General features: G+C 66.2%; 202 protein-coding genes, 2 tRNA genes and 1 pseudogene (1 of these 205 cut by a window edge). 125 read left to right on the top strand and 80 right to left on the bottom strand.

What is annotated here, in order from left to right; translation table 11 throughout:
* The 9 genes from FHS28_RS12935 to FHS28_RS12895 form a co-directional block, all read left to right on the top strand.
* A protein-coding gene (locus tag FHS28_RS12935; RefSeq protein WP_088451063.1) for an FAD-dependent monooxygenase crosses the window boundary here: on the top strand, positions 1-827 show its 3' portion. 352 nt of this gene lie to the left of the window's left edge; only the last 827 of its 1,179 coding nucleotides appear in the window; its start codon lies off the left edge, out of view; the stop codon is at positions 825-827.
* A gap of 49 nt (positions 828-876) precedes the next feature.
* A complete protein-coding gene (locus tag FHS28_RS12930) occupies positions 877-1,608 on the top strand; it encodes a DsbC family protein (RefSeq protein ID WP_088451061.1) in 732 nt (243 codons plus the stop codon).
* Positions 1,609-1,666: 58 nt separating this feature from the next.
* Positions 1,667-2,113, top strand: coding sequence for a DUF3429 domain-containing protein (locus tag FHS28_RS12925; protein WP_088451059.1), 447 nt, complete (start codon positions 1,667-1,669; stop codon positions 2,111-2,113).
* A gap of 133 nt (positions 2,114-2,246) precedes the next feature.
* On the top strand, positions 2,247-3,983 hold the full coding sequence (locus tag FHS28_RS12920; protein WP_088451057.1) for a M61 family metallopeptidase: 1,737 nt from the start codon (positions 2,247-2,249) through the stop codon (positions 3,981-3,983).
* Positions 3,968-5,071 carry a DUF3108 domain-containing protein gene (locus tag FHS28_RS12915; RefSeq protein ID WP_088451056.1) on the top strand — a complete coding sequence of 368 codons (1,104 nt, stop codon included), beginning with the start codon at positions 3,968-3,970 and terminating at the stop codon, positions 5,069-5,071. Before FHS28_RS12920 ends, FHS28_RS12915 begins: the two co-directional genes overlap by 16 nt.
* Positions 5,072-5,175: 104 nt before the next feature.
* A complete protein-coding gene (locus tag FHS28_RS12910; protein WP_184294732.1) occupies positions 5,176-5,589 on the top strand; it encodes a hypothetical protein in 414 nt (137 codons plus the stop codon).
* A 158-nt stretch (positions 5,590-5,747) separates the two neighbouring features.
* Complete coding sequence (locus tag FHS28_RS12905; RefSeq protein WP_088451052.1) at positions 5,748-7,202, top strand: methyl-accepting chemotaxis protein; 1,455 nt, start codon at positions 5,748-5,750, stop codon at positions 7,200-7,202.
* A gap of 139 nt (positions 7,203-7,341) precedes the next feature.
* Positions 7,342-8,130 carry an enoyl-CoA hydratase gene (locus FHS28_RS12900; RefSeq protein WP_184294849.1) on the top strand — a complete coding sequence of 263 codons (789 nt, stop codon included), beginning with the start codon at positions 7,342-7,344 and terminating at the stop codon, positions 8,128-8,130.
* A 238-nt stretch (positions 8,131-8,368) separates the two neighbouring features.
* The gene (locus FHS28_RS12895; protein ID WP_088451048.1) at positions 8,369-8,668 is read left to right on the top strand and encodes a DUF4148 domain-containing protein; all 300 of its coding nucleotides are present in this window, start codon (positions 8,369-8,371) and stop codon (positions 8,666-8,668) included.
* A gap of 108 nt (positions 8,669-8,776) precedes the next feature.
* Here FHS28_RS12895 and lysS read toward each other — a convergent pair whose 3' ends face one another.
* On the bottom strand, positions 8,777-10,324 hold the full coding sequence (lysS, locus tag FHS28_RS12890) for a lysine--tRNA ligase (protein ID WP_088451046.1): 1,548 nt from the start codon (positions 10,322-10,324) through the stop codon (positions 8,777-8,779).
* A gap of 110 nt (positions 10,325-10,434) precedes the next feature.
* Between lysS and FHS28_RS12885 the strand changes: the two genes are divergently transcribed.
* The 12 genes from FHS28_RS12885 to FHS28_RS12830 all read left to right on the top strand — a co-directional run bounded on the left by FHS28_RS12885 (position 10,435) and on the right by FHS28_RS12830 (position 23,770).
* Positions 10,435-11,490: a Gfo/Idh/MocA family protein gene (locus FHS28_RS12885; RefSeq protein ID WP_088451044.1), complete on the top strand. Its 1,056-nt coding sequence runs from the start codon at positions 10,435-10,437 to the stop codon at positions 11,488-11,490.
* A 2-nt stretch (positions 11,491-11,492) separates the two neighbouring features.
* Positions 11,493-12,089, top strand: coding sequence for an acyltransferase (locus tag FHS28_RS12880; protein ID WP_088451042.1), 597 nt, complete (start codon positions 11,493-11,495; stop codon positions 12,087-12,089).
* 2 nt (positions 12,090-12,091) lie between these two features.
* Positions 12,092-13,369 carry a DegT/DnrJ/EryC1/StrS family aminotransferase gene (locus FHS28_RS12875; RefSeq protein WP_246410080.1) on the top strand — a complete coding sequence of 426 codons (1,278 nt, stop codon included), beginning with the start codon at positions 12,092-12,094 and terminating at the stop codon, positions 13,367-13,369.
* A gap of 4 nt (positions 13,370-13,373) precedes the next feature.
* A complete protein-coding gene (locus tag FHS28_RS12870; RefSeq protein ID WP_088451038.1) occupies positions 13,374-14,597 on the top strand; it encodes a lipopolysaccharide biosynthesis protein in 1,224 nt (407 codons plus the stop codon).
* The gene (locus FHS28_RS12865; protein ID WP_088451036.1) at positions 14,594-15,208 is read left to right on the top strand and encodes an acyltransferase; all 615 of its coding nucleotides are present in this window, start codon (positions 14,594-14,596) and stop codon (positions 15,206-15,208) included. The genes FHS28_RS12870 and FHS28_RS12865 overlap by 4 nt, the downstream gene beginning before the upstream one ends.
* Positions 15,205-16,275 carry a glycosyltransferase gene (locus FHS28_RS12860; RefSeq protein WP_088451034.1) on the top strand — a complete coding sequence of 357 codons (1,071 nt, stop codon included), beginning with the start codon at positions 15,205-15,207 and terminating at the stop codon, positions 16,273-16,275. Before FHS28_RS12865 ends, FHS28_RS12860 begins: the two co-directional genes overlap by 4 nt.
* Complete coding sequence (locus FHS28_RS12855; RefSeq protein ID WP_088451032.1) at positions 16,272-17,489, top strand: glycosyltransferase family 4 protein; 1,218 nt, start codon at positions 16,272-16,274, stop codon at positions 17,487-17,489. Before FHS28_RS12860 ends, FHS28_RS12855 begins: the two co-directional genes overlap by 4 nt.
* Positions 17,490-17,532: 43 nt before the next feature.
* Positions 17,533-18,321, top strand: coding sequence for a class I SAM-dependent methyltransferase (locus tag FHS28_RS12850; RefSeq protein ID WP_310736780.1), 789 nt, complete (start codon positions 17,533-17,535; stop codon positions 18,319-18,321).
* A gap of 98 nt (positions 18,322-18,419) precedes the next feature.
* Positions 18,420-19,589 carry a DegT/DnrJ/EryC1/StrS family aminotransferase gene (locus FHS28_RS12845; protein WP_088451030.1) on the top strand — a complete coding sequence of 390 codons (1,170 nt, stop codon included), beginning with the start codon at positions 18,420-18,422 and terminating at the stop codon, positions 19,587-19,589.
* Between the two features lie 12 nt (positions 19,590-19,601).
* On the top strand, positions 19,602-20,195 hold the full coding sequence (locus FHS28_RS12840) for a sugar transferase (RefSeq protein ID WP_088451028.1): 594 nt from the start codon (positions 19,602-19,604) through the stop codon (positions 20,193-20,195).
* An 11-nt stretch (positions 20,196-20,206) separates the two neighbouring features.
* A complete protein-coding gene (locus FHS28_RS12835; RefSeq protein WP_088451501.1) occupies positions 20,207-22,105 on the top strand; it encodes a polysaccharide biosynthesis protein in 1,899 nt (632 codons plus the stop codon).
* 204 nt (positions 22,106-22,309) lie between these two features.
* Positions 22,310-23,770: an alkaline phosphatase family protein gene (locus tag FHS28_RS12830; RefSeq protein ID WP_184294729.1), complete on the top strand. Its 1,461-nt coding sequence runs from the start codon at positions 22,310-22,312 to the stop codon at positions 23,768-23,770.
* Positions 23,771-23,828: 58 nt separating this feature from the next.
* Here the strand turns inward: FHS28_RS12830 and FHS28_RS12825 are convergent, their stop codons facing one another.
* Genes FHS28_RS12825 through FHS28_RS12725 form a run of 21 tightly spaced genes read right to left on the bottom strand, consistent with a single transcriptional unit; the run spans position 23,829 to position 45,907 of the window.
* Positions 23,829-24,413, bottom strand: coding sequence for a D-sedoheptulose-7-phosphate isomerase (locus tag FHS28_RS12825; RefSeq protein ID WP_088451023.1), 585 nt, complete (start codon positions 24,411-24,413; stop codon positions 23,829-23,831).
* An 11-nt stretch (positions 24,414-24,424) separates the two neighbouring features.
* Complete coding sequence (locus tag FHS28_RS12820; protein WP_088451021.1) at positions 24,425-25,411, bottom strand: GHMP family kinase ATP-binding protein; 987 nt, start codon at positions 25,409-25,411, stop codon at positions 24,425-24,427.
* Positions 25,408-27,333 carry an HAD-IIIA family hydrolase gene (locus FHS28_RS12815; RefSeq protein WP_184294726.1) on the bottom strand — a complete coding sequence of 642 codons (1,926 nt, stop codon included), beginning with the start codon at positions 27,331-27,333 and terminating at the stop codon, positions 25,408-25,410. Before FHS28_RS12815 ends, FHS28_RS12820 begins: the two co-directional genes overlap by 4 nt.
* Before the next feature lie 5 nt (positions 27,334-27,338).
* Positions 27,339-28,166: a glycosyltransferase gene (locus FHS28_RS12810; protein WP_246410024.1), complete on the bottom strand. Its 828-nt coding sequence runs from the start codon at positions 28,164-28,166 to the stop codon at positions 27,339-27,341.
* 29 nt (positions 28,167-28,195) lie between these two features.
* Positions 28,196-29,158 (bottom strand): NAD-dependent epimerase/dehydratase family protein, encoded by a 963-nt coding sequence (locus FHS28_RS12805; protein ID WP_088451015.1) that lies wholly within the window; start codon positions 29,156-29,158, stop codon positions 28,196-28,198.
* A 42-nt stretch (positions 29,159-29,200) separates the two neighbouring features.
* On the bottom strand, positions 29,201-30,100 hold the full coding sequence (locus tag FHS28_RS12800; RefSeq protein ID WP_088451013.1) for a glycosyltransferase: 900 nt from the start codon (positions 30,098-30,100) through the stop codon (positions 29,201-29,203).
* A 24-nt stretch (positions 30,101-30,124) separates the two neighbouring features.
* A complete protein-coding gene (locus FHS28_RS12795; RefSeq protein WP_088451011.1) occupies positions 30,125-31,393 on the bottom strand; it encodes a hypothetical protein in 1,269 nt (422 codons plus the stop codon).
* 15 nt (positions 31,394-31,408) lie between these two features.
* Positions 31,409-32,329, bottom strand: a complete 921-nt coding sequence (locus tag FHS28_RS12790; protein WP_088451009.1) for a glycosyltransferase family 2 protein — start codon at positions 32,327-32,329, stop codon at positions 31,409-31,411.
* A 12-nt stretch (positions 32,330-32,341) separates the two neighbouring features.
* On the bottom strand, positions 32,342-33,295 hold the full coding sequence (locus tag FHS28_RS12785) for a glycosyltransferase family 2 protein (protein WP_088451008.1): 954 nt from the start codon (positions 33,293-33,295) through the stop codon (positions 32,342-32,344).
* On the bottom strand, positions 33,295-34,218 hold the full coding sequence (locus FHS28_RS12780; RefSeq protein ID WP_088451006.1) for an NAD-dependent epimerase/dehydratase family protein: 924 nt from the start codon (positions 34,216-34,218) through the stop codon (positions 33,295-33,297). The genes FHS28_RS12785 and FHS28_RS12780 overlap by 1 nt, the downstream gene beginning before the upstream one ends.
* Positions 34,215-35,282 (bottom strand): glycosyltransferase family 2 protein, encoded by a 1,068-nt coding sequence (locus FHS28_RS12775; RefSeq protein WP_088451004.1) that lies wholly within the window; start codon positions 35,280-35,282, stop codon positions 34,215-34,217. The genes FHS28_RS12780 and FHS28_RS12775 overlap by 4 nt, the downstream gene beginning before the upstream one ends.
* Positions 35,279-36,697, bottom strand: a complete 1,419-nt coding sequence (gene wzx / locus FHS28_RS12770) for an O-unit flippase-like protein (protein ID WP_088451002.1) — start codon at positions 36,695-36,697, stop codon at positions 35,279-35,281. Before wzx ends, FHS28_RS12775 begins: the two co-directional genes overlap by 4 nt.
* 52 nt (positions 36,698-36,749) lie before the next feature.
* Positions 36,750-37,598, bottom strand: coding sequence for an NAD-dependent epimerase/dehydratase family protein (locus FHS28_RS12765; RefSeq protein ID WP_088451000.1), 849 nt, complete (start codon positions 37,596-37,598; stop codon positions 36,750-36,752).
* A 3-nt stretch (positions 37,599-37,601) separates the two neighbouring features.
* Positions 37,602-38,138, bottom strand: a complete 537-nt coding sequence (locus FHS28_RS12760; protein ID WP_184294723.1) for a dTDP-4-dehydrorhamnose 3,5-epimerase family protein — start codon at positions 38,136-38,138, stop codon at positions 37,602-37,604.
* Between the two features lie 11 nt (positions 38,139-38,149).
* Positions 38,150-39,502, bottom strand: coding sequence for a lipopolysaccharide biosynthesis protein RfbH (rfbH, locus tag FHS28_RS12755; protein WP_088450996.1), 1,353 nt, complete (start codon positions 39,500-39,502; stop codon positions 38,150-38,152).
* Positions 39,499-40,572 carry a CDP-glucose 4,6-dehydratase gene (gene rfbG, locus FHS28_RS12750; protein WP_221193964.1) on the bottom strand — a complete coding sequence of 358 codons (1,074 nt, stop codon included), beginning with the start codon at positions 40,570-40,572 and terminating at the stop codon, positions 39,499-39,501. Before rfbG ends, rfbH begins: the two co-directional genes overlap by 4 nt.
* Positions 40,569-41,342: a glucose-1-phosphate cytidylyltransferase gene (gene rfbF, locus FHS28_RS12745; protein ID WP_088450994.1), complete on the bottom strand. Its 774-nt coding sequence runs from the start codon at positions 41,340-41,342 to the stop codon at positions 40,569-40,571. The genes rfbG and rfbF overlap by 4 nt, the downstream gene beginning before the upstream one ends.
* Before the next feature lie 35 nt (positions 41,343-41,377).
* The gene (locus FHS28_RS12740; RefSeq protein WP_088450992.1) at positions 41,378-42,391 is read right to left on the bottom strand and encodes an FAD-binding oxidoreductase; all 1,014 of its coding nucleotides are present in this window, start codon (positions 42,389-42,391) and stop codon (positions 41,378-41,380) included.
* Entirely contained in the window at positions 42,391-42,771 is a 381-nt protein-coding gene (locus FHS28_RS12735) for a MarR family EPS-associated transcriptional regulator (protein WP_088450990.1), read from the bottom strand. The genes FHS28_RS12740 and FHS28_RS12735 overlap by 1 nt, the downstream gene beginning before the upstream one ends.
* A 53-nt stretch (positions 42,772-42,824) precedes the next feature.
* The gene (locus FHS28_RS12730; protein ID WP_088451497.1) at positions 42,825-43,946 is read right to left on the bottom strand and encodes a Wzz/FepE/Etk N-terminal domain-containing protein; all 1,122 of its coding nucleotides are present in this window, start codon (positions 43,944-43,946) and stop codon (positions 42,825-42,827) included.
* Between the two features lie 17 nt (positions 43,947-43,963).
* The gene (locus tag FHS28_RS12725) at positions 43,964-45,907 is read right to left on the bottom strand and encodes an SLBB domain-containing protein (protein WP_184294720.1); all 1,944 of its coding nucleotides are present in this window, start codon (positions 45,905-45,907) and stop codon (positions 43,964-43,966) included.
* 224 nt (positions 45,908-46,131) lie between these two features.
* Here FHS28_RS12725 and FHS28_RS12720 point away from each other — a divergent pair, with 224 nt between their 5' ends.
* Together FHS28_RS12720 and FHS28_RS12715 are read left to right on the top strand one after the other, a co-directional pair.
* A complete protein-coding gene (locus FHS28_RS12720; RefSeq protein WP_088450986.1) occupies positions 46,132-47,259 on the top strand; it encodes an MraY family glycosyltransferase in 1,128 nt (375 codons plus the stop codon).
* A gap of 88 nt (positions 47,260-47,347) precedes the next feature.
* Positions 47,348-48,850 carry a DEAD/DEAH box helicase gene (locus FHS28_RS12715; protein WP_088450984.1) on the top strand — a complete coding sequence of 501 codons (1,503 nt, stop codon included), beginning with the start codon at positions 47,348-47,350 and terminating at the stop codon, positions 48,848-48,850.
* A gap of 187 nt (positions 48,851-49,037) precedes the next feature.
* Here the strand turns inward: FHS28_RS12715 and FHS28_RS12710 are convergent, their stop codons facing one another.
* Entirely contained in the window at positions 49,038-49,808 is a 771-nt protein-coding gene (locus FHS28_RS12710) for an SAM-dependent methyltransferase (protein ID WP_310736778.1), read from the bottom strand.
* Positions 49,805-50,473, bottom strand: coding sequence for a Maf family nucleotide pyrophosphatase (locus FHS28_RS12705; protein ID WP_088450982.1), 669 nt, complete (start codon positions 50,471-50,473; stop codon positions 49,805-49,807). Before FHS28_RS12705 ends, FHS28_RS12710 begins: the two co-directional genes overlap by 4 nt.
* A gap of 296 nt (positions 50,474-50,769) precedes the next feature.
* On the opposite strand from FHS28_RS12705, the gene FHS28_RS12700 reads away from it, so the two are divergent.
* The 19 genes from FHS28_RS12700 to nagZ all read left to right on the top strand — a co-directional run bounded on the left by FHS28_RS12700 (position 50,770) and on the right by nagZ (position 68,996).
* A complete protein-coding gene (locus FHS28_RS12700) occupies positions 50,770-51,336 on the top strand; it encodes a YceD family protein (RefSeq protein WP_088450980.1) in 567 nt (188 codons plus the stop codon).
* A 257-nt stretch (positions 51,337-51,593) separates the two neighbouring features.
* Complete coding sequence (rpmF, locus tag FHS28_RS12695) at positions 51,594-51,779, top strand: 50S ribosomal protein L32 (RefSeq protein ID WP_058936434.1); 186 nt, start codon at positions 51,594-51,596, stop codon at positions 51,777-51,779.
* A gap of 404 nt (positions 51,780-52,183) precedes the next feature.
* Entirely contained in the window at positions 52,184-53,251 is a 1,068-nt protein-coding gene (gene plsX, locus FHS28_RS12690; RefSeq protein WP_246410078.1) for a phosphate acyltransferase PlsX, read from the top strand.
* On the top strand, positions 53,248-54,249 hold the full coding sequence (locus FHS28_RS12685) for a beta-ketoacyl-ACP synthase III (RefSeq protein ID WP_088450974.1): 1,002 nt from the start codon (positions 53,248-53,250) through the stop codon (positions 54,247-54,249). Before plsX ends, FHS28_RS12685 begins: the two co-directional genes overlap by 4 nt.
* Before the next feature lie 88 nt (positions 54,250-54,337).
* Entirely contained in the window at positions 54,338-55,279 is a 942-nt protein-coding gene (gene fabD / locus FHS28_RS12680) for an ACP S-malonyltransferase (RefSeq protein ID WP_088450972.1), read from the top strand.
* A gap of 43 nt (positions 55,280-55,322) precedes the next feature.
* On the top strand, positions 55,323-56,060 hold the full coding sequence (fabG, locus tag FHS28_RS12675) for a 3-oxoacyl-ACP reductase FabG (RefSeq protein ID WP_088450970.1): 738 nt from the start codon (positions 55,323-55,325) through the stop codon (positions 56,058-56,060).
* Positions 56,061-56,284: 224 nt separating this feature from the next.
* Positions 56,285-56,524 carry an acyl carrier protein gene (acpP, locus tag FHS28_RS12670; protein ID WP_058936430.1) on the top strand — a complete coding sequence of 80 codons (240 nt, stop codon included), beginning with the start codon at positions 56,285-56,287 and terminating at the stop codon, positions 56,522-56,524.
* A 68-nt stretch (positions 56,525-56,592) separates the two neighbouring features.
* Entirely contained in the window at positions 56,593-57,840 is a 1,248-nt protein-coding gene (gene fabF, locus FHS28_RS12665; protein ID WP_088450967.1) for a beta-ketoacyl-ACP synthase II, read from the top strand.
* A 100-nt stretch (positions 57,841-57,940) separates the two neighbouring features.
* A complete protein-coding gene (locus FHS28_RS12660) occupies positions 57,941-58,483 on the top strand; it encodes a hypothetical protein (RefSeq protein ID WP_088450965.1) in 543 nt (180 codons plus the stop codon).
* A gap of 58 nt (positions 58,484-58,541) precedes the next feature.
* Positions 58,542-60,065, top strand: a complete 1,524-nt coding sequence (locus FHS28_RS12655; RefSeq protein WP_088450963.1) for a DegQ family serine endoprotease — start codon at positions 58,542-58,544, stop codon at positions 60,063-60,065.
* Between the two features lie 616 nt (positions 60,066-60,681).
* Positions 60,682-62,490, top strand: coding sequence for a translation elongation factor 4 (gene lepA, locus FHS28_RS12650; RefSeq protein ID WP_088450961.1), 1,809 nt, complete (start codon positions 60,682-60,684; stop codon positions 62,488-62,490).
* Entirely contained in the window at positions 62,487-63,458 is a 972-nt protein-coding gene (gene lepB / locus FHS28_RS12645; RefSeq protein ID WP_088450959.1) for a signal peptidase I, read from the top strand. Before lepA ends, lepB begins: the two co-directional genes overlap by 4 nt.
* A gap of 66 nt (positions 63,459-63,524) precedes the next feature.
* Entirely contained in the window at positions 63,525-63,941 is a 417-nt protein-coding gene (locus FHS28_RS12640; protein WP_088450957.1) for a DUF4845 domain-containing protein, read from the top strand.
* A gap of 8 nt (positions 63,942-63,949) precedes the next feature.
* Positions 63,950-64,657, top strand: a complete 708-nt coding sequence (rnc, locus tag FHS28_RS12635; RefSeq protein ID WP_088451493.1) for a ribonuclease III — start codon at positions 63,950-63,952, stop codon at positions 64,655-64,657.
* 309 nt (positions 64,658-64,966) lie between these two features.
* Complete coding sequence (gene era / locus FHS28_RS12630) at positions 64,967-65,890, top strand: GTPase Era (RefSeq protein ID WP_310736789.1); 924 nt, start codon at positions 64,967-64,969, stop codon at positions 65,888-65,890.
* An 11-nt stretch (positions 65,891-65,901) separates the two neighbouring features.
* Complete coding sequence (recO, locus tag FHS28_RS12625) at positions 65,902-66,648, top strand: DNA repair protein RecO (protein WP_088450953.1); 747 nt, start codon at positions 65,902-65,904, stop codon at positions 66,646-66,648.
* A gap of 15 nt (positions 66,649-66,663) precedes the next feature.
* The gene (locus FHS28_RS12620) at positions 66,664-67,449 is read left to right on the top strand and encodes a pyridoxine 5'-phosphate synthase (RefSeq protein ID WP_088450951.1); all 786 of its coding nucleotides are present in this window, start codon (positions 66,664-66,666) and stop codon (positions 67,447-67,449) included.
* A gap of 58 nt (positions 67,450-67,507) precedes the next feature.
* Entirely contained in the window at positions 67,508-67,903 is a 396-nt protein-coding gene (gene acpS / locus FHS28_RS12615; protein WP_088450948.1) for a holo-ACP synthase, read from the top strand.
* A gap of 7 nt (positions 67,904-67,910) precedes the next feature.
* Positions 67,911-68,996, top strand: a complete 1,086-nt coding sequence (gene nagZ, locus FHS28_RS12610; protein ID WP_088450946.1) for a beta-N-acetylhexosaminidase — start codon at positions 67,911-67,913, stop codon at positions 68,994-68,996.
* A 22-nt stretch (positions 68,997-69,018) separates the two neighbouring features.
* On the opposite strand, the gene FHS28_RS12605 is transcribed toward nagZ, so the two are convergent.
* Both FHS28_RS12605 and FHS28_RS12600 read right to left on the bottom strand, forming a co-directional pair.
* Positions 69,019-69,663 carry a DJ-1/PfpI family protein gene (locus tag FHS28_RS12605; RefSeq protein ID WP_088450944.1) on the bottom strand — a complete coding sequence of 215 codons (645 nt, stop codon included), beginning with the start codon at positions 69,661-69,663 and terminating at the stop codon, positions 69,019-69,021.
* Between the two features lie 106 nt (positions 69,664-69,769).
* Positions 69,770-71,035 carry an MFS transporter gene (locus tag FHS28_RS12600; RefSeq protein ID WP_088450942.1) on the bottom strand — a complete coding sequence of 422 codons (1,266 nt, stop codon included), beginning with the start codon at positions 71,033-71,035 and terminating at the stop codon, positions 69,770-69,772.
* 151 nt (positions 71,036-71,186) lie between these two features.
* On the opposite strand from FHS28_RS12600, the gene FHS28_RS12595 reads away from it, so the two are divergent.
* Positions 71,187-72,167: a LysR family transcriptional regulator gene (locus FHS28_RS12595; protein ID WP_088450940.1), complete on the top strand. Its 981-nt coding sequence runs from the start codon at positions 71,187-71,189 to the stop codon at positions 72,165-72,167.
* A 37-nt stretch (positions 72,168-72,204) separates the two neighbouring features.
* Here FHS28_RS12595 and FHS28_RS12590 read toward each other — a convergent pair whose 3' ends face one another.
* Both FHS28_RS12590 and FHS28_RS12585 read right to left on the bottom strand, forming a co-directional pair.
* On the bottom strand, positions 72,205-73,725 hold the full coding sequence (locus FHS28_RS12590) for a POT-type proton-dependent oligopeptide transporter (RefSeq protein WP_088451491.1): 1,521 nt from the start codon (positions 73,723-73,725) through the stop codon (positions 72,205-72,207).
* Between the two features lie 229 nt (positions 73,726-73,954).
* Complete coding sequence (locus FHS28_RS12585; protein WP_088450938.1) at positions 73,955-77,173, bottom strand: Rne/Rng family ribonuclease; 3,219 nt, start codon at positions 77,171-77,173, stop codon at positions 73,955-73,957.
* 878 nt (positions 77,174-78,051) lie between these two features.
* On the opposite strand from FHS28_RS12585, the gene FHS28_RS12580 reads away from it, so the two are divergent.
* The 5 genes from FHS28_RS12580 to FHS28_RS12560 all read left to right on the top strand — a co-directional run bounded on the left by FHS28_RS12580 (position 78,052) and on the right by FHS28_RS12560 (position 82,235).
* Positions 78,052-78,999, top strand: coding sequence for an RluA family pseudouridine synthase (locus FHS28_RS12580; protein WP_221193963.1), 948 nt, complete (start codon positions 78,052-78,054; stop codon positions 78,997-78,999).
* Positions 79,000-79,009: 10 nt separating this feature from the next.
* Positions 79,010-79,666 carry an HAD family hydrolase gene (locus tag FHS28_RS12575; protein ID WP_088450936.1) on the top strand — a complete coding sequence of 219 codons (657 nt, stop codon included), beginning with the start codon at positions 79,010-79,012 and terminating at the stop codon, positions 79,664-79,666.
* Positions 79,659-80,033 (top strand): Rieske (2Fe-2S) protein, encoded by a 375-nt coding sequence (locus FHS28_RS12570; protein WP_088450934.1) that lies wholly within the window; start codon positions 79,659-79,661, stop codon positions 80,031-80,033. The genes FHS28_RS12575 and FHS28_RS12570 overlap by 8 nt, the downstream gene beginning before the upstream one ends.
* The gene (locus FHS28_RS12565) at positions 80,034-81,080 is read left to right on the top strand and encodes a S49 family peptidase (RefSeq protein ID WP_246410021.1); all 1,047 of its coding nucleotides are present in this window, start codon (positions 80,034-80,036) and stop codon (positions 81,078-81,080) included.
* 126 nt (positions 81,081-81,206) lie between these two features.
* Complete coding sequence (locus FHS28_RS12560) at positions 81,207-82,235, top strand: ChaN family lipoprotein (protein ID WP_184294717.1); 1,029 nt, start codon at positions 81,207-81,209, stop codon at positions 82,233-82,235.
* Between the two features lie 192 nt (positions 82,236-82,427).
* Here FHS28_RS12560 and FHS28_RS12555 read toward each other — a convergent pair whose 3' ends face one another.
* The 4 genes from FHS28_RS12555 to FHS28_RS12540 all read right to left on the bottom strand — a co-directional run bounded on the left by FHS28_RS12555 (position 82,428) and on the right by FHS28_RS12540 (position 86,818).
* Positions 82,428-83,240, bottom strand: a complete 813-nt coding sequence (locus tag FHS28_RS12555; protein WP_184294846.1) for a CsgG/HfaB family protein — start codon at positions 83,238-83,240, stop codon at positions 82,428-82,430.
* A 481-nt stretch (positions 83,241-83,721) separates the two neighbouring features.
* Positions 83,722-85,917, bottom strand: coding sequence for a hybrid sensor histidine kinase/response regulator (locus FHS28_RS12550; RefSeq protein WP_088450928.1), 2,196 nt, complete (start codon positions 85,915-85,917; stop codon positions 83,722-83,724).
* 174 nt (positions 85,918-86,091) lie between these two features.
* Positions 86,092-86,412, bottom strand: a complete 321-nt coding sequence (locus FHS28_RS12545; RefSeq protein ID WP_088450926.1) for a helix-turn-helix domain-containing protein — start codon at positions 86,410-86,412, stop codon at positions 86,092-86,094.
* A 28-nt stretch (positions 86,413-86,440) separates the two neighbouring features.
* Positions 86,441-86,818, bottom strand: coding sequence for a VOC family protein (locus FHS28_RS12540; RefSeq protein WP_088450924.1), 378 nt, complete (start codon positions 86,816-86,818; stop codon positions 86,441-86,443).
* Between the two features lie 246 nt (positions 86,819-87,064).
* Here FHS28_RS12540 and FHS28_RS12535 point away from each other — a divergent pair, with 246 nt between their 5' ends.
* The 3 genes from FHS28_RS12535 to FHS28_RS12525 all read left to right on the top strand — a co-directional run bounded on the left by FHS28_RS12535 (position 87,065) and on the right by FHS28_RS12525 (position 89,100).
* Positions 87,065-88,108: a YihY/virulence factor BrkB family protein gene (locus tag FHS28_RS12535; RefSeq protein WP_088450922.1), complete on the top strand. Its 1,044-nt coding sequence runs from the start codon at positions 87,065-87,067 to the stop codon at positions 88,106-88,108.
* A gap of 87 nt (positions 88,109-88,195) precedes the next feature.
* Positions 88,196-88,615, top strand: a complete 420-nt coding sequence (locus FHS28_RS12530; protein WP_088450920.1) for an ester cyclase — start codon at positions 88,196-88,198, stop codon at positions 88,613-88,615.
* A 71-nt stretch (positions 88,616-88,686) separates the two neighbouring features.
* On the top strand, positions 88,687-89,100 hold the full coding sequence (locus FHS28_RS12525) for a MarR family winged helix-turn-helix transcriptional regulator (protein ID WP_246410020.1): 414 nt from the start codon (positions 88,687-88,689) through the stop codon (positions 89,098-89,100).
* A gap of 31 nt (positions 89,101-89,131) precedes the next feature.
* Here the strand turns inward: FHS28_RS12525 and FHS28_RS12520 are convergent, their stop codons facing one another.
* Both FHS28_RS12520 and FHS28_RS24615 read right to left on the bottom strand, forming a co-directional pair.
* Positions 89,132-90,496, bottom strand: a complete 1,365-nt coding sequence (locus tag FHS28_RS12520; protein WP_088450915.1) for a DUF2325 domain-containing protein — start codon at positions 90,494-90,496, stop codon at positions 89,132-89,134.
* Between the two features lie 21 nt (positions 90,497-90,517).
* Entirely contained in the window at positions 90,518-90,940 is a 423-nt protein-coding gene (locus FHS28_RS24615; protein ID WP_184294715.1) for an energy transducer TonB, read from the bottom strand.
* 229 nt (positions 90,941-91,169) lie between these two features.
* Here FHS28_RS24615 and FHS28_RS23875 point away from each other — a divergent pair, with 229 nt between their 5' ends.
* A complete protein-coding gene (locus FHS28_RS23875) occupies positions 91,170-91,469 on the top strand; it encodes a hypothetical protein (RefSeq protein ID WP_221193944.1) in 300 nt (99 codons plus the stop codon).
* A gap of 4 nt (positions 91,470-91,473) precedes the next feature.
* Here FHS28_RS23875 and FHS28_RS12510 read toward each other — a convergent pair whose 3' ends face one another.
* From FHS28_RS12510 to hemP, 6 genes are all read right to left on the bottom strand, one after another.
* Positions 91,474-92,364, bottom strand: a complete 891-nt coding sequence (locus tag FHS28_RS12510; protein ID WP_246410019.1) for an ATP-binding cassette domain-containing protein — start codon at positions 92,362-92,364, stop codon at positions 91,474-91,476.
* Positions 92,313-93,392: a FecCD family ABC transporter permease gene (locus FHS28_RS12505; protein ID WP_088450910.1), complete on the bottom strand. Its 1,080-nt coding sequence runs from the start codon at positions 93,390-93,392 to the stop codon at positions 92,313-92,315. The genes FHS28_RS12510 and FHS28_RS12505 overlap by 52 nt, the downstream gene beginning before the upstream one ends.
* 9 nt (positions 93,393-93,401) lie before the next feature.
* On the bottom strand, positions 93,402-94,289 hold the full coding sequence (locus FHS28_RS12500; protein WP_088450908.1) for a heme/hemin ABC transporter substrate-binding protein: 888 nt from the start codon (positions 94,287-94,289) through the stop codon (positions 93,402-93,404).
* Positions 94,283-95,380, bottom strand: coding sequence for a hemin-degrading factor (locus FHS28_RS12495; RefSeq protein ID WP_088450906.1), 1,098 nt, complete (start codon positions 95,378-95,380; stop codon positions 94,283-94,285). Before FHS28_RS12495 ends, FHS28_RS12500 begins: the two co-directional genes overlap by 7 nt.
* A 30-nt stretch (positions 95,381-95,410) precedes the next feature.
* Complete coding sequence (locus FHS28_RS12490; protein WP_088450904.1) at positions 95,411-97,795, bottom strand: TonB-dependent hemoglobin/transferrin/lactoferrin family receptor; 2,385 nt, start codon at positions 97,793-97,795, stop codon at positions 95,411-95,413.
* A gap of 386 nt (positions 97,796-98,181) precedes the next feature.
* A complete protein-coding gene (gene hemP, locus FHS28_RS12485) occupies positions 98,182-98,415 on the bottom strand; it encodes a hemin uptake protein HemP (RefSeq protein WP_088450903.1) in 234 nt (77 codons plus the stop codon).
* A 234-nt stretch (positions 98,416-98,649) separates the two neighbouring features.
* On the opposite strand from hemP, the gene bfr reads away from it, so the two are divergent.
* Together bfr and FHS28_RS12475 are read left to right on the top strand one after the other, a co-directional pair.
* Positions 98,650-99,132, top strand: a complete 483-nt coding sequence (bfr, locus tag FHS28_RS12480; RefSeq protein ID WP_088450901.1) for a bacterioferritin — start codon at positions 98,650-98,652, stop codon at positions 99,130-99,132.
* Between the two features lie 243 nt (positions 99,133-99,375).
* Positions 99,376-99,624, top strand: a complete 249-nt coding sequence (locus FHS28_RS12475; RefSeq protein WP_088450899.1) for a (2Fe-2S)-binding protein — start codon at positions 99,376-99,378, stop codon at positions 99,622-99,624.
* Positions 99,625-99,911: 287 nt separating this feature from the next.
* Here the strand turns inward: FHS28_RS12475 and FHS28_RS12470 are convergent, their stop codons facing one another.
* On the bottom strand, positions 99,912-100,169 hold the full coding sequence (locus FHS28_RS12470; RefSeq protein ID WP_221193942.1) for a hypothetical protein: 258 nt from the start codon (positions 100,167-100,169) through the stop codon (positions 99,912-99,914).
* A gap of 226 nt (positions 100,170-100,395) precedes the next feature.
* Between FHS28_RS12470 and FHS28_RS12465 the strand changes: the two genes are divergently transcribed.
* The 3 genes from FHS28_RS12465 (at position 100,396) to FHS28_RS12455 (ending at position 104,960) form a co-directional block, all read left to right on the top strand.
* On the top strand, positions 100,396-102,021 hold the full coding sequence (locus FHS28_RS12465) for a gamma-glutamyltransferase family protein (protein ID WP_088450897.1): 1,626 nt from the start codon (positions 100,396-100,398) through the stop codon (positions 102,019-102,021).
* Between the two features lie 907 nt (positions 102,022-102,928).
* Entirely contained in the window at positions 102,929-104,293 is a 1,365-nt protein-coding gene (locus tag FHS28_RS12460) for an MFS transporter (RefSeq protein ID WP_088450895.1), read from the top strand.
* 55 nt (positions 104,294-104,348) lie between these two features.
* The gene (locus tag FHS28_RS12455) at positions 104,349-104,960 is read left to right on the top strand and encodes a GNAT family N-acetyltransferase (RefSeq protein ID WP_088450893.1); all 612 of its coding nucleotides are present in this window, start codon (positions 104,349-104,351) and stop codon (positions 104,958-104,960) included.
* 198 nt (positions 104,961-105,158) lie between these two features.
* Here the strand turns inward: FHS28_RS12455 and ugpQ are convergent, their stop codons facing one another.
* Genes ugpQ through ugpB form a run of 5 tightly spaced genes read right to left on the bottom strand, consistent with a single transcriptional unit; the run spans position 105,159 to position 110,141 of the window.
* Entirely contained in the window at positions 105,159-105,911 is a 753-nt protein-coding gene (ugpQ, locus tag FHS28_RS12450) for a glycerophosphodiester phosphodiesterase (RefSeq protein ID WP_088450891.1), read from the bottom strand.
* Positions 105,912-105,914: 3 nt separating this feature from the next.
* On the bottom strand, positions 105,915-107,063 hold the full coding sequence (locus FHS28_RS12445) for a sn-glycerol-3-phosphate import ATP-binding protein UgpC (protein ID WP_088450889.1): 1,149 nt from the start codon (positions 107,061-107,063) through the stop codon (positions 105,915-105,917).
* Positions 107,064-107,065: 2 nt separating this feature from the next.
* Positions 107,066-107,917, bottom strand: a complete 852-nt coding sequence (gene ugpE, locus FHS28_RS12440; RefSeq protein ID WP_088450887.1) for a sn-glycerol-3-phosphate ABC transporter permease UgpE — start codon at positions 107,915-107,917, stop codon at positions 107,066-107,068.
* A gap of 11 nt (positions 107,918-107,928) precedes the next feature.
* Positions 107,929-108,816, bottom strand: a complete 888-nt coding sequence (gene ugpA / locus FHS28_RS12435; protein WP_088450885.1) for a sn-glycerol-3-phosphate ABC transporter permease UgpA — start codon at positions 108,814-108,816, stop codon at positions 107,929-107,931.
* Positions 108,816-110,141 carry a sn-glycerol-3-phosphate ABC transporter substrate-binding protein UgpB gene (gene ugpB, locus FHS28_RS12430; RefSeq protein ID WP_088450883.1) on the bottom strand — a complete coding sequence of 442 codons (1,326 nt, stop codon included), beginning with the start codon at positions 110,139-110,141 and terminating at the stop codon, positions 108,816-108,818. The genes ugpA and ugpB overlap by 1 nt, the downstream gene beginning before the upstream one ends.
* A 495-nt stretch (positions 110,142-110,636) precedes the next feature.
* Here ugpB and FHS28_RS12425 point away from each other — a divergent pair, with 495 nt between their 5' ends.
* From FHS28_RS12425 to FHS28_RS12380, 10 genes are all read left to right on the top strand, one after another.
* Positions 110,637-114,530, top strand: a complete 3,894-nt coding sequence (locus tag FHS28_RS12425) for a DUF3683 domain-containing protein (protein ID WP_246410018.1) — start codon at positions 110,637-110,639, stop codon at positions 114,528-114,530.
* Positions 114,531-114,709: 179 nt separating this feature from the next.
* Positions 114,710-115,456: a FadR/GntR family transcriptional regulator gene (locus tag FHS28_RS12420; protein WP_088451481.1), complete on the top strand. Its 747-nt coding sequence runs from the start codon at positions 114,710-114,712 to the stop codon at positions 115,454-115,456.
* 154 nt (positions 115,457-115,610) lie between these two features.
* Positions 115,611-116,618, top strand: a complete 1,008-nt coding sequence (locus FHS28_RS12415; protein WP_088450881.1) for a Bug family tripartite tricarboxylate transporter substrate binding protein — start codon at positions 115,611-115,613, stop codon at positions 116,616-116,618.
* A gap of 175 nt (positions 116,619-116,793) precedes the next feature.
* Positions 116,794-118,125, top strand: coding sequence for an enolase C-terminal domain-like protein (locus FHS28_RS12410; protein WP_088450879.1), 1,332 nt, complete (start codon positions 116,794-116,796; stop codon positions 118,123-118,125).
* Positions 118,126-118,275: 150 nt separating this feature from the next.
* A complete protein-coding gene (locus FHS28_RS12405; protein WP_375140743.1) occupies positions 118,276-119,271 on the top strand; it encodes a Bug family tripartite tricarboxylate transporter substrate binding protein in 996 nt (331 codons plus the stop codon).
* Positions 119,272-119,356: 85 nt separating this feature from the next.
* Positions 119,357-120,139 (top strand): 2-dehydro-3-deoxyglucarate aldolase, encoded by a 783-nt coding sequence (garL, locus tag FHS28_RS12400; RefSeq protein ID WP_088450877.1) that lies wholly within the window; start codon positions 119,357-119,359, stop codon positions 120,137-120,139.
* Positions 120,140-120,173: 34 nt separating this feature from the next.
* A complete protein-coding gene (glxR, locus tag FHS28_RS12395) occupies positions 120,174-121,058 on the top strand; it encodes a 2-hydroxy-3-oxopropionate reductase (protein WP_088450875.1) in 885 nt (294 codons plus the stop codon).
* A gap of 17 nt (positions 121,059-121,075) precedes the next feature.
* Positions 121,076-122,377, top strand: coding sequence for a glycerate kinase type-2 family protein (locus FHS28_RS12390; protein ID WP_088450873.1), 1,302 nt, complete (start codon positions 121,076-121,078; stop codon positions 122,375-122,377).
* Positions 122,378-122,831: 454 nt separating this feature from the next.
* Entirely contained in the window at positions 122,832-123,638 is an 807-nt protein-coding gene (locus FHS28_RS24610; RefSeq protein ID WP_088450871.1) for a Crp/Fnr family transcriptional regulator, read from the top strand.
* 177 nt (positions 123,639-123,815) lie between these two features.
* On the top strand, positions 123,816-124,652 hold the full coding sequence (locus FHS28_RS12380) for an HDOD domain-containing protein (protein WP_088450869.1): 837 nt from the start codon (positions 123,816-123,818) through the stop codon (positions 124,650-124,652).
* A gap of 95 nt (positions 124,653-124,747) precedes the next feature.
* Here FHS28_RS12380 and xdhB read toward each other — a convergent pair whose 3' ends face one another.
* Positions 124,748-127,222 carry a xanthine dehydrogenase molybdopterin binding subunit gene (gene xdhB / locus FHS28_RS12375; RefSeq protein ID WP_088450867.1) on the bottom strand — a complete coding sequence of 825 codons (2,475 nt, stop codon included), beginning with the start codon at positions 127,220-127,222 and terminating at the stop codon, positions 124,748-124,750.
* Positions 127,219-128,901 (bottom strand): xanthine dehydrogenase small subunit, encoded by a 1,683-nt coding sequence (gene xdhA / locus FHS28_RS12370; RefSeq protein WP_088450865.1) that lies wholly within the window; start codon positions 128,899-128,901, stop codon positions 127,219-127,221. The genes xdhB and xdhA overlap by 4 nt, the downstream gene beginning before the upstream one ends.
* 74 nt (positions 128,902-128,975) lie before the next feature.
* Here xdhA and FHS28_RS12365 point away from each other — a divergent pair, with 74 nt between their 5' ends.
* The 7 genes from FHS28_RS12365 (at position 128,976) to FHS28_RS12335 (ending at position 136,982) form a co-directional block, all read left to right on the top strand.
* A complete protein-coding gene (locus FHS28_RS12365) occupies positions 128,976-129,929 on the top strand; it encodes a LysR family transcriptional regulator (RefSeq protein WP_088450863.1) in 954 nt (317 codons plus the stop codon).
* A gap of 159 nt (positions 129,930-130,088) precedes the next feature.
* Positions 130,089-131,402, top strand: coding sequence for a guanine deaminase (guaD, locus tag FHS28_RS12360; RefSeq protein WP_088450861.1), 1,314 nt, complete (start codon positions 130,089-130,091; stop codon positions 131,400-131,402).
* Between the two features lie 12 nt (positions 131,403-131,414).
* Complete coding sequence (locus tag FHS28_RS12355; RefSeq protein ID WP_088450859.1) at positions 131,415-132,986, top strand: ABC transporter ATP-binding protein; 1,572 nt, start codon at positions 131,415-131,417, stop codon at positions 132,984-132,986.
* Entirely contained in the window at positions 132,973-134,043 is a 1,071-nt protein-coding gene (locus FHS28_RS12350) for an ABC transporter permease (protein ID WP_088450857.1), read from the top strand. Before FHS28_RS12355 ends, FHS28_RS12350 begins: the two co-directional genes overlap by 14 nt.
* A complete protein-coding gene (locus FHS28_RS12345) occupies positions 134,043-134,963 on the top strand; it encodes an ABC transporter permease (protein ID WP_088450855.1) in 921 nt (306 codons plus the stop codon). Before FHS28_RS12350 ends, FHS28_RS12345 begins: the two co-directional genes overlap by 1 nt.
* Positions 134,964-135,148: 185 nt before the next feature.
* Positions 135,149-136,399 (top strand): BMP family ABC transporter substrate-binding protein, encoded by a 1,251-nt coding sequence (locus tag FHS28_RS12340; RefSeq protein ID WP_246410017.1) that lies wholly within the window; start codon positions 135,149-135,151, stop codon positions 136,397-136,399.
* Between the two features lie 184 nt (positions 136,400-136,583).
* Positions 136,584-136,982: a cold-shock protein gene (locus tag FHS28_RS12335; RefSeq protein ID WP_088450853.1), complete on the top strand. Its 399-nt coding sequence runs from the start codon at positions 136,584-136,586 to the stop codon at positions 136,980-136,982.
* A 308-nt stretch (positions 136,983-137,290) separates the two neighbouring features.
* Here FHS28_RS12335 and FHS28_RS12330 read toward each other — a convergent pair whose 3' ends face one another.
* Complete coding sequence (locus tag FHS28_RS12330; RefSeq protein ID WP_184294710.1) at positions 137,291-139,708, bottom strand: TonB-dependent receptor plug domain-containing protein; 2,418 nt, start codon at positions 139,706-139,708, stop codon at positions 137,291-137,293.
* 528 nt (positions 139,709-140,236) lie between these two features.
* Positions 140,237-141,433: an acyltransferase family protein gene (locus FHS28_RS12325; RefSeq protein ID WP_184294707.1), complete on the bottom strand. Its 1,197-nt coding sequence runs from the start codon at positions 141,431-141,433 to the stop codon at positions 140,237-140,239.
* A 142-nt stretch (positions 141,434-141,575) separates the two neighbouring features.
* On the opposite strand from FHS28_RS12325, the gene FHS28_RS12320 reads away from it, so the two are divergent.
* Positions 141,576-142,484, top strand: a complete 909-nt coding sequence (locus tag FHS28_RS12320; RefSeq protein ID WP_088450847.1) for a hypothetical protein — start codon at positions 141,576-141,578, stop codon at positions 142,482-142,484.
* Between the two features lie 138 nt (positions 142,485-142,622).
* Here FHS28_RS12320 and FHS28_RS12315 read toward each other — a convergent pair whose 3' ends face one another.
* The gene (locus FHS28_RS12315) at positions 142,623-143,372 is read right to left on the bottom strand and encodes an HAD family hydrolase (protein WP_088450845.1); all 750 of its coding nucleotides are present in this window, start codon (positions 143,370-143,372) and stop codon (positions 142,623-142,625) included.
* A gap of 75 nt (positions 143,373-143,447) precedes the next feature.
* On the opposite strand from FHS28_RS12315, the gene FHS28_RS12310 reads away from it, so the two are divergent.
* The 4 genes from FHS28_RS12310 (at position 143,448) to FHS28_RS12295 (ending at position 148,887) form a co-directional block, all read left to right on the top strand.
* Positions 143,448-144,065 (top strand): hypothetical protein, encoded by a 618-nt coding sequence (locus FHS28_RS12310; protein WP_088450843.1) that lies wholly within the window; start codon positions 143,448-143,450, stop codon positions 144,063-144,065.
* An 82-nt stretch (positions 144,066-144,147) separates the two neighbouring features.
* On the top strand, positions 144,148-144,477 hold the full coding sequence (locus FHS28_RS12305; protein ID WP_088450841.1) for a hypothetical protein: 330 nt from the start codon (positions 144,148-144,150) through the stop codon (positions 144,475-144,477).
* A gap of 382 nt (positions 144,478-144,859) precedes the next feature.
* Complete coding sequence (locus FHS28_RS12300; RefSeq protein ID WP_310736777.1) at positions 144,860-146,761, top strand: methyl-accepting chemotaxis protein; 1,902 nt, start codon at positions 144,860-144,862, stop codon at positions 146,759-146,761.
* A gap of 161 nt (positions 146,762-146,922) precedes the next feature.
* Entirely contained in the window at positions 146,923-148,887 is a 1,965-nt protein-coding gene (locus FHS28_RS12295; RefSeq protein ID WP_088450839.1) for an oleate hydratase, read from the top strand.
* 24 nt (positions 148,888-148,911) lie between these two features.
* Here the strand turns inward: FHS28_RS12295 and FHS28_RS12290 are convergent, their stop codons facing one another.
* Positions 148,912-149,739, bottom strand: a complete 828-nt coding sequence (locus FHS28_RS12290; protein ID WP_184294704.1) for a hypothetical protein — start codon at positions 149,737-149,739, stop codon at positions 148,912-148,914.
* 226 nt (positions 149,740-149,965) lie between these two features.
* Here FHS28_RS12290 and FHS28_RS24445 point away from each other — a divergent pair, with 226 nt between their 5' ends.
* Positions 149,966-150,091 carry a hypothetical protein gene (locus FHS28_RS24445; RefSeq protein WP_259373062.1) on the top strand — a complete coding sequence of 42 codons (126 nt, stop codon included), beginning with the start codon at positions 149,966-149,968 and terminating at the stop codon, positions 150,089-150,091.
* A 112-nt stretch (positions 150,092-150,203) separates the two neighbouring features.
* Here the strand turns inward: FHS28_RS24445 and FHS28_RS12285 are convergent, their stop codons facing one another.
* Positions 150,204-150,905: a hypothetical protein gene (locus tag FHS28_RS12285; protein WP_184294701.1), complete on the bottom strand. Its 702-nt coding sequence runs from the start codon at positions 150,903-150,905 to the stop codon at positions 150,204-150,206.
* 167 nt (positions 150,906-151,072) lie between these two features.
* Between FHS28_RS12285 and FHS28_RS12280 the strand changes: the two genes are divergently transcribed.
* Positions 151,073-151,471, top strand: a complete 399-nt coding sequence (locus tag FHS28_RS12280) for a hypothetical protein (protein WP_184294698.1) — start codon at positions 151,073-151,075, stop codon at positions 151,469-151,471.
* A 95-nt stretch (positions 151,472-151,566) separates the two neighbouring features.
* On the opposite strand, the gene FHS28_RS12275 is transcribed toward FHS28_RS12280, so the two are convergent.
* Together FHS28_RS12275 and FHS28_RS12270 are read right to left on the bottom strand one after the other, a co-directional pair.
* A complete protein-coding gene (locus FHS28_RS12275) occupies positions 151,567-152,253 on the bottom strand; it encodes a UCP032817 domain-containing protein (protein WP_088450831.1) in 687 nt (228 codons plus the stop codon).
* A gap of 342 nt (positions 152,254-152,595) precedes the next feature.
* Complete coding sequence (locus tag FHS28_RS12270; protein WP_088450829.1) at positions 152,596-152,940, bottom strand: zinc ribbon domain-containing protein YjdM; 345 nt, start codon at positions 152,938-152,940, stop codon at positions 152,596-152,598.
* 185 nt (positions 152,941-153,125) lie between these two features.
* Between FHS28_RS12270 and FHS28_RS12265 the strand changes: the two genes are divergently transcribed.
* From FHS28_RS12265 to FHS28_RS12250, 4 genes are all read left to right on the top strand, one after another.
* A complete protein-coding gene (locus tag FHS28_RS12265) occupies positions 153,126-153,668 on the top strand; it encodes a GNAT family N-acetyltransferase (protein ID WP_088450827.1) in 543 nt (180 codons plus the stop codon).
* A gap of 160 nt (positions 153,669-153,828) precedes the next feature.
* Positions 153,829-154,818, top strand: coding sequence for a M15 family metallopeptidase (locus FHS28_RS12260; protein ID WP_184294694.1), 990 nt, complete (start codon positions 153,829-153,831; stop codon positions 154,816-154,818).
* Positions 154,819-154,852: 34 nt separating this feature from the next.
* Positions 154,853-155,314, top strand: a complete 462-nt coding sequence (locus tag FHS28_RS12255) for a hypothetical protein (protein ID WP_184294692.1) — start codon at positions 154,853-154,855, stop codon at positions 155,312-155,314.
* A gap of 328 nt (positions 155,315-155,642) precedes the next feature.
* Positions 155,643-157,940: a PKD domain-containing protein gene (locus tag FHS28_RS12250; protein ID WP_088450823.1), complete on the top strand. Its 2,298-nt coding sequence runs from the start codon at positions 155,643-155,645 to the stop codon at positions 157,938-157,940.
* A gap of 78 nt (positions 157,941-158,018) precedes the next feature.
* On the opposite strand, the gene FHS28_RS12245 is transcribed toward FHS28_RS12250, so the two are convergent.
* From FHS28_RS12245 to FHS28_RS12215, 7 genes are all read right to left on the bottom strand, one after another.
* The gene (locus tag FHS28_RS12245; RefSeq protein ID WP_310736776.1) at positions 158,019-159,281 is read right to left on the bottom strand and encodes a leucine-rich repeat-containing protein kinase family protein; all 1,263 of its coding nucleotides are present in this window, start codon (positions 159,279-159,281) and stop codon (positions 158,019-158,021) included.
* A 177-nt stretch (positions 159,282-159,458) separates the two neighbouring features.
* Positions 159,459-159,992 carry a hypothetical protein gene (locus FHS28_RS12240; RefSeq protein ID WP_088450819.1) on the bottom strand — a complete coding sequence of 178 codons (534 nt, stop codon included), beginning with the start codon at positions 159,990-159,992 and terminating at the stop codon, positions 159,459-159,461.
* A 33-nt stretch (positions 159,993-160,025) separates the two neighbouring features.
* On the bottom strand, positions 160,026-160,583 hold the full coding sequence (locus FHS28_RS12235) for a hypothetical protein (RefSeq protein ID WP_088450817.1): 558 nt from the start codon (positions 160,581-160,583) through the stop codon (positions 160,026-160,028).
* A gap of 17 nt (positions 160,584-160,600) precedes the next feature.
* A complete protein-coding gene (locus FHS28_RS12230) occupies positions 160,601-161,032 on the bottom strand; it encodes a lysozyme inhibitor LprI family protein (RefSeq protein WP_088450815.1) in 432 nt (143 codons plus the stop codon).
* Positions 161,033-161,290: 258 nt separating this feature from the next.
* Positions 161,291-161,366 (bottom strand) — tRNA-Asn (locus FHS28_RS12225).
* A gap of 77 nt (positions 161,367-161,443) precedes the next feature.
* A tRNA-Asn gene (locus FHS28_RS12220) sits at positions 161,444-161,519 on the bottom strand.
* A 36-nt stretch (positions 161,520-161,555) separates the two neighbouring features.
* Positions 161,556-163,814: a TonB-dependent siderophore receptor gene (locus FHS28_RS12215; protein ID WP_088450813.1), complete on the bottom strand. Its 2,259-nt coding sequence runs from the start codon at positions 163,812-163,814 to the stop codon at positions 161,556-161,558.
* 371 nt (positions 163,815-164,185) lie between these two features.
* Between FHS28_RS12215 and FHS28_RS12210 the strand changes: the two genes are divergently transcribed.
* Positions 164,186-164,338 carry a hypothetical protein gene (locus FHS28_RS12210; RefSeq protein WP_184294690.1) on the top strand — a complete coding sequence of 51 codons (153 nt, stop codon included), beginning with the start codon at positions 164,186-164,188 and terminating at the stop codon, positions 164,336-164,338.
* A 137-nt stretch (positions 164,339-164,475) separates the two neighbouring features.
* On the opposite strand, the gene FHS28_RS12205 is transcribed toward FHS28_RS12210, so the two are convergent.
* On the bottom strand, positions 164,476-167,862 hold the full coding sequence (locus FHS28_RS12205; RefSeq protein ID WP_088450811.1) for a S41 family peptidase: 3,387 nt from the start codon (positions 167,860-167,862) through the stop codon (positions 164,476-164,478).
* 327 nt (positions 167,863-168,189) lie between these two features.
* On the opposite strand from FHS28_RS12205, the gene FHS28_RS12200 reads away from it, so the two are divergent.
* Positions 168,190-168,507: a helix-hairpin-helix domain-containing protein gene (locus FHS28_RS12200; protein ID WP_088450809.1), complete on the top strand. Its 318-nt coding sequence runs from the start codon at positions 168,190-168,192 to the stop codon at positions 168,505-168,507.
* Here the strand turns inward: FHS28_RS12200 and FHS28_RS12195 are convergent.
* On the bottom strand, positions 168,443-169,027 hold the full coding sequence (locus FHS28_RS12195) for a hypothetical protein (RefSeq protein ID WP_184294688.1): 585 nt from the start codon (positions 169,025-169,027) through the stop codon (positions 168,443-168,445). The two genes, FHS28_RS12200 and FHS28_RS12195, sit on opposite strands and share 65 nt — an antisense overlap.
* Positions 169,028-169,246: 219 nt before the next feature.
* On the opposite strand from FHS28_RS12195, the gene FHS28_RS12190 reads away from it, so the two are divergent.
* Positions 169,247-170,635, top strand: coding sequence for a TAXI family TRAP transporter solute-binding subunit (locus tag FHS28_RS12190; protein ID WP_088450805.1), 1,389 nt, complete (start codon positions 169,247-169,249; stop codon positions 170,633-170,635).
* 129 nt (positions 170,636-170,764) lie between these two features.
* On the opposite strand, the gene FHS28_RS12185 is transcribed toward FHS28_RS12190, so the two are convergent.
* The 11 genes from FHS28_RS12185 to ocd all read right to left on the bottom strand — a co-directional run bounded on the left by FHS28_RS12185 (position 170,765) and on the right by ocd (position 183,268).
* Complete coding sequence (locus FHS28_RS12185; RefSeq protein WP_375140741.1) at positions 170,765-171,856, bottom strand: NAD(P)/FAD-dependent oxidoreductase; 1,092 nt, start codon at positions 171,854-171,856, stop codon at positions 170,765-170,767.
* 82 nt (positions 171,857-171,938) lie between these two features.
* Positions 171,939-172,262: a ferredoxin FdxA gene (gene fdxA, locus FHS28_RS12180; protein ID WP_088450801.1), complete on the bottom strand. Its 324-nt coding sequence runs from the start codon at positions 172,260-172,262 to the stop codon at positions 171,939-171,941.
* A gap of 161 nt (positions 172,263-172,423) precedes the next feature.
* Positions 172,424-173,215 carry a uroporphyrinogen-III C-methyltransferase gene (gene cobA, locus FHS28_RS12175; RefSeq protein WP_088450799.1) on the bottom strand — a complete coding sequence of 264 codons (792 nt, stop codon included), beginning with the start codon at positions 173,213-173,215 and terminating at the stop codon, positions 172,424-172,426.
* A gap of 10 nt (positions 173,216-173,225) precedes the next feature.
* A complete protein-coding gene (locus FHS28_RS12170) occupies positions 173,226-174,524 on the bottom strand; it encodes a sulfate adenylyltransferase subunit 1 (RefSeq protein WP_088450797.1) in 1,299 nt (432 codons plus the stop codon).
* Between the two features lie 52 nt (positions 174,525-174,576).
* Positions 174,577-175,560 carry a sulfate adenylyltransferase subunit CysD gene (cysD, locus tag FHS28_RS12165; protein WP_088450795.1) on the bottom strand — a complete coding sequence of 328 codons (984 nt, stop codon included), beginning with the start codon at positions 175,558-175,560 and terminating at the stop codon, positions 174,577-174,579.
* A complete protein-coding gene (locus FHS28_RS12160; protein WP_088450792.1) occupies positions 175,557-176,432 on the bottom strand; it encodes a phosphoadenylyl-sulfate reductase in 876 nt (291 codons plus the stop codon). Before FHS28_RS12160 ends, cysD begins: the two co-directional genes overlap by 4 nt.
* A 2-nt stretch (positions 176,433-176,434) precedes the next feature.
* Positions 176,435-176,923, bottom strand: coding sequence for a DUF934 domain-containing protein (locus tag FHS28_RS12155; protein ID WP_088450790.1), 489 nt, complete (start codon positions 176,921-176,923; stop codon positions 176,435-176,437).
* A gap of 14 nt (positions 176,924-176,937) precedes the next feature.
* A complete protein-coding gene (locus tag FHS28_RS12150; protein ID WP_088450788.1) occupies positions 176,938-178,626 on the bottom strand; it encodes a nitrite/sulfite reductase in 1,689 nt (562 codons plus the stop codon).
* Positions 178,627-178,871: 245 nt separating this feature from the next.
* Entirely contained in the window at positions 178,872-179,792 is a 921-nt protein-coding gene (gene ybiB / locus FHS28_RS12145; protein ID WP_088450786.1) for a DNA-binding protein YbiB, read from the bottom strand.
* Positions 179,793-179,987: 195 nt separating this feature from the next.
* Positions 179,988-181,838, bottom strand: a complete 1,851-nt coding sequence (locus FHS28_RS12140; protein WP_088450784.1) for a putative bifunctional diguanylate cyclase/phosphodiesterase — start codon at positions 181,836-181,838, stop codon at positions 179,988-179,990.
* Between the two features lie 332 nt (positions 181,839-182,170).
* On the bottom strand, positions 182,171-183,268 hold the full coding sequence (ocd, locus tag FHS28_RS12135; protein ID WP_088450782.1) for an ornithine cyclodeaminase: 1,098 nt from the start codon (positions 183,266-183,268) through the stop codon (positions 182,171-182,173).
* 196 nt (positions 183,269-183,464) lie between these two features.
* On the opposite strand from ocd, the gene FHS28_RS12130 reads away from it, so the two are divergent.
* Positions 183,465-183,890: an Lrp/AsnC family transcriptional regulator gene (locus FHS28_RS12130; protein ID WP_088450780.1), complete on the top strand. Its 426-nt coding sequence runs from the start codon at positions 183,465-183,467 to the stop codon at positions 183,888-183,890.
* Positions 183,891-184,007: 117 nt separating this feature from the next.
* Here the strand turns inward: FHS28_RS12130 and FHS28_RS12125 are convergent, their stop codons facing one another.
* A complete protein-coding gene (locus FHS28_RS12125) occupies positions 184,008-184,886 on the bottom strand; it encodes a hypothetical protein (protein ID WP_088450778.1) in 879 nt (292 codons plus the stop codon).
* A gap of 197 nt (positions 184,887-185,083) precedes the next feature.
* Between FHS28_RS12125 and pncB the strand changes: the two genes are divergently transcribed.
* Positions 185,084-186,280: a nicotinate phosphoribosyltransferase gene (pncB, locus tag FHS28_RS12120; protein ID WP_088450776.1), complete on the top strand. Its 1,197-nt coding sequence runs from the start codon at positions 185,084-185,086 to the stop codon at positions 186,278-186,280.
* Between the two features lies 1 nt (position 186,281).
* On the opposite strand, the gene FHS28_RS12115 is transcribed toward pncB, so the two are convergent.
* Complete coding sequence (locus tag FHS28_RS12115) at positions 186,282-188,735, bottom strand: penicillin acylase family protein (protein WP_184294686.1); 2,454 nt, start codon at positions 188,733-188,735, stop codon at positions 186,282-186,284.
* Positions 188,736-188,907: 172 nt separating this feature from the next.
* Between FHS28_RS12115 and FHS28_RS12110 the strand changes: the two genes are divergently transcribed.
* Positions 188,908-189,990 carry a patatin-like phospholipase family protein gene (locus tag FHS28_RS12110; RefSeq protein WP_375140737.1) on the top strand — a complete coding sequence of 361 codons (1,083 nt, stop codon included), beginning with the start codon at positions 188,908-188,910 and terminating at the stop codon, positions 189,988-189,990.
* Between the two features lie 12 nt (positions 189,991-190,002).
* Here FHS28_RS12110 and FHS28_RS12105 read toward each other — a convergent pair whose 3' ends face one another.
* A complete protein-coding gene (locus tag FHS28_RS12105) occupies positions 190,003-190,572 on the bottom strand; it encodes a YdeI/OmpD-associated family protein (RefSeq protein WP_088450772.1) in 570 nt (189 codons plus the stop codon).
* Between the two features lie 365 nt (positions 190,573-190,937).
* On the opposite strand from FHS28_RS12105, the gene FHS28_RS12100 reads away from it, so the two are divergent.
* Positions 190,938-191,552, top strand: a complete 615-nt coding sequence (locus tag FHS28_RS12100) for a TetR/AcrR family transcriptional regulator (RefSeq protein WP_184294683.1) — start codon at positions 190,938-190,940, stop codon at positions 191,550-191,552.
* Positions 191,553-191,732: 180 nt separating this feature from the next.
* Here FHS28_RS12100 and FHS28_RS12095 read toward each other — a convergent pair whose 3' ends face one another.
* A complete protein-coding gene (locus FHS28_RS12095; RefSeq protein WP_088450768.1) occupies positions 191,733-192,293 on the bottom strand; it encodes a phasin family protein in 561 nt (186 codons plus the stop codon).
* 403 nt (positions 192,294-192,696) lie between these two features.
* Here FHS28_RS12095 and FHS28_RS12090 point away from each other — a divergent pair, with 403 nt between their 5' ends.
* From FHS28_RS12090 to kdsA, 33 genes are all read left to right on the top strand, one after another.
* Complete coding sequence (locus tag FHS28_RS12090; protein ID WP_088451469.1) at positions 192,697-193,650, top strand: histone deacetylase family protein; 954 nt, start codon at positions 192,697-192,699, stop codon at positions 193,648-193,650.
* Positions 193,651-193,702: 52 nt separating this feature from the next.
* A complete protein-coding gene (locus FHS28_RS12085; protein ID WP_184294681.1) occupies positions 193,703-194,521 on the top strand; it encodes a cupin domain-containing protein in 819 nt (272 codons plus the stop codon).
* 159 nt (positions 194,522-194,680) lie between these two features.
* The gene (locus FHS28_RS12080; RefSeq protein WP_088450764.1) at positions 194,681-195,136 is read left to right on the top strand and encodes an acyl-CoA thioesterase; all 456 of its coding nucleotides are present in this window, start codon (positions 194,681-194,683) and stop codon (positions 195,134-195,136) included.
* The gene (locus FHS28_RS12075; RefSeq protein WP_088450762.1) at positions 195,133-195,915 is read left to right on the top strand and encodes a nitroreductase; all 783 of its coding nucleotides are present in this window, start codon (positions 195,133-195,135) and stop codon (positions 195,913-195,915) included. Before FHS28_RS12080 ends, FHS28_RS12075 begins: the two co-directional genes overlap by 4 nt.
* A 78-nt stretch (positions 195,916-195,993) precedes the next feature.
* The gene (locus FHS28_RS12070) at positions 195,994-196,977 is read left to right on the top strand and encodes a 2-hydroxyacid dehydrogenase (RefSeq protein WP_088450760.1); all 984 of its coding nucleotides are present in this window, start codon (positions 195,994-195,996) and stop codon (positions 196,975-196,977) included.
* A gap of 92 nt (positions 196,978-197,069) precedes the next feature.
* A complete protein-coding gene (locus tag FHS28_RS12065; protein WP_088450758.1) occupies positions 197,070-198,485 on the top strand; it encodes a DNA recombination protein RmuC in 1,416 nt (471 codons plus the stop codon).
* Positions 198,482-199,684, top strand: a complete 1,203-nt coding sequence (locus tag FHS28_RS12060; RefSeq protein WP_088450756.1) for an MFS transporter — start codon at positions 198,482-198,484, stop codon at positions 199,682-199,684. The genes FHS28_RS12065 and FHS28_RS12060 overlap by 4 nt, the downstream gene beginning before the upstream one ends.
* Positions 199,685-200,192: 508 nt before the next feature.
* Complete coding sequence (locus FHS28_RS12055; RefSeq protein ID WP_088451467.1) at positions 200,193-202,028, top strand: S8 family peptidase; 1,836 nt, start codon at positions 200,193-200,195, stop codon at positions 202,026-202,028.
* A gap of 141 nt (positions 202,029-202,169) precedes the next feature.
* A complete protein-coding gene (locus FHS28_RS12050) occupies positions 202,170-202,583 on the top strand; it encodes a gamma-butyrobetaine hydroxylase family protein (RefSeq protein WP_088450754.1) in 414 nt (137 codons plus the stop codon).
* Between the two features lie 28 nt (positions 202,584-202,611).
* A complete protein-coding gene (ubiE, locus tag FHS28_RS12045) occupies positions 202,612-203,343 on the top strand; it encodes a bifunctional demethylmenaquinone methyltransferase/2-methoxy-6-polyprenyl-1,4-benzoquinol methylase UbiE (RefSeq protein WP_088450752.1) in 732 nt (243 codons plus the stop codon).
* Positions 203,344-203,711: 368 nt separating this feature from the next.
* Complete coding sequence (locus FHS28_RS12040; protein WP_088450750.1) at positions 203,712-204,689, top strand: EpsD family peptidyl-prolyl cis-trans isomerase; 978 nt, start codon at positions 203,712-203,714, stop codon at positions 204,687-204,689.
* Complete coding sequence (gene epsE / locus FHS28_RS12035; protein ID WP_246410015.1) at positions 204,686-205,573, top strand: polysaccharide export protein EpsE; 888 nt, start codon at positions 204,686-204,688, stop codon at positions 205,571-205,573. Before FHS28_RS12040 ends, epsE begins: the two co-directional genes overlap by 4 nt.
* 74 nt (positions 205,574-205,647) lie before the next feature.
* Positions 205,648-207,060, top strand: coding sequence for a chain length determinant protein EpsF (gene epsF, locus FHS28_RS12030; RefSeq protein ID WP_088450748.1), 1,413 nt, complete (start codon positions 205,648-205,650; stop codon positions 207,058-207,060).
* On the top strand, positions 207,060-207,974 hold the full coding sequence (locus tag FHS28_RS12025) for a polysaccharide biosynthesis tyrosine autokinase (RefSeq protein ID WP_088450746.1): 915 nt from the start codon (positions 207,060-207,062) through the stop codon (positions 207,972-207,974). The genes epsF and FHS28_RS12025 overlap by 1 nt, the downstream gene beginning before the upstream one ends.
* A gap of 92 nt (positions 207,975-208,066) precedes the next feature.
* Positions 208,067-208,996: an exosortase B gene (xrtB, locus tag FHS28_RS12020; RefSeq protein WP_088450744.1), complete on the top strand. Its 930-nt coding sequence runs from the start codon at positions 208,067-208,069 to the stop codon at positions 208,994-208,996.
* A complete protein-coding gene (locus FHS28_RS12015) occupies positions 208,993-209,715 on the top strand; it encodes an exosortase C-terminal domain/associated protein EpsI (RefSeq protein WP_088450742.1) in 723 nt (240 codons plus the stop codon). Before xrtB ends, FHS28_RS12015 begins: the two co-directional genes overlap by 4 nt.
* Before the next feature lie 101 nt (positions 209,716-209,816).
* Positions 209,817-211,475: an O-antigen ligase family protein gene (locus tag FHS28_RS12010; RefSeq protein ID WP_184294679.1), complete on the top strand. Its 1,659-nt coding sequence runs from the start codon at positions 209,817-209,819 to the stop codon at positions 211,473-211,475.
* The gene (locus FHS28_RS12005; protein ID WP_088450738.1) at positions 211,472-212,596 is read left to right on the top strand and encodes an acyltransferase family protein; all 1,125 of its coding nucleotides are present in this window, start codon (positions 211,472-211,474) and stop codon (positions 212,594-212,596) included. The genes FHS28_RS12010 and FHS28_RS12005 overlap by 4 nt, the downstream gene beginning before the upstream one ends.
* 2 nt (positions 212,597-212,598) lie before the next feature.
* A complete protein-coding gene (locus FHS28_RS12000) occupies positions 212,599-214,227 on the top strand; it encodes an Atrophin-1 multi-domain protein (protein ID WP_246410005.1) in 1,629 nt (542 codons plus the stop codon).
* On the top strand, positions 214,224-214,877 hold the full coding sequence (locus FHS28_RS11995) for a serine O-acetyltransferase (RefSeq protein ID WP_088450736.1): 654 nt from the start codon (positions 214,224-214,226) through the stop codon (positions 214,875-214,877). The genes FHS28_RS12000 and FHS28_RS11995 overlap by 4 nt, the downstream gene beginning before the upstream one ends.
* Before the next feature lie 96 nt (positions 214,878-214,973).
* The gene (locus tag FHS28_RS11990; protein ID WP_088450734.1) at positions 214,974-216,434 is read left to right on the top strand and encodes an Atrophin-1 multi-domain protein; all 1,461 of its coding nucleotides are present in this window, start codon (positions 214,974-214,976) and stop codon (positions 216,432-216,434) included.
* Positions 216,435-216,574: 140 nt separating this feature from the next.
* Positions 216,575-217,780 (top strand): glycosyltransferase family 4 protein, encoded by a 1,206-nt coding sequence (locus tag FHS28_RS11985; RefSeq protein ID WP_088450732.1) that lies wholly within the window; start codon positions 216,575-216,577, stop codon positions 217,778-217,780.
* Complete coding sequence (locus tag FHS28_RS11980; RefSeq protein WP_088450730.1) at positions 217,773-218,981, top strand: glycosyltransferase family 2 protein; 1,209 nt, start codon at positions 217,773-217,775, stop codon at positions 218,979-218,981. Before FHS28_RS11985 ends, FHS28_RS11980 begins: the two co-directional genes overlap by 8 nt.
* A 41-nt stretch (positions 218,982-219,022) precedes the next feature.
* Positions 219,023-219,826, top strand: a complete 804-nt coding sequence (locus tag FHS28_RS11975; protein WP_184294677.1) for a WecB/TagA/CpsF family glycosyltransferase — start codon at positions 219,023-219,025, stop codon at positions 219,824-219,826.
* 36 nt (positions 219,827-219,862) lie between these two features.
* Positions 219,863-220,942 (top strand): glycosyltransferase, encoded by a 1,080-nt coding sequence (locus FHS28_RS11970; protein WP_088450726.1) that lies wholly within the window; start codon positions 219,863-219,865, stop codon positions 220,940-220,942.
* A gap of 205 nt (positions 220,943-221,147) precedes the next feature.
* A complete protein-coding gene (locus tag FHS28_RS11965) occupies positions 221,148-222,326 on the top strand; it encodes a glycosyltransferase (RefSeq protein WP_184294675.1) in 1,179 nt (392 codons plus the stop codon).
* A gap of 5 nt (positions 222,327-222,331) precedes the next feature.
* Positions 222,332-223,756: a lipopolysaccharide biosynthesis protein gene (locus FHS28_RS11960; protein ID WP_088450721.1), complete on the top strand. Its 1,425-nt coding sequence runs from the start codon at positions 222,332-222,334 to the stop codon at positions 223,754-223,756.
* A gap of 19 nt (positions 223,757-223,775) precedes the next feature.
* Entirely contained in the window at positions 223,776-224,789 is a 1,014-nt protein-coding gene (locus FHS28_RS11955) for an acyltransferase family protein (RefSeq protein ID WP_184294672.1), read from the top strand.
* A 41-nt stretch (positions 224,790-224,830) separates the two neighbouring features.
* On the top strand, positions 224,831-225,700 hold the full coding sequence (locus FHS28_RS11950) for a glycosyltransferase family 2 protein (protein ID WP_184294670.1): 870 nt from the start codon (positions 224,831-224,833) through the stop codon (positions 225,698-225,700).
* A gap of 3 nt (positions 225,701-225,703) precedes the next feature.
* The gene (locus FHS28_RS11945; protein ID WP_088450715.1) at positions 225,704-226,507 is read left to right on the top strand and encodes a glycosyltransferase family 2 protein; all 804 of its coding nucleotides are present in this window, start codon (positions 225,704-225,706) and stop codon (positions 226,505-226,507) included.
* Positions 226,508-226,834: 327 nt separating this feature from the next.
* Complete coding sequence (locus FHS28_RS11940; protein WP_088450713.1) at positions 226,835-227,842, top strand: NAD-dependent epimerase; 1,008 nt, start codon at positions 226,835-226,837, stop codon at positions 227,840-227,842.
* 143 nt (positions 227,843-227,985) lie between these two features.
* Positions 227,986-229,326: a UDP-glucose dehydrogenase family protein gene (locus FHS28_RS11935; protein ID WP_088450711.1), complete on the top strand. Its 1,341-nt coding sequence runs from the start codon at positions 227,986-227,988 to the stop codon at positions 229,324-229,326.
* Positions 229,327-229,380: 54 nt separating this feature from the next.
* A complete protein-coding gene (gene kdsA, locus FHS28_RS11930; RefSeq protein ID WP_088450709.1) occupies positions 229,381-230,220 on the top strand; it encodes a 3-deoxy-8-phosphooctulonate synthase in 840 nt (279 codons plus the stop codon).
* 294 nt (positions 230,221-230,514) lie between these two features.
* On the opposite strand, the pseudogene FHS28_RS24805 reads toward kdsA, so the two are convergent.
* Positions 230,515-230,686, bottom strand: a pseudogene (locus tag FHS28_RS24805) (IS110 family transposase); the annotation flags it as partial.

Below are 230,686 nucleotides of genomic sequence, written 5' to 3'. Positions count from 1 at the left end.
GCGTGGGGGAACTGGCCCACATCGTGGACGCCGCCGCCCTGGAGGACCAGCTCGACGCCGCCCTGCGCTTCGCCCCGCATGTGCAGCGCGTCAGCGCGCCGGTGCCCGCCACCCTCGAAGCCTTGTGCGAAGGCCGCGAATCGGTGACGGCGCAGACCCGGCACGGCGTGCACTTCGAGCGGCACGACTACGGTCATCTGGGCATTGCCGCCCGCGTGGTGGCCAGCCAGCCGCATCACGGCGTCGCGCTGCAATGGTTCCGCTCCCCGGACATCCTGGGCCTGTTGCCATTCGACCGTCCGGAAGCCGGCCGCAGCTACGGCTTCGTCTGGTCGGTACCGCGGGAACGCGCGCAGACCCTGCTGGCCGCCGGCCCATCTGAATTTGAAGCGGCGCTGATGGAAGCCACCGGCGGACAGGTCGGTGCCCTCACGCTGGCCAGCGAACGTCAGGCCTGGCCGCTGCAGCTGGCCCGTGCCGACCGCCTTTGCGGCCCCGGCTGGGTGCTGCTGGGGGATGCCGCCCATCTGGTGCATCCCTTGGCCGGACAGGGCCTGAACCTGGGCCTGGCCGATGTCGAAGCGCTGGTGGAGGTGATCGTCGCCCGCGAAGCCTGGCGCACGCTCGACGACGAGAAGCTGTTGCGCCGCTATGCCCGTGCCCGCCTGGCGCCCACCTGGGCCATGGGCGAACTCACCGACAGCCTTCTGCGCGGTTTCGCCAGCCAGGCCCCGGTCATCGCCCGCCTGCGCAACGAAGGGCTGCGGCTGGTGGACCGGGCCGGTCCGATCAAAAAATGGCTCACCGCCCGGGCCCTGGGTCATTGACCCCTGACGACTGACGCCGGCCCCGGCCGACGCAACAAGGAATCAAGACATGAAGTTCTCCGCCCCCCTGCTGGCCCTGACCCTGGCCGTGATGGGCTGCACCGCGCAGGCCAACGAAGACACCATCCGCAAGAACCTGGGCGCGGCGCTGCCCAAGGACATCAAGCTGGATGAAGTCCGTCCGACGCCGATTCCCGGCCTGTGGGAAGTGCGCATCGGCACAGAAATCCGTTACACCGATGCCACCGGTCAGTATCTGATCGAGGGCGAGATGCTCGATCTGAAGAACCGTCGCAACCTGACGCAGGACCGCATCACCAAGATCACCATGGTGGACTTCTCCACCCTGCCGCTGAAGGACGCCATCGTCTGGAAGAAGGGCGACGGCTCGCGCCGCATCGCCGTGTTTGCGGATCCGAACTGCGGGTATTGCAAGCGTTTCGAGCAGTCGTTGCAGGCCGTCAACAATGTGACCGTCTACACCTTCGTCATCCCCATTCTCGGGGGGGACTCGCCAGATAAGTCCAAAGCCGCCTGGTGCGCCAAGGACAATACGGCTGCCTGGCGCGACTGGATGGTCAGCGGTGTGACGCTGCCCCGTCCGGACGCCAAGTGCGATGCCAGCGCCGTCGAGCGCAATCTGGACCTGAGCCGCAAGCTCAAGGTCAACGGCACCCCGGCCATCGTCTTTGAAGACGGCACCCGGGCGCCGGGCGCCCTGAGCGCCGATCAGCTCGAACAGCGCCTGCAGAGCATCAAAGCAGGCACCGCCAAATCCTGATCGTTACGGGTGAGGGGCCTTGGTAGGTCCCGTCACCGCCTCTGCCGTTGTTGGGTCCATGAACGAACGCACCGTCCTGCCTCCGAATCCGGTCGCCCTGAAGCTGGGGTACGCCGGGCTGATTCCCTTCGTCCTGGGGGCACTGCTCACCTGGCTGGTGCGTGACGATGCCCATGTCTACACCGTCATGGGACTGACCAACTATGCGGCGGTGATCGTCTCGTTCCTCGGCGCCATCCACTGGGGCCTGGCCTTCCGGCAGTCGATTCCTTCTCCGAGTCCCTACGTCTGGGGTGTGGTGCCGTCGCTGGTGGCGTGGATCGCCTCGATGATGCCGCCGTACGCCGGCCTGGTGGTGCATGGCGTCATGCTGATCGTCTGCTATCTCGTGGACCGGCGGATGTATCCCGCCCTCGGCGCCAGCGCCTGGCTGACGCTGCGCTTCCGCCTCAGCGCGGTGGCGGCCCTGTGCTGCTTCCTGGCGGCGCAGGCGACCCTGGTTTGAAGCGGATGAGTGCCTGAGGGACCGGGGGGAGGGCTCCCCCGAAGGGCGTCCCCCGGGCGACACCCCCCTCAATTAGAGCGACAGGCGCCCATGCCGGTGTTGGCGGGCGCCAAGCCTTGGTAGGCTTGTCTCCATGATCCAGTACCGCATTGCCATCGCCGACCTGCATGCCCACCGTTTTGAGGTGAGCATGACCGTGCCCGCTCCCGCCGCGCGTCAGGGGCTCAGCCTGCCCGTCTGGATTCCGGGCAGCTACCTGGTGCGGGAGTTCTCCCGTCACCTCGGGCAGGTCACCGCACGACAGGGCAGCCGGGACCTCACGCCGCATCAGACTTCCAAGAACCGCTGGGAGTTCGACTGCAGCGGTCGCGGCGCCCTGGTGGTGACTTATTCGGTGTATGCCTTCGACACCTCGGTGCGGGCGGCGTTCCTCGATGCCCAGCGGGGATTCTTCAATCCGACCAGCCTGTGCCTGCGGGCGCACGGCAAGGAGACGCTGCAACACCGCATTGAGCTGGTGGGCCTGCCGTCCGGCTGGGAGGTGGCCACCGCGATGTCTCGCGGCGACGACGGTCACTGGCAGGCCGCCGATTACGACGAGCTGGTGGACCATCCCTTCGAACTGGGCCATTTCTGGCGTGGCGAATTCGTGTCCGGTGGCGTGCCGCATGAGTTCGTGGTCTCCGGCGCATTGCCGGTGATGGATGGCGAGCGGCTGCTCAAGGATGCGCAGCGCATCTGCGACACCCAGATGCATTTCTGGCACGGCCCCAAGCCCAAGGGGCCGATGGACCGGTATGTCTTCCTCCTCAATTGTGTGGATGACGGCTATGGCGGTCTGGAGCATCGCGCCAGCACGGCGCTCATCGCTTCCCGCCGGGACCTGCCGCGTCTGGGGCAGGCGGAGCTGACCGACGGCTATGTGAAGCTGCTGGGCCTGATCAGCCACGAATACTTCCACACCTGGAACGTCAAGCGGCTGCGTCCCGACGTCTTTGAACATTACGACTACGAGCAGGAGAACTACACCCGGCTGCTGTGGTTCTTCGAAGGCTTCACCTCCTACTACGACGATCTGTTCCTGGTGCGCGCCGGGCTAATCGACGAAGCGCGTTACCTCAAGCTGATCGGCCACACCTTCACGCAGGTGCTGGGCGCGCCGGGGCGCAAGCATCAGAGCGTGGCGCAGTCCAGCTTCGAGGCCTGGACCAAGTACTACCGCCAGGACGAAAACGCCCCCAATGCGCTGGTGAGCTATTACGCCAAAGGCTCGATGGTGGCCCTGGCGCTGGACCTGACCCTGCGCAGCGCGGAGCGCGCCAGCTCGCTCGATGAGTTGATGCGCGCCCTGTGGCGGGAGTCCGCCGGTGGCCCGGTGAGCGAAGAACGCATCTTCGCGCGGGTGGCCGAACTGGGCGGGGAGGTGGTGGCCCAGCTGCTGCAGCAGTGGGTGGGCGGCTGCGACGACCTGCCGTTGCCGCCGCTGCTCGAGCGCCTGGGCGTGCGCTGGACCCACGAGAAACCGACGCTGGCGCAACGCCTGGGTCTTAGGGTGCAGGACACCGATGGCGCGCTGGTCGTCAAGCAGGTGCTGCTGGAAGGCGCCGCACTGGCCGCCGGCCTGAGCCCGGGCGATGAGATCGTCGCCTGCAACGGATGGCGGGTGCGCAAGCTGGACGACGTGACGCTGACGCTGGACCCGCAGCATCCGCAGGACCTTCAGCTGCTGGTATCGCGTGACCAGCGCATGCTGACGCTGACCCTGTCCCTGCCGATGCAGGACAGCTTGGCCCGGCCGATCTGTCTGGGCGTGCTGGACAAGGCCCCGGCCCGCGCGCAGAGCCTGCGGCGTGCATGGCTGGGCGGCTGATCCAGCCCCGCACCGCAGCACTGGTGGCGTTGACGCTGCTGGTGGTGCTGCTGCATCTGGGCCTGCTGGGCGGCGTTCAGCAGCTGCTGGGCGATTGGGCGCCGGTGACACCGGAGCCGGAGCGCATCCAGGCGGCGTTTGTGCGGGCCTTGCAGCCGGCGCCGCCACCGCCCCCGATGGACACCCGGCCGAGGGGCGAGGAGGGGGCACCAGGCGCCGATCTGGTCAAGGCCAAGCCAGGCTTGAAGGCGCCCGCTGGCGACCTGCCGGGCCGCCTCGCGGCCTCCGACACACCGTCGCGGCAGTCGGCCACCGCGCCCGACCCACTGTCGTCCCCCCATGCCCTGCAATTGCCGGAGACCCCCGGCGACTACCAGCCAGGCATCGAATGGCCGCTCTCCACCGAGATGCAGTACCGCCTGACCGGCAACTTCCGTGGACCGATCTACGGTCAGGCGCGGGTGCAGTGGCTGCGGGAGGGCGCGCACTATCAGGTGCATCTGGAAGCGAGCATCGGCCCGGCCCTGGCGCCCTTGATGACCCGGCGCCTGAGCAGCGACGGCATGATCGGACCGGACGGTCTGATGCCCAGGCGCTTCGACGAGGTCACCGGCGGATTGGCCGGGGGACGCCGGCAAACCTCGCTGCTGTTCGATGACGGCGGCGTGGTGCTGGCCAACGGCCAGCGCGTGCCGAGGACCGACGACACGCAGGACGCCGCCAGCCAGTTTGTGCAGCTGACCTGGATGTTCCTCACCGGGCGTCAGACGGCCCAGCCGGGATGGCTGGTGCAGTTGCCGCTGGCCTTGCCGCGGCGGGTGCACACCTGGCGCTATGTGGTGCGAAATGACCTGGAAACGGTGGACACGCCGATGGGCCCGCTGCAGGCCTGGCATGTGGACTCCGACATGGTCGACACCTGGGGCGATATGGAAACGGAGATGTGGCTGGCGCCGTCGCTCCAGTACTTGCCGGTGCGCATCCGCATCTGGCAGAACCGGCAGAAGGATGCGAACAGCTATATCGATCTGACACTGAAGGAAGCGCCGCTGCAGGCGATGCCGGCGGCGGCGTCGGCCCCCCAGTGACCGGACTCATGACCGGCCCCAAGGGCCACCCCCAGGGCCGCCACCGTGACCGCGAAGGCCAGAGGGATTCGGTCTTCCGCCCCGCCTGACGTAGCATGACCGCCATGGCCACGCCCCATCAACTCATCCTCTTCGAGCTGTCCATCCAGAGCAGCTATCTGAACAACACCGAAGCGCCTGCGACGGAAGACGTGTTCGACACCATCCAGTTCTTCGCCGCCAATGGCAAGGCCTGGCGCATCAAGACCTTCGCCACCGACCAGGACGTGCACATCTGGGAACTGGGATTTGACGGGACGGACGAACTGGTGGAACTGGCGGTGGGCCACACGGAGGCCAACTACGGCGACGTGCTGGAGGCCGGCTACGTGATGGCTTCCGAGACGGGCCTGGATGGCCTGCGCGCCGAACTGGACGCGCGGGAACTGCCGGTGAACCTGAAGGAAACTCCCTTTGGAGCCGTGTTCTGGACGCCACCGGGTTCTCATTACCGGACGCAATCCCGTCCATCCGAATGAGCTGCCCCGCGAAGGCGGGCCCCGTGATCTGCGCACACGGCTTTAGGTAATTGACTGACACGCCGGACTGCAGGTGTGCGGCTGGCGGAGCGCTCCTAGGCTAAGCAGACTCCTGAGTGCATGAGGGGCATGTCGCCCTTCTTCCAGCCGAGTCGGTCATGTCGCCACGCCCTCCCGCTTCTGTCTCTCCCAACCCCGCCGCCGACGACGGTTTGCGATATCTGCGCGTCAATGGCGACGCTTCCCTGCTCGGCGCCTGCGCGCTGGTGCTGCTGGTGGTGCTGGCCGTCGGGCAGCAGTATGGGCAGCTGGGGGTGGCGCTGGGTTGGGGGATGCCGCTGTTCCTGGTCGCCGGCGGATGTTTTCTGATGGCCCGCGGCAGCTGGCTCAATTCCGTCGTGCTGCCGATGCTGTTGGCCAGCCTGATCGCCCTGCAGATCCATCTGGGCGGCGGCAATCTCGAATATCACTTTGGCGTGTTTGTCTCGATCGCGCTGATGCTGGTGTACCGACACTGGCTGCCGGTGATCGTGATGGCGGCAACGTTCGCAGTGCACCACGTGCTCTTTGACCGCCTGCAGGCGGCGGGCCTGGGACTGTTCTGTCTGTCCAAGCCCGACTTCGCGCAGATCCTCGGTCACGCCACCTATGTCGTGGTGCAGACGGTCTTCGAAGTCTTCATCGTGATCAAGATGCGCCGGGATGCGCAGCTGATGGCCGAGCTCAACACCATCACCGAGGTGCTGGTGGGGACTCGTGGCAAGGTGAACTTCGCCGCCGTCCAGGTGCCGGTGACGACGCGCGCCGCGCGCGAACTCAGCGAAGCGCTGCAGAGCGTCGCCGTCACCGTCGGGCAGGTGCACAGCGCCGCTGAATCGGTGGATGCGGCCTCGAATGAAATCGCGACGGGCAACTCCGACCTGTCCATCCGCACGGAAGAGGCCGCTGCCAACCTGCAGCAGACGGCAGCCTCGGTGGAGGAGCTGGCCCAGGCAGTCCGGCAATCGGCCGATACCTCCCGGGAAGCGTCCCACCGGGCGCAGGAAGCGACCCAGCGTGCCGCCCGAGGCGAAGCCACGGTGCAGACGCTGGCGGCCAGCATGGAGCGGGTGTCCGACTCCGCCAGGCGGGTGGGCGACATTACCGCCGTGATCGACGGCATTGCCTTCCAGACCAACATCCTGGCGCTCAATGCTGCGGTGGAAGCCGCGCGGGCGGGCGAAACCGGCCGTGGCTTTGCGGTGGTGGCCTCGGAAGTGCGGGCGTTGGCCCAGCGAAGCGCCGAGGCGGCCCGTCAGATCAAGGAGCTGATCAGCACCTCCACCGAGCAGGTGGCCGCGGGCGTGGCGAGTGCGGACGCGACGCGGCTCGTGCTGTCCGAAATCGTGGCCGACGTGCGCAGCGTCGATGAGTTGCTGGGGTCTCTGTCCACCGCGTCGGCCGAGCAGGCCAAGGCGGTGGATACCGTCAACCATGCGGTGGTGGGCCTGGACAATGCGACGCAGCAAAATGCGGCCCTGGTGGAGGAATCCACCGCCGCCGCGCATTCACTGCGGGAGCAGGCGCGGGTGCTGGCCAGCGCGGTCCAGCGGTTCGAGCTGGCGCAGGGCTGAGGGACGGAGGATTCAGGGCGCGGCCTCCGGAGGCGGGGGGGCTCAGGTCGGCCTATAGTTGCCGCCATTGATGACACCCCAAGGCGGACCACCGCCCATCTTTGGAGACCAGCCCATGACATCCCAGTCGATCACCGACATCGCCTTCGAGAACATTCTGGTGGAGGTCGTCGGCAGCGGCGACCGCAAGACCGGCCTGATCCGCCTGAACCGACCCAAGCAGCTCAATGCCCTGAGCGACCCGCTGATGGACGAACTGGGTCGGGCGCTGCTGGCCTTCGATGCGGACGACGGCATTGGCTGCATCGTGCTGACCGGCAGTGAACGGGCCTTTGCCGCTGGCGCGGACATCCCCACGATGGCGCCCCACACCTTTATGAGCGCCTTCAAGAGCGGCCTGATCTCCAAGAACTGGGAAACCATCCTGCAGGTGCGCAAGCCGGTGATCGGCGCGGTGGCAGGCTTTGCCCTGGGCGGCGGCTGCGAGCTGGCCATGATGTGCGACTTCATCATTGCGGCGGACACGGCCCGCTTTGGTCAGCCCGAAATCAAGCTGGGCATCATCCCCGGTGCTGGCGGCACCCAGCGCCTGCCGCGCGCGGTGAGCAAGAGCAAGGCGATGGACATGCTGCTGACGGCCCGCATGATGGATGCCGCCGAGGCGGAACGCGCCGGTCTGGTGTCCCGCGTGGTGCCGGCGGAGCAGCTGATGAGCGAAGCCCTGACCGCTGCCGAGACCATCAACGGGTTCAGCGGCCCGTCCACCATGCTGATCAAGGAACTGGTCAATCTGGCCTATCAGGGGCCGCTGACCGACGGTGTGGCGGTGGAGCGCCGCTACTTCCATGCGCTGTTCGGCAGCGACGACCAGCGTGAGGGCATGGACGCGTTCCTGGCCAAGCGCGCGCCGTCGTTCAAGCACAGCTGAAGCGGCGGCAGGACAGCGGCAAGGCGCCGGGCCAGCGGCAGCCGCACGGCCCAGCGGCCGAGTGGCCCCGATCGTTGACGTGCTTTCGACGCTGCCCACCGCCCACCGTGGCGATTGTTGACGATCCGTGAACAGATCTTTCCATCGCGGCTAGTGTTTCCCCTAGGGGGTGACGCCTACAGTTCGATCCATGGACGACGCGCAGCGTGCGGAGTCCCAACGAACGAGAGGAACCGCCATGAACAAGTTTTCCGCCACCGCCCTGATCGCCGCCGTCCTGCTGGGCACCACCGGCGCCGCTTTTGCCGCTGAACCGGCCGCTCCCACGGCCAAGACCCGTGCCGAAGTGCTGGCCGAACTGCAAGCTGCCCGCGAATCCGGTGAAGTCGCAGCCCTGAGCGCCGAACAAGCCGGCGTGGGCGCGCTGTCCAACGGCGTCAACGCACCGACCGCCAGCCAGATCGCCGCCAGGAAGGCTGCTGAGAAGGCCGTCGTCGCCAAGAAGGGCGCTGCTTCCGAAGGCGTCGCCAGCAAGTAATCCTGTGCAGGCCCGAGCTGGGGCCGCCAAAGAAAAAGCCGCTGCGGGCCAGGCCCCAGCGGCTTTTTTTGATGCGCCCGAGACCGGGCGCGTCGGTCCTCGGATGCCTCAGACGCGCTTGAGCGCCGGGAACAGGATGATGTCGCGGATGGACGGGCTGTCGGTGATCAGCATCATCAGACGGTCGATGCCGATGCCGCAACCGCCGGTGGGCGGCATGCCGTATTCCAGGGCGCGGATGAAGTCGGCGTCAAAGAACATCGCTTCCTCGTCGCCGGCGTCCTTGTTGGCCACCTGCGCGTGGAAGCGGGCGGCCTGGTCTTCGGCGTCGTTCAGCTCGGAGAAGCCGTTGGCGTACTCGCGGCCGGTGATGAACAGCTCAAAACGCTCGGTGATGGCCGGGTTGCTGTCCGAGGCGCGCGCCAGGGGCGAGACTTCCACCGGATAGTCGATGATGAAGGTCGGCTCCCAGAGCTTTTCTTCCACCACCGCCTCAAACATGCCGAATTGCAGTTCCGGCAGGCTCCAGTGCTTGGGTGCTTCTTCCCCGTGGTGCTTGAGCTTCTCGCGCAGCACGGCCGCGTCGTCTGCTTCGGCGGCAGTCAGGCCGCCGTGGGCGATCAGCGAATCACGCACCGACAGGCGGGCGAACGGCTTTTCCAGATCGACCGGCTTGCCGGCGTAACTCACCAGGGCGCTGCCGGTGGCGGCGCGGGCCGCATGGCGCAGCACTTCTTCGGTGAAGTCCATGAGCTCGTGATGCGTCCAGTAGGCCGCATAGAACTCCATCATCGTGAATTCCGGGTTGTGCCGGACGCTGATGCCTTCATTCCGGAAATTCCGGTTGATCTCGAACACCCGCTCGAAACCGCCCACCACCAGACGCTTGAGGTACAGCTCGGGCGCGATGCGCAGGAACATTTCCTGGTCCAGCGCATTGTGGTGGGTGGTGAACGGACGGGCGTTGGCGCCGCCCGGGATCGGGTGCAGCATCGGCGTTTCGACTTCCAGGAAGCCGTTGTCCACCATGAAGCTGCGGATCGACGAGACGGCCTTGGAGCGGGCCACGAAACGGCTGCGGGCCTCTTCGTCGGTGATCAGGTCGACATAACGCTGGCGGTACTTCTGCTCCTGGTCCTGCATGCCGTGGAACTTGTCCGGCAGCGGGCGCAGGCTCTTGGTCAGCAGGCGCAGCGAGGTCACCTTCACCGACAGTTCGCCGGTGCGGGTGCGGAACAGCGTGCCTTCGGCGCCCAGGATGTCGCCCAGGTCCAGGTGCTTAAATTCGGTGTAGGCCTCGTCGCCCAGCGCATCCTTGGAGAGGAACAGCTGGATGCGGCCGGTGGCGTCCTGCAGCGTGGCAAAGCTGGCCTTGCCCATGATGCGCTTGAGCATCATGCGGCCGGCCACGCTCACCTGCACCGACTTCGCTTCCAGCGTCTCGTTCGGCTCTTCGCCGAATTCGGTCTGCAGCGGCTGGGCGCGGTGCTGGGGTTTGAAGTCGTTCGGGAAGGCGGCCTTGCCCTCAGCCTTGGCCTTGGCACGGATGCCGGCCAGTTTTTCGCGGCGCTCGGCAATCAGTTGGTTGTCGTCTTGGGCAGGCAGGGCCTGCGCGTCGGGCGCGGTGGCCGGGGAGGGGGCGTGGGGCTGGCTCATATGAACTCGTTGAAGCTGGCGGCATTTTAAGTGGTCATCCGCCCTTAAAATTTGCCGCTTGGCCGCACCCGCGGCATTTCCGTCGCGTTTTGTCGTCGATTGCGCTGCTTATGCCTCTGTTCCCCATCCTGGACCGCAAGATCCGTGTCGCCCTGGTCGGCTGCGGCCGCATCTCCAAGAACCATCTGGAGGCGCTGGGTCGCCATCAGGCACGCGCCGAGCTGGTGGCCGTCTGCGACAACCGCCCCGAAGCACTGAAAGACGCGATGGCCCAGACCGGGGTGCCCGGTTTCGAGTCGCTGGAGGCGCTGCTGGCCGGCAGCGATGCCGACCTGGTCGTGCTGGCCACCCCCAGCGGGCTGCATGCCCAGCAGGCCATCACCGCCGCGCGGGCCGGCCGCCACGTTCTGAGCGAGAAGCCGATGGCCACCAAGTTCGAGGAAGGCCAGGCCATGGTCCGGGCCTGCCGCGATGCCGGCGTGAAGCTGTTCGTGGTCAAGCAGAACCGGCTCAATGCCACGGTGCAGCTGGTGAAGCAGGCGCTGGACCAGGGCCGCTTCGGCCGCATCTTCATGAGCACCGTCAACGTGTTCTGGACCCGACCGCAAAGTTATTACGACGCCGCGCGCTGGCGCGGCCGCTGGGACATGGACGGCGGCGCCTTCATGAACCAGGCCAGCCACTATGTGGACCTGCTGGACTGGCTGGTCGGCCCGGTGGACAACGTGCATGCCTACACCGCCACGCTGGACCGTGACATCGAAGCCGAAGACACCGGCGTGATGAGCCTGCGCCTGCGTCACGGCGGACTGGCCAGCATCAACGTCACCATGCTGACCTATCCGCAGAACCTGGAAGGCTCGATCACCGTCCTGGGTGAAAAGGGTACGGTCAAGATCGGCGGCACGGCCGTCAACAAGATCGAGCACTGGGCCTTTGACACGCCGCATCCGGATGATGAGCGAGTCAAGAACGCCAGCTATGAGACCACCAGCGTCTATGGCTTCGGCCATGCGGCCTACTACGACAACGTCATCCAGACCCTGCGCGGTGAAGCCCATGCGCAGGTCGATGGCTACGAAGGTCTGCGCTCGCTGGAGCTGCTGGTGGCCTGCTATCGCAGCGCCCGCGATGGCCAGCGCGTCGGCCTGCCGCTGGTGTTCTGAGCATGGCGTTCTGGCAGCACGCCTCGGCCGTGGTGGATGACGGCGCCCAGATCGGTGACAACACCAAGGTCTGGCATTTCAGTCATGTGTGCGCGGGCGCCCGCATCGGTCCGGACTGCTCGCTGGGGCAGGGCGTCTTTGTCGGCAACGATGTGAGCATCGGCCGCAATGTGAAGATCCAGAATCAGGTATCGGTCTACGACGCGGTGACGCTGGAGGACGACGTCTTCTGCGGCCCGTCCATGGTCTTCACCAACGTCTACAACCCGCGCTCGGCCGTGCCGCGCAAGAACGAATACCGCCGCACCCTGGTGCGCCGCGGTGCAACGCTCGGCGCCAACTGCACCATCGTCTGCGGCGCGACCGTGGGCGAATACGCCTTTGTGGGCGCCGGCGCCGTGGTCAAGGGCGATGTGCCGCCCCATGCGCTGATGGTCGGTGTGCCCGCCCGCCAGATCGGCTGGATGAGCCGCCATGGCGAAAAACTCGACCTCCCGGTGGCCGGCCATGGCCGTGCCACCTGCCCCGGCAGTGGGGAGGTGTATGAACTCAGCGACCACGGCCTGCGCCTGATGTCGTCCCCGGAGTCCAAGGCATGAGCCTGCCCTTCATCGATCTGAAGTCCCAGTACGCGGCGCTGAAGACGTCCATCGACGCCCGCATCCAGGCGGTGCTGGACCACGGCCAGTACATCATGGGGCCGGAAGTGCAGGAGCTTGAGCAGCAGCTCGCGGCCTATGTTGGCGTGAAGCACTGCATCACCGTGGCCAGCGGCACTGAAGCGCTGCTGATCGCGCTGATGGCGCTGGACCTGCAGCCGGGGGATGAGGTCATCACCACGCCGTTCACCTTCGCCGCCACGGCGGAAGTGATCGTGCTGCTCGGCGGCGTGCCAGTGTTCGTCGACATCGAGCCGGACACCTGCAACATCGACGCGCGATTGATCGAAGCCGCCATCACCGACCGCACCCGCGCCATCATGCCGGTCAGTCTGTATGGCCAGGTGGCGGACATGGATGCGATTAATGCGATCGCGGCCCGCCACGGCGGCATTCCGGTGATCGAGGATGCGGCTCAGAGCTTCGGTGCCAGCTATCGCGGGGCAGAGGGCGGAACTGCAAGCGGACCCGCAGGCGAAAATGCCGACGAGAGAGCCGACGAGAGAGCCGACGAGAGAGCCCGCCGAGAAGGCCATGGCGGCGTGCGCCGCTCCTGCGGCCTCTCCACCTGGGGGGCGACCAGTTTCTTCCCCAGCAAGCCGCTGGGCTGTTATGGGGATGGAGGCGCGCTGTTCACCAACGACGACACCCTGGCCCAGGCCGCCCGCGAGATTCGCGTGCATGGCCAGAGCCAGCGCTACACCCACACCCGCGTGGGGGTCGGCGGCCGTATGGACACGCTGCAATGCGCCATCGTGCTGGGCAAGCTGGAGCGCTTTGACTGGGAAGTGCAGCAGCGCCTCAGCCTGGGTGACCGGTATCAGCAACTGCTGGCCGATCTGCCGCTGCAGCGGCTGGCCGTGCGTCCGGACCGGGACTGCGTCTGGGCGCAGTTCACCGTGCAGGTGGCGCATCGCGAGGCCGTGATCCAGAACCTGAAGGCCGCGGGCATTCCCACGGCGATCCACTATCCGCGTCCGCTGCATCGTCAGGCGGCGTATGCGGACCGGTGCCGGGTGCCTGCGCCCCTGCCGCATGCTGACGCCGCGGCGGCCCAGGTGATGAGCCTGCCGATGAGCCCGGACCTGACCCACGCGCAGCAGGACCAGGTGGTCGCTGCATTGCGTGATGCGCTCCGTGACGCACAGGCGACGGCCGCTTCTGCCGCTGCAACTGCGCCCGGATCCGTCAACGCCAACGCCCCCGCGCGCACCGCCTGAACTCATGCTGCGTGCCACGCTGACCCTGCTGGCCGGCGGCGCTCTGGCGCAGCTGTTGCCGCTGCTGCTGGGGCCGTGGATCACGCGTCTGTACTCCCCCATCGAATTCGGCCACTTCAGCCTCGTCTGGACGGTCGCCACCAATGTGGCGGTGGTGGGCTGCGCCCGCTACGAATTCGCGCTGCCGCTGGAAAAAGATGCTGACCAGGCCGCGCGCCTGATGGCGCTGTGCCTGCGAGTGCTGGCGGCAGTGACGCTGACCAGTGCGTTGATCGGGTGGGCCTGGGCGACGTGGCAGGACCTGGATCTGGCCCTGTGGCTGGGCCTGGCGGTGCTGGCGGGTGCGCTGGCGCAGGCGATGACGCTCTGGGCCACCCGCGCCAGCGCCTTCCATGCGCTCGCGGCTGCGCGCCTGCTGCAGTACGGCGGCGCTTCGCTGTTGCAGGTCGCCCTGGGACTGGCTGCCTTCAGTGCGGTCGGTCTGCTGCTCGGGCCCATCCTGGCCGGGCTGGCGGCTGCGCTGTGGCTGGCCACCGTGGCCCGTCCGGTGAACGGCTGGCGCTCGGTGCTGGGCCAGGACCGCGCCGGTCTCGTCGCTCTCGCCCGCCGTCACAAGGACTTTCCACTGCTCAACACACCGCATGCCTTTGCCGGCGCGCTGCAGGACAGCGTTGCGTTGCTGCTGCTGTCGTCACTGGCGGGCGACGCATCCGCCGGCTACTGGGCGCTGGCTCTGCGCTACCTGAAGGCGCCGGCTGGCCTCGTGGGCGGCGCCCTGTCGCAGACCCTGTATCCGCGCCTCGTGGCGGCCCGCTCGCCGGAGGAGGCGCTGCGTCTGGTGCGTCAGGCCATGGCGGCGCTGGCGGCGTTCGCCGTCCCGTTGGCAGCGGTGCTGACCGTCTGGGGTCCCTCGCTTTTTTCCTGGGCCTTCGGTGAACGCTGGCAGGATGCCGGCGAACTCGCGCGGGCGCTGGCGCCGTATGTCGCAGTGCATTTCATCGCTTCGCCGCTGGCGGTCACCACCATGGCCTGGCAGGCCCAGGGCTGGGCCCTGCGGCTGGCGCTGGTGGGGCAGGTGGCCTTTGTCGGCGGCCTGGGTATCGGCCTGCTGCAGGGCGGCCTGATCGGCGCGGCCTGGGGCGTCTCGGTCACCATGACGCTCTACTTCGGTTATTACTTCTGGGCCCTGGCGCACTGGAAACACAAGGACGGACTCTTCGCCACATGAAAGCAAGCCTGCGACGAAGGCTCTGGCAGCCGGTCAAGATGCTGGTCTCGCGACTGTGGGGCACCCGCATGGTGGGCGGCTTCATCCGGGGGGACGGCACCTGGCTGCCGCAGACCCGCATCAGCAACACCAGCATCGTGTTCGCGCGCGAGCGGCTGGACGTGGGCGACCATGTCTTCATTGGCCACTTCAGCGTGCTGGATGCCACTTATGGCCTGCGCATCGGAGAGGGCTGCCAGATCGGGTTCTTCACCGGCATCTTCACCCACTCCAGCCATGCGGCCATCCGCCTGTATGGACGGGAATACGTCCGCGTGCCGGAGAAGAAGGCCTACTTCACCGCTCCGGTGAACATTGGCGACTTCTGCTTCATCGGCGCCCATGCGACGCTGTTGCCCGGCACCCGGCTGGGGCGCGGTTCCATCGTCTCCGCCTACAGTCTGGTGAGCGGCGAGCATCCGGACTTTGCCATCCTGGCCGGCCAGCCCGCCAAGGTGGTCGGCGACACCCGCCGCATGGATGAACGGCTGCTGCGCGAGCATCCGGAACTGATGCCCTTCTACAAGGACTGGGCGGGCAGCACGCCCGCCGATGCCCCGGATTCCCCATGAGACTAGTCCTGATCGGTGACGGAGAAAGCCCGCATCTCCTGAAGTGGGCGCGTGCCCTGGTGGACCAGGTGGAACTGTGGGCCGCCTCGACCCGCGGCTTTGCGCCCGAGTTCAGCTTCCTGATTCCGGAAGACCGGCGCCTGGCGCTGGACACCCGGCCCGACCACGGCGGTGGCAACCTGGCGGTGATCCAGCAACTGCCGCGCCTGGGCCAATGGCTCGCCCGGGTGGATGCCGACTGGCTGCATCCGCACTACCTCACCTCTCACGGCACGCTGGCCTGGGCGGCCCGCAAGGGCTGGCGGCTGCGGGCGCGCATCGTCGGCTCCGCCTGGGGCAGTGACATTCTCGTCACGCCCAACCAGGGCTGGGGCTACCGCTGGCTGACGCGCCAGGTGCTGCAGGCCTGCACCCTCACCACCTCCGATTCCGAGCACATGGCGCAGCGCATGAAGGAACTCGGCGCGGGGGAGGTGATGACCTTCCCGTTTGGCCTGGAAGCGCTGCCCAAGCAGAACGTGCGCAAGCAGCCGTGGCTGTTCTATGCCAATCGAGGCCTGGAGCCCATCTACCGGCCGCAGCGGGTGATCGAAGCCTTTGCCGCTGTGGCGGCCCAGCAGCCGACCGCCCGTTTGCTGGTGGCCAATGACGGCTCGCTGCGCGACGCGCTGCACGACCAGGTGCGCAGTCTGGGCATTGCCGAGCGGGTCGAGTTCCTCGGCCGGCTGGATGCCGTCGCCCAGGGCCGCCACTATGCCCAGGCCCGATGGTTTGTAAGCCTGCCGGAGAGTGATTCGGTGTCGGTCTCGGTGATCGAGGCCATGGCCCATGAATGTCTGCCGTTGCTGTCCGATCTGCCTGCCAACCATGAGTTGCTGGGTGAAGGACGGCATGGCCTGATCCTGTCCGGTCCGGACGCGCTGACGGGCCTGCCGGCCCGGCTGGCCGCCCTGGCTGGTGATGCCCACATCGATGCGATGGGCGCGGCCAACCGGGCCTGGGTGGCGCACAACGCCCTCTTCGGCCCGGCGGTGAAGCGCTTCGTGGCACGACTCAACGCCCTATGAAGCTGCTCCTCATCAATCATTACGCCGGCTCACCCAAGCACGGCATGGAATTCCGACCGTTCTACCTGGCCCGCGAGTGGGTGAGGGCGGGGCATCAGGTGCTGATCCTGGGGGCGTCCTACTCCCACGTCCGCACGGTGCAGCCGGACCCGGGCAGCGCACAGCTCAGCGGCGTCTCCTACCACTTCTACGACACGCCCGAGTACCAGGGCAACGGCGTCGGCCGGGTCAAGAACATCTGGTCCTTCTGCCGCCAGGTCTGGAAGGACGCGGACATCCTCGCCCGTGAATTCGAACCGGATGTGGTGATCGCCTCCAGCACCTATCCGATGGATGTGTGGGTGGCACGGCGCGTGGCGCGGCTGGCCAAGGCCAAGCTGGTCTACGAGGTGCACGACCTGTGGCCGCTGTCGCAGATCGAGCTGTCCGGCATGTCGCCGCGGCATCCGTTCGCCATGCTCTGCCAGAAGGCGGAGAACGACGCCTACCGCGATGCCGACGTGGTGGTGTCGATGCTGCCCAAGGTGCATCAGCACATGGCCTCGCATGGCCTGGACCTGAAGAAGCTGCACATCGTGCCCAATGGCATCACGCTGGACGAATGGCAGGGCCCGGGCGAGCCGGTGGATGCCGCCCTCCAGGCGCATCTGGCGACGCAACGCGCCGCTGGCCGCACCATCGTCGGTTATGCCGGCTCCATGGGTCAGCCCAACGCGCTGGACGTGCTGCTGGATGCGGCCAAGCTGCTCAAGGACAGTCCCATGTCCTTTGTGCTGGTGGGCGGTGGGCACGAACGGGATCGGCTGGCCGCGCGGGTGAAGGACGAAGGGCTGACCCACGTCACGCTGTTCCCGCCGGTGCCCAAGGCGCAGATTCCGTCCCTGCTGCAGGGCTTTGACATCGCCTACATCGGGTGGCAGCGCACGCCGATCTATCGCTTTGGCATCGCGCCCAACAAGCTGATGGACTACATGATGGCCCAGCGTCCGGTGCTGCATTCGGTGGACGCCGGCAATGACCCGGTGGCCGAAGCCGGCGCCGGCCTGACGGTGCCGCCGCAGGATCCGCGGGCGGTGGCCGAGGGCCTGCGCCAGCTGGCCAGCCTGCCGGCCGCACAGCGTGAGATCATGGGCCGTCACGGGCGAGAGTTCGTGATGAAGCATCACACCTATCCGGTGCTGGCACAGCGGTTCATCGAGGCGGTCTCGGACTGAGGGTCGCGGCCTCGGATCAGCGCGTTCCTCACGTCGATATCGCTTGCACCACGCCGCCATCGTCGCCCCGCTCGCCACCCATCCATCCTCCGCCATCCGCCCCACCATGCCCCAGGATCAGGAACTCCAGGCCATTGCCCAGCGGTATGCCCGTCGCGAGGAGCGTCTGGGCGGGCTTGAGCGCTACAGCCTGCTGCGGCCGGAGGTCTGGCAGATGCTGCATGAGCGGCAGGCGCAGCAACTGCGCCTGCTGGCGGCGCGCGCTGGCCGCCTGGGGCCGGTTGCCGACTGGCGGCTGACCGAGGTCGGCTGCGGCGCCGGCGGCAACCTGATGGACATGCTGCGCATCGGCTTGCGGCCGGAGCACCTGACCGGCATCGAGCTGCTGCCGGAGCGCTTTGAAGCCGCACGGTCCTCGCTGCCGGGTGCCGTGCGCCTGCTGGCCGGCGATGCGTCCCAGACTGAGATCGAGCCGGCCAGCCAGCATCTGGTGATGCAGTCCACCGTGTTCTCCTCCATCCTGGACGATGCCCTGCAGCAACGGCTGGCGCAGGCGATGTGGCGCTGGGTCCGTCCGGGTGGGGCGGTGCTCTGGTATGACTTCATCGTCGACAATCCGCGCAATCCGGATGTGCGGGGCGTGCCGGTGCGGCGGATGCGGGCGCTGTTTCCGCAGGGCCGGGTCACGGTCCGGCGGGTGACACTGGCGCCGCCGATCGCGCGGGTGGTGTGCCGGCTGCATCCGTCGACCTATCGCCTTCTGAACATCGTGCCGCTGCTGCGCACCCACGTGCTCGCCTTGATTGAAAAGTCGGTGGACCCGCCGGCTTGAACGCCTTCCTGCATGAATGCCTCACTGATCGCCACCGAATACTGCTGACCGCTGATCGCGACATTGCGCCGAGACCGACTTCAAGAATCACCGCCACCATGACTGACAAACTCCCCTTCCTGCCCTTTGCGCTGCCCGAGATCGGCGAGGAGGAAATCAACGAAGTGGTGGACACACTGCGCAGCGGCTGGGTCACCACCGGTCCCAAGGCCAAGCGCTTCGAGCAGGCCTTTGCGGAGTTCCTCGGCGAGCCGCAGATTGAATGCGTGGCCGTCAACTCCGCCACCGCCGGCCTGCATCTGGCGCTGGAAGCCCTGGGCATCGGCCCCGGTGACGAGGTCATCACCACCACCCACACCTTCACCGCCACTGCCGAAGTGGTGCGTTACATGGGGGCGGACGTGGTGCTGGTGGACATCGACCCCAAGACGCTGAACATCGCCATCGACCAGATTGAAGCGGCCATCACCCCCCGCACCCGGGCCATCATTCCGGTGCACTACGCCGGCCTGGCGGCGGACATGCTCTCGCTGCTGGACATTGCCCGCAAGCACGGCCTGAAGGTGGTGGAAGACGCGGCCCATGCGCTGCCGACCACCCTGGAGAAGGAGCTGATCGGCACGATGGGCAGCAATGCGACCGTGTTCAGCTTCTACGCCAACAAGACGATGACCACCGGCGAAGGCGGCATGCTGGTGACGCGGGATGCCGAGCTGGCCAAGCGCGCGCGTGTCATGCGGCTGCATGGCATCAATCGCGATGCCTTCGACCGTTTCACTGCCAAGGTGCCAAGCTGGTATTACGAGATCGTCGCGCCGGGCTTCAAGTACAACCTGACCGACATTGCCGCGGCGCTGGGGCTGCATCAGCTCAAGCGGCTGCCGGCTTTCCAGCAGCGCCGCGAGAAGATCGCGCAGCGCTACTTCGAGGCACTGGCCGACCTGCCGCTGATCCTGCCGCCCCAGCCGGTGGAAGGCGACACCCACAGCTGGCACCTCTTTGTGTTGCGCCTGTCGGATGAAGCCGAGGTCAGCCGCGACGAATTCATCGAGCGCATGTTTGCGCTGGGCATCGGCTGCAGCGTGCATTACGTGCCGCTGCACCAGCATCCCTACTGGCGGGAGCGGTACGGCCTGACGGCGAAGATGTTCCCGCATTCGCAGAAGGCCTACGAGCGCACCGTCACCATTCCGCTCTACACCGCCATGACCGATGCCGATGTGGAACGGGTGATCGCCGCGGTGCGCCAAAGCCTGGGTGCGGCTTGAGGTTGGCGCGGCATGGGTAAGCGTCTCTTCGATCTGATCTGCGCAGGCCTTGGCCTGCTGCTGCTCAGCCCGCTGCTGCTGGTGGTGGCCGTCTGGATCAAGCTGGATTCGCCCGGACCGGTGATGTTCCGCCAGGAGCGGGTGGGCCGCTTCGGCCGGCCGTTCCGCATCCACAAGTTCCGCACCATGCGGGTGGATGCGCCGGCGCTCGGGCCGCAGATCACCATCGGGGCGGATCCCCGGATCACCCGCAGCGGCCGCTTCCTGCGGGCCAGCAAGCTCGATGAACTGCCGCAGCTGTGGGACGTCTTCCGCGGCGCGATGAGTCTGGTTGGTCCTCGGCCGGAAGTCCCGCGCTATGTGGCCCTGTATCCGGCGGATTTGCGGGAGGTGGTGCTGTCGGTGCGGCCGGGCATCACGGATCCGGCGTCGCTGAGTTTCCGGAATGAAAGCGAGCTGCTGGCGCAGGCGGCGGATCCGGAGCGGGAGTATGTGGAAGTGGTCATGCCGGCCAAGCTTCGGCTGGCGGCCGACTATGTGCGCCGCGCCAGCCTGGCGACGGATGTGCGATTGATCGTGGCCACGCTGGGCGTGCTGCGCCGGTGAGATTGATGACGATGAACTGGTTGTCCCTGGATGCCTTCCTGACCCGCATCCGACCCTATCGAGAAACCCTGGCCCTGGGCCTGGACATGGCGGCGGTGGCGCTGGCCTGGCAGGCGACCTATCTGTTCCGCCTGGGTTTTGAGCGCTGGTTCAGCGCCCGGCCCGGCTATGACGGCTGGGTGATGGCGGGGGTGGTGGGGGTGTATGGCCTGCTGCTGTGGCTGCTGCGGGTGCCCAAGGGCATGTGGCGCTTCTCGGGGTTTGGCGAGGTCAAGCGCCTGGCAGCGGTCTGCGTGACGGCTGGCCTGATCAGCGCGGTGGTGGTGCTGATGGCCCAGCTGGCGGCGGTGCCGCGAGCGGTGCTGGCGCTGCATCCCGTCTTCACCCTGATGGCGCTGGCCATGATGCGCATGGGCTACCGGATGCTCTATGAGCACATGCGCAGCCGCATCAGCGGCAGTGCGCAGGAGCAGCGTCGTGCGCTGGTGATGGGCGCCGGCGATGCCGGCCGCCTGCTGGTGGCCGGCATTCAGCACCAGGCCGGCTGGGTGGTGGTGGGCTATCTGGACGATGCCCCGGAGAAGCGCGGCGCCCGTGTCGGCGGCGTGCCGGTGCTGGGCGCGCTGGAAGAGGCGCCACGCTTTGCGGATCTGCATGGCATCACCCATGTGATTGTGGCTATGCCGGCGGCCAGTGCGGTCCAGCGGCGACGCGCGCTGGCGTTGGCAGGTGAGACCTCGTTGCCGGTGCTGACGGTGCCCAGCAGCGAAGAACTGCTGGCGGGACGTGCGGTGAATCAGGTGCGGGACATCGAACCGGAAGACCTGCTCGGACGTGAGCCGGTGCAACTGGATGAGAACGGCATCAGCGACTGCATCAGCGGCAAGGCGGTGCTGATCACCGGCGCGGGGGGATCGATCGGGTCGGAGCTGTGCCGGCAGGTGGCCCGTTATGGCCCGTCGCGGCTGGTGTTGCTGGAGCTGAGCGAGTTTGCGCTGTATTCCATCGAGCAGGAGCTGAGCGAGAAGTTCCCGCATCTGCCGCTGGTGCGGCTCATCGGCGATGTGAAGGACCTGCCGCATCTGAAGTTTGTAATGCAGAAGCAGCGGCCGCAGGTGGTGTTCCATGCGGCGGCCTACAAGCATGTGCCGCTGATGGAAGAAGACAACGCCTGGTCGGCGCTGCGCAACAACACGCTGGGCACCTATCACGCCTGCGTGGCGGCGGCGGAGGCAGGGGTCGAGCGGTTCGTGCTGATCAGTACCGACAAGGCGGTGAATCCGACGAATGTGATGGGCGCGACCAAACGCGCGGCCGAGCTGGTGATCAGCCACATGGCGGCGCAGGGGCATCGCACGAAGTTCATGGCGGTGCGCTTTGGCAATGTGCTGGGGTCCAGCGGCAGCGTCATTCCGAAGTTCAAGGAACAGATCGCCAAGGGCGGTCCGGTGACGGTGACGCACCCGGACATCATTCGCTACTTCATGACGATTCCGGAGGCGGCACGGCTGGTGCTGCAGGCGGCGGCGATCGGAGAGTCCGGGCAGGTGATGGTGCTGGACATGGGCGACCCGGTGCGGATCGTCGATCTGGCGCGGGACATGATCCGGCTGGCCGGGCGCAGCGAGCAGGAGGTCGGCATCCGCTTCACCGGGCTGCGGCCGGGGGAGAAGCTGTACGAAGAGCTGATCGCCGACGCAGACACAACGCTGCCGACGAAGGTGGCGCGGGTCAGGATTGCGCGCCTCGGGGATCTCGGTGCAAATGGCACAGTAGTGGCTTGGGTGCAGGAGGCGGCGGGGAGTAGCGAGTGGTCGAGGGAGACGGTGGTGGAGGGGCTTAGGCGGTTTGTGCCGGAGTACGGGGCCATCGGGGGCGACCCGAGTGCGACACAAATCGACGGCCGGTAAGCCGGCCAGCCTTCGATGGCTTTCGGGGGACGGATCTTCGGAGGGCCTGATTTGCCACGTCCTGGTAAATGCGTCCAAGGTCACCCGACACTGCTGATAATGCAAGCATGCAGCGGGCCCTCCGAACCGTCGCACAACTTCCTTCTGATCTCAGGCTCATAGACCCATGGTCCGACTCCTTGCATGTCCTCGGAACTGCCTCCCATGAATCAACGTATCAGCTCCATGGCGGCGTTTGCCTTTGACGCCATTGCAGCGCGTTCGCGGGAACTGTTGAGTGCGCCGTGCTGGATGTTTGTCATTGGCCTGAATATCGCGTTGCAGGCGCCGTTCTGGATTCTGAAGAACTTCTACAGCTTCCAGCGACCCCTCTTCAACGAAGACCTGATGCTGGCCGTTCTGGTGTTTGCCATCGGTGTCCGACTGGGGTGGCTGGTGCTCGCCGCTGTATTGGTGGTGGATGGGGTTCGCATTGCATCGCTGAATTACCACTTCCTGAATATGGCGGACTTCGTCGGGTCGGTCCGGTTCCTCAGCATGATGAACCTCGCGCCGTTCTTGACGGGGGCCGCTTTGATGCTGCTGGTGATGGGGGTGTTGAACCTGCTCACTCTGGTGTTGATGTTCAAACGCTGGCGTGCATCGATGGCTGTGATTCAAGCCCTCTTGCTCGCGGGAGTGCTGCTGGCAGACGGCATGAACGGATCGATGCAGATTGGGGGCATCGGGCGGGACAATCTGCGCGAACCTTACAACGTCGGAGGCAGCCCGGTCTGGAATCTCTACAAGATGCAGCAGGCGGTGGTGCCTTCCCAGGCCTCGGGGCTTCAGGCGATTCCGTCCCACGCGCGCGACAGCATTTTGCGATGGCATGCCTCGCACCCGTCCGGCAGCATTCTGCTGGTGTTGGTGGAGTCCATGGGGCAACCGGTGAACTCGCAGTTGCGCGACTGGCTGGCCCGGCAGATCCGGACGACTGGCGTGCAACAACGCTGGAAGCTCTCAGACGGGACCGAGCGGTTTTCAGGCTCCACCACGCACGGCGAACTTCGTGTGCTGTGTGGACTGGACGGTTCCTACGAGATGCTCGGGTCTGCCAATAGTGGCTCCTGCCTGCCTCATCGACTCGCTGACGAACATTTCACGGCTACGGGGTATCACGGGTTTCAGCTGTCAATGTTTGACCGCAATCGTTGGTGGGCTGTGGCCGGCCTGAAAGCACATGCGTTCGATTACCAGCAGAGTCCGGTTGCGGTGAAGGATTGCCACGCGGTGTTCCATGGCATTTGCGACCAGGAAGTCTTGCGTACGGCCCTGGCGTCGGTTCAGGCCCCCAGACGTATGGCCTATGTGGTCACGTTGGACACCCACCTGCCGTTGTCCAATCGTTCGGTGCAGACACGCGAGTTGGCCGCGCTATGCGCGCAGGCGGATGTCGGCGAGGCCAGCTGCGCCCTGACTGATCAGCTGGGCACCTTGCTGCGAGGCATGGCGGACCAGCTCGAGGCCAGCGCCTCGACGCCCTATGTGGCCGTGGTGGGGGACCATGCGCCCCCCTTCATCCGCACCTCCGACCGCCAGGCATTCCTGGCGCAGGAGATTCCCTACTTCCTACTCGAGCCTCACGGCGAGGCTGAGCGAGACACTGCCGCTGCAGCGCCCTGAGCGGTGGCAGGGCGCCGCACGCAGGACGCCAGGATCTTGGTAGTCCCGGGCGGGGGCGTCAGTCGAGGCCGACGATCCTGATATCGTTGTTGCACAGGGTCTTCATGACCATATGACCGAACATCAGATGGATGTCTTCGCACATCTGCATGTCGAACGAAGGCACGAGGATGTGCTGCTTTGCCAGGGGCAACAGCTTGCCGCCGTCGTAGCCCACCACCGCCAGCGTATCCGCACCATGGGCGTTGGCGTATTCGACCGCCTTCACCACATTCGCCGAATTGCCGCTGCCGCTGATGGCAATGACGAGGTCGCCTTCGTCCATCATCGATTTGAGCTGGCCGGCGAAGACTTCGTCGTACGAGATGTCATTCGCAAAGGCGGTGATGGCGCCAATGTTGTCGCACAGCGAGATGCCCCGGAACTTCCGGCCGGTGGCCAGATTGATCATCTTGTTCCAGTCGGTGATGTAGTGCGATGCGGTGGACGCACTGCCCCCATTCCCGCAGGTGAAAATCTTCTTGCCAGCGTCGAACTTGCTGCGGATGAGGTCGATACCCGCCTGGAAATGATCCAGGTTCATCGTGCTGGCCACTTTGGCGTGGGCCGCGAAGTAATTGGCAACCGTGAAGGGAGTAGTCATGGGAATTCGATTCAGGCGGCAGGTTGGTAGAACACGATCTGGGCACCTGTACGGTCAAAGTTGAACTTTACCGGCTGCAGATCGGACAGGGCTGCGGTGATGGCCGCATGGGTGTGAGGGGGCGCAAAGAACATCATGAAGCCGCCGTTGCCCGCACCCAGCAGCTTTCCGCCGAGCGCGCCATGGCGCATCCCTGCTTCATACCAGCCATCGATCTGGGGATCGCTGATGCCGGCGGAGAGCTGGGTCTTCAACTGCCAATTCTCGTCCAGGATGGCGCCGAAGTGATCGAGCGTGCCGGATTCAAGCTCAGTCTTCAAATCGAAGGCCAGTTGCACCATGCGACGCATCAGCGCCTTGCGATCGGGCGAAGCCAGCGCCTTGGATTGCTGCGCCAGCACGGCTGAGGCGCTGCGCGTGCGGCCCGTGAAGAACACCAGCGTGGAGTCCTCCAAGGTGGTCAGCAGCGAGGGGCTGCAGATGACCGGATCCACCGACACCGACTCGTCTGGGTGAAAGCGGATCAGGTTCAGGCCGCCAAAGGCTGCCGCGTACTGGTCCTGCTTGCCAATCGGCTCACCGCAGCGGTCAATCTCGATCTCGCAGGCTTGGCGGGCCAGCGTTGCTTTGGAGGCGAACTGGTTCTTGTAGGCATACAGCGCATTGAGCAGGCCGACCGTGTAGCTGCTGGAAGAGCCCAGGCCCGATCCCTTGGACGGAATATCCGCCATGGAGGCGATCTCGATGCCGCCTGGAATGCTCAGAAGTTGCAACGCCTCGCGCACCAACGGGTGGGCCACCTGGGCCGGCGTGTCGACCTCTTCCGTCTGGTTGTAGCTCAGCCGGATGCGGCCGTCGAATTTAGGGTTGACGGCGATGTACATGTACTTGTCGATGGAGGTCGACAGCACCGCGCCTAGTTCTTCGCGGTAGAAGGCAGGCATATCGCTGCCGCCACCGACGTAGCTCATGCGCAGGGGGGTCTTGCTGAGAATCATGACAGGCGGGTCGTGCTCGAAAGGTGATGCGTCGCCTCATTGGCGCTGGCGCGGACGGCAGGAAGCTCGTCGCGTTCGCGGGAATCGAGGCGGTGTTGCAGGTCGGTGTCGTTCTCGCCGCGCCAGACGTAGTCGGCGGTCAGGCGGGCCCGGCGCTCGTCGTCAGGCAGGTCCAGGAACACGCGGACATCTGCCAAGGCATTCAGTGCATCGTCCATCAGGGCGGGGACACCCTCGACGATCAGCAGGTCTTGCGGGCCGATCGACACCGGCCGCCCAGGCAGGACCTCCCGGCTCTTGCGCGCATAAGACGGCACCTGGATGACGTGGCGTGCGCTGGATGCCAGCACCGGCATCAGCGTCGCCTTGAAGGCGTCCAGATCGTAACGCTGAAGGACGCCGCCGCCTTCGGCGCGCTGCGCAGCGGGGCGCAACCAGCCGTCCAGCGACAGCACATGCACGGCGGTACGGGCGTCTCGCAACTGCTCCGCCAGCACCCGCGCGGCCGAGGATTTGCCCGCCCGCGCCGGGCCGGCGATCAGCACCAGTCGAGCGGTAGCCGCTGCGGCGCTGACAGGCAGCAACTGATGCGACAGGGCGGGATGGCCCTCGAGGATCCAGTGGACCGCTGCGCTGAGGTCCGGCATGACGTAGTCCGCGTCGATCGGGTATTTGCCGTCCAGGCCGGCATGGCCGGTGCGGACCAGCACCGTGCGCAGGCCCGCACGCTGCCCGGCCAACAGATCACCGGTCGTGTCACCCACCATCCAGGATTGCCCCCGGCCGATGCCCAGCTCACGGATGGCGCGGTCGATCATGCCGGTGCGCGGCTTGCGGCAGTCGCAATCGATCTTGAGCGCGGGCACCTCGCCAGGGAAGCCCCGGTCTGGATGGTGGGGGCAGACATACATCCGGTCCAGGTAAGCCTTGCTGGCGCCGAGCTGATGGTCGAGCGTTGCGTGAATGCGCGCCAGTTCGGCCAGCGTTACGTCACCGCGGGCCACGACCGGTTGGTTCGTCACACCCACCGCCAGGACCCCTGCGCGATTGAGCATCCGCACCGCGTCGCCAGCGCCGGGAATCAGCTGGAGCTGATTCGGGCGGGAGAGATGATGAACCTCCACGTTGAGCGTGCCGTCGCGGTCCAGGAACACCGCGGTTCGCGGCTGACGGCCCGACAGGCGCTCTGGCAGGCCGACGGTGATGTCCCGCTCCACTTTGTCCAGACGCTCAGGGGTGCCCATGTCCTTGATGTATTCCGGCGTGATATGCGCCAGGAGTCGCAGGCCCTTGTCCAGCATCGCGGGGAAGGTGTGTTTGGCGAGGTCGGACTTGCGATCCAGCGGAATGACATCCGGCAGCAGGGACCGTTCCATCACATACAACGCCGCATTCACCAGGTTGCGATACGCCGCTCCTTCCGGATGCGGGTAGGCATGCACGGCTAGCACCCGTCCTTCATCATCCACCTCCACGAGATCGGAATCATGAGGATGGTCGTTGGGATGCAGCAGCAGCGTGGCGGCCGCCTCGGCACCGATGTGATGGCGCCAAAGTGCCGTCAGGTCGACGTCCGCGTAGGTGTCGCCATAAAGCACTAGGAAGCGACGGTCCATGGTGTCGAGCGCGTCCACCAAAGCACCGGCGGTGCCGCGCGCCTCGCCTTCCACGCAATAGTGCAGTTCGACACCGAATGCACTGCCGTCCCCAAAATGGGCGCGGATGGTTTCATGCTCGTAATGCACCAGCAGCGCGATGCGGGTGAAGCCGTGCCGTCGACACAGTTCGATCTGGTGCTGGAGCACCGGGCGGCCATGGATGGGCGCCATCGGCTTGGGCAGGCTGCCGGTGCGCACTTTGAGGCGGGTACCCATGCCACCGGCAAGGATGGCGACGGTGCAGGGTCCGAAAGACTGAGTCATCGGCATCAACCTTTGCGCAGCAGCAGGTGGTGAAACACCCGCTCCTGAATGGAGGCGGGAACGATGCGCCAAGTGGCGATCGCCAGCAGGCCCAAGACACGGCGCGGCAACTGACGGGTGCTGAAATTCTTGGTACGCGCGCGCAGATTGAATTGCCAATGCTGCGGGTTGCGACGCGTCGACTGTTGGCGGTAACGCACCAGCACCTCCGGCAGATTGGCAAATCGCGCGCCAAGGTTCAGCAGACGCAGCCAGAGATCCAGATCCTCCGCAAAGCGGAAGCTGGGGTCATAGGCTCCGGCGCGTTCCAGCACCGCCCGCCGCATCATCACGGTGGGGTGCGCAATGGGCGTCGTGGTTTGAAAGCGGCGCTCGATGGTCTCGGCGTCGACGGGGTACTCGCGCACGGCAATGACGCCGCGGTCCGCGCTGAAGATCTCCAGACCGCCACCCAGCACATCGACGTCGGGGTGCTGATCCAGGTAGGCGACCTGACGCTCCAGCCGGTGCGGCAGGCAGACATCGTCGGAGTCAAACCGTGCGATCAGGGGCGCGCGGGCCTGGGCGATGCCCAGGTTCAAACTGGCGGCCAGACCGATGCGCGTGTCCGGGTGGATATAGCGGAAGCGGGCGTCTCGCTCGCACAGCGCGCGACACGTGGCGGCCGCCTCAGGTTTGGTGCTCTCGTCGATCACGAGGCATTCGAAGTCTTGCAGGGTCTGCGCAGCGATGCTGTCCAGGCTGGCCGTCATGATCTCTGCCGATTCATTGAAAGCCGGCATGACCACGGTGACGCGAGGCACCGCGCGGGGCATTGGGGAGGAGTCAGACATGGAAGAGGTCACAGACATGAAGGCGCCGCTCAATACCCTTGCTGGCGTGCGATCTCATCAATGGCCCGCTCGACGGCGCCGACAGAGCTGAGACTCGGCTGCCAGCCATAGGCCTGCATCTTGTCGGTCAGGTAGGTGAATTTGGGAACATCACCCACCCAGCCCTTGTTCCCCTGGCCGAAACTTAGCGCTGCTGCAGGAGCCACCCGGGCAACGACCATCTCGGCAATGCGCCGCACCGTGATGCCCTCGTCCGTCGGGCCGATGTTGACCAGTTCAACTTTGTGATCGGTCCGGCGGTTTCGCACCATCAGCATGGCCTTCACAAGGTCCGACACATGCAGATAGGCTTTCTGCTGCGTCCCGTCTCCCAGCACATCCAGGTTGTCCGGCGTGCGGGCCAGCTTGTTGATGAAGTCCAGGATGACGCCGTGGGTGGCGGGCACCCCCACCACATTCGGGAAGCGGAACAGATTCACCCGGCTCAGGAAGCTCTCCGCGGCGGCGCTGGCCTGAGCCTCGGAAGCCAGCTTCATGGCGCCATAGTTGGAAATGGGCAGCAGAGGTCCCAGTCCTTCGTGCAGCGGCTGACTGCCCAGATCCCCATAGACGGCGGAGCTGGAGGCGAAGTGAAAATGTTTCACCCCATGTGCGCGCATGGCTCGGAGCAGCTCAAAGGTGGTGCGGAACGTGTCCTTGAAGTCGACATCGCTGTCTTCCACGCCGGCTGGAATGTCGGAGTTGGCTGCCAAATGCCAAACCTCATGGAGCCTGCCCAGGGCCGCCGACTGTTCAAAGGCACGGGCCGTGGCGGTGCGATCGGCCAAGTCCACATCGATCACATGCAGACGCTCGTGTGCGGGAAGGGCCTGGCGCAGGCCGCGGCAGAAATTGTCCGCCACGACGACCACCGCGCCTTCATCCAACAGGCGAGGGACCAGGTTCGCGCCGACAAATCCGGCACCGCCGGCCACAAAGATGACTTGATTCATGAGAGAAGTGTCCCTGGAGAAAATGCTTGTTATCGGAGTGGGTCACTGCGGGGTGGTGCTGCGACGCGGGGCCGATTGTCCCCCTTGCAGCCGTGCAGATGCAGCTCCGGCGCTCCAGCGGCGCATGAGAAAGTCGCGTATTCCTTTGAGCATCCAGCCCACGCGCTCCACGCCGCGATCTAGGATGAAGGGGTAGACCAGGAATTTCGGTGGCAGCAGGGCCCCCAGCCGTACTTTGGAATACAGCGGCACATGTCGGAAGGTGAGCAGCCGCAGCGTATCCCGGAACTGGAAGTAGTGGCGGTAGGGCGCGGGTACGTGATAGTGCATGCCCAGCACGCTGCGCTGCGCCAGCCCTAGACGATGTGCCATGGGCACGTTGGACAGCTTGTACAGGCGCCAGCCCTTCTGGCCCATCCGCCAGCACCAGTCGAAGTCGACAAAGTCCAGGAAAAGTTCCTCGGAGAAACGGTCCTCGGGGTTCAGGTCCTGGATGGGGAAGAGCATGCCTGAGGTAGCCAGGCAGGTCACCGGCTGGGCCTCGACCTGGGGACGGATCGCAGGCAGGCCGCTCTTCTCCAGCACCGAGTCGTCCAGCATCAGCGGGCCCACCGCGCAGCGCGCACCGCCCAGCGACTGGAGGCCATCGGCCAGCGCCTGCAGAAAATCAGGGCCGGGCGTGCTGTCCTGATCGAACAGGATGACGGCATCGCACCCCAGCGCTCGCGCCTTGTCGATGCCCTGGTTGAGCGCTGCACCCAGGCCCTTGTTGTGGCCGTCCTGCAGCAGGGTCAGCTCGGGACAATCTCCAAAGTCGTGGCCGCCGGGCGTGTTGTCCACCACGATAACGGCCTGGCAACGTGCGGCCAGCGGCGCGACCCTGTCGCGGAAGGCAGCGTCGGGCCGATAGGTCGTGTAGATGGCCGCAATTCGTTCAATCATGGACAGCAGTCAGTGAAGCAGTGATCAGGCAGCCGGAGACCCGGACGTCGGGGAGGGGGAAGGCGGCGGTGCCGCAAGAGCGGACGCGCCTGCCGCAGTAGCCATGGGCCCGGACCGACGCGGGTTGAGCGGAAAGAGATGCACCAGCAACATCGTGGCGATGATCTGGTTGGTGTCCAGGATGTAGGGGTTGCTGATGCCGGAGAGCATGTAGAGCCAAAAGATGAGCCGCCCTTGCCGGTTGAGGGTGCGGCGCGCGCAATACAGCAGCGTCGCGCCGTAGATCGCCGCGCCGATCAACCCCAGTTGATAGCCGACGAACAGCGCCTGCAGTTCAATGTAGAGACTGTCCGAATAGTCGTTGATGCGTCCATTCGGGAATCGGCTGCCGAGACCGGCACCGGTCAGCACGGCCGCCGGGAATGTGTCCGTCGCGCGGACGACGGCATCGATCTGGTCAAAGCGCACCCCCATCGAAGAGCCCGCGCCATCGAACTTTCGGGTCACTGAAGAGATGCCGACGTCGGAGTTGGCCACCGCCACCACCCCCAGCAGGCTGAACACGGTCAGCCAGGTACGGGTGTGGGTATAGAAGTAGGCCTTGAACCGAAGGAACACGGCCAGCCCGGCCATCAAGAAATAGGTCAGGTTGCCGGCCGCCAGCAGGCCCAGAACGGCCATTGCCAGCCCCCACCGACGCAGACGCGAGGGCGGTTGCCACAAGCACACGGCAAACAGCAGCGGGATCAGCGCATTGCCGATCACCTGCACGCGGTAGTAGAGCCCATCCAGCGTGTAGACGTCACCCCAGTCGCTGGTAATGGCGTAGGCCCGCACGGCGCCCCCCATGAGCGGATCCTGCATGACCGACAACGTGAGGGACAGGATCGCGATGGAAACCGCCTGCAGCGCAACGGGGAACAAGGCCCAGGCGGGTGACACCGGTTGGGACCGCACGCCAAAGGCGACCAGCGTGGCGATGGTGATGACCAGAAAGCGCAGGCCGACCGACACCTCGTTGCCGAGGAACACGGACACGACCAGCGAGATGCAGCAATACAGCAACATCGGCAGCACCGCCAGCGTGACGCTGCTGACGCGCAGGGTGCACAGCAGGATCAGCAACGCAAAAGGCGCTGTGAGACTGCTCAGGCCCGGCACCTGCGCGTGCCGGGTCAGCAACAGTGTGGCCAGCCCGAACGCGATCGACAGGCCGAGCGTCACACGCGGGCGCGGGCTCTGCAGCGATGCATCCGCCGTCCAGGTCCCGGGGCTCTGCGAGGCGATGCTCATGGGGCTCTCATGGCGTCAGGCCAGCCAGTAGATGAATGCATGGTCCGGGCGGATACCGCGGGAGAGCAGGTAACCCAACCGGCGCACGGCGCCGCCCTGTTCGGCACTGATGGCCCTTCGGCATTCGGGCACGTTCAGGGTCGGCCACTGACGGGACATCAGGGCCGTCAGCATGCCCAGCCGCAGAGACCGGGACGCGCGTGCCTGCGTACGGAACTGGTCGATCGCCTTCAGACGGCCGACCAGGCGTTGCAGCAGTGGCCCGCGGCGGGCCACGCCACACTGGTTTCGGCCGTGCTGGCGGTAGAGCATCAACGGTTGCTCAATGGCCTGGATGCGGCCGGTGTACTTGGCCACCATGCCGACCCAGTAATCATGCATTGGTGCGGCCTCAGGCACCGGAAAGGCGGCGTCGAGCAAGGCGCGGTTGCCCATCATGGTGCAGCCGGCCACAACGTTGATCACCGGCAGCCCTGCGAGGTCCCGGGCATACGGGCGGGCCTCCAGGGTGTCCCAGAAGGAATTGGCGGTAGGTGAGAGGGCGGCATCGGTGACGGTCATGTCGCAGAACACCAGCCCTGGCGTGCCGGCAGGGCAGTCCAGCGCCTGCAGGCGCTCCAGGGAGGTGGCGAGCTTTTCAGGCTGCCAGACATCGTCCTGGTCGCAGAATGCAAAGACCGGCGCCGTGACGTGCGCGCTCAGGGCGTTGAGGCACCGGACGGTGCCGAGATTCCCCAGGCCGTCCTCGATCAAGAGGAAGCGGTCAGGATGAGCTGCCTGATACGAGCGAAGGATCTCCAGCGAGCTGTCCTTGGAGCCGTCGTCGCGCATCAGGCAACGCCAGGCGCTGTACGTCTGCGCAAGCAGGGAGTCCAACTGCGCCTGGAGAAACTGGCTGCCGTTGTAGACCGGCAGGAGGATGTCGATGGGTAACATCGGCAGAACGTCCTAATCTTTGCGCTGGCGTCGCCACGCCTTGACAGCCCGGGCGGCATGAATCGCTCGCACCGGCACTCGTGCCACCACAGACGCCCACCACGGGGGGATCGGGGAGGCGATGGCAAACGCCTGCCGATGTTGTTGCAACGTCTCGACGGTCAGCGCACCCATGGCTCGCAGTTGAAGCAGGCTGACGAGATTGAACAGCTGGGTGTGCTCCGCATGCGATCGAATGATGCGATCCTGCTCCACTCGACTGAAGAGCGTCGGGAACGACCGGATCAGCGTGGTCCAGTCCTTGACGAACACGTCGAAAGCCGATTTTAGCCAGTAGCTGGACTTCTTCCGGTTGAAGGCGATGCCGGTGGGACCGAGCCACAGCAGCCGGCGGGGGGCGCGAGAACACGCCTCCAGAATCAGGCCCAGCTGCGGGAAGTTCTTCCAGGACCACTTGCGCGCCTCTTCCACGGGAAGCATGCGGATGCCACGGCTGTAGATCGTGGCGCCCGACAAGGTGAGATACCAGGTGCGATCCAGCAGGAAGGCGTGAACATCGTCGCCTTCAAGGAGGCGGGTTTGGTCGTCGTGCACGTAGGCGTTCACGAAACAAAGGTCGGGACGGTGAGTCGCGAGGGCCTCCAGCGCCGTGCCTAGCATGCCGGGCTGCAGGAATAGCGAGTCACCCAGGTACCAGACGTAATCGGTGTCCGGCATGGAGACCGTGGCGAAGAAGTTGGCGTCATGGCCGTGCCTGGGTTCATTCCGGCGATAGGTCAACAGCGGGTATTCCTGCTGCAAGGCTCGAACCTTCTGCGCCGTGAGGTCGTCCGTGCTGTCGTCGGAGATGAAAACGGCCACCTGGTGAGCCATCAGGTCCGGCAGCATGGCGCGCAGGTTTTCGAGCAGGATCTCGCTGCGGTTGTAGGTCGGAATCGCTAGCGAGAGAAGGGGATTCGGAGTCATCAGCTGCGCAGGTCGTCGAGATAGCGGCTCAGGGCTTGCCGCAGGTCCAGAGGTTCGAAGGGAACAGCCCGACGAAGTTTGGAGATGTTGAGCACCATGCGCTGTACATCCACCGAACGCCCTTCACGATAGCGAATATCAGCGGTGATCCCGGTCAGTTCCTGGAGAAGATCAAGCAGTTCGACGATCGAGTGGCCGACGCCGGCGCCAATGTTGAAGGTCTGTCCCCAGGCCGATTGCACTGCAAGCAGTCGCGCCACCACATCGGCCAGATCCTGCACCCACAGGTAGTCGCGCACCACGGACCCGTCGCCCCAGATGTCGATGGGCTGGCCGTGCAGGATCTTGTCCACCGCCACGGCGATCAGGCCCTGCTTGCGATGAGGATTCTGAAATGGCCCGAAAGGGTTGGAGGGACGCAGAACCATATGCTGCAGCCCTTGCGTGCGTCCCATGAAGGCCACGTACTGCTCTACCATGACCTTTGAGTAGCCGTAATGGCTGATGGGGCGCAGCGGCGTGTCTTCGTCAAGGGTGGCTTGCGTGCTCGCGCCATACACCGTGCCACCGGAGGAAACGTAGACGAACCGCACCCGCCGTTGCGCCAGCTGTTCGGTCAATTGGAAGGTCGGCACGATGGTCTGTGTCAGCTCCCGCTCGAAGTCCGCGGCAGTGCTGGAGGGGATGAGGCTGGAGGCCAATGACACGACGCAGTCGATTCCACACGACGCCACCAGCGCCATGAGCGGCTCCACAGCCAGGGTCGGGATGACATGGAATGCGGTTACCGCCGGCAGCTCGCGGGTGAACGTGCTCGGCGCGCCAGAGCGGGACGCCACATGAACCTCGTGTCCATGGCGAACCAACGCCTCGGCCATATTGAGACCGATGAAACCGTTGCCACCGATGAGCAGGATCTTCATGAGGACAGCGACCCCCGGTCGGAGGAGCGGGACCGCCGTGCCTGCACCGCGGTCAGCAGCCCCGTGAACCAGCGCCAGACGCGGAGCTTCAAGGACACCATGCGGGACATCGGCGCCTGTCCCATCTCACGCCAATCCTCTTCGATGGACGTTTGCTGGGTGCGCTGGAGTGGGTCCAGAAGGTGTCGATAAAAGCGCGGCACGGCGCCGGTGGCAATCATGCGCTCGCGCAGTTGCCGGGAGCCGGTCACAAAGGCGGCGCGTGTTTGCGGCAGCATCGATTCGTTCTGGCGCATGCGGTAGAGGCTGACCGGACGCGCCCAAATCGGGAGCGGGGCGTAAGCGGCTGTCCAGCGGCACCAGAAATCGTAGTCTGCAATGGGGTGCTGCCCGGGATCGAAACCTCCCAAGGCCAGCGCCTGGTCCCGTCGCAGGACGATGCCCAGGGTGCCGGCAAAAGGGTTGGCAAAAAACAGATGGTAGACGGAGTGCCGCTTGACCTGGCTGCGCAGAGGCGCGAGCAATCGCTTGACCGCCTGCTTCACTGGACGTCCCTTGGACGGCGCTGCGGCGAGCGGGCGCTGCGCCCGCTCATCCAGCACGCCATGTCGCCACGCAATGGCATCGCCAACGCTGCCGCCGGGGCCGAGGTGACGGCTCACCTCCTCGGCAAAAGCCGGCTCCAGCAGATCGTCGTCATGCAGGATGGTGACATAGTCGCCGCGTGCCAGCGCCATGCAGCAATTCCAGTTGGCCACCATGCCCACGTTGGTCAGGTTCTTGTAGTAGGTCAACGGCTGACCCGCAAAGGCTTGCATCGCCGCCAGCGCTTCAGCGTCGTTGTCCGGGTCGTTGTCAACCACCAGCAATTCAATCGGAATACTGAAGCGCTGCGCCAGCACGGAGCTGATGGCCTCGCTGAGCAGGTCGAAGCGCTTGTAGGTGGGAATGGCAATGGACAGTCTGGGGCGACCTTGACCCTCGACTTGGGGCCCGGCGATCAGAACCCGTGCCTGCGTCGTGCCGGCCACACGGTGGGCCGCTTGCGGAAGGGAATCGTTCATGGACGTATGTTCTGTGGGCCGTCGGCATGCGGAGCTTGGCGGCCGAGTGCGCGATGCAGACCTTGCGTCAGCAGTTCACCCCAGCTGACACCCAGATCAAGCCGCGCCTCCCGGGGCCACTTCCAGTTGTTGTAGGCGAGTTGGACCACGCCCTGTGCGGCAATCAGGCCCGCGACACCGAAAGGTTTGACCAGCGCCAGACTGGTCAGACAGATCAGGACGCCGGACAGCAGCCCAGCCCGCACGAAGGGCACGTGATTGCGGGTGGTCAGGTAACCGGCAGCCAGGCTGTGATTCAACTCCAGCAGCATGATCACACCGAGCAGGCAAAGCAGCGGCGTGGGGAGCAGCAGCGTTTTGCTGTGCAAACTCTGCAGGATCCAGTTGCCCGCGACAACCAGGATGAGAAGGCCCGCGAAAAACGCGCCGCAGGCGATCAACCATATTTCGCCATAGAGGCCACGCAGGCTGTTGACGTCCCGGGTGGCCTGTGCCGAGGCCAGTCGCGGCATACGGACCTGCAGGATCACGGCAGCGACTCCGCTGAGCGTCATCAGGATGGTCACGGTCAAGCCGAGGCTGGCGGCCGCACTGACCCCCAGGAAGCTGGATGCCACCAGCACATTGGCCCGCTGGATCAGGAAGGCGCCCAGCTGCACTACTCCCAGCCGGCTGGCGTTGTGCCAGAGCAGCTTGACCGTCCGCTGGATGGTCTCGCGCGATCGCTCTGGCAACGCAATGGCGCCGCGCCGGAAGAACCGCATGGCCACGAAGCGTCCAGAGACACTTGCCAGGAAGGTGGCAGCGCCCAGACCCAACAGGCCGCTGCCGACGGACAGGGCCAGGATGCCAGCCACCAGCATGCTGGCGCGGGTCACGATCACCACCTGATTGGCGGATGCCACGTCACCGCGCCCCTGCAGCAGACCGTTCACGTAGCCATAGTAGAAGTTGCAGATGTTGCCTGCTGCGTAGAGCCACCAGGCCCCAAGTACAAGGCTGCGGTCTTGCGTAGGGGTCATCACGGAGAGCACATACAGGCTGCCTGCCGTCATCAGTATCAACCCGCCGAGCAGGGCGACCCACTGATAGATTCTTCGGGCGGCCTGGGTGAGGTCGGCCAGCAAGGCCGGGTCGACCTGGCCAGTGGCATGCATGTCGGTGGGCACACCCTGACCCGTCAGTGATCGGGCACCGGCAAACAGGTAAGCCGTGTTGCGGGCAATCGTGGGGAGAAAACCGAGCTCCAGCAACTGTGCGAGGCTGGTCAGCGTGATGAACACAAACCAGATCCCGACGTCTTCCGACGGCAGGCTGCGCACCACCGCGGGAAGCAGCAGAAGGCCCGCCCCGACGTTCAGGGCCTGCGCAAGATAGCCCCAACGGAGATCGGAGCGTTGGTTGACGGCGCTCATGAGCAGATTCCCGGACGTGAGGCAACACCGGTCGTGGCCCGAAGGACGGGGCTCACGCGGTGTGCACGCTGTTCACGTCGGCCACCAGTCTGGACAGTTCTCCGGGCCTCAGACCGACCTGCCCCGGCACGAGTTGGCCAGAGGCCTGCCAGTGCGCCCACCAATGCTTTGCGAAGGCCAGCAGTGTTTGCGCCTGGCCGGTCCCCACATTTCGCACCTGCGGACGGCCGGGTGCCACAGCGGTGAAATCCAGTGCCGCCAGGAACTGGCGGGCCACTTCCTCCACGGGGATGAAATCCCGCACCTGAACGCCAGCACTCATGGCGAAGTCCCGACCGTCCAGTGCCGCAGCCTTCAGCGACGGCCAGAAGCGCGTAGCCGCCTCTCCCTCGCCAAACACCTGGAAAATGCGCAGCACCTGCAGGCGCAGGCCGAGATGCCGCGCGAGCCCCAGGCACGCCGTGGTGGCGGCCGCCTTGGAGATGGGATAGGTGAGCGAGGGGCGCATGTCGGTGGCCGGATGGACGTATTCAAGACCTTCCGCAGCGGCCCCATATTCGAAGCAGGTCCCCGCCACCAGGACGTCCCGGATGCCGAGTGCAGCCGCCTGCTGCAACAGGCGCACAGTGGCGAAGACGTTCCAATAGAGACATTCATCCAGCGGAGCGTAGGGCGGGTTCGGTGTATGGGACGCCAGGTGTACGACGGCCTCACAACCTTGCAGCTCGGCTGTGAAATCGCCATCCAGCGCGCGGTCCACCCACTGCGGCTGGCGATCAAGCGCCAGGCGCGGCTGACTGCTCGGGCGGCGTTGCACCACCAGTGTATGACCAGCCGTGTGGGCCTGGTTGATCACGTGGGAGCCGACGAAGCCAGTTCCCCCAGTAATGAAGAGCTTCATGGTTCAGAACGGCGACTGAAAGTCCGCGAAAGGAGGGTGGGCGGCATCGCGAGCCGAGAGGACGGGATGTTCAATCCCCCAGTCCAGCCCGAATGAATCCCAGCGGATCCCGGCGTCGTGGGCCGGCGCATAGGTGGTGGTGACCTTGTACGCCATGATCACGTCGGGGGTGAGCGCCAGAAATCCGTGCGCCATTCCTTTGGGGATCAGGAGCCCGTCACCCCGAGCCGCGTCCAGTTCAACCGCCAGATGCTGACCGAAAGTCGAGGATTGCGTGCGCAGGTCCAGGACTACGTCCAGCACCCGGCCTTGTTGGCAATACACCAGCTTCTCGTGGTCGTGGGGAGGCGTCTGGAAGTGCATGCCCCGTATCACGCCCTGATGCGACGTGGAGTAGTACTCCTCGCGCCACGACACGGGCAGGCCCAGTTCTTCGAAGCGCTCCGCATGGAACGTCTTCACGAAGGTGCCCCGGTCATCCTTCGCAAAGAAGGGACGCACCTGGAGGCAGCCTGAGAGTCGGGTGGGCACCAGTTCCATCACATCCCCGGTCAGAAGTTCAGCCCGAAGAACTCTTCCAGCTTGTCGGCGATGTAGTCGAGTTGCTCCTGACCGAGTGCGGGGAACGTACCCAGCCAGAAGGTCTGGTTCATCACCACATTCGTATTGGTCAACTCACCGCTGACGCGGAAGTTCCGGTTGGCCATGTAGGGCTGCTTGGTCAGGTTGCCGGCGAACAGCAGGCGAGTGCCGATCTTGTTCTCTTCCAGGAAGTTGATCAGATCGGCGCGCTTGATGCCGCTGGTCTCCTTGAGCACGAGCGGAAAGCCGAACCACGACGGTTCCGACTTCGGGGTGGCTTCTGGCAGATGCAGGAATTCGGTGCAGGTCTGCAGACGGTTCTTCAGATAGGTGAAGTTGGCGCGACGCTTGGCGATGAATTCCTCGACACGATCCATCTGGGCCAATGCACAGGCGGCCTGCATGTCCGTGATCTTGAGGTTGTAGCCCAGGTGGCTGTAGGTGTACTTGTGGTCGTAGCCGTCGGGCAGGTCGCCGCCGAGCTGTTCCTTCGTCCAGCAGAAGCGTTTGTCGCAGGTGTTGTCTTTGCCGGGCGGGCAGTAGCAGTCGCGGCCCCAGTCGCGGAAGGACTCGGCGATCAGCTTGAGCTCGGGGTTGTTGGTGAACACCGCGCCGCCTTCTCCCATGGTGATGTGGTGGGCGGGGTAAAAGCTCAGGGTGCCGATGTCACCAAAGGTGCCCACCAACTGGCCGTTGTAGGTGGCGCCCAGCGCATCACAGCAATCTTCCACCAGCCACAGCTTATGCTTCTTGCACAAGGCGGTGACCACGTCCAGATTGAACGGGTTGCCCAGGCTGTGGGCCAGCATGATGGCTTTGGTCTTGGGCGTAATGGCCGCCTCAATTTTGCTGGCGTCAATGTTGTGCGTGGCGAGGTCCACGTCCACGAACACGGGAACGGCGCCGAACTGCAGGATCGGGTTGACGGTGGTCGGGAAACCCGCGGCCACGCCGATGACCTCGTCGCCTTGCCGGATCGCACGGTCGCCCAGCTTGGGGCTGGTCAGCGCGGAGAAGGCCACCAGATTGGCAGAAGAGCCTGAGTTCACGGTGATCAGGTACTTCACCCCCAGAAACTGCGCCAGTCTCTGCTCGAATTGGGCGTTGAAGCGGCCGGTGGTGAGCCAGCCGTCTAGCGAGGCCTCGACCATCAACTGCAGTTCCTTGGCGCCGATCACCTTGCCGGAGACCGGCACGGCGCTTTGACCAGGTACGAACGCCTTCGGGGCATAAGCGATGTCGGCATATTGCTGGACCAGTTCGCTGATCTGGCTCCGCAGCTTGTCCAGCTGCGGTTGGAAATGGACGGGAGTAGTGCTCATGCGTTGGCTCGGTACTGGGAGATTTGGTTCAGGCAAAAGGCACGCATGTCCTGGCCCTTGAGCCAGGCTTGGTGCCAGTCGGTAATGTGTAATAGGGCCGTTTCCAGGGACCAGCGAGGTGCCCATTGGAGGCGCTGGCGGGCCTTGGAGATGTCCAGCTTGAGGAAATGGGCCTCGTGCGGATGCTCGCCGGGCTGCAGGGTCCAGCCCGCGCCATCCCCCCACCGCGTGCAGAGGTGCTCGACGATCCACTGGACCGGTCGGGCATCTTCATCGCGGGGGCCGAAGTTCCAGCCTTCCGCATCGGTCTGTCCGTGGGTGTAGAGACGTTCGGCCAGCAGCAAGTAGCCGGAAAGCGGCTCCAGCACATGCTGCCAGGGACGGATCGCGTGGGGGTTGCGGATGAGCACCGGCTCGCCCTGCTGCAAGGCTCGCAGGACATCCGGCAACAGTCGGTCGAGTGCCCAGTCCCCGCCGCCGATCACGTTGCCGGCCCGTGCGGTGGCCATCGCGATGTTGGCATCCTTGAGGAACGACCGGCGGTACGCGCTGCTGACCAGCTCTGCACAGCCTTTGCTGTTGGAATAGGGGTCGTGGCCCCCCATCGGTTCGTCTTCGCGATAGCCCCAAACCCACTCGCGGTTCTCGTAGCACTTGTCCGTGGTGATGTTGACGATGGCCTTGACGGAGCCGACCTGGCGGGCAGCTTCCAGCACATGCACCGTACCCATCACGTTCGTGGCGTAGGTCTCCACGGGCTGCTGGTAGGACAGGCGAACCAGCGGCTGCGCCGCCATGTGAATCAGGATCTCAGGACGAAAGTCATTGAATTCGCGCTGCACGGCCGCAAGGTCGCGGATGTCCGCGATGCAATGCTCCATGCCCTCTGCCACCCGCGCCACGTTGAACAGCGCGGGTTCGGTTGGCGCCGGCAATGCCAGGCCCCGCACAACGGCGCCCATGGACTGAAGCCACAGGCTCAGCCAGCTGCCTTTAAAGCCGGTGTGGCCGGTCAACAGAACACGTTTGCCTTGCCAGAATTCCGGGGTAGTCGTTTTCACTTGGCTCAGTCCCACTGCTTCCACGGTGCCTTCCCGGAGGCCCACAGTTCTTCCAGGTGGTGCTTGTCCCGCAGCGTGTCCATGGGTTGCCAGAAGCCTTCATGCTCGAAGGCCATCAGTTCACCATCGCGGGCCAAGCCCATCAGCGGTTCCTGCTCCCAAATGCTGCTGTCATCGTCAATGTAGTCCAGCACCCGCGGGGAAAGCACGAAGAAGCCGCCGTTGATCATGGCGCCGTCACCTTTGGGCTTTTCCTTGAAAGCCTTGACCTGTCTTCCCTGGATGTCGAGCGCTCCGAATCGACCGGGCGGATAGGTCGCTGTCAGAGTGGCCGCCTTGCCGTGCTGCTTGTGGAACTCGATGGTGGCGCTGATATCGATGTCGCCAACGCCGTCGCCGTAGGTGAAGCAGAAGGCCTGCTCATCCCGCACATAGTCCGCCACGCGACGCAGGCGTCCGCCGGTCATGGAATCGTCGCCCGTGTCAACCAGCGTCACCGTCCACGGTTCCGCACGCTTGTGATGCACTTCCATGCGGTTGCTGCGCATGTCGAAGGTGACGTCGGACATGTGCAGGAAGTAGTTGGCGAAGTACTCCTTGATGACATAGCCCTTGTAACCACAGCAGATGATGAAGTCATTCACGCCGTGATGCGAGTACATCTTGAGGATGTGCCACAGAATCGGCTTTCCGCCGATCTCCACCATGGGTTTGGGTCGGAGGGCCGTCTCTTCGCTGAGGCGCGTGCCTAGGCCACCGGCCAGGATGACTGCTTTCATGGGAGTCCTATGGAATCGGAGATCTTCAAAAGGGCTCAGGCTGCACCCGAGCTCACAAAGGCGTCGGAATGGAAGCTGCCGGGCGACAGGCCCTGGCTGCACAACTGGGTCTGGGCATCGCGGATCATGGCGTCCGAGCCACAGGCATAGACCAAGGCGCTGCGAAGGTCCGGCGCCTGCGCCATCAGCGCGGATTGAACATGGCCCCGGGCACCGTTCCAATCGCTCCCTGCACGCGACAGCACCGGGACGAACCGCAGGCGGGGTCGTAGCGCGTCGAGCCGGGGGTCTTCTTCGGGCCGCCAGTAAAGGTCGGCCGGCTGACGTCCGCCCCAGTAAACGCTGATGGATCGCGGCTGGCTGGCGGCATCGGACCGGGCCAGTCCCTCGAGCATGGCCTTGACCGGGGCGATGCCGGTGCCAGTGGCCAGGAAGATCAGATCGCGGCCGGTGTGGCCGCGAAGAAAGAAGGTGCCGAGTGGTCCCCGCAGGCGTAAAAGGTCGTTCGGCTTGGCGTCCCGGAACCAGTAATGGCTCATCTGCCCTTCGGGCACCTCGCGGATGTGAAGCTCGATGAAATGGTCTTCTTGCGGCGCGTTGGCCATCGAATAGCTGCGGCGCAGTCCCGCGGCTCCGATGATGTCGATGTACTGGCCGGGAAGAAACGCCAGAGGCGTGGTAGGCGGTGTGCGAAGCACCACCCGCACCACGTCATGCGACAGCTTGTCCAGGGACTGGATACGACAAGGCACTGTCTTCGGATCCGGCAATTTCACGTCGCCCAGGTCTTCGATGTCAAGGAGGACATCCGAGCAGGCGCCGCGGACGCAGGTCAGCACATATCCCTCTGCCTGCTCCGCGGCGCTCAGCCCGGTTTCATCGCGCAGAGGAACGGTGGTTCCGTTGCTTACCCGGCTGCGGCACGTGCTGCAGCGGCCCGTGCGGCAGCTGTAATCCAGCGTGATGTGCTGACGCAGGGCCGCGTCCAGGAGCGACTCTCCCTCGGCGGCTGTGAAAGTCTTGCCGTTGGCAATGGTGACGGTGAACATCAAAAACTCTCGGGGCGGTCCACGCAGGTCGCTTCGGCCCGTGACGGATCGCTTTGCGACAGCTCGCAACGGAGCACGGCAATTTCGCGCTGCAGTTGCTCAAATTGCGCTTCCTTTTGGGCCAGGAAGTCGCGAGCCAGCCGCAACTTGGCTTTGGCGCCGCTGGGCGTCAACAGATACATGTATGCGACCTTGTTGTCCGCACGTCGGAAGTTGTTCACCTTCACCCAGCCGCGGTCTACCACCGCGCGCAGGCAGTAATTGATCTTGCCGACGCTGACGCCCAGTCCGCGCGCGAGGGCGCGTTGGCTGATTTCAGTGTGATCCTCGATCTGCTGGAGAAGTGCGTAGTCGAGTTCGTTGGTGACGGAAGGCGGCACGGGGTGTGTTCAACGTTTGAGCGCACCCAAGTCTACCATGTCGATTTTCGGCCTCAGACCCCTGCAGCAGGCAGGGGCTTGAGCCGCCTGGACTGGCGCAGCAGCAGAAAGGCGCACAGCGCCAGCCCGGTGGCAAAGGCCGTCACCAGTGCGATCTGGGCTCGCTTGGGCTTGCTTTTGTATTCCGGCTTCAGGGCCGGGTCGATCACCTGAATGAGGAATCCCTCCCTGCTTTCGTCCAGCCGAGCCAATTCGTACTGCTTGGAGAACAGCTCAAACAGCGACTCCTGATACTTGAATTCTCGGTACTTACCGATGTAATCGGTCCCGTTGGTGCTGCTGCTGCCTTCGAGCCGGTTGAGTTCGCTGCGCAGGGCGCCGATGACGGCGGACTGCTGCTGGACCTCAGGCGCTTTATCGGTCAGGGATCGACGCAGGGACTGCAGTCGCACTTCGGCTGCGGTGAGCTCCGCCTTGACCCGTGCGTAGTTGTCCGCTGCTGCCCGGGGCTCGGTCTTCAGCGCGCCCGGGTTGAAGCCCACCGTCTGCAGGTCCTGCTGCGCGCGCGTGAGCTGCTCCTTGGATTGCTTGAGCTGGTCCTCGAAAAACGCGCGCCGTTGCTGGGCTTCGGTCAGCGAAAGACCTGCCGTCATGTGGCGCAGCTCTTCCACATATTGGTTGGCGATGTCCGCGGCCAATTGAGGGTCTTTCGAGTCGACCTCCACACTGATCAGCCCATCCTTTTTGCCCAGTTCGATCCGCGCCGACTTCCTGAGGAAATTACGTGCCTCGAACCGGTACTTCGCCTTGGCAGGCTCCATCAGCTTGAACTTGTCAACGATCCGGTCTTCGACGGTCACGCTCTGCATGAAGGCCACATATTGGTCCCCCGGGGTCTTGACCGCTCCGGAGCCACCCGCCAGGCTCGCCAGCGCGCCCAGTGATTGCAGGGCTGCTGCTGCTGCACCTTGTTGCTGTTGCGGGGGCAGGAAGGTGGTCTTGGCCGTGTAGATCGGGTCCATCAGGTAAGTGACGCCCAGCGCCAGCGCACCCGCGGCAATCGGCCCGACGATCAACAGGCGCCAGTGGGCCAGGAGGGTGGCGCCAACCCGGAGGGAGGCCCCCTGGTCGGGGCCGCCGTCGATCGGCTGTGTGGAGGAGAGAGCTGCGGACATGGAAGGCAATCCGGTCATCAGTTGTTCTTCAAGGTTTGCAGGGCCGCAACGCCCAGGCCGAACTGATACAGGATCTGCGTCCAGTCCTTCGCCTCCTGGATGAACGTGGTCTTGTTGAGTTCTTCCGGAACAAAGACGGTATCTCCGGGCAATGCGGGCAGGCTGGACATCGCAGAGTTGAAGCCGAACCATCCGCTGTTGGATTGCCGGGCGCTGATGACGCTGCCGTTGGCACGCAACACAAACATGCTGCCAGGATCGGCGCCCCGCGTCGGGCCACCGGCCAGCTTGAGCACGTCATCCACGGAGCTGCCTTCTGTCAGCAGATAGCTGCCGCCGTTGAACACGCTCCCGAAAACACCCACAGTGTTGGGGCGTGCTGGGATCAACAGTCGATCACCGCTTTCCACCGTGAGGGGCGGCAAGGCCGTGGCGTCGGGTTCCAGCTGCAGCACGATCCGGCCCGTCGGGCGCACTGCCCGCAGCCGTTCCACCAGGCGGGTGGTGTTGCTGGCTCGCGCGGCCTGGGCCTGAGCTTCATCGGCATTGGCCGTGCGCTGCGTCGAGGTGCTGCGGGTGAATTCGGTTTCCAGATCCCGCAGGGCGCGGTCGTAATTTTCCTGCTGCGAGCGACGCACACTCTCGCGGGAAAAGTCCGTCCCAAAAACGTAGGCTTGCGGGGTCAGGCCGCCGGCTGCCGCGACGGCATCCACGACAGTTGCATTCGGGGGCAGGACATATTCCCCCGGCCGGGCGACTTCGCCTTCGACCTGCACGCGCTTGTACTGCTTGTATTGCGGCAGTTCCGCATTGACGCTGCTGAAGACGCGCAGCACGTCACCATTGGTGACGCTGGCCTTGAGTTGCTGCGGCAGTGCCAGTTCAGTGATGCGGCGCTCGATGCGCTCGCTCAGGCGTTCGACGGCGATCCGGCTCCGGTCCGCCACAGCGCTGAATCCACCGGCCATGGCAAGCACGTCGTCCACCGTCTCGGTCGGCTTCAGTTCACCGATGGCGGGTTTGTTGACGCTACCAAGAATGGCCACTTGCGGGCCGATCGGGCCGACATGAATCACGTCTTCCGCTTGAAGCGGACGGTCGGCCGCCTTGTCGCCTTTCAGAAGGAAGTCATAGGCATCAAATTGCGCGACCAGCTGGCCGTCACGGCGCAGCTCGATGTTACGGAAGCTGCCAGACCCCGACGGGCCACCGGCACGGATCAGCCCGGAGACCAAGGTCGCCAGGCTGCTTACCGTGTAAGCGCCGGGCTTGGCCACGAACCCCGTGACATAGATGCGGATCGACCGCAGCTTGCCCAGCGTTGTGCTCACCTGGAAATTCTTGAAGACCTGCGCCACGCGTGAGCGCACCAATTCATTCAGGTCGCCGTAGCGGACGCCGGCCACGAGGATGGGACCTACGCGCGGAACCGTCACGCGACCGCTCCGGTCAACCGTCAGTCGCAAATCGGCGTCGACGGACCCCCACAGCGTAATTTGGACTTCATCGCCAATGCCGATCAAATAGTCTGCAGGGGCTTCCCGCGGACCATCGGCAATTGCGTTGCCGGTCAGGGATTCGTCAAGGATGAGATCGGCCCCCAGTCGCCGCACGACGTTGTCGGGATTGATCCGCTTTGTAGTGGAGCCGGTCATTGCGTTCTGAGCCGTGAGCGTGCTGGTTCGCTCGGCCTGCCGGTCCAGCTTTTGCTGTTCTTCCAGCAACTGGAGGTCGATCCCCAACTGCTTGTTGACGTAGATCTCGAACTCATTGGGGACATAGCGCTGGCGCTGGACCATCGAGCCTGTCGAGGTGGTGCTTTGTCCGCTTTCCGACGTGGTGCGCCCTGTATTCAATCGGACGGGTCCGGTCGATCCATCGCCGCTGGACTGATAGGACGACGAACTGGAATTGGTCGTCTCGTTATCCGCCGCATGCGCCGTCAGCAGACCTGTGCTCAAAACACAAGCCATCACGGTCGCACCCGCCTGGCGGGCCAATCGAGTCAGGCCACCAATGGCCGGAACAGGGGCGCTAAAGGCGCTGTTATGCATGCGAAGTCTCATGAAAAGCTGGACCGAACCTGCGAGGCGCCAAGGCCTTCGCAGCAAGCCGCCGCATTCTAAGAGCACGTTGTGGCGCCAAAGCCGCTATTTGCCCAAACAGGCTCGCTACACTGCCGCGCATGCTGTTCCTGCTGATCCCTTTTGCCGTGGCGGCGGTGATCACCCTGTATGTGGTGCATTCATCGACCCGGCACGGCCATCTGTCGGCCGACCATGACCTGTCCGGTCCTCAGAAGTTCCATGCCCGTCCGGTGCCGCGCATCGGCGGCGTCGGGATCTTCGCCGGCCTCGCCAGCATGGTGCTGGCGGCTCACTACCTGCAGGGCGGCGTCAATGCCAAGCTCGGAGCACTGCTGCTGCTCTGCGGCCTGCCCGCCTTCGGCGCCGGCCTGATCGAAGACTTCACCAAGCGGGTGTCACCCGGCAAGCGGCTGCTGGCCACGGCGGTCTCTGCCGCGCTGGGCGTCTTTGTCCTGGGCGCCGCCATCACCCGCACCGACATTCCCGGCCTGGACCTGATCGTCGGCACCGCCGCGGGCGCCTTCATCGCCACCGTCTTCACTGTCGCCGGCGTGGCCAACTCGGTCAACATCATCGACGGCTTCAATGGCCTGTCCTCGATGTGCGTCAGCCTGATGTTGCTCACGCTGGCCTATGTCGCCTACCAGGTGGGCGACACCGAACTGGCCCTCTGGGCACTGGCCGGCGTCGGCGCCATTCTGGGTTTCTTCGTCTGGAACTATCCGTCCGGCATGATCTTCCTGGGCGACGGCGGGGCCTATTTCATGGGCTTTTACCTGGCCGAGATGGGCATCCTGCTGATCTCCCGTCACAGCGAGGTGTCGCCGCTCTTCGCCTTGATGGTGTGCATCTACCCGGTCTTCGAGACCCTGTTTTCCATCTATCGCCGCCGGGTGCTGCGCGACGTGTCCCCCGGCGCCCCGGACGGTATTCACCTGCATTCCCTGATCTACCGCCGCCTGATGCGCTGGGCGATTGGCGCACGTGATGCGCGCGCCATGACCCGCCGCAACTCGATGACCGCCCCCTACCTGTGGACGCTGTGCATCTCGTCGCTGGCGCCGGCCCTGCTGTTCTGGGACTCGACGCCGATGATCCTGGCCTGCATGGTGCTGTTTGGCGTCATTTACGTCGGCCTGTACTGGCGCATCGTGCGCTTTCGCACGCCCAAATGGATGGTGTTTCGCGGCGATCCGCGCAAGCTGCCCGGGAACGAGCCGCGCTGAACCTAGGGCGCAGGCCCGGACACCCGGTGTTTCATGGTTTTGACCCGGATTTGGGCCGAATGCGGGGCATAAGGGATAATCCGCCCCCATGACAGACACCACCCCGACGCCAAGCCCGCGATTTGACACGCTGCCGCTGGATCCGAAGCTGCTGCGCGCCGTCGCCGACCAGGGCTACGCGACGATGACGCCGATCCAGGCCAAAGCCATTCCCGTTGTGCTTGAAGGCCGCGATGTGATGGGCGCCGCCCAGACCGGCACCGGCAAGACAGCCGCCTTCTCCATCCCGCTGCTGCAGCGCATGCTCAAGCATGAGAATGCCAGCGCCTCGCCTGCCCGCCATCCGGTCCGCGCCCTGGTGCTGGCGCCCACCCGCGAGCTGGCCGACCAGGTGGCCAACAACGTCAAGGCCTACGCCAAGCACACCCAGCTGCGAGTGGCCTGCGTCTTCGGTGGCGTGGACATGAAGCCCCAGACACTGCAGCTCAAGGGCGGCGTGGAAGTGCTGATCGCCACCCCGGGCCGTCTGCTGGACCACATCGAAGCCAAGAACTGCGTGCTCAATCAGGTCGAGTATGTGGTGCTGGACGAGGCCGACCGCATGCTGGACATCGGCTTCCTGCCGGACCTGCAGCGCATCCTGAGCTACCTGCCCAAGACCCGTCAGACGCTGCTGTTCTCGGCCACCTTCTCGCCCGAAATCAAGCGCCTCGCCTCGAGCTATCTGCAGGAGCCGGAGCTGGTGGAAGTGGCGCGTCCGAACGCCACGGCGTCCACCGTGGAGCAGCGCTTCTTCAGCGTGGAAGACGATGACAAGCGTGCCGCCATCCTGCACCTGATCCGTCAGCGTCAGATCACCCAGTCCATCGTGTTTGTGAACTCCAAGCTCGGCGCTGCCCGGCTGGCCCGTTCCTTCGAGCGCGACGGCCTCAAGACGGCGGCCCTGCACGGGGACAAGTCCCAGGACGAGCGCCTGAAGTCGCTGGAAGCGTTCAAGCGTGGCGAAGTCGAACTGCTGGTGGCCACCGACGTGGCGGCCCGTGGCCTGGACATCGCCGATCTGCCGGCTGTTTTCAACTTCGACGTGCCCTTCAATGCCGAAGACTATGTGCACCGCATCGGCCGAACCGGCCGCGCCGGTGCCTCGGGTCTGGCGTTCACCCTGGTGGCGCGTTCCGACGCCCGTCTCGTGGGCGAAATCGAGAAGCTGATCAAGCGCAAGCTGGAGCTCGAGCCGCTGCAGATGGAAGACGATCGTTCGCGTCGCAGCGAGCGTCGGGATCGGGAAGATCGTCCGGACAGCCGGGGCGGCGAGGCGCGTCGTGAAGAGCGGCCGCGTCGCGAGCGAGAAGACCGTCGGGACGAGGCCTACAGCAGCGCGCCGATGCATCGTTCGCAGCCGCGCGCCCCGTACGACCCGCTGTTCGACAAGCCTTACGAGGCGTCCGACCGTGCCGAGCCCCCCAGCTGGGAAAGCGCCCATGCCGGCGCACCGGCGGCCTCTCGTGCAGGCGGCCCAGGCGCCATCAAGCCCAAGCGCAAGGTGGCGGCGCTGTTCGGCGCCAAGAAGCCGGTGACGACGGAGTCCTGATCAGACAGCGGCGACGGCGCCGTTCCATCGCCCCGCAACGCTTTCGGTTGAGGGCACCGGTAGCGTCCGGCGGCTGGATCGTTGGATCCGCCAACGGGAAGAGTTGACCGAATGATGCGACTGGCCCCTTGGCCGGTCGTCATGGATCAATGGGCGGGCCGTTCGAGGCCACGTCCATTTTTTATGCTCAGCGTCCGCCGAGGAACGCAAACACCGCCGGCACCTTGTCCGGCACTGCCTTCGGAGACTGGCGCCACTGCGCCACAGTCGCGCTGTGTGTCCACGCATCCGCCAGGCTCAGTCCGCAGCTCACCGACAGCACGGTGCCCGGCTTGAGCTGCTGGATCAGCGCCTGCAACAGGGCGCTGTTGCGGTAGGGGGTCTCGATCATGAGCTGCGTCTGCTGCTCTCGGGTGGAGTGGGCTTCCAGCTCCTTCAGTCGCGACTGGCGGGCGGCGCCGTCGGTCGGCAGATAGCCGACGAACGCAAAACTCTGCCCATTCATGCCACTGGCCGCGACGGCCAGCAGCAGCGAGCTCGGGCCCACCAGCGGAATGACCGGCACGCCAGCCGCATGGGCCGCGGCCACGAGGCGCGCACCGGGATCCGCAACGGCGGGCATGCCGGCTTCTGACATCAGCCCGACGTCCGTGCCCTGGAGGGCAGGGGCCAGCAATGCCGCCCAGGCTCCCTCGTCCGAGGCTGCCGGCGCACGCCCCTTGGGTGGCCGTGGCAATTCCTGGATCTGCTGCTGCTGAAGCGGCAGGGCCAGCGGATGGATCGCATCCACCCGCTTGAGGAAAGCGCGGGTGGTCTTGGCATTCTCGGCGGCCCAGTGCGTCAGGCTGGCTGCGCGAGAGATCACCGCGTCGGGCAACACGTCGCGCAGATCCACGGACTGTCCGTCCATGCCGAAATCCAGGGTGTTGGGGACGAGGAACAGGCGGCCCAGGGTCACAGTCGGTCTCCGGATGCAGGCGAAGAAAAGGCCGGCGTCGCGGCGGGGGCCGACGCGCTCGGCGTTGCTGACGGCAGGCTCAGTCCTGCCTGACGAAGCAACTGGCAGGTGCGGATCAAGGGCAGGCCGATCAGCGCCGTCGGGTCGTCCGAGACGATGGCCTCCAGCAGCGAGATGCCCAGGCCTTCCGCCTTGGCGCTGCCGGCGCAGTCATAGGGCTGCTCGGCCCGCAGATAGTGTTCGATCTCCTCATCGCTGAGCGGGCGGAACCGGACCTCGATCCGGGCAAGATCGTGGGCTTCGAAGCCGGTCGCTTCACAGACGACGGCGAGCGCCGTGTGGAAGATCACCGTCCGGCCCCGCATCGCGCGCAGCTGCGCCACGGCCCGTGCATGGTCCCCGGGTTTGCTCAGCGGCTGGCCATCCAGGTCGGCCACCTGGTCCGAACCGATGACCAGAGCGTCGGGGTGGATCGCCGCCACCGCGCGGGCCTTGGCAAGCGCCAGGCGCCGTGCGAGCGCTTCAGGCGCCTCGCCCGGGAGGGGCGTCTCGTCTACCGCAGGCGCGGCCACCTCGAACGGCCATTGCAGACGCTGCAGCAGTTCGCGGCGATACGGGGAGGTGGAGCCCAGGACCAGGCGGCGGGGTGAGCCGCTGTGGCCCATCGAAGCAGTCTGCGCAGGCAAGCCGATGGGGCTGGTTGAAGGGGGAGGAGGAACAGCGGAAGCGCTCATGATGAGCATTCTCCCATCGGGTGCTGCCGCATTTGGCGCATGGCATTTGGCGCGGGAACGGTCACCGGATAGCCGAGTGCCGAGTGCCAAGGGTCTGAGTGGCGGGCCAGGGCCATCGGCCACAGTCGGAAGCGCGTGCCCCGCAGCCTGACAACTGGCGACTGGCAACGAGGGTCATGGATCGGCCAGGCCCGTCACCCGACCGGCTGGCCTCGTACACTTGCACCATGAAGTCCCGAGCCCTGAACCCCCTCAAACTGGATGTTGAAACCTTCGCCCGCGAAGGCCTGAGTCTGGACGGCGAATGGCCGGCCGCCGACCTGCCGCGCCTGGCCGACATCGCTGCGCCCGAAGCGCCGGCGACTGGCTGGCCCGCCATCCGCTGGACGGCGGAGGGCGAGATCCGCACACCCAAAGGCAGCGAGCCCCAAATCTGGATGCGACTGGACGCCCAGGCGCAGGTGGCCCAAACCTGCCAGCGCTGCCTCAAGCCGGTGGTGGAAGGGGTGGAAATGTCCCGCTGGTTCCGTTTTGTGCGGGACGAAACCCAGGCCGCCGAACTGGACATGGAGGGTGACGACGACGTGCTGGCCCTGCCGCGCGTGCTCAACCTGCAGGAGCTGGCCGAAGACGAGCTGTTGCTGGCGCTGCCGCTGGTGCCCCGTCACGAGGTTTGCCCAGAGCCGCTGCCCCTGGCGGAGCCCGAGGAACTGGACGAGGCGCAGGAAGAGGAGCGCCCCAATCCGTTTGCGGCACTTGCCGCGCTGAAAAAGGGAACGGCTGGTAAAGCCTGAGGGCGCTGTGCTACACTCGCGGGCTTTCCCGGCTTAATGGCAAGCATGCGGGTATTTGGGCGGTTCCGGTTGCAATTGAGTTGCAGCGGAGCGCCTCACATACCAGAGCGTGCGCTGTGGCTGGGCCGAGGCATCGGTTGTGGTAACTCTTCGAAGGAAGCCACCACCCCTAGCGCAACACCATCGCAGGCCTCGACTTTCACGAAGCTTGATCAGTCTTTTTTGATCACCGCGCCGAAGCCTTTAGGAGAAATTTCATGGCCGTTCAGCAAAACAAGAAGTCGCCTTCCAAGCGTGGCATGCACCGTTCGCACAATGCCCTGGGCACCCCGGGTACCGCGATCGAGCCGACCACCGGCGAAGTGCATCTGCGTCACCACATCAGCCCCACTGGCTTTTATCGTGGCCGCAAGGTTCTGAAGACCAAGGCCGACGCCGCCTGATCGTTCCGACCCTGTCGGTCACGATCAGTCGCCATCAGCGATGTCATGGTGCCTCGGCGCCATGATCGGTCTCTTCGGACCTGAGCTTCCCCAGTGATGCTTTCAAAGCCCGGTTCAGCGCATGGCGTTGCCGGGCTTTTGCTTTTCGGGGCCCCGGCGCAGGGGTCGGGTGTTCGCCATGGCTCCTTGGGCCCATGGGCGGATGTGCTTGTCCCGCCGCGCGGCCTCGCGTAAGGTGGCCCGCTTGTTGCAAGTGTTCCGCCAGCCTCCCTTCAAGTCCCTCATTGGCCTCGATGTCTGACACCCACGCCCAGCAGTCCCCGTCCGCCGTGTTGTCCCCGGCGTCCCTGGCACCACCGACGCCGCTGACACCGCAGTCGCCGCTGCGACTGGCGGTGGATTGCATGGGCGGCGACCACGGCCCCTCCATCACGCTGCCGGCCTGCAAGGCCTTCCTGGCCAACCATCCGCAAGCGGAGCTGGTGCTGGTGGGGCGTCCGGAGGCGCTGGCCGAAGCGGCGCAGTGGCCCCGTTGCCGCATCGTGGCGGCGACTGAAGTCGTGACGATGGAAGATCCGATCGAAGTGGCCCTGCGCCGCAAGAAGGATTCCTCCATGCGGGTGGCCCTGCAGCAGCTCAAGGCCGGTCGCGATGGGGAAGCGCCGCTGGCCCAGGCCTGCGTCTCGGCCGGCAATACCGGCGCCCTGATGGCCGTGGCCAAGTACCTGCTCAAGACGATGGACGGCATTGACCGTCCGGCCATCGCCACCGTCATGCCCAATCAGATCGGCGGCTTCACCACCGTGCTGGACCTCGGCGCCAATGTGGACTGCGGTCCCGAGCATCTGCTGCAGTTCGCGGTGATGGGCAGCGCCCTGGTGTCGGCGGTCGATGGCAAGGAAGAGCCCAGCGTCGGCCTGCTGAACATCGGCGAGGAGATGATCAAGGGCAACGAAACCATCAAACGCGCCGGTGAACTGCTCCGCGAAGCCCATGCCCACGGCACGCTGCAATTCCACGGGAACGTGGAAGGCAATGACATCTTCAAAGGCACGACCGACATCGTTGTGTGTGACGGATTTGTCGGGAATGTGGCCCTGAAGACCGCCGAAGGGCTGGCCAGCATGATCTCCAGCTTCATCCGTGCGGAGTTCACCCGCAATGGGTGGAGCCGCATCGTCGCTCTTCTGGCGATGCCGATCCTGCAACGTTTCAAGAACCGCGTCGATCATCGTCGATTCAACGGTGCAGCCCTGCTCGGACTGCGCGGTTTGGTCTTCAAGAGCCACGGTTCGGCGGATGCGTTTGCTTTCGAGCAGGCTTTGAACAGGGCTTATGATGCGGCTCGCAACCGGCTTCTAGACCGGGTTCATGATCGAATCGTCGCAACGATGCAGGCACTTCCGGCGCCTGTCAGTGAGGAGGGCGGCGATGCTGGAGACACGGCGGCCCCGGCCGCCCATGCTGCATGACCACTGCTTCCGCCCCACAGTCCCCCCGTTTTTCTCGCATTCTCGGCACGGGTAGTTTTCTCCCCGGTGACCGGGTGTCCAACCAGGCGCTGGCCGACCGGCTCGCCAAGGATGGCATCGAGACGTCCCACGACTGGATCGTCGAGAGGACCGGCATCCATGCCCGTCATTTCGCCGGTCCGGACACGACCTCCAGCGATCTGGCCCTGCCCGCTGCTCGCGCGGCGCTGGAAGCGGCCGGCGTGTCTGCGGAGGAGATCGACCTGATCATCGTGGCGACGTCCACACCGGACATGGTCTTCCCTTCCACCGCCTGTCTGCTGCAGCAGAAGCTCGGCATCCACGGCTGCCCGGCGTTTGACGTGCAGGCCGTGTGCTCCGGCTTTGTGTATGCGCTGACCGTGGCCGACTCGATGATCAAGAGCGGCGCCGCGACCAAGGCGCTGGTGATCGGTGCCGAGGTGTTCTCGCGCATCCTCGATTTCAAGGACCGCACCACCTGCGTGCTGTTCGGTGATGGCGCCGGCGCCGTGGTGCTGGGCGCCAGTGATACGCCCGGCATCCTGGCCAGCGAACTGCATGCGGACGGCCGTCACGTCGACATTCTCTGCACCCCGGGCACCGTGTCCGGCGGTGAGGTGCTGGGCCATCCGCTGCTGAAGATGGACGGTCAGGCCGTGTTCAAGCTCGCCGTGGGTGTGCTGGACAAGGTCGCCCGATCGGTCCTCGAGAAGGCTGGCCGCACCGACGCTGACATCGACTGGCTGATTCCCCACCAGGCCAACATCCGCATCATGCAGGGCACGGCCAAGAAGCTGAAGATGTCGCTCGACAAGCTGATTGTCACGGTCGACGAGCACGGCAACACCTCCGCCGCCTCGATCCCGCTGGCGCTGGACGCCGCCGTGCGTTCCGGCAAGATTGCGCGGGGCGACACCGTCATGCTGGAAGGCGTCGGCGGTGGCTTCACCTGGGGGGCCGTGCTGCTGGATTTCTGATCCTGCATCACCCTCACCGCCGTTACCGTCGTCACCCCCGCCTTTCCCGTCTTTCTTTCCCACCACCACCGACTGATCCGACAGAGCCATGAGCAAGAGCTTCGCATTCGTCTTCCCCGGCCAAGGATCCCAATCCGTCGGCATGCTGGACGCCTGGGGCGATCATCCTGAAGTGGTCCGCACGCTGGCCGAAGCGTCTGCCGCCCTGGGCGAAGACATCCAGACGCTGATCCAGCAGGGCCCGAAGGAACAGCTGGATCTGACCACCAACACCCAGCCGGTCATGCTGACCGCGGGGGTGGCGTGCTATCGCGCCTGGATCGCCGAGACCGGTCTGGTCCCTGCGGCTGCCGCCGGCCATTCGCTGGGCGAGTACACCGCGCTGGTGGCCGCCGGGGCCTTGAGCCTGTCGGATGCGCTGCCGCTGGTGCGCTTCCGTGCGCAGGCCATGCAGGAAGCCGTGCCGGTGGGCACCGGCGCCATGTCGGCCATCCTGGGGCTGGATGCCTCGGTGGTGCGCGAGGTCTGCCTGCAGGTGGCCCAGGACAGCGGCGAGGTGGTCGAGGCGGTCAACTTCAATGATCCCAAGCAGACGGTGATTGCCGGCAGCAAGGCCGGTGTCGAGAAGGCGATGGAAGCGCTGAAGGCCGCCGGTGCCAAGCGTGCGCTGCCGCTGCCGGTCTCCGCGCCGTTCCACTCCAGCCTGATGAAACCCGCCGCCGATCGCCTGCGCGAGAAGCTCGCCGCGGTGCAGTTCCAGCCGGCGGCTTTCCCGGTGATCAACAACATCGACGTCGCCGTGACCGACAGTGCCGATGCCCTGCGTGACGCCCTCTATCGCCAGGCCTTCGGCCCGGTGCGCTGGGTGGAAGTGGTGCAGGCGCTCAAGGCCCGCGGCCTGACGACCCTCATCGAATGCGGCCCTGGCAAGGTGCTGGCCGGCATGGCCAAGCGCATTGACGGCGAGATCGCCAGCACCACGGTGCTGGATCCGGCCTCCCTGGCAGAAGCCAAGGCCCTGCTGGCCTGAGCCGGACCCGGATTCCCATCGCTCCCTACCGCAGAGGAACTCCATGAGTGAGAGCAAGCAAGTTGCGCTGGTCACCGGCGCCAGTCGCGGCATCGGCCGTTCCATCGCCCTGACCCTGGCTGAGAAGGGCTTCACCGTCATCGGCACGGCCACCAGCGAATCGGGTGCCCAGGGCATCACCGATGCGCTGCAGCCGGTGGGGGGGCGTGGCGTGGTCCTGAATGTGAACGATGCCGCTGCGGTGGAAGCGCTGGTGGACAGCATCACCAAGCAGGACGGCGGTCTGCAGGTGCTGGTCAACAATGCGGGCATCACCCGCGACATGCTGGCCATGCGCCTGAAAGATGAAGACTGGGATGCGGTGCTCGACACCAACCTCAAGGCCGTCTTCCGAGCCAGCCGCGCGGTGATGCGCACCATGATGAAGCAGCGTTATGGCCGCATCATCAACATCACCTCGGTGGTGGGCGCCTCCGGCAATGCCGGCCAGGCCAACTATGCGGCCGCCAAGGCCGGCGTGGCAGGCATGACGCGTGCCCTGGCCAGGGAGCTGGGCAGCCGCAACATCACCGTCAACTGCGTGGCGCCCGGCTTCATCGCCACCGACATGACCGAAGTGCTGCCGGAGGCCCAGAAGACCGCGCTGCTGGCGCAGATCCCGCTGGGCCGTCTGGGCGACCCGTCGGAAATTGCGGCGGCGGTGGCCTTCCTGGCATCGAAGGAAGCGGGCTACATCACCGGCTCGGAGCTGCATGTCAATGGCGGCATGTACATGAGCTGAGGCGTCGCCCGCCACGAATCATTTTTTTGAATCGTGGCACCCGTCCCTCCTTTCCGAGGGGGTGGGTGCCCACCGGATTCACCCGGCCGGTGTGGGGCTGATAGAGTCCGAGCGCGTTCACGTTCCCAAGGGAACCGATCGCCTCGGGGGCGCCTGATCTTAGAGGCGCCACTCTAAGGCCTTAGAATCCCGGGTTGTTCTAGCAAACCCCTCCTGGAGGAGTCATGAGCGATATCGAAGCACGTGTCAAGAAAATCATCGCCGAGCAGCTCGGCGTGCCTGAAGCCGATGTGACCAATGAAAAGGCCTTCGTCGCCGATCTGGGCGCTGATTCTCTGGACACCGTGGAACTGGTGATGGCCCTGGAAGACGAGTTCGGCATCGAGATCCCGGACGAAGAAGCCGAGAAGATCACCACCGTCCAGCTGGCGATCGACTACGCCGTCAAGCACCAGAAGGCTTGATCCCTGGGGGGCGCGCTGACCCAGCGCTGCCCCGAGGCGTCCCCGCAGTATCACTTCAGTCATAGAGCATGAGCCGTCGTCGCGTCGTCGTCACCGGTCTTGGCCTGATCAGTCCCGTGGGCAACACGGTCGAACAGGGCTGGGCCAATATCGTGGCTGGTCAATCCGGCATCGATACCATCACCCGCTTTGATGCCAGCATCCTGGCCTGTCATTTCGCGGGAGAGGTCAAGGGCTTCAACGTGGAGGACTACATCCCCGCGAAGGAAGCACGGCACATGGACACCTTCATCCATTACGGACTGGCCGCTTCGCTGCAGGCCATTCGGGATGCAGGTCTGCCCACCGGGGACGCCCTGGCACCCGAGATGGCCGAACGCATTGGCGTGCTGGTCGGCTCGGGCATCGGCGGCCTGCCGATGATTGAAGAGACCCATGCGGAGCTGACCGCCCGGGGCCCCCGCCGCATTTCTCCGTTCTTCGTGCCGGCCTCGATCATCAACATGATCTCCGGTCACGTGTCCATCCAATGCGGTTTCAAGGGCCCCAATCTGGCCATCGTCACCGCCTGCACGACCGGGCTGCACAGCATCGGTCAGGCCGGTCGCATGATCGAGGCGGGTGATGCCGACGTCATGGTGGCCGGCGGTGCCGAATCCACCGTGTCGCCCCTGGGCGTCGGTGGCTTCGCGGCCGCTCGCGCACTCTCCACCCGCAATGACGACCCCAAGACCGCGTCCCGCCCCTGGGACAAGGATCGCGACGGCTTCGTGCTGGGCGAGGGCGCCGGCGTGCTGGTGCTGGAAGAGTATGAACACGCCAAAAAGCGTGGCGCCAGAATTTATGCGGAACTGGTGGGCTTCGGCATGAGTGCCGATGCCTATCACATGACCGCGCCGGATGTGGACGGCCCGACCCGCTCGATGCGCAATGCCCTGCGCAATGCCGGTCTGAATGCCGACCAGATCCAGTACATGAATGCCCACGGCACGTCCACGCCGCTGGGCGATGCGAACGAGACCAACGCCATCAAGCAGGCCTTCGGCGACCATGCCAAGAATGGCCTGGTGGTGTCGTCCACCAAGTCGATGACCGGCCACCTGCTGGGTGGCGCCGGTGGCATCGAGTCGGTGTTCACCGTCAAGGCGATCCACGACCAGGTCGCCCCGCCGACGATCAACATCTTCAACCAGGACCCCGCCTGCGATCTGGACTACTGCGCCAATGAAGCGCGCAAGATGCCCATCGAATATGCCGCCAAGAACAACTTCGGTTTCGGCGGCACGAACGGCACCCTGATCTTCAAGCGGGTCTGATCGGCCCTCGCGCGGTGAGAGCATGACCGCGCGGGCGTCTCCTCAGGCTGCAGGCCGCCAAGGCCAGCGCGGTATCCCACGCCGGGTTCATCGATCCACGATGACCCGGCGTTTTGTTTGTCCGCCCGATCCCGTCTGGCGGCTGCTGCAGGATCTGCTGCGGCTTGCCGGCTTGATGGCCGCGCTGCTGGCGGTGCTGTTGCAGCTGGCCTCGCCCTACTGGACGGTGATGGGCTCCGCAGCGGGCGTCATGGCGGCCGCCTTGGGGATGACTCACCGCCACCGGCACCTGCTGCGGACACCCGCCAACGCCACCGATGCCGCTACAGCCCGAGATGCCAGGGCCGATGCCGACGCCGACGCCGACGTGGTGACCCTGCGCTGGGACACCCAGTCCTGGTGGCTCCAGCGCGCAGGTGCGCCACTTGCCAACGGCAAGACAGCGGATGCGGGCTCCCGTGCTCCCGCCCAGGCGGTGCACCTGCAGGTGCTGCTGGATGTGGAGCACTGGATGCTGTTACGGCTGGTCCCTTTGGGCAGTGAAAGGCGCTTCTGGCGCCATCGGTGTCTGGCGGTATCGAGACGGCAGCAGGGCGGCCACTGGTCGTTACTGCGCATTCACTTGTTCATGGCACGGAGTTGAGCATTTCCGTGCATGATGTACCTTCTGTCCCTCTGATTTGCTCCTGACGCGAGTCTTCATGTCCATACCGTTCCGCCATCTTGCCCTGGCGCTTGCAGGCGCCGCCGCGCTGCAGGCGACCCTGCCCGTGACCGCCCAGAACGCGCCGGTGACGCCGGCGTCGGCCGCCCCCGCTGTGGCCCCGGCACCCGCGCCTGCGATCGACCTGTCCCGCGCGCTGCCCGACTTCAGCGTGCTGGTGGAGCAGGCCGGTCCTGCCGTGGTCAATATCCGGACCTCGGAGAAGATCAAGGTGGGCACCAATGCGCAGCTCGATGAGCAGATGCGCGACTTCCTCCGTCGCTTCGGCATCCCCGTGCCGCCGCAGCGCAAGGGCGCGCCTGCGCCCAACACGCCGTCCCCCGATGACGACGACGATGATGATGACGACGCATCTCCCCAGCGCCGTGGCCTGGGCTCCGGTTTTGTCATCGGCGCCGACGGCTATGTGATGACCAATGCCCACGTGGTGGACGAAGCCGATGAGGTCATGGTCACCCTGACCGACAAGCGTGAATTCAAGGCCAAGGTGGTGGGCCTGGACCGCCGCACCGACGTGGCCGTGCTGAAGATCGAAGCCACCGGCCTGCCGATGCTGCGCATGGGCGACGTGGGCAAGCTCAAGGTCGGCGAGTGGGTGATGGCCATCGGCTCGCCCTTCGGTTTCGACAACACCGTCACCGCCGGCATCGTCAGCGCCAAGGCGCGTGACACGGGCGACCTGCTGCCGCTCATCCAGACGGATGTGGCGATCAACCCGGGCAACTCCGGCGGCCCGCTGCTGAACTTGCGCGGCGAGGTGATCGGCATCAACTCTCAGATCTACAGCCAGTCCGGCGGCTTCATGGGCATCTCCTTCGCGATTCCGATCGACGAAGCGATGCGGGTGGCGGATCAGCTGCGCAGCAAGGGCCGCGTCACCCGCGGCATGCTGGGGGTGTATCCGGACGACCTGACCAAGGAAGTGGCCGAAGCCATTGGCCTGGGCAAGCCGCAGGGGGCGCTGGTCACTCGCATCACGGCCGGTGGCCCTGGCGAAAAGGCCGGCCTGGAGCTGGGGGATGTCATCACCCGCTTCAACGGCAAGCCGGTGGAGAAGGCGGTGGACCTGCGTCGCCTCGCCGCCGCCACCGCGCCCGGCACCAAGGTGCCGATGCAGGTGTTCCGCCGCGGCGCCTACAAGGAGCTGACCGCCACCCTGGAAGCGCTGCCCGATGACCGCGCTCCCAACACCCCGGAACCCGAGGCGCCTGCCAAGACCGGCGCCCAGGCCTGGGGTCTGACGGTCAGCGAGTTGACCGATGCGCAGCGCAAGGAGCTGAAGCTGAGCGGCGGCATCAAGATCGACGCGGTCGATGGCCCGGCGGCACGCGCCGGCCTGCGGGCGGGTGACTTGATCCTCTCGGTGGCCAACACCGAGATCAAGACGATCAAGCAGTTCCAGGCAGTGCTGGCCAAGGCCGAGAAGGCCAAGCCGCTGCAGATGTTGGTGCGCCGCGGCGACGCGGTCACTTTCGTCGTCCTGAAGCCCGGCAAGGGCTAAGCGACACCGGCGGTGGGTGTCTGCCAGGGTAAACCCTTGGTGTCCGACTACAACCCACCGCCCCTCTCGGGCTTTCCGTGATGCGGAATCTGGTGCCGCTCTGCGAGCAACATCTGACCGGTTTGCGTCGGTTGGTGCTCGCTAGCGGATGTGACCAACCCGCGGGATTGATGCTGCCCTCCGCTACAATCGCACCGCGTCCGGCTCCCTTTGTAGCCCTCGCGACGGGGAATCAGGAAGGTCCGGGCATGGGCTGGAATGATCCACAGGATGTCCTCAAGCTTTTGTGGATAACCTGTTGACAAAATTCCTGTTGGCGAAGGGCAACGCCCGCAAAGCTCGCATCCATGCGGTTTCCAGGGCGGCCCTTTTGGCTACAATGAAAGCCCAACAAGCAGTTGCCATACGTTTTGTTGGAAGGCGCGTCACCGTTTCGACGTGCCTTTTTTTTATGTCCCGCAGGGGTGCCTGTGGCACGGTGGCACCCGATTTCCTCGTATGTTCCGTGTGGGTCCGGTGAGGGTCCACGCTTCGCCGCCCAGGGGCAGACCCGGGACCTGTTGCTCTCACACAGGTCTCACGGCAGTCTCCTGGTCAGCGGCCTCCGACTGAGTCCATGAACCACATCCGCAACTTCTCCATCATTGCCCACATCGATCACGGCAAGAGCACTCTGGCCGACCGCATCATCCAGCGCTGCGGAGGCTTGTCGGACCGGGAGATGGAAGCGCAGGTGCTGGACTCGATGGACATCGAGCGCGAGCGCGGCATCACCATCAAGGCTCAGACCGCCGCCCTGCAATACAAGGCGCGTGATGGTCAGGTCTACAACCTCAATCTGATCGACACCCCGGGGCACGTCGACTTCTCGTATGAAGTCAGCCGTTCGCTGTCGGCCTGCGAAGGCGCATTGCTGGTGGTGGACGCCAGCCAGGGGGTGGAGGCGCAGACCGTGGCCAACTGCTACACCGCGCTCGAGCTGGGCGTGGAAGTGGTGCCGGTGCTCAACAAGATGGATTTGCCGCAGGCCAATCCGGAAGGTGCCAAGTCCGAGATCGAAGACGTGATCGGCATCGACGCGACCGATGCGATTCCCTGCTCCGCCAAGACCGGCATGGGCGTGGACGAGATCCTGGAAGCCATCATCGCCCGCATGCCGGCGCCCAAGGGCGAGGTCGAGGCACCGCTGCGCGCCATGATCATCGACTCCTGGTTCGACAACTACGTCGGCGTCGTGATGCTGGTCCGTGTGGTGGACGGCACGCTGCGCAAGGGCGAGCGCATCCGCATGATGGCTACGGACGCCGTCTATCCCGCCGAGCATCTGGGTGTGTTCACCCCGAAGTCCGATCCGCGCGACCGTCTGAACGCTGGCGAGGTGGGCTTCATCATCGCCGGCATCAAGGAGTTGGCAGCGGCGAAGGTCGGCGACACCATCACCGTTGAAAAGAAGCAGCCCAACAACCTGGGCCCGGCGACCGAAGCGCTGCCCGGCTTCAAGGAAATCCAGCCGCAGGTGTTCGCCGGTCTCTACCCGACCGAAGCCAGCGAATACGACCAGCTGCGCGACGCGCTGGAAAAGCTCAAGCTCAACGACGCCTCGCTGCGTTTCGAACCGGAAGTCTCCCAGGCGCTGGGCTTTGGTTTCCGCTGCGGTTTCCTGGGCCTGCTGCACATGGAGATCGTGCAGGAACGCCTGGAGCGCGAATTCGACCAGGACCTGATCACCACCGCCCCGAGCGTGGTGTATGAAGTGCAGCTGAACGACGGCGAGATCATCGAGGTGGAGAACCCCTCGAAGATGCCGGAGCAAAGCAAGATCGGCGAGATCCGCGAACCGATCGTGACGGTCCACCTGTACATGCCGCAGGAATATGTGGGCCCGGTGATGACCCTGGCCAACCAGAAGCGCGGTGTGCAGCTGAACATGGCCTACCACGGCCGTCAGGTCATGCTGACCTACGAGATCCCGCTGGCGGAAATCGTCCTGGACTTCTTCGACAAGCTGAAGTCGGTCTCGCGCGGCTATGCCTCGATGGACTATGAGTTCAAGGAATATCGCGCCTCGGACGTGGTCAAGGTGGACATGCTGATCAACGGCGACCGCATCGATGCGCTGTCGCTGATCGTGCACCGGTCGCAATCCCAGTACCGCGGTCGCCAGGTGGCAGCCAAGATGCGGGAAATCATCCCGCGCCAGATGTATGACGTCGCCATCCAGGCGGCCATCGGCGCCAACATCATCTCCCGCGAGAACATCAAGGCGTTGCGCAAGAACGTGCTGGCAAAATGCTATGGGGGTGACATCACCCGCAAGCGCAAGCTGCTGGAGAAGCAGAAGGCCGGCAAGAAACGCATGAAACAAATCGGTTCGGTGGAGGTGCCGCAAGAAGCCTTCCTGGCCATCCTCCAAGTCGAAGAATGAACGTGATGAGTGCACTGACCGGGTTGCTGTATGCCGTCTTGATCGCCTACCTGGGCGGCTGGTTCTCCGGCTACTGGAACGGCAATTTCTCGCTGCTCCTGTTTGTGCTGACGCTGGTCACGCTGGGCTACTGGACGGCCGAGCGGGTCTACTTCCAGCCGGCGCGCCGTCGCCAGGCGCAGGTGGCGGCGGACGCGTGGGAGAAGGAACAGCGCTGGAGCGGTGCCGAACCGAACCCGGCTGCCCGCGAGGTGGTGGCCGAGCCGCATTTGCGCCAGCCGTGGTGGCTGGACTGGACCGCGGGCCTGTTCCCGGTCATCTTGATCGTCTTCCTGCTGCGCTCGTTCCTCTTCGAGCCCTTCAAGATTCCGTCCGGCTCCATGGTGCCGACGCTGCGGATCGGGGACCTGATCCTGGTCAACAAGTTCCACTACGGCATCCGTCTGCCGGTGATCAACAAGAAGATCATCAGCAACCACGAGGTGGCCCGGGGCGATGTGGTGGTGTTCCGCTATCCGCTCAACCCCAGCGTGGACTACATCAAGCGCGCCGTCGGCCTGCCCGGCGACGAGATCCGCTATGCCAACCAGAAGCTGTATGTGAACGGCAAAGAGGTGGAAACGCAGGCCCAGGGCGACTTCTTCGACGACGATCCCGGCTCGATGCGCATCCGCCCGATGTTCACCGAGAAGCTGGGTCCGGTGGAGCACAAGATCCTGGTGGATCCGCAGCCGCGCGGGCAGCTCGGCCCGATCGCCGCGTTCCCCTACCAGCAGAACTGCACCTACACCCTCGAAGGCGTCACCTGCAAGGTGCCGGAGGGCCATTACTTCATGATGGGCGATAACCGCGACAACTCGCAGGATTCCCGCTTCTGGGGTTTTGTGCCGGATGAGAACATCGTCGGCCGGGCCTTTGTGGTGTGGATGAACTTCGGGAATCCAAAGCGCATTGGCGGCATCCAATAAAGCCGGAGCCACCCACCGGGTAGAACCGTGCCAGACACTGACATTCGAGGATTGGGAGAATCACACATGACCGGAGCCAGCAACATCACCTCCACCGCAACATCCGCGACCGTCGCGTCGCGCGCTGGGACGGCCGCACGGCGCCAGCGCGGCATCAGCCTGTTCGGGCTGCTGTTCTGGGGCGTGATCCTGGCGTTTCTGGCCGTGGTGGGCATGCGGGTCGCCCCGACGGTGATGGAATACTTCACCATCCTCAAGACGGTGGAAAAAATTGCCAGCAGCGGCCCCGGTTCGGTGGCGGACGCGCGCGCGTCTTTTGCCCGTACCCAGGAAATTGAATACTCGATCGTCAGCATCACGCCGAACGATCTGGTCATCACCAAGAAGGAAGACAAGGTGAAGATCAGTTTTGCCTACGACAAGGAAGTGTCGCTGGGCGGTCCGGTGTATCTGCTGATCAAATACAAGGGCGAGACTCGCTGAGGATGCCGATGAACCCGCAAGCGCTTGATGCACTCCAGCAGCGACTGGGCTACCGCTTTACCCAGGCGGATCTGCTCCAGCGGGCGCTGACGCATCGCAGCTTCGGGCAGCAGCACAATGAACGCCTGGAATTCCTGGGTGATGCAGTGCTGAACCTGGCGGTGTCGGCGTTGCTGTACGAGCGGTTTGCCGGCTCCGACGAAGGCGACCTCACCCGCATCCGGGCGCATCTGGTGCGCGAGGACAGCCTGCACAAACTGGCCCTGCAACTGCAGATGCCGGCCACCCTGCGCATGAGCGAAGGGGAGGCCCGCGGCGGCGGCGGGCAGCGTCCGTCCATCCTGGCGGATGCCCTGGAGGCGGTGATTGGTGCCGCCTTCCTGGATGGCGGTTACCAGGCCGCCAACGACATCGTGCGTCGGCTGCTGGGCGATCTGATCGCCGGCAGCGGCATTGACCAATGGGCCAAGGACGCCAAGACGGCCTTGCAGGAATGGCTGCAGGCGCGCAAGCTGCCGGTGCCCATCTATCGCATTGTCGAAACTCGCGGGCAGGCCCATGCCCAGACATTTACCGTTGAATGTCAGGTGCCCGCGCTCAGCCTCGCGCGCACTGGCGATGGCCGCTCCCGCCGGATGGCGGAGCAGGAAGCGGCCCGGCAGCTCCTGGATGAGCTGCTGGCTGGCGACAAGCCCGGCACGGGTTTGCGCGATTAAGCAAAAGGCACCCCCATGAAGAAAACTTCCCGCGGCGGCCCGGTCTCCGGCCCGGCTGCTACTGATTCGACCGCGCTCGACGCGCAAGCCCTGGGCCATGCCCGTGATGATGCCGACGACCAGGTCCCGGTGGATGGCATCGCGGACGATGAGCAGGAGGCGCTGACGGCAGGCGCGGCGCACGACAGCGACAGCGACAACAGCGACAGCAGCCTCGAAGACGGCACCGACAACGGCGACGATGAGGACGAGGACGAGGATGGCGACGACACCGACGGCGATGACACCGACCGTGACGGCGACCACGGCGTGACCGGCGGCCGGGGCGCTCCCCCGGTGCAGGTCTATGAAGGCGACAACCGCTGCGGCCTGATCGCCATCGTGGGCCGTCCCAATGTCGGCAAGTCGACGCTGCTCAATGCCCTGGTCGGCCAGAAGGTGTCCATCACCTCGAAGAAGGCGCAGACCACCCGCCACCGCATCACCGGTGTGCGCACGGTCGAGGAAGCGCAATTCGTGTTCGTTGACACCCCCGGCTTCCAGACCCGTCACAGCTCCGCGCTGAACCGCAACCTCAACCGCACGGTGCAGGGTGTGCTGTCGGACGTCGACCTGGTGCTGTTTGTGGTGGAAGCCGGCAAGTTCGGCCTGGACGATGCCAAGGTGCTGTCGCTGCTGCCGCAGGACAGGCCGGTGGTGCTGATCGCCAACAAGCTGGACGCGGTCACCCGCCGGGCCGAGCTGATGCCCTGGCTCAAGAGCATGCAGGAGCGCCGCAACTTCAGCGAATTCGTGCCTCTGTCCGCCCGCAAGGATTCGGACGTGCAGCGCCTCTTCCAGATCCTCAAGCCCTACCTGCCCAAGCAGGAGTGGTTCTATGACGAGGAAGCGCTGACCGACCGCAGCGAGAAGTTCCTGGCCAGCGAAATGATCCGCGAGAAGCTCTTCCGCCTGACCGGCGACGAGCTGCCCTACAGCGCCACGGTGGTCATCGACCGCTGGGAAGAAGAGGGCAACCTGCGCCGCATTGCCGCCACCATCGTGGTGGAGCGGGATGCGCAGAAGGGCATGATCATCGGCGCCGGGGGCGAGCGGCTCAAGCGCATCGGCTCCGAAGCGCGCCAGGAGCTGGAAACGCTGATGGATGCCAAGGTCTTCCTGGAGCTGTGGGTCAAGGTTCGCTCCGGCTGGGCCGATTCGGAAGAGCATCTGCGCAGCTACGGCTATGAGTGAGTGAGCCGCTGATGGTGCAGGGCTATGTGCTTCACCATTACGACTGGAGCGAAACCAGCCTGGTGCTGGATCTCTTCACCCGCGACCATGGCCGGCTGGCGGTGGTCGCCAAAGGCGCCAAGCGCCCCTATTCCCAATTGCGCGGTGTGCTGCTGCCGTTCCTGCGGCTGCAGGTGACGCTGAGCAAGCCCTCCAAGATGAACGAGGAGGGTGCGGCCGAAGTGCGCACCCTGCGCGGCGCGGAGTGGGTGGGCGGCCAGACCTTGCCGTCCGGCGCGGCGCTGTTCAGCGGTTATTACGTCAACGAGCTGCTGCTCAAGTTCCTGCCCCGCCAGGATCCCCATACCGCCCTGTTTGACGCCTATGCCGACCTGATGCCGCTGCTCAGCAGCGGTGATGGGGCTCAGGCCGCCCTGCGCGCATTCGAACTGCGCCTGCTGGCCGACTGCGGCCTGCTGCCCGACCTGAGCGTGCTGGCCACGACGCAGAACGCGCTGGATCCGGAGCGGCTTTACATGCTGTCGCCTGAAGCCGGTGTGGTGGTGCCGACGCAGGACGCGCCGCAGCTGAGCGGCCAGGCCCTGGTGCAGCTGCAGGCGGCGTTGATCCATGGCAGCATGCCTGCGCTGCGGGCGGCCTGCGAAGACGCTGGATCGTCCCTGAAGCCGTTGCTGCGCGCATTGCTTCACTATCATCTGGGACATCGACCGCTGCGAACGCGACAGGTGCTGCTGGATGTCCAGAAGCTCCTGAACTGAACGGAGTTTTTTCGCATGAATCCCCTGATGGCCCCTGAAGGCTTCCGCCACGACGCGCGCTGCGCGTTGTCCGTCAACGTCAACAAGGTGGCCCTGCTGCGCAACACGCGGCACCTGGGCATTCCGAGCGTGACCCGGGCGGCGCAGCTGTGCCTGGAAGCGGGCGCGCAGGGCATCACCGTGCATCCGCGGCCCGATGGCCGGCACATCCGTGCGGAGGATGTTCGGGACCTGGCCGAGCTGCTCAAGGCCTGGCCCCATGCTGAGTACAACATTGAGGGCAATCCGACCCAGAACCTGATGGACTTCATCCGCGAAACCCGCCCCCATCAGGCGACCTTCGTGCCGGACAGCGAAGACCAGTTCACCTCGGATCACGGCTGGAATCTGCCGGCCGATGCGGAGCGTCTGCGGCCGATGATCGCCGAGTGCAAGTCGCTGGGCGTGCGGGTGAGTTTGTTCATGGACCCGATGCCGGCGGCGATGCCGCATGTGGCGGCGCTGGGCGCTGATCGCATCGAGCTCTACACCGAGACCTGGGCGAGTGCGTGTGGCACGGAGCGGGAAGCTGCGGTACTGGCCGGCTTTGCGGACACCGCCCGGGCGGCGCTGGCGCAGGGGCTGTCCATCAATGCCGGCCACGACCTGAACCGCGACAACCTGACCCGCTTCCTGCAGGAGGTGCCGGGTGTGGCGGAAGTCTCCATCGGCCACGCGCTGGTGGCCGATGCGCTGGAGCTGGGTTATGCCGAAGCCGTGCGGGACTATCAGCGCTGCATCCAGCGCGCCTATGCCCGCTGAGCGTCTCAGCCACAGCCACAGACCCGGTGGGTGTCTGTGACCCCGAGAAGGACCTTCCATGATTTACGGCATCGGCACTGACATCTGCGACATCCGCCGCATCCGCGAGACCTTCGAGCGCCGTGGCGTGCGGTTTGCCGAGAAGGTGCTGGGACCGCATGAGCTGACGGTGTTCCACGACCGGTATCAACGGGTGCCGGCCCGGGGCATCGCCTACCTGGCCACCCGTTTTTCGGCCAAGGAGGCTTTTTCCAAGGCGATCGGCATGGGCATGCGCATGCCGATGACCTGGCGGGACTGCGAGATCGTGAAGGCGCCGAGCGGCAAGCCGGGCATCCGGCTGCATCGCGCTTTGGCGACCTGGTTTGAAGCGAAGGGGCTGGCGGCCCATGTGACCGTCACCGATGAAACCGACTATGCCGCGGCCTTTGTGGTCGTGGAGACCCGAGAGTGAACCGAGCATGACTGAATCCTTGCACGCGCCCGTCATCCTGGACATCGCCGGCACATCGCTGACGGCCGATGACCGGCGCCGTCTGCAGCATCCGCTGACGGGCGGTCTGATCCTTTTCGCCCGCCACTTCGAGAGCCGTTCCCAGCTGACGGCCCTGTGTGCCGAAGCCAAGTCTCTCCGGCCGGATCTGCTGATTGCAGTGGATCAGGAAGGCGGACGGGTGCAGCGTTTCCGCACGGACGGCTTCACCGCGCTGCCGGCCATGCGCGCCCTGGGGGAGCTGTGGATGGACGACGCGATGCGCGCCATTCAGGCGGCCACGGCGACCGGCCTGGTGCTGGCACTGGAGCTGCGCGCCTGCGGTGTGGACATGAGCTTTGCGCCGGTGCTGGACCTGGATCATCAGGACGACGCCCGCCAGTCGTTGAGTGCGGTGGTGGGCTCGCGTAGCTTCCATCGGGATCCGCGGGTGGTGAGCCTGTTGGCCCAGAGTCTGATGCAGGGCCTGGCCCTGGCGGGCATGGCCAGCTGCGGCAAGCACTTTCCGGGTCACGGTTTTGTGGCGGCTGATTCGCACGTGGATGTGCCGGTGGATCCGCGCAGCCTGAAGGCGATCCTGGCGGAGGATGCGCGGCCGTTCGAATGGCTGAGTCTGAGCCTGTCGGCGGTGATGCCGGCGCATGTGGTCTACCGGAAGGTGGACAGCCTCCCGGCGGGTTTCAGCCGTCGCTGGCTGCAGGAGATCCTGCGCGAGCGTCTGGGCTTTGCCGGTGCGGTGTTCAGTGACGACCTCGGCATGGCGGGGGCGCGAATGATCGAAGGGCGGCCGGTGGGATTCACTGAAGCCGCGCTTGCGGCGCTGGACGCCGGCTGCGACCTGGTGCTGCTCTGCAACCAGAGCCTGGAAGGCGGCGGGCAGGCGATCGACGAGCTGCTGGACGGCTTGAGCCAGGCGCAGGCCGAAGGCCGCTGGGCCCCGGCCATCGACAGTGAAGCGCGGCGTGCCGCCTTGCTGCCGCAATCGGCGCCGCTGACGTGGGACGAGCTGATGCTGGCGCCGCGCTACCTGGAAGCGCTGGCGCGTCTGCCTTGAGGCGGCTTTCAGCCCTCAACAGTCAAGCTTCGGGCGCCTCGGGCGCACGCTGCGCCATGCGGGCATACCAGGCCGATTTGCCGGTTTTGTAGAGCTGGTACCAGGCGTCGAGCGTTTCGGCGTTGTAGATGTCCAGCGTCTCGAAGATGGCACGGGCAAACTCGATCGGCGCCATGCCGCCCGCGGTGATCAGGCCTTGGTCCAGCACGACCGGCTCATCCACGTAGTGGTCCCCGCCCGCATAGCCGGTGCCGTTCAGGTAGCTGGCGGCGTTGCTGGTGTGGCGGCGCTGGTCGAGGGCGCCGACGCGCGCCAGCCCGGCGGTGGCGCCGCAGATGGCCGCCACGCGGCGCCCCTGATCCAGAAAATCCTTGGCCTTGTTGGCGGCATTCAGATGTTCGCCGCGGTCCCACCCGGGGCCGCCGGGCAGGATCAGCAGTTCGCTGTCCTGGGGAAACAGGGAGTCCAGCCGCAGATCCGGCATCACGGACAGACCGCCGGCGGACCGGACCAGACCGGCACCCGCCGCGGCGACCGTTTTGACCTGCCATCGACCGGGCGTCTGATGGAAGTCGGGTTGCTGGATCCCTGCGGTGGCAAACGCGGCTTCCCAGTCGGCGAAGCCATCGAACAGGTAGAGGTGGACGGTGCGGTCGGGGGCGTTCATGCCTGGCCTGCGGCAAGGGCTGTTCCCGGCTCGGCGCCTCGCCCTGCCGAAAGGCTGGGGATTCGAAGCGCCGCCACCGGGAACCCCATGCGCACGACCATCCTGGTCAATCGCTCTCCGCGGTCATCCGGATCACCAGCGCAACGAGGCTGGCGAAGGTGGCCAGCGCCGTCACTCCCACCCAGCCGAAGCGGCTCAGCAGCAGGCTGCCCAGCGCCGCCCCCGCCGCCATGCCGATGAACATGCCGGTGAAGAGGATCGCATTGAGGCGACTCCGCGCCGCCGGGTCCAGCCCATACACGATGGTCTGATGCGCCACCACCGTCGCCTGCACCCCGAAGTCGAACACGATGGCCAGGACCACCAGAAGCACGATCGCGGCCGAGCGGTCCAGCAGCGGCGTCAGGGACATGGCGGCAAAGGAGAGGGCGGTGATCAGCGCCCCGAGCTTCGTCACCAGACCCGGCCCGCGACGGTCCGCCACACGGCCTGCCAGCGGCGCGGCCAGGGCGCCGGCAGCACCGGCCAGACCAAAGGCGCCCGACACCGCGCTGCCCAGCCCGAAACGCTGGTGCAGCATCACCGCCAGGGTGGACCAGAAGGCGCTGAAGGCCAGCGACATCAGGCCCTGGGCCACTGTCGCGCGGCGCAGTGACGGATAGGCCTTCCACAGGCCGCCGAGCGAGCGCATCAGGGCCGGATAGGTCGTCGGCACCGCCGGACGCACCGACGGCAGTTGGCGCCAGCTGATCAGGCCCACCACCGTCAGCGCGGCAGCCGCCAGCACAAACACCCAGCGCCAGCCAAAGGCTTCCGCCACCACGCCACTCATCACCCGCGACAGCAGGATGCCCAGCAGCAGGCCGGTCATGACCTGACCGACGATCCGCCCGCGGTGCTCCGCAGGGCTCAAGGCCGCAGCCATCGGTACGACGTCCTGGGCGAGCGTGGCTGTCAGGCCCAGCAGTGCACTGGCGAGCAGGAACGGGGTGTAGGCCGGCACCAGGCCGCACAGCAGCAAGGTCAGCACCAGCAGCACGAACTTGGTCAGGATGACCTTGCGGCGGTCAAAACGATCGCCCAGTGGCGTCAGCAGCAAAATGCCTGCGGCGTATCCGAGCTGGGTCAGCATCGGCACCGCGCCGATTTCCGCCGGGCTGGCGTGCAGGTCGTCGGATAGCTGGGCGAGGATCGGCTGGCTGTAATAGAGCGACGCGGCGCCCAGGCCGGCCGACGCCGCCATCACGACGATCAGCGAGGCGGACGGTGCCGTTGGCACAGAGGAGAAAACGCCGGTTGGGGTGGCTGGGCCGGGGTGGGTCGCAGAGCCCGACGGGGCGGCTGCGGTGGGGGATAAAGGAAGGACGGACATGATGGGGGGAAGGGGAAGTTCGGGGAATGGTTGGGATTGTTGCGATGCAGCAGCGCCAGCAGAAGCCGGCTGGCTTGTACAGCAGCTATACCTATCGCGTATAAAGAGGGACTCGGTCGGCGCTGTGGCCGACCCTCCGGAGGCGCCCGCCATGAATGACCCGATCCGCGACCTGGGTGGCCAGGACCGCATCTCGCTGCTGCAGACTTTTTTGCAGGTGGTCGAAGCCGGCAGCTTTTCAGCCGCCGCCCAGCAGCTGGGCACCACCCAGCCCACCGTCAGCCGGCGGCTGCAGATGCTGGAATCGCTGCTTGGCGCCCGGCTGGTGGAGCGCTCCACCCGCGGCCTGCGCCTGACCGAGGAAGGCCGTCGCTGCCTCGCGCAGGCCCGTCCGCTGATCGACGGCTGGAACAGCCTCAGCGAGGACATGAGTGAGCACAACCAGCCGCTCAGTGGCCGGCTGCGCGTCCGCGTGCCGCATGCCTTCGGTCAGTACCAGCTGATGGAGGTGCTGGCCACCTTCATGAAGCAGCATCCGCAGCTGTCCGTCGAATGGGCGCTGCAGGACGAACTCCCCGATTTCAGCCGTGAGCCGGTGGACTGCTCGGTGGTGGTCGGCCAGGTCGAGCGGCCGGAACTCATCATGGTGCCGCTGGCCGAAGTGCCGCGGGTGCTGGTCGCCGCACCGGAGGTGGCCGCGCAGCTGCCCACTGGTCTGGATGACTTGCCGCCGCCTGCTTTGGCAGATGCCTTGCAGGAGCATCCGTGGCTGGCGCTGACCACTTTCTATCGCGACGAAATCTGCCTGCGTCCGCAAGGGGGCGGGGAGGTGCTGCCGGTGCCGCTGAACTTCCGTTTCGGCACCGACAGCCTGTTCGCGCTGATCGAAGCGGCCCGTCAGGGGCTGGGCCTGGCGGCGGTGTCGCACTGGGCCGTCATGGACGACCTCCACAGCGGCCGGCTGGTGCGGGTGCTGCCCCGCTGGTGTGCGATGCCGCTGCCGTTCTCGCTGGTCTTTCCATCACGCCGGCATCAGCCCGCGCGGCTGCGCGCCTTCACGGCGCTGATGCGCGAGGTGGTGCCCGCCATTCCTGGCATGCGAGCCTTCGGCTCCGGGCACCCCTCGCCCTGATCGGCAGAGCGGATCCATGAAGTGATCCGCCGTGCGGTCAGTCGCGGTAGCGGTTCTGCAGCTGGTAGCCCTTGGCATACCAGGCAAACAGCAGGGCCGCGAGCAGCGCGAATCCGGCGAAGAAGAACATCTGGAAGGCCGTGACGCTGGTGCCGGTGCTCTTGATGTAGCCGGTCACCGCCTCGCCCTTGACGCTGGCATTGGCCACCAGCACCCAGAGGTTGCCGATGGTGACGGACAGGTTCCAGAAGCTGGTGATCACGCCCTTCATCGCCAGCGGCGCCTGGCTGTAGGCAAACTCCAGACCGGTGGCCGACACCAGCACTTCACCCAGCGTCAGCAGCGCATACGGCAGCACCTGCCAGACGATGGACACGTTCTGGCCGCCGTCGATCCACAGCTGAAGACCGCCCACCACGATCCAGGCCACGCCGGACAGCGCGATGCCGGCGCCCATGCGGCGCAGCGCGTTGAGCTTCACGCCCGCGCGCTCCAGCATCGGGTAGAGCACGAGGTTGTTGAACGGGATCAGGATCATCACCAGCGCCGGGTTCAGCGCCTGCATCATCGACGACTGGAACCACACCGGCTTGCTCATCTGGTCCGCCTGCAGCACCCAGGTCGAGGCTTTCTGGTCAAACAGCGACCAGAACGGCGTCACCAGCGCAAACAGCACCAGCAGCCGCAGTACCGTGCGCACGCCTTCCACCGCTTCGTCCGGATGCACGCCGCGGGCGCGCGGCAGCTGAATCCAGGCGCCGACGCCGCCGAACAGCATCCCCAGCACCAGCGCGAAGCAGAAGGCGATCACGAAGCCCCACTGCGGCGACATCGCCAGCGAGCCGATGGCCAGCAGGGCGCCGATGATGGCGATGATCAGGCCCGGACGGCCTTCGCCGTCGCGGCGGGCCATCAGGGCGGTACGCACCACCTTCAGGAAGGCATGGGGATCCTTCGCGGCGGTCGGTGCCACATGCACATAACGGCGACGGCCGCTCCAGAAGATCAGCGTCGCCAGGCCCATCAGCACGCCGGGAATGCCGAAGGCCACGCTGGCGCCGAACTGCTGCAGGAAGATCGGCATCAGCAGCGACGCGAAGAACGAGCCGAAGTTGATGATCCAGTAGAAGGCGTCAAACACCTTCTGTGCGAGCGAGCGGTTGGTCTTGTCGAACTGGTCGCCGATGAACGAGCTCACCAGCGGCTTGATGCCACCCGAGCCTAGCGCGATCAGGAACAGACCGGTGTAGAAGCCGCGCAGGTTGTCCTCGAAGATCGCCAGGCACGCATGGCCCGCGCAATACACCAGGCTCAGCCACAGGATGGTGTTGTACTTGCCGAAGAACCGGTCGGCCAGCCAGCCGCCCAGCAGCGGGAAGAAGTAGACCCCGATGACGAAGGTGTGGAAGATCTCCTTGGCTTCGCCCTTGCGAAGCGGCTCCGGAATGGCCAGCAGCAGGCTGGTCATCAGGAAGACCGTCAGGATGTTGCGCATGCCGTAGAAGCTGAAGCGCTCGCAGCCCTCGTTGGCAATGATGAACGGGATCTGCGACGGCATCTTCGGTGCAGCCGTGGCGGCCACGCCAGCGCCTGCAGCCGAGACAGTGGAGGTGGTTTGACTCAAGGGGATCTCCCAGCGAGAACAAGGCCACGGATGTGGCCATCGGAAACGGCACGGTGGTGCCGATGACAGAAACAGCAGGCAAAAAAGAGCCGCCGGGCTCAGGCCGCGGCGGCTGCGCCGACGGAAGACGCCTCAGGGAGTGCCTGGCGCGTCTTCAGTCGTTTCAGGCTTCGAAGGGCAGCTTGAACTGGCTGAGATCCTTGCGGGTCTCGACCAGCACCAGCGGGCCTTCATCCACCACCATCACCGGGGCCGGTGCACGGCCCAGCGGGGCGGCCTTCGGCTCGGCAGCGATGGCGGCCTGGACAGCGGCGATCTTGTCGGCGTCGCTGTTCACCCAGACCAGACCGGCGTCCTCAGCCACCGCATGGAGGTCGGCGATGGGCAGTTCGAAGCGCGGCACCACCGGAGCGGCGGGGGCGGAAGCCACCGGCGCCGGGGCAGCCACAGGGGCAGTCACCGGAGCAGCCACGGGGGCCGGCGCCGCAGCGATCGGCGCCACAGCGGCAGCGGCCGGGGTGGCGGCAGGCGCGCTCACCGGCGCCGGAGCTTCAGCACGCAGGTCGTGGGCAGCGGTCTCGCCAGCAGGGGCAGCGGCGTCTGCATCGGCTTGCGGGAAGCCTTGAGCAGCGCCTTCAGCCACGCCTTCAGCAGCGCCTTGGGCGGTGCCTTCCTGGCCCGAACCTTCACCGTCGCGACGGTCGCGGCGATAACGGTCACGGCCCCGACGGCGACGGCCGTCACGGCCTTGGCCTTCAGCTTCTTCACCGGCCGGCGCATCGCCTTCCGCACCCTCGGCCACCGGTTCGGCAGCGCCAGCGGCGTCGATGTCCACGGAGGACGTGCCTTCCTGGCCCTCACCACCCTCGACACCCTCAGCGCCTTCGGCACGCTCACCGCGGTTGCCACGACGGCGGCGGCGGCGGCCACCACGCTCGTCACCGGCCTCGGTGTTGAGCGCCAGGCCGTCCGGCAGCGTGTCGGCAAAAGCGGTCGGCGATTCGGCCTGCGCCGCCTCGGTGCCGGCCAGGCTCAGGGCCGGGTCCTGCACAGCGGCGTCGGCACCGACGTCCTGACGCGGGGCACGGTCGCCACGCTCTTCACGACGGCGACGGCCCTCTCCGCGGTCACCGCGCTCACCGCGCTCACCGCGTTCGCCCCGGTCCGCGCGCTCGGCGCGGTCACCCCGGTCCTGACGCGGTGCGCCTTCGGCACCGACGGTGTCCGGCTTCTCGCCACGGGCTTCGTTACGACGGCCACCGCGGTCGCCGCGGTCACTGCGCTCGCCACGATCACCGCGTTCGTTGCGGTCACCGCGTTCGGCACGGTCACCGCGCTCGCTACGTTCAGCGCGCTGGGTACCGTCCTGCTGGGGCTTGCCCTCGCCACGAGCCTCACCACGACCCTCGCCGCGTGCTTCACCACGGCCCTTGCCGTCGCGACCCTTGGCGTCACGATCCCCGCGCTCACCACGCTCACCACGCTCACCACGCTCACCGCGTTCACCGCCGCGCTCGCTGCGCTCACCACGACGTTGACGGTCGCCGCCGCGGCCACCGCGCTCGCCCGAACGCTCACCGCGTTCCTTGCGTGCCGGTTCGGCTGCCTTGACTTCCGGTTCCGCTGCCGGAGCGGGCGCAGGCGATGCGCCGAACAGACGCTTGATGAAGCCGAAGAAACCACCACCGGCTTCCACCGGAGCGGCCGGAGCGGCCGGAGCCGCCACCGCAGGTTCCACCGCGGCAGGCTTGACCGGTGCCGGAACCGGCATCGGGGCCGGTTGCTCGGGCAGGATGCCCTTGATCACCGGTTCCTGCTTGTTGGCCTTCTCGGCGCCGCGACGGGTGATGCCCACCTCGTCCTGCGGCTCTTCGATCATGGTGTAGCTGGCCTGCAGGTTTTCCAGACGCGGATCGTCGTGGCGCAGGCGCTCCAGCTTGTAGTTGGGCGTCTCGAGATGCTTGTTGGGCACCAGCAGCACGGTCACGCGCTGCTTCAGCTCGATCTTGGTGATCTCGGTGCGCTTCTCGTTCAGCAGGAAGCTGGTCACTTCCACCGGCACCTGCACATGCACGGCGGCGGTGTTGTCCTTCATCGACTCCTCCTGCACCATGCGCAGGATCTGCAGCGCGGAGGATTCGGTGTCGCGGATGTGGCCGGTGCCGTTGCAACGCGGGCAGGTGATGTGGCTGCCTTCGCTCAGGGCCGGACGCAGGCGCTGACGGCTCAGTTCGAGCAGACCGAACTTGCTGATGGAGCTGAACTGGACGCGGGCGCGGTCCTGGCGCAGGGCATCGCGCAGGCGCTGTTCGACATCGCGGCGGTTCTTGGACTCCTCCATGTCGATGAAGTCCACGACGATCAGGCCGCCGAGGTCCCGCAGACGCATCTGGCGGGCGATTTCATCGGCCGCTTCCAGGTTGGTGCGGGTGGCGGTTTCCTCGATGTCGCCGCCGCGGGTGGCGCGGGCCGAGTTGACGTCCACCGACACCAGCGCTTCGGTGTGGTCGATCACGATGGCACCGCCGGACGGCAGGTTCACCGTACGGCTGAAGGCCGTTTCGATCTGGTGTTCGATCTGGAAGCGGGAGAACAGCGGCGCATCGTCGCGATAGCGCTTGACCTTGTGGGCCGTCTCCGGCATCACATGGGTCATGAACTGCTGAGCCTGCTCGAAGATGTCGTCGGTATCGATCAGGATTTCACCGATGTCGGCGGTGAAGTAATCCCGGATGGCACGGATGACCAGCGACGATTCCTGATAGATCAGGAACGCGCCCTTGCCGCCATGAGCCGCCTCGTCGATGGCGGTCCACAGCTTGAGCATGTAGTTCAGGTCCCACTGCAGCTCGGCGGCGTTGCGGCCGATGCCAGCGGTGCGGGCGATCAGCGACATGCCCTTGGGGTAGTCCAGCTGGTCGAGCGCTTCCTTGAGTTCTTCCCGGTCTTCGCCTTCAATGCGGCGGGACACGCCACCCCCACGGGGGTTGTTGGGCATCAGCACCAGATAGCGGCCGGCCAGGGAGACGAAGGTGGTGAGGGCGGCGCCCTTGTTGCCACGCTCTTCCTTTTCGACCTGGACCAGCAGTTCCTGGCCTTCCTTGATCACGTCGTGGATCTTGGCGGAACGGACGTCCACGCCTTCACGGAAGTATTGCCGCGAGATTTCCTTGAAGGGCAGGAAGCCGTGACGGTCTTCGCCGTAATCCACGAAACAGGCTTCGAGCGAGGGTTCAACCCGCGTCACGACGGCCTTGTAGATATTGCCCTTGCGCTGTTCGCGGCCTTCGATTTCGGTTTCGAAATCCAGCAGCTTCTGCCCATCGACGATGGCCAGGCGACGCTCTTCCTGCTGCGTCGCATTGATCAGCATGCGTTTCATCAGTTCTCCTCCACGGCCGAGCAAGTTCTCGACCGAACTACATCAGAACCGCCGCCGGATGTTCAGTAAGACCGGCGGGCGATTCAACCGATGCACGAGAAACGCGAGAGAACCGAGGAAGGAATCGCCCTGGACTGCAGACAACGGACAAAACATCCGTTTAGTGATGCAGCGTTGGCGCGTGCGCGTCAGGCTCCGGTCCGTCTGTTCCGGCCCGCAAGCATGTCTCCGACGGAATCGGAGGCACGGCCCGCCCACGGCCGGTGACCAGCGTCCGGGCAAGGCCGGGACGCGCACGCTGGCGGCGGGGGGTGAGGGGGACTGGGGGAATCATCCGGACAAAAAGCCTGGGCGCTGACGCCAGGACACAGGCGCTAGCCTCCATCCTGACGTCGTGAAACCTTGTTGTTGTACCGGCACCGCCTGAAATTGAAGCGGCCACACGGCATGGTTCTGACGACGTTGCTCTTCCGTCCCGCAGCCTGGACTGCCCGCTCACTTGGGGAACGGGCCCGACGAGGCCGAGAGGGCGTTGCACAACCACTGCCACGCTGTTGTTGCGCCGTGCCGGCTGCCTCGATGGGGCTGCCGCACAAGTGCCTGCACAGGTAAAATGAGAAAAATCAAACACTTACAACGCGAACGTGGCAAGCAGCATTATAGGGGCTAAAGCCCGCAAGGCCGCCCCAGGGACTGCCCGGGGTGCCACGGGGTCCGGGGACGCCTCCCGGGGCCGTGCGAACAGGCCTGCCGGTCCCCAGCGAAAGGCCGCTGCGACTGCGTCCGCCACCGCACCTGGGACCGCACCCGACCGTGGGCCGGCCCCGGCGTCGGCCCCCCCATCCGCCACGCCAGACACCGCCACCCCCCAGGTCCGCCTGCTGACGGTGGACGACGGTTCCGAAGGCCAGCGCCTGGACAATTTCCTGCTGCGCGAGCTCAAGGGCGCGCCCAAGACCCTGGTCTACCGCATCATCAGATCTGGGGAGGTCCGGATCAACAAGGGCCGCTGCAGCGCCGAATCCCGGCTGACGGCGGGCGACGTCGTCCGCATCCCGCCGCTGCGTCTGGCCGAGAAGGCGGACGACAGCGCCGTGCCCGGCCGCGAATTCCCGGTGGTGTTCGAGGACGAGCACCTGATCGTCGTGGACAAACCCGCCGGAGTGGCCGTCCACGGCGGCTCCGGGGTCAGCTTCGGGGTGATCGAGCAACTGCGCCGGGCCCGGCCCCAGGCGAAGTTCCTGGAACTGGTCCACCGGCTGGACAAGGAAACCTCCGGCCTGCTGATGATCGCCAAGAAGCGCAGCGCGCTGAATCACCTGCAGGACCAGCTTCGGGACCGGGAAACCGGCAAGCGCTACGCGGCGCTGGTCTGGGGCCACTGGACGGCCTCGAAGAAGGTGGTGGATGTGCCGCTGCTGAAGTTTGTCGGCAGCGACGGCGAACGCTGGGTGCGCGCCGTTCCAAATCCGCAGGATCCGTCAGCCGACCAGGCCAAGCGGTCGATCAGCCTGGTGCGGATCACCGAGAAACTGCCGGCCCACAGCCTGCTGGATGTGACCATCAAGACGGGGCGGACGCACCAGATTCGTGTCCACCTGGCGCACGAAGGGCACAGCATCGTTGGCGATCCCAAATATGGCGATTTCGAGGCAAACCGGGGGATCGCCCGCGGTGCGCTGCGCTTTGACCGCATGTTCCTGCATGCCCGGGAGCTGCGATTCACCCATCCCGCCACGGGACAAGAACTGACGCTGACGGCCCCCTTGCCGCCGGCCTGCGAAAATCTGCTGGTTGCGCTGCGCAAATCCGCGCCGGCGCCCTGACGCTCCTCCCATGCCACAACGTTTTGACCTGATCGTCTTCGACTGGGACGGCACCTTGTTCGACTCCACGGCCCTGATCGTGAAGTCGATGCAGTCGGCCGCCGCGGACCTGGGACTGACGCCCCCCAGCCGGGAGCGCGCCAGCTACGTCATCGGCATGGGCCTGCTGGAAGCGCTGCGATATGCGCTGCCGGATCTGGACGCGGCGGACTACCCGAAGCTGGGCGAGCGTTATCGCCAGCACTACTTCGCCTCGGCCCATGAGGTGACGCTGTTCGACGGCGTGCCGGCGATGCTGGAGGCGCTGAAGGCGCGCCACCACTGGCTGGCAGTGGCCACCGGCAAAAGCCGCCGGGGCCTGGACGAAGCGTTGGCGGCGGTGAAGATGGAGCGGCTGTTCGACGGCACCCGCACCGCTGACGAAACGGCCAGCAAGCCGCATCCGCAGATGCTGCTGGAGCTGATGCGTGAGTTTGGCGCCGACCCGGAACGCACGCTGATGATCGGCGACACCAGCCATGACCTGGAACTGGCGCGCAATGCCGGCTGCCCGGCCGTGGCGGTGACGTACGGCGCGCATGCCCATGACAGCCTGCGGCGTTACGACCCGCTGCTGGTCGCCCACGACGTGCCCAGCCTCCAGGCCTGGCTGCTGCAACATGCCTGAGACCGACGTGCTGCTGTGCGCCTCCGAGGCGCTGGAAGAAAAGGGCAAGGCTCACACCTTTGATGTGCTGCACTTCCGACAGTCCGCCACCGCCTTTGCGCTCCGCTTCGAAGGGCAGGTGGTGGCCTATCTCAACCGCTGCGCCCATGTGCCCACCGAAATGGACTGGCAGGAAGGCGAGTTCCTCGACCGGGACAAGCGCTACATCATCTGTTCCATCCACGGTGCGGTCTACCACCCGCTGGACGGCCGCTGCGTGACCGGCATGTGCGGCCGCATCGGCCTGACCCGCCTGGACGTCCAAGAGCGAGACGGCCAAGTTTACTGGACCCCTTCCCGGGACACCCGTCCCGCCTTTGAGGACTGAATGAATCAGAACCCGAACGATCTGCCACCCCCGATTCCGGACGCCACCGTGCGGCCGGAAGACATGCTCCGTGCCCCGTCGGCCGGCGCAGCGACCGGGGCCTCGGCAGGTGCCGCGACCGCCCGCCCGTATGAGCAGGTGCTGGAGCAATTCGCCCATGAGTATCTGCGGGACCGCCGCAGCGAACGGCGCTGGAAGATCTTTTTCCGTCTGCTGTGGGCCAGTGCCTTCCTGCTGCTGGTGTGGGGATTGTTCGCGTCGCAGCGGCATCACGGCGGCACGAGCGCCGCGCCGCATACCGCGCTGGTGGATGTGCGGGGCGAGATCTCAGCTGACACCGAAGCCAGCGCCGAACTGATCGTCTCCGCGCTCAAGAGCGCCTTTGAGGATCCGGGCACGGTGGCGGTGGTGCTGCGCATGAATTCGCCGGGCGGCAGCCCGGTGCAGGCAGGCATCGTGAACGACGAGATTCGCCGCCTGAAGGGGCTCTACGACAAGAAGGTCTATGTCGTGGTGGAAGAGATGTGTGCCTCCGGTGCCTACTACATCGCGGCCGGCGCGGACGAGATCTATGTGGACAAGGCGTCCATCGTCGGCTCCATCGGCGTGCTGATGGATGGCTTCGGTTTTACCGGACTGATGCAGAAGGTCGGCGTCGAGCGCCGCCTGCTGACGGCGGGTGAGAACAAGGGCATGCTGGATCCGTTCTCGCCGGTGTCGCCCAAGCAGCAGGCGTATGCGCAGGCGATGCTGGACCAGATCCACCAGCAGTTCATCAAGGTGGTGCGCGAAGGGCGCGGCGCCCGTCTGAAGGAAACGCCGGAGACGTTCTCGGGGCTGTTCTGGAATGGCGAAGAGGCGGTGAAGATGGGCCTGGCCGATGGCATGGGCAACCTCGACTATGTCGCCCGGGAAGTCATCAAGGCGGAAGACGTGGTGGACTACACGCCGCGGGACAACGTGGCGGAACGTCTGGCCAAGCGCTTCGGCGCCGCCATGGGCGCCGGCGCGGTGAAGACGATGCGGGAGATGACCAGCATCCGTTGATCCGCATGCGATGAGGTGAGGGCAGCGACCATGCTGCCCGGTCCCCAGCAGTCAGAGCCGCTAGCGGCTCGTCGCCAGGCTTGTTCCCGATCTCTTTCCATTTGCATCAGGCAAGGAATGTCGAACATGAACACGGTCTTGGGTGGGCTGCTCCCCACCTCCCCCTTCCCAGGGCTCGCGATGAGCCTGTGCCTGGCACTGTCCGCCTGCGCGGCCCACGATCCGGCGCCCAACCGGTCCGAGCAAAACGGGCCCGCGCAAAACGGGCCCGCGCAAAACGGGCCTACGCAAAGCCTGCCGGCGCAGAGCGTGCTGGCGCAGAACCTGGCGGCCGTGAACGGACCGCCGCGGAACGGGCCGGCGGTGAACGGCCCCGCCTCGACGGCGCCGGCCGCCCCGGTGATCCGCCCGGACGTCCACTTCGTCCTGCTCGGCGAAATCCATGACAACCCCGCGCACCATCAGGCGCGCGCGGCCTTGCTCCAGCGCCTGCTCAGCGAGCAGCCCAAGACGGTGGTGGTGATGGAGCAGATGGCCCGCGACCGTGACGCCGCACTGGCGCAGTCCCTGGCCCAGCATCCTGGGGATGTCGACCAGGTGCTACAGGCCGGCCAGTTCGACCGCAAGGCCTGGGCATGGCCGCTGCATCAGCCGGTGCTGGCCGTGGCGGTGCAGCGCGGCGCTGGAGTGCGGGGCGGCAATCTGGAACGGGACCAGGTACGCCGCATCGTGCGCGAAGGGGATGCCGCCTGGCCGGCCGATCTGCTGGCGCTGAGGAACCGCACGCCATGGGGCGACGCCCAGCAGCAGACCTTGGCGCAAGACATCCAGGACGGCCACTGCGGGGCGATGCCAGCCTCGATGCTGCCGGGCATGGTCAACGCGCAGCGCGCCCGGGACGCCGCCATGGCGCAGGCGCTGCTTCAGGCCCGGCGCGAGGGCGCGGAGCGGGTGCTGCTGATCGCTGGCAATGGGCATGTCCGCCGGGATGTGGCGGTGCCGGTGTATCTGCAGGCGGCCGGAGTGGCGGCGTCGGACATTCAGTCGGTGGCCTACCTGGAGCCTGGCAGTGACGCGACGCCCGCACAGTACGACCAGAGCGCCCGCGCGCCTGCTCCCGATCGGGCGGATCCCTGCGCGGCCTTCAAGCGCTGACGGTCAGACCAAGCCAAGCCGCGGCCGATGAGCCCACGGCCCTGCCGCAGGCCGCGGCCTGTCAGCCGGCAGCCCGCAGTCCGCAGCCCACAGTCCGCAGTCCGCAGTCCGCGGCGGGCGGGGATGTGACGCAGCGCCGCGCGAAGCCGCGGGCGGAGCCAGGCGCCTCAAGCCTTGGCGCCTGGACCCGGCTCAAGACGCCATGTTCTTGCCGCCCGCTTCATGGGTTTTGACTTTCCGGGTGGGCACCGGCTCCGGCAGGTCCTTCGCGGCCAGCGCCCGGGCCTGCACCACCAATTGGTTGTGCGCGTCCAGGAACGCGGCGGCGATGACCTTGGCCTCATTACTGTTGGCCCAGCCTGCGCCCGCAGCGCCGCCAAGTTTGCCCAGCACCAGCCCGCCCATGCCCAGGTCGGTCACGCGGACCGAGCCCGTCGCGGCAGCCACCTGTTCGGTGGTCTCGTTGTCGGTCAGCAGCAGCGCCACCTGCGCTTCTTTCAGCTTCACATGCTCTGCGGCGCCGACAAAACGGGCCAGTCCCGGGATCATCGCCAGCAGGCCCCCGACCTGACGGCCAGCGTCCTGTTCGCTGAAGGTCAGGCTGGGCGTCAGGGTGTACTGCGCTTCATAGCCCTTGCCCTTGGACACGGTGCTGCCTTCCTTGCGAAGAATGCCGGCGTCCTTGAGTTCCTGCTCCTTGATGGTGGCGCGCAGGCCCGCCGCACGGTCCACCACCCGGAAGCAGCCGCTTTGCTGCGCCAGCAGGCGCACCAGCGGCAGTGGGGTCGAGGGCAGGTTGTTCGCGCCTGTGGTGACGTAGCCGTTGGGGTTCTCCACCAGCGCAAGCGTGGCGACCGGGGCGTCGCACTTCATCAGTTCACGATTGGCCTTGTTGGCACCGGCGGGACCCGCCGAGCCGCTGATTTCCGATCCGCCTTCGCCCAGCGTCGCGCCCTGTTTGCCACAGGCGCCGAGCAGCCCGGCGAGGGCGAGCGTCACGGCCATCGTGACGGCTCTGGCGGCCACACGGGAAGGGGCGGAGAGGACTGCGCCGGGGCGCAGGGACAGGCCGGGGGACGACGGCGACAACAGGTGGGTCATGGAGCGACTCCAGGGGGAAGGAGAGAAAGCCTCCGGCCGCGCCGGACGCGACGCGCACCTTATCGCAAGGACGGGCGTCCCCCACTCCCACTGATGGGTGGCCGTCGCTGTACGCCTGCAGTGCGTCCTTGAGCTAGGCGCTCTGCCGCATCGCTGATCCAGGGGACAAGCGAGACGGCGCACCGAGGGGCGGGCGCGTGATGGGACCGCATCGGCCATGCAGGCCTTTGACAGGGGGCGGCGCCCCAGGCGTCACCTTCTGTTTCCATTTTTGGCGGCTCGCCATGGGCGATCGCGGCATTCGCGCCACACCCGGCCATGGCGACGCCGGCCCCCGTCAAACGCCGCTGCGGCGTCAGCGGCGATGTCACTGCCTGTGAACGCCTCAGGCCGGCGCGGCGTCCAGCAGACGGGCGAGCGTCTGTTCCAGCTCTGCAAACTCGATCGGCTTGACCAGATGCGCATCGAACCCGGCCTGGGCCGTCGCCTGACGGTCGGCATGCTGTCCCCAACCGGTGATGGCGATCAAGGTCAGTGGGGCGTCCCCGTTCTGCGCGCGCAGCCGTCGCGCCACTTCCAGGCCCGAAAGCCCGGGCAACCCGATGTCCAGCAGCACGGCGCGGGGCCGCAGCTGCTCGAAACGGGCGAGCGCCTCTTCACCGCTGTAAGCCACCACCGTCTCGTAACCCGCACCGCGAAGCACCTCGGACAAGGTGTCCGCCGCATCGGTGTTGTCGTCCACCACCAGCACCCGGCGGTCGGAGGAAGATGCCTGCGCCACGGCGGGCGGGCTCCGCTCCTCCGCCGTCTGCACCGGCGCCTCCACCTGCGGCAGACACACCACAAAGCGGCTGCCACGGCCTGCGCCTTCGCTCTCCACATGGATGCTGCCGCCATGCAGCAGCACCAGCTGGCGCGACACCGCCAGGCCTATGCCCAGGCCCGACGGGCCGGCCCCCTTGTCCTCCAGGCGTGTGAACAGCTCGAAGACCTGCGGCTGTTTGTCGGGGGAGATGCCGATGCCGGTGTCGGTGACGGTGACCTTCGCATGGCGGTGATCAACCGCCACTTCCACCCGCACCTCGCCGGGGATCGGAGAATACTTGGCGGCGTTGTCCAGCAGGTTGGACAGCACCTGCTGCAGCCGGGTGGGATCGCCATCGACCAGCACCGGCGTGGCCGGCAGGGAGAGCGAGACCTGGTGCTTCATCTGGCTGTACAGAGGCTCCACCGCCTCCAGCGCCTGGCGCACCACCGCGCGCAGGTCGATCACCTGCCGCTTGAGCTCGATCACGTTGCGGGTGATGCGGCTCATGTCCAGCAGATCGTCCAGCAGCCGCGCCATGTGCGCCGATTGGCGGGCAATGATGTCGACCGCGCGCTGCCGCAGGTCATCGCTCTGAGCCTGGCGCAGCATGGTCACCGCATACCGGATGGGCGCCATGGGGTTGCGAAGCTCATGCGCCAGCGTGGCCAGGAAGGCGTCCTTGCGCTGGTTTTCATGACGCAACTGTTCCTGCGCCGCGGTGAGCTCGGTGACGTCCACCGTCGCGCCCAGCACCCGCCGCACCCGACCGTCCGCATCCTTCACCGGTTTGAGCGAGGTGAGCAGGTGGAAGGTGCCGCCGGCATGGGTGGCATGTTGGGCGACATTGACCGTGTCCCCGGACACCGCCGCGTCGCGGATGATCTGTGCATATTCCGGCTGGCCGACCAGGCTGCCGACCTCCGCGCCGATCAGGCTTTCCCGGGTCAGGCCCATCGGCACGTTGTAGGCCCAGGTGTAGCGTCCCTGCGGATCACATTCCCAGGCCATCACCTTGCCGCTTTCGAGCGCCAGATGGAAACGCTCCTCGGCGGCCTGGCTGGCGCGCAGCGCTTGCTGCTGCGCCGTGACGTCCACCGTCACGCCGTAGGCATGGGCAGCGCGGCCCTTGGCGTCCAGGGTGACGTAGCCGTCCATCTGGGTCCACACCACGTCGCCGTTGTCCGGTCGTGTCATCGGCGCGGAGACGCTGAAACGTCCGCCGGCATTCACCGCATATTGATAACGCTCGCGGAATCGATGGGCGTCCTCGGCCGGCAGGTTGGCCAGCATGTCGTCCATCGTTTTCCAGCGGGTGCCGAAGAGCTCATGCACGCCGCCCGCCGTGGTGGCAAAGCCGGTGGCGACATCCCAGTCCCAGGTCACCATGCGGCCGGCCGCGAGCGCGAGATTGAGTCGGCGGCGGATCAGGCGTTCTTTCTCCATGAGACGCCCCGCCCAGGCCGAGACGATGGAGACCAGCAGCCCGGCGCAGATGAACAGCACCAGCAGCAGGGCATCCGCCAGCGATTCGACCGGCCAGATCACACCAAGAGGTTTGATCCACCAATACATCACGCAGAGGCAGGCGCCGAGCAGCAGCATCAGCGCTGAGCTCAGCCCGCAGGTCAGACCGACGATCACCAGCGCCGGGAAATAAGGCAGCAAGGGCGCGCGGCCATCCAGCGACGGCTGCAGCAGCATGTTGAGCCAGGTGGCGGCACCCAGGACGCCCGCAGCCACCAGCCAGCGAAGCCAGAGCCTTTCGATGACCATGAATCAACCTCATTGGGGACTTCGGTCCCCTTGCTGGCGTGAGCGTACCTGACGCACGGGCGATATGTCCGTGCGGAAACAGGCGTTGCAGATTTTGAAGGCGCCGGTCCGCCCTCATTGGCGGATGGCGAGCCGGTGGAGACGGGCGCGGGTGGAAGCCGGCGCGGGCGCCCCTCAGGTGACCCGACTGGCGGGTGGGAGCGCCCCGGTCACTGGCAGGGCGGTGGTCCCCGTGGCGGAAGCTCCAGTCATCGGCGAAGCGGAGGGCAACACGCCGTAGAGCGCGAGCAGTCCGAACACATGGCCAATGGCGACGCCGGCCTCGCCCGCTTCAATGCGGCCGATCGTCTGTACATGTACGCCGAGCCGGGTGGCCGCCGTGCCCTGGCTGTCGCCCGCCGCCACGCGAGCCGACTTCGCCTGTACACCCAGATCGCGAATGGCAGTCAGAGCGCCTTCATTGATGTCGACAGAGATCCGTTTACCTTGGGCCATGTCTTTCGCACTGCGGAGTCATTGAGCGTCAGCCCGACGTCCTGGAGCGGTCATGAAACACCGCTTCGATGTTGTGGCCGTCGGGGTCGAGGATGAACGCCGCATAGTAACCGGCGTGGTACCGCGGGCGGTAACCCGGCGCGCCATGGTCGGTGCCCCCTGCTTCCAGCGCGGCGCGATGGAAGGCGTCCACCATCTCCCGGCTGTCGGCAATGAAAGCGATATGCAGTGGCAGCGGTGTGCCGGTGGTGGGCTCCAGGCAGAGCGATGAGTCGCCGCGTCCGACGATCTCGATACCGCCTCCGGCCTCGTGGCTCCCGGTGATGCCGAGCGGCGCCAGGGCCTTTAGATAAAACGCCTTGCTGACGGCGTAGTCACGCACTCCGAATTTGACGTGGTCGAACATGGGGGCTCCATAGAAGGGACACAGGGCTGAACGCCGGGGCGCGGCCAGGGAACTGGCCGCTTCGCCTGAAACCGGGTAGATGCTGGCAAGTCACTGCCGCCGGTGTGGGGCGGCCGGGCTGTCACGGCCGACATCAAGGTCTGGCCGACTGTGCGTCAAACAGGGGTCGTTTGTCGAGTCGCCAGACAGTCGCTGAGTGGGAGCGCCGGTTGCCGACCAGCGGGACGCTGCCAACCCTTGTGCGCCATGTCCGTCATTCACTCCAATGCCTCGCCTGCGGCCCCCGATGGCCGACCGTCCAAGTCTGAACTTGCGGCCGACGCCGGAGCTGGCACAGCCGCACCCGCATCAGCGGTCCGGTGGTCGCGCCGCTCGCCGCGCACCTGGTGGGCATTGGTCAAGGATGCCTTGTCCGCCTGGATCGACGACTACGCGCCCAGCATGGGTGCGGCGCTGTCTTACTACTCGGTGTTTTCGCTGGGGCCGCTGCTGGTCATCGTGATCTCGCTCGCGGGTCTGGTCTTCGGCGAGGATGCGGTGCGCGGCGAGCTGTTCGGGCAGATCGACGGGCTGATGGGGACGCAGGCAGCGGAGGGCATCCAGGAGATGCTGGCCCATGTGAGCAAACCCAGCACTGGCATTCTGGGCACGGTCATTGGGGTGGTGATTCTTCTGATCGGCGCAACGACTGTGTTCGCTGAGTTGCAGGATGCACTCGATCGCATCTGGCGCGCGCCGGCACGGGCGCGCACGAGCGGCATCTGGAATCTGCTGCGGGCGCGGCTGCTGAGCTTCGGCATGATCGTCGGCGTGGCCTTCCTGCTGCTGGTGTCGCTGGTGACCGGGGCCGTGGTGTCGGCGCTGGGCAAGTGGTGGGGCGGCTGGTTCGGGGGCTGGGAATGGCTGCTGCAGGTGATCAATGCCGGCGTGGGGTTTGCGATGACCACGGCGGTCTTTGCGCTGATCTATCAGGTGATGCCGCGGGTGAAGGTGGCATGGTCGGACGTCTGGGTGGGGGCGGCGGTGACGGCGCTGCTGTTCACCATTGGGCGGGTGCTGATCGGGCTCTACATCGGCAAGACCGGGGTCGCCAGCGGATTCGGCGCGGCGGGCTCGGTGGCGGTGATTTTTGTGTGGGTCTATTACTCGGCGCAGGTCTTTCTGGTGGGCGCTGAGTTCACCTGGCTGTATGCGGAGCGTCTGGGTTCCCGGCGGCATCTGGCCGCGCAGGGACGCAATGGGCCGACGCGGTCGGAGCCGGTGCCCCAGCCGGGGGCGGCGAAGGTTTGACCCTGACGAGCGACCGCTTGAATATATACAACTAGGCTGTATAAAATCGGCGTCAACCCGTTCAATGTCGAACGGCAAGGAGCTGTCATGTCGCCGTTGAACCCGAAGCAGGTCGTCCAGCGTTTCAATCAGGAAGTCATTCAGGAGGGACGCCGGGCCGCCTTTGATGAGCTGGTCGCCCCCCAATTCGTGAACCGGTCTGCGCCGGCGGGCGCGCCAGATGGGCCCGAAGGCCTGTGGAATACCTTTGATCAGGTGCTGCGCCCGGCGCTGAGCGATCTGCGCGTGACGATCCACGATCAGGTCTGTGAAGGCGACAAGGTGACCACACGGAAGACGGTCAGCGGCCGGCATACCGCAACGCTGATGGGGGTACCGCCCACCGGCCGCGAGCTCGCCATTGAAGTGATCGACATTGTTCGAGTGCAGGGGGGCCAATATGTGGAGCACTGGGGAATCAACACCCTGCCGAGCGTTCTGGCGCGTCTTCAAGCGGCACGAGCATGAGCAATCGTCCGGATTCAGAGCCGTCGTCGCGTGGAGCGGTTGCGTCCGCGACTGAAGACGATGTGGCGCAGTTGGCCGAATCTTTGCGAGACGTGGTGGGTCGCCTGGTGCGGGCGGTCCGGCAGGCCTCCGGCACCCAGTCGTCGGCGCAAGGCGATGCCCTGGCGCAGCTGGATCGAAACGGGCCTGTCAGCGTGGCCGCGCTGGCGGACAGCCGGGGGGTGTCCCATCAATCCATGCGGCTCGTCGTGGGGCGGATGGAAGCGCTGGGTCAGGTCGAGCGACGTCCGGATCCTGCGGACGGGCGAGGCTTTCTGGTGGAGCTCACACCCGCCGGGCAAGCCGAGGCGGCTGCAGGCCGACGGCGCCGGACGCAATGGCTGGCCCAGGCGATCACCGCGCAGTTCACGCAGCAGGAGCAGGACACGCTTCGCGCGGCGGTGGTCCTGCTGGATCGGCTGGTGGAGGCCGGCCCGGCGGAATGACCTTGGCGGCGCGGATCAGGGGCTGCTCGGGTCACTTGCTGCTGATGGCGTGCGGCGGCGCCTCGGGGGGCTCGGGTACGGCGCTCTCTTCCTTGAGGGTGCACAGGGCTCGCCGCAGGCCACTGGCGCTGGGTTTATCCACAAACACGCATTGCTTGCCATGCCGCTTGCAATGGTCCTTCACCCGCCAATACGCATCGTGACTGATGCAGCCGGTCTGGCAGATCACCAGATCCGCGGCAGCGAGGCTGGCGTCGAGCTTGGTCACCGCATCTTCTTCGCCGCCATCGTGATGCAGGAAGCGGCCGCCGGTGCGTTCAATCAGTTGCCGGTAGATCGGCACCACCGCCGGGCGGCCCCCCACACAGAGTACGGCGCGCTCGTCCAGCGACGGGAGTGACGGTTCTGACACGGTCATCTCCTCCAGCGGTTGATGCGCGCGGGCTTCCATCGCCTCCAGCTGCCGCTGTAGTTCGAGCGAGCGGCGCTGCTCCCGCTCGGCCGTCTGCTGCGCCGTCAGCAGGGCGCGCTCCAGCTGGTGGATGCGGTCCTGCTGATGCTGCAGTTGCCGGGCCTGCTCATGGCGGTGGCGAAGACCCGGGACGCTGTCTTCCAGCTGCTGCAGCTCGTCGCGAAGTCCGGCCATCATCATGTCCCGCGCCATCAGCTCTCCGCGCAGGCGCAGGCACTCGGCCTGACTCGCCTCCAGCTGCTGGGCCCGCTCGGCCAGCAAACGGGTGCTGCGGGACTGGGCCAGTGCGAGCTCACGGCCCAGCACGGCGTTCTCATCTTCCAGGGCATCCATGCGCTGCAGGTCGGCACGGTTGGCGGCGCCCACCTGATGCTGCAGCATGTGGATGTCTCGCAGCACCTGCTCCTGCAAGGCGGCATCGCAACGGGCATGGGTCAGGGTGGACCACAGGGCGCCGGCCACATCGTTGCCGTTCTGGGCGGCGGTCCAGAACCGACCCAGGGCCTCCGGTGTCTTGTGCTGGGACGACTGCTTCAGGGCGATGGCATAACGCTGATCCAGCTCCTTCTGCAGTGCTTCGGCGACGGGTCCTCGATGGCCGCATTCATTGATGGCGCCGCAATGCAGTTCATAGTCGTTGGCCTGGGCCTGACCACCCAGCAGCTTGCCCAGCCGGCGGCGCAGCAGCTGCATCGGCAGGCAGACGCCGATGACCGGGCAGAGCGACTGGGTGGGGAGCTCCCATAGTCGACGGCGACGGGAACCGCGGGCTGTGGGCAGCTCGATGGGCGGCGCGTCGGCGGGGCTGGAGGCGGGGGGGGTGGGCAGGCCGGCGATGGCGCGGGCAGAGACTTCGAGTCCCGACCTGGCGGGCAGAGGCTCGGCCAGGGGCAGGCGGCTGAACAGGGTGGGCTTGTCACACATGGTGGACTCCTTCTGACATCGCTAAAGCGCCGATGAGGGCGGCGAAAGGGCGAACCGGACTGCGTATTCGATCCAGCTCGACACCCGCTGACCCCCTTCACGCGCGGGTACGTACGGGCAGGACTCCGCCACCCGGCGTGCGGCTTCGTCCAGCAGGCGGAAGCCGCTCCCGTCGGCAATCAGCACCTCGGCAGCGCGGCCGTTGTCATCCACCTTCACCCGGAGGCGGACGAGACCCTGCACGCCGCGGTCACGCAGCAGGGCGGGGTAGAAGCGGGCGGTTTGGGTGTCCTGGCATTGCTGGTGGTTGGCAGGGAAGGACGCAGGCTGCGGCGATGTGTCGGGAAGGGCCGAGCGGGCGGCAGAAGGCGCTGCGGTCGCTGCGATGGTCTTCGAGACATCGGGGTGGAACGCAGCCGTCTCAGCGGCCTCCGCCGTATCCACCGTCTCTGCTGCCTGCGGTGGCCACCGCCGCGATGAAGCTTGCAATTCCGATCGCGGAGGCGACGATCCTGCACCGGCCGGGTAGCCCGGCAGATCGCTGATCGCGAGTGGTGGAATCGGGAGCACCGGCGATGCCGGCCACGCGACCTTGGGCGCGGGAGGACGTGGAAGTTCTTGTGCGCGCCGGGTGGGGGCAGGGAGGGAGAGCGGCCGCACCGCGACCCATTGCATGGAGGTAGGCCGTGCTGCCGGTGTCGGCGCCGTCGTCTTGTGCGGCCAGGTCACGCTCATTGCCGCCAGCACCATGCCGTGCACCACCAGGGTCGCTGCCGCCCAGGGCCAGGAGGCTGCCCGCGGCATTGCAGTAGCGAGGACGGTTTCTGTTGGCGGGCGCGGGATGCTGCGCGGTGCGATGGGCGCGTTGCCGGGGCGTGCGGGCGCTGTCTCCAGCGTCACTGTTTTCCCGGCGCTCGGGCGCTCGACGCTGCGTCTTTCGGCGTTGAACGAGCGCGGCCACGGTAATCCCTGAACGCTCATCGCCGTGCCTCCATGGCATGCAACGTCTGCTGCAGCGGCTCCTGCGCCTGTGCGTGAGTACCTGTCAACGGCACCTCCCGCCCCATCACCGGTAACACCGCCATGCCATGCTGGTCCTGCAGCAGACGCAGCCGGGTCCCGTAGAGCTGCTCCAGCAGCGGCACCGTGGCCGGCACCGCATCGCAGTCCGCGATCAACTGCCCGTCCTTGACCATCCACAGACGGTCAAAGTGATTCATCGCCAGATTGAGATCGTGCAGTACCGCCACCAGCGCATGTCCGCGCGCCGCCGCGAAGCGTCGCATCGACTGCATCAGGGAAAGGGTCAAGCCCGGATCCATCGCCGCGAGCGGCTCGTCCACCAGCAGCAGGCCGTCCCGCTCGTCCCAAACCTGCGCCAGCACACGCGCCAGTTGCACCCGCGCCTGCTCGCCGCCGGAGAGGGTGTCAAAGCGCCGCCCCTGCAGGTGCTCTGCCTGGGCCTGGGCCAGCGCCTCCTGAACGATGCAATCCTGCCTGCCATCGCTCTGCCTCGCCACACGGCCCAGAGCCACCACCAGTTCCACTGGCAGGCCGAACGCGACGCCATGCTGCTGCGGCAGCACTGCCCGACGGCGGGCCAGATCGCTGGCGGACCAATGCGCCAGGGGTCGGCGATCCAGCAGCACCTCCCCGCGCGACGGCCGCAGCTCGCGTGCCATCAGGCGCAGCAGCGTGGACTTGCCGGCGCCGCTCGGGCCGAGGATGGCCACGCGCTCCCCGGCCGCCAGGCGCAGGTGGATCGGCCCCAGGCGCAGACGGCCCATGTCCACGCAGACGTCGTGCATCACCAGCATCAGGCGCTCCCCATGCGTCGCACCGTCGTGCGCAGCAGCAGCAGGAACCATGGGGCGCCGATCAAGGCGCTGAACACGCCCACCGGAATCTCCGCAGGCACGGCCAGCGTGCGGGCCAGGGTGTCGGCCATCAGCAGCAGGAGTGCGCCCGTCATCATGGCCGTCGGCCAGAGTCGTCGCAGGTCGGCGCCCACGATCTGGCGTGCCAGGTGAGGCGCCATCAGTCCGATGAAACCGATGCTGCCGCACCACGCCACCGCCAGGGCCGCCAGCAACGCCACGATGGTGATGGTGCGGCGGCGCAGGCGGTCCACGTCGATGCCGACATGCGCCGCGGCCGCTTCGCCCAGCGCCAGCGCATTGAGCTGCGGTGCCAGCGCGCGCGCCCCACTGCCCAGCAGCAGCACGGCCGTCGCCATGACCGCAGCCATGGTCCAGGTGGCGCCGGCCAGCGAGCCGAGCGTCCAGAAATTGATGGCTCGCAATTGGTCGTCATTGGCGAGGAAGCTGCACAGGCCGACCCATGCGAAGGTCATCGCCTGCAGCGCCAGGCCGCACAACAGCAAGGCGGCGATGGAGCCGGGCGCCAGCCAGCGGGACAGCCGTTGCAGCGCCATGCACACCGCCAGCGCGCCAATGAAGCCGACGGCGGGCGTGACCCACAGGCGGGCCTGGGCGGGCAGCGCCATATGCAGGCCGGCAAACAGGGTCAGGGTCAATGCCACGGCCGCCGCCGCCCCACTGGTGACCCCCAGCAGGCCCGGCTCCGCCATCGGATTGCGAAACAGTGCCTGACACAATGTGCCGGCAAGGCCCAATGCCGCACCCACGGACAGCGTCAGCACCACACGCGGCAGGCGCAACTGCCACAGCACGTGGGCACTCGCCGTGGCGGTGTCCCGCTGCCAGGGGCCGGCGAGCCAGTCGGACGGCGAGATCGACACCGCGCCCAGATGCAGGGCCATCAGCGAAGCCAGCACCAGCGCCGCCAGCAGGGCACCCATCGTCGCGGCATGGCGAGGCCACGGGCGCCGCACGGTCGCCAGGCGGTTGGAGAGGGCAGGGCCGAGCGCGCTCATGGCGTGGCCTCAGGCGGAAGCGCCCGCATGCAGCGCCGTGGCCAACTGGGCCAGCGCCTGCGGCAGACGCGGGCCGAAGCCCAGCATTTCCATCGTCTCCAGGCTGACGACCCGGCGGCGCCGGGCGGCCGGCGTCTGGGCCAGCCCTGGCAGACGCAGCAGCCCGTCGATGCCGCCGACGGCATCCATGCCTTGAGATGTGGCCAGGATGACGTCCGGTGCCGCCGCGATGGCCGCTTCGGGCGACAAGGTTTGGTAACCCTGCACCGTGCCCAACGCATTGAGGGCGCCTGCGTATCGGATCATCGCGTCCGCCGCCGTGCCGCTGCCGGAGATGCGCGCCTGATGGCCGGCATTGGACAGCACGAACAGCACACGCGGTGCGGGATGACCGGCGCTGACGCGGGCGACCGTCGTCTGTGTCTGCGCCCACGACTGCTGCAGACCGTCGATCAGCGTGCGGGCCTGGACCGGCCTCGCGAGCAGGTCGCCCAGCTTGCGGGTCCGCTCGACCACCCCTTCGAAGCGGTGGTCGGCGCGCAGCACATGCAGCGGCACCCGTGCCGATTGCAGTTGATTCAGCACGGCGGGCGGCCCGGCTTCCTCGGTCGCCACGATCATCGTGGGGGCGAGCGACAGCAGGCCTTCCGCGGCCAGCGTGCGCGCATAGCCCACATTGGGAAGCCGGGTGGCATCGGCGGGATAGAGCGAGGTGCTGTCCACGCCCACCAGGTCACCTTGGGCCCCCATGGCGTAGATGATCTCGGTGAGCGCGCCGCCCACACTCACCACCCGCTGCGGCGCGGCCCGGGCGCTGCGGGGCAGCATCAGCCCCGGCAGGGCCGCCAGGGTGACCAGGGCGGGGGTCGAGGCCAGCCAGTGACGGCGGGTCAGCATGGCACCGTCTCCGTTGGTCCTTCCACCAGGCTCTCCAACAGCTGGCGCCAGTCGCAACGTTCCGCCTGACCCGGCTTGCGTTCACCGAAGAGCATCGCGATGGTGCGGCCTTGACGGTCAAACAGCTCCATCGAACAGACCAGCCCGTCGGTGGTGGGCTTGCGCACCAGCCAGGCCGCGGCGATATGGTCCTCGCGCAGGTGCAGGTTGAAGCCTGGATCCAGCACGTTGATCCACGAGCCCATCATGGCCACCTTCTGGATCGGCCCGCTGTGGATCTGGATGATGCCGGGATTGCCCACGAACACCATGATCGACACGCCTTGCTGGGCGGCGCGGCTCAGGAGGTCCTGGGCCGCGGACAGCGGCAACGGTTGCACGAATCGTGGTTCGGCCAGTCGCAGGGCCTGCACGCGGCTCAGTCCGTGGCGCTTGAGCAGGCCGAAGAAATCATGGGTGTCGCGCAGGTCGGCCCATTCGGCCTGGAAGGCGGCGATGTCGATGGCGTTGTCGGGGCGCTCCGCAGGCTCCTGCCAGGCCTCGCCCAGGCTCAGGCCGGGCGCTTGATCGTCGGACTCGAACTGCGCCACCAGCGCCTCGTAGGCGGCCCGGTCGCTCTCGGGCTTGAGGAAGATCTTGTGGATGGCGACGCCCGCAGCGTCGAAGAACTGCAGGCTGCGTTGCAAGGCGCCATCGGCCAGCCGCTCGGTGACGGCAAAGCCGTGCTGCCACTGGCCGAAGAAGAGGCGCAGGTCAATGTCGCCGCCCAGCACCAGACCGGTCTGGCGCTGCGGGCCGAAGGCGCTCACCTGGCGGTACACGCCCACCTTCTCATGCACGCAGGCGTCGTTGCGCGTCAGCGCCATGACGGTGCCCAGCGGCTCCAGTGCGCCGATCAGCGACTGCCAGTCCGCGCGCAGGCGACGCGCCTTGAGCGGGGATTCCGCATCGGTGAAGGCGCCCAGATGGGCGGCCAGCAGTTCGCCTTCGGAGATCTTCAGCGCGTCGGCAATGTCACGGTGGCGTGCGCGGCGTTCCTGGCGCGCCGTCGCGAAGGCCTGGCGCAGGGCGGTGTAGCGGGCTTCATGCATGGGGAGCTCCTTGTGAGTCGGCGGCATCGGTCAGAAATCGGCGCGCAGGGACACCTGCAGCGCGCGGCCCGGGGCGGTGTAGCTGTCCAGCACGGTGCTGTTGGCAGCCACGCCGGAGACGTCGCCCCAGCGCCAGTACTTGCGGTCGAAGAGGTTGGTGACGGCGGCGGACAGGCTCAGCGTCGGGTTGATGCGGTAGGCGCCGCCCAGATCCACCACCTGGTACGCGCCCGGGGCGAACGGCGCGGCGGTGCTGCCGCCGCTGCTGATGTCGGACGCCTTCTTGCGACTGCTGTGCTGCAGGCTGGCCCAGCCGGACCAATCACCGCGCTCGTAGCGGGCCCTCAGCGTCGCTCGCAGCGGCTGCACCGTGTTGAGCGGCGACTCCACGCCGTCCACGGTGCTGTGGCCCTCTGCGTACGCGAGCGCCGCATGAAGCGACAGGCCGGTGGCCACATCCCACACGGCGCGGGCTTCGGCGCCCTTGATGCGCGCCTGGCTGAGGTTGATGTACTGATAGACGAGGTTGGCGGTGGCCAGCGAGCCGCTCACAACTTCCTGGCTGATGAAGTCACGGTAGCGGTTGTCGTAGGCGCTGAGCTGCCAGCGGACGTCCTTGCCGAGACCGCCTCGCACGCCAAGCTCCCAGCTGTTCGCATGCTCCGGTTTCAGATTCGGATTGCCGATGCTCGAATAGCCGTAGAGCGGATTGGCAAAGGCGTTGTTGACCTGATCCGGCGTGGGCGCGCGAAAGCCCTGCGACCACTGCACATAGGGCTGCAGCCATTCGGTTGCGCGCCAGACGGCGCCCAGCCGCGGGGTGAGGGCGTGGTCGGACAGCTTCACCGCCTGTCCGGCGTAGCCGGTGGTGTCGGGCGTGAGCCGGTAATGCTCGAAACGCAGGGCCGGGATCAGCGAGACGTTGCCGAACTCGATCTCATCCTGAAGAAAGGCGCCGGCCAGTTGGTAGCGGGTCTTGGGGAAAGGGCGGCTGGGGAAGGTTTCGCCCGCCGGCGGCACGGTGCCGTCGCGCACCGCTTCGATGTGGTTGCGGCTTACATCCACGCCATAGCTCAGGCGCTGGTTCTGCCACTGGGTCTGCGCCTGGGTGCTCAGGCCGATCAGATGCTCCTGGTAGTCGGTGTAGCGGGTGCGGTCCGCGGCGGTGTTGCGGTCTTCGTAGGAATACTGCTCGGTCTGGCTGTCCTGCACGTAGATCTGGGTCGTGGCCTGCTGGACCCAGAGGGCGTTGAGGTCTTCGTAGCGATGCTCCAGGGACACGCGCTTGCGATCCATGCGGTCGTTGGCGGTGAGGCCAATGACCGCCGTGGCGGCGGGTGTCGCGGTGGGAACGGTCAGGCCGGTGAGCACGTCGGTGTCGATCTTGCGCTCGCGGTATTCCGCCGTGCCGGTCAGGCGATTGGCGGCATTCACCCGGTAGGCCAGCTTGGCCAGGACGCTTCGGGTGTCGATGTCGGTCGGGTTCGGCGCCGTGCGGGTGCTGTTGGCGGCGTGGTCGTCGCCCTGGTTCCGGGTCTCGTGGCCGCGGCGAATCGAGGCCTGAATCAGGCTGGACCAGTCCCCGCTACCGAAAGCCAGCGCCGTGCTGGCGGTCCTGGAGCTGTCCACCGTTTGCAGGCCCAGCTTGGCGTAGCCGGCGAAGGTCTTGCCGTCCTTGAGCAGGTCATCGGGGGACAGCGTGCGCATGACCAGCGCACCGGCCAGACCGTCGCTGCCGTAGCTGGTGGACGCCGGGCCGCGCAGCACTTCTGCGGCGGAGAGGCTGTCCAGATCGACGAAGTCGGCCCGGCCGCTGGCGAACGGGCCGAAGGCGAAGCTCTGCGGGATGCGGATGCCGTCCACCATCATCAGCACCTGGTTGCCCTCGAGACCGCGGATGTTGATCCCCTCGTTGCCGGCGCGGCCCGTGGAGGCACCGGCGGCGGTGAAGCGGGGCGTCATCGCCTTGACCGAGAGATCGACTTCGTCGCTGAGCAGGTCCTTCAGGTCGCGGGCGTCGCGGCGGTCGAGGTCCTTGCGGGTGATCACCGTCACCGTGTTGGGGACGGCGGTGGTGGCGCGTTCGGTCCGGGTGGCGCTGACGGTGATGTCACCCAGGGGCTGGGTGGGCGCGGAGGTCGCGGCCGAAGATCTCGGGTGCGATGCCGGCTGGGACGCCGCGTCTGATCCGGCCTGGGGGGCCGTGGGCGGTGCGGTGTGGGGTGCGGCCTGACGGGCTGCTGGTGATGCGGCTGGCGCGGTGGCCGACAGTTTGGCTCCGGTTGCGGCCTGGGAAGGGGCGGGAGGCGAGGCCGGTGTCACGGACTGCGCGAACGCAGGCGGTGTTGCCGGCGCAAAGACCAGCGGGAAGGCCACGGAGAGGGCAAGCGCGACGGGCGTCTGGCGCAGAGACATGGTGCTGAGGTCCTGAAGGATCTCGCACGGGCTGGCGCGACGCGGGCTTGTGCGTGGAAGGGTAGAAGAACGAAAAGAACGGAAGCAGTACGACGCAGGCGACTACGCCAGACTTGACGGTGAGACCGGGGGTAAGCGGCCTGACAGGTCGTGATGCTGGTGCATGGGGCGAGGCGACACCGTGGTCGATGGCCTGGAGGCCGGAGCCGCATGCGGTGGAAGAGTGTCAGCCCCTCTTATCCGGATGCCGGCGCGCGGACCCGCTGCAGCGGTCCAACAGCTCACCGGATCACCGACTCAGCTGTCTACGGTCTACGGTCAACGGTCAACGACTCAGTGGCTCGACGGCCCAGCCGCTCACCAAGCGACATCCCGCCGACACCTGCTCACTTGGTCAGGATCAGCTTGCCCAGCGACGTCAGACGCAGCCGGTACAACTGCCCGGAGTGCTCGATCTCCACTTCCCGCTCGTTGCCCAGCAGCGCTTCGCTGCTGACGCGCCGCCGCTGGGGCAGGGATACCGCATCGTGGCGCGGCGAACCTGATGCGGCCACGCGCGCGCTGACGTCCAGCGCGGCGGCCGGCAGGGCCTCGGTCGGGGTGTGGTGATAAGCAGTCATGCACGCATCTTAGATGAGAACGATTCGCAATAGCAAACTAATTCTTCGTGAGGGGTGTTGCCGTGCTGCGCGTGAGCGGCGAGCCGCTTGTAAGTACGGCTGCGAACGCTTCGCAAAAAGAGCGTTGGGGCCGGGTTTTGTCCCCACACGGCGTAGGGACTGAACGAGAATCCGCCCGTTGCGGGCCGCGCGCCCGCTTTTGATGGATTTCGGATTTCGTTCCAGGAGAAGAACATGAAGGGTGATGCCAAGGTCATCGAATATCTCAATGCCCAGCTGAAGAATGAGCTGACGGCCATCAACCAGTACTTCCTGCATTACCGCATGCTCAAGAGCTGGGGCTTTGAGCGCCTGGCCAAGCACGAATACCAGGAATCCATCGAGGAGATGAAGCACGCCGACAAGCTGATGGATCGCATCCTGATGCTGGAAGGCCTGCCGAACCTGCAGGACCTGGGCAAGCTGTTCATCGGCGAGAACGCAGTGGAAGTGCTGCACTGCGATCTGAAGATCGAAACCGGTTCCCATCCGCTGCTGAAGGAAGCCATCGCTTACTGCGAATCCGTGCGGGACTATGTGTCGCGCGAAGTGCTGGAAGAGATCCTGAAGGACACCGAAGATCACATCGACCATCTGGAAACCCAGATCGATCTGGTGGCTCAGGTGGGTGAGCAGAACTGGCTGCAGACGCAGATGGGTGAAGGCCCGTCGGACTGAGTCAGACCGCAGCGCGCCTGTGGGTCTGCCGGGCGACGAGGCCGGTGCTCCGCCGACGGCGCCGCCCGCGTCGGGCGAACGTCCATGCATCAAACCCCGCTGCGGCGGGGTTTTTTACGCCTGTTTTGTACGTTGGAAGAACGTAGATCCCCACATCATCAAAGGTCTTGATCGATCAATTGAGAGGAATTCTTGTTTGCGTTAGCATCCACCGCATCCCAGAAACGGGTCGCTGACGCCACCATGATCCTCTGCCTCTGCCATCGAGTTTCCGACCGCGACATCCGCCGCAGCGTGGCCGAAGGCGTGCACAACTTCGAAGTGCTTCAGGACGAGACGCAGGTCGCCTCGGCCTGCGGCAGCTGTCACGACTGCGCGCGCCAGGTGTTTGATGAAGCGCTGCAGGCTTGTGCCGCCGCGCATGGCGTGAGCTGCGGGAGCGGCTCTGCCCAGCGTGTGATTCCCATCACCCGCCTCGCGCAGGCAGCTTGAATGACTGGCGCGGGGGGCGTCCCGCGCATTCGCCCTGCCTCCGGACTCAGCGCAATCGCGGGGGCAGCGCCCTCAATCAATATTCGCTTCTCTCACCAACGCAAGGGTAAGGTGAGCCGTCCCACCGGCGATACCGCAGGCACCGCGCCCATCTGATCCATCCACCGCCGTTGCGCAAAGCGTCGCAAGACCTTGTTCAAGCGCGCTCCACAACGACGGCAGCCGCCCCGGAGGGCGGCTTTCAGTGACGGTGCCGCGCTCGAGGCGGCACCATCGTCCTGGAGAAATTACTTGGCGGCTTCGGACGCCTTGGCAGCGGGCTTCTCAGCCTTGTGATGCTTGGTGCCGGCCTTGTGATGGGTCGTCTTCTTCTCAGCGGTGCCTTCGGTCTTGGCTTCCGGCTTCATCTCAGCCTTGGCTTCCGTCTTGGCGGGAGCTGGGGCCGGGGTGGCGGCGGGAGCTGCAGGCGTCTGGGCCATGACTGCACCAGCGATCAGCAGTGCGGGGATCAGGGACAGGGTCTTCACGGTCTTCAGGGCTTGCATCTGGTGGACTCCAGGGCTGTTGAACAAGGTGAGCAAACAACGGCGGCAGACGACACCGTGTTGACACTGACGCATCTGCTTTGCATTGCGTTACGTTCACACGCCAGCAACACAGAGGCGCGGGACAGGTATTGCCCGCTGGCGCACCGCCAGCCTTCGGGACAAGATGCCAGTCAACCGCTGACCTTGACCCCGGGCCGCAGCGACCGGCCCCGATGGAGACCTCATGTCCTCGCACGCATTCGACTGGACCCGCGCCTACCCCAGCGTCCGTTCGCCTCTCTTCGCCCGCAACGTGGTGTCCACTTCGCACCCGCTGGCGGCGCAAGCCGGTCTGCGCATCCTCGCGCAGGGCGGCAATGCGGTGGATGCCGCCATTGCCGCCGCGGCCTGCATGACCCTCGTGGAGCCTTGCAGCAATGGTCTGGGTTCCGATGCCTTCGCCATCGTCTGGGACGGCCAGTCGCTGCAGGGCCTGAATGCGTCCGGCCAGGCGCCGCAGGCGTGGACCCCCGACTACTTCGACCGCCGGCACGGCGCCGGTCCGCTGCTGCCCACCCGCGGTTGGGACGCGGTGACCGTGCCCGGCGCCGTCGGCGGCTGGGTGGCCCTGAGCGAGCGCTACGGCAAGCTGCCCTTCGCTGATCTGATGGCGCCCGCCATCGAGATCGCCGATCGCGGGTATGCAGTCCCGGTCATCGTGCAGCGCAAGTGGGCGATGGCCGCAGAGGTGAAGGACCTGGTGAAGCAGCCCGGATTTGCTGACGCCTTCCTGCCTCGGGGCCGCGCGCCCGAGGTTGGAGAGATCTTCCGTTTCCCCGACGCCGCCCGCACGCTGCGCCTGATCGGCGAAACGCGGGGCGAGGCGTTCTATCAAGGCGAGATCGCGGCCGCCGTCGAGGCGCATGCGCGTGAAGGCGGCGGCGCCATGACGGCCGCCGACTTCGCCGCCTACCGCCCCGAATGGGTCCAGACCCTGTCGATGGACTATGCCGGTCACACGCTGCATGAAATCCCGCCGAGCGGGCAGGGCATTGCCGCGCTGATCGCGCTGGGCATCCTCAAGCACACCGATGTGGCGTCGATGCCGGTGGACAGCGTGGCCTCGCAGCATGTGCAGATCGAAGCGATGAAGCTGGCGTTCGCAGATGTCTATGCGCATGTGGCCGATCCGCGGCACATGCGGGTGCAGGCGCATGAGATGCTGGACCCCGATTACCTGGCCAGCCGCGCCCGCCTCATCGACATGAGCCGCGCGCAGGACTTCCAGGCGGGCAATCCCGTGAAGGGCGGCACCATCTACCTCACGGCGGCGGACGAGTCCGGCATGATGGTGAGCTTCATCCAGAGCAACTACATGGGCTTCGGCTCCGGCGTGGTCGTGCCGGGTTACGGACTGTCTTTGCAGAACCGCGGGCATGGCTTCACCCGGGAGGGTGACCACGTCAACCAGGTGGCGCCGGGCAAGCGTCCCTTCCACACGATCATCCCGGCGTTCCTGATGAAGGATGGCCAGCCGCAGATGAGCTATGGCGTGATGGGCGCCAACATGCAGCCGCAAGGGCACATGCAGACGCTGGTGCGGATGCTCGACTACCACCAGCATCCACAGGCCGCTTGCGACGCGCCGCGATGGCGCTTTAACCAGGGGCTGTCGATCAACGTCGAATCGACGATGGATCCGGCAACCATCGATGGATTGCGGCAGAAGGGTCACCAGGTGGCTGACATCCATGACAGCTATCAGGATTTTGGCGCCGGCCAGTTCATCTGGCGCCTGGGGGACCCGGCGGTGGAAGGGTATGTGGCGGCGAGTGATCCGCGTCGGGACGGCGCCGCAGTGGGCTGGTGACCGGCACCGGCGCCCCGACTGCGTACAGGTGATGGACAGACGCGCTAACGGCCACGGATTCGGGGCCTGGAACCCGCTCTAGATTTCGCTTTGCCTCTGCCTCTGCGTCTGGCTCTGCCTCTGCCTCTGCCTCTGCCTTGGGCTTTGGCCTTCGCCCCTGGCTTTGGCTTTGGCTATTGATCCCGCTCTCTCTCTCTCTCTCTCTCTCTCTCTCCCGCCCCGCGTGGGGCTCCAACTGCGGCTTCCGGCGTCCGAGAAGTCAGTGACCTCCCGTGCCGTTCTTCACTTGTGAGCCGCGGGGGCCGGCTGCTAGCATCCTTGCACTCTGCCTACCGGAAGTCTTCGATGACCAAGCTGCTCGACCGCACCAGACCGAACGCGCGACCGTCGGAACATGCGCGGGCACGTGCACGGGAAGATAGGTCGGCGCCAGTGCTGACAGCGATGTGGGCAGGCGTGGCGAGTCGCCCGTGGGTCAGTGATGCAGGCACACCCCTGAACTGATGCGCGTTGCTCAGCGCGCGGCGAGCCTGGCTTGCTGAGGCGGTGCAGTCGAGGACAGACCCGATCAGGCGCGATTGGATGACGATCGCAGGCCTGACAGGTGAAGCTTGGTGGGTTCATGGAACAGGGCCGCGTGTCAAGACTCGTCGGCCTTTGGCGCGCCATGCACGACGTGCCCCGTACCACGCCCCGCCACGCCACGCCCGTTGTCCGCAGCCTGCAGGCAGGCAGCCATGCAGCCGGTCGGCCCGTTGTCCCAGCAGCCCGTCGGCTCGCCGTCCCACTGGTTGTCCTCTGCCCGTCTCGCCCACTGGTTCCGCAGCCGCCGTTGCCATCCGTTGCCACCCGTTACCGCCTCCGCGACCCCAGCCGCCGCATGCTGCGCATCCCATCGGAGTGATTCATGTCCGCCAGGCCGTCCGCCTCTTTTTTGCTGGTCGATCGACTGCTCGACCTCTTCCGGCTTCCTGCCGGTGACCTGCTGCGCGATATCGTCTATCGCCGCTTGTGGTCCTCCATCCTGATCAGCTCCCTCGGCGGTCAGATCACCATGCTCTCGCTGCCGCTGACGGCCGCGGTGCTGCTGGACGCCAGCCCCACCCAGATGGGATGGCTGACGGCGATGGAGATCATCCCGTTCGTCCTCTTCTCGCTGCCCGGCGGCGTCTGGCTGGACCGCGTGCGAAAGCTGCCGGTGTACATCGTCGGCGAGGTGAGCCTGGCCATCGCCGTCGGCAGCGTGCCGGTGGCGGCGTGGCTCGGCTGGCTGGGCATGCCCTGGCTGTATTTCGTGGCCTTCCTGCTGGGCACCGTCTACACAGTGGCCGGCAGTGCGGCGCAGATCGTGCTGACCCAGGTGGTCAAGCCTGACCGGCTGGTGGAAGCGCATGCCAAGAACTCGCTGGCCTCGTCCGGTGCGGAGGTCGCCGGCCCGGGTGTGGCGGGTGCGCTGATCAAGCTCGTTGGCGCACCGATGGCGCTGGCGGTGGATGCCCTGCTGCTGCTCAGTTCCGCGCTGGTGCTGCGCGGGGTGCATGTGGTGGAGCAGCTGCGACGCCCCCGCCAGTCCCACTTCTGGCGCGACCTTCGCACCGGCGTCAGTTTCGTCTGCCGTCATCCCCTGCTGCTCAGCCTGGCGGTCGCGGTCGGCGGCTGGCAAATGTGCAACCAGGCGGCCCAGGTGGTGCAGATCCTGTTTGCGACACGGGTGCTCGGATTGCCGCCCCAGACCGTGGGGCTGTCCTACATCGCGCTCGGCGCCGGAACGGTGCTGGCCAGCATCTTCGGCCACCGCATCAGTGGCCGGCTGGGGCCCGGCCCCTGCCTGATCACCGGCTTCGCCATCACCGGCGTGGGCTGGCTGGTGCTCGCCCTGGCGCCTGCCAACGAATGGGGGGTCGCAGCCTTCGGCCTGGCGCTGTTTGCGTTCGGTGTCGGCGCGGTGCTGATCTTCATCAACTTCCTGTCCCTGCGTCAGGCGGTCACGCCCACGCCGCTGCTCGGCCGCATGACCAGCACCATCCGCTGGCTCACGCTCATTCCCGCCGGCCCCGGCGCACTGCTTGGCGGATGGCTGGGGGAACATGTGAGCCTGCGGGCCTCGCTGCTGTTTTCCGGCGGTGGCGCGCTGCTGCTGACGCTGGTAGCCCTGCGGCTGCGGGCGATTCGCAGCGTCCGCACATTGCCGACGGTGGCGGACGAGCATCAAATGCTGGGCGTGGAAACCCAGCCCGGCGGTCTGAACCTGCCACCGGTCAACGGCAACTGACAGGGCTCCGCCAGTCACTGGCACTTGGGCGCGCAGGCGCCCGTTGCGGATCAACATGAAATCGCTTGACCCCGTCCTCATCCAGGTGCCCGAGACGCTCAGCACCGACCACGTGCTGCTCACCCTGCCTCGCGTGGGCGACGGTGCCGTCCTGAATCTGGCCATCCAGCGGTCGCTATCCCACCTGCAACCCTGGATGGCCTGGGCGCAGACGATGCCCAGCGTCGAAGAATCCGAAGCGGTGGTGCGCCGCATGCTGGCCGACTTCCTCAACCGGCAGCATCTCGCCTATTTCCTGCATGAGCGGTCTCCGGAGGGCGGGGTGGGGCGCCTGTGCGGCGGCGCGGGCCTGATGCGACTGGATTGGCCGCAGCGGCGATTCGAGATTGGATATTGGCTGGCGCCGGACGCGACCGGTCGTGGGCTGGCCAGCGAGGCGGTTCATGCGCTGGCGCGGATGGCCTTTACGCAGCTCAGGGCCTTGCGGGTGGAGATCCGCACCGATGCCCGCAACCTGCCCAGCCGCGCTGTAGCGGAGCGCTGCGGGTTCGTGCTGGAAGGCACGCTGCGCAATGACATGCTGGATGTGAACGCCGTGCCCTGCCACACCAGCATCTACGGCATGGTGTCGCTGGACGAGCTGCGCAATCCGTCGCTGGGACGGTGATGGTTTCGCAGTGGCTGAGCGGCGCGACCCGTCGCTGGGACGGGATGGTTCCGCTGTTGCAGGGGCGCGCTCAAACGGCCCGTGCGAACGACCCACTCGATCAAGCCTCAAGCTGCCTCAAGCAACGCTCAAACGACGCTCAAACGACGCTCAAACGACGCCCAAGCAACCCTCAATCAACCCGACCCAGCACGCTGATCAAGCAATCGGGCTGAATCGATCCACCGCATCGGTGATGATGCCGTCCACCCCATTGCCGATCAGCCACTGCGCGGTGGCCGCATCGTTGACGGTATAGACCAGCGCCTTCATGCCGAGCTTGTGCAGCTGGGCCACCAGGGCTTGATCCATCAGCGCGTAGTGGGTCACCACCGCGCGGCAGTCCAGCCCTTGCGCGGTCGCCAGCCAGTCCGGCGTCAGCTTGTCCAGCAGCAGCGCCCGCGGCACCTGGGGCGCCGTCTCCTGCGCACCCCGCAGCGCCTCCGGCTCGAAGCTGCTGAACAGCAGCGACACCGTCGCTGCATCCTTCCACAGCCGCAGCACTTCCTGCCCGACGACCTGACCGGTCCGTCGCTCATCCCCGGGCGTCGGCTTGATCTCGATGTTCAGCGCATGCTGATTCACCCGCACGAAGGCCGCAATGGCCTCCAGGCTCGCCGGAGGCTCACCGGCATACGCCCGGCTGTGCCAGCGCCCGGCGTCCAGCCGCGACAGCTCGGCCCAGGGGCGGTCGGACGCGCGCCCCCGCGCTGAAGTGGTGCGGTCCAGCGTGGCGTCATGCAGCAGGAAGGGCACGCCGTCCGCCGCCAGCTTCACATCGCACTCGAAGGCCCGATACCCATGCCGCGCCCCTTCGCGAAAGGCCGCGAGGGTGTTCTCCGGCGCCAGTTTGCCGGCGCCGCGATGGGCAATCCAGAAGGGCAGGGACCAGGGCCAGGGATGGGCATCCATGCGTCATTCCTCCACACGCTGGCCGCTCGTGGCGTCAAACCAGTGCAGGCGGACGGCCGGCGCCTGCAACCAGACGGTATCACCGGGATGGGGCGGATGGTCGATTCCTGCGATGCGCAGGGTGAAGGCATTGGGATCGCTGGCGCTGCGATGGCCGGCCGGCCGGTCCGCCGCATGCGGTGCGCCGCCCAGATGCCCGTACACCAGACGCTCGGCGCCCAGCATTTCCACAAACTCGACCCGCAGCGGCCAGGCGGTGGAATGCGGCGACTCGCTCTGCCCCGCACCGCCCGTCAGCGGCACCGCATGTTCCGGCCGCAGGCCCATCACCAGCTCGCCCTGACGCGGCGCCGGCGCGGGCAGGTGCAGGGAGGTGTGGCCCATCACGAAGCGGTCACCTTCCACACGGCCGCGCAGCAGGTTCATTGCGGGTGAGCCGATGAAACTGGCGACGAAGGTGGTCGCCGGACGGCTGTAGACCTCTTCCGGCGTGCCGAACTGCTCCATGCGGCCGGCATTCATCACGATGATGCGCTGTGCCAGCGTCATCGCCTCGACCTGATCGTGGGTGACGAACAGTGCGGTGACGCCCAGCTCGCGGTGCAGGCCCTGGATCTCCAGCCGGGTCTGCACCCGCAGCTTGGCATCCAGGTTGGACAGCGGCTCATCGAACAGGAATACCTGTGGGTCTCGCACGATGGCGCGGCCCATCGCCACCCGCTGACGCTGCCCGCCGGACAGCTCCCGCGGCTTGCGCTGCAGCAGATGCCCCAGCTCCAGAATGCGGGCGGCCTTGTCCACCCGCGTCTGGATGTCCTCGGCCCTCAGCTTGCGGATCTTCAATCCGTAGGCCATGTTCTCGAAAACGCTCATGTGGGGATAGAGCGCATAGTTCTGGAACACCATCGCGATGTCGCGGTCGGCCGGTTCAACATCGTTGACGACGCGGCCGCCGATGGCGATCTCGCCGCCGCTGATCTCTTCCAGACCGGCCACCATCCGCAGCAGCGTGGACTTGCCGCAGCCGGATGGTCCGACGATCACAACGAACTCGCCGTCCTGGATCTCGGCGTTCACACCGTGGATGACCGGATTCGCCTTGGCCCCATGGCCGTACTGCTTGACGACGTTACGCAGGGAAATGCTTGCCATGATTATTTTTCTGTATCGACCAGGCCCTTGACGAACCATCGCTGCATCAGGACCACCACCAGGGCGGGGGGGATCATCGCGAGCACGGCGGTGGCCATGATGATGTTCCAGTCATTGGCGGCGTCGCCGCCGCTGATCATCCGCTTGATGCCGATCACCACCGGGTACATCTGTTCGTCGGTGGTCACCAGCAGCGGCCAGAGGTACTGGTTCCAGCCGTAGATGAACTGAATGACGAACAGCGCCGCAATGCTGGTGGCGGACAGCGGCATCAGCACATCCCGGAAGAAGCGCATCGGCCCGGCACCGTCGATGCGGGCCGCCTCCACCAGCTCATCCGGCACGGTCAGGAAGAACTGCCGGAAGAGGAAGGTGGCCGTGGCCGATGCAATCAGCGGCACGGTCAGGCCGGCGTAGCTGTTGAGCAGCTTCAGATCGGCCACCACCTGGTAGGTCGGCCCGATCCGCACCTCCACCGGCAGCATCAGGGTCACGAAGATGGCCCAGAAAAACAGCTGCCGCATCGGAAAGCGGAAGTAGACGATGGCAAAGGCGGACAGCAGCGAGATCGCGATCTTGCCCACCGCAATCAGCACCGCACACACCAGGCTCACCCACATCATGCGGGAGACCGGCGCATTCGAACCCGCGCCGGTGCCGCTGCCGGTGAGGGCCGCCTGATAGTTCTCCAGCAGATGGGCACCCGGCACCATCGGCATGGGGGCCTGGACGATCGCGTCGGCCGTCTGGGTGGACGCCACGAACGCGATGTACAGGGGGAAGGCCACGATCATCACGCCCAGCACCAGGATCAGGTGGGAGAGCAGTGTGAGCGCGGGTCGGCGTTCAACCATGAGGCACCCGTTCAGTAATGGATCTTGCGCTCGACGAACCGGAACTGGATCACCGTCAGCAGGATCACGATGCCCATCAGCACCACGCTCTGCGCGGCCGAGCCGCCCAGGTCCATGGCCTTGAAGCCGTCGTAATACACCTTGTAAACCAGGATGGCCGTGTCCTTGCCGGGGCCGCCCTGGGTGGCCGCGTCGATGATGCCGAAGGTGTCGAAGAAGGCATACACCACGTTGATCACCAGCAGGAAGAAGCTGGTGGGCGACAGCAGCGGGAAGGTGATTGTCCAGAAGCGCTTCCAGGGGCTGGCACCGTCAATCGCCGCCGCTTCCAGCAGCGAGCGGGGAATGGACTGCAACCCGGCCAGGAAGAACAGGAAGTTGTAGGAGATCTGCTTCCAGACGGCAGCCGCCACCACCAGCGTCATCGCGTGGTTGGGATTGAGCAGGTGATTCCACTGGAAGCCCAGCCGGTCCAGCCCATACGACACCACCCCGATGGACGGCGCGAACATGAACAGCCACAGCACCCCGGCAATGGCCGGCGCCACCGCATAGGGCCAGATCAGCAGCGTGCGGTAGACGGTGGCGCCGCGGACCACCCGATTGGCCATGGTGGCCAGGAGGAGCGAGATCGACAGCCCCAGCACGGCCACCAGCAGTGAGAAGACGGCGGTGGTGCGGAAGGACGCCAGATACCCTGCGTCCTCGAACAGGCGCCGGAAGTTGTCCAGCCCCACCCACTCCACCGCCAGCCCGAAGGCATCCTGCTGTTGCAGGCTCTGCAGCAGCGCCTGGCTGGCCGGCCAGAAGAAGAACGCGCCGATGACGACCGCCTGAGGTGCCAGCAGCACCCAGGGCAGCCATCCGGAGCGGAAGACGACCCGCTTCTCCTGACTCATCAGAGCTTGGCCGACTTCTGGAAGCGTTCGAGCAGCTCGTTGCCGCGGCGCACCGCGTCATCCAGCCCCTGCTTGGCGGTCTTGCGACCGGCCCAGACCTGCTCCATCTCCTCATCGACCAGGGTGCGGATCTGCGGCAGGTTGCCCAGGCGCACGCCGCGGCTCTTGTCGGTGGTCTTGCGGATCATCTGGGTCACGGCGACGTCAGTGCCGGGATTGGCCTGATAGAAGCCGCTTTTTTCCGTCAGCTCATAGGCCGCCTTGGTCACCGGCAGATAGCCGGTGCGCTTGTGGCTTTCGGCGGCCACTTCCGGGCGGGCCAGGTATTGCAGGAAGGCGGCCACGCCCTTGTATTCCTGCGGCTTCTTGCCGGCCATCACCCACAGGCTGGCGCCGCCGATGATGGTGTTCTGCGGCGCGCCGGGCACGTCCGGGTAGTAGGGCAGCGGCGCGATGCCGGCCGAGAACTTGGCGCTCTTCTTGATGTTGGCATACAGGCCCGAGGAGCCGGTTTCCATGGCGCACTCACCGGAGACGAAGGTGGCATCGGCGGTGTTGCCGCGGCCCTTGTAGACGAACAGGCCCTGCTTGGCCATGTTGGCCAGGTTCTCGATGTGGCGGACATGCAGCGGCGAGTTGAACACCAGGCGTGCGTCCAGACCGCCGAAGCCGTTGTTGCGGGTCGCGTATTCCACGTTGTGCCAGGCGGAGAAGCTCTCCAGTTGCGTCCAGCCCACCCAGCTGGTGGTGAAGGGGCACTTGTGGCCGGTGGCCTTGAGCTTGGCGGCCGCGGCGGCCACTTCCGGCCAGGACGACGGCGGCTTGTTCGGATCCAGCCCAGCCGCCTTGAAGGCGTCCTTGTTGTAGTGCAGGACGGTGGTGGAGCTGTTGAACGGGAAGCTCAGCATCTGGCCGTTCGGCGCGGTGTAATACCCCGCCACGGCCGGCACGTAGGCACCGGTGTCGAACTTGACGCCGGCCTGCTTCATCACTTCGCCCACCGGCACCACAGCGCCCTTGCTGGCCATCATCGTGGCGGTGCCCACCTCGAAGACCTGCAGGATATGCGGCGCATTGCCGGCACGGAAGGCCGCAATGGCCCCGGCCATGGACTCGTCATAGGCGCCCTTGTAGACCGGCACCACCTTGTAGTCCTTCTGGCTGGCGTTGAAGTCCTTGGCGAGGTCGTTGACCCAGTCGCCCAGACCGCCACCCATGGAATGCCACCATTGGATCTCGGTCTGAGCCTGCGCGGCCAGGGGGGACACGGCCAGCGCGGCCGCAAGCAGGGCTGCCGGGGTGGCAGCAAGCAGGGAAGTCTTCATGGTCTCCAAGGCTCCAGAGGATGTTGTGACGGCGTCACAAGGACGCCGCAGAGCTTATGAAGACATTGTGACACCCGTCACGACCCGGCTGACCGCATTGCGGACAGCGAACGCCCGGGGGAACCCGAAGATCAGCTGGACGGCCGAACGGACTCGGCAGCGGGGCCGGCGGGTGGCGTCAGGCCCGGCGCGTAATGGCCTTGCCCGGCGCCTGTCTAGAGGCCCCGGACCACGGCGGCCCTCTGTCCCTAAGGTACGATTCCGGACATTGCCCCGCCCGGGCTGGCCCACATCCAGGCCTTTCGCGAACGCCACACCGGAAACTGAAGCGCTCAGACTTCCGGCGGACCAAAAGTCCGGGCGATGCCCGACCCCGGGGCCACGGTTCGCCGTCCGGTTTCCTGTGTCTCAGCCTGGCCCGTTGCTCTCTGGAGTGCCGGGCCGCAACCCAGGGTGTTCACGCACCTGGCCGCCATGAATGCACCGCATCTCCTGATGCCCGCCGACCCCGCGATGGCCGGCGATCTGACCCCGACCCACGCGCCCGCCCCGCGGCTGCGCGAGATTCCCTACAACTACACCTCCTTCTCCGACCGCGAAATCGTGCTGCGGCTGCTGGGCGCCCGCGCCTGGGAACTGCTGGACCAGCTGCGTGGCGAGCGCCAGACCGGTCGGTCCGCTCGCATGCTGTATGAGGTGCTGGGCGACATCTGGGTGGTGCAGCGCAACCCGTATCTGCAGGACGACCTGCTGGACAACCCCAAGCGCCGGGAAGCCCTGATCGGCGCCCTGCGCCATCGCCTGACGGAAGTGCAGCGCCGCCGCCATCCGGAAGACGACACCCAGCGGGACGCCTGGGTCGGTGAGCTGCTCACCGCTGCCGAAGCGGCCGTCGCTGCCTTCTCGCACCAATTCGAACAGGTGGCCGAACTGCGCAAGCGGGCCACCAAGGTGTTTGCCCGCCACACCGCCAAGGACAACGTCAAGTTCGACGGCCTCTCGCGGGTGGCGCACGTCACCGATGCCACCGACTGGCGGGTGGAATATCCGTTTGTCGTGCTCACCCCCGACACCGAAGCCGAGATGGCCGCCTTGGTGGCCGGGTGCTTCGAACTGGGCCTGACCGTCATCCCGCGCGGCGGCGGCACCGGCTACACCGGCGGTGCCGTGCCGCTGGTCTGGAACACGGCCGTCATCAACACCGAAAAACTCGAAGCCATGCGCGGCGTCGAGATGATGGTGCTGCCCGGCATGGACCGGGAAGTGCCCACCATCTTCACCGAAGCCGGTGTGGTCACCCAGCGGGTGTCGGACCTGGCCGAGCTGCACGGCTTTGTCTTCGCGGTGGACCCGACCTCGGCGGAAGCTTCCTGCGTCGGCGGCAATGTGGCCATGAACGCCGGCGGCAAGAAGGCCGTCCTGTGGGGCACTGCGCTGGACAACCTCGCCTCCTGGCGGATGGTGACGCCGGAAGCCAAGTGGCTGGAAGTGCACCGCATCGGGCACAACCTCGGCAAGATCCATGATGCGGAGATGGCCAGCTTCGAGCTGCGCTACTTCGACGCCACCGGCAAGAAGCTCGAGCGCACGGAGCGCCTGGACATCCCCGGCCGCACCTTCCGCAAGGAAGGCCTGGGCAAGGACGTCACCGACAAGTTCCTGGCCGGCCTGCCCGGCATCCAGAAGGAAGGCTGCGACGGGCTGATCACCAGCTGCCGCTGGGTGGTGCACCGCATGCCGGCGCATGTGCGCACCGTCTGCCTGGAGTTCTTCGGCAATCCCAAGGACTGCGTCCCGTCGATCGTCGACATCAAGGACTTCATGTTCGCCGAGATGAAGAAGCCGGGCGGGGCCATCCTCGCCGGCCTCGAGCATCTGGACGACCGCTATCTCAAGGCCGTGGGGTATGCCACCAAGAGCAAGCGCGGCGGCCTGCCGAAGATGGTGCTGATCGGGGACATCGTCGGTGACGATGCCGATGAAGTCGCCCGTGCCACCAGCGAAGTGGTGCGTCTGGCCAATGGCCGCTCGGGCGAAGGCTTCATCGCCGTCAGCGCCGATGCCCGCAAGAAGTTCTGGCTCGACCGCAAGCGCACCGCAGCCATCTCCAAGCACACCAACGCGTTCAAGGTGAACGAGGATGTGGTGATCCCGTTGCCACGCATGGGCGAGTACACGCTGGGCATCGAGCGAATCAACATCGAGCTGTCGCTGCGCAACAAGCTGGCGCTGGTCGATGCGCTCAGGGACTTCTTCGCCAACGGGCATCTGCCGCTGGGCCGCAGCGACGACGCGGGCGAGATCCCGAGCGCCGAACTGCTGGAAGACCGGGTGCAGCAGGCGATGACCCTGCTGGACGAGATCGGCATCCTGTGGCGCACCTGGATGCAGCAGCTGGATGTGACGCAGCCCGAAGGCCGCAGTTTCTTCGAGCAGTTGCAGGACTACAGCCTGCGCGCCAGCTGGCGCACCCAGATCCTGAAGCCGCTGCAGGACATCTTCGCCGGTGCCGCTTTCGCGCCGATCCTGGCGGAGTGCAAGCGCATCCACAAGGAGGTGCTGCGCGGTCGCGTCTGGGTGGCGCTGCACATGCATGCCGGCGACGGCAACGTGCACACCAACATCCCGGTGAACTCCGACAACTACGAGATGCTGCAGACGGCGCATGAGGCGGTCGGCCGCATCATGACGCTGGCCCGCTCGCTGGACGGCGTGATCTCCGGCGAACACGGCATCGGCATCACCAAGCTGGAATTCCTGACCGACGACGAGCTGGCCAACTTCGCCAGCTACAAGGCCAGGGTTGATCCGGAAGGCCGCTTCAACAAGGGCAAGCTGCTGCGCCCGGCACCAGGCTCGCAGACCACCTTTGCCGACCTGACCAATGCCTACACGCCCAGCTTCGGGCTGATGGGGCATGAGTCGCTGATCATGCAGCAGAGCGACATCGGTGCCATCAGCGAGTCCATCAAGGACTGCCTGCGCTGCGGCAAGTGCAAGCCGGTCTGCGCCACCCATGTGCCACGCGCCAACCTGCTCTACAGCCCGCGCAACAAGATCCTGGCCACCTCGCTGCTGGTGGAAGCCTTCCTGTATGAGGAGCAGACCCGCCGCGGCGTCTCCATCAAGCATTGGGAAGAATTCGAGGATGTGGCGGACCACTGCACCGTCTGCCACAAGTGCGTGAATCCCTGCCCGGTGAAGATCGACTTCGGCGACGTCACCATGAACATGCGCAACCTGCTGCGCAAGATGGGCAAGAAGAGCTTCCGGCCCGGCAATGCGGCGGCCATGTTCATGCTCAATGCCACCAATCCCGAGACCATCAAGGTGGCGCGTGCCGCCATGGTGGGCGTGGGCTTCAAGGCGCAGCGCATGGCCAACCGGGTGCTGGGCGGCCTGGCGCGCAAGCAGACCCAGGCGCCGCCGGCGACCGTCGGCAACGGCCCGGTGAAGGAACAGGTCATCCACTTCATCAACAAGAAGTTGCCGGGTGGCCTGCCCAAGAAGACAGCGCGGGCGCTGCTGGACATCGAAGACAAGAACTACGTGCCCATCATCCGCAACCCGGCCACGACGCGCTCGGATGCGGAGGCAGTGTTCTATTTCCCCGGCTGCGGCTCGGAGCGGCTGTTCAGCCAGGTGGGTCTGGCGACGCAGGCCATGCTCTGGCATGCGGGTGTGCAGACCGTCCTGCCGCCGGGCTATCTGTGCTGCGGCTATCCACAACGCGGTTCCGGCCAGTTCGACAAGGCAGAGAAGATCATCACCGACAACCGGGTGCTGTTCCACCGCGTGGCCAACACGCTGAACTATCTGGACATCAAGACGGTGGTGGTCTCCTGCGGCACCTGTTATGACCAGCTCCAGGGCTACAAGTTCGAGGACATCTTCCCCGGCTGCCGCATCGTGGACATCCACGAATACCTGCTGGAGAAGGGCGTGACGCTGCAGGGCAAGCAGGCCTATCTGTATCACGACCCCTGCCACTCGCCGATGAAGCTGCAGGATCCGATGAAGACGGTGAAGGCGCTGGTCGGGCCCGAGGTGATGAAGAGCGAGCGCTGCTGCGGCGAAAGCGGCACGCTGGGCGTCACGCGGCCGGATATCTCGACGCAGGTGCGCTTCCGCAAGGAAGAAGAGCTGCGCAAGGCGGAGGCCCAGCTGCGCGGCACCGGCAAGGTCGGTGAACAGGAGAACCTGAAGATCCTGACCAGCTGCCCGAGCTGCCTGCAGGGCTTGAGCCGCTACGGCGACGACCTGCAGAACGGGCTGCTGGAAGCGGACTACATCGTGGTGGAGATGGCGCGCCAGATCCTTGGCGAGCAGTGGATGCCGGACTATGTGGCGCAAGCCAACAACGGCGGCATCGAACGCGTGCTGGTCTGATGGGGTGCCACGGCGCCCCTGACTTGACCCCGGTTCGATCCCACCTCTCCCTCGTCCACGGCCGGCCTTCGGGCCGGCTTTGCTTTGCCCGGGTCGCGGGCGCCCGCTTTCCCGCGGGTGTCCGCGCTGGTGAAAGCCCGGTGGTCTAATCCTCCCAGTTGTCGTACAACTCCATGGCCATGAACGCCCGTCCGTCCGTCCGTCGTCCCCGCAGCCTGGCCCTGGGCCTGGTCGAGTCCCTGGGGGAGCGCATCCGCACCGGGGTGCTGGCCTCGGGCGACAAACTGCCGACCGAGGCCGCGATCATGGAGGAATTCCAGGTCAGCCGGACCGTGGTGCGTGAGGCCATCTCCAAGCTGCAGGCCTCGGGGCTGGTGGAGACCCGCCACGGCATCGGCACCTTCGTGCTGGGCATGGGGGAGGGCGGTGCCTTCCGCATCACCGCGGACCAGATGGCGACGCTGCACGATGTGGTGGCAGTGCTGGAACTGCGGATCGGGGTCGAGACCGAATCGGCCGCGCTGGCGGCGCAGCGGCGTACCGAGGCCCAGCTTGCGGCCATGCAGGAGGCGCTCGACGCCTTTGCAGCCGCTGCCGAAGCAGGCCGGGACGCCGTAGGCGCGGATTTCCAGTTCCATCTGGAAATCGCCCGCGCGACCGGCAACCCGCACTTCGAGCAGTTGATGTCGACGCTGGGCGCACCGAGCATCCCACGCGCGCGTCTCTCCACCGAGCAGCCGGACGCGGCGGCCCAGCGCGACTATCTGCGCCGGGTCAACGCGGAACACGAAAGCATCCTGAATGCCATCGCAGCGCAGGATGGTGAAGCCGCCCGCGCGGCGATGCGCACCCATCTGGCCAACAGCCGCGAGCGCCGGCGGCGTGCGGCTCTGGCGCTGCAAGCCCAGCCGAACGCCTCCGTATAAGTCCCCATCCGGGAGGCCGGATTCCCAGTTGTCAGCCGCTCGACTGCACTTGTATGATGACTGACAACAAGGTCGCCACACGTCGTTGAGAGAGCGGCCCGTTCGGAATCGGTCCCGTCCGTGGCAGGGCAGGGGCCGTCAACTGGAGACATTGATGAACCGCTTGATTCGCCGCCTGAGCTCGGGCCTGGCGTCCGCCCTCTTCACCGTGGGGCTGACCTCTTCCTTGTCCGTCATGGCCGTGAGCCCCGCCCTGGCGACCGGCTTCCCGGACAAACCGGTCACGCTGGTCGTGCCGTTCCCGCCTGGGGGCACCAGTGACTTCCTGGCCCGCGCCATGGGCGCCAAGCTCCAGACGAAGTGGGGCCAGACCGTGATCGTGGACAACAAGCCGGGGGCCACAGGCACGCTCGGCACGGCGCAGGTCAAGCGCGCGGCGCCGGACGGCTACACCATCCTGGTGTCGTCGCTCGGGCCGTTCGTGATCGCGCCGCATTTGCTGAAGGCGGTGCAGTACGACGCGGTGAAGGACCTGGACCTGCTGACGGTGGCGGTGCAGGCGCCCAATGTGCTGGTGGTGCCGGCGTCGTCGCCGCTCAAGTCGATGAAGGATGTGATCGACGAGCTGAAGAAGCGGCCCGGGCAGATGAGCTTCTGCTCGTCCGGCAATGGGTCGTCGGACCATCTGACAGCCGAGCTGTTCTGGCTGCAGACCGGGACGTCGGGGCTGCATGTGCCGTACAAGGGCGGCGGTCCGGCGATCAGCGACCTGCTGGGCGCACAGATTGATGCGTCGTTCCAGAACATCAACTCGGTGCTGACGCATATCCAGGCCGGCAAGCTGCGAGCACTGGCGGTGACGGGTGACAAGCGGTCGCCAGTGCTGCCGGACGTGGCCACGCTCAGTGAGCTGGGCGTGAAGGGCGCGGATGTGTATTCGTGGCAGGGCGTCGCGGTGCCGCGCGGCATGGCCCCGGCACTGCGGACGCAGCTGGTGAAGGACATGACCGCGGTGCTGCAGGACGCCGGGCTGCAGAAGCAGTTCAAGGACCTGGGATTCGAGGTGGTGGCGAGCCAGCCGGATCAGGCCCAGGCGTTCCAGAAAGCCGAGTTCTCCCGCTGGAAGCAACTCATCGAGACGCGGAAGATTTCGGCGGACTAGATCTGGCCCCCCCCTACGCGCTGCGCGCGCCCCCCAGGGGGCAAGGCGGAGCCCGGCAAAGCCGGATCTCCAGCCTTCGCTGGGGGCGGACGGCAGCGCGACTGGAGCGCTTCTCCTGGTCGAGCGGCCGTCCTTTGTCGGAAGTGGGAGTGAGCGTTGTGATATCGGAGTGTGTATGACAAGTCCTTTGGTCAAATCGGCACGGGCCATTCCGGTCGCCGGGCGCGACGGCATGCTGATGAACCTCAGCGGTGCCCACGCGCCTTTTTTCACCCGCAATCTGCTGATCCTGGAAGACAACGCAGGTCACGTGGGCGTCGCGGAAATTCCCGGTGGGGAATCCATTCGCAAAACCCTTGAAGAAGCCGGCGCGCTGCTGATCGGACAACCCGTCGCCCGCTGGAATGCCCTGCTCTCCGAGATCCGCGCTCGCTTCCAGAACCTCGACGTCGGCGGGCGCGGTCTGCAGACCTTCGATCTGCGCACCACCATCCACGTGCTCACCGCCGTCGAATGCGCTCTGCTCGACCTGCTTGGTCAGCATCTCGGGGTGCCCATCTGCGAATTGCTCGGCGAAGGGCAGCAACGCAGCAACGTGCCCATGCTGGGCTATCTGTTCTTTGTGGGCGATCGCACGCGCACGAATCTGCCCTACCTGAATCCGGAAGACGAGACCGGCAGCGATCCGTGGCTCTCGCAACGCCATCAAACCGCCATGACGCCCGACAGCATCGTGGCACAGGCCGAAGCAGCCCAGGCCCGCTATGGCTTCAAGGACTTCAAGCTCAAAGGCGGCGTGCTGGCCGGGGAAGCCGAAGTCGAAGCCATCCGCGCCCTCAAGGCACGCTTCCCGGATGCCCGCATCACCCTCGATCCCAATGGCGGCTGGCTGCTGAAAGACGCCATCCGCCTGCTGCGCGACCTGGGCTCGGTGCTCGCTTATGCCGAAGATCCCTGCGGCGCTGAAGATGGCTTCTCCGGCCGCGAGGTCATGGCCGAATTCCGCCGCGCCACCGGCCTGCCCACCGCCACCAACATGGTCGCCACCGACTGGCGTCAGATGACCCATTCGCTGGCCCTGCAGTCGGTCGACATTCCTTTGGCGGATCCGCACTTCTGGACGATGTCCGGCGCCGTCCGCGTGGCCCAGACCTGCCGCGACTTCGGGCTGACCTGGGGCTCCCACTCCAACAATCACTTCGACGTGTCGCTGGCGATGTTCACCCACGCCGCCGCCGCCGCGCCCGGCCGCCTCACCGCCATCGATACCCACTGGATCTGGCAGGACGGCCAACACCTCACCCACGATCCGCTGCGCATCGTCGGCGGTGAAGTGGCCGTGCCCCAGGCCCCCGGCCTCGGCGTCACCCTCAACATGGAGGCCGTCGAAGCCGCCCATCAGCTGTACCTTCAGCACGGCCTCGGCGCCCGCGACGACGCCATGGCCATGCAGTTCCTCATCCCCGGCTGGCGCTTCGACCCGAAGCGGCCCTGCATGGTGCGTTGACCTTCGCCCGCGCCACCGGTCCCCGGACCCGCGGCGCGCCCCATTCCCTGCATCCATCGTCACTGCGCCGGCGCGCTCCATTCGAGAGTCCTCCAGGAGATCGCCAGATCCCGCCGCCCGGTAATGACCTTCCACCCCTTGGAGAGAGACATGTCCATGAATGCCATGAAAGCCCGCCGACGCGCGCTCACCCTGTTGGCCACGGCCACCGCCGCCACCGCCCTGAGCCTGGTCACCACCGGGGCCTGGGCGCAAGCCTGGCCGACGCGGCCGGTGCGCATCATCGTGCCCTACACACCCGGTGGCTCGTCCGACATCATCGCCCGCGCCATCCAGCCGATGCTCGCCGAGGCGCTGAAGCAGACCATCATCATCGACAACAAGCCCGGCGCCAGCGGCAACCTCGGCGCGGATGCAGTGGCCAAGGCCACCGACGACCACACGCTGCTGATGTGCGACGTCACCGCCCTGGCCATCAGCCCCTCGCTCTACACCAAGCTGTCCTTCGATCCGTCCAAGGACCTGAAGGGCGTGGCGATGCTGGCCTACAGCCCGCACATGCTGGTGGTCCACCCCTCGGTGCCGGCCAACAACCTCAAGGAATTGGTGGCCCTGTCGAAGACCACCAAGATCGACTTTGCCGTCACCGCCATGGGCAGCGCTCCCCATCTGGCCGGCTTTGCCGTGGCTGCAGCCACCGGCGCCAAGTGGGAATACATCCCGTACAAGGGCGGCTCGCAGGCGGTCACCGACACCATCGCCGGTCAGACCCAGGTGCTGATGAACGGCATGCTGGCCACGCTCCCGTTTGTGCAGAACGGCAAGCTCAAGGTGCTGGGCGTCAGCAAGGCCACCCGCGTGCCGCTGCTGCCCAATGTGCCGACGATTGCGGAGCAGGGCGCACCGGGCTTCGAGTCCGGCACCTGGCAAGGCATTCTGGCGCCCAAGAGCCTGCCGGCCGACGCGGTGAACAAGCTGTCCGCAGAACTCGTCCGCATCATCCGCTCGCCGGACCTGCGCGCCCGCCTCGCCTCCCAAGGGGCCGAGGTCAACACGATGAACCCCACCGAGTTCAACGCCTTCTTCGCCAAGGAGCGTCAGAACTGGGCGGGTGTCGTGGCCAAGAGCGGCATCAAGCTGGACTGACAGCTGGACTGACCACTGCATAGACCGCTGCACTCACTGCCGGGCTCACTACCCGGCCTCTCGATTGATTTCCTGGAGCCTTTTCATGCCCACGCCCACCACCCCCTACAGCAGCTTTCCCAACACCTTCCGCCAGCGGCTGACGGCGGGTGAACAACTCATCGGGTGCTGGTGTTCGCTGGCCAATCCCATCACGACGGAAGTGCTGGGGGTGGCGGGCTTTGACTGGCTCCTGCTGGATGGCGAGCATTCGCCCAATGATGTCGTGAGCTTCGTGCCGCAGCTGATGGCGCTGAAGGACAGCGTCAGCGCGCCGGTGGTGCGTCCGTCCAGCAACAATGTGGTGGAGATCAAACGTCTGCTGGATGCCGGCTTCTCCAACTTCCTCGTGCCCTTCGTCGAAACCGTCGATCAGGCCCGCATGGCGGTGGCCGCCACCCGTTATCCGCCGCAGGGCATCCGCGGCGTCTCCGTGTCTCAGCGCAACAACCGCTACGGCACCATCCCGGGCTACTTCCAGGGCGTCAACGAGCAGATCAGCGTCAGCCTGCAGATCGAAAGCCCGGCCGGCGTCGCCGCTGTCGCGGAGATCGCGGCGGTGGAAGGCGTGGACGCCATCTTCATCGGCCCCTCGGACCTGGCGGCCGGTTATGGCCACCTGGGCAACCCGGGCCATCCGGATGTGCAGGCGGCCATGGCCGGTGTCTTCAAGGCCGTCAAGGGCCTGGGCAAGGCGGTGGGTATTCTGGCGCCCGTGGAGGCCGATGCGCGCCGCTACATCGAGATGGGCGCCACGATGGTGGCGGTGGGCAGCGACCTGGGCGTCTTCCGCGGCGCCACGCAGGCCCTGCGCGACAAGTATCTGTGAATCGATTCCGAACCCGCGTTTTGAAGGAGAAGTCATGAGCATCAACATCGGTTTCATCGGCCTGGGCATCATGGGTGCGCCCATGGCACTGCGCCTGGCGCAGGGCGGCCACACGCTGTTCGTCAACACCCGCAGCGACGTGCCGGCGGACCTCGTGGCCGCAGGCGTCACCGTGCTGTCGAGCGCCGCAGAAGTCGCCCGCAAGGCCGACGTCATCTTCACCATGGTGCCGGACACGCCGGACGTCGAGCTGGTGCTCTTCGGTGCCAACGGCGTGGCGGAGGGCCTCTCCAAGGGCAAGACGGTGGTGGACATGAGCTCCATCTCCCCGATGGCCACGAAGGACTTCGCCGCACGCATCGAAGCGCTGGGCGCCGAATGGCTGGATGCGCCGGTCTCTGGCGGCGAAGTGGGCGCCAAGGCGGGCACGCTGAGCATCATGGTGGGCGGCAAGCCTGAGACCTTCGAGCGCGTGCAGCCGCTGTTTGCGCTGATGGGCAAGAACATCACGCTGGTGGGCGGTGTCGGCGCGGGCCAGACCACCAAGGTGGCCAACCAGATCATCGTCGCACTGAACATTGCGGCGGTCAGCGAAGCGCTGGTCTTTGCTTCCAAGGCGGGCGCGGATCCGGCCAAGGTGCGCGAGGCGCTGATGGGCGGTTTTGCTGCCAGCCGCATTCTGGAAGTGCATGGCGAGCGCATGATCAAGCGCACCTTCAACCCCGGCTTCCGGATCGGCCTGCATCAGAAGGACCTGAACCTGGCGCTGCAAAGTGCCAAGGCGCTGAGCCTCTCGCTGCCCAACACCGCCAACACGGCGCAGCTGATGCAGGCCTGCGCCGCCCAGGGCTGGGATCAGCTCGACCACTCCGCCCTGGTGCGCGCAGTGGAACTGCTGGGCAACCACGAACTGGGCTGATCGGACGGACGACCGCGATGCAAGCAGACACCGCTCTCCAAGACCCGCGCGCCTTCCTGCGCCACCTCTATCAGGTGGCGGTGGAGCGGGCCCTGCCGGGCAAGATCCTCGCGGGTCACCTGCCGCCGCCACCCAAGGGCCGGACCCTGGTGCTGGGCGCGGGCAAGGCGGGCGGCTCGATGGCCCAGGCGCTGGAAGCGGCATGGCCTGCTGCAGCGCCGTTGTCCGGCCTGGTCATCACGCGCTACGGGCACATCCCGCCGGATTACCGTCCGGAGCGCATTGAACTGGTCGAAGCTTCGCATCCGGTCCCGGACGCTGCGGGAGAGCGGGCTGCGGCCCGCATGCTGGCGATGGTCCAGGAGGCCCGCCTCACCGAAGATGATCTGGTCATCTGCCTGATTTCCGGCGGCGGCTCTGCGCTGCTGAGCCTGCCGGCTCCGGGCCTCACGCTCGCCGACAAGCAGGCGGTCAACCGGGCGCTGCTGGCGAGCGGCGCGCCGATCCAGGAGATGAACTGCGTCCGCAAGCACCTCTCCGCCATCAAGGGCGGGCGGCTGGCCGCGGCATGTGCACCCGCCCGTGTGCTGACCCTCATGATTTCTGATGTCCCGGGGGACGACCCGGCCATCATTGCATCCGGTCCCACGGTGCCGGATGCCACCACCTGTGCCGATGCGCTGGACATCTGCCGCCGCTACGGCATCGAGCTACCCGAGATCGCCCGGCAGGCGCTGGCGCGAGGGGATTGGGAAACACCCAAGCCCGGCGACCCGCGATTCCAAGGGCACGAACACCACATCATCGCGGCGCCTCGGCAGAGCCTGGAAGCTGCGGCTCAAGCCGCACGCCAGATGGGCCTGCCGGCCTATGTGCTCTCCGACGAAATCGAAGGCGAATCCCGTGACGTGGGACGGGTCCATGCGGCGCTGGCGCGCGAGGTCGCCCGCCACAACCAGCCCTTCCAGCGGCCCTGCGTGATTCTGTCTGGCGGTGAAACCACGGTCACCCTCAAGCCCAATCCGGGGCGTGGGGGCCGTGCGGGTGAATTCCTGATGGGCTGCGTGCTGGCCCTGCAGGCTGAGCCCACCATCTGGGCCCTGGCGGCGGACACCGACGGCATTGATGGTGTCGAGGACAACGCCGGGGGCTTCATCACCCCGGACAGTTTGGCGCGTGCACGGGCGCTGGGACTCAAGCCGGCGGAACTGCTGGCGGCCAACAATGGCTATGCGTTCTTCGAGGCGTTGGGGGACCTGCTCGTGACCGGTCCGACGCAAACGAACGTCAATGATTTCCGGGCGCTGCTGATTCGCTGAGGGTGTGTCGGGACTTGCCGAGCCAGGCTCGTTCTTGCGTCGTTGCGCACTGCTGAGCTACTGCGAAGGGTTTCCGGTCTTGATGGGGTAGGGCGTGGCATGCGGCGTTTGCCGCGATGACGGGCACTGCCTGATGCAGTGCACGAATCGTGGGCGTGCAGGGTGTCGGAAGGTGCGGAGCCGGGGGCCTTTTGCGGAAGTAAAGAAGGGAATGGCCGGCGTAGCCGGACAGGAATGACATGGAGCAAAAGGTGCCCGGCTCCGTGCCTTCCAGCGCAGTCCACCAGCCAAGACACCGCCCAAGACACTATCCAGGACACCTGCCAGGACACCGCCCTCACCCACAGGCGCAACAACCGAAGAACACCCTCACCAGTTGTTGACCTGCCGCAAAGTCCTTCCCGCCTCCCCAGGCCACAGTGCAGTTTCCGCCACTGCTGCCGCTGCCTGCATCGTGCCTCACCTCGACACCTGGTTCAATGATCCGGTTCCCCCGGCCCATGATGCTGGCGTCGGTGCGCACCTGCCGCCGCTTTCGCGGCCGACGGGCGAGAGCATCGTCTCTTCCTCCCTGGCCAACCGCTTTATCCGCTGGCCTTCGCTCTTCAGCGGACTTGAACTCCCCGAAGACGCCCGTCAACTGCTCAACAGCCTCGTTGGCTTGCGCACCTTCCCCCAGGGCGCGGCCATTTTCCGGCAGGGAAAGATCGCCACCCATCTCTATGCCGTGTGCCAGGGCTCCGCGGGCCTGGGCCGCAATCGTCAGGGCCGGGCCGACGCGCTCATGCAGAGCTTCCAGCTTCGCCGCACCGTGCATGAGGGCCAGTGGCTGGACCTTCACACCGCCTGGCTCGGCGCCGCCCATGACCTGGACGCCTGCGCGCTGACCACCCCCACCGTGGTCCTGGAATGGCCGCTCCACCTCGCCCGCGAGTTTCTCCAGACCCGCAGCGCCCCCGCCCTGGCGCTGCTCCAGTCCATGGCCGGCCAGGTCCAGCTCTGCAACAGCGACCTCCACGAGGTCCTCTCCAAAGACGCCCTCAGCCGGGTTGCCGCCTGGCTCATGCGCCGTGCGGGTCCTCACACCCAGTTCCGGATGCAGGAGCGCAAACGCGATGTAGCCGCCCAGTTGGCCATCTCCCCCGAGACCTTCTCCCGCATGATGCGCCAGCTCGAAAAACGCAGCCTTGTGCAGATCGACGGTTACCACCTCACCCTGCTCGACCGGGTCGCGCTTATACGCCTGGCGGGCGATGCATAACGGGCCCATGACAACGCCAGCCGCAGGGATCCCCGCTCCCCGTGACGTCTGACCGCCAAACCACAAGCGCATCAGGCCGCCCGCCGCAACACCCCCACCGAGCCCTTCACCGGCTCTAGCCGCCGCCGCCAGACCGGCATAGACTCAGTCGCCACGAACAACCCTCCAGGGGCGGTCATGGCGATGAACTCGAGTGCGGAACGGTTCTTCAGTGGGCATGGCAATCTGCCCGTCATGCCGGAAATCGGCCGACGATTGCTGTTGAGTCTGGATGACGACAACGTCACCCTCACCCAGATCGCGGATCTCATCGGCAAGGATTCGACCTTGTCCGCCAAGGTGATGCGCCTGGCCAATTCCGCGCGTTACAGCCCGTCCCACACCATTGCCACGCTGCAGGACGCCGCCATGGCCCTGGGCCTGGAAACCCTTCGCAATCTGGCGATGGCGGCGAGCCTCAGCGGCAGCTTCCCGCAGGTGCAGGGCCTGGACCGCCAGCGATTCTGGCGCCACAGCGTGCGCACTGCTGGCTACGCCCGCCTCTTGTGCAAGCTGTTGCAGGGCGATGCCGACACGGCCTACCTCGCCGGCCTGATGCTTCGAAGCGGGCAGTTGCTCATGGCCATGCGAGAGCCGGCGCAGATCGCCGAGGTCGAAGCCCATGCCACCGAGCCGGGCAGCCGCTTCTCCCTGGAGATGCACCGCTTCGCCTGCACCCATGCCGATGTAACGGCCGCGCTGGCGCAGCACTGGCATTTCCCGGCCGATCTGGTGGAGGCGTTCAAGGACGCCAATGCGCCGCTGGACATCCGGCCGTTCTCATTGCTGGCGGCGGTGTTGCATCTGGCCGAAGTGCTGGCCGACGCGGCTGATCAGCAGATCGACCCGGTCAAGGCGGTGCAGATCGCCGTGCCGGACCTGGTCGAGCACCTGCATCTGGATCTGGACTTCCTGCGGCTGCGACTGGAGGGTGCCGGCGATCCGGGTCAGGACGTGGACCTGATGCTGCACTGACCGGCTGTCCTGGGCGACTCTGAACGCCCGCCGTCTGCAATCTGCCAGCCGCCCTTAGCCCTTAGCCCTTAGCCCTTAGCCCTTAGCCCTAAGCCCTAAGCCCTTAGCCGCTGCTCGCAAGCCGCTGACGACGCCCCCTGAACGGCCTCGACCGCCGCCAGGATCGCTTCCGCCGTGGCGGGCGCCCGCAGCGGTGGGTCGCAACGCGCCGGCCCGGCGGCGGCCACGGCATCCTTGATGGCCAGCAGCACCGAGAACGGCAGCAGCAGGGGCGGTTCCCCGACCGCCTTGGATCGGTGGATGCTGTCCGCCCGATTCGGTGCGTCGAACAGCGCCACCCGGAAGTCCACCGGCATATCGTTGGCGGTCGGGATCTTGTAGGTGCTCGGCGCGTGGGTCAGCAGCATCCCGGTCTTGGGATGCCACACCAGCTCCTCGGTCGTCAGCCACCCCTGGCCCTGCACAAACGCGCCCTCCACCTGACCGATGTCCAAGGCCGGATTGAGCGACTGACCCACATCGTGCAGCACATCCGCCCGCAGCACCCGCGATTCGCCAGTGAGGGTGTCCACCACCACCTCGGCCACGGCGGCGCCGAAGGCGAAATAGAAAAACGGCTTGCCGGTCAGGGTGCTTCGGTCCCAATGCAGGCCCGGCGTGGCATAGAAGCCTTCACTCCACAGCTGAATGCGCGCCAGATACGCCTTGGCCACCAGCTCGCTGAAGGCGATGCGCGATCTCGTGCCGTCAGGCGCCGGGACAGCGTCAGCGTCCTCAGGCGTTCTCACATGGACCCATCCCGCTTCAAAGACCAGCGCTGCCGGATCACATCCCAGCAGCTGTGCAGCCAACGGCTCCAGCCGCTTCCGGATCCGCAACGCGGCATCCTGCGCGGCCTTGCCGTTCAGATCGGCCCCGGTCGACGCCGCCGTGGCCGAGGTGTTGGCTACCTTGCTGGTGTCGGTCGCGCTCGTGCGCACCCGGGCCAGCGGCACCCCCAGCGCCTGCGCCACCACCTGCGCCACCTTGGTATTGAGCCCCTGGCCCATCTCGGTGCCGCCGTGATTCACCAGCACCGAGCCGTCGGTGTAGACATGCACCAGCGCCCCGGCCTGGTTGAGGTGCACCACATTGAAGGAGATGCCGAACTTCAGCGGCGTGAGGGCGAGCCCACGCTTGAGCACCGGACTGCCGGCGTTGAAGGCCGCAATCTCCTGTCGGCGCGCGTGATAGTCGCTGGTGCTGATCAGACGATCGGTCAGCGGCTGCAGCAGGTTGTCTTCCACCGTCTGACCGTAGGGCGTCACCGACTGCCCGTCCCGATAGAAATTGCGCTGCCGCACCACCAGCGGGTCCAGCCCCAGCCGTCGCGCCACGCCATCCAGAATCATCTCGATCGCCAGCGCACCCTGCGGCCCCCCAAAACCCCGGAAGGCCGTGTTGCTCTGAGTATTCGTCCGTGCGCAATAGCCATGCATGCTCACATTCGGCAGCCAGTAGGCATTGTCGAAATGGCAGAGGGCCCGGGTCATCACCGGGGCGGAGAGGTCGGCGCTGTGGCCGCAGTTGGAGATCAGGTCGATGTCGGCCGCCAGCAGATGGCCTTCATCATCGAAGCCCACCGTCCAGCGGTAATCAAATCCGTGCCGGCGACCGGTGACGAGGAAGTCGTCGTCCCGATCCACCCGCAGCTTCACCGGCACACGCAGCCGGGCCGCCGCGACCGCGGCGATGCAGGCGAACAGCGCAGACTGCGATTCCTTGCCGCCAAAGCCACCGCCCATGCGCCGGCACTGCACCGTCACCTGATGGGCCAGGCCGCCCAGGGCATGGGCCACGAGCAGTTGCATCTCGGAGGGATGCTGCGTGGAGCAATACACCAGCAGCCCCTGATCTTCCTGGGGCAGCGCATAACTGATCTGGCCTTCCAGGTAAAACTGCTCCTGCCCGCCGACCGACCATTCGCCGTCCAGCCGGTGTGGCGCTTGCGCCAGGGCCGCGGCGGCATCGCCGCGCTGGAGATGCATCGGCGGCACGACGTACTGGCCCAGCGCATGCGCTTCCCGCGCCGTGAGCACCGGCGGCAAGGCCTCCGCCTGGATGACCGTACGCGCCAGGGCGGCGGCACGTCGCGCCAGCTCGCGGTCGGTTGCAATCACCGCAAACACCGGCTGACCGAGATAACGCAGCTCGCCGTCGGCCAGCAGCGGGTCGTCGTGCAGCAGGGGGCCGCAGTTGTTCTCACCGGGGAGGTCTACAGCGGTGATCACCGCCACCACCCCGGGCTGACGACGCAACTGGTCCACGTCGATCGAGAGCAGCCGGCCATGCGCCACGGGCGACAGTCCCAGCGCGGCATGCAGGGTGCCTCGCACTTCGGCGATGTCATCGGTGTAGACCGCTTCGCCGCTCACATGCAGATGGGCGGATTCATGTGCGCGGCTCACGCCGACTTGCGGTTGTGGTTGTTGTTGCGACTGCGACTGCGACTGCGACGGCGATTGCGACTGCGACTGCGACTGCGACTTGGCGCCCAGCTCCGGCACCGGGAGATCGAGCGCTTTGTTCATGGCTGTGCTCCGGAGGGGGAGGTCGCGGCACCGGCACCGGCCCCGGCCCCGGCCGCAGTTGGTGCAGGCGCAGCGGTGGCGAGCGGTGCCGAGACGAGGCCGTGGGAGCTCATTCGCCATACGCTCACCGCTTGCGGAGGGAGCGGTGCATCGTCCCGCGTCTCCAGCCAGAACCGGCGCAGCAGGTTGGCGGCGACACGGAGTCGGTAATCGGCGCTGGCGCGCAGGTCGGTCAGCGGCTGGAAGTCCTTGGATAGAGCCTGCGCAGCGGCCGTCACGGTGGCCTCGTTCCACGGCTGGCCCAGCAATGCAGTCTCGGTCGCAGCGGCCCGCTTGACGATGGCCGCCATGCCGCCGAAGGCCAGTCGCACTTGCTGCACAAGTCCGTTCTCGACGGTGACCGCCATGACGGCGCAGAGCGCCGAGATGTCGCTGTCGTAGCGCTTGGACATCTTGTAGGCCCGCAGGCGCCGCAGCGCGGAGGATGATGCAGCACCCGCAGCACCCGCAGCACCCGCGACGCCCGCAACACCCGCTTCACCCGCAGAACAGCCAGCGACGCCCGAACTCAGTGGAACTTCCATCGCCTCCAGGAACTCTCCCGCCTCCATGGCGTTCTTCATGTAATCCAGATAGAAGGCAGCCAGCGGCATCCTGCGTTGCCGCGCGCCTTTACGCAGCACCACCTCGGCATCCAGCGCCATCAGCACCGGTGCGCCATCCCCGATCGGCGAGCCGTTGGCAATGTTGCCCCCCAGCGTGCCCGCATGCCGCACCGGCGGCGAGGCAAACCTCAGCCACACTTCCCGCAGCTCGGGCACGGCCGCCGTCAGCGCCCGCCACGCGTCTTCCAGCAACGCAGCAGCGCCGATGCGCAGCACACCGTTCTCGCTGGTGATCTTTCGAAGCGCCGCCACGCGGCCCACCAGAATGATGTCGCCCAGATCCCGATGCTGCTTGTTCACCCACAGGCCCACGTCGGTCGCACCGGCCACCAGCCGCGCCTGCGGCAAGGCTTCCCGCAGCGCCGCGAGCGCCTCGATCGTCTGCGGTGCATGCACCCGCTGCATCGGTCCATCCCGCGCGGGACTCTCGAAGGTCAGCGGGGCATCTGTTGCCAGCGTCTTCAGCGACGCCACCAGCGGCGCACGATCCAGCCGCCTCACCGGCAGGTCGAACATCCGTTCCCCTGCGTCCAGCAGGGGCCGGTAGCCGGTACAGCGGCAGAGATTCCCGGACAGGTCATCCGCCAGCTGCTGCCGGCTCGGCCGGGTGCCATCTCCCTGATGCCGCTCATACAAGGCCTGCAGCGTCATCGCGAAACCCGGCGTACAGAACCCGCATTGCGAGGCGTGGCAGCTCACCAGCGCCTGCTGCACCGGATGCAGGTCCTGACTGCCGCCCAGGTCTTCGACGGTCAACAGCGCCTGGCCGTCCAGCATCGGCAGGAACTGGATGCAGGCATTCACGTTGCGCAGCTCGACCGCCTCGCCATCGGCTGAAAGCTCCCCCACCACCACAGTGCAGGCGCCGCAGTCTCCCTCCGCACAACCTTCCTTGGTGCCGCATTGATGGGCATGGTCCCGCAGGTACTGCAGCACGGTGGTCGTGGGCGGCAGCCCGGACACCGACTGAATGGCTCCTCGGTGGACAAAACGGATGGGGCGGGCAGCGGTCATGATCCCCGTACGTTACTCCTCCGATCAGAAAATGGTTATAGGATCTGCCGCATGGACAGTATGCGAAATCCAATATGACGGGCGCGCTGGATTTCGACAAGATCGAGCTCCAACTGGTGCGGGTCCTGCAAACCTTGATCGTCGAACGGAGTGTCTCCAAAGCCGCCTTGCGGCTTGGCAGCACGCAGCCCGCTGTGAGCGAGAAGCTGCGGCGCCTGCGTGCGCTGACCGGCGACCCGCTGCTGGTGCGCAACGGTGGCGGCATGACGCCGACCACGGTGGCCCTGGACCTGCTCGCTCCTGCTGAGCGCCTGCTGCGGGAGGCGGACGAGCTGTTCGGTACCCGCCTGCGCCGCAGCGGCTTCGACCCCGCCACCGCCGAACTCCGCTACCGCATCGCCGCCAGCGACTACCTGGACCCCCTGTTCCTTCCCCAGCTGGTAGCCCGTCTCCAGCGGCTGGCGCCAGGCATCCAGCTGGACCTGCAGCCCCTGACCGCCGACTACGACTACCGCGCTGCCCTGGCACGCGGTGAGGTCGATCTGGTCGTCGGCAACTGGCTGGAGCCTCCTGGCGAGCTGCACATGGGACGGCTGCTGACCGACGAGGTCGTCTGCCTGGTCAGCCAGCAGCATCCTGCCGCCCGCATGGCCGCCCGTTCCTGGACCCAGCAGCGCTACCTGGACTGCCAGCATCTGGCGCCGATGCCGCTGAGTCCCGGCCAGCCGGGCGTCATTGACCAGCATCTGCTGTCGCTGGGCCTGGAGCGCCGCATTGCGGTGCGGGGGGCCCACTTCGGGCAGTTGCCGGAGATGGTGGCGCGCAGCTTGCTGGTGCTCACCACCGGACGACTGTTCTGCCGGCGTTTCCTGAACACCTTGCCGGTCACCATCCTGCGTTGCCCTGTGGCCTTCCCGCCGATGACCTATTACCAGCTCTGGCATGACGTCAGTCACCAGAGCGCGCCGCTGCGGTGGTTGCGGGAGCAGGTGAGGGATGTCGCCAAAGAGTTGGTGAAACCCGGCTGATTCCAGGCGGAATGGCGCAGTTGCGAAACCTTCGATGCTGATCCATTCGCCGACTCCCGACTCCCGACTTTCGATCCCCGATCCCCGATCCCAATACTGATCCCTGCTTTCCAGCCTGCCTCGTCGCTTTCCCCTGTCTACCGATCCCCGTCCGAGACCATGACCGCAATCTCCGCCACTGCCGACCGCCTCGCCCTGCGCGGCGACCTGCTCGACTTCACCGGTACCCCCGCCTGGGGCCGCGTGGACGACCCGGCCGTGCGATTTCGTCCCGACCACTGGCTGCTGGTGGACCAGGGCCGGGTGGTTGGCGTCGCTGCAGAGGACCCGGGCGAGGGCTGGCAGCGCGAGGACCATCGCGGCCGTCTGATCCTGCCCGGCTTCATCGACACCCACGTCCACAGCCCGCAGCTGGATGTCATTGCCTCCTACGGCACCGAACTGCTCGACTGGCTCAACACCTACACCTTCCCCGCCGAGGGACGATATGCCGACCCGGTCGTCGCCCAGGCCGGCGCCGAGCGCTTCCTGGATGCGCTGCTGGCGCACGGCACCACTGCGGCGGTGGTCTACCCCACGGTGCACAAGGTCTCGGCGGACGCGCTCTTCGAGGCAGCGGCCCGACGCGGCATGCGCCTGATCACCGGCAAGGTGCTGATGGACCGCCACGCGCCGGACGGCCTGCGCGACGACGTGACCCAGGCCGAGCGGGACTGCCGGGAGCTGATCGAGCGCCACCACCGCCGTGAGCGCCTGGCCTATGCGGTGACGGTGCGTTTCGCCCCCACCAGCACGCCGGAACAACTGGCCATGGCTGGGCGTCTCTGCCAGCAGGATCCGTCGCTCTACATGCAGACCCATGTGGCCGAGAACCGCAGCGAAGTGGACTGGGTCGCCAAGCTCTTCCCCGACGCCCGCAGCTACCTGGACGTCTACGACCGCGTCGGCCTGCTGCATCCCCGCTCGGTCCTTGCCCACGGCATCTGGCTGGACGATGAAGACCATGCGGTGCTGGCCCGGACCGGCGCGCAAATCGCCCACTGCCCCAGCTCCAACCTGTTCCTGGGCAGCGGCCTCTTCGACTGGCCGCGTGCCGAGGCTGCCGGGGTGCGCCTGAGCGTGGCCAGCGACGTGGGCGGCGGGACCTCGCTCTCCACCCAGCGCACCCTGGCGGACGGCTACAAGGTGCAGGCCCTGAACGGTCAACGCCTGACCGCATGGTGCGGTCTGCATGCCGCCACACGAGGGGCGGCCCATGCCCTGGGTTTGTCGGAGGAAATCGGGCATTTCGGCGTGGATACACTGGCCGATGTGTGCGTCTGGGACTGGGCGCACGGCTCGGTGGCCGAGCACCGTCTGTCCCTGGCGCGCGAGCTCCATGAAAAGGTCTTTGCCTGGATCACTCTCTCCGACGAACGCAACCTGGTGGCCAGTTATGTGGCCGGCCAGGCCCGCTACCGCCGCAGCCCGTAACGCCTGTCCGTCATGACCGCACGCCTGGAACTCCGCCACATCAGCAAGTCCTATCCAGGCGTCAAGGCCAATGACGACATCTCCCTGCGCGTCGAGCCGGGGGAGATCCATGCGGTGCTGGGGGAAAACGGCGCGGGCAAGTCCACGCTGATGAAGATCATCGTCGGCGCGGTCCAGGCCGATGCGGGCGAGATGCTGTGGGACGGGCAGGTGGAGGCGGTGCGCCATCCTGCGCGGGCGCGCGCGCTGGGCATCAGCATGGTGCACCAGCATTTTTCGGTCTTCGATTCCCTGACTGCCGCCCAGAACATCTGGCTGGGGCTGGACCGGTCGCTCACCCTGGACGAGGTGCGGACCCGGGTGCGGGAGTTGTCATCCGCCTATGGCCTGCCGCTGGACCCGGAGCGTCCGGTACATGCCCTGTCGGTCGGCGAGCGGCAGCGGGTGGAAATCCTGCGGGCGCTGATGACACGGCCACGGCTGCTGATCCTGGACGAGCCCACCTCGGTGCTGACGCCGCAGGCGGTGCAGACGCTCTTTGTCACCCTGCGCCAGCTGGCCGCGCAGGGCTGTTCCATCCTCTACATCAGCCACAAGCTGGATGAGATCCGCAGCCTGTGCGAGCGATGCACGGTGATGCGGAGCGGGCGGGTCACCGGCGAGGTCGATCCGCGGCAGGAAACCACGGCGGGGCTGTCGCGCCTGATGATTGGCGCCGAGCCCCAGCGGCCGCCGCCGCGCACTGCCCGCACCGAGGCGCCGGTGCGCCTGAGCCTGCGCGGACTGAGCGCCGAGCCGGAGGTGCCGCATGGTGTGGCGCTGCGGGACCTGCAACTGTCCTTGAAAACGGGTGACATCCTCGGTGTGGCCGGGGTCTCCGGCAATGGCCAGCAGGAACTGCTGCGCCTGCTCTCCGGCGAGGACCGGCGCGCGCCGCGCGGCACCCTGGTCTGGACCGCCGACGATGGCACCGAGCACGACCTCGGACCGATGGGCCCGCGACAGCGGCGCGCGCTCGGTCTGCATCACGTGCCGGAGGAGCGGCTCGGCCGTGGCGCGGTGCCGGTGATGTCGCTGGCTCAGAACACCTTGCTGACCCGGCGTGAACCGGTCGGCCGGTTCGGGCACTGGTCCCCGTCGCGGGCGTCGGCATTGGCCGCTGGTCTCATCGAGCGGTTTGGCGTGCGCGCTGCCGGACCGCAGGCCACCGCCCGCAGCCTGTCCGGCGGCAATCTGCAGAAATTCATCATGGGCCGCGAGATCTCCGCGGCGCCACGCGTGCTGATCGTGGCCCAGCCCACCTGGGGCGTGGATGTGGGCGCCGCGGCGCAGATCCGGGCCGAGCTGGTGGCCCTGCGGGACCAGGGCTGCGCGCTGCTGGTCGTCAGTGAGGAGCTGGACGAATTGCTGGAGCTGAGTGATCGGATCGTGGTGATGGCCGGGGGGCGGCTGTCCCCGGTGCTGCCGGTGGCGCAGGCCACGGTGGAACGCATCGGCCTGTGGATGAGCGGTCTGTGGACGGCGGCGGACGCGCCACCCACCCCGGAAGGTACCCAGCCAGGAGCCGCGCATGTTCCGGCTTGAACCCCGTCCGCAGCCGTCGCGCTGGATGTCACTGCTCTCGCCGTTGGTGGCGCTGCTGTGCACCGTGGTGATTGGCGTGGTCCTCTTCGCCACCCTCGGCAAGGACCCGGTGCAGGGTCTGCGCATGTTCTTCTGGGAGCCCGTGCGCAGCGCCTACGCCTGGGGCGAGCTGGGCCTCAAGGCGACGCCGCTGATCCTGATCGGCCTGGGCCTGGCCGTGGCCTTCCGGGCCAATGTCTGGAACATCGGGGCCGAAGGCCAGTACATCGTCGGCGCGTTGGCCGCCGGCTGGGTGGCCATGCAGGCCGGGCCGGAGACGGGGCGGTGGATCGTGCCGCTCATCCTGCTGGCGGGCGTTGTCGGCGGCATGGCCTGGGCCGGCGTGACGGCGCTGCTGCGAGACCGTTTCCATGCCAACGAGATCCTGGTCAGCCTGATGCTGGTGTATGTGGCGGAGCTGCTGCTGCAGTACCTCGTCTATGGACCCTGGAAAGACCCGGCGGGCTACAACTTTCCGCAGACCATCACCTTCCTGCCGGTGACCCAGGTCCCCAAACTCTTCTCCGGCACGCGGCTGCACATCGGCGTGTGGATCGCGCTGGCCTCGGTGGTGGGCGTGTGGTGGCTGATGTTCCGCTCGATGGCCGGCTTCGCCTGGCAGGTCGGCGGACTGGCGCCCGCCGCCGCGCGGTATGCGGGCTTCTCGTCCCGCGGCGCGCTGTGGGGCACGCTGATGCTGTCCGGCGGACTTGCCGGCCTTGCCGGCGGCCTGGAAACCGCTGGTCCGCTCGGCCAGCTGACGCCGTATGTGCCGGTCGGTTATGGCTTTGCGGCCATCATCGTGGCCTTTGTCGGCCGGCTGCATCCGGTGGGCATCGTTTTCTCCGGGCTGCTGATGAGCATGTTCTACATCGGCGGTGAACTGGCGCAGTCGCGCCTGGGCCTGCCCAAGGCCATCACCGGCGTCTTCCAGGGCCTGCTGCTGTTCACCTTGCTGGCGGCCGACACCCTCATCCATTACCGGCTGCGCCGGGTTGCACCGAAGGAGGCCCGCTGATGGATGCCTGGCCGTTGCTGCTGGCGTCCACGCTGAACGCCGGCACCCTGGTGGCGTTGGCTGCCCTGGGGCTCTTGATCAATGAGCGGGCCGGGGTGGTCAACCTCGGCGCCGAAGGCATGATGCTGATGGCGGCGATTGCCGGGTATGCCGCGACGGTGCACAGCGGCAGCGACGTGGTGGGCTTCCTGGCCGGCATGGGCGCCGGCGCGCTGATGGCGCTAGCATTTGGCCTGCTGGTGGTCCTGCTCAACACCAATCAGTATGCGACCGGCCTGGCCTTGAGCCTGTTTGGCGCTGGTTTCTCGGCCTTTGTGGGGCAGGACTACACCCGCGCCACGCTGGGGCCGCGCCCGGGCTTCGCCGTTCCGGTGCTGTCGGACCTGCCGTGGATCGGCCCCGCGCTGTTCCGCCAGCATCCGCTGGTCTATCTGACGCTGTTGCTCGCCGCGGCCCTGGCCTGGTGGCTGGCCCGCTCGCGCGGCGGACTGGTGCTGCGGGCGGTGGGCGAGTCGCCGGAGTCGGCCCATGCGCTGGGCTATCCCGTGCGGCGCATCCGCCTGATGGCGGTGGTGGCCGGCGGCGCGCTGTGCGGCCTGGCCGGCGCCTACTGCTCGGTGGTCTACACACCGCTGTGGGTGGAGGGCATGATCGCCGGCAAGGGCTGGATCGCCCTGGCCCTGACCAGCTTTGCCACCTGGCGGGCCGGCCGTGTGCTGCTGGGCGCGTATCTGTTCGGCGGCGTCACCATGCTGCAATTTCACCTGCAAGGGCAGGGCGTGCAGGTGGCCAGCCAGTTCCTCAGCATGCTGCCTTACCTGGCCACCATCGTGGTGCTGGTGCTGATCTCGCGCAACGAGAGCTTCATCCGCGCCAACATGCCGGCCTCGCTCGGCAAGCCTTTCCATCCCGGCGCGTGATGCAGGCAAGTTGGCCGATCGGCTGGATGAGCCGTGCGCTGCGCGATGGCTTCGCCGATGGCTGCGACGATGGTTGGGCGGGTTGCTGCGCCGATGGCTGCGGGAACCACTGCGCCGGTCGCAGGCCCGACCCGACGCGACTTGCCAGCGGCATCAGTCCCTTCATTTCTCGTTCAGGAGTGTTCATGTCTACCCTGTCTTTCTTCGTCCGCCCTTTGGACGCCGCCTGCATGACGCCACGGCATGCAGCCGCCCGTGCCGCCGCCCGCCCTGAGCGGCGCCGGGAACGCCGGGGAGGCCTGCGCCATCCCCTGCTGGTGGCTGCCGCCGCGGTGGTGATGCTGGCCGCCTGTGGCAAGAAGGACGACGCCGGAACGAGCCCCGCCGCATCCGGTGCCGCACCCGCTGCGGCGGCAAGCGCGCCGCTGCAGGTGGCCTTTGCCTACGTCGGCCCGGTGGGGGACGGGGGCTGGACATTCGCGCATGACAACGCCCGCAAGGCGGTGGAACAGGAGTTTGGCGACCGCATCAAGACGACCTTCGTCGAGAAGGTACCCGAAGGCGCGGACGCCGAGCGGGTGTTCCGCGATCTGGTCCAGCAGGGCAACACCCTGGTTTTCGGCACCACCTTCGGCTACATGGAGCCGATGCTCAAGGTCGCGGCGGACAGTCCGCAGGTGAAGTTTGAACATGCCACTGGCTACAAGCAGGCAGCCAACATGCGCACCTACGATGCGCGCACCTACGAGGGCGCCTACCTGGCCGGTGTGGTGGCCGGTGCCATGACCAAGTCCAACACCCTGGGCGTGGTCGGCTCCATCGCCATTCCGGAGGTCATCCGCAACATCAACAGCTTCACCCTGGGTGCACGCTCGTCCAATCCGAAGGCGACGGTGAAGGTGGTGTGGGTGAACGAATGGTTCAACCCGCCTCAGGAAACCAATGCGGCACAGACGCTGATCAATGCCGGGGCTGACGTGTTGATGCAGAACACCGATTCCAGCGCCGTGCTGCAGACCGCCGAGAAAAACGGCATCTATGCCTTCGGCTGGGACTCGGACATGAGCAGCTACGGTCCCAAGGCCCACCTGGCCTCCGCCGTGGTGAACTGGACGCCCTATTACAGCGCCAGCATCAAGGCCGCACTGGACGGCAGCTGGACCGCAGGCGCGGGCAAGCACAGCTGGTGGGGCGTGAAGGAAGGGGCGATTGATCTGGTGGGCCTGAACAGCGTCGTGCCGGCCGAGGTGAAGGCCCGGGTCGACAAGATCAAGGCCGGCTTGAAGGACGGCCGCTTTGTCATCTGGAAGGGCCCGATGCTGGGGCAGGATGGCAAGGAAGTGCTGGCCAAGGATCAGGTCGCCGATGACAAGTTCCTGCAGGGCATCAAGTTCTATGTGCAGGGCATCGACGGGCAACTGCCGTCCAAGCCCTGACCCCTTCCGCTGACTTCACCCCTCGGATCGCAGCAATGGGCACCCTCCATTTCGGGGGGGAAGGCCGGGCGTTGCAGCGCTTACAGGCTGTTGCCCCACCCGGGGCCAGTGTGGGCACCATGCGTTCCGTTCCCGGACGTGAGACACCCGGGTTTTTCTAGTTCATGCGAGGGGGAAGGTCACCATGCGATTCGAAGGCACTTTGAACAGTTGGTATGGGGAACGTGGGCACGGGCTGCTGCAGCCGGAACAGGGCGGTGAAGCGCTCTTCGTTCATGTGTCCGCATTCCCGATGGACGGGCAGGCACCGCAGGAAGGTGAGCGCCTGAGCTTCGAGGTTGTTTCCAGAAGTGACGGCAGCAAACAGGCCGTGCGTCTGCAACGCCTGTCCCCCTACAAAGTGCCGCCTCAATTGCGCGCAGCTCGCACATCTTCCCGCCCGCGTCCGATTGGTCGCCGCCGTCGCATCACGCCGCTGATGTGGATGGTGATGGGTGTGATGGTGCTGGGGCTGAGCGCCACCTTGTGGTCGCCGTCGGGCTCGGCGATGGCCAAGCAACGCGCGACCGCGGTCAACCGATAAGGCGGATGCAGCCGGGGATGGTTGCCCCGCTCCGGCTGCGCCCGTGATGATTCTCGTGGGGGACCGACGCTGGTCGGTCCCGTCGCCCAGGTAGTGATCGCCCTCGATGACTACCTTTCAGGCCACCCAGTTGGGTGGCCTCTTTTGCTTGATGGAGCCCCCGGATGGTTGCGCCTAGGGCGCACCCATCCGCCCCCCGCGGGGGCTGGGGGCCGCCTTGGGAGCGGCCCGGCGGCGGCCCCCGTGCGGTCAACCCGATCGCGGTTGGCTCGGCGCTGCGCTGGAGCCAGCGCTTGGGTGCGTGGAGATCAAATCTTCATTTCGAGGCGGACTTGCCACAGTGTGAAGCTGCGCCCGGTGCTTTCGCCGGTCACCAGCTTGGCAGGGCTGATGAGGGTGCCGTTGGCGGCGTAGCGCGCCGGTACCACCGAGACACTGCCGGTGCCGTAGTCCAGCGGCGCCAGGTTGGTCGCCGAGACCCGTAGTGCCGTGCTGGAGGACAGGTTCCAGCTGGCAAACAGATCAAACACCCGCTTCTTGTCGCTGCTCACCGCCGTCAGCGTCGTCTGCTGGACGGTGTTGGCCGGCGTGTAATTGACGGAGCCCCCGAGCGTCAGCGGCAGGCTGCGCAGCCGATAGTCGGCACCCAGGTTGGCGGTGTAGCGCGGCTGCTGGTCCAGCTTGTTGTCAGGCCCCTGGATGCCGTCCACCTTCGAATGAAAGAGTGACAGGTTGCTGCGGATGTTCACCGGCCACGCATCCGTCAGATATTCATCCAGCCGGAACTTGGCCTCCAGCTCCACCCCGTAGGTCTGCGCCGTGCCAATGTTGCGCGGCTTGGCCACCCAGCGCTGCTCCGTGGACCAGCTCACATCCTCCAGCGCGGTGACCGTGCGGATGAGGTCGTTGATGTGTCGATAGAACAGGTTGGCACTGATGAGCCCCCCCTTGGTCATGTATTTTTCCCAGCCCAGCTCCACCCCGGTGGCCATCTCCGGCTTCAGGTCGGGGTTGCCCATCCGGTCCGGATAGTTGATGGCATTGGTGCCGCAGGGCACGCCATTCAGGCACGGGTACTGCGAGTTGACGCTGGGCCGCGCAATCAGGTCATTGAGCTGCGGCGAGCGATAGCTGCGGGTCAGGCTGGCGCGGATCTGCTCGCGGCTTTTGTCGTCCAGCTTGTAGACCGCATGCAGCAGTGGCGTCCACACGCTGGAGCTGTTGCTGACGTTGTAGTTGGTGGCCTTGCTGTCGGTCTGGATGCCTTCCCAGCGCAGGCCCGCATAAAAGCCCCATTGCTTGCCCACGCTCCACTCGTCCTGCGCATAGGCGGCCAGGCGGCGGGTGGACGCATCGACGTCATCCCCAAAGTCCAGCAGATAGCTGCAGCTGCTGCCGTTCTGCAGGCAATTGCGCGTCTGGTTGCGGCCGGTGCCTTCACCCTCCAGGCCGGCGACGAAGTTGTGCTCGTCCGGCAGCTGGTGGTTGTATTTGCTGTTGAAGCTCCAGGAGGTGTCCCGGCTGCGGGTGTGGTCGTCCTGGGTGCGGGTGAGGGTGGTGTCTTCGTATTCGCGGCGGTCGCTCTCGCTGTTCATCGACATGCGGCCGACGCCCCCCCGCAGCTCCAGACGGCTCACATCGCTCAGGCGCTTGTTCCACTGAGCATTCAGACGCGCCATGACCGAGCGGTTGGTGCCTTGCGTTTCCACATGGTTGAAGTCGTAATGGTCCGGGCCGGACGTCACTTCAGGGGTCTGCACCTGATCGTAGACACTGGCACTCGTGCCGCGGTTGACCACGACGAACGGCTGCAGCGCCAGCGTGTCGCCGCCGTCCAGCCGCCATTGCACACGCCCCGTCATGTTGAGGGACTTGCGGCTGCTGCTGCTGCGACCCAGGGTCTGCAGCACCGTCTGGTCACCGGTGTCCGGCACCAGGGTGACGGTGCGGCTGTTCACATCCTCCTGCTGACGGTTCTGCATCGCATTGACCGTCAGGTTGTAGGCGCTGCCGTGGTCGTCCAGCTTGTCGTTGCGGGTCCAGCTCAGGTGCGGACGCACCTGCCCGTTCTCCGCCGCCAGCGCGGCGCGCACTTCATTGAGCCGCCGCTGCAGCGCCTCGCGCAGCACCACGTTGATGGTGCCTGCCACGGCGCGTGCGCCGAACTCGGCCGTAGGCGCGCGCATCACCTCGATGCGTTCGATCTGGTCGGGCGGCAGTTCGTCCAGGGAGAAACCCGGCGGCATCCGCTCGCCGTTGACCAGGATCTGCGTGTAGCCGGACCCCATGCCGCGCATACGGACCTCGCCACCACGTCCTGGACGGCCGCCGGTGGTGACGCCGGGCAGGCGCTTGAGCACCTCGCCGATGGTGCTGTCGCCATAACGCTCGATTTCCTCGCGGCCGATGATGATCTTGGACGCCGTGGACGCGCGCCGCTGGGCATCGTCACTGGACTTGCCCTGGACCTCCACGCGCTGGAGTTGCTGCGGGTCGTCGTCGGGCCGTGGCGCTGGCGCGGGGGACGCGGGCGCGTTGGAGGGTTTGGACGCTGGAGCCTGTGAACGGCCCGGAGCGCGGGCGGCTGCAGGCGCCGGTGTGGCAGCGGGTGCTGGGGCCGTTGTGGGCGTGGGAGCGGTGGGGCTCGCGGCTGCAGGTGCAGGTGCAGGTGCAGGCGCAGGTGCGCCTTGGCCCTGGGCGGGCGCGGCCAGGGCGCTCAAGGCCATCAGCAGAGCCAGGGAAAGCGGATGCAAGGCGGGGTGGCAGGTGCGTGTCATCGGGGCAGGCAAGAGCAACGGCGATGCAAGCGGTCCGGACTTGGCGGCGGCTGGGACGCGGGACGCGGCGAACTTCGTGTCAGAGTTGAAAAGAGGCCGAAGGATCGCACGCGCCCCCTTCGGGACCGCCGCCAAAAGGTCCGGTTTTATGGTTCTTTACATGAGGTGACGGCTGGGCGCGACGGCGGCAAAGACCGTACGCGCACGACAAGTAGCAATTCTGGATCTGGCAATGAACGAGCAACGTCGCCTGTCGCTGCCGCCTTGATCCGCGCCAAAGAGCCAACGAGCCAAAGAAAAAGGCCACCGCACTGAGTCGGTGGCCTTGGGGATAGGTATCCGGACGCTGGTGACGGGTTCCAGCTTTCTGCCCTATGTCGCAGCCGGTTGTTTGTCTCGGATGCCTTGCATTGTGCCTATCGTTTGTGACGGTGAATTGACGAAAAGCAGGATTCCAGCGTGTCTTCAAAGATTTGTCTAAGGGCGCTGCGGGGAAGCGCCCCAGACCGCTGTCGCCCGGATGCGCTGGAGCCAGGGCTCCGTCAGCGCCAGGCCCGGCATCTCCACATAGCGGTGGCTGCAGTGACTGAGCGTCATCAGCACCGGCGTCATCATCCAGACCACCAGCCAATGCTGGGTGGCGCTCAACTGCGCAGCGTTGACGCCGGTCATCCATGCCACGCACCAGTGAAAGCTCACAAATAACACCAGCCCATGCAGCAGATAGACGCTATAGGTCGGCTCCCCGAAGTGGCGCGACAGTCGGGAGGACAGCCCTCCGAACAGGTCATTGCCACAAGCGATCAGCACAAAGGCAAAGGCTTGCAGCATCTGCGGCAGAGGTGAGACGGCGGACATGGGCAAAGCAAATCCGCCCACCAGGCTGGTCAGCGTGAGCGCCGACGCGAGCGGCGTGTGTGCAAAGTGCTGCAGCGGGCGCCACCGCGCGGCGAAGGCCGCCGCGATGCCCACGGCAAACGGCATCAGGTTGCCCAGCGAAGGCCGCCACACCAGCAGCAGCACGCCAGCCACCACCGGCACCATCAGCGGGCGCACCCCGGGACGTCCGCCCAGCATCAGCATCAGCACCGGCAGGGCGGCATAGAACATCCATTCGTACGGCAGCGACCAGGTCACACCGGCCACCAGAATTTCGGTGCGCGCCAGGCCGTTCACATCCGGGCGTCCGGGGATGGTGAACAGCAGCCAGTCCTTCAGGCTGCCGAGCAGCGTGCCCGTCTCCACCTGCAGACGTCCCCGGGTCAATACGGCCACCAGCGTCAGCATCAGGAACAACATCAGCAGGTAGGCGGGTGTCAGGCGCATCAGACGGCCGAGGAACAACCGGGCCCAGTCGATGCGACGGGTGCGGGCGTCCAGCAGGCGGCCGAAGAACAGGAAGGCGGTGATCATGAAGAACAGCGCGACGCTGCCCTTGCCGGCGTTGACGTAAAACGCCGATGGCGGGTAGGCCCAGGCGCCGGAGACGCGGTAACTCTGCCAGAGGGTGGCGTGATGCAGAAAGACGCCGAATGCGAGGTAGCCGCGCAAACCGTCGATGCTCCGATAGCGGGCCCTCGCTTCCGGTAATGGGCTGCGGCGTGAGAGCACCCAGGTGGTGCCCAGTGCCAGCAGCAGCGCGACCAGCGCCGGCCAGAGGTCGGTCGGATTCATGCACCCTCCGCGGTGACGGCGCCGCCGCCATCCAGCTGCAACGGTACACATAATGCCCACGGCTGGGCAGGGGCGGCCCCCCAGGTGGGGTGGGGCGTCCGGCGGCTCCAGTAGAGTTCAGGTTTGTTTGATGCCGTTGCCCATGAGTCGACTCCAAGCTGAATTTGACCGTTTGTATGCCGCGACCGCGACTGCAACCGCCACTGCGACGGCGCCTGAGGCCGCTGGCGGGCTGGACCTGATCAGCGCCGATGGCCGCGTGCGCGCCTTGGTGCTGGACATCGGTCGGCCGGTGGACTGGTCCGTCGTGGCGCCACTGTGGCGTGCGGTGCAGGAGGACCTGGCGTGGCCGGCACCCGCCATTGCCATTGCCGGCGGGCCGAGCTTTCAGTTGTGGTGGTCCCTGGAGGAGGCGGTTGCGGCGCAGGATGCCGCGCGCTTCCTGCAGGCGGTGCAGCGACGCTTCCTGCCGGAACTGAAGGAGGTGCGGGTGCAGCGCTTTCCTGCCCCTTCGCCGGGTGAGGAGCTGACGGATACCGCGGCGGGCTGGACCCATGCGCGTCCGGTGCCGGCGGCAGTGACGCCGGATCAGTGGTCGGCCTTCGTCGCACCCGGACTGGCACCGGTCTTTGAAGAGACGCCGTGGCTGGACTTTCCGCCCAATGAAGAGGGGCAGGCGGAGTTGCTGCGCGGATTGCGGTCGATATCGCCCGTGCAGTGGCAGGACGCCTGGAAGGGATTGGGGCAGGGGGTGGAGGCGGCTTTGAATCCGGGCGAGACCTCCGCCATCTCCGTCGGCGTCCTAAAGACGACGTCTGACGCCGCGGCGGGGCGTTGGACGGCGGCAGATCCTGACGAGCATGCCGACGCGGACGCCGCTGCTGCCGTCGCGAAGGCAATAGCCCCTTTCACGAGCGGCGTCCCCTCACGATCACCGACGTTCAGCGACCCTCGCGCATTTCTGATGCAGGTGATGAACGACAGTGCCGTGCCAATGGCACTGCGCATTGAAGCGGCGAAGGCCTTGCTGCCGCTGGCGAAGGATCAGTGACGCTCGCCAGTCTGCCATCCGTATGCTGGATGGCGGCAGGCTCGGACCGCTCCGGTACCAGACGCGACGACCAGACAAGACAACAACGCGCGAGCACCAGGCGCGACCACCAGGCGCGCCGATCAGCCGATCAGCCGATCAGCCGCCGATCTGCTCACACAGCTGCCGCAGATCCGTGATCCGCAGGTGCGGGACGTCTGCGCCGGTGCTGCTGTCATGTGCAGGCCCAAGCCCATGTCCCGGGGCCCAGCCCGGCGCGATCCCCAGGGCTTCCGGCGACCGGACCACCCAGGCGGCATGCCCGCCGGCCGCAACCGCGCCGACGACATCCAGGTGCCAGTCGTCCCCCACATGCAGGACCTCGGACGGATGCACCCCCGCCAGCGACGCTGCCGCGTGAAAGGCTTGGGGTTCCGGTTTGGCCACGCCCAGCACCGCCGCACTGATTGCACCCTTGAAGAATCGCCCGATGCCCGCCTTGTGGATGCACGCATTGCCGTTGGTCAGCGCCACCAGGGGCAGCCGCTCACTGAGCTGGCCCAGCGCTTCTTCCACTTCGGGAAACAGGTCCACCCGCTGCCGCTCGGCAAAGAACACCTCGAACGCCGACTCCGCCAGGGCAGGGTCTTCCTGGCAATCTTCCAGCATCGCCCGAATCGACGCCCGCCGCAGCCCGCTCAGATCCGCCCGCAATTCCGGATGCCGCTCCTGCGCGCGGGCACGGTAGGTCATCAGCGCGGCCGGATCCGCCAGCACCGTCTGGGTGGCGGGGGCATGCGTCTGGAGCCAGGCCAGCAAGGCTGCTTCGGCCCGGACGAGGCAGGGTCGGAAGGGCCAGAGGGTGTCGTCCAGGTCCAGGGAGATGGCACGAATACGGTTGAACTGCATGCCGCATTCTGAGTCATCCCGCCGCTGCTCCGGGACGGCCCGGCGTCGATAATGGGTTCACAACGGAGGCATTGCATGAAAGACACCGTCCACCCGCAACAGATCACCGCGTTCTGGTCCTGGCTCAAGGCCCATCAGGAAGAGCTGGATGCGCTGGAGTCGCCCGAGCATCCGTTCTGGGACGAATTGCTGGAGCATCTCAAGCTGGTGGATGACGGACTGTGGTTTGAGGTGTCCATGCCGGGCGACGCTGAGCGGGAGCTGGTCATCACCGCCGAGGGCGACTGGGAGCTGTTCCCGCTGGTGGAGGCGATGGTCTCGGTGGCGCCGGACCTGGACGGCTGGGAGGTGATCGCCCTCAAGCCGGCAATGGGGTTTGAATTTGGCATTCAGTACGAGGGCCTGGAGCTGGATCCCCGCGCGATGTGGTTTCAGCCCCTGATTGATGAAGACGCACCGGAAGTGCTGGGGCTTCGTGTGGCCATGCCTGGCTTTGACGAGGAACAGGAACAGTCCTTTGCCAACGGATTGCTGGTGATCCTGGACACCGCGCTGGGCGAGAAGTCCGCTGCGAGTGATGTGGACGTGATTGAAGTCTGCGAGCTGCCTGAGGATCCGCAGGAGGAAGGATTCCTGCCGCTGCCGGAGTTGACCAGCTACGTGGAATGGCGTCGAAACAAGACCACGCATTGAGTCGCGCGGCCGGGATTTCCGAAGCCCGGACTGCGTAGTTCCGCGATGGCAGCCGGGCGCTCACCCACATAGAGTGGCCCGCATGAGCATTCAGCCGAATCAAACAACCGCCGCAGCCGCCGGCGTGTGGGCCGCCGTGGGCGGTATGGCCTTCGAGCACTGGCACGCGTCACAGACGTCGTTGTCCTCCCTGAGCTCCAACCTGCTGTGGGGCGGGTTCATGCTGGTCTTCGTGCTGCTGCCGCTCTTCTTCTTTGTGATCGGCAGGCAGCCGCCGTTCGGCCGTGACTGGATCCGTGACCCGGCGGAGCGTGCGCGTTACTTCCTCGGTGTGAAACGGATGCTGGTGTGGCTGGTGTCGGCTGGACTGGTGGCCGGGGCCTGGACGCTGATCCACCGCGCCATGGAATGACGTTGCAAGCGGATGCGGTGACCCGGGTGCGCCCGGCGGTGTCGAGTCCGACCTACGCTCCAGCATTCAAATGATAAAAATGGCGGACTGCCCGACCGGCCGTTGCCGCCCCGGATCACCGGGGTTTATGCCAATGGGGTCGAATGCAACGCTGCCAAAAATGCGCTCAAAGCCGCCAAATCTGGACGATTTTGTCATTGTGTTTGGTAGCGTAACCATCATTTGTATCGAAATAGTATGACACTTCGCTCCCGTGATGATTTGTCGCGGGAGCGAAGCAATGGAAATGGACGGAAGCCTGACCACGAGCTTGATGGGACACAACGACCCGACACGCGGAGGAAGTCGCTTCTTCGCGCATCACGGCCCGTGGGCGCTTGGGGTGCGCTTGTTCCGCCAATTGCACTTCGGTGCAAAGGCGTGGCTCATCACCTTGGCCTTCCTGGTGCCGCTGATGTTGTTGTGCGGGGCCTACTACCGCACCAGCCAACTCACCATCGACTTCGCCCGCAGTGAATTGGTGGGCGTCGACGTGGTGCAGTCGCTGGAGCCGTGGCTGATTGCAGCGCAGAAGCAGCGTCGACTGGTCATGTCCGGCATGGCGCCGCGCGTGGACCTTTCCGCGGTGGAAGACGCCGCGCAGGCGTTCCGAAAGCTGTCCAAGACGCTGCCGGCCTCGATCAACCTGCATGAAGGCGTCGCCGCAGTAGAAGCCGCTCATGCGGCGCTCGTGCAGGGCGGCGTGGACGCCGGGAGCCCGGACCTTGAGTCCCGCATGCAGCGGCTGGTCACCGAACTGGTCGCGCTGCGTGATCTCACGCTGGACACCTCCGGCCTGACGCTGGACCCGGATCAGGACACCTACTACCTGATGACCCTCTCGGGACCGCTGATCTCCGATGTGATCGAAGACATTTCTCGCTCCAGCGCCATCAGTGGCAGCCTTCAGGGGACGGCCAGCCTGGCCACCCCGGCGGCGATTCGACAGCTGTATGGCTACTGGTTCCATGGCAGTGATGCCCTTGGTGACGTGCGCAATGCCGTCCGCCACGCGGGCCAGTTCAATGCCCAGGTGCGTGAGCGGCTGGACGCGGAGCGTGCCGGTCAGGCCGCGGATGCCTTCTTTGCTGCGGCGCAGCGGCGCTGGTTTGGAGACGAATTCAAGGCTGATGTGGAAGGCCTGAATTCGGTGGGGCAGACCGCGGTGGATGAACTGCGGGCCCTGTCCGGCCGCAGCAACGTCTTGCTGAAGGATCTGCTGGAGCAGCGCGTCGCCAGCACGCAAAACGCCCGCCAGTGGATTCTGGCGGTCACGGCGCTGTGCCTCCTGGTGGCCGCCTATCTGTTCTTTTCGTTTTACCTCGTGATGCGCGGCGGACTGCGGGAAGTCGGCCGTCACCTGGAAGCCATGACAGCGGGTGACCTGACCACACGGCCGTCGCCCTGGGGGCGGGATGAGGCCGCGCAATTGATGCTGCTGCTGGCCACCATGCAGGACAGCCTGCGGGCGATGGTGGTGCAGGTGCGGGAATCGTCGCTGGGCATGGTGTCGGCCAGCTCGGAAATCGCTGCGGCATCGTCAGACCTTTCCGCACGCACCGAACAGGCGGCCGCCAATCTTGAGGAATCGTCGTCGGCCATGGAACAGATCGGCGCCAATGTCCGGTCGACAGCCGACAGCACGGACGAAGCCACCCGAATGGCCGGCAGCAATGCCAGCCTGGCCGCCAACGGCGGCACCATCATGGCGGAGCTGGCTGAGACGATGAAAGCCATCGACGATTCCGCCCATCGCATCGGCGACATCACCGCAATGATCGACAGCATTGCTTTCCAGACCAACATCCTGGCGCTCAATGCCGCTGTGGAAGCGGCGCGGGCGGGCGAGCAGGGCCGTGGCTTTGCCGTGGTCGCGACGGAAGTGCGGACCCTGGCCGGGCGCAGTGCGGAAGCGGCCCGCGAGATCAAGACCCTGATCAACACCAGCATGGACACCGTTCGCCGCGGCTCCACGGTGACGCAGGAGGCGCGTCAGGCGATTGGCAGCATCGTGGACGGCGCAGGCCATATGGACCGGCTGCTGCGGGATGTCGCTGCGGGAACCCGGGCCCAGACGGATGGCATCAGCCAGGTGGGCGCCGCCATTCAGGACCTGGACCAGGCCACTCAGCAAAATGCCGCCATGGTGGAGCAGACCGCGGCCGCCGCCGCTTCGATGCGAGACCAGGCGCAGCAGCTCGCGGCGCAGGTGGAAAAGTTCCGCCTGCCGGCCACGACCCGCTGACGGCGCGCCACGGTCACAGCGCCATGCCGGTGTCCCGCCGGCTCTCTCACGGGCGCGCTGGCTGACAAACATCAAAGGAGAGGCGGAGGTCGATCGATACATTGGTCGTCATCCGCCGACCTGCTACGGTGCAGGTTCCGGCATTGCAGAAAGGCCGCTCCATGACGACACCGTCCCTTCCTCGCCAGAACACCATTCAGGTCGAGGCCGACGCTACCCAGGGTTTCTGGCACAAGGGCCCGCAGGACACCCTGCCCCCGCCCGACATGCTCGGCCCCTATTCGCGTCACCGCCCGTTGGTGACGCCGATACCCGGGCGCAAGGCCTGGATCATCGGCAGCGGCATTGCCGGGATGGCAGCCGCTTTTTATCTGATCCGTGATGGCGGCATGAAGGGGGAAGACATCACCCTGCTGGATACGCTGGACATTGCCGGTGGATCGCTGGACGGCAGCGGCAACGCCGAGCAGGGTTATCTGATTCGCGGCGGTCGCGAAATGAACTGGAACTACGACAACTTCTGGGACCTGTTCCAGGACGTTCAGGCGCTGGAGCTGCCGCCGGGCTACAGCGTGCTGGATGAATACCGTCTGGTGAATGACCAGGACCCGAACTGGTCCAAGGCCCGCCTGATGCATCGCCAGGGCGAGATCCGGGACTTCTCCACCCTGGGCCTGAGCCGCTCGCATCAGCTGGAGATTCTCAAGCTGCTCCTCAAGCGCAAGGAAGACCTGGACGACATCACCATTGAGGACTACTTCAGCAGCAGCTTCCTGGAGACCAATTTCTGGTTCCTGTGGCGCTCGATGTTTGCCTTCGAGAACTGGCAGAGCCTGCTGGAGGTGAAGCTTTACATGCATCGCTTCCTGGATGCGATTGACGGGCTGACGGACATGTCGGCGCTGGTGTTTCCCAAGTACAACCAGTACGACAGTTTTGTGGTGCCGCTGATGCGGCATCTGCAGGCGCACGGCGTGAAGGTGCAATGGGCCACCCGGGCCTATGACCTGGATCTGGCAGAAGAGGGCGATCGCAAGACGGTCACTGGCATCCGCTGCAAAGTGAAGGGACAAGACCAGCGCATCGATGTGGCGCCGGGCGATGTGGTGTTTGCGCTGACCGGATCCATGACCGAGGGCACGGCCTATGGCGACATGGATCACGCGCCGGTGCTCCAGCGAGGCAATGAAGAGCCCGGCGAGGACAGCGACTGGCAGCTGTGGAAGAACCTCTCATTGAAGTCGCCTGTGTTTGGCAAGCCGAAGAAGTTTTACGGCAATGCGGCGGGGTCGATGTGGGAATCGGCGACGCTGACCTGTCGGCCATCGCCGCTGGTCGAGCGTCTGAAGACCTTGGCGGTCAACGATCCGTATTCGGGCAAGACGGTGACGGGCGGCATCATCACCTTCACCGATTCCAACTGGGTGCTGAGCTTTACTTGCAACCGCCAGCCGCATTTCCCGGACCAGCCCAAGGATGTGCTGGTGCTGTGGGTGTATGCGCTGCTGATGGACAAGGACGGCAACCACGTCAAGAAGCCGATGCCGCAATGCACTGGGCGCGAGGTGCTGGCTGAGCTGTGCTTCCATCTGGGCATTGAAGACCAGCTGGATCACGTGGCGTCACAGACGCAGGTGAGGCTTTCGCTGATGCCCTACATCACTGCGCAATTCATGCCTCGCGCTGCCGGTGACCGTCCGCATGTGGTGCCGCAGGGCTGCACCAACCTCGCGCTGATGGGGCAGTTTGTGGAGACCAGCAACGACATCATCTTCACCATGGAGGCGTCGGTACGCACCGCCCGCGTTGGCGTTTACACCCTGCTGGGCATCCCCAAGCAGGTGCCGGATATCAGCCCGACGCAATACGACATCCGCAACATCCTCAAGGGGGCGCGCGCCCTCAACAACAATGAACCCTTCCCCGGAGAGCGCCTGCTGCATCGATGGCTGGGGAAGAGCTATTTCGCCCACATCCTGCCGCCGCTGCCGGACCCGGACGAGTCCTGGAAGGAACGCGCGGAGACGGAGCTAGCAGCTCTGCTGGGCAAGGGCAGTCAAGCCTTGGGCGTTGCGGCACAGTGGCTGGATCGGGCGCGGGAAGGGTTCCAGCGCAAAGGGCGCTGAGCGATCAACGCGATCGCGGCATGGTCACGGCCGACGGACGGCTGGCGATGCCGATGGCGCTGACGCCGACACCGACGCTGCGGCTGCGAGCCGCTGCCTTGTCCGCTTATAGGCAGCCACATCGCCGCCGTTCATGACGTCGATATCGAACGCCACCACGCGCTGTGCGTCCGCACAATGGACCGCCGTGTCCGTCAAGCCTGCCATGCGCCAGTCTTCCATGTCATGGCGAAGCTGTTTCAGCTCGCGCAGCGTGGCAGGAAGCTGCTGCGCGGGAATGCCCAATTGCTGCGCTCGAGTCGTCAGCATGATCCGCCCATTCAAGAAAGGTTCCTGACGAAGCGCCGCCAGCGCCAGCGAGCTGCATTCGGCCTTTGGGGTGGCCTGTTCCGGCGTTTCGCGGGCGCAGGCCCGGGTCAATGCGGAAGCCGATGAATACGGATTGATGGTGAGAGTCATGCTGAGCACCGGCAGTAGCATGTCCGGCGGGAACCCCGGCAGTTCGGTTGCGCGTTTGAGGAGGCGGCCGTCCAGCACTGTGGTCTGGGGAGACTGGATGGCGCGTTGTGCGGCCAGCAGGGCCGATGCGGGGTCGGTGCGGGTGGCTGCGACCGCCCACCAGGCGCTCGCGTCGGACGGGTTCAATTGGGCCCAGTGCTCCGGCTGCAAAGACTGGCAGGCGGAGACAGGCGGTCTTGAGCCGCAGACGCGGAGTGCCAGTCCATAGATCACGGGATCCTGTGTGACATGGGCCATTCGTACGACTGCGTCGGTATCCTGCTTCAAAACGGCACCGGTCAATCGGCCCAGTTCATCTGGCGCGGCATCGAGCCGCGCCGCCAGGGCCAGCAAGTGCGCATTGAGTTGCTGCGCGCTTTGACGCTCGCGCTCCGGTTCCGGCAGTCGTTGTTCATCGGCGCTCTGCCAACTGCAGTCGGTCTGCGTTTGTGCGTGTGCCTGCGACGCGTCGGCCAGGCGGGACGCTTCAGCGACGATGGCCCAGGGATCCTGGCTCAGCGGCAAGTTAAGGCGAACGGCAGGGGCTGACGACGCGGCAGCGTCGGACGTTGCGGGCGCAATGTCCGCAGGCGCCGAACGCCACGGCCCCAGCAGCAGCCAGGTGGCCAGCGCGAAGACCAGCACGGGCAATGCCCACAACCAACGCGACACACGAACCATTGCGATGCCGGAGGCGACCCACTGAAGTTGCAAAGAACTTCAGTATGGCATTGCGGCTCTTCTGCGCCACTGCGACTTTGGTCCCCGAACCTGGCGGTGTCCAAAGTAGCCGTCCGCATTGCGGTGCTGGCGTTGCCTCATTGCGCTGGCTTCGCGTATCGCGTGGCCGTCCATTCCGACGAAACGCCGGTGATCTTGTGATCCTTGTAGCCCAGTTCCCGCATGGCCATTCGGATTTGGGCATCGGGCAAGGCCGCGTCGGGGCCTTTGCGATGCACCAGCCAGACGCCGCGGCAAGGCATGGACGCGTGCTGGGCAACGACGGCTTCCAGGTCGCTCATGCCATGCAGCATGGCAATCAACACATCGGCACGGCTGAAGTCGTCGGTGGTCGCGCCTTTGAGGGCCTGGGCCAATGATGCATCGGTGATCGGTCCGAGAACGGCAGCCCGTGCGTGTGAGCCAATGCCGAGCTTGGCGGCCAACGGGGGCGGTGGGGTCTGAATCTTCTTCAGCCACTTGTGCGCCAACTCGTCGCCCAGATGCAGGGCGACGGTGTCGCCGTCCTTCGATTCAAACGTCAATGCGCCGCGATCCACACGGGGCGCGGCCATGTACGCAATCAGGAATCGACGGCGCAAGGGGCCGCGAAGGACCAGTTCCTGGGATTCAAGCAAAGCCAGGACGGTTTGCCGTTCTGTTCCAAGCTCACAGAGCACCTGCGCTTCATAGCCCATGGGTACCTCCCTTGAGACGCCTGGGCGTGGACCACGCACGGCGTTTTCACCAGTGTAGGAAGAGGAATGGGCCAGTTTCAACCGATAAATCAGTGCATTCACGTACGAAAAGGCCAGAGTGTGGTCCGGCGCACGGAATGGCGACTATCGGCGATCTTGCGGCTGGTAACACCCTCTATCGGGAGGGGCCGTAGACTGTGCTCATGCATCCAGCTCTCCGACTTCTCAGCGCATGCGTCCTGACTGCGGCCTTCGTGCCGGCCTGGAGCATGAGCTGCTTCCGGCAGCCGCTACCGTCGATGGTGGCCGAATACGACCATATCTTTGTGGCCCAGGTGAAGTCCGCCACTTTGCTGGACGACAAACGAGGGATCGAGGCCACCTTTGAGGTGGAGACGGTGCTCAAGGGCAATCCGCAGGAAGTCTCCCGAATCCGCTCGCCGTTCAACGACCAGAACTACAAAGCCGAGGGCCCGAAGATCGCGCTCATTCAGCCGGACCTGGCTCCGGGTATGCATCTGCTAGTGTTTGCCAAGGGGCGTGGCCCTGCGGAATTCAGCGGCTGCTCGCCGACGACGCGTGTGCAGCAGCAGGACGATGGGCAGATTGCAGCGGTACGACAGTTGCTGAAGGGCTCGGCGTCGACGTCGAATTCGAACGCTCAGTGATGGTGCAGGGGGCGTCTGCGCTGGGGTCCAAACCGCGGCGGGCATAGAGTTCATCGTGGAGGCGTCACCGGACTGCAGAGGCTGAGGGCCTGGGCTCAACTGCCGCACCCACTGCCACAGCTGCTTCCACAGCTACTGCCACAGCTGCTGCCGCATCCGGCGTCGCCGTCACATCCTCCACCGCTGAAGCCGGTGCCGCAACCGCTGCCACAACTGCTGCCGCCGCCTCCGTCGCCGCCACCGTCCCGTGCCTCGGCGCGCTTGGCCGACACGCCCGCTTCGGCGGCGCCGATCAGCCCGAAGCCGAACAGGCGGGACGCAGCCAGCTCGTCATGGCGCCAACGGTGGGGATGCGCTTGCCCCTCGCTGTCCAGATCCCGGTGCAGCACCCGTCCACGCGGACCCCGCGTGTAAGCCCAGCCTTCCGGAGTGCGCAGCAGGCCGTCCAAGCGGAACAGCAAGGGCAGGCGGCCGCGGACCGGTGAGCGCCGCTCCAGCCGGCAGGTCCGCACGAGGCAGCGGGCCAGGGCCTCGCGGGTGTCCTTGTCTGGACCGTGTTCATGATGAGGGATGACCCGCCCCCACCGGATGCGTTGCCACTTGGCAAGGCCTTCGGGGTCCAGCTCCAGCCAGAGGTGCCAGACCAGGTCGGCCGCGCGGGACGGCAAGGCGCAGGGACGGTCGCCACTGGCCGCGCTGGCTCGAAAGAACTGCACCAGCGCATGACAGGAGAGTTCCCAACCTTCGGTGCCCGGTTGCCAGCCCGGATGTTCAAGCGCCATCCGGTCCAGCCAGGCCGCTTGAAGAGGAGCCGGGAAGGGCGGTTCAGGTCGCGGAGCGATCTGCGGCGCCAGGCTGAGGCCTGTGATCCATCGCAGTCGTGCCTCGTGAGATCGCCGGTGATGGGCCCAGCGAATCCGGCGCAAGCGCCGGAGGCATCGAGAAAGAACGTCGTTGCGTTCGGGACGGCGGTTGTGGGTCTCTGGGGACCTGCCGCTCTTGTTCTGAGGGTGGTTTCGGATGTTTGTCTCTTCTTGTTGTTTTGGTGATCCGGAGTATGTGTCGGGTCAATGACAGTTGTGTGACAGGGGCGCCGAGCAACGGGCCGCAGACGCCCGACTGCATCACAGCTTCTTCACAAACTCCGACTTCAGCCCCATGGCGCCGATGCCATCGATCTTGCAGTCGATGTCGTGATCGCCGTCGGTCAGGCGGATGTTTTTGACCTTGGTGCCAACCTTCACGACCAGAGACGAGCCTTTGATCTTCAGGTCTTTGATCACGGTGACGGTGTCGCCATCGGCGAGCACGTTGCCCACTGCGTCGCGGATGACGCGCACGTCTTCAGTAGGCGCCTCGGCGGCGACTGTGGCGGACCACTCGTGGCCGCACTCCGGGCAGACGAGCTGAGCGCCGTCCTCGTAGGTGTAGGCCGACTGGCATTGGGGGCAGGGGGGCAAGGTGGACATGAAAGAGATGAGCGGAAGCGGGGCGTCACGAGGACGCGATGGCGCATTTTCGCGTGGCGGGGCCCACGGAGCGTGGAGACTTGCGCCGAGGCAGGTTGCAGGGTTCAATCGTTTGGTGAATATTTGATGGAACCCTGGATGACTGACACCCTCGCGATCCTTTCGATGAACCTGGGACGCGCGCAATGACAGCGCCTGCCAGCATTCATCTCATCACCGAGCGGGACGTTGAAGATCTGCGCCGGTTTGAGCTTGCCAACCGCCAGTTCTTCGAGTCCCGCATCAATGCGCGTCCCCCGGCGTATTACGAAGACGGGGGCGTCGAGGTCGCAGTGGCCGAGGCGTTACGGGACGCCGAGCAGGACCGGGGCTACCAATACCTGATTCGCGATGGGGCCGGGCGCCTGGTGGGGCGGGTCAATCTGAGCCATGTCCGTCGGCAGCACTTTCATTCGTGTGAACTGGGATATCGCATTGGCGAGGCAGACAACGGCAAGGGTTACGCCAGCCAGGCCGTCAAGCTCGTGCTCGCGCAGGCGCTGGGGCCGCTAAGGCTGATGCGGGTGGAGGCGCGCGCTCGCGCCGACAACGCCGGCTCGGTCCGGGTGTTGCAACGCAACGGATTCGTCCAGTTTGGCCGGTCCTTTCGCAGCTTCGAGATTGGCGGAGCGTGGTTTGACGTGCTGTGCTTCGAGGCCCATGCGGAAAGGGCGGGTTTGACTGCCTGAGCCCGCGCCGCGGCGCCCTGATGCCCAAATACAACGGTCGATCGCCGGCGGACAGGGCGGCACCGGGACCCAGGCCAGGGGGGCACCTGACTTTCGTCACCACCGCCATCGCGGATGCCGCCGGAGAATTCGCCATCACATTCAAGTTGCGGGTGGTTTTGTGCAAGTTCACCTTACTGGAGCCGTCGGCGTCGCTGCCGCCAATCGTCAATCCGATGTGGTCGCCATCCAGCGCCTGCTGGTGACGCGCCGTTTGTACCCGGGGCAGATCGATGGGCGTTGCGGGCCTTTGACCGTCAACGGCATTCTGAAGTTCCAGAGCGGCTTCATGGGCAAGCCGGACGGCCGCGTGGATCCGAACGGTCAGACGCTGCGTCGCCTGACGGCCTCGGCGGCGTCCACGGCTTCCACGGCTTCCGCTGGCGCGGCGCGTCACCCAGCCGCAAGCGCTGCCACCCGTCCGGCCGCGCCGGCGCACGCTGCCGCTTCTGCTGCACGCCCGGCCGCCTCGACGCCCGTGGCCGCTGCCGCTCCAGCGCAGCCGACGGTGCAGCAGCCAGCCGTGGTCGCCCAGGCCGCCGGCACCAACACTGCTGCCAGCAAGGCATTGCTGTCGTCCTATGTCGCCGTTCCGGAACGGCATCTGATGAATCCCGGTCTGCAGGCGGTCTCCTCGTCGTTCATGGTGCAGACCCTGGGCAATCCGCGCGAGACGTATTCGCAGGATTGCCAGCCGCTGACCAACCAGAAGCTCAAGCGCCATATCGTGGTGGCACGGTCGGTGGGCCCGTTCAAGGTCACCGGGCTGGATGTTGCGGTGGAGAGTCTGCAAAAGGTGATGGACGACATCCGGGTTGAGCAGCCGCTTGTCTATGAATCCCTCAGCACGGCCGGCATGTTGTGCTGCCGCAATATCCGGGGGAGCAGCCGTTCCATCTCCAACCATTCCTGGGGGACGGCCATCGACCTGAAGCTGAACAATCGGCTGGATGTGCGCGGTGACAATCAGGTGCAGATGGGGCTGACGCTCATTGCACCGATCTTCAACCGCCATGGATGGTATTGGGGTGCTGCGTTCCGCACGGAAGATGCGATGCACTTCGAGGCGGGCAAGCAACTGATCCAGCAATGGGCGCCTCGCCTGACGTGATGCCATACTGCAGGCAAAAGGAACCGTGTTCATCATGCTGAAGTCTGATGTTTTTCTTCGCACTGTCATCGTGGCCGCGGCCCTTGCGACCACGAGCGTGGCCTCCTGGGCGGGTTGCCGTGTGGCGACGGCGCCCGAAGGCTGGGCCGCTTCTTCGATGCGTTGGGACGGCGATTGCACCGGTGACACCGCCAATGGCCTTGGCGTGCTGAAAGAGCAGGACGGCGCGACGGTCAAGCGCATGTTCTTCGGCCGCGTCGTCAAGGGCGAGCTGACGCTCGGCGTGCTGGACGAGCCTGGCCAAGGGTTTGGCGCTGGCGAGTTTCGTGGCGGGAAGCTGATCGACACGGATGACCGTAGCCTGATCATCAAGTCGTTCGAAGACGCGGCCAAAGCCGCGGCCGCAGCGGCGGACCGCTTTGAGCGTGCGGGGAACAAGGCGTCTGCCAAGTTCTATCGGGACAAGGCGAAGCAGCTGCGTGAGCAGATGGACTGACGCCCCGGGTGGGGTCTGCTGGGCTGGGAAGTGAATTGAAGCCAGCTGCCCTCGTTGGCGTTACTTCTGCGCTGGCCATCTTGGCTGGCTGCGCTGCGCCGTCACAGCCACAACTGCGGCCACAGCCACAGCAGACGCCGGCATCGACGCGATCTGCATGCGTCCCAAGTGCGGACGATTTACAAGCTGCCTTGACTCCCGCGACCCTGAGGGCGTGACGGATCTCCCCATTTCGGGTGTGCGACCTGGCATTTACAGGCCAGCAATCGTCCATACAATCCGCCCGCCCCGGGGCGTCAGACCCCGGCGAGCTTGAGGGAGAAATCACATGCAACGCTTCTTGGGCAAGGCGCACCGCGCCCTGCTGTCTTCGTTCGTCCTTTTGGCACTGTCAGCCTGTGGCGGCGGAGGCGGCTCGGACGCCCCCAACCAGCCCCCGAAGGTCGCCGTACTCAGCAGCGGCGATGTGCGCGCGAACGCCACCGGCGACAGCGTGGGCGCCAGCCTGGGCGGCCTGGTCCGCCTCGATGCCGGCAGCAGCGTCGATCCGGACAAGGACGCGCTCACCTATAGCTGGGCGCTCACCAGCAAGCCCGCCGGCAGCACCCTGGTCATTGCGGATGCCGCCGTACAGGTGCTGGAGTTCCACCCCGACGTCCTCGGCTCGTACGTCTTTTCCCTGAAGGTCATCGACGCGCGTAACGGCCAGGCCACGCAGCAAGTGAGGGTGGTGGCGGACAACACGCCGCCAACCCCCGGCACGGTGGTGCAGGTGACCCCGGTGGTGATGCAAGCCGCGCCCAGCACCATCACGACATCCGTGGGCTATGTCGTGCAGCTGGACAGCAGCAGCGCCAGCGACCCGGAAGGCCCGATAGCTTCCCGGGCGTGGACGCTGGTCAGCCGCCCGGACGCCAGCACCGCGACCTTGAGTAGCACCGCGGCGACCACCACTGCGTTGTCACCGGACGTTCTGGGTGACTACGTCATCAAGCTGGCCGTCACCGACGCCGCCGGTGCGAAGTCGGAAAAGCTCACCACGATCCGCGCCAACAACCGCGCCCCTACCGCCGCCATCGCCTCCAATGCGACGCCGGTGGCGCTGCCGACCGCCCCCGGTTTTAAGGTGCCGGTCGGCACCATCGTGACCTTCCGCGGCGACAGCAGCGTCGACGCTGACGGCGACACGCTCACGTATCTGTGGAGCCTGGACAGCCGTCCCAGCGGCAGCAGCGCCACGCTGTCCAGCCTGAGCACCGCGACGCCGTCCATCACCCCGGATGTGCAAGGCAACTACGTCTTCCGCCTCCGTGTCACGGACACCTCCGGCGCCTTCTCCGAGCGCTCGGTGACCATGATGGTCGGCAACGATGCCCCGGTGGTGGTCCTGGACCACACCCGCGTGACCGTCGAGATTGGCGGCACGGTGCTTGCCACGGCCGCCCTGAGCTATGACGGCGATGGCGACCCTCTGACCTACCAGTGGCAACTGGACGCCCGCCCAGCCGGCAGCACGGCCACGATCGCGAATGCCGCCACACCGGCGCTGTCGCTGGTGCCCGATGTGGTCGGCGTCTACCAGGCCACCGTCTCGGTATCGGACGGCCGTGCCACGGTGCAGCGCGCCGTGGAGATCCGCGCGCTCGCCTCGATCGCCAGCCAGGTCCCACTCGGTTTCACGCCGGGCGAAGCCCGCTACGACAGCAGTCTGGACAAGATCGTGGTCACCTCGCAAAGTCCGACTGCCCTGCGCCTGGTCGACCCGTTCACCGGTGTGACCCAATCGGTCGTGCTGCCCGCGCCCGTGAAGAACTACAGCCTCAGCCCCAATGGCCTGCTGGCAGTCGTGCTGCACGAGGGGATGGCATCGCTGGTGGATTTGCAGACGATGACCTTGGTGCGCACCTTCACCACCTTCGGCGCCCAGACCGATGCGTTTGTGGACGACGGCGGCTTTGTTTCGCTGATCGGCGGCGACCAATGGGTGCGCCCGGCCGTCACCATGATCAATGGCCGCACGGGTGATGTCGTGGACACGTCCAGTGGCTACTTCGGCACCTTCTACGGAACGCAGTACGGCGTCATCGCCGGCAAGCTGAACAAGGTGTTCGTGCTGTCACAGGGGCTGTCCCCGGCGGACATCAGCTACTACGACTTCGATCCGGTCGCGCACAAGATCACCGGAGCGGGCGAGTCGCCCTATCACGGCGAATTCGCGATGGCCACGCCAATGTTCCTGAGTGAGGTCCAGGACCTGCTGTTCACCGCCAGCGCCACCTTCTACCGTACGTCGGATCTGCGCTACCTGGGCCGTCTGTCCGGTGTCACTCGCGGGGTCTACAGCCTGACCAACAACACCGCGCTGGACGAAACGCTGGCGCTGGAGCCGGCCACTGGCGCGTCCTACCAGGGCGTGAACTACACCTGGACCTACGCTTCGGTCTACAAGCGCTTCACGACCTCGCTGCAACTTCCGCAGCCGGACCTGTCGCTGCCGATGATTGGCGGTGTGCAGAGCTATGGCGTCAAGGTGTTCCACTCGGCGACCGGCCGCCATGTGCTGCTGGTGCAGACCGGCAGCGCCACGCCGGGCGCCGGCACGGGCTACTACGTGATCACGCGCTGAGAGTACTGCATGCGCGGCGGGAGCCGCGCATGCAGGCATTGCATCACTTCGACGAGCCAGCGAAGACCGGGCCGCAACTCAGTGTTCCAACGCGAGGGCCACGTCGTCCGCGCTCGGGCGCTGCGCGGGATCGGGATGCAGACACGCGTCTCGCAACGCACTGAGTCTCGTATGCTCATCGGGAGCCAGCCGTTCGCCGTGGTCCAGCAGCTCTTCGAAGAAACAGCCTAACGCGCGGACATCCAGCCGTTTGAGACGCTCCACCTGGCCGGCCGGGGCCGCCTCCAGGAAGGAGGCCGCACCGAAATCGCCGAGCAAAGCCGCCCCCTCGTTGTCGTGTAGGATGTTGTGGGCATACAGGTCGCCATGCAGCAATCCGCGCGCATGCAAATGCCGCAGTGCGGACGCCAGCCCGGCGGCCATTCGCATCACCGCCGGAGCGGGCAGTCGCTGATCGTCTGCATAGACATCGCGCGTGCAGGACGCAAGGCTTGGGGGCCCGGCGAGCGTGCGAAACGACGGACCCATCAGTGGCATCAGCAGGCCCTGCGTCTGGTTCGGATGACCGCTTAGACGGGCCTGGACTGAGATCAGTTGCGGATGGGGACCGGCCTGCAAACACGCGGCCAATTCGCTCTCAGGCAGCCCATCGCTGGTCAGCCCGCCTTTGAAGAGTTTGAGCGCGACGGGAGTGCCATCGTCCTGGTGGGCGCGATAGATGTGGCCGGAGGCGCCTTCACCGAGCAACTCGTCGAGGGCCAGGCGAGCCCACGGAACCGCCGGAATCGGCGCCTGCGCCAGCGCAGTCATCTCCCGCTGACGGGTCAAGGGGTTGCCGCCGAAGGCCAGCCAGGTCAACCGCGGCATCGTGCTAAGCCACTCAGGCAGGGCGTTGAACTGATTGGCCGAGATGCGCAGCAATTCAAGCCGCTCGCATTGCGAGAGTCCGGCCGGCAATGCGCGCAGCTGGTTGCCCGCCAGCGCGAGCTTTCGCAGGCGGGCGCATTGCCCGAGGGCCTCTGGCAGCGCCTCGATCTGGTTGTCCGTGAGGATGAGCCAACGCAATTGCGGCGGCAGAGCCGCCTCAGGCACGTGACGGATCTGATTCGTCTTGAAACCGATCATCTCCAAGCGCGCGCAGCGCCCCAGCACGGCGGGCAGCTCGGTGAATTGGTTGTTGGAGCAGAACAGGATGCGCAACTTGTGCAGGCGCGGAAGGTCTTCCGGCAGCGTGTGCAGCGCGTTGCCGCTCAGGTCGAGAATTTCCAGCGATTCCGCGAGGTCGTAAATCTCCTCAGGGAAGGCGGTCAGCCCAGCGCCGGTGAGGGTGAGACGCTGCACACCCTTCAGGGTGCCAGCGCGCAGTTGCGTCAGAGTGTTCAAGCGATGCGTGGTAGGGACCGCACGCCCAGGGCGGTGCGGCTCATGGAAGGGCCCGGTCTGGGGCTGTGACGCGTCAGTGTATGACTGTGCGGAAAGCGACATTCCGAGCGGCGCATGCCGTCACTGCCGCATCCCTCATTCCGCACGGATATCGCTCTTGCAGGTGGGGTCGGCGATGTCATACCCGAGCCAGAGATAGAGATGAGTTTGAAGCTCGCCGCCTCGCCTGGCTTGCAGATGCACGCCTTCTGAACTGGTGCATAGCGTTGCCTTCAGGGACGGTCCTTGAAGGGCATTGCCGGCCAGCAGTTCGGTTTGGCTATCGGTGGCCTTGAACGGCCCAATCGCCGCGATGCCAATGAACGGGCCTGACTGCCAGCGAGCTGGGAGCCGGGTCTCATAAGCGAAGGCGCGCCCCTTCGTCAACGCATTGCTGACGAGGATCTTCTTGCGACTCGGCCTGAACTGGCTGGCTTTCAGGCGCTGGCAGCACTGGATGTTCGACTGCTCGTCCGGAAACTGGAGCTGGATGTCGCGATGTGGATCCAGTTTCTGAGCCGTGATGAGGATGAGCTTGTTGTTGTCGGCGACTTCGGTGATGGCGAAGTCGGTCCCCGTGGCCGCCATGCAGGCGGCGGTGCTGCAAACGAGGGCGGCACCGGCCACCATGCATGCAATGTTCATCGTCTACGACCGTCGCGATTAACGAGAGCTGTGAAGATCGACGACCGTCATCCAAGGCATGGACTGACCAAGCTTGAACAGCTCCACATGGGGCTTGGCCGATATCAGCGACCCCTCGCTATGTGTGCGAGGCGATTGATGGACCCGTTGCACGGCGGCTTCAAATTGTTGGAAGGCTTCGTCCCAGCGCGGTTCGCGTTGGGGATGAAACCGGTAGATCGCCTCATGCGCCCGGATCCATAGCTGCGTGCAGGCGGCGCCAAACGGTGTGCTTTTCGCAAAGCGCTTGGGAATTCTCGGCAGGCCATCCGCTGCGAACGCCAGCGCCCACGTGCTGGCTTGATCCACGGCTTCCGGAGACGTGAAAAGAATCTCCAGGGCTGCGTCGAGCAGGTTCAGCCGTTTGTGCGTGTAGATCTGGTCCGGGAGATGTTGAGCTTCGATGGCATCGAAGTCCGAGAGGATGGACCGGATGGTGTCGATTTGAACCTGAGGCGTGGCCTCGTAGCGCACGTGCCGATCGGCGAAAAATCGATCTGCAAGTTCCCAAAGCAACGATTCATGTTGCGGGGTCATCGGGGGTCTAGTGTTCATCATGGTCGCAGTTCCCGCGCGGCTGTCTGCAAAGAATCCGCGCGGCGGAGATTGAGTTCAGCAATGCAAGCCAGCCGGCTCATCTCGAGCGCATTGCCGATGGCGCCGCCGCCCAATGACGCGGCCCAGGCGCATTGCGCCGCACGGTACTTGACGAATGCCGCCGCAGCCGCGGAAAGCTTTTGACGCGTCTGCTTCGCATACTTCGCATCAGTATCCCAGCGCTTCACTGCGGCGGCGAAGGCGCTCTCCGCAGCTTTTAGGGCCGCTTCACTCTCTTTGGCATGCTTGTCCAGGCACTCGCGCACGCCTGCCGCATCGAAGGAACACGCCTCCCGAAGCTCGCGCTCGGTCGGAATCTCACTCGATTCTTCCTGTGCCAAGGCTGAGCCTCCAATGACCAGGAGTGCCACCAACATCACTGTGCGCATGCAATCGCTCCGCGGCGGTCCCGCCTCGGCCCCTTCGAGTCTGAGCCGGTGGGGGGCCGCTTCTTTTGCTTCATTTTGCCTTGGCTGATCAGGCACTTCAGTGAGCAAGTGTCTTTCTTTCAAGTTGAGCTTGGACGGCGCAGAAAGTGGTTGAAGCGGTACTCGACAAGCACGCAAGCCTGTGCGTCATTCGGCCGACCGTCGAGCGAAGCCAAAAAGAAAAAGCCCCGACATCTTTCGATGACGGGGCTTCAGATTTGGCTCCTCGACCTGGGCTCGAACCAGGGACCTACGGATTAACAGTCCGGCGCTCTACCGACTGAGCTATCGAGGAAAAGTCTTTTCAAGTCCTATCGACCTGATTCTGGTGTCGCTGCCTTCGGTCGGGCAACGACTTGATTGGGCTCCCTCTGGCTCCCCGACCTGGGCTCGAACCAGGGACCTACGGATTAACAGTCCGGCGCTCTACCGACTGAGCTATCGGGGAAGGGAGACCAAGAGTATACACAGAAAATTCAGCGCATCACAAGATCCACTCAACCGATGCACGCCACGTGCGTGGTGCGAGCGGATAGAGATACACATGCTCGTATTGGTAGGGCGATTCACGCCACGCGCGGCGGTCCGTGACGTTGTCCACACCCACGCGCCACACCAGCGTCTGCCGGCCCACCGCCAGCTCGTAGCGCGCCCCCAGATCCAGGCGCGTCCAGCTGGGGATGCTCAGACTGTTGTCCGGCAGCACCGTGCGCCGACCTTCAAACACCAGCCCTGCCTGCAGTTCCAGCCCCGGCAGCCACACCGTCTGCCGACCCAGCAGCTTGGCCGACGACTCCGGCACATTCACCGGCTTGAGGCCGTTCAGGCTGTCGTCGCTGCTGCCATGCCGACGCGCATGCAGACGCATCACGCTGGCCTGCAGGCCGCCGCCCGACCACTTGAAGTCCGCCTGCGCTTCCACGCCGCGATGGTCCTGGGTACCGTCGGGACGACGCACCAGTCCGCCTGCCGCATCGTCCTGCACATCGCGGCTGGTCGGCTTGCGGATCTCGAAGTAGTTGACCGACCAATCCACCGTCCGGTTGCCGGCCTTCAGGCCCAGTTCCCATTGGCGGCTGCGGAGTGCAGGCAACGCCTGCCCCTGATTGGCGTAATCGGTCTTGTTGGGGGTCACATCCGATTCAATGCCTTCGCCCCAGCTCGCATAGGCCATCAGCTCCGGGTCGATGGCGTAGCTCACGCCCAGCCAGGGTGTGGTGACGGACTGACGGTATTGCGTCCGCGCTTCCTCAGCTGCCGGCACGTTGACCTGATGGCTGCCCCGGCTCAGACGGGTGTGACGCACGCCGAGCCAGCCCGCCCATTGCGAGGTCAATTGCACGGCGTCACGCAGGTACAGCTCCGTGCTGTGTTCGTCTCGATTGGTGTTGGCACCGGTCAGGGACGGATCCGCCGTGGTCGGCAGCGATCCGGTGATGTCCCCCGTACCCGCGAAGTTGTAGGCCTGGCCCTGCAGCCGGCTGTAGAAACGACTGAACAGCACGCCGGAGGACAGCTCATGGCGCATGCCCGCGAGGTTCAATCGCCCCTGGGCGGACAGATCCAGGGCGGAGCTGTTGCGGCGCTCGTTGTCGCTGCGGAAATCGAATTGGTCGAAGGTGCCATCCGGGCAGTAGCTGCTGGCCCAGTAGGTGCCGTCCGCGGCCGTGCAGCCGAAGGGATACGCCAGTCGGTCGTCCGTTACCAGCCGCTGGATCGCACCGTGCGCCTGCAGCTTCCAGTCCGGCGTCAGTTGATGCTGCACCCGCAGCGAGGCGGTGCGCCCTTCGAAGACGACCGGCTGGCTCCACGACTGATTGTTCAGGTTGGTGCGCGGGTCAATGCGGTGAGCGTCCGGCAACGCGGTACCCAGCAGGCTGAAGCCGGGCTGCGAGGGCTGGCTCTGGCGGTTCAGCTCCACCTCGGCTTCGACCAGTGTGTCCGGCGTCACGCGCCAATCACCGGCCACGGCCATCAGCCAGTCGCTGCCCTTGGCGTCCCGCACTTCGGGATTGCGATGCGCGGCCTCCAGGTTGATGCGCAGGCCATACACGTTGTTGCCGCCCGCCGCATCGGAGAAGCGGCGGCTCCAGTCCAGCGCCGCCTCCGTCGTGCCGCGCTCGCTCACGCCCAGCGAGACCGTGGTCAGCTCCACCGTCGGCCGCTTCACCACCAGATTCACCATACCGCCCGGCGCACTGGTGCCGGCCTGGATGCCGCTGGTGCCCTTGAGCACTTCCAGGCTGGACTTGTTGCTCAGGTTGATCGCCGTTTCCGCGTTGATGGGCAGGCCATCGCGGCGGTAGTTGAAGCGGTTGTCCAGGTCGTAGCCCCGGATCTTCAGGTAAGACACATAACCGCTGGAGTTGTAGCTGTCGCCGACGCTGGCATCCACCGCAGTGAGGCCGGACAAGGCGCGCAGACCGCGGTCCGCGATCTGGTCGCTGGTGAGCACGCTGGCCTGCATCGGCAGCTTGGCGACCGGCGTGTCACCGAAGCCGCCCACGGTCAGCGACGACTGGCCGTTGCTGCCGCGCACCGTCACCTGGGGCAGGGCGGTGCTGGCGTTGGCGCCTTGCGCAGCCGGCGCCGCGGCGTCCGCGGAGGCCTGAGCCATCGCACCCACGCTGACGCCGAGCAGCGCCGCAGCGACGAGGGTCAGGCGGTGCACCGGAGCCGACCGCAACAGCGGATGCGCATCAGCGCAGGACAGGAAGCTTGAAGAGGAAATAGAAGATGCCATCGTGGGGAACACATGCGATGGCAGGTCGGCAGACCGCGCGCATCCGGCGACGTCCCTGGAGACGCCAAGGGGCTGAGAGCCCCCGAGGATGCACAAGACCCGAAGGTCGGTGGGCTTGCTTCCCTGCGCGAGGATTAACTCGGACCGCGGACTGCTCCACGGCCTGGCAGCCGAAGCTGCCAATCAGGTTCAAAGGGACTTTCTCAGCCGGTCAGGTCGTCCTGGCCAGCACCCCTAGCGAACGTCGGTGGCATCGCCACCAACAGACGGGATTCTACCGGTCGGTGCGTCGGCACCGTTGTCCGCTGGCGACGGCCGCCAGTGGTAGTAGAGTTCGGCCCATAGATTCGGCTGATTGAGAAGGAGCCACCATGCCCAAAGGCGTACAACGCAATGACAAGTCCAGCAAAAAGCCCAAGAAGGACACCGGGCCGGTGAAGGAATCGTCCTCCGTGTCGGATCGACCGGTGGCCCCGATGACATCGGTGATGCCCAAGGGCAAGCTGAAGAACAAGGCCGGCTGACACGGCCGTTCTTGCGGAGTCAGATCTCCCACCGGAGGTCCGACCCCGCCCCAAAAGACAAGGGGTCGGTCCCACCATGGGCCGACCCCTTGTTTCATTCCGGCCGCCGGGTGAGGCGGCCTTCGATCACGCTGCCATCACTGGCCCAGCAGCGACTTCACCGCAGCTTCCAGCTGCTGATCGTCGCCCTTGTCCAGACGGGCCTTGTCGTTCGGCACCACGATGTCCGGCGTCACCAGGGCGCGTTCCATGAAGTCGCCGTTCTGCGCCCGGAAGCCCACTTGCGGAATGCCGAAGTAGGTGGCGCCGTCCTGCATCACCTCCCACCACACCGCCGTGCCGGTGCCCGCCACCGGCATGCCGATCAGCTTGCCGATGCCCAGGTGCTTGTAGGTCCACGGGAAGAGGTGGGCGTCGGAGTAGTTGCTTTCGCTCACCAGCACTGCGGAGGGCTTCACCCATTTGGCGGTCGGCTCCCAACCCAGGCTCTGGCCGCGCGGCAGGAACTCCAGGTACTTCTTGCCCGACAGCAAGGTCGCCAGTTCGTCATGCAGGTTGCCACCGCCGTTGAAGCGGGTGTCGACGATCAACGCCTCCTTCCCGCTGGCTCGGCCGAGTGCGTCGGCATAGGTCTGGCGGAAGCTGGCGTCATTCATGCCGCGCACATGCACATAGCCCAGGCGGCCGCCGGAGAGCTTGTCCACCAGCGCGCGCTCGCGGCGCACCCAGCGCTTGTAGAGCAGCTCACGCTCCGCGCCGATGCTGACGGCCTTGAGCGTTTGCTCGAAGCGCCGGTTCGTGACCGGATCCAGCACCGACAGCACCACCTGCTTGCCAGCCTTCAGGTTCAGCAGCGAATCGAATTCCGCACCAGCGCCGATGGTTTCGCCGTCGATGGCTTCGATCACCATGCCGGCCTTCAGCTTGTTGGTGGCTGTGTCCAGAGGACCGCCTTCCATCACTTCCACGACTTTGATGCCGGCGCCTTGCCAGGACTGGTCGTAGAACAGACCCAGGGAGGCGGTGGCATCGCCGCTGGGCGCGGGGCGATAGCCGCTGCCGGTGTGGGAGACGTTCAGCTCGCCCAGCATTTCGCTGAGCAGCTCGGCGAAGTCGGTGCCATCCGCAACAAAGGGCAGCTGCCGCTCATACACCTTGCGGTAGTAGGCCCAGTCCACGCCGCCCATGTCGGTGACGTAGAGCTTCTCCTTCGTCTGACGCCAGGCATGGTCGAACATCTGCGCGCGCTCGGCGCCGCGGTCAATGCGCAGCTCGGCGGTGAACTTCACCGGCGACGTCTGGATCTCGCCCTTGCCCGAGCCTTCCGGCACCTTGAACTTGTGCACGCGGCCACCGGCCATCACGAAGCCCTTGGTGCCCTTGGCATCCAGCCACAGGGCCACGGATTCGATCTTGCCGCCCGGCAGTTCCCCCACGCGCTGGGTTTCCTTGTCGCGCAGGCGGGTGTGCCACAGCTCATAGCCCTCGTCGGCCTTGAGCACGTAGAACAGCTGTTCGCCATCGGGCGTGACCGCGAAGTCCCGGATGTCGCCGGACGCGGTGGTCAGACGCGCCACGCGGTCTTCCAGGCCCTCCATCTCGATGACCACAGGCTTGGCGGGAGGCTTCTTGTCCTCCGCCTTCTTGTCGTCCTTTTTGTCGGCCTTCTTGTCGTTGGCCTGGTCGCCGTCCTTCTTGTCGGTCGACTTGCCGTCCTTATCGGCTTTATCGCCCTTGCCGTCTTCGTCCTTGTCCCCGTCCTTCTTGTCCTCTTCCTCCTGCTTCTTCAGCTGGGCGAATTCGGCCTTGTCCAGGTTGTAGCGATCGAATGCAGCGCGGGTCAGGAACATGCCGAAGATGTCCGCATCCACCCGGGCGCCGCCGCCGCTGCCGTGCAGACCTTGGCGGTCGGTCAGCCACACCAGCATCTGACCCTGGCGGGCAAACAGCGGATGCATGTCTTCATAGCCGCTGTGCGTCAGGTTCACCAGCTTGCCGGAGCCGTCGGCCGGCACCACGCCCACTTCCTGACTCCAGCGATTGCGGTCGACGAACTGGACCACCAGGCTCTTGCCATCCGGGGCCCAGTCGAACCACTGGTCCCCGTCTTCATAGGAGTAGCTGTTTTCGGCCGCCATCACCACGCGGGTCTTGCCGGTGGCAGTGTCCAGCACATGCAGCGCTGCGCGGTCCTGCAGATAGGCCACCTGCTTGCCGTCCGGCGAATAGCGCGGCTGGAAGTTCTGGTGATCGTTCTTGAGCAGCACCTTCGTCGTCAGGCGCGGTGCATTGAAGAAGCTGGGCACCGCCTTCTTGTCGCCGACGATGCTGGCTTCGCACAGGCTCCATTGACCATCCTGCTCGCAGGCGTAGAGCAGTTTGCGGCCGTCGGGGCTGAAGCTGACCGACCGCTTCTGGCCAGGACCCTCGGTGATGCGGCGGGTGTTGCCGAATTCGGCGGAGGTGACAAACACCTGTCCGCGCACCACCACAGCGACTTCGCTGCCATCCGGGCTCACGGCGAGGTCCGTGGCGCCCTCGGTCAGCTTGACGTTCTCAACCGTGGGCACAAGGGCGTCCGCCGCGATGCTCACGCCGACTTTGCGTGGCTGGGCCTCATCACCTGCCTGGGTGTAGAGCTCGCCGTCATAGCCGTAAGACAGCGTGCCGTCCGCCGCGACGGACAGGAAGCGCACCGGGTTCTTGGTGAAACGGGTGATCTGGCGGGTGGCCGACGGATTGTCCAGCGGCATCTTCCACACGTTCATCGAGCCGCTTTGCTCGCTGAGGTAGTAGATGCTGGTCTCGTCGGGGGAAAAGACCGGATTGCGGTTTTCACCGCCGCTGCTGGTGAGCTTACGGTGCTGGCCGGTCTTGGTGTCCCAGACCCAGATGTCGCGGGCGACCGGGGAGATGTGGTGCTTGCGGAAGGCGTTTTCGTAGCCCTTCCAGTCTTCATAGACCAGCAGGCTGCCGGCCTTGTTGTAGCGGCCCGCAAGGGCGGGTTCGCTGAAGAGCTGCTGCGGCCGGCGGCCACCTTCGATGCTGACCTGATAGGTCTCGCTCAGCGCAGGAGACGGGAAGCCCAGGTTCAGGCGGCCGTCCTGGCGCTGGGCCGAGAAGACGACGGACTTGCCGTCCGGCGTGAAGGCGATCGGTGTTTCTGGCACCGAATTGAAGGTGAGGCGGCGTGAGGGGCCGCCGTCCGCGGAAACGACAAACACATCGTCATTGCCGTAGACATTGGCGGCATAGGCCAGCAGCTTGCTGTCGGGCGACCAGACGGGCGCGGCATTGTGCTTGCCATTGGAGACCAGCAGGCGGGCGGTGCCGCCTGCAGTGGGAATGACGAACAGGCTGCCCTGGAAGGTGAAGGCGATCTGTCGCCCGTCCGGGGAAATGCTGGACTGACGCAGCCACAGCGGCTGGGTCACCGGTCCCAGGGGCGTTTGCGGGCTTTGCGCCTGAACCGCGGGGAAAGCCATCATCAGCGCCAGCGAGGCGCCTGCGAGTTTGAATCTCATGAGATGAACCGGACGGGTGAAAAACGCTGAGTCTAGAAGCGTTGGTCGCGAGTGTCCTTAGACACCCCTCAGATTGGGCATCGGGGCGAAGGACGGAAGGCCTGGGCGGCCGGGCGGTGAAGGGGATTGCCGCGTTGACATAGGGGAAACCTCGCAGACATATGCCGGACTCGGAAAAGGTGCGACGCATCGGGTCGGGTCGGGTCGGGTCGGGTCGAGGCGAGGCGAGGCGGTTGCGCCTACCATCAGCGTTTGCGGCAGGCAGAGGCGGCGGCAAGGGACGCGAATCCGTCGCGTGACTTTTGGGAGCGGTACAAGGAGAACCCCATGAATCCTGACAAAGTCGATCGAGCGCGCGTGAACGCACTCACGGACCTGCCCAATGTGGGGCCCGCGACGGCGAAAGACTTCCAGCGCCTGGGCATCCAGTCGCCCGCGCAACTGGCCGGGGCGGACCCGGTAGCGCTGTTTCAGCAGCTGTGTGAAGTGACGGGTGTGCGGCACGATCCCTGCACGCTGGACGTCTTTCTGTCAGCGGTTGAATTCATGAATGGCGGACCGGCGCGGGCCTGGTGGGAATTCACGGCGCATCGGAAACGATTGATGGCTCGGTCTGGGTCAACACCAGATGCTCAATGGCATTGAGCGCGACGCTTCCCGGATAAAGCTCCAGCCGCCCGTAACGGTCCCGGTGATAGCAATCCCAATAGCTTGTGACCCGCCTTCGGGTCAAAGCCATGAACTCAGGATTCGCTGCGGAGAATGAGGCTAGATGTGCGGGATTCATGTTCGGAATGGCATCGGCAATCAGCTCGATGATCTCGATGACGTATTCACCGAGCAGTTGAACGATGAAGGGCACCACCCAGTCCCGGTTCGAGCCTGCAGCAAGCAACTGCCGCAGGCATTCCTCACGGACATAACCATCGCAATGCCGGGTGCCGAAACACAGCGCGAGTGTGCGGATCTCCCCCTCCGATTCCTCGAGGATTGAATACAAACTGCCGGCAGCCAAGTAAATGCGGTTGGGCGCAGAAAGCGTCTCGCCCTGAACAGTCACTCGAAAGCCCTGGAGTGGCCGTGTCGGGTCCGGGGCGGGCAGTTGCCGCAACAGTGCCGATGCGGCGGTTTGCAGCGAAGCAGGAAAGGTGGGTTGGTAGGTCATCGTCAGCCAAACGTGAAACGCGTCGGTCGCCGACGTCGCGCCTGGCTGCGGAAACAAATGCTGCGCAGGGGCTGATGCTACGCCAAATGGCGGGAGCTGAGCCCTCATGCCTCACACGGCGACGTGCATCGAGTCTCCCGCGCGCTCCGCGGTGGACGCATGCTCACAGCCTGCCCCCCATGCCTCGCATACCATGCGGCCAGCTAAGGTCCGCTGCTCATGACTCCCATCCAACACTGGAACTCCACTCGCCGCCTTCGTCTTTTTGTCCAGACCGTCCGCGACATGCTGGTCTCGATGGGCCCGTTGCTGCTGCTGGGCGGGGGACTGCTGGTGGCGGCTTACTGGTGGCTGGACCCGCAACCGCCCCGCGAAGTGCGCTTGGCCACCGGCCCCGCAGGCAGCGCCTATGCCGCCTTTGGCGAGGGTTACGCCAAGGCGCTGGCCCGTGACCGCATCCAGGTCAAACTGATCCCCAGCGAGGGCGCGCAGGACGATCTGGCGCACCTGCGCGCGGGCACCGCCGATGTGGGCTTTGTGCGCGGTGGCATGGCCGATCAGGTGGCCGACACCGAAGCCGGCATCGTCTCGCTCGGCAGTCTGTTCTACGAGCCGATCTGGGTGTTCTACCGCCGCGACCTTCCACTGGCACGCCGTCAACCCGGCGGTGCACTGGAACGCCTGACCCAGCTCCGCGGCCTGCGCGTCAACGTCGACCAGGATGGCAGCGGCGTCCCGCAGATCGTCGAGAAGCTGCTGACCTTGAATCAACTCAGCGCCACGGACCTTCGGCTGTCCAATCTTCCCCCGGATGCCGCGGGCCAGGCGCTCAAGCAAGGCAAGCTCGATGCCGCCGTGCTGATCTCCGCGCCGCAGTCCGAGCTGATCCGATCGCTGCTGCGTGATCCTGCCATTGCGCTGATGCCCTTCGAGCAGAACGAAGCCTATTCGCGCCACTTGCCCTTCCTCTCCACCGTGACCCTGCCACGGGGCGTCGTGGATCTGGCGGCCGACCTGCCCGCCCATGACATCCCGCTGCTGGCCACCACCACCTCGCTGCTCTCGCGCGACCGGACGCATCCGGCCCTGCGCCAACTCTTCGCCCAGGCCGCCCAAAGCCAGCACAGTGCCGCCGGTTGGTTCAACGGCGTTCGGGACTTTCCCAACACCCGTACCAGCGAGCTGCCGGTCAGCCCCGAGGGCGACCGCGCCATCAACGGCACGCCGCCCGCGTGGGCGCGTTACCTGCCGTTCTGGGCCGGCAACCTGCTGGAGCGGATGTGGCTGGTGATCGGCGGTTTGCTGGTGCTGATGCTGCCGCTCTCGCGCGTCGTGCCACCGCTCTACACCTTCCGCGTGCGCTCCCGTGTGTTCCGCTGGTATGCGCGGCTGCGAGAGGTGGAGGCCAAGCTGGAGGCCGGCGAAGGCGAGCGCGAGGCGCTGCTGGACGAACTGGACGAGCTGGACCGCGTCACCCACCGCATCGCCGTGCCGCTCTCCTACGCCGAAGAGCTCTATGCGCTGCGTAACAACATCTATGCAGTGCGCAAGCGGTTGCTGGCGCAGCGTCCGCCGGTACCACCCGCCATGGATGCTCCCGGCGATTGATCCCGCACGAGGTGCCGCTGGCGCGCATGAAAAAACCCGCCGAGGCAAGCGCCCAGGCGGGTTTGAGATCAGCAGCGATTCACGCCGCCGGACGCAGCACGAGGCCCGCAACGAGCCTGTGCGATCGGCTTAGTCGAATACCGGCGTTTCCACGCCCAGCACCTTGTGCAGCTTCGGGCTGGTGGTCGTGTATTGCAGGTGGACGCGCTTCTCGGGGTTGATGATCGGCATCGCACCGAAGGCGGCCAGGGCGGCCTCATGGAAGCCCGACAGAATCAACTTCTTCTTGCCCGGATAGGTGTTGATGTCACCCACCGCAAAGATGCCGGGCACGCTGGTCTGGAACTTCTCGGTGTCCACCAGAATCTGCTTGCGCTCCAGCGCCAGGCCCCACTCGGCGATCGGGCCGAGCTTGGGGGACAGGCCGAAGAACACCAGCACCTGGTCGGCCGGGACCACACGCGTGACGCCGTCGCCGCCGGTGACCTTCACGCCCTTGAGGATGTCGTCACCTTCGTCGATGTCGCTGACCTGGCCGACAATGAACTGCATCTCGTAGGCGTCGCACAATTCCTTCATCTTGGCGACCGACGCCGGCGCGGCACGGAAGCCGTCGCGACGGTGCACCAGAATGACGCTCTCGGCCTTGTGCGGATTGCCGTCGTCATTGGCGCCGCAGAAGTTCAGCGCCCAGTCCAGCGCCGAGTCGCCACCGCCGACGATGACCAGGTTCTTGCCGGCGAACTGCGCCGGGTTGCGCACCCGGTAATGCACCTGCGAGCCTTCGTACTTGTCGATGCCCTCGACCTTCAGCGTGCGCGGCTGGAACGAACCCACGCCGCCCGCGATGAAGATGGTCTTGGTCAGGAACTGCGTGCCCTTGCTGGTGGCCACAAAGAACCGGCCATCTTCCTGCTTCTCAACCGTCGTGACTTCCTGGCCCAGATGGAAGGTCGCGCCGAACGGCTCGATCTGCTTCATCAGGTTGTCCGTCAGCTCCTTGCCGGTGACCACCGGCAGCGCCGGAATGTCATAGATGGGCTTGTCCGGATAGAGCTCGATGCACTGGCCACCGGGGTAGGCCAGGGAGTCGATGATGTGGGCCTTGATCTCCAGCAGGCCCAGCTCGAACACCTGGAACAGGCCCACCGGGCCGGCGCCGACGATGACGGCATCGGTTTCGATCACGCCCGCGTGCGGGGCCGAGGTCGCTTCAGTCACTTGCTTTTCCATTCAAAGAGAGGGTGTGCCGGCCTGCAGGCGGCGGAAGGACACCAGGGGCGTCGAGCAACGGATCCGCAGATCAGCGGATCAGCTGGTCGAGCTTGCCGGTCTTGTCCTTCCACTCCTCGGCGTCGGGGAGGGAGGCCTTGCGCTTGGTGATGCTCGGCCACTTCTTGGCCAGATCCGCATTCAGCTTGATCATCATCTGCTGATCGCCGGGAACGTCTTCCTCCGGCATGATCGCGTTGACCGGGCACTCGGGAATGCAGACCGCGCAGTCAATGCACTCGTCGGGGTCGATGGTCAGGAAGTTCGGGCCTTCGCGGAAGCAGTCGACAGGACAGACATCGACGCAGTCGGTGTATTTGCAGCGGATGCAGGCTTCGGTGACAACGTGGGTCATGAGCGGCTCTTGTAGTGGCGGGGCCTGTCGGATTCCGTCCCAACGACGTTGAACAAGGTCAAAAGGGCCTTGAAGCGGCGTCAAAACAGGGCCATCAGGCTCGTGAACATCAGCGCGGCCTTCTCAAGACTCAGGCACGCTCTGACGGAAAACAGCAGATTTTAATCGTTCAGGGTTGGTGCCAGTGGCGCCAGCGCCTTTATCCCGGGGATTTGCGTCGATCCTTGACTGGGCGCAGGGATTTCGCTCACCAACGCGGGCGGCACCGCGGCGGCACCAGCCCCCACCACCACCACCGTCGGGCGGCCGCGATGCAGCATGCCGGCGGCGGCCAGGTCCTGCACCTGATGGTCGCTGGCCAGTGCGTCCGGGCAGCCTGCACGGGAGACGACGCTCACTGGCGTGTCGCCCGGCCAGCCGGCCTGCAGCAGTTGGCGGGACAGGGCAGCCAGTTGGCGGCCGGCCATGTAGAACACCTCGGTATCGGCGGTGCGCGATGCGCGCAGTTCGCCCTCCTGGGTCATGGCGGTCGTGAGACTGACGCTCCGACCCTGGCCGCGGCGGGTCAGCGGACGGCTGGTCTGGGCGGCAGCGGCCAATGCGGCGGTGACCCCGGGCACGATCTCCCAGGCGATGTCGGCTGCCGACAACGCCTGCAACTCTTCCTCCAGACGGCCGAACACGCTGGCATCGCCGCCCTTGAGGCGCACCACCACCGCGGCGGCGCGCGCCTCCCGTACCAGCACCGCGTTGATGGCGGTCTGCTTGGTGGAATGGCAAAAGCCGCGCTTGCCCACGTCCACCCATCGGGCGTCGGGCGCGAGTTCACGCAGGGCCGGGTCGGTCAACGCGTCGAACAGCACCACGTCCGCCTGCGCCAGGGCCCGAGCCCCGCGCAGGGTAATGAGGTCCGCGGCCCCAGGGCCCGCGCTCACGAAGATGACCTTGCCCATGTCGATGTCCTTAGCGGACCAGCAGCGCGCCGCTGGTGCGGTTGCTGGTCGGATCCACCACGATCAGCGCGCCGCCGACGCGGTTCTCCGCATACGGCTGCAGCGGCAGTTCGGCCTGCAGTTCCACCGTCACATGGCCGATTTCGTTCACGTTCAGTTCGTGAGCTTCGGTTTCGGCCAGGGTCTGCACATCCAGGCGATGCTCGATGGCGGCCAGGCGCGCCTGCACCCAGCGGTTGCCGTGGCGCACCCAGTACTTGCGGCCGACGACGGCCGCTTCGGTGTCCAGCCAGGCCAGCGTGGCCTGGAAGCTGCGGGTGGGCTGGGCGGCGCCGGGGGCCACGATCCAGTCGCCGCGGGACACATCGATCTGGCGGTCCAGCACCACACCGGCGGATTCGCCGGCCACGCAGGCGGCCACCGTCTCGCCGGCATGGCGCAGCGCAGCCACCACCGCGGTCTGGCCGCCCGGCAGGATCTGCACCGTGTCGCCCGGCTGCACCTGGCCCTGGGCGATGCGGCCCCACAGGGTGCGCGGCTGGTTGCCCGTGCCTTCGCCTTCCCGGGCCACATACTGCACCGGCAGCATCAGCTGGGCTTCCACCGTTTCCTGCACCGTCGGCAAACCTTCCAGCACCTGCAGCAGGGACGGGCCGTCATACCAGTCGGCTTCCAGCGGCTGGGTGACGTTGTCGCCCCGAAGTGCCGACACCGGCACGATGGCGGTCACCTGGATGCCAGCGGCCTGCGCGAACTGCGTCAGCGCAGCGCTCACCTTGCGGAAGGCCTCGCCGGGATCGGCTGCGGCATCGATCTTGTTGATCGCGAAGACGATGCTGGGCAGGCGCAGCAGATGCGCCAGCAGGCTGTGGCGGCGGGTCTGAGGCAGCAGCACCACCTCGTCGGCGGCCAGGTCCAGCTTGGTCACGTCCACCAGCACCACGGCGGCATCGCTGCCCGCGGCGGCGGTGACCATGTTGCGGGTGTACTGCTCATGGCCGGGCGCGTCCGCGATGATGAACTTGCGCTGCTTGGTGGCGAAGTAGCGGTAGGCCACATCGATGGTGATGCCCTGCTCGCGTTCGGCCTCCAGGCCGTCGGTCAGCAGGCTCAGGTCGATGGGCTGGCCGGCGGCGCGCTTGGCCAGGGTATCGAGCTGGTCGGCCAGGATGGCACGGCTGTCAAACAGCAGGCGGCCGATCAGCGTGCTCTTGCCGTCGTCCACGCTGCCGGCGGTGAGGAAACGCAGCGCGCGGTGGGTGGTGTCGACATCCGACTGATGGATCTTGTGTGCGGTGGAAGTGGTCATCGGAATTCCAAACGGTGGGAAGGCGGGAGCGGCTGGGGGGATTGCCCAGGACTCAGAAATAGCCTTCCTTCTTGCGGCGCTCCATCGAGGCGTCCGACGTGCGGTCATCCATGCGGGTGGCGCCTCGTTCGCTCACGGTGACCGTCAGCGTCTCGGCCACGATGTCCGTGGCATTGGCCGCCGGGCTTTCCACCGGGCAGGTGCAGGTCATGTCGCCCACGGTGCGGAAACGGACCTGGGCGGTCTCGATCTCTTCACCGGCTTCCGGCGGCGTGACCTCGGTCACCGGCACCAGCAGGCCCTTGCGGCGGATGACCTGACGGTTATGCGCGTAATACAGCGACGGCAGCGGAATGCCTTCGCGGGCGATGTAGAGCCACACATCCAGCTCCGTCCAGTTGCTGATGGGGAAGGCCCGGAAATGCTCGCCCGGACGGATGCGGGTGTTGAACAGGTTCCAGAGCTCGGGACGCTGTTCCTTGGGCTGCCATTGGCCGAAGCTGTCGCGGTGGCTGAAGATGCGTTCCTTGGCTCGGGCCTTTTCTTCATCACGGCGGGCGCCGCCGATCAGCACGTCGAAGCGGTGTTCCTCGATGGTCTCCAGCAGCGTCACCGTCTGGTGGCCGTTGCGCGATTCCAGCGGATGCGAGAGGCGGATGGTGCCCTTGCGCATCGAGTCTTCCAGATGCCCGACCACGAGGCGCTCGCCCATTTCGGCGACGCGGCGGTCGCGGAACTCGATCACTTCGGGGAAGTTGTGACCAGTGTCCACATGCACCAGCGGGAAGGGCAGCTTGCCCTTGAATTCCTGGCTCGGCGTGGTCGCCCCTGCGGCGCTGGGCATGCGCTGCTTGAAGGCCTTTTCCGCCAGACGCAGCACCACGCAGGAGTCCTTGCCGCCGGAGAACAGCAGGGCGGGGCGCTCGAAGGCGGCCGCCACTTCACGCAGGATGAAGATGGCCTCTTCTTCCAGATGGTCCAGGTGGCGATGGTCCGCCAGCGGCAGCAGTTGTTCCAGGTTCACGGGGGCGTTCATGCCGGGGCTCCGGTGCGGGGGGAGGAAGAGAGGGAGGCGGCGGCGGCGGACGCGTCGCCATGGGACTTGTGCAGTCCGCATTCCTTGGCGTCGTCCGATTCCCACCACCAGCGGCCGGCGCGGAAGTCCTCGCCCACCGAGATGGCGCGGGTGCAGGGGGCGCAGCCGATGCTGGGCATGAAATGGTCATGCAGCGGGTTGTAGGGCACCGCATGCAGTTGCACGTAATGCCAGACGTCCGCCCAGCTCCATTCGGCCAGCGGGTTGATCTTGAGGCGGCCCTGGCCGTCCGGCTCCCGGAACGGCACGTCCGCGCGGTTGTTGCTCTGCTCGCGGCGCAGGCCGGTGATCCAGGCCCGCTTGCCGACGAGCATGCGGGACAGCGGCTCGAGCTTGCGCAGGCCGCAGCAGGCCTTGCGCAGTTCGATGCTGCGGTACATCGGGTCCTCGCCGTGCTCGCGCACGAAGTGGATCACCTGCTCCTGTGGCGGACGGAAGACCTCGACCGCCCGCCCGTAGCGCTGCTCGATCGCGGGGATCAGGGCCAGCGTCTCGGCATGCAGGCGACCGGTGTCCAGCGTGGAGAGGGCGATGGGCAGGGCATGGCGGGCGATCAGGTCGGTGATGACCATGTCCTCCACCCCCAGCGAGGTGGACTGCACCGCCGCCGGACCGAATTCCTGCGCCACGTCCCGCAGCACTTCCACCGTGCGGGCGAGGCGATCCTCGAAGCCTTCGGTGGCGCGGGCATACAGGCTGATCGCGCTGCCGTTGGCCTGCGCCGGGCCGGGGGCGGCGTCGCTCCGGCTGGAGCGATCCAGGCTGGACGCCTCCAGGCTCGAGGCGACGGGCAGGGACGAGGCCGAAGTCATGCTCAGGCTCCGTCGCGGGCAAACGCGGGGCGGTGATCCACCACGTCGCCTTGATAGTGACCGGGGAAGAAACCGAGGGCGCGCTCAGCGGCGGCGCGGTCCTGGTCGGCCCGCATCTGCACCGCATCCACGCCGCAGCGCTGCAGCAGCGGCATCATGTCCACCAGCACGTCGCCGATGGCGCGGATCTCGCCGGTGAACCGGTGGCGCACCCGCAGCAGCCGGGCCTGCGTATAGGCGCGGCCGTCCACCCACTTCGGGAACTGCACCACCACCAGTGACAGGCGCGGCAGATCAGCGGCGAGGTCGGCCACGTCGGCGTCATTGGGCAGCAGCACGCCGGTGGTCAGGCCCGCGGGCCAGGTGTCACGCACGGCATGCCACTGCTCCAGCGTCAGCAGTTTGTGATTGGCCGCCGCCGGATGCGGCTGGGGACCGTCCTCACCGGTGCACAGGTGCCAGGGGTCTTGAGCTTTGGAAACAAACTTCATGGCGATGGCGGCGGTCAGTGGGCGGCGGTGGTGCGGCGGATGGCGTTGGCAGCCTGCTTGAAGGCGTCCAGTCCGATGCGGCGCACGGTGGCGATGAAGCGCTCGCCAGCCTGGCGTTCGCGACGGTAGGTGGCGATGACGGCTTCCACCGCATCGGCCGCTTCATCAGCGGCGAAGGAGGGGCCGATGACCTTGCCAGCCACCGGCGCGCCTGACAGCGTCGAACCGTCCGAGCCGCCCAGGGTGATCTGGTACCACTCGGTCCCGTCCTTGTCCACGCCGAGCACGCCGATGTGGCCGCTGTGATGGTGGCCGCAGCTGTTGATGCAGCCGCTGATGTGCAGGTCGATGTCGCCGATGTCCCAGAGCTCGTCCAGGTCCTGGAAGCGCTCGGTGATCTCGCCGGCCAGCGGGATGGAGCGGGCATTGGCCAGTGCGCAGAAGTCACCGCCGGGGCAGGTGATCATGTCGGTCAGCAGGCCGATGTTGGGCGTGGCAAAGCCATGCGCCTTGGCGGCGGCATACAGCGCCGGCAGGTCGCTTTCGCGCACCCAGGGCAGCAGCAGGTTCTGGTCGTGGCTGACGCGCAGTTCGCCGTGGCTGAACTGATCCGACAGCGCTGCGGCAGCGTCCATCTGCGCATCGGTGGCATCCCCGGGCGGCAGGCCGACACGCTTGAGCGACAGCGTGACCGAGCGGTAGCCGCTGACCCGGTGCGGCAGCACATTGCGCTCCAGCCACCGGCGGTAGGCCGCATCAGCGCCAGCGAAGATGTCGAGGGACGGCACCGGCGCCACGGCGGCAGGCGTCACGAAGCTGGCGGCCACGCGGGCCAGTTCGGCTTCGGGAATGATCTGCTCGTGGCCGCCTTCGTCGGTGTCCAGGATCTGCTGGTATTCCGCATTCACCGCATCGAAGAAGGCCTGGCCTTCAGCCTTCACCAGGATCTTGATGCGGGCCTTGTACATGTTGTCCCGGCGGCCGAAGCGGTTGTAGACCCGCACGATGGCTTCCAGATACACCAGGATGTGGTGCCAGGGCACGAAGGGGTTGATCTCCTGGGCCACGATCGGGGTGCGGCCCATGCCGCCACCGACCAGGACCTGGAAGCCCACCTCGCCGGCCTCGTTCTTGCGCAGCTGCAGGCCGATGTCATGCCAGGCGATGGCGGCGCGGTCTTCGGCAGCGCCGGAGATCGCGATCTTGAACTTGCGCGGCAGGAAGGCGAATTCCGGATGCAGCGTGCTCCACTGGCGCAGCACTTCGGCATAGGGGCGAGGATCCACCAACTCGTCGGCGGCGACACCGGCCGTCACGTCACTGGTGATGTTGCGGATGCAGTTGCCGCTGGTCTGGATGCCGTGCATGTCGACATCGGCCAGCAGGTCCATCACATCAGCCCCCTTGTCCAGCGGAATCCAGTTGAACTGGAGGTTCTGGCGGGTGGTGAAGTGGCCGTAGCCGCGGTCGTAGTCGCGGGCGATGCGGGCCAGCTGGCGCATCTGGCCGCTGGACAGCACGCCGTAAGGCACCGCAATCCGCAGCATCGGCGCATGGCGCTGGATGTACCAGCCGTTTTGCAGACGCAGCGCGCGGAAGTCATCGTCGGGCAGCTGGCCCGCCAGATGGCGTTCGAGCTGGTCGCGAAACTGGGCCGCACGGGCGCGGACGAACTGGCGGTCGAAGTCGGTATAGGCGTACATGGCAGCGATGTCAGCGCCGCCCTGGGGTACAGCCCGCCGCGTCGTCTGACACCGCGGCTGGCCCAGGGCTGGCCGGGAGTAGTGACTCTATGAACGGTTTATATATATGGGAACTACAAATTCGTAGATTGCTTATTCTTGAATAAGCATATGAACGAATCTGCAAAGCGCGGCGTGCTGCGCCGCCGTGATGGCGTCAGTGCCGCCCGCCAGTCAGTGCACGAGTCAGCGCCCCGATCCGCGCGTCAGCCCCGCGCGAGGCGTTCCAGCGCGGCCACCTGGGCGTGGATGCGCTCGGGAATCGGCGTTTCACCGACCAGCATGGCGCGGATCAACGCTGCGTTGTCGGCCGGCTCACAGGCGGTGGAGAGCGGAACGTCCAGGTCCTCATTGGGGGCCGGCGCCAACGCCAGCACTTGCCCATCCACGAAGCCTTGCAGATGCGCCTTGCGGCGCAGGTGCAGGTAAGCCTCGCCTTCGCTGGCCCGCATCAGCAAGGCGCGGCCGCCGCTGTGGCAGAGCAGTGGCAGGGCCTGCGCCATGCTGTCCACATATTCCGGATGGGTGACGGCCACCACCCGCACGCTGCGGCCGGGGGCCGGGTCCAGCAGCTTGCCCAGGCTGTGGCTGCTGTTGCGCAAACCCATGCGCGGGCGCAGTGCCATCAAGGCATCCAGGCCCGGGTTGAGGCGGGCCAGCGGCAGGACTGCCAAACGACGCTCTGCCAGTTGCACCTGCGCATGCGCAAGCGTGTCGGCGGTGGTGAGGTCCAGCGCATCCAGCAATTCGAAGGGGCTGATGCGGCTGTCGAAATCGTGTCGGCCATGGATCAGCACAGGAATGCCGCTGCGGGCCAGCAGCAGCGCCACCAGGGGCATCAGGTTGGCCTGTTTGCGAGCCCCATTGAAGGCGGGAAGCAGCACCAGGCGCGGTCCGGCGGGCACGTCGATCCGGGCGGTGCGGGCCTGCATCGCGGCCTCGAAGCCCAGCAGTTCATCCAGGCTCTCGCCCTTGATGCGCATGGCGATCAGGATGGCGCCCAGTTCCAGGTCGGGCACCTGGCCGTCGAGCATCCGCCCAAACAGGTCGTTGGCCTGATCACGGGTCAGGTCACGGGCGCCGCGGGTGCCGCGGCCGATCTCTTTGAGGAGCGGCGCAAAGTCCATGGGAGGGGCAGGCAGGTCGGTCGGCCGGAGCGGCCGGGGGCGTCCATCTTAATGAGCACGGAGGGAAGGCCGTGCGCGGCTCGCCTCCGGCATGCGCGCGGCAACGCTTCGGCGCGTGTCCGGCAGTGCCGCCGAGTGTGGCCGACATCGTCCCGGCAGGGGGAGAGCCACTCTGCCGCCTGGCGAGCCGAGCGGTCAGTCGGCGACCACCGGCGAGACGGTCGCCGAGGTGGCGCTGGGCGGCGGGGGCGCGCGGCGCTCCCGCGCCCACTGCGCCAGGGCTGCCGACGGCATCGGCTTGCCGATCAGGTAACCCTGCAGCACGTCACAGCGGTGGCCCAGCAGCCACTGCGCCTGGGCCTGCGTTTCGACGCCCTCGGCCACGCAGATCATGCCCAGTTGCCGGCCCAGGTCCAGCATCGTGCGGGCCAGCAACTGGCCGTGCGGGCTGCTCAGCCCCTGGATGAAGCTGCGGTCCAGTTTCAGCGTGCGGGCAGGAAGGCTCTGCAGCCGGGCGAAGGAGGAATAGCCGGTCCCGAAGTCGTCAATGGCCATTTCAAAGCCCTCGGCGGACAGCCGCTCCACCTGGTCCGGCGCGTGGCTGTCGGTATTCATGATGGCGGATTCGGTGATCTCGAGTTCGAGATCGGCCGGGGTCAGCCCCGCTGCCTTCACCTGGGTGAGCAATTGCTGGGTGAGCTGCGGGTCGGCCAGCTGCTGGGCGGACAGATTGATCGACACCGTCGGCACCGACACACCCTGTCGGCGCAGGGCCACCAGGTCGCGGCAGGCGTGAGCGGTGATGGCCTGCCCCAGCGCGCCAATCAGGCCAGACGATTCGGCCAGCGGGATGAACACATCCGGCGGAATCGGGCCCAGCGTGGGATGGTTCCAGCGCGCCAGTGCTTCCAGGCTGTGCAACTGGCCGCTGGCCGTCACCAGCGGCTGGTAGGCCACATGCAGCTCGTCGCGGGCGAGGGCGCTGCGCAGGTCCATGCGCAAGCGATAGTCCTGCTGCCGGGCCTGATCCAGCGTGGGATCGAAAGCGGCGGCCTGCTGACGGCCGCGGCGCTTGGCTTCATACATGGCGATGTCGGCCCGGCGCTGCGCCTCGGAGGCCGACACGACGTCGTCGTTCAGACGCGCCACGCCGACGCTGCCGCCCACTTTCAGGAACAGGCGGTGTGCGGCCACGGGGGCGTCCAGCGCGTCGAAGACTGACTTGACCACTGCGTCGTAGCTGCGCAGCGGCGTGCCGGTGACCAGAATGCCGAATTCATCGCCGCCCAGCCGGGCCACCTGGCCGTCCTGGCGGAAGGCGTTGCGCAGGCGCCCGCCGACGGCCACGATGACGGCATCGCCCACCGGGTGGCCATGCTGGTCGTTGATGCTTTTGAAGCCGTCCAGATCCAGGTAGAGGATCCAGCCATCCCGCGGCCGTTGCTGCTGCAGGGCAGTCTCGATGATGTCGTCGAAGGCGCCGCGGTTGAGCAGGCCGGTCAAGGGATCGCTGTTGGCCGCGTGGCGAAGCCGATGTTCGGTTTCCCGCAGCTGGTGACGCTGCCGGCGGGAACTGAGCAGCCACACCGTCATGCCAACGAACTGGGCGCCCAGCAGCACGCTGAGATCACGGGCCAGGTCTTCGTAAAGCGCGCTGGCGTTCAGGCGCAGTTGCAGGGAGACGTCCGCTTCGGCGGCGGAACGCACCTCCACACAGGAGGTCCAGATGCCGCGGTTGCAGCTGGGGCGGGGCACGATCTGGCCGGAGGCCCGGCTGCAGGCGGTGCCCCGGCACAGGGTCAGTTGCTCGAGCATGTCGTCGTGGGCGAGCGCGTCGCGCAGGGCAGCGGGGCGCTCAGATTCGGCCACGGGCGCCACCCGGTCCAGCAGCGCGTGCCCAACGCCTTCCGCCTGGCGGGCGAGTTCCACCATGCCGAAGTGCAGATTGACCAGGCACAGCAGCAGGGCGGCGACTGCCGTGGTGACGGAGAACTGGAGCCAGTGGCCCTTCTCCGTCAAGGGCACACCCCGCGCGATGATCGACATGGATGAGCAGCGAAGACCCCGCGACAGCGGTGTCCATCCTGCATCATCGGCGCCGCCGCCAGGTGCCACAACGGGCGCCGGTCAGGTCTGGGCAGGCCCGTGCGAGCTATTCACGAAAAGTTTGACTGTTACCCGGTTCGGGTTGGAGCGGGGGCGCTACCGGTGGGTGTCGGCTGGCGCTGAACTGTCGCCGACTGACGCTGACGGCGCCAATGGGACCCGCTCGATGGGTGCCGGCGGGGAGGCAATGCGCCCGACCCGTGGGCCATGCGAGGCCACGAGGCCACGAGGCCACGGGTGGCTATGGCGGGCACCGGAGCCCCCCGGCATCTTCACGCGGCCAGGCTCTCCAGAGCGGCCTTGATGGCCGGCGCGGCAGCCGCGTCCGGAGTCCCTGGCGCACCGGTTGTACGGCCGTGCGACAGCTGACCAAACAGATCCCGCGGATCGTCCATGGCCGGGATCAGCGACAGCGGCTGGCCGATGCCCAGCGCCAGCGATTGCTCATTCAGCCAGCGCAGCGTGGAGAAGTCTTCCAGCGCGAAACCGACCGAATCGAAGACGGTGACTTCTTCCCGCGAAGTGCGCCCCTCAACCTCTCCGCTGAGCACGCGGTGCAATTCGGTGACCTGGAAATCCGCCGGCATCTGCTGCAGGTCGCCCTCGATGCGGGTCTGTGGTTCGAACTCCACCACCACCCGTGCATGGGCCAGCACTTCGGCATGCAGCTCGGTCTTGCCGGGGCAGTCGCCGCCCACCCCATTGATGTGCATGCCGGGTTCGAGCATGTCGGGCGTCAGAATGGTGGCGTTGCGCTTGTCCGCGGTCACGGTGGTGACGATGTCAGCCCCGCGGACCGCTTCCGCGGTGCTCTGGCAGCGGACCAGGCGCAGGCCGGGGATGGCACGCAGATTGCGTTCCAGCTTGTCGGTGGCCGCGGGGTCAATGTCGTAGAGGCGGATCTCCTGGATGCCCAGCAGATGGTGGAAGGCCAGGGCCTGGAATTCGCTCTGGGCGCCGTTGCCGATGAGCGCCATCACCCGTGAATCCGGTCGGGCCATGTGCTGGGCGGCCAGCGCCGAGGTGGCGGCGGTGCGCAGGGCGGTGCTGAGGGTCAGCTCGGACAGCATCTCCGGGGTGCCCGTGCCCACGTCGGCGAGCACGCCGAAAGCCATCACGGTAGGGAGACCCACCTGGTGGTTTTTGGGGTGGCCGTTGACGTACTTGAAGCTGTAGAGCTGGCCGTCGGAGATGGGCATCAGCTCAATCACGCCCTCCGGGGAGTGATGCGCCACGCGGGCGCTTTTGTCGAAGGCAGCCCAGCGACCGTAGTCCTGAGCGATGGCCTGGGCCAGCTGCTCCAGGGTGGTGGCCAGGGAGTGGTGGTGGACGATGCGGGCAACGTCACGGGGCGTCAGCAATCGGGTCATGGGCAACACAGGAAGTGGCGATGGCTGAATCTTGAAGAGGGAGGATGCCAACCGGAAGGCAGAAACCTGCGCAAGAATGCAAGGGAATCAAGCAATTCGTCAGTCTGAATTGCCGTTTTGCAGGGAACTAGGGGTTATCCCGGGCGTCTGGCGCGCGGACGCCCCAACTTGGAACCCGTGCCGACCATGAGGAGCTATGGACACACTCGATCACCAACTCATCAGCCTGCTGCGCCAGAACGCGCGGGAGAGCATCGCCGCGCTGGCGCACAAGCTCAAGGTGTCTCGCGGCACCATCACCAACCGGCTGGGGCGGCTGGAAGCCAGCGGGCAGATCGTGGGTTATACGGTCCGGCTGCGGGCGGATGTGGCGCCCAAGCAGATCACCGCCTGGATGAGCATTGCGGTGGAGGGCAACCGGACGCGGGAAGTGGTGGGCATCCTGCTGGGGGAGCCCGGCGTGGTGGGACTGTTCGACACCAACGGCCGCTGGGACCTGCTGGCGGAGCTGCGCGCTGACACCCTCAATGAGCTGGCCGACATCCTGGAGCGGGTCCGGCTGATCAAGGGCATCGGGGCAACCGAAACCAGCATTCACCTGCAGACCTACAAGCTGCCTTGAAGGCGGAAGCATCCAGCGCGAAGAAGGTGCTGGACGACGGCGTTGAATCCCGCGGGCATTTGCGGGACGCGGCAGCCGCCTCAGGCGCGTGACGGGGCGGGTTGTCAGGCCGGCGCGTCAAGGCGGCGTGTCGGCAGCTGAGGATTCGTCCGGGATGAATTGCCCGTCCTTCAACAGCAGGCGCTGCCGCACGACGCCGGGTTCCGGACGGGGGCATCGCCCCTCATTGAAGCGGAGGACCACCTCCACGCGCGGACCCGTGCCCGGACTCAGCACGCTCAGTCCGGTGGATTGCGCTGCGGCCCCTGCGCCGCACGCGAGCGGTCCCGGCTTGTCCTTGAAACCTTCGTTCAGCGCGAGGCTCAGTTCACCGACGGAGGGCTCGACCGGCGCTCCATCGCCAGGGGACGGCGTGCGTGCTTTGGCAGCGCGTGGGGAGGGGGCGGACGAGGCCTTGGCCGACGTGCTGGGCGATGAAGGCGCCATGGCAGCGGCAGCACGGGCGGGCAGGCCCGCGTCGAGCACCAGGCGTTCGCTGCGGGTTTCCAGCCCGGAGGCCACGTCCACGCGGCGACTGCGCAGGGCCCACTGATCGTCGGACAGCTGCACCATCTGCAGGTCTTCAGCGCCTGCACCGGGCGCACCTTCCATCAACAGGCGACTGCGCGCTCGCAACTGCCAGCGACCGCGCTCGTCGGCAGCGAACAGCGCGGCGCCCAGCGCCGGCACACAGGCCTGGCATTGGAACTGCTCGCGCGGACCGGGCGTGAGTTGATAGACCACCATCAGTTTGTCGGTGGACTGCTCCTTGTAGCGCTGTCGCCAGACTTCGGACACGGTGGCCCGCACGGTGACGCGGGAGCCGCCCCCAAAGAACTCATTCACGCGCCGGTCCTGCCACACCGCGCCGCCGTAGACCAGCTTGCGGGCGGTCGGCATGTCCGGCGGGGGCTCGACGGGTACGGGGATCTGCGCCTTCGCGATCGATGCCGCCAACAGCCAGCCGCTCGTGATTGCAGGCGCGACGATCAGCAGGCGCGACGGTAAGGAGCGAGCGGCGTGGGGCGATGGTGGATTCACGGGCACCGAGTATCGGTCATGGCCGCGCGCCCCTGCGAGGGATCAGCATCGCGGGTACAGTGGCAGCCACCTTCAAGACCCAAGGGGCCGCATCCGGCCCTGGAGACGACCGCATGACGGCCCCTGTGATCCGCAGCCTGCTCGAAACCGACCTGTACAAGTTCACCATGTGGCAGGCGATGCTGCACCGGCACTCCGAGGCCCAGGCCGAATACCGGTTTGCCTGCCGCAACACGCCGCAATATCCGCTGTCGGACCTGGTGGAGGACCTGTCCCGGGAACTGGACCATCTGTGCTCGCTGAGTTTCGCGGCCGATGAACTGGCTTACCTGCGCACGCTGCGATTCATGAAGTCGGACTTCATCGACTTCCTGCGCATCTTCCGATTCCAGCGCGACTTCGTGTCCATCCAGCCGAACGGTGAGCGTCTGGAGATCGTGGTGCGGGGGCCGCAGGTCCACGTCATGGGTTTTGAGATCTTCCTGCTGGCGATGGTCAACGAGCTGTACTTCCGCCGTTTTGATCCGGTGCCCGCGTTGGCCGAGGGACGCCGGCGCCTGCACGACAAGATCGAACTGCTGCGCGCATTCGTGCGCGACGAGCCGCCGCGCCGCCACCCTTTCCAGTTCTTTGACTTCGGCCTGCGCCGCCGCTTCTCGGGCGACTGGCATCGCGAAGTGCTGACCACGCTCAAGACCGAGCTGCCCACGCTGTTCCGCGGCACTTCCAATGTGCTGCTGGCGAAGGAGCTGGGACTTGTGCCCATCGGCACCATGGCGCATGAATACCTGCAGAGCTACCAGGCCACGGGCGTGCGGCTGCGGGACCATCAGAAGGCGGCGCTGGAAGACTGGGTGCAGGAATACCGCGGCGACCTGGGCATTGCGCTGACGGATGTCATCAGCATGGACGCTTTCCTGGCGGACTTTGACCTCTACTTCGCCAAGCTCTTCGACGGCCTGCGCCATGACTCGGGCGATCCGGTCGTCTGGGGCGAGAAGGCGCTGGCGCACTACGACAAGCTGCGCATCGATCCGCACACCAAGCGCCTCGTCTTTTCCGATGCGCTGGACATGCCCAAGGCCCTCTCCCTCTATCGCCACTTTGCCGACCGCACGCAACTGGGCTTTGGCATTGGCACCAAGCTCAGCAACGACATGGGCCTGCAGACCTTGAATATTGTGGTCAAGCTCACCCATGTGAATGGTCAGCCGGTGGCCAAGCTGTCGGACAGCCCCGGCAAAACCATGTGTGAGGATCAGACCTTCCTGGCTTATCTGCGGCAGGTGTTCAACGTCGCGCCGGTCTGAATCACGGCGCGACCGCCGTGATCCGATGCTGCACGGACCCGGCGAGCAGGGGCGTCGGCCGGGCATTCACCCAATCCTCGTGTCCGGCGCCGTAGAACGGCGACAGCGGATGCCCGCTCTGACCGCCGGGCATCGACAGCCAGCCGTTCTCTTCTCGCCCCGGTGACACCACCAGCCGTTCCGACTGCCCGAAGGCCGGCCCGGCCACATGCGGCATGTTGGTATCACCGCTTTGTGGCGCGGACGGCATGTCCAGCCAGCGGGACAGGGCGGGAATGGCCTTGGCCATCACATGTTGAATGCGGCTGCTGTTCTGGTGTCCCCAGGTGGCCTGTGCCAGCGGCCCTTCCGCCGACATCTCCTTCGCGGCTGCATCCAGCTGCGCCAGCAGCAGGGCGTCCCAGCTCGCGTAGTCGATCGGCAGCAGATGCGGCGGCTGTTCATTCAGGGCCTGGACGGCGCTGTACTCGAATTGATTGCGCCAGCGGATCCGGCGTTTCTCATCGTCCTGACGTTCTCCCAGGAAGGGGCGCGTCCAGGCCGTCCACAATGCATTGAGGGTGTTGAGCCGGGCGGTTCGCACCAGTCGATAGGCGATCTGATCCGCATCGGCCCGCCCATTCCAGCCGGCCAGCACCTGTGCCAGTTGCGTGCGGTCCGGGTGGGCGTTCAGCAGCGCCTGGAATCGCTGTACCCATGACTTCATGAAGCGGGCCTCGTCGTCCAGATGGATCGCACCGACGCTGGCTTCATCGTGTTTGGCGCGTTCGCCCAGGCGATCCCGGATCTGCTGCGCCCGCGCGCCCAGATCGAAGCCGCCGTCGCCCAGGACATCGGCCAGCTCGCCGCCCAGCTGCCGATTGTTGGCCGTCCACAGTTGGCCCTGCGCGGGCGACAGCACCTGGGGATACTGATCCGGCCGCAGCCAGGTGTGGTGCATCTCCGCCACGGTGGCCAGGCGGCCTTGTGTCTGCGCGATTCCGCGTTGCGACCACAGCCGCCCCGCGATCGTCCACCCGATCTGCCCACCCCGATCCGCAGCAATCAGGTTTTGATGGGGCATGCCTGCGCGCTGCGCCACGGAGAGCGCATCGCTCACATGGCGCGCATTCAGCATCTCGTCCAGCACGAGGCTGTACGCCTCGCCTTCATGCGCGACCCAGTGCAACGCGAAGCGCCGCTGATCTTCCGTGGCCACCACGGGCGCGCCGTCGAGTTCCTCCACCACGAAGGTCTGCGACGCTCCGCCATGCACCGCGAGCACTTCCTCGTGCTTGACCAGCTTGGCGTCTCGCGGCACTTCGACCCAATCGAACCATTGACCATACGCGTTGGTGAAGCCCCAGGCCACATGCCCATTGCTACCCACGACGATCGCGGGCAACCCGGGCAGTGTCACCCCAGCCGCGCGAAGCGCCTGCGCACCGGACCCGATCTGAAACTGCGCGCGGAACCAGATGCTTGGCACCCCCAGCCCCAGATGCATGTCGTCCGCCAGGATCGCGCCTCCGTGCACGCTCCGCGCGCCGGACACTGCCCAGTTGTTGCTGCCGATGACGGACAACTCGGACATCGAGGCCGCCGTCGCAGTGCTCGGTCCCGCCCCTCTCACAAATGCCGCCGTTTCGGCGCGCAACGCGGCCTCCCCACACCCCTCGGGCGGCGCAAGCACCACCTGCCCCCCGGTGGCCAGATCCATCTCCCTCGACTTCTTCTTCCCCACCCGCAGATCCAGCTCTCCGGCCCCCGGCATCGCCGCCGCCCCCACGGCGCTCCCATCCAGGGCTGCATCCCACACGCCTCCGCGCGGATACAGCCAGTCGTACACCCGATCGCCCGCCTGTTCCCGCACCAGCACTCGCTCCAGTCCTGCCTCGATGCTGCCCGACTGCAGCATGAAATACATCTCGCTGATCACCAGCAGCGAATCCACCGGCGTCCATGCCTGCGGTTCAGCGCGAAGCAGCAGGTACTGCCAGCTTCTCACCGGCAGGGCCTGCAACCCTGCATTCACCCCATCCGCATAGGCCTGCAGCAGCGCCTTCTCCTGCGCGGGCAAGGACTGGAACCGCTCCGTCAAACGAGCCCGCAGCCGGTGCACCCGTCGCTGCCGATCCCGGTCCAGTGCTTTTGGCCCGAACAGGGCGGACAGCTCGCCTGCCGCCGAGCGACGGGTCAGGTCCATCTCAAAGAAGCGTTCCTGCGCATGCACCCAGCCCAGTCCACGCGCCACATCCAGCCGGTTCTGGCCGGTCAGCACGACGGTCCCCAGCGCGTCCCGGCTGATGTCCAGAGCCTGCGTCACTCCCGGCAGCTGAACGTCGCCGTCCAGCTTGGGCAGACTCGCCCGGATCAGCAGCCACACGGCCAGGACGGCCAGCAGCAACACGGCCATCAGGGCCACCACGGTGCGTTGCACCCATCGGCCCCAGGGGCGCTTGGACGATTGGTTCATGGGATCAAGGTCAGAGAACTGGCGGAGCCTGCATTGTTGCGCGCTCCCGAGGACGCCATGGGGTTCCCACACGGCGCTTGGCGGGATGCTGGCGGTACGGGCACGCCGCCGTGCGCATCGTTGGGCCGGCGTTGCGCCGACGTTGCGCCGAGTGTCCCTAGAATCGCCGACCATGTCTGCTGACCTGCTTCCCGCTCCCTTGCCCGTGGCTGCCCCCATGCCCGTTGCTGCTGCTGTTGTCGCCACCGCTGCCGTGGCCGCAGTGCCCACAAGGCCGTCCGCACGCAGCGCCGGAACATCTGCCGCAACCGGAACCCGCCCCCAGCGCTGGCTGCGACGCGCCGTCGCCGCGTTCGCGGTGTGTGCCTTGTCGGCCTGCGCCGTCATGCCCACCTCGGCGCCGCCCGTCACGCCCGCCGTCGCGCCGCCCCCGGTGGAAGCCGAACTTCCCGCGCCCATCACGCCGAAGCCGCCTCCGAAGCCGCCCCGCGTTGGCCTCGCCCTGGGCGGCGGCGCTGCGCGCGGCTTTGCCCATGTCGGCGTCATCCAGGTGCTGGAAGAGCAGGGCATCAAGGTGGACCTCGTCGCCGGCACCTCCGCCGGCAGTCTCGTCGGTGCGCTGTACGCCTCCGGCCGCAACGGCCGCGAGCTGGCCACCCTGGCCGAAACCATGGACGAAGGTGCCATCACTGACTGGACCTTCCCGATGCGCGGCCTGATCCGTGGGGAAGCGCTCGCCAAATTCATCCGCGAAAAAACCGGCAACCGCTCCATCGAACAATTGCCGGTGCCGCTGGGCATCGTGGCCACCGACCTGGGCGACGGCACACCCATCATGTTCCGCCAGGGTGACGTCGGCACGGCGGTGCGGGCCTCCAGCGCAGTGCCGGCGGTGTTCCAGCCGGTCAAGATCGGCACTCGCGAATATGTGGACGGAGGCCTCGTGGCCCCGGTGCCGGTGCGCTACGCCCGCCAGATGGGCGCCGACGTCGTCATCGCCGTCGACATCAGCGAGCCGCCCGACCCCAAGGTCCCCGGTGACGCCATGCGCATGCTGCTGCAGACCTTCTCGATCATGGGGCGATCGATCAGCCAATATGAATTGAAGGAAGCGGACGTAGTGCTGCGTCCGCGGCTGGATGGGTTCAGCGGGTCGGACTTCACCGTGCGTCGCCGGGCCATCCAGGTGGGCCGGGAGGCCGCCACGGCGATGCTGCCGCAGATCCGCCGGGCGATTGCAGCCAAGACGCGCTGAGGGCGCGAACGCTTACAGCTTGAGCCGCTCGCCCCGGGCCGACGCGTCGATCAGGCGCTGCAGCCGCGCCATCTGCGTGTCGGCCTTCTTTGCGCTCAGCACATGCCAGATGGTGCTGCGCTGGTAGCTCGGCGCCTGGGCCCGGAAAAAGTCCCAGGCGGCGGGATGATGCCGGAAGGCCACTTCCTGCGCCGGGCTCAGCTCGATCTCATCCTGCTCATGCGAATACACCTTCGACCGCGCATCGGTGCGCCGTTCGAAGGCCGCCAGCCCCGCGGCCCGCACCCGGCCTTCCTGGATCAACGCCTCCATCTTCGCGATGTTCACCGCGCTCCAGATGGAGGTGGGCTTGCGCGGGGTGAAACGGATCTTGTAGGACTTGTCGTCAATGCGGGTGCGCACCCCATCGATCCATCCGTGGCACAGGGCTTCGTCCACCGACTCCGGCCAGTCGATGCTTTGCAGCCCGGTGCCGCGTTTGTAGAACCCCACCACCACATCGGTGGCAGTGGCGGCGTTTTCATCCAGCCATGCGCGAAACGCCTCGGCGGTCGGGAAAAAAATGGGGGTTCGGGTGGCCATGGGCCGCAAGTATGCGCTGCCAGGCGAAGGGCCAGGCCTTGACCGGAATCCGGCAGGACTGACCTGGATCACAGATTGCCCCATGGGAGTGGCGGCTGTGTGACTCAGGCATGCCGCTTGCCTGCGTTGTCGTACATGTACGAGGATATGCATCCGGGCGCCGATACCCGCACAACCGAGGGTTCAAGAGGATTCAAACCTCCCGGCAAACCGGTTTAACGTACAGCGACACCAACGTTGTCATCGCGTTGGCAGGTCATTGGTACGAGTCAAGGGAGAAGATTCTGGAAGCGAAACAACACGAAGAGCGCACGACCACGCGTCTGCGCCGCGGCCCGGCCGAGATGGCGGCCCTGAAGCGCGAAATGATGGAGCGAGCCCGCAAGATCTATCGCGAAGAAGGGGTGGAGGCCTTGAGCATGCGTCGTCTGGCGCATGAGCTGGGTATTTCCACCATGGCCATCTACAGCTACTTTGCCAACAAGCAGGCCTTGCTGGATGGTTTGTGGATTGAGATCTTCGAGGCGCTGACGGCGGAGCTGCTGGATGCGTCCAGCGAGCAGCGCGGACCCCGCAAGGTGCTCGAGGCACATGTTCGTCGGTCGATGGATTTCTGGGAGCGGCATCCGGAGCAATTCCGGATGATCTACCTGTCGCAGAGCAGCGCTTCCCTGTCCGAGATCAGCGAATCGCAGAAGCCGGTCTACAACCGTCTGCTGGGTCTGGTGCGGGAACGCGTGGCTGCCTGTGCGCCGGACGGCGCGGACCCGGACGAAACCATCATCCGCCGCCAGTGTGATCTGCTGACCACCAAGGTCATGGGTTACCTGCTGCTGTCGATCGGCTTGCAGCGGTATCCGCTGCACGATCGTGAGGCACTGCGCGAGCAGATCGTGCATGAGGTGGTGCGGGATGCGGTGGAGGGGCTGAGTACGCCGGCCCGGACAGTGGGGAGCGACAGGGTCAGCACCGCGGCCTGAAGCGCGCGGAGCCCACGGGCTCATACCGCAGAAGCCCGGTCGGAAGGCTGGGCTGCAATAAAGACTCCCAGCGCTAAGGGGCTGGGCTGCAATAAAAAAAGCCCAGCGCTAAGGCTGGGCTTGAAGGGCACTTGGGAAGCCTAGCTTCCTTGGGTACCGAGGAGACAAAGGGTACGGACCTCAGACAGCGGCGCGCTTCGGAACGCGAGTGGCGGCTACCTGGCTGGTCTTCAACGCCGTGTTGGTCACGGTGTTGACGTTGTTCTCGACGATTTCGCTGGCTTGCTTGACGGCCTTCTGAACGCTCTCGTAAGCGTTGTTGGCAGCCGCCACAGCAGACTTCACCAATGCAACAGCATTTTCCGTGCCAGCCGGCGCGTTCTTGGTCGCGTTCTCGACGACGCTGCCGAATTTGTCTTGGGCATCGGCCACTTGCGCCTCGGCCATCTTGCTGAATTCGGCACCGGTGGAGGTGGCGATGTCATAGACATGGCGGCTGTAGGCCACGGCCTTCTCGGCGGTCGGCTGCAGCAGCGAGGCGTGCAGGGCCATCAGCTCCTGGGCGTCCTTCACCGACAGGGCAGCCTGGGTGGTTTCCGCGACTTCATTCAGCGTGGTCTTCGCGGTCTGGATGTTCAGTTCCGCCAGCTTTTCCCAGGTCTCGAAGACCTTGCCGGTGAGGCCAAACACGGCGTTCATGTTGCTACGGTGGGCGGCCAGCAGTTGTTCAGCGGTCAGCATGCGAAATCTCCTTAAGGATGCGATGAAACTCAGATTGGATGCACGATCAGCCACGTGAAATACGGCTGGCTGAAGGCCGGGTTGCGAGGCCCATTCACTGCATGGTGCGCTGCAACATGAAACCAAGTATAGGGGCACCAAAATGGATTGCAAGTCCTTTTTGCTGCGCTGCACAAGAAATGGGGGAATAGGCTGAAAGCCCCGGCCAGCAGGGCTTTGAAGCCAGGTCCAGGCGCTGTGGATGTCCCTGGCGGCCGGCGGCTGCGTTGCGGTGTTGCGCAGCAACATGAACCCCGGACCGGCCTGTGTGCCAGTGCCTGCGACCCAGCTCATGGCACCGGCGCACTGGCCAAAGAGGCCCCCGGCAGGGCGCCTGACCCTGGGCATTGATATCGTGGTGCCCATGCTCGCATTTCATTACGACCATCTCACGCTGGCTCTCCCGCAAGGCCACCGTTTTCCGCAGAGCAAATATCAGATGCTGCGTGAACGGCTGGAGCGTGATCCAGGGAGCTTGCGGCTGCAGGTCGCCACACCGGCCACGCGGGAGCAACTGCTGCTGGTGCACACGCCCGACTATGTCGACGCGGTTCTGCATGGCACGCTGAGCGCAGCGGCGCAGCGTGAGATCGGTTTCCCCTGGGGCGAGAGCTTGCCGCGCCGCTCCCTCTTCTCGGTGGGCGCCACCGTGGAAGCCGCCCGCGCCGCACTGAATGAGGGCGTGGCTGCCAGTCTGGCGGGCGGCACGCACCATGCGTATGCGGATAAAGGCAGCGGCTTCTGTGTCTTCAATGATGTGGCGGTCGCGGCGCGTCTGCTGCAGGCGGAGCATCATCGTGCGCATCCCGCCCAGCGGGGATTGCAGGTGGTGGTGATTGACCTGGATGTGCACCAAGGCAATGGCACGGCCAGCATCTTCGCGGACGATCCCACGGTGTTCACCCTGTCCCTGCACGGGGAGAAGAACTTTCCCTTCCGCAAGGAAGCCAGTGACCTCGACGTCGGTCTGCCGGACCATTGCGGCGACACGACCTACCTGGAAGCCCTGGAGGACGCGCTCCAGCAAGTCTGGCTGCGCACGGCCGACCATCCGCCCGGCCTGGCGTTCTACCTCGCGGGCGCCGACCCGCATGAGGGCGATCGGCTGGGGCGGTTGAAGCTCAGCGCCGAGGCCTTGCACCGCCGCGACGAGATGGTGCTGGAGGCGCTGCATCGGCGCGGCATTCCCGTGGCACTGAGCATGGCGGGCGGGTATGGGGAGGATCTATCGGTAACGGTCGATCTTCAGCAACGCACGCTTCAGACGGCGGGGGCGTACTGGAAGCGCTGGAACGACGCCTCGATCCACGCCCGGTGATCCAATTGGCCCGGCGCCGCCACTCAGAAGCATCTGATGGCGGAGAACGGCCTTGTTGCCCTCATTGAATGTCGACCCCCGTCTGCTGCACAGCGCGGCAGCGGCTCATCTGCAACCCGCCGCGCAGGCACAACAGGCGCAGCAGGCGCCAGCCCTCATGGGCAATGCCGCCACCGTGACGCTGCTCGTTGATCTCATGCGCCTGCCAGACGGTTCCCACATCCGCCTGCCCGCGTATCCGGAGTTGCAGGTGCAAACGGTCACCCTCGCGCCGGGTGAGCGCCTGCTTGCCGCAGAACGGCTGTTATTGAGACACGCGCTGGTGCAACGCGGTGAGCTGTGGGTGGCGGCGCGTCACGGCGGTCGCGCGGAACCGGTCACCGAAGGCCAATGGGCACTGGACGATGGGGGACGGGCCTGGGCGGCGAGCGAGCAGGGGCCCGTGCAGCTACTGGTGCTTCAGCATCTGCGGCGGCTGCCGGGGGCGGAGCCATCCATGCAGGAAGGTGCTGCTTCAGCCCCCTTGACGCTCACCACCGACTACACCGGTGAACCGATCACCATGCCGGATGCCGCCCTGCGGGTGCTGGTGAACCGTTACGAAGTCCTGCCGAACGCCACCTTGCCGTGGCATCTGAATCCGCATCAGCGTTATGCCTACGTCGAACGGGGCCAGCTGGAGGTGCAGGATCTGGCAGGCCGCAGCCACGTCTACGGGCCTGGGGAGACAGTCGTGGAACAGCGCCAGACCGTTCACCGCGGCATCAACCGGGGCGCGCAACCGGTGTCCCTGCTGGTGTTTGACTACGTGCCCAAGGAAAAGCGGAGCAACACGGTCTTGCATCCGGCGCAGTCATCGTCTGCGCGATAGCGTTCCCGGCGCTGCCTCCCGCCGTTCCCGCTGCTCCTGCCGCCCCCAAAACACGCCGCCTGCACGAAGGCGTCGAGCGCCGCCTCGACGCTCGGCTCGATCGCCCGGGTTCCCAAGGCGACAGCGTCACGTCATCCGGTGGTGGAAGAATCAGCGCCCATGAGCACCGAGCGCACCGACCGTCCCCGTCCCGAGCCTCGCAGCGCCTACGCCTGCTGGGTGCCGGTCCCCACCCGCTGGATGGACAACGACGTCTACGGCCACCTCAACAACGTCATCTACTACAGCCTGTTCGACACCGCGGTGAACCGCTACCTGATCGAACAGGGCGCGCTGGACATTCACCACGGCGAGGTTATCGGCCTGGTGGTGGAAACCCACTGCAACTTCTTCGCGTCCCTGGCCTTTCCGCAGCAGGTGCAAGCCGGACTACGCGTCGCCCAGCGTGGGCGCTCCAGCGTCCGCTACGAGATCGGCCTGTTTGCCGAAGGGGAGGACCTCAGCGCCGCCGCCGGTCACTTTGTGCATGTCTATGTGGACCGCGCCTCGCGTCGCCCGGTCCCGGAACTGCCCCCCGCGTATCAACAAGCCTTGCAGCCCCTGGAGCGTTCATGACCCTGCCTGTCTCTCCCGCATCTGCCACCCCGGCACCGGTGTCTTCATCATCTGCCCCCGCCGCGCGTCCGTCTCCGTTCACCGCGCCGACGCCCGAACAGACCGCCGCCGTGGAGGCCGCCCTCCAGACCCGCCACTCGATGCGGGCCTTCCTGCCCACCCCGGTGCCGCGTGAGACGCTGGAGCGCATCCTGGAAGTGGCCGCCCGCGCGCCCTCGGGCACCAACACCCAGCCGTGGCAGGTGCATGTGCTGACCGGCGCTTCGCGGGACCGGCTGGTCGCGCGCCTGCAGGCGGTCTACAACAATCCCGAGGAACTGGCGAGCCACTCGGAGGAATACGCCTACTACCCCCGGGAGTGGGTCTCCCCGTACATTGACCGCCGCCGCAAGGTGGGCTGGGACCTGTACGGCCTGCTCGGCATCACCAAGGGCGACAAGGACCGCATGCATGCCCAGCATGGCCGCAACTACAGCTTCTTCGACGCGCCGGTCGGCCTGATGTTCACCATCGATCGGGTGATGCAGCAGGGCAGCTGGCTGGACTACGGCATGTTTTTGCAGAGCATCATGGTGGCGGCGCGCGCCCATGGCCTCCATACGTGTCCGCAGGCGGCCTTCACCCAGTTCCATCGCGTCATCTCGGATGAACTGGGTCTGGCGCCGGAGCAGATGCTGGTTTGCGGCATGGCGATGGGGTATGCGGACCCGGAAGCGGTGGAAAACTCATTGGTTACCCAGCGGGAACCGGTCAGCGGATTTGTGCGCTTCCTCGATTGACCGGGCGCAAGCGGGCCCCATGGGGTGGGGCTTTGCTTCAGAATCAGCCGAACGCCCTGCGACCCGTGGAGATTCGAGATGAGCAAACCCCAAGTGCTGGTGGCCGTGAATACGTTCAGCGACATCGTGGACCGGCTGCGTCCGCATTTCGATGTCGAAACGAACGAGACGGATCAGCCGCTGCCATATGACGAGTTGATCCGGCGGCTGCAAGGCAAGGCCGGTGTGTATGTCAGCGGCAGCAACAAGATCGATGCGGCCTTGCTGGACGCCTGTCCCGATCTTCGGGCGGTGTGCACGATGGCAGTGGGCTACAACAACATCGATCTGCCGGCGTGTACCGCGCGGGGCGTGGTGGTGAGCAATGCGCCGGACGTGTTGACCGAAACGACCGCGGACTTCGGCTTCGCGCTGATGATGGCGACCGCGCGACGCATCACCGAGAGTGAACATTTTCTGCGCCGCGGGGAGTGGAAGCACTGGTCGGTGACCATGTTCGCCGGGGCCGACGTGCATGGCGCAACGTTGGGGGTGCTGGGCATGGGACGCATCGGCGCTGCGATTGCGCGGCGCGGTCATCTGGGATTCGGGATGCCGGTGATCTATCACAACCGCAGCCGGCTGCCGGCGGAACAGGAAGCGCCGCTGGGGGCGACCTGGGTGGAAAAGGACGAGCTGTTGCGGCGTGCGGACCATCTGGTGATCGTCGTGCCGTACAGCCCGTCGTCGCATCATCTGGTGGGGGAGAAGGAGCTGGCGCTGATGAAGCCAACGGCGACCTTGACCAACATCGCGCGGGGTGGGGTGGTGAACGATGCGGCGCTCGCGCGTGCGCTGAAGGCGGGGACGATTGCAGCGGCGGGCCTGGACGTGTTCGAGGGCGAGCCGGCGGTCCATGCGGAGCTGCTGTCGTGCAGCAACGTGGTGCTGACGCCGCATATCGCAAGCGCGACGGTGGCGACGCGGCGGGCGATGAGTGATCTCGCGGTGGACAACCTGATTGCCGCATTGACGGGGGGGACGCCGCCGACGGCGTTGAATCCGGGAGTGTTGAAGCGGTGACAGGCGGATGGGCGGATGACCTGTTGGCTGATACATCACCGGAAACTGGCTCCTCCAAACCGAGGCACCTCGGAGGCTGACACAATGGAACCATGACGCTTGTTGATGTGCTGATGATTGGTGTGGTGATCCTGTCTTTGATCACCGTCGTACTGCTGGTGTTGTTGCTGCGACGTGCGACCGGGACGAGTGAACTTCAGGAACCTGTCGCGCCTTTGATCCAGCAATCGAGCGAACGGCTCGACCGCTCGCTCCGGGACGAACTCAATCGCGTCAACAGCGCCCTTCGGCAGGACACCCTCGCCACGCTGTCCCATTTCCAGCAGTCGCTGCTGGCACAGGGCGGAGATGTCGCCCGGACACAGAATGAGCAGATCGACAGCTTCCGCATCCAGCTCGCCCGGCTGCAGCAATCCCTCGCGCAGCAGGCCGCCACCGCGCGGGAAGCGCAGGATGCCGCCGCGGCCCGTCTGGGCAGCCTGCTGACCGAACAGTTGCAGGCCCTGGCGCAACGCAACGAGGCCGGGCTGGCGGAGACGCGCCGCACGGTGGAGTCCCGTCTGCAGAGCATTCAGCAGGACAACGAGAAGAAGCTGGAGCAGATGCGCGCCACCGTCGATGAGAAGCTGCACGCAACACTGGAACAGCGCCTGGGCGAAAGCTTCAAACAGGTGGCCGAGCGCCTGGAACAGGTCTATCGGGGCCTCGGTGAGATGCAGACGCTGGCCCGGGATGTCGGCTCGCTCAACCGTGTGCTGACCAACGTCAAGACCCGCGGCATCTTCGGCGAGGTGCAACTGGCCGGCCTGCTGGAGCAGGTGTTCACCCCCGAGCAGTACGCCGCCAACGTCGAGACCCTGCCTGGTACCGGGGCGCGGGTGGAGTTCGCGCTCAAGCTGCCGGGTCAGCGGGAAGACGGTCAGCCACTGTGGCTGCCCATCGATGCCAAGTTCCCGCGCGAAGACTACGAGCGCCTGCTCGACGCGCAGGAACGCGCCGATGCCCCGTCGGCCGAGCAGGCTGGTCGCGCCATCGAGAGCCGTCTGCGCCTGGAAGCCAAGACGATCCGGGAGAAGTATCTGGGGCCGCCGCACACTACCGATTTCGCGCTGCTGTTCCTGCCCACCGAAGGCCTGTATGCGGAGGCCCTGCGCCGGCCCGGCCTGACCGAGTCGCTGCAGCGGGAGTACAAAGTGATGTTGGTGGGGCCCACCACGCTGCTGGCCACCCTGTCCAGCCTGCAGATGGGCTTCCGCACCCTGGCCCTTGAGAAGCGCTCGGCCGAGGTGTGGGAGGTGCTGTCTGCGGTGAAGACCGAATTCGGCAAGTTCGGTGAGGTGCTGGCCAAGACGAAGAAGAAGCTGGAAGAAGCCAGCAACACCATCGACGCCGCCGAGGTCCGCACCCGCGCCATGACCCGCCGGCTCAAGACGGTGGAAGCACTGCCCGAAGATCAGATGTCCCGCGTGATGCAACTGGGCCAGACCGACGAGGACGTCGCCGGATGAGCACAGCGCCCGCCCCGGACGGCCCTTCCTCCTCCGGCGTGAGTCGGGCGTTCCCCACCGTCATCGCCACCCTGATGGCCGTGCATGCCTGCATGGCCGTCACCCGCGTGACCGCCAGCCTGTGGGTGCTGGACCGCGGCTACGGCGAATGGATCGTCGGCCTGCTGCAGAGCCTGTTTGCCGTGGCGCCCGTCGGCCTGTCGCTGTGGGCTGGCCGTCTGGCGGATCGCCACGGCTTTCATCGACCCGTGGGCATTGGCGCGGTGATGGCACTGGCGGGCGCGTTGCTGGCCCTGCTGGCCTTGTGGGTCACCTCGCTCCCGCTGATTGCGGTGAGCTGCCTGCTCTGCGGCGGGGCCGTCGCCGTGGCGGCCGTCGCCATCCAGCGCGAAGCCGGCCAGATGGTGACCGACCCGTCCCAGCTCAAACGCGTCTTCAGCTGGGTGGCCCTGGGGCCGGCCGTGTCGAATGCGCTAGCCCCGGTGGCCGCCGGTCTGCTGATGGACCACGCCGGTTATGGCTGGTCCTTCGGCCTGGCCGTGCTGCTGCCGCTGCTGGCCTGGTGGCTCGCGCTGCGCGTGCCGCGCCACACGCCGCCGCCGCCACGCGCCGACGCGGGCAAACCGAAACCCGCCTGGGACTTGCTGCGGGATCCGGCGCTGCGCTATCTGCTGATCATCAACGTGGCGATGTCCGCCTGCTGGGATGCCCACAGCTTCGTGGTGCCTGTGATCGGCCATGCCAAGGGCCTCTCGGCATCGGGCATCGGCCTCGTGCTCGGCAGCTTCGCAGCGGCCGCCACGCTGGTGCGGCTGGCCATCGTGCGCTGGGCCCACCATCTGGATGAGATGAAGGCCCTGCGCTCGGCCATCACCATTGCCATGGGCATTCTGGTGATCTACGCCTGGCTGCCGGGCACCGTCGGCCTGATGGTCGGCTCCGCCATCCTCGGCACCGCCCTTGGCTCGGTGCAGCCGATGATCCTGGCCAAGCTGCATCAGGTGACACCACCGGACCGCCACGGCCAGGCGCTGGGCCTGCGGGGCCTGGCCAGCAATGGCGCCACCGTGGCGATGCCGATGGGCTTCGGCATGCTGGCCACCGCCAGCGTGCCCTTCGCGCCGCTGTGGCTGATGGCGTCCATCCTGATCGGCGCCCACTGGAGCGCGCGGCAGGTGATGCGGCTCCCCGAGCGCTGAACCAGCGCTGTAGGCCGGAAGTCGCCGTCATTGCATCCCCCTGCAATGACGCCATTCGCGTTTTCTGTGCAGTCGACATGCCATTCACTCATTTGCGCAAACGCGCGCTTGTGCACTCAGTGCAACAGCCACGCGTAACCGCGCTGCAGCTCGCTGCGTGATGCAAGGCCTCCATTGGACGCCGGGCATGCCGTCTGAATAGTCAACCTATTGAGCGTCGAGGCCCGCTGGCTTGGGCCCTCCAGCTCGCGCATCCCTTCCACGTCGCGCGGGTGCTGGCTCGCCACACATTTGTGAACAATTGATTTCTAGGGGATTTCCTTTCCTGTCAGGTCTTGCAGGGGGACGCGCTGCGGCCGGATCGCCATTCCTACACTAGCCCCACGTTGCGATCGACGCCATTCGATGAAAGCGCATTCGCAACGTCCATTGCAGGGGAGTGATTCAGCGATGGAGGAGGGGATGCCAAGGCGGCATTCCGGCGACAGCAACCATGGAGATCAACAGCATGATGCGATTGACGAAGCTCAGCAGTGCGCTGGCCCTGGGACTCTTTGCCGTCAGCACCTCGTCGTTCGGGGGCGTGCCCACCGTCGATGCCAACGCCGTGCGTCAGCCACTGCCCGAGCAGACCGACCGTCTGATCGTCAAATACAAGGACGGCAGCGTGGCCGTCCAGCAGCGGCTGGGCGTCGCGGTACAGGCGCATCCGGTGGCCAGCGATGCCATCAGCACCCGCACCCAGACCCTGCAGCAGCTCGCCGCGCCCTGGGGCGCCCAGGTGAAGCTGGTGCGTCAGACCGGCACCGGTGCCCACGTCTTCAAGCTGGGCCGCGCCCTGAGCCTCAGCCAGCTGCAGGACCTGGCCACCCAGATCAAGGCCAATGACGCCAACGTCGAATATGTCGAGCCTGACCGCAAGATGTATCCGATGGCCACGCCCACCGATCCCAGCTACAGCGTCCAATGGGACCTGTTCGAGACCACTGGCGGCATCCGCGCACCGGCAGCCTGGGACCGCGCGACCGGCACCGGCGTGGTGGTGGCGGTGATCGACACCGGCTACCGCCCCCATGTCGACCTGAGCGGCCAGTTCGCCACCGCCAGCGGCAGCTCGACCGTGGCGGGTTATGACTTCATCGCGGACACCGCCGTGTCGGTGGACGGCAATGGCCGCGACGCCGATGCGCTGGATCCGGGCGACTACTACGCCGCCAACGAATGCGGCTCCGGCGTGCCGGGCTCCAGCTCCAGCTGGCATGGCACGCACGTCGCTGGCACCATCGCCGCCAAGGCGAACAACGGCATTGGCATCGCCGGCATTGCCTACAACGCGAAGATCCTGCCGGTGCGGGCTCTGGGCAAGTGCGGCGGCTACACCTCCGACATTGCCGACGGCATCACCTGGTCGTCCGGTGGCAGCGTCTCCGGCGTCCCGGCCAATGCCAACCCGGCCAAGGTGCTGAACCTGTCGCTCGGCGGCAGCGGTGCCTGCGACACCACCACACAGACGGCCATCAACGGCGCCCGGTCCCGCGGGTCCAGCGTGATCGTCGCCGCCGGCAACTCGGCCGCCAATGCCGCCAACTTCAGCCCGGCGAGCTGCGCCGGTGTGGTGACGGTGGCCGCCACCAACCGCAGCGGGGGCCGCGCCTCGTATTCGAACTACGGCTCCATCGTGGCACTGGCAGCGCCGGGCGGCGATTCCGGCTCGGGCAACGGCATCTATTCCACCCTCAACGCAGGCACCACCACGCCAGGGGCGGACAGCTATGCCTACTACTCCGGCACCTCGATGGCCACGCCACACGTGGCCGCCGTCGCCGCGCTGATGTATAGCGTCAAGCCGACCGCCACACCGGACCAGATCACCGCCGCGCTCAAGAGCAGCGCACGGGCCTTTCCGGCCACCTGCAGCCAGTGCGGCACCGGCATCCTGAACGCCGACGCAGCGCTGACCGCCATCCTGGGCAGCGGCGGCGGCGGTGGCACCACCGTGCCGGAAACCACCGCCTCCAACGACTCCCGTGCGACCGCCCAGTCGATTGCGTCTCCCGCCACCATCAGCGGCTCGCTCTCCAGCACCGACACGAACGACTATTTCGCCGTGTCCCTGCCGGCCGGGAAGACGCTGACCGCGTCCCTGCCCAATGCGTCCGGCGTGGACTACGACCTCTATCTCTACAACGCCAGCGGCACGACCCTGAAGTCCAGCACCCTGAGTGCGGGTCAAACCGACAGCTTCACCTATTCCAACACCACCTCAGCCGCTGTGACCGTCTATGTACGGGTGCTCTATTACAGCGGCGGCGCCAACAGCTATGCGCTGACGCTTGGGTGGTGATGGCCCTTCTTGCCAATCACCTCGCTTGGTAAGCCGGGTGCCCTGGGCCCGAACGGGGCACCTGTTGATTCCCGCCGGCGCGAGTCGGCGGGTTTTTTTTTGCCTGCCGGTACACTTGGGACCTTATTGGATTCCACGACCATGGCCGGCCTCGACTCTTCTTCTCCGCTCCCCACCGACATCGTCGTCCACCAGCAGTCCAAAGTGCTGGAGCTGGCCTTCTCGGACGGCGCCCGCTTCCGCATCCCGTTTGAACTGATGCGGGTGTGCAGCCCTTCGGCGGAAGTGCAGGGCCACGGCCCCGGCCAGGAAGTGCTGCAGACCGGCAAGCGGGATGTGCAGATCGTCGCCGTCCAGCAGGTCGGCCACTATGCGCTGCAGCCGCTGTTTTCGGACGGCCATGAAAGCGGCCTGTTCACCTGGGCCTATCTCTACCAGCTGGGCCGCGACCAGGACCAGCTGATGCGCGACTATGAAGCGCGCCTGGCCGCCGCCGGCCTGGACCGCGACGCACCGATGCCCGACAAGGGCGGCCACGGCTGCAGCAGTCACTGATCAACAAGAACATTCCAGCAGGATCGCCATGAGCTCCACCCACTTCGGCTTCGAGACGGTTGACGAAACCCAGAAAGCGCGCCGCGTGCGCGGTGTCTTCGACTCCGTCGCCTCCCGCTACGACATCATGAACGACCTGATGTCCATGGGCCTGCACCGCGCCTGGAAGGCCTACACCGTGGCGGTGGCCAACCTCAAGGCCGGCGACAAGGTGCTGGACATCGCCGGCGGTACCGGCGATCTGGCCCGCGCCTTCGCCCGCAAAGTGGGCGAGCGCGGCATGGTGGTGCACACCGACATCAACGAAGCGATGCTGCGCACCGGTCGGGAGCGTCTGCTCGACGAAGGCATGGTGCTGCCCACCAACCTGTGTGATGCCGAAGCGCTGCCCTACAAGGACAACAGCTTCGACCTCGTCTCGGTCGCCTTCGGCCTGCGCAACATGACGCACAAGGACAAGGCCCTGGCCGAGATGTGCCGCGTGCTGCGTCCCGGCGGCCGGCTGCTGGTGCTGGAGTTCTCTCGCGTGGCCGAGCCGCTGCGCAAGCCCTACGACTGGTACAGCTTCAAGGTGCTGCCGCGTCTGGGTCAGATGATCGCGGGCGACGCCGACAGCTATCGCTACCTGGCGGAATCCATCCGCATGCACCCGGCCCAGGCCGAGCTGAAGGCGATGATGAAGACCGCCGGTTTCGGCCATGTGGATGTCCACAACCTGACCGGCGGCGTGGTCGCCTTGCACGTCGGTATCAAATGCTGATGTGATGTCGCAGTCGTCAACAAACGTGACGACCGTATCTGGCGCGGGAGCGCCAGCCTAGCCCGGGCTGAACGGCAGCTTCAGCCCTGCGCAACCCCCTGGATGGCGGTGTTGAACGCTGTTTCGGGCGCTCTTCATTCCTTCCCCTTCCTCTCGCCCCCCTCGATCAAGGGGGCCTTTTCCGGCCGTCGGGTGGCACCGGGAGTCATTCTTGCTATGGACCCACTCAGTCTCGGGAGTGAGGGCGTCCGGTCCGCATGGAATCAGGGTTTTCCGTCATGGCGCACGGCTACACTCGCCGCTCACGTGAGAGCGTGGGTCGCCCCGTGAGGGTCGCCGGGACTTGCATAACAACGAGAGTCGAAGCCATGAACTTGAAGAGAAAGCGGTTCAACTGCAACGGATTTCGCTTGGCGGGCCTGACGGCCGCAGCCATGGTGGCGATCACGCTCGCCGCCTGCGGAGGCGGCAGTGGAGCCAAGGCGTCGCAGACCGCTGCAAAGGTGAACAAGGAAGAGATCACCGTTCACCAGATCAACTACGTCCTGCAGCGTCAGCCCAACCTCAAGAAGGACCAGGTGGAGCCGGCATCGCGGCAGGTGCTCGAGCGTCTGATTGATCAGGAACTGCTGGTGCAGAAGGCCCAGGACCTGAAGCTCGACCGCGACCCCCGTGTGGTGCAACAGATCGAAACGGCCAAGCGCGAGATCATCGCGCGGGCCTATGCTGAACGCATCGGCGAGAAGGCCACCAAGCCGTCCGACGACGAGATCAGCAAGTACTTCAACGCGAACCCGGCACTCTTTACCGAACGTCGGATCTACAACGTCCAGGAACTGAACATCGAGGCCAAGCCCGAGCAGCTGGAAGAGATCCGCGCGCATCTGAACGATGCCAAGACGCTGACCGATTTCGTTGAATACATGAAGAGCAACGACATCAAGTTTGTCGGCACGCAATCGGTGCGCGCCGCCGAGCAGGTGCCCGCTGGCAGCCTGAAGGTGCTGTCGCAGATGAAGGACGGCCAGCATGCGGCCGCACCGTCGCCGACCGGCCTGATGGTCGTCTATCTGGCGGGCTCGCGCGTGCAGCCGGTGACGCTGGAGCAGGCCCGTCCGGCCATCGAAGGCTACCTGCTGGGCCAGCGCCGCATGGAGCTGATCACCCGTGACGTGAAGTCGCTGCGTGAGAACGCCAAGATCGAATATGTCGGCAAGTTCGCCGAGGCTGCGGCCTCGTCGCCGACCCCCGCGCCGGCCTTGACGCCGGACCCCGTCACCGAGCCGGCCTCCAGCGCCACGGGCTTGGACAACAGCACCATTTCGAAGGGCCTGGGTATCAAATGAACACGATGAAGACGCGGAACTTCCTGAAGCCCCTGGCCACCGGCGCGATGGCGCTGCTGATGTCGGTCAGCGCACTGGCGCAGACCGGTGGCGCCCCCCGTACTGCGGCCCCCGCCAGCGCGCAGCCGGCCCCGGTAGGCCTGTCGTCCGGCGCCACGGCTGAATACCGCCTGGGCTCCGGCGATGCCATCCGCATCACCGTTTTCCAGAATCCGGACATGACGCTGGAGACCCGGGTCTCCGAAGCCGGCACGATTTCCTTCCCGCTGCTGGGCACGGTGCGCATTGGCGGTCTGTCGGTGAGCGACGCCGAAGGCCGCATCGCCGAAGGCCTGCGCAAGGGCAACTTCGTCAAGCAGCCGCAGGTCAGCATTCTGGTGATGAAGGTCACCGGCAACCAGGCCAGCGTGCTGGGCGCGGTGAACCAACCGGGTCGTTATCCGCTGGAGCTGGCCGACACCCGCCTGACCGATCTGCTGGCCAATGCCCGCGGCGTGGCCCCGTCGGGTGGCGACCTGCTGGTGGTGTCGGGTCAACGGGGCGGTAAGGCGTTCCGCATGGAAGTCGACCTGCCCACGCTGTTCGGACCGAACGGCCGCGAGCAGGACATCATCATCCAGAACGGCGACGTGCTGTGGGTGGACCGCTTCCCGATGATCTACATCTATGGTGAAGTGCAGAAGCCGGGCCAGATCCGTCTGGAGCGCGGCATGACCCTGCTGCAGGGCCTGGCCGCCGGTGGTGGCCTGACGCTGCGCGGCACCGACCGCGGCATCCGCGTGCACCGCAAGGGCACCGACGGCAAGGTGCAGGAGCTCAAGCCCGGCATGGATGAAGCGCTCAAGGATGGCGACGTCATCTACGTGCGCGAAAGCCTGTTCTGATTTCGAGATGGCCGGCTGACCTGTGCAGCCGGTGCAAGCAGCCGGGCCCGTCAGGCCCGGCGAAGGAGTGAGTCGTGACGCCCAGCAAGTTGATTTCCATCATCTTGGCTCGTTGGTCGCTGGTGCTGCTGGTGGTGGTGTTGACCACCCTGACCGCACTCGGCGTCAGCCTGTCGATGCAGCCGAAGTATGTGGCCGCCGCGTCGGTACTCATCGATGCCAAGCCCGATCCCATTTCCGCCCTGATCTATCCGGGCCTGGCTTCGCCTTCCTACATGAACACGCAGGTCGATGTGATCGCCAGCGATCGTGTGGCCCTGCGGGTCGTGAAGGACCTGAAGCTGACCGACAACCCCGACGTGCGCCAGCAGTGGATGAATGCCACCGGCGGCAACGGCAGCATCGAGCAATGGCTGGCCTCCGGTCTGAAGGGCAACATGGAGGTCAAGCCCTCCAAGGAAAGCAATGTGCTGGTGGTGACCTACAAGTCGCCGCAGCCGGACGCTGCTGCCGCCTTCGCCAATGCCTTCGTGCGCGCCTATGTCGGCACCACGCTGGAGCTGCGGGTGGATCCGGCCCGTCAGTACGCCGGTTATTTCGAGCAGCAGTCCAAGGCCGCGCTCGACAAGCTGGAAGCCGCCAAGACCAAGCTCTCGGCCTATGAACGCGAGCACGGCATCCTGGCTACCGACGAGCGCATGGACATCGAAAGCGCCCGCCTGTCCGAGCTGTCCTCGCAGCTGGTGGCCGTGCAGTCGGTGACCGCGGAATCGAACAGCCGCCAGGGCGCTGCCGCCCGCGGCAGCGACAACCTGCCGGACGTGCTGTCCAACCCGGTGGTGTCCTCGCTCAAGGGCGAGCTGAGCCGCTCGGAAGCGCGCCTGCAGGAACTGAGCACCCGCTACGGCGACGCCCATCCGCAGGTGATTGAAGCCAAGGCCTCGGTGGCTGACCTGCGCGCCAAGATGGCCACGGAAATCCGCCGCGTGACCGGTGCGGTCGGTGTGACCAACACCATCAACCGGCAGCGTGAATCGGACATCCGTGCCTCGCTGGATGCACAGCGCCAGAAAGTCATGAAGCTGAAGGAAGCGCGTGACGAAGCGGCCGGCCTCATCCGTGAGGTGGACAGCGCCCAGCGTGGCTACGACAGCATCGCCGCCCGCCTGACCCAGACCAACCTGGAAAGCCAGAGCACCCAGAGCAACGTCACCGTGCTGACCGAGGCGACCGCGCCGATGCGTCCGGCCTCGCCCCGCGTGGGCCTGAACACTGCGCTGGCCTTCGTGGCCGGTCTGGTGCTGGCCATCGGCATGGCCCTGCTGCTGGAAATGCGCGACCGCAAGATCCGTGATGCCGACGACGTCATGGCACTGCTGCAGATTCCGATGCTGGGGGTGCTGCCCGCCCCCAACAAGCGTCCCAACAAGGCACTGCCAGCGGCTGAGCGCCGTCTGCTGGGCCACGCCACGCGAGGAGCCGCTTGATGTCCGATTTGAAGGAACCCCTCCACTACGCCTCCAGTAAACCTGTGGACGCCCCCGCCTCCAAGCCCACCGCCGGTCTGCATGACCGCTCGATCGGCGCCATCATCGCCGAGACCCGCAACCTCAGCGCCGATCAGGTCGAGCGCGTGCTGCAGTACCAGCGCGAGCGGGGCATCCGCTTCGGCGAAGCCGCCGTGGCGCTGGGCTATGCCAATGCGGAAGATGTGCTGGAAGCGCTGTCCAAACAGTTCCACTATCCGTATGCGGCCAGCGAGCGCAAGAGCCGCAGCCCCGAGCTGATCGCGCTGAACCAGCCGTTCTCGTCGCAGGCCGAAGTCTTCCGCGGCATCCGCAGCCAGATCATGATGCGGCTGTATCGCGAAGGTGAACCGCGCCGGGCGCTGGCCATCATCAGCCCCGACACGATGGACGGGAAGAGCTACTTCACCGCCAACCTGGCGGTCACACTCGCCCAGCTGGGTGGGCGTACGCTGCTGGTCGATGCGGACCTGCGCCGCCCGCGCCAGCATGAAATCTTCGACGTGAACAACCAGGCCGGCCTGTCGTCCATCCTGTCCGGACGCAGCGAGCCCCGCGTGATCCAGCAGGTGGAAGGCATGAACAGCCTGTTTGTCCTGCCGGTCGGCGCGGTGCCGCCCAACCCGGTGGAACTGCTGGAACGCCCCGCCTTCGGCATGCTGATGCGGGAGCTGGCCGGCAAGTTCGACCACGTCGTGGTGGATACGTCCGCCGCGCTGTATGGCGCGGATGCGTCCATCGTGGCCTCCCGCTGCGGCGCTGCCCTGGTGCTCGCCCGTCAGGACCGCTCACGCGTGCTGAGTCTGCAGGAACTGACCGACAGTCTCGACGGCGTCAACACGACGCTGCTGGGCACGGTCATGAACCAGTACTGATCAAGGGCCGCAGAGCCGCATCGCTTGCCGAGGGCCGCGCCACCATGCGGCGGCCCGGTCTTGTCGCCATTGCAGGGAATCCAGTGAAAGTCATGTCGCGCAATGTCCTCCCCGGCGACTCGGGTCGGGTGGCACCCCGGTTCGGGCCGTTCTGGGCCGCCAACCGGGTGGTGCTGATTCTGCTGGCACTCGGTCTGGCCGCCATGTATGTGCCGACCATCATCGACTTCATGCATGGACCCTGGCGCGGTGACCGCAACAGCCACGGCCCGATCGTGCTGGCGCTGTCGGCCTGGTACTTCTACTTTCAGACCAAGCGTCTGGCGGAGCAGGGCGAGCGCTTCGCGCCCCGTCCGGCCCCGGTGCTCGGCTGGATGGTGCTGCTGATCGGCGCGGCGGCCTATGTGCTGGGCCGTTCGCAGTCGATCGCGCTGCTGGAGCTGGGCTCGCTGCTGCCGGTGCTGCTGGGCATTGCGCTGCTGCTGCTGGGCCCGGGCATCGCCAAGCGCTACTGGTTTGCTTTTTTCCTGCTGCTTTTCGCGGTGCCGCTACCGGCGTCCATCGTGGACGTGATCACCCAGCCGATGAAGCTGGCCGCCTCCTGGGGCGCCGAGCAGCTGATGTATCACCTGGGATATCCCGTGGCGCGCTCCGGCGTGATCCTGCAGATCGGTTCCTACCAGCTGATGGTGGCCGATGCCTGCGCCGGTCTGAACTCGCTGTTCACGCTGGAAGCGCTGGGACTGCTCTACATGAATGTGGTGCGCCATGAATCGGTGTTCCGCAACGCGATGCTGGCGATCCTGATCGTGCCGATCTCCTATTCGTCCAACGTGATCCGCATCCTGATCCTGGCTTTGCTCACCTACCACCTCGGCGACGACGTGGGGCAGGGCTTCATGCATGAGTTCTCCGGCATGGCGCTGTTCCTGACCGCGCTGATGCTGATCGTGCTGACCGACAGCCTGCTGCGCGCCGTGTCGCTGCGGGTGGAACGCCGCCGCAACAAGGAGGCCGCATGAACGTCTCGACGCCCGCACCGCGGATGCCGCGTTTTTCGATCTACACCGCCGTCATGGGGCTGCTGGTGATGGTGGCCGCCGCCGCCTGCGCCTGGCTGGCCACGCCCCGGCTGCAGGCCATGAGCAACGCGCCCAGCCTGGATGCGGTGGTGCCCAAGGCCTTCGGCGACTGGCGCGTCATTGCCGACTCCACCACGCAGGTGGATGTGTCCCAGGGTGTGGAGACGGTGCAGGAACAGCCGTATGACCAGACGGTCATGCGCACCTATGCCAACAGCCATGGCGAGCAGATCATGCTGGCCCTGGCCTGGGGAGAACGCCAGCGCCAGGATGTGAAGGTGCACCGGCCGGAAGTCTGTTATCCGGCGCAGGGCTTTGCCATCCGCCAGATCGGCAGCGGCCACGCCATCGCCACCGACGCACGCCCCGCGCCGATCCCCACCACGCAGATCCTGACCGAGGCCCGCGGAGGCGGCTTCGAGGCGGTGCGCTACTGGATCCGCATCGGCAACATGTATGGCGGCGACGGCTTGCAGGCCCGCTGGTACATCCTTCAGGAAGGCTTCAAGGGCCGCATTCCGGACGGCGTGCTGGTGCGCGTCTCCCAGCGACTGGGCAAGGCTGAACAGGCTGCGGACTCCCAGGCGCTGATGGAATCGTTCCTGCAGGAGATGGTGACGGCGGTGCCGGCGACCAGCCGCGGGCTGCTGGTCCGCTGAGGCCACGGGCTTCAGCGCGGCAGGACGGCAACGCATCGAGACGGACAGACGGGAAGCGACGGGCAGTGAAGGACTTATCTTTGCGTTGGATGGGCGGAGGCATGCGGCTGTGGCGGAGTCTGGCCTACGGCATGGACGGGGCCGGCTTCCTGGGCTTGATCGGACTGGCGGTCGGCGCGGTCGTGATCGGCTGGGCCAGCGTGGTCATCGGCGGCTTTGCCGATGACAAGCCGGTGATGCTGGCGGTGATGCCGCTGGTGCTGCTCACCGCCTTCCTTTTCATCTACAGCCGCGAAGCCTTCCTGATCGTGGTGCTGCTGATCCGGGCCGGGGCCAATCCGGTCTTCGAGCAGGCCCGCATGGCCGCCGTGGGCGGTCTGGGCGGTCTGCTCAATGCGCTGGTCATCCTGCTGGCGGCGCTGATCATTTCCCGCGATCCGAAGCGGCTGCCCAAGGCGGCGTGGTGGGTGTGGGGGCCGCTGCTGTTCATGCAGGCCGCCGGCCTGATCTATTCCCCGGAGAAGATGGCGGCGATCCGTCTGTTCCTCGGGTATCTGTCGGTCGTGGCGCTGTTCCTCGTGGCCTTTTTCCTGGTCCAGGACGAGGACGACTTCAACAAGATGCTGAAGATCATCACCTGGTCTTCGGTGCCGGTGGCGCTGGTGTCCATCGCCTACATCGCCCTGGGCCGGACGGCTGGCGGCGGTGATGCGCTGGAAGAGTCCGGCGCGCGTTATGGCGGCCCGTTCCCGCACGCCAACATCCTCGCGTTCTATCTGGTGATGTCGCTGGGGGTGCTGTTCTACCGGTGGAAGAGCAAGCAGATTGGCAAGACGGTGTTCACCACTGCCGCGGTGGTGGGTTACATGCTGCTGCTGCTGGGCCTGCTCTACGCCACCAAGACCCGTAGCGCGTGGATCTCGGTCCTGATGATTTTCTCGGTCTACGGGCTGGTGCGGGAGCGGCGGTATCTGGTGTACCTCGCCCTCATCGGCGCGGCTGGTTTCATGGCGCTGCCGGAACTGCGCGAACGGGTGATGGGTCTGACCCAGGGCAACGAAGTGGTGCAGTACGCCAAGCTCAATTCCTTCGCCTGGCGCAAGCTGCTGTGGACGGATGCGCTCACCTGGATGTCGCCGACGAAATACCTGACCGGCTATGGCGCGGAATCGTTCTTTGCGCTGTCGCAGGAATTCTTCTCGATGGCCGGCGTGATGAAGTGGGGCGCCCATAGCGCCATCGTCCAGACCTTCTTTGAACTGGGCGCGCTCGGCCTGGGGGCCTACCTGTGGCTCTACCTCAGCACCGCCCGCATGATCCGCCGCCTGTTTGCGGTCAAGCCGCTGCTGGCGCTGATCGGCATGTGCCTGCTCGTGGCGAACTTCCTGGTGTCCAGCTCGGACAACATGTTCGCCTACCTGATCTACAACTGGTACTTCTGGTTCTGCATGGGCTGCCTGTGTTCGCTGGCGATGCGGCTGGTGCCGGACGGCCTGATGGAAGGCCGCTACCGCCGCACCTGGGGCATCCGTCCCAGCGCTGTTGCGAAGGCCCGTGGCGAGGCGGGTGCCGCCGCCGAGCGTTCGACCAGCGCCACCGCCTGGCTGAACACCGTGCCGATGGGATTCAGCCGGGCCGTGCCGGCGCAGGCGGGTGCGCTCAAGGGCCCGAACGCCCGACCTGGCCGCCCGGGCCGCCCCGGCCCCAACGCTCCCGATGACCGCCGCCCTGGCGGACGCCCCGAAGGGCGCAACCGATGACCGCGCCGATTTCTTCCCCGATCCCCGCTCCCGAAGTTGCCCCTGGCGCCGTGCATGACGCCGCACACGATGCCGCACACGATGCCGCACATGGCGCCGCCCACGAGGCCCCGGCGCCTCGCGCACCGTCCGAACATTTCCCGGTGCTCGATGGCGTCCGCGCGGTGAGCATCCTCGCGGTGCTGTGGACGCACCTGATGCCGTTCCACGTCGCCGGCATTCCGTTGAATGAATCGCTGGGCATGTTCGGCATGGCCCTGTTCTTCATTCTCTCGGGCTATCTGATCACCGGGCAGCTGCTCAAGCGTCCGCCGGTCTCCAGCTTCCTGGCCCGCCGCCTGCTGCGGGTGGTGCCGGCTGCGTGGATTGCGCTGACGGTGGTCTGGTGGTTCAGGCCGGTCGATCTGGAGACGGCGTTCAGCTACCTCTTTTTCTACGCGAATTTGCCGCCGCAGCGGCTGGTGCCGCCCATCGACCACTTCTGGAGCCTGTGCGTTGAAGTGCAGTTCTACATGCTGGCCGGGCTGATGCTGTGGCTGCGGGTGCGGGCCATCTGGTGGCTGTTCCCGGCGCTGCTCATGACTTTCACCGGCATGCGCATCTCGCACGACATCACCGCCTCCAGCGTGACCTGGTTCCGCGCCGACGACCTGCTGGCCGGCGCCTGCCTGGCGCTGGTGATGCATTCGCGCTTCTGGCCACAGGTGCGGCAGGTGCTGGCCCGCCGCGGCATGGTGCCGGCGCTGCTGCTGCTGCTGATGGCCGGCAGCTTCCTGAGCCACGAAGTCTCCAACCCGCTGACCTATCTGCGGCCTTATGCGGCCGGCGCATTTGTTGGTGCGCTGATGGCGCAGCCGCGTCATCGTCTGTCGGTCTGGTTGGGAGGTTCGGTATTTGCCTATATTGCTTCAGTTTCCTATGCACTCTATGTGTGGCACTTGCCCCTGGCGGCCACCTGGTTGGGCAGCGGTGATCTCTGGGTCAAATATCTGAAGCGACCGTTGCTGTTGTTGGTGGTCTTCGGCATCGCGCACGTCTCTACCTTCCAGGTGGAGCGGCGTTTCAACGAGCTGGCCAAGCGTGTCGGGGCAGGGCGCGGCCAGCGGTTGAAGGAGGTTTGACCATGACTTCACCCTCGCTGTCATCGCTGTTTGCTTCGTCCCGCCCGATCCCCGACGGGTGGCCCGGCCGCGCGCTCCGGCGGTCTGAACGCTTTGCGGGCGGCTCACCGCCGAGCCGCGCCGGCGTTCGAAGGTCCGCGGATGGTGTCGACCTGGCACCGCACAGCACCGGCCCTTCGCGCGCGCTGGCCGCCGCTGCCCTGTCGGTGATGCTGTGCGGCACCGAATGGCTGGCGCCCCCCGAGGCGCTCGCCCAAACGGCCCCGGCCCGGGTGTTTGGTACCTATGACACGCCGTTCGCCGCCTTCTCGCCCTGGTACATGCAACCGGTCGCGCCGGTGCTGGGCGACTTCTCGATTCCCACGTCGAACTACTACCCGACAGTGGCCGAGGGCACCTGGTCCACCGGGGTGTTCAAGGCGCTGTCCTCGGACCCGTCGGTCACCGTTTATCCGCTGGTGGGCAACACCAGCGGCATCTGGGATCCGGATGCCGAAGGCTACCGTCCCACGGTGGTGATCCCGCGCTGGCCGGCCAATGTGGTGCCGGCCTCCGGTTCGGACGGCCATGCCGACATCATTGACGAGGCGATGGGCATCGTGCATTCGTTCTTCCAGCTCCGGCTGGAGAACGGCACCTGGCGCGCCAGCCAATACGCCTGGGCTCCGCTGGCGGGACGTGGTTTCGGTGAAGGCGGCCACTACTACCAGGGCGCCCGCGCCGTCGGCGTGCCGGCCATCGGCGGCGTCATCCGCAAGGCGGAAGTGAACGACGGCCTGGGCTGGTACCGCCATGCGCTGGCCATCTCGCTGACCTACAACGCGCTCAGCGCCGCCACGACCTACATCTATCCAGCCACCTCGGCGGACAGCAACGCGGCCACCACCAACACCGGTGGCATTCCGCAAGGCTCGCTGCTGATGCTGCCGCCCACGTTTGACACCAGTACCCTCACCAACCTGAAACTCCGGAAAGTGGCGGAGACGCTCAAGCGCTATGGCGGCTACGTGGTGGACCGCAATTACGGCACGCCCTTTGTCATCTACGCCGAAAACGGCAGCAACTTCAACCTGATGCCCAACGGCTGGGACAACACCACCGCCAATGAGCTGCAGGCGGTGCGCGCGGCCTTGCGTCAGGTGATGAGCGTGTCGGGCTGGGTCGATGGCAACGGCGTGTCCATCATTCCCGAGCAGCGGCTGAACATCCTGTCGCTGCGCGGCCAGTGGAACCTGCAGCGCAGCTCGCCGCTGGGCACCTTCGACACCTGGAAACAGGCGGTGGTCTTCCCGGCCACGGCGGTCGACGTGATCCAGGTGAACTACAGCCTGCGCACCATCAGCAACGTGGCCTGGGCCAAGCCGGTGGCCGGCACGCCCTACAAGCTGACTGCGCGCACCAGCGGCGGGGGGCGCCTGCGGCTCGCGTTGTATGACAACAGCGGCAGCAAGCTGTATGACAGTGGCGAGCTGTCCGATGGCAATGTGGCCAGCTTCAGCTGGCCGGCCAACTATGGACGGGTGGCCGTCTATGCCTACAGCGGCAATGCGGGCACCACGTCCAGCGTCGGCGGCACGCTGATCTCCGATGCCCCGTTGACCCCCATGTCCGGAAAGACCTTGATGAAATGAGCCAGGGAGATGCCGATCGGGACTGGAACGCCGACCTGGCGCGCTGCGGAGACGCACGTGCCTGGCGGCGTGAGCAATCGCTGTGGGCCTTGTGGGTCTACCGCTTCGGCCGTCGTGTGGACGCGATGCCGGAGGGGTTCAGCCGCCGCTGGCGGACCAAGGCCTACTGGCTGATGTTCCGCGTCGTGGAGACGGTGACCGGCATCAGCCTGCCCAAGGATTGCCGAATTGGTCCCGGATTGCGCATCTGGCACTTTGGCGGCATCTTCGTGAATCCCGCCACCGTCATCGGCGCCAACTGCACCTTGCGACAAGGTGTGACGCTGGGTAACCGGGTGCCGGACGGCCCTTGTCCGGTGCTGGAGGACGGCGTGGAGCTGGGCGCCTATGCGCAGGTGCTCGGCGGTGTGCGTCTGGGCGCGGGCTGCCGCGTCGGCGCCATGGCCGTGGTGTTACAGGACGTGCCCCCGGGCGCGACCGCCGTGGGCAACCCGGCACGAATCCTGCCCTTGCCGACGGCGGATGGCACAGCGCCCTCCGCAGGCACCGGTCTGGTGCCGCCCTCTGCATCGGATGCAGGGATGCCGGTGTCCCGGACACCGGTGCAGGACGAACCAATAAAAACACCGACGACATCGATCGGCGGTTGAATAGAGACAGGGGTGGCCACCCGCATGGCTGGGTGACCGGCGACCGCACAGGTCGCCGGTCCGCGTGATCGAGGGAAGTACGGAAGGGTAGCCAACATGACGATGCAATGGGATCGACGCCACTGGTGCGGCGCCAGCCTGGGGCTGGCCGCTGCGGCGCTGGCGCCGGGCTTGGCTTCGGCCCAGGCGGAGCGTTCGGACAAGCGCCGCGGCGGCGACCGTGGGGAGGGGCGCCAGGACGGCAGGTTCGGCACCGCTGAACGCCCGTTCTCCGCCCAGTCTCCCTGGAACTGCCGCCCGGTCGAGCCGGTGCTGGACAGCTGGAGCATTCCCAAGGACGCCTATTTCCCCGCCATCGAAAGCGGCAAGTATTCAGTGGGGGTGTTCCTGTGCAGCCCGGACGATCAACCGCAGCGTGTGCTGGGCCCGCTGAACCAAAAGGGCGTGTGGGATCCGGATGCTGAGGCGATGGTCCCGGAAGTGCTGATCCCGCGCTGGCCGGCTGGCGTGCTGCCCGCCAGCGGCTCGGACGGCCATGCCGACCTGGTTGATCCGGTGGCCGGCGTCATCCATTCCTTCTTCCAGCTGAAGAAGGTGGGGGACGACTGGCGCGCCCAGCAATACGCCTGGACGAAGCTGGATGGCCGCGGTTGGGGCGACCCGGCGCATTACTTCCAGGGCGCACGCGCCGCAGGCGTGCCCACCATGGGCGGCCTCATCCGCAAGCATGAAATCGAGGACGGCGAATCGTTCTATCACCATGCGCTGGCGATGTCCCTGACCTACTCGGGCCTGAGCCCGTCGCCCGGCTACATCTTTCCCGCCACCTCCGCCGACCGCGGCGTGGAACAGAACAAGGGGCAGATCCCGGAAGGCGCACTGCTGATGCTGCCGCAGGACTTCGAGATCCGCTCGCTGGGCGACCTCAGCATGCGCAAGATCGGCGAGACCCTCAAGCGCTACGGTGGCTATGTGGTGGACCGCAACGTCGGCACCCCCTTCTGCATCTATGCCGAGATCGGCGCCAAGTTCCCCATCGTGCTGAAGAACGGCTGGAACAGCCAGGTCGGCAACGATCTGGAGCGGCTGCGCGGCGCGCTGCGTCAGGTGAAAACGACCAAGGGCTGGCTGGACGGCAACGACCGCCCGGTCGATCTGGACGCCCCGATGAATGTGCTCTCCATGCGCGGGGACTGGCGCGTGGTCAAGGGCAATGCCCGCGCGCGCTACGACACCTGGCGCCAGGCGGTGGTGTTTGAAGAGGCCCGCGAGGCGGTGCTGGCGGTGGAAGGCAATCGCCAGCTCAGCGGCGTGAGCTGGGCCCGTCCCAAGGCCGGAGAGGCCTGCCGCGTCACGGCCCGCTGCACCGGCGAGGCCAGATTGCGGGTGGAAATCAAGGACAAGGGTGGCCGCACCCTGGCCGACAGCGGCGATCTGGAGAACGGCAAGAGCGCGAAATTCGAGTGGCCCGAGGGCGTCGCCTCGGTGCGGACCTCGGTGAAGGCCTCCGGCAACGGCAGCGCCAGCGCCGACCTGCGTGTGGCGGGGCGCGCATGAGCGGGTCGTCCTTCTCCGGGACACCCGGCATGACCAAGGTCATCGAGCCGCCCGTTGCGGTGCACGCATCATCGCGCCCCACCCCGGCGGACCCGGCCGGGCCCGCCACCCCTGTCCCTCCTGCCGCTCCAAGGAATTCCGTGAAGGTCGCGTATCTCGTCAACCACTACCCCAAGGTGAGCCACACCTTCATCCGCCGCGAGATCCTGGCGCTGGAGAAGCATGGCGTGCCGGTGCAGCGGCTGGCGATCCGGGGGTGGGACGATCCCGCACCGGATGCGCAGGACCAGGCCGAAAAGGCCCGCACCCAATACCTGCTGCAGGGCGGTGGCCTCGCGCTGGTCAAGGCCTTCTTTGGCGAGGCGATGCGCGCCCCGGGGCGCTTCCTTGAGGCGTTCCGTCTGGCGCTTCGTATCGGCCTGCGCGCCGACCGGCCGTGGCCCCTGCACCTGGTGTATCTGGCGGAGGCCTGTGTCGCGCTGCGCATGCTGCGCGAGGCCGGTGCCACTCATGTGCATGCGCACTTCGGCACCAATTCGGCGGAAGTGGCGATGCTGGTCGAAGCGCTCGGTGGCCCCGGCTACAGCTTCACCGTGCATGGCCCGGAAGAATTCGACAAACCCGAGTTCCTGCACCTGGGCGAGAAGATCCGCCGCGCACGCTTCGTGGTGGCCATCACCTCCTTCTGCCGCAGCCAGCTCTACCGCTGGGTGGACCGGCAGCACTGGGGCAAGGTGCGGGTGGTGCACTGCGGTCTGGAGCCGGCCTTCCATCAGGTGCAGACTGCGCCGCCGTCGGGTCGCCGACTGGTCTGCATCGGACGCCTGTCCGAGCAGAAAGGCCATCTGCTGCTGATCGAAGCCGCCGCGCTGGTGGCCCAGCAGGAGCCCGATTTCGAGCTGGTGCTGGCCGGTGACGGCGAACTGCGCGGCCCGATCGAAGAGCGCATCCGCGCCCATCGGCTGGAGAAACATGTGCGCATCACCGGCTGGATCAGCAGCGATCAGGTCCGCCAGGAACTGCTGGACGCACGCGCCCTGGTGCTGGCGAGCTTCGCCGAAGGCCTGCCGGTGGTGGTGATGGAAGCGATGGCGCTGGGCCGCCCGGTGGTGAGCACCGGCATTGCGGGGATACCCGAACTGGTGCTGCCGGATGAGAATGGCTGGCTGGTGCCGGCCGGGGATGCCCCGGCCCTGGCCACCGCCATGCTGGCCTGCCTGCGCACCGACGACACCACGCTGGCCCGCATGGGTCAGGCGGCGCGACAGCGAGTGCTGGTGCGTCACGATGTGGATGTCGAGGCCGAGCGACTCGCCGATCTGTTCCAGGAGTTTGTCCATGCTTGAACTGCTGCAGGGCCTGCCCTGGTTCCTGGTGCTGCTGCTGAGCCTGTTGCTGGCGGTGCCGGCCTGGCTGCTGCTGAGTCAGGTGGTGCTGGCCTTGCTGCCGGACCGGACCGAGCGGGAGCATCCGCGTCCGGAACGGATTGCGGTGGTCATGCCGGCGCACAACGAAGGCCGCGGCCTGCGCCCGACACTGATGCAGGCGCTGGCGCAACTGGGCCCGCAGGACCGCATCCTGGTGGTGGCGGACAACTGCACCGACGACACCGCGGCCCAGGCGCGTGATTTCGACGTCACCGTGGTGGAGCGCAGCCATGCGACCGATCGCGGCAAGGGGTTTGCGCTCGACTTCGGCGTGCGGCATCTGGAACGGCTGGCCATCGAGGAAGGGTTCGCGCCCGATGTGGTGGTGATCCTGGACGCCGACTGTGAACTGGGCCCGCGCCTGCTGCCGCGCATCGCCTCGGTGGCGCATGCCACCGGCCGTCCGGTGCAGGCGACCTACCTGATGCATGCGGCCAACGACGGCCTCAAGGCCCGCATCGCCGAATTTGCCATGCGAGTGAAGAATCTGGTGCGCCCGCGCGGCATGCATCAGCTTGGCCTGCCGTGCGGCCTGTATGGCACCGGCATGGCCTTCCCCTGGGCCGTGGCGGTGCAGGCACCGCTGGCCAGTGGCCATCTGGCCGAAGACATGCAGCTGGGCGTGCGCCTGGCCCAGCTCGGCGCGCCGCCGCTGCTGTGTGAAGACGCGCTGGTCACGAGCGTGTTCGCCAAGAGCCAGGAAGGCGCCGCCAGCCAGCGCACCCGCTGGGAACACGGCCATCTGGCGATGCTGGTGGGCGAGGGCCCGCGGCTGCTGTGGCGCTCGATGCGTCCGGGTCGCGGCGGGCAGCTGCTGCAGGTGCTGGACATGCTGGTGCCACCGCTGACCCTGCTGGCGCTGATGCAGGTGGGCTGGCTGCTGGTCACCCTGGTGCTGGCGTTGCTGCTGGGCTGGTGGGCACCGCTGGTGATCGCTCTGCTCAGCGTGCTGATGCTGGCCGGCGCCATTGTCATCGCGCAGCAACGCTGGGCGGATGACATTCTGAGTCTGTCCGAACTGGCCGGCGCGCCGCTGCTGTTGCTCGCCAAGATTCCGCTGTATCTGCGCTTTGTCTTCAAGCGCCAGGTGGAGTGGGTGCGAACCAAACGAGATCTGTGACCGCGCCGTTGTCCAACCTCCCGATGAGTGCAAGCCTTCCCATGACTCCTTCCGCTGCTTCCGCGGCCGCCACCGGCGGGGCGACGCTGCCCACCATCGCTGTGGACGGTCTGCCCTTCGTGGCCAGCACCGTGCCGCAGTTGACCGAGCACATCGTCAGCGAGGCGCTGGCCGGCCGGGGCGGCTGGGTGGTGACGCCCAATGTCGACATCCTGCGCCGCTGGCGGCAGGAGCCCGAGTTCCGGGCGCTGGTGGCGGATGCGAATGTCTTCACCGCCGATGGCCGTCCCATCGTCTGGGCCAGCCAGCTGCAGGGCACGCCGCTGCCGACACGGCTGACCGGCTCCGACCTGTTTGTGAAGCTGGTGGCGCGCGCCCATCAGGCCGGCCTGCGCATGGCGCTGATCGGCGGCAATGAGGGTGCGGCCGAGGCCGCGGCCGATACGCTGATTCCGCAGGGTCATGACGCCACGGTGCGCTGCCTGTGCCCGCCGTTCGGCTTCGAGCAGAAGCCCGAAGAGATGGCTCGCCTGGAGCGCCTGCTGACCGACTGGCAGCCGCAGATCGTCTTCATCGGTCTGGGCTCGCCGAAGCAGGAGAAGCTGATTGCGCGGCTGCGGCCACTGGCGCCGAACGCCTGGTTCCTGGGCGTCGGCGTGAGCTTCAGTTTTGTAGCTGGGGATGTGAAACGGGCCCCGGGCTGGATGCAGCGCTCCGGTCTGGAATGGCTGCACCGGCTGGTGCAGGAACCGGGCCGTCTGGCCCACCGGTATCTGGTGGACGGCGTGCCGTTTGCGCTGGGCCTGTTGTGGCGTGCCTCGCGCGCCAGGAAGCGTGTGTCGTGAGCCAGGGTGACGAGATGAACGGACGAAAGGGCATCCATGGCCTTGTTTGATGTGCTGATGCCGGTGAAGAACGGCGAAGCTTTTTTGAGTCAGGCCCTGGCCAGCGTGCAGGCGCAGACCGAGCGTGACTGGCGCCTGCTGGTGCTGGACCACGGCTCCACCGACCGCACGGCGGAGATCGTGTCGCGTGCGGCTGCGCAGGACGCCCGCATCGAACTGCATTCGTTTCCGCAGGCGCCTGGGCTGTCCGGGCTGCTGAACGAAGGGCTGGGGCTGGTCGAAGCGCCTTACCTGATGCGCATGGACGCCGACGACGAATGCCTGCCGGAGCGCATGGCCCTGACCCATGCCGCCTTCGAGCGGGATGCAGAGGTGGTGCTGGTGGGCGGGCAGTCGGTGATGATCGATGCCGAGGGCAAGGAAATCGGCGCGCTGTCGCATCCGACCGACAAGGACGAGCTGGCCCGCTGCGCGCTGTTCCGCAATGTCTTCGCCCATCCGACGATCAGCCTGCGCAGCCAGGCGGTGTGGGACCGGGGCGTCCGCTACGGCCAGTCGATGTTCCGCGGCACCGATCCACAGGCCGACATTGAAGTGCCCAACCTGGCCGAGGACTATCTGCTCTTCAGCGAGCTGGCCCTGCAGCGCCAGGGCATCAACCTGCCGCAGAACGTGCTGCGCTACCGCTTCCACAGCGGCAGCGTGAGCCGGCAGAAGTATTGGGACCAGCTGCAGATGTCGGGCCGGATTTCGCGGCATCTGGGCGGCCTGCTGGCGCGCTGGTCGGGTCAGGCGGCGTTTGATCCGGTGCCGTTCTGCTCCCACGGGCAGGCGTTGATCGATGTGAAGGGCCGCCGCGACTATGCGGACGACTATGCCCGCATGGTGCATGCGCTGGCGCGGTCCGGACCGGCCTGGTCGGGCGAGGCGGCGGAGCGCGAGCTGCGCTGGCGCCGGACCTTCGTGGACCGCCATCCGCTGGGCCTGGCCTCGCGGGCGCTGCGCTTCGGTCTGGGCGGCCGTGCCGATCCCTGGGAAATGCGCACCGCGATGAATGCATTGAAGCAGCAGATCCGGGGTCGCGCGCGGCTGCAGATGGAGCCGGTCGCCGGCTGAGGCTGGCACCAGCGGGCTTGCCCTGACGCGGCAGGGTGGTCGCGGCTGTGGGCGGGTTCGTCCGGCGCGACTGGCGTCGAAAGCCCGGCCAGGTCCGCTCCACCGGAGTGCCAGGTCCGTGCTGCGACCCGGTTAACGACACGGCCCGTCGGTCGCTCATGGCGACCGTCCGGCCCGACGATGAATTGATTTGAGGGATATCCGATTGAGACGAGTTCTTGTCGTTCGAGATGAACTGCTGCCGCTGTCCGAGACGTTCGTGCGGCAGCAGGCGCTGCATCTGCGGGACTGGCGCGCCACCCTGGTGGGGCAGCGGCTCTGCCAGAACGGCCTGTCGCTGGACGGGCTGGACCATCAACTGCTGGACCTGACGCCCACCGGCACGCTGGACGCGATGCAGTGGCGGCTCTATCGCCGCCTGGGCTGGCCGCTGCCGCAGGCGCTGCGGCCGCTGATGGTGCCGGATGCGGACGGCGTGCGTCCATCGGTGGTGCATGTGCACTTCGCCACCGATGCGGTGCTGGCCTGGCCCTGGCTGAAGGGCCTGGGGCTGCCCACGGTTGTGACCCTGCATGGCTACGACATCCACACCCGCCCCGACTTCTGGGAAAGCGGGCAGGGCGGCGACTACATGAAGGACTATCCGCGCCGCTTGCGGGAGATGGCGGCCGATCCGCAGGTGTCCTTCATCGCGGTGTCCGAAGCGGTCCGCGCGCGGGCCATCGATGCCTACGGCATCCATCCCGACAAGCTGCACACGCTGTTCATCGGCGTGGACACGCGGGACTTCGCGCCGTCGGGCGTGCCCGCAGGCGAGCGGGAACCGCACCTCCTGTTTGTGGGGCGCCAGGTCGAAAAGAAGGGCCTGGAATTCCTGATCCGCGCCATGGCCCGGGTCCATCAGCGCTTCCCGCAGGCGCGGGTGAAGGTGGTGGGCGATGGTCCGCTGCGCGAGCGCATGGAGGCGCTGACGGCCGAGCTGAATGCGCCGGTGGATTTCCTCGGCGCCCAGCCGAGCCAGCGAGTGCGCGAACTGCTGGGCACCGCCCGCATCTTCTGCCTGCCCAGCATCGTCAGCCAGTCCGGTGATGCTGAAGGGCTGCCCATTTCCATCCTCGAAGCGCAAGCCTGCGGCGTGCCGGTCGTGACGTCCGCCATGGGCGGACGCGACGAAGGCATCACGCCCGAGCGTACCGGCCTTGCCTTCCCGGAAGGCGATGTGGACGCGCTGGCCACCCAGATCGAACGCCTGCTGGCCGATCCGGCGCTGTGCAGCAGCATGGGCCGGGCCGCCCGGGAGCTGGCGGTGCAGAAGTTTGATCTGCAGATCTGCCAGCGCGCCCTCGAAGCCTTCTACACCGCTCAATCGGGAGGTGTGCGTTGAGCGGGATGATGCACAGCGTCCGCTGGCTCAGCGTGGCGCAGGCGAGCAAGGTGCTGGGCCAACTGGTCAGCGTGGTGGTGCTGTCGCGCCTGCTGCCGCCGTCCGCTTACGGCGTGATGGCGCTGGCCGGCGTGGTGCTCACCTTCGCCAGCCTGCTGCGCGACATGGGGACCGGCGCCGCCATCATCCAGCGCAAAACGCTCACGCCTGCGCTGGCGGACACGGTCTTCTGGCTGAATGTGGGCCTGGGGCTCACGCTCGGTCTGGCACTGGCGGCCTCCGCCTATGCCATCTCGGTGTTCTTCAAGGAGCCGGAGCTGTTCCCGGTGATGCTGCTGCTGTCGATCGGCTTTCCGCTGGGCGCGACCACGGCGGTGCATCAGGCCTGGATGGAGCGGCATGCGCGCTTTCGTGAGCTGGCGATCCTGGATGTGTTCACCCAGGTGACGGGGCTGTGCCTGTCGGTCGCGTGCGCGCTGGCCGGCTGGGGCGTCTACAGCTTCGTGGTGCCGACGCTTTTCACCATCGGCACCAACAGCGTCTGGTTGTGGTTCAAGTCGGGCTTCAAGCCCGGGCGGCAGTGGAGCCGCGATGAGTTCAAGTCGCTCTGGGGCTTCAGCGGCAGCCTCACCGCCTTCAACTTCATCAACTACTTTGCCCGCAATGCCGACAGCATGATCATCGGCCGTCTGCTGGGCACCGGCCCGCTGGGCCAGTACGGCATGGCCTACAAGCTGATGCTGTTTCCGGTGCAGCACATGAGCTGGGTGGTGGGGCGCGCACTGCTGCCGCGCCTGTCGGGCATCCAGGACGATCTGGCAGCCGTGCGCGAGGTCTACTTCAAGGTGCTGGGCGGCATCTCCCTGCTGAGCATGCCCATCATGGTGGGGCTGTGGGCGCTGCGGGAGCCGTTTGTGTCGGTGGTGCTGGATCCGAAGTGGGCCATCGTGGCGCCGCTGCTGGGCTGGCTGGCGCCGGTCGGCATCATGCAGTCGTTGATGAGCACCATCGGCTCTACGCTCACCTCTCAGGGCCGCACCGCCGCGCTGCTGTACCTGGGCATCTTCAATACCGCCACGGTGCTGGTCGGTTTTGTGATGGGTGCGCAGTACGGTGTGGTGGGTGTTGCGGCGGGTTACTTCATCGCCAACCTGCTGAACTTCGTGGCCACCATTGTCTGCATGGGCCATTGGCTCCAGGCGACACCAGGGCCGCTGTGGCGACAGCTGAAGGCACCGGTGCTGTCGTCGGTGGCGATGGCACTGGCCTTGTGGGGCGGCATCGTGGCGTTGGGTCACACGTCGTTACCACCGTCCCTGCAACTCGGCATGTTGATTGCCCTAGGCGCCGCGGTATACCTGGTTGTGCTGGGTGGGGTGTTCGGTCAGTCGCCGAGGGTCCTGCTCAACACCTTGAAAGGGAAGGCGTAAGGAAGCCATGAGGGCAGGGATGAGCGCAAGCATCGCATCGGCAGCGGCCGCACCGGCGGCGGTCTCTTCAGGCGCCGCCAGCAAGCGGCTGCCCGGCATTGATGCGCTGCGCATCTTTGGTGCGGTGCTGGTGGTGGGCCTGCATGTGGGCCGCTTCCCCGAATGGCCGGTGCCGGCCATGGAGCTGACGGTCGCAGCCGGCCGCTGGGTGGTGCCCTTCTTCTTCGTGGTGATGGGATTCTTCATCGGCCAGCGTCCGCAGTGGGCGACCACCGCGCTGGCGTCGGCCGGCCGCCTGCTGCAGATCACGCTGGTGTGTGCCGCGATCTATGGGGTGCTGCATGTGGTGCAGCTCGGCCCGAAGGCGGGCTTTGAGCGGATGCTGTCGCAAGATGCGATCGTGCGCGGCGTGTGGGGCCATCTGTGGTTCATGCATGCAGCGCTGGCCGGTGTGCTGCTGGCAGCGGCGCGGCCCGACTGGGTTCAGCCGAGCGGCGCATGGTGGGGCATCGTCGCGGTGATTCTGCTGGCCAGCGCGGTGGACTCGCTGTGTGCCATGGGCCGGGTGAGCTGGCCCACGATGTTTGCCACCCGCTTTCTGGGTGGCGCGGCGATGGTGTGGCTTGGCATCAAGCTTGCGAGCGTGCCGGTCAGGACGCTGACACGCGCGTGGCCGATGCTGCTGGTGGGCGGCGCGATCCTGCTGGTGCTGCAGGGCATGGCGGTACGCTGGAAGGGCGGCGTCGCCACTGAGCTGCAGCTGCATGTAGGCGCGGTGCTGATGGGGGTGGGCGCGATGGGGCTGGGCATGGCCCTGCCGGCGACCGCCCTGATGGAGCGGCTGGCCGACTGGGGCCGCCGCTTCGCGCTGGGGCTGTATCTGCTGCATCCGCTGTTGATTGAAGTGCTGCGGTCGCTGGGTGTGCGTCGCAGTGACCTGCTGTGGCTGAGCGCCGCAGCGCTGACGCTGCTGCTGCTCTGGACAGCGGAACGCGTGTTTCCACGCGGCAAGGCGGTGCTGGATGGACGCTGAACGCATCCGCTGCGCTGCCGGTTTTGAGATGAAAGATGGACATGAGTGAATTGCCCCTGGTCTCGGTGTATATGCCGACGCAGAACCGCCTGGCCTCGATGCAGGCCGCGGTGGAGTCGGTGCTGGGCCAGACCTACCGGAATGTGGAGCTGGTGGTGGTGGACGACGGGTCCACCGACGAGACGCCGCGCTGGTTGCAGCAGCGGGCCCTGCAGGACCCACGGCTGAAGGTGCTGCGCAATGAAAAGGGCCGCGGCGCCTGTGCCGCCCGCAACGAGGCGATTCGCACCAGCACCGGCGAGTTCCTGACCGGGCTGGACGATGACGACGAATTCAAGCCGCATCACATCGAGGCGTTGCTGGCCTACTGGAAGCTGCTGACGTCGATGGGGGATCAGCCCTCGGTGCTGTATGTGCAGTACGAATTCCGCAGCGGCGACCGGCGCTGGTACAGCGCCAAGGTCGGCCGCTGCAGCGCGGAGATGATGCTGCAGGCCAACCATGTGGGCAATCAGCTGTTTGGCCCGCGCGACCGGTTCGTGTCGGCGGGGCTGTTCGATGAAGAGATGCCGGCCTGGCAGGATCTGGAATTTTTCTACCGCATCCTGAAGCTGCATGGCCCGGCGCGCCTGCTGGATCTGCCGAGCTATGTGTTTGACGTGTCACCGCGGCCGGACCGGATTTCGTCGAAGTCCAAGCAGAAGGTGCTGCGGGCCTGCCAGCTGATGTATGCCAAGCATGGACAGGGCAACGGCCGCACGCTGCAGTTGATGCTGTTGCAGGTGTTCTCGGAGTATTACGGCTTCCAGCCGGATACCTCGGACCTGCGGCAGTTCATGAAGCAGGGCTGGTGGGCCGAGGGTTGGTATCAGATGATGCGGCGCTGGTTGCGTCCGCCAGCGCAGGCCTGAGGGATGGCAACCAACCTTCGCAGGTATGCGGCGGTGATCCGCACCCATGTGTGCACGCCGCTGCTGGAGCAGGTGGTGGCCGCGCTGAAGGCGCAGACCTGGGCGCCAACGCGGGTGGTGTTCGTCGACTCGTCCAACGATCCGGCGGTGCGGGAGCAGTTGCGGCGGATGGGGGAGGTGGTGACCTACCCGGAGCCGGTCTTCAATTACTCGGTGGCGATCAATGTGGGCATGGCGGCGGTGGATGAGCCGCATGCGCTGCTGATCAGCTCCCATGTGCTGCTGGAAGATCCTGCGGTGCTGGAGCGGAGCTTGAAGGCTGCGCAGGCGCAAGGGATCGAGGTGGTCTACTGGCGTCATGCGACGTCGGGGAAGGCGGCGCTGTCGGTGATCGGGCCGGAACAGTTCGATGGCTACAACGGGCTGTCCAACGCATGCGCGTTTCTGCCGGTGCGGGTGGTGAAGGAGCGGCCATTTCGGGTGGATGTGTTTTCTGCCGAAGATCAGGAATGGGCCGCCTGGTACTTCCGGACCCGTCGCGGTCAGGTCCTGCGGGTGGATGATCCGGCGGTGAAGTATCTGAATCCGCATGTGAATACCCGCAAGATGATCAACGAAGAGTTGGCGATTGCGTATTTCGCGTATCCGAGGAATCGGTGGCCGGACAAGATCGCGGCGCGGTGGGGCAGAGCCGCGCTGGCGCTGGCGCGCGGAAGGCGGGAGCGGGCGCAGATGCATTGGGAGATCGGGAGGGAACTCCTGTTGATGTGGTTCAGGGCGCCGAGTGGTACGTCGAAATACTTTTGAGTGTGCCGCGGAGCAGTGTGGTTGGAGTGGCGGGGTGGATTCTTTGACTGCGCACGCCGCCAAAGGCCCGGGGGGCATTGGCTCCATGTCCTTCCTGTCCCGCTCCGCGGGCCATTCCTCCCTTGACTTCCGCCAATACCCCCCGGGCCTTCGGCGGCTTGCGGCTTTGCTCTACCCCGGTTCCTTCGGTCGGCGTTGTGCGGGGGGCGAAGCGGTCTCAGTCAGTCCTTCGGTGGGAAGCCACCCCACTGAGGGGGGAGGGGACATGAAGGAGTCTTGGCATTGCGCGGAAAATAGTCGTCCCCAGAGCAGCGATCGGGAGATCTCGTGAAAGTACTCGTTACCGGCGCCGCCGGCTTCATCGGCATGCATGTCAGCCAGATCCTGCTCGCGCGTGGCGATCAGGTGGTGGGTCTGGACAATCTGAACGATTACTACGATCCGACGCTCAAGCACGACCGGCTGGCGCGCCTGACGCCGCATCCGGCGTTCTCGTTCATCGAGATGGATGTGGCAGACCGGGCCGGCATGGCGCAGGTGTTTGCCGAGCACGGCTTTGACCGGGTGGTGCATCTGGCGGCCCAGGCCGGGGTGCGGTATTCGCTGGTGAATCCGCATGCCTACATTGACTCGAACATCTCGGGCTTCACCAACATCCTGGAAGGCTGCCGGCACCACAGCGTGGAGCACCTGGTCTATGCGTCCAGCTCCAGCGTGTATGGCGGCAATACCTTGATGCCGTTCAGCGAGCATCACGGCGTGGACCATCCGGTGAGCCTGTATGCCGCCACGAAGAAGGCCAATGAGCTGATGGCGCATACCTACAGCCATCTATTCAACCTGCCCACCACCGGTCTGCGGTTTTTCACCGTCTATGGGCCGTGGGGCCGACCGGACATGGCGCTGTTCCTGTTCACCAAGGCGATTCTGGCCGGTGAGCCGATCAAGGTGTTCAACCACGGTCAGATGATCCGCGACTTCACCTACATCGACGACATCGCCGAAGGCGTGGTGCGGGTGCTGGACCGGGTGGCCACACCCGATGCCGGCTACGACGCGATGAAGGCCGACCCGGCACGGTCCAGCGCGCCGTATCGGGTGTTCAATATCGGCAATCACCAGCCGGTGCCGCTGATGGGCTTCATCGAAGCCATCGAGCAGGCGCTGGGACGTGAGGCCAAGAAGGAGTTTCTGCCGCTGCAGGACGGCGATGTGCCGAAAACGCATGCGGATGTGGAAGAGCTGGCGGCCTGGACAGGCTTCAGGCCGGCCATGCCGGTGACCGAGGGCGTGAAGCGCTTTGTTGCCTGGTATCGAGACTATTACAAGATTTGAGACAAGACGCCGGCTTTTGTCGGCGATGCTGGCATCCGGCTTGCTCACCGGGCGCCGGTATCGATGAATTTCTTCGCGTCACGCCGTGACGTGAAGGTGTGTGAATCTGGGCAGTATTTGGAATGACCCTTGGGAGTTATCGCATGAAAGTTACGACGATTGGCACCGGCTATGTGGGCCTGGTCACGGGCGCATGTCTGGCCGAAATGGGCAACCATGTGGTGTGCCTCGACGTGAATCCCGACAAGATCCGCGTGCTCAATGAGGGGGGCATTCCCATTCACGAGCCGGGGCTGGATGCCGTGGTGGCTCGCAACGTCGCTGCCGGTCGCCTGCAGTTCACGACCGACGTGGACGTGGCGGTGAACCACGGCACGATCCTGTTCATCGCCGTGGGCACGCCCCCCGGTGAGGACGGCTCGGCCGACCTGCAATACGTGCTGGCTGCCGCCCGCTCCATCGGTCAGCGCATGACCGACTACAAGGTGGTGGTGGACAAGAGCACCGTGCCGGTGGGTACCGCCGAAAAGGTGGACGCTGCCATCCGTGAAGAGCTGACCAAGCGCGGCGTGCCGGCCAATTTCGCCGTGGTGTCCAACCCCGAATTCCTGAAGGAAGGCGCGGCGGTGGAGGACTTCATGAAGCCGGACCGCATCATCGTGGGTTCGGACGACGAGCAGGCCACGCTGATGATGCGCGCGCTGTACGCGCCCTTCACCCGCAGCCATGACCGCCTGATGGTGATGGATGTGAAGAGCGCCGAATTCACCAAGTACGCGGCCAACGCGATGCTGGCCACCCGCATCAGCTTCATGAACGAGCTGGCACTGCTGGCCGAGAAGGTGGGCGCCGACATCGAGCTGGTGCGCCGCGGCATCGGTTCCGACCCCCGCATTGGCTACCAATTCCTGTATGCCGGCGCCGGTTACGGCGGTTCCTGCTTCCCGAAGGACGTGAAGGCGCTGGTGCGCACCGGCCGTGAATATGGCCAGGAACTGCAGGTGCTGAACGCTGTGGAAGAAGCCAACGACCGCCAAAAGCAGGTGCTGGTGGACAAGGTGGTGGCCCGCTTCGGCGAAGACCTGGCCGGCAAGCGCTTTGCGCTCTGGGGCCTGGCCTTCAAGCCCAACACTGACGACATGCGTGAAGCCCCGGCGCTGGCCATCATCGAAGGCCTGACGCAGCGTGGCGCCGCCATTGCGGCCTATGACCCGGTGGCGATGAGCGAAGCCTCGCGCATCCTCTCCACCAACCCGGGCGTCAGCTTCTGCGAACGTGCCGAACATGCACTGGCGGACGCGGACGCGCTGATCATCGTCACCGAGTGGAAGGAATTCCGCACGCCGGACTTCGACCGCTTCAAGAGCGACCTGAAGCAGCCGGTGGTGTTTGACGGCCGCAACCTGTATGAGCCGATGATGATGAAGACGCTGGGCATCGAGCATCACCCCATCGGACGCAGCGGGAAGATCGCTGCCCGCTGATCGGGCGGGGCCGCAAAATGGGATACTTCCGGGCTAACCCCGGAAGTCATCCCCATGGTCAAGATCAACAACATCCAGGTCGATAACGCGCTGCCCTTCGTGCTGTTTGGCGGCGTCAATGTGCTGGAGTCCGAGCAGTTTGCGGTGGACGTCTGCGGCGAATATGTGCGCGTCACGCAGGAACTGGGCATCCCTTACGTCTTCAAGGCGTCCTTCGACAAGGCCAATCGTTCGTCGATCAAGTCCTACCGGGGACCCGGCCTGGAGCAGGGCCTCAAGATCTTTGAAGCGGTCAAGAAGGCCCACAACGTCCCGGTACTGACCGACGTCCACGAGCCTTTCCAGGCGGCCGACGTGGCGAGCGTCTGCGACGTCCTGCAGCTGCCGGCTTTCCTGGCCCGCCAGACGGACCTGGTGATCGCCCTGGCCAAGACGGGCAAGGTCATCAACATCAAGAAGCCGCAGTTCGTCAGCCCGCCGCAGATGAAGAACATCGTCGAGAAGTTCGAAGAAGGCGGCAATGCCAACGTGATGCTCTGCGACCGTGGCGCACAGTTCGGCTACGACAACCTTGTTGTGGACATGCTGGGCTTTGGTGTGATGAAGCAGGTCAGCGGCAACAAGCCGGTGATCTTCGACGTCACCCACGCCCTGCAGCAACGCGAATCCGGCGCTGCCGCCTCCGGCGGTCGCCGTGGCCAGGTGACCGAACTGGCCCGTGCCGGCATGGCTGTGGGCCTCGCCGGCCTGTTCCTCGAGTCTCATCCCAAGCCTGAAGAAGCCCGTTGCGACGGCCCCAGCGCGCTGCGCCTGTCGCAGCTCAAGCCGTTCCTCGAGCAGGTCAAGGCCATCGACGACCTCGTCAAGGCCATGCCTGCGCTGGACACGAACTAAACAGCCGCCGGCTCCCCCCGAGCCGGCGCCTTCCAGCGGCACTCCCCGCTGTCCTGCCCCTGTTGTCCTCGCTTCAGTGAGACTGATCGATGGCGCCAGGGGTTTTGTCTTGATGGGAAGTCACGTTGAAGCTGCGCAACGTGCGGCGCCGTTGGCGAGTCCATCCGAGCCCTTGCACGAACCGAGCCCTTGCACGAACCGAGCCACACCGCGCGTTTTGACCGCGGAAGTTCTCGCTTCAGAAGCCGACGAGCGGGCCCCCTTTTTCGGAAGTATTTGCAACCGTCTTAAATATCAAGCTGAAGTGGCTGTGATCTGCCCCTTCAGTACATCCCAGGCCCGGTTATCCCGGACCATGGCGTTAAGGATGCTCAGCAGCTTGCGCATGCAGGCGACGAGTGCCACCTTCTTGGGCTTGCCCGCTGCGAGAAGCCGTTCGTAGAACGCGCGGATGACCGGGTTTCGC

Source organism: Roseateles terrae (assembly GCF_014192155.1).
GTDB lineage: Bacteria > Pseudomonadota > Gammaproteobacteria > Burkholderiales > Burkholderiaceae_C > Roseateles > Roseateles terrae.
The sequence above is the reverse complement of the archived record's forward strand: the minus strand, read 5'-3'. Positions and strand labels throughout refer to the sequence as shown.

Coding starts and splice junctions, on each gene's coding strand:
- FHS28_RS12930 (WP_088451061.1), top strand. CDS start 877: ATGAAGTTCTCCGCCCCCCTGCTGGCCCTGACCCTGGCCGTGATGGGC.
- FHS28_RS12925 (WP_088451059.1), top strand. CDS start 1,667: ATGAACGAACGCACCGTCCTGCCTCCGAATCCGGTCGCCCTGAAGCTG.
- FHS28_RS12920 (WP_088451057.1), top strand. CDS start 2,247: ATGATCCAGTACCGCATTGCCATCGCCGACCTGCATGCCCACCGTTTT.
- FHS28_RS12915 (WP_088451056.1), top strand. CDS start 3,968: ATGGCTGGGCGGCTGATCCAGCCCCGCACCGCAGCACTGGTGGCGTTG.
- FHS28_RS12910 (WP_184294732.1), top strand. CDS start 5,176: ATGGCCACGCCCCATCAACTCATCCTCTTCGAGCTGTCCATCCAGAGC.
- FHS28_RS12905 (WP_088451052.1), top strand. CDS start 5,748: ATGTCGCCACGCCCTCCCGCTTCTGTCTCTCCCAACCCCGCCGCCGAC.
- FHS28_RS12895 (WP_088451048.1), top strand. CDS start 8,369: ATGAACAAGTTTTCCGCCACCGCCCTGATCGCCGCCGTCCTGCTGGGC.
- lysS (WP_088451046.1), bottom strand. CDS start 10,324: ATGAGCCAGCCCCACGCCCCCTCCCCGGCCACCGCGCCCGACGCGCAG.
- FHS28_RS12885 (WP_088451044.1), top strand. CDS start 10,435: ATGCCTCTGTTCCCCATCCTGGACCGCAAGATCCGTGTCGCCCTGGTC.
- FHS28_RS12880 (WP_088451042.1), top strand. CDS start 11,493: ATGGCGTTCTGGCAGCACGCCTCGGCCGTGGTGGATGACGGCGCCCAG.
- FHS28_RS12870 (WP_088451038.1), top strand. CDS start 13,374: ATGCTGCGTGCCACGCTGACCCTGCTGGCCGGCGGCGCTCTGGCGCAG.
- FHS28_RS12865 (WP_088451036.1), top strand. CDS start 14,594: ATGAAAGCAAGCCTGCGACGAAGGCTCTGGCAGCCGGTCAAGATGCTG.
- FHS28_RS12860 (WP_088451034.1), top strand. CDS start 15,205: ATGAGACTAGTCCTGATCGGTGACGGAGAAAGCCCGCATCTCCTGAAG.
- FHS28_RS12855 (WP_088451032.1), top strand. CDS start 16,272: ATGAAGCTGCTCCTCATCAATCATTACGCCGGCTCACCCAAGCACGGC.
- FHS28_RS12845 (WP_088451030.1), top strand. CDS start 18,420: ATGACTGACAAACTCCCCTTCCTGCCCTTTGCGCTGCCCGAGATCGGC.
- FHS28_RS12840 (WP_088451028.1), top strand. CDS start 19,602: ATGGGTAAGCGTCTCTTCGATCTGATCTGCGCAGGCCTTGGCCTGCTG.
- FHS28_RS12835 (WP_088451501.1), top strand. CDS start 20,207: ATGAACTGGTTGTCCCTGGATGCCTTCCTGACCCGCATCCGACCCTAT.
- FHS28_RS12830 (WP_184294729.1), top strand. CDS start 22,310: ATGAATCAACGTATCAGCTCCATGGCGGCGTTTGCCTTTGACGCCATT.
- FHS28_RS12825 (WP_088451023.1), bottom strand. CDS start 24,413: ATGACTACTCCCTTCACGGTTGCCAATTACTTCGCGGCCCACGCCAAA.
- FHS28_RS12820 (WP_088451021.1), bottom strand. CDS start 25,411: ATGATTCTCAGCAAGACCCCCCTGCGCATGAGCTACGTCGGTGGCGGC.
- FHS28_RS12815 (WP_184294726.1), bottom strand. CDS start 27,333: ATGACTCAGTCTTTCGGACCCTGCACCGTCGCCATCCTTGCCGGTGGC.
- FHS28_RS12810 (WP_246410024.1), bottom strand. CDS start 28,166: ATGTCTGACTCCTCCCCAATGCCCCGCGCGGTGCCTCGCGTCACCGTG.
- FHS28_RS12805 (WP_088451015.1), bottom strand. CDS start 29,158: ATGAATCAAGTCATCTTTGTGGCCGGCGGTGCCGGATTTGTCGGCGCG.
- FHS28_RS12800 (WP_088451013.1), bottom strand. CDS start 30,100: ATGATTGAACGAATTGCGGCCATCTACACGACCTATCGGCCCGACGCT.
- FHS28_RS12795 (WP_088451011.1), bottom strand. CDS start 31,393: ATGAGCATCGCCTCGCAGAGCCCCGGGACCTGGACGGCGGATGCATCG.
- FHS28_RS12790 (WP_088451009.1), bottom strand. CDS start 32,329: ATGTTACCCATCGACATCCTCCTGCCGGTCTACAACGGCAGCCAGTTT.
- FHS28_RS12785 (WP_088451008.1), bottom strand. CDS start 33,295: ATGACTCCGAATCCCCTTCTCTCGCTAGCGATTCCGACCTACAACCGC.
- FHS28_RS12780 (WP_088451006.1), bottom strand. CDS start 34,218: ATGAAGATCCTGCTCATCGGTGGCAACGGTTTCATCGGTCTCAATATG.
- FHS28_RS12775 (WP_088451004.1), bottom strand. CDS start 35,282: ATGAACGATTCCCTTCCGCAAGCGGCCCACCGTGTGGCCGGCACGACG.
- wzx (WP_088451002.1), bottom strand. CDS start 36,697: ATGAGCGCCGTCAACCAACGCTCCGATCTCCGTTGGGGCTATCTTGCG.
- FHS28_RS12765 (WP_088451000.1), bottom strand. CDS start 37,598: ATGAAGCTCTTCATTACTGGGGGAACTGGCTTCGTCGGCTCCCACGTG.
- FHS28_RS12760 (WP_184294723.1), bottom strand. CDS start 38,138: ATGGAACTGGTGCCCACCCGACTCTCAGGCTGCCTCCAGGTGCGTCCC.
- rfbH (WP_088450996.1), bottom strand. CDS start 39,502: ATGAGCACTACTCCCGTCCATTTCCAACCGCAGCTGGACAAGCTGCGG.
- rfbF (WP_088450994.1), bottom strand. CDS start 41,342: ATGAAAGCAGTCATCCTGGCCGGTGGCCTAGGCACGCGCCTCAGCGAA.
- FHS28_RS12740 (WP_088450992.1), bottom strand. CDS start 42,391: ATGTTCACCGTCACCATTGCCAACGGCAAGACTTTCACAGCCGCCGAG.
- FHS28_RS12730 (WP_088451497.1), bottom strand. CDS start 43,946: ATGTCCGCAGCTCTCTCCTCCACACAGCCGATCGACGGCGGCCCCGAC.
- FHS28_RS12720 (WP_088450986.1), top strand. CDS start 46,132: ATGCTGTTCCTGCTGATCCCTTTTGCCGTGGCGGCGGTGATCACCCTG.
- FHS28_RS12715 (WP_088450984.1), top strand. CDS start 47,348: ATGACAGACACCACCCCGACGCCAAGCCCGCGATTTGACACGCTGCCG.
- FHS28_RS12705 (WP_088450982.1), bottom strand. CDS start 50,473: ATGGGCCACAGCGGCTCACCCCGCCGCCTGGTCCTGGGCTCCACCTCC.
- FHS28_RS12700 (WP_088450980.1), top strand. CDS start 50,770: ATGAAGTCCCGAGCCCTGAACCCCCTCAAACTGGATGTTGAAACCTTC.
- rpmF (WP_058936434.1), top strand. CDS start 51,594: ATGGCCGTTCAGCAAAACAAGAAGTCGCCTTCCAAGCGTGGCATGCAC.
- plsX (WP_246410078.1), top strand. CDS start 52,184: ATGGGCGGCGACCACGGCCCCTCCATCACGCTGCCGGCCTGCAAGGCC.
- FHS28_RS12685 (WP_088450974.1), top strand. CDS start 53,248: ATGACCACTGCTTCCGCCCCACAGTCCCCCCGTTTTTCTCGCATTCTC.
- fabD (WP_088450972.1), top strand. CDS start 54,338: ATGAGCAAGAGCTTCGCATTCGTCTTCCCCGGCCAAGGATCCCAATCC.
- fabG (WP_088450970.1), top strand. CDS start 55,323: ATGAGTGAGAGCAAGCAAGTTGCGCTGGTCACCGGCGCCAGTCGCGGC.
- acpP (WP_058936430.1), top strand. CDS start 56,285: ATGAGCGATATCGAAGCACGTGTCAAGAAAATCATCGCCGAGCAGCTC.
- fabF (WP_088450967.1), top strand. CDS start 56,593: ATGAGCCGTCGTCGCGTCGTCGTCACCGGTCTTGGCCTGATCAGTCCC.
- FHS28_RS12660 (WP_088450965.1), top strand. CDS start 57,941: ATGACCCGGCGTTTTGTTTGTCCGCCCGATCCCGTCTGGCGGCTGCTG.
- FHS28_RS12655 (WP_088450963.1), top strand. CDS start 58,542: ATGTCCATACCGTTCCGCCATCTTGCCCTGGCGCTTGCAGGCGCCGCC.
- lepA (WP_088450961.1), top strand. CDS start 60,682: ATGAACCACATCCGCAACTTCTCCATCATTGCCCACATCGATCACGGC.
- lepB (WP_088450959.1), top strand. CDS start 62,487: ATGAACGTGATGAGTGCACTGACCGGGTTGCTGTATGCCGTCTTGATC.
- FHS28_RS12640 (WP_088450957.1), top strand. CDS start 63,525: ATGACCGGAGCCAGCAACATCACCTCCACCGCAACATCCGCGACCGTC.
- rnc (WP_088451493.1), top strand. CDS start 63,950: ATGAACCCGCAAGCGCTTGATGCACTCCAGCAGCGACTGGGCTACCGC.
- recO (WP_088450953.1), top strand. CDS start 65,902: ATGGTGCAGGGCTATGTGCTTCACCATTACGACTGGAGCGAAACCAGC.
- FHS28_RS12620 (WP_088450951.1), top strand. CDS start 66,664: ATGAATCCCCTGATGGCCCCTGAAGGCTTCCGCCACGACGCGCGCTGC.
- acpS (WP_088450948.1), top strand. CDS start 67,508: ATGATTTACGGCATCGGCACTGACATCTGCGACATCCGCCGCATCCGC.
- nagZ (WP_088450946.1), top strand. CDS start 67,911: ATGACTGAATCCTTGCACGCGCCCGTCATCCTGGACATCGCCGGCACA.
- FHS28_RS12605 (WP_088450944.1), bottom strand. CDS start 69,663: ATGAACGCCCCCGACCGCACCGTCCACCTCTACCTGTTCGATGGCTTC.
- FHS28_RS12600 (WP_088450942.1), bottom strand. CDS start 71,035: ATGTCCGTCCTTCCTTTATCCCCCACCGCAGCCGCCCCGTCGGGCTCT.
- FHS28_RS12595 (WP_088450940.1), top strand. CDS start 71,187: ATGAATGACCCGATCCGCGACCTGGGTGGCCAGGACCGCATCTCGCTG.
- FHS28_RS12590 (WP_088451491.1), bottom strand. CDS start 73,725: ATGCCGTCGCAGATCCCGTTCATCATTGCCAACGAGGGCTGCGAGCGC.
- FHS28_RS12585 (WP_088450938.1), bottom strand. CDS start 77,173: ATGAAACGCATGCTGATCAATGCGACGCAGCAGGAAGAGCGTCGCCTG.
- FHS28_RS12575 (WP_088450936.1), top strand. CDS start 79,010: ATGCCACAACGTTTTGACCTGATCGTCTTCGACTGGGACGGCACCTTG.
- FHS28_RS12570 (WP_088450934.1), top strand. CDS start 79,659: ATGCCTGAGACCGACGTGCTGCTGTGCGCCTCCGAGGCGCTGGAAGAA.
- FHS28_RS12565 (WP_246410021.1), top strand. CDS start 80,034: ATGAATCAGAACCCGAACGATCTGCCACCCCCGATTCCGGACGCCACC.
- FHS28_RS12560 (WP_184294717.1), top strand. CDS start 81,207: ATGAACACGGTCTTGGGTGGGCTGCTCCCCACCTCCCCCTTCCCAGGG.
- FHS28_RS12555 (WP_184294846.1), bottom strand. CDS start 83,240: ATGGCCGTGACGCTCGCCCTCGCCGGGCTGCTCGGCGCCTGTGGCAAA.
- FHS28_RS12550 (WP_088450928.1), bottom strand. CDS start 85,917: ATGGTCATCGAAAGGCTCTGGCTTCGCTGGCTGGTGGCTGCGGGCGTC.
- FHS28_RS12545 (WP_088450926.1), bottom strand. CDS start 86,412: ATGGCCCAAGGTAAACGGATCTCTGTCGACATCAATGAAGGCGCTCTG.
- FHS28_RS12540 (WP_088450924.1), bottom strand. CDS start 86,818: ATGTTCGACCACGTCAAATTCGGAGTGCGTGACTACGCCGTCAGCAAG.
- FHS28_RS12535 (WP_088450922.1), top strand. CDS start 87,065: ATGTCCGTCATTCACTCCAATGCCTCGCCTGCGGCCCCCGATGGCCGA.
- FHS28_RS12530 (WP_088450920.1), top strand. CDS start 88,196: ATGTCGCCGTTGAACCCGAAGCAGGTCGTCCAGCGTTTCAATCAGGAA.
- FHS28_RS12520 (WP_088450915.1), bottom strand. CDS start 90,496: ATGTGTGACAAGCCCACCCTGTTCAGCCGCCTGCCCCTGGCCGAGCCT.
- FHS28_RS23875 (WP_221193944.1), top strand. CDS start 91,170: ATGGAGGTAGGCCGTGCTGCCGGTGTCGGCGCCGTCGTCTTGTGCGGC.
- FHS28_RS12510 (WP_246410019.1), bottom strand. CDS start 92,364: ATGGTTCCTGCTGCTGCTGCGCACGACGGTGCGACGCATGGGGAGCGC.
- FHS28_RS12505 (WP_088450910.1), bottom strand. CDS start 93,392: ATGAGCGCGCTCGGCCCTGCCCTCTCCAACCGCCTGGCGACCGTGCGG.
- FHS28_RS12500 (WP_088450908.1), bottom strand. CDS start 94,289: ATGCTGACCCGCCGTCACTGGCTGGCCTCGACCCCCGCCCTGGTCACC.
- FHS28_RS12495 (WP_088450906.1), bottom strand. CDS start 95,380: ATGCATGAAGCCCGCTACACCGCCCTGCGCCAGGCCTTCGCGACGGCG.
- FHS28_RS12490 (WP_088450904.1), bottom strand. CDS start 97,795: ATGTCTCTGCGCCAGACGCCCGTCGCGCTTGCCCTCTCCGTGGCCTTC.
- hemP (WP_088450903.1), bottom strand. CDS start 98,415: ATGACTGCTTATCACCACACCCCGACCGAGGCCCTGCCGGCCGCCGCG.
- bfr (WP_088450901.1), top strand. CDS start 98,650: ATGAAGGGTGATGCCAAGGTCATCGAATATCTCAATGCCCAGCTGAAG.
- FHS28_RS12475 (WP_088450899.1), top strand. CDS start 99,376: ATGATCCTCTGCCTCTGCCATCGAGTTTCCGACCGCGACATCCGCCGC.
- FHS28_RS12470 (WP_221193942.1), bottom strand. CDS start 100,169: ATGCAAGCCCTGAAGACCGTGAAGACCCTGTCCCTGATCCCCGCACTG.
- FHS28_RS12465 (WP_088450897.1), top strand. CDS start 100,396: ATGTCCTCGCACGCATTCGACTGGACCCGCGCCTACCCCAGCGTCCGT.
- FHS28_RS12460 (WP_088450895.1), top strand. CDS start 102,929: ATGTCCGCCAGGCCGTCCGCCTCTTTTTTGCTGGTCGATCGACTGCTC.
- FHS28_RS12455 (WP_088450893.1), top strand. CDS start 104,349: ATGAAATCGCTTGACCCCGTCCTCATCCAGGTGCCCGAGACGCTCAGC.
- ugpQ (WP_088450891.1), bottom strand. CDS start 105,911: ATGGATGCCCATCCCTGGCCCTGGTCCCTGCCCTTCTGGATTGCCCAT.
- FHS28_RS12445 (WP_088450889.1), bottom strand. CDS start 107,063: ATGGCAAGCATTTCCCTGCGTAACGTCGTCAAGCAGTACGGCCATGGG.
- ugpE (WP_088450887.1), bottom strand. CDS start 107,917: ATGGTTGAACGCCGACCCGCGCTCACACTGCTCTCCCACCTGATCCTG.
- ugpA (WP_088450885.1), bottom strand. CDS start 108,816: ATGAGTCAGGAGAAGCGGGTCGTCTTCCGCTCCGGATGGCTGCCCTGG.
- ugpB (WP_088450883.1), bottom strand. CDS start 110,141: ATGAAGACTTCCCTGCTTGCTGCCACCCCGGCAGCCCTGCTTGCGGCC.
- FHS28_RS12425 (WP_246410018.1), top strand. CDS start 110,637: ATGCCCGCCGACCCCGCGATGGCCGGCGATCTGACCCCGACCCACGCG.
- FHS28_RS12420 (WP_088451481.1), top strand. CDS start 114,710: ATGAACGCCCGTCCGTCCGTCCGTCGTCCCCGCAGCCTGGCCCTGGGC.
- FHS28_RS12415 (WP_088450881.1), top strand. CDS start 115,611: ATGAACCGCTTGATTCGCCGCCTGAGCTCGGGCCTGGCGTCCGCCCTC.
- FHS28_RS12410 (WP_088450879.1), top strand. CDS start 116,794: ATGACAAGTCCTTTGGTCAAATCGGCACGGGCCATTCCGGTCGCCGGG.
- FHS28_RS12405 (WP_375140743.1), top strand. CDS start 118,276: ATGTCCATGAATGCCATGAAAGCCCGCCGACGCGCGCTCACCCTGTTG.
- garL (WP_088450877.1), top strand. CDS start 119,357: ATGCCCACGCCCACCACCCCCTACAGCAGCTTTCCCAACACCTTCCGC.
- glxR (WP_088450875.1), top strand. CDS start 120,174: ATGAGCATCAACATCGGTTTCATCGGCCTGGGCATCATGGGTGCGCCC.
- FHS28_RS12390 (WP_088450873.1), top strand. CDS start 121,076: ATGCAAGCAGACACCGCTCTCCAAGACCCGCGCGCCTTCCTGCGCCAC.
- FHS28_RS12380 (WP_088450869.1), top strand. CDS start 123,816: ATGGCGATGAACTCGAGTGCGGAACGGTTCTTCAGTGGGCATGGCAAT.
- xdhB (WP_088450867.1), bottom strand. CDS start 127,222: ATGAACAAAGCGCTCGATCTCCCGGTGCCGGAGCTGGGCGCCAAGTCG.
- xdhA (WP_088450865.1), bottom strand. CDS start 128,901: ATGACCGCTGCCCGCCCCATCCGTTTTGTCCACCGAGGAGCCATTCAG.
- FHS28_RS12365 (WP_088450863.1), top strand. CDS start 128,976: ATGACGGGCGCGCTGGATTTCGACAAGATCGAGCTCCAACTGGTGCGG.
- guaD (WP_088450861.1), top strand. CDS start 130,089: ATGACCGCAATCTCCGCCACTGCCGACCGCCTCGCCCTGCGCGGCGAC.
- FHS28_RS12355 (WP_088450859.1), top strand. CDS start 131,415: ATGACCGCACGCCTGGAACTCCGCCACATCAGCAAGTCCTATCCAGGC.
- FHS28_RS12350 (WP_088450857.1), top strand. CDS start 132,973: ATGTTCCGGCTTGAACCCCGTCCGCAGCCGTCGCGCTGGATGTCACTG.
- FHS28_RS12345 (WP_088450855.1), top strand. CDS start 134,043: ATGGATGCCTGGCCGTTGCTGCTGGCGTCCACGCTGAACGCCGGCACC.
- FHS28_RS12340 (WP_246410017.1), top strand. CDS start 135,149: ATGTCTACCCTGTCTTTCTTCGTCCGCCCTTTGGACGCCGCCTGCATG.
- FHS28_RS12335 (WP_088450853.1), top strand. CDS start 136,584: ATGCGATTCGAAGGCACTTTGAACAGTTGGTATGGGGAACGTGGGCAC.
- FHS28_RS12330 (WP_184294710.1), bottom strand. CDS start 139,708: ATGGCCTTGAGCGCCCTGGCCGCGCCCGCCCAGGGCCAAGGCGCACCT.
- FHS28_RS12325 (WP_184294707.1), bottom strand. CDS start 141,433: ATGAATCCGACCGACCTCTGGCCGGCGCTGGTCGCGCTGCTGCTGGCA.
- FHS28_RS12320 (WP_088450847.1), top strand. CDS start 141,576: ATGAGTCGACTCCAAGCTGAATTTGACCGTTTGTATGCCGCGACCGCG.
- FHS28_RS12315 (WP_088450845.1), bottom strand. CDS start 143,372: ATGCAGTTCAACCGTATTCGTGCCATCTCCCTGGACCTGGACGACACC.
- FHS28_RS12310 (WP_088450843.1), top strand. CDS start 143,448: ATGAAAGACACCGTCCACCCGCAACAGATCACCGCGTTCTGGTCCTGG.
- FHS28_RS12305 (WP_088450841.1), top strand. CDS start 144,148: ATGAGCATTCAGCCGAATCAAACAACCGCCGCAGCCGCCGGCGTGTGG.
- FHS28_RS12295 (WP_088450839.1), top strand. CDS start 146,923: ATGACGACACCGTCCCTTCCTCGCCAGAACACCATTCAGGTCGAGGCC.
- FHS28_RS24445 (WP_259373062.1), top strand. CDS start 149,966: ATGTCCGCAGGCGCCGAACGCCACGGCCCCAGCAGCAGCCAGGTGGCC.
- FHS28_RS12280 (WP_184294698.1), top strand. CDS start 151,073: ATGAGCTGCTTCCGGCAGCCGCTACCGTCGATGGTGGCCGAATACGAC.
- FHS28_RS12275 (WP_088450831.1), bottom strand. CDS start 152,253: ATGGCGCTTGAACATCCGGGCTGGCAACCGGGCACCGAAGGTTGGGAA.
- FHS28_RS12270 (WP_088450829.1), bottom strand. CDS start 152,940: ATGTCCACCTTGCCCCCCTGCCCCCAATGCCAGTCGGCCTACACCTAC.
- FHS28_RS12265 (WP_088450827.1), top strand. CDS start 153,126: ATGACAGCGCCTGCCAGCATTCATCTCATCACCGAGCGGGACGTTGAA.
- FHS28_RS12255 (WP_184294692.1), top strand. CDS start 154,853: ATGCTGAAGTCTGATGTTTTTCTTCGCACTGTCATCGTGGCCGCGGCC.
- FHS28_RS12250 (WP_088450823.1), top strand. CDS start 155,643: ATGCAACGCTTCTTGGGCAAGGCGCACCGCGCCCTGCTGTCTTCGTTC.
- FHS28_RS12240 (WP_088450819.1), bottom strand. CDS start 159,992: ATGGTGGCCGGTGCCGCCCTCGTTTGCAGCACCGCCGCCTGCATGGCG.
- FHS28_RS12235 (WP_088450817.1), bottom strand. CDS start 160,583: ATGACCCCGCAACATGAATCGTTGCTTTGGGAACTTGCAGATCGATTT.
- FHS28_RS12230 (WP_088450815.1), bottom strand. CDS start 161,032: ATGCGCACAGTGATGTTGGTGGCACTCCTGGTCATTGGAGGCTCAGCC.
- FHS28_RS12215 (WP_088450813.1), bottom strand. CDS start 163,814: ATGGCATCTTCTATTTCCTCTTCAAGCTTCCTGTCCTGCGCTGATGCG.
- FHS28_RS12210 (WP_184294690.1), top strand. CDS start 164,186: ATGCCCAAAGGCGTACAACGCAATGACAAGTCCAGCAAAAAGCCCAAG.
- FHS28_RS12205 (WP_088450811.1), bottom strand. CDS start 167,862: ATGAGATTCAAACTCGCAGGCGCCTCGCTGGCGCTGATGATGGCTTTC.
- FHS28_RS12200 (WP_088450809.1), top strand. CDS start 168,190: ATGAATCCTGACAAAGTCGATCGAGCGCGCGTGAACGCACTCACGGAC.
- FHS28_RS12195 (WP_184294688.1), bottom strand. CDS start 169,027: ATGACCTACCAACCCACCTTTCCTGCTTCGCTGCAAACCGCCGCATCG.
- FHS28_RS12190 (WP_088450805.1), top strand. CDS start 169,247: ATGACTCCCATCCAACACTGGAACTCCACTCGCCGCCTTCGTCTTTTT.
- fdxA (WP_088450801.1), bottom strand. CDS start 172,262: ATGACCCACGTTGTCACCGAAGCCTGCATCCGCTGCAAATACACCGAC.
- cobA (WP_088450799.1), bottom strand. CDS start 173,215: ATGGGCAAGGTCATCTTCGTGAGCGCGGGCCCTGGGGCCGCGGACCTC.
- FHS28_RS12170 (WP_088450797.1), bottom strand. CDS start 174,524: ATGACCACTTCCACCGCACACAAGATCCATCAGTCGGATGTCGACACC.
- cysD (WP_088450795.1), bottom strand. CDS start 175,560: ATGAACGCCCCCGTGAACCTGGAACAACTGCTGCCGCTGGCGGACCAT.
- FHS28_RS12160 (WP_088450792.1), bottom strand. CDS start 176,432: ATGACTTCGGCCTCGTCCCTGCCCGTCGCCTCGAGCCTGGAGGCGTCC.
- FHS28_RS12155 (WP_088450790.1), bottom strand. CDS start 176,923: ATGAAGTTTGTTTCCAAAGCTCAAGACCCCTGGCACCTGTGCACCGGT.
- FHS28_RS12150 (WP_088450788.1), bottom strand. CDS start 178,626: ATGTACGCCTATACCGACTTCGACCGCCAGTTCGTCCGCGCCCGTGCG.
- ybiB (WP_088450786.1), bottom strand. CDS start 179,792: ATGGACTTTGCGCCGCTCCTCAAAGAGATCGGCCGCGGCACCCGCGGC.
- FHS28_RS12140 (WP_088450784.1), bottom strand. CDS start 181,838: ATGTCGATCATCGCGCGGGGTGTGCCCTTGACGGAGAAGGGCCACTGG.
- ocd (WP_088450782.1), bottom strand. CDS start 183,268: ATGACCCGATTGCTGACGCCCCGTGACGTTGCCCGCATCGTCCACCAC.
- FHS28_RS12130 (WP_088450780.1), top strand. CDS start 183,465: ATGGACACACTCGATCACCAACTCATCAGCCTGCTGCGCCAGAACGCG.
- pncB (WP_088450776.1), top strand. CDS start 185,084: ATGACGGCCCCTGTGATCCGCAGCCTGCTCGAAACCGACCTGTACAAG.
- FHS28_RS12115 (WP_184294686.1), bottom strand. CDS start 188,735: ATGAACCAATCGTCCAAGCGCCCCTGGGGCCGATGGGTGCAACGCACC.
- FHS28_RS12110 (WP_375140737.1), top strand. CDS start 188,908: ATGTCTGCTGACCTGCTTCCCGCTCCCTTGCCCGTGGCTGCCCCCATG.
- FHS28_RS12105 (WP_088450772.1), bottom strand. CDS start 190,572: ATGGCCACCCGAACCCCCATTTTTTTCCCGACCGCCGAGGCGTTTCGC.
- FHS28_RS12100 (WP_184294683.1), top strand. CDS start 190,938: ATGATGGAGCGAGCCCGCAAGATCTATCGCGAAGAAGGGGTGGAGGCC.
- FHS28_RS12095 (WP_088450768.1), bottom strand. CDS start 192,293: ATGCTGACCGCTGAACAACTGCTGGCCGCCCACCGTAGCAACATGAAC.
- FHS28_RS12090 (WP_088451469.1), top strand. CDS start 192,697: ATGCTCGCATTTCATTACGACCATCTCACGCTGGCTCTCCCGCAAGGC.
- FHS28_RS12080 (WP_088450764.1), top strand. CDS start 194,681: ATGAGCACCGAGCGCACCGACCGTCCCCGTCCCGAGCCTCGCAGCGCC.
- FHS28_RS12075 (WP_088450762.1), top strand. CDS start 195,133: ATGACCCTGCCTGTCTCTCCCGCATCTGCCACCCCGGCACCGGTGTCT.
- FHS28_RS12070 (WP_088450760.1), top strand. CDS start 195,994: ATGAGCAAACCCCAAGTGCTGGTGGCCGTGAATACGTTCAGCGACATC.
- FHS28_RS12065 (WP_088450758.1), top strand. CDS start 197,070: ATGACGCTTGTTGATGTGCTGATGATTGGTGTGGTGATCCTGTCTTTG.
- FHS28_RS12060 (WP_088450756.1), top strand. CDS start 198,482: ATGAGCACAGCGCCCGCCCCGGACGGCCCTTCCTCCTCCGGCGTGAGT.
- FHS28_RS12055 (WP_088451467.1), top strand. CDS start 200,193: ATGATGCGATTGACGAAGCTCAGCAGTGCGCTGGCCCTGGGACTCTTT.
- FHS28_RS12050 (WP_088450754.1), top strand. CDS start 202,170: ATGGCCGGCCTCGACTCTTCTTCTCCGCTCCCCACCGACATCGTCGTC.
- ubiE (WP_088450752.1), top strand. CDS start 202,612: ATGAGCTCCACCCACTTCGGCTTCGAGACGGTTGACGAAACCCAGAAA.
- FHS28_RS12040 (WP_088450750.1), top strand. CDS start 203,712: ATGAACTTGAAGAGAAAGCGGTTCAACTGCAACGGATTTCGCTTGGCG.
- epsE (WP_246410015.1), top strand. CDS start 204,686: ATGAACACGATGAAGACGCGGAACTTCCTGAAGCCCCTGGCCACCGGC.
- FHS28_RS12025 (WP_088450746.1), top strand. CDS start 207,060: ATGTCCGATTTGAAGGAACCCCTCCACTACGCCTCCAGTAAACCTGTG.
- xrtB (WP_088450744.1), top strand. CDS start 208,067: ATGTCGCGCAATGTCCTCCCCGGCGACTCGGGTCGGGTGGCACCCCGG.
- FHS28_RS12015 (WP_088450742.1), top strand. CDS start 208,993: ATGAACGTCTCGACGCCCGCACCGCGGATGCCGCGTTTTTCGATCTAC.
- FHS28_RS12010 (WP_184294679.1), top strand. CDS start 209,817: ATGCGGCTGTGGCGGAGTCTGGCCTACGGCATGGACGGGGCCGGCTTC.
- FHS28_RS12005 (WP_088450738.1), top strand. CDS start 211,472: ATGACCGCGCCGATTTCTTCCCCGATCCCCGCTCCCGAAGTTGCCCCT.
- FHS28_RS12000 (WP_246410005.1), top strand. CDS start 212,599: ATGACTTCACCCTCGCTGTCATCGCTGTTTGCTTCGTCCCGCCCGATC.
- FHS28_RS11995 (WP_088450736.1), top strand. CDS start 214,224: ATGAGCCAGGGAGATGCCGATCGGGACTGGAACGCCGACCTGGCGCGC.
- FHS28_RS11990 (WP_088450734.1), top strand. CDS start 214,974: ATGACGATGCAATGGGATCGACGCCACTGGTGCGGCGCCAGCCTGGGG.
- FHS28_RS11980 (WP_088450730.1), top strand. CDS start 217,773: ATGCTTGAACTGCTGCAGGGCCTGCCCTGGTTCCTGGTGCTGCTGCTG.
- FHS28_RS11975 (WP_184294677.1), top strand. CDS start 219,023: ATGACTCCTTCCGCTGCTTCCGCGGCCGCCACCGGCGGGGCGACGCTG.
- FHS28_RS11970 (WP_088450726.1), top strand. CDS start 219,863: ATGGCCTTGTTTGATGTGCTGATGCCGGTGAAGAACGGCGAAGCTTTT.
- FHS28_RS11960 (WP_088450721.1), top strand. CDS start 222,332: ATGATGCACAGCGTCCGCTGGCTCAGCGTGGCGCAGGCGAGCAAGGTG.
- FHS28_RS11955 (WP_184294672.1), top strand. CDS start 223,776: ATGAGCGCAAGCATCGCATCGGCAGCGGCCGCACCGGCGGCGGTCTCT.
- FHS28_RS11950 (WP_184294670.1), top strand. CDS start 224,831: ATGAGTGAATTGCCCCTGGTCTCGGTGTATATGCCGACGCAGAACCGC.
- FHS28_RS11945 (WP_088450715.1), top strand. CDS start 225,704: ATGGCAACCAACCTTCGCAGGTATGCGGCGGTGATCCGCACCCATGTG.
- FHS28_RS11935 (WP_088450711.1), top strand. CDS start 227,986: ATGAAAGTTACGACGATTGGCACCGGCTATGTGGGCCTGGTCACGGGC.
- kdsA (WP_088450709.1), top strand. CDS start 229,381: ATGGTCAAGATCAACAACATCCAGGTCGATAACGCGCTGCCCTTCGTG.